Origin of the sequence: Nocardioides malaquae (assembly GCF_015070385.1) — a bacterium.
GTDB classification, from domain to species: Bacteria; Actinomycetota; Actinomycetes; order Propionibacteriales; family Nocardioidaceae; genus Nocardioides; species Nocardioides malaquae.
On sequence record NZ_JADCSA010000003.1, the window covers coordinates 53,798 to 274,763 of the forward strand.

Consider the following 220,966-nt stretch of genomic DNA (forward strand, 5'->3'; position numbering starts at 1 on the left):
GCTGGCCTGGACGTCGCCCTTGAGCTCCTTGAGGTGGGCGGCCTCCTCGGCCTTCTTCAGGGCGAGCAGCTTGGCCTTGAGCACGATCATCGCCGCGGCCTTGTTCTGCAGCTGCGACTTCTCGTTCTGGCAGCTGACCACGGTGCCGGTGGGGATGTGAGTCAGGCGCACCGCGGAGTCGGTGGTGTTGACCGACTGACCGCCGGGGCCCGAGGAGCGGTAGACGTCGACCTTGATGTCGTTCTCGTCGACGTCGACCTCGTCGGTCTGCTCCAGCACCGGCACGACCTCGACCGCGGCGAAGGAGGTCTGCCGGCGGCCCTGGTTGTCGAAGGGACTGATCCGCACGAGGCGGTGGGTGCCGGCCTCGACCGAGAGGGTGCCGTAGGCGTAGGGCGCCTTGACCGCGAAGGTGGTCGACTTGATGCCGGCCTCCTCCGCGTAGGAGGTCTCGTAGACCTCGACGGGGCAGTTGTGCTGCTCGGCCCAGCGCACGTACATGCGCTGCAGGCTCTCGGCGAAGTCGGCGGCGTCGACGCCTCCCGCGCCGGCGCGGATGGAGACCAGCGCCTCGCGGGAGTCGTACTCCCCGTTGAGCAGGGTGCGGATCTCGAGCGACTCGACCGACTTCTTGATGCGGTCGAGCTCGGTCTGGGCGTCGGCCATCGACTCGGCGTCGCCCTCGTCGGAGGCCAGCTCGACGAGGACCTCGAGGTCCTCGATCCGCGACTCGAGGCTGGTGAAGCGCTCCAGCTCGCCGTTGAGCTGCGAGAGGCGGCCGGTGATGCGCTGGGCGTTCTCCTGGTCGTCCCACAGGTCGGGCGAGCCGACCTGGTCCTCGAGCTCCGCGATCTCGAGACGCATCTGGTCGAGGTCGAGGACCTGACCGATGGTCTTCATGGTCGCGCTCAGCGCGCGGATCTCTGCGTCGAAGTCGGTTCCAGCCACGAGGGTGAGACTACGGCGCGGGCGGTCACGGTGTCGAAGCGACCACGGTGGGACGGAGCGGGACGTCGCCAGGCGCGGCCGGGGCCGGACGTGGGAGGGGCCGCAGGTCAGCGGCGCCCGAAGAGCTGGGCGGCATACCAGAGCCCGTCGTCACCCTTCGCGGCGGCGACGACGCCGAGGCGGTACTGCCGCCGCAGGATGTTGGCCCGGTGTCCCGGCGACTTCATCCAGCCCTTGCGCACGGCCGCGCGCCCGGTCGGATAGCCCATGGCGACGTTCTCGCCCACCATCGTCAGGTCGCAGGCCTCCAGGACGGCCTGCATGTCCTGGTGCCAGATCGAGCCCTGCCGCGCCATGGCCCGCGCGTGCCGGCGGGCGTGCTGGCGCAGGCACCGGTCGCCCGTGAGCCGGACCCGGTCTCGCTTCACCCGCACCGCGTTCGTCGCCTTCTGCGCCGAGCGGGAGTACTTCTGGGCCCCGGTGGCCGCCTCGGCGGGCGCGGTCGGCGCCACGACCAGCACCGTCATCGTCAAGGCGCAGACGGTCACGAGGGTGGCCAGTCGGGACGCCGACCGGGCGAGGAGCGAGTGGGGCATGTGGGTCACGACGACGTCTCCGAGAGTCGGCTGCACAGGTCGGGTCGAGCGTACGCACCCGGTGGGCGCGCGAGACGGGTCAGGAAGCGGCGACCAGCATGATCCCGTACCACAGGCCGTCGTCACCGCGCCTCGCCTCGACGGCACCCACCCGGTTCTTCCGGTGCATGACCGCGCGCCGGTGCGACCCGCCGACCGTCATCCAGGCGTCGACCATCTTCGCGCCGGTGGTGAACCCGATGCCGAGCGCCTCCCGCAGACCGGAGACCTCGCACCGCCGGGCGAGGGCCTTCAGGTCGTGGGGCACCATGCCCTGCGCGTCGGCGCTGCGCTCGGCGTAGGCCGCAGCGGCCTTGCGCAGGCACCGCTGGCCGGTGAACCGGACCTTCTTGAGGTCGGCCTCGGCGCGGTGGGCGTTCACCGCCCTCTGGGCCGAGGTGCGGTACTTCTTCTCCCCCTTGGGCGCCTGCTTCGCCGCCGCGGACGTGTCGGCCCCGGCCGCGGAGCCGTCGGGCGCACCGGCGCCCGATCCGTGGGCGGGCACGACGGCGAGCAGCAGCACCGTGCCCAGGGCGGCGACGGACGTGGCGAAGGACTTCATCGGACTCCTCATGACGGCGGGCTCCGCACGCTAGCGAGTCGGCGGCCTCGCGTCGAGGGATCGTCCGCAGCAGCCGGCCACCGGAGCCCGGGCTGCAGTCCGGCACCAGACCCCGGCACTAGAGTCCGGGCATGGACGTCGACCCCGCCGGTCCCGAGCCGCAGGAGCGGCCTCTCCCCCTCGACGGCATCCGGGTGCTGGAGCTGGGCAACTTCATCGCCGCCCCCACCGCGACCCGGATGCTCGCCGACTTCGGGGCCGAGGTCATCAAGGTCGAGCGGCCCGGCACCGGTGACGAGCTGCGCAACTGGCGCCTCTTCGCCGGCGAGACATCGATGCTCTTCCGCACCCTCAACCGCAACAAGCTGTCGGTGGAGCTGGACCTCCGCTCGGAGGCGGGGCTGCGGGCCGCCAAGGAGCTGATCGCGACCTGTGACGTGCTGGTGGAGAACTTCCGGCCCGGCACCCTGGACCGCTGGGGCCTCGACGCCGCCACCCTGACCGAGCTGAACCCCGAGCTGGTGGTGGCCCGGATCTCCGCCTTCGGCCAGACCGGTCCACTCGCCGCACGCCCGGGCTTCGCGGCCGTCGCGGAGGCGTACGGCGGGTTGCGCGAGCTGGTCGGTGAGGCCGACCGGCCGCCGTCACGGGTGGGCGTCTCCATCGGCGACTCGATCGCGGGGCTCCACGCCGCCTTCGGCGTGATGATGCAGCTGCACCAGCTCGAGCGGGCCCGCGCCGCCGGCGGGCGGGGGCCCTCCCCCACCGAGCAGCACGTCGACGTGGCGCTGCACGAGGCGGTCTTCTCGATGATGGAGTCGCTGGTGCCGGACGTCTCCGCCTACGGCGTCACGCGCGTACGCACCGGCGGACGCATGGAGGGCATCGCACCGTCGAACGCCTACCCCTGCTCCGACGGCGACGTGGTGATCTCCGGCAACGCCGACAACCTCTTCCCGAAGTTCATGCGGGCGATCGGCCGCGACGACCTGGCCGAGGATCCCGGGTTGGTGACCAACCAGGGGCGTTGGGAGCGGCGCGACGAGCTCGACGACGCGATCGGGGCGTGGACGTCGGCGCGGACCCGCGCCGAGGCGTTGGAGTTGCTGGACGCCGCCGGGGTGCCGGCCGGGCCGATCCTCACGGGCGCCGACATCGTCGACGACGAGCAGTTCCTGGCGCGCGACATGGTGCAGCGGCTGCCGGTGGCGGTGGAGTCGGTCGACGACGTGCGCGAGGTCGCCTTCCCCGGCGTGGTGCCGGTGCTCGGTGAGAAGTCGGTGCCGGTGCGTCACGTGGGCCCCGACCTGGGCGCCGACAACGACTACGTGCTCGGCGAGCTGCTGGGGTGGCCGCCCGAGGAGATCGCCGCCCTGCGCGCACCCTGATCCACCAGGACTCTGTGCGGCAGGTCAGTGTCACGTGGTGACACCTACCTGCCACACAAGCAGCGGATCGGCGCAGGACGTACTCATACTCAGCCGAGATCTGAGTATCTGCACTCTGCCCGCGCACCCGGGCCCGACGAGAGAGTCGGACCCGTGCGGAAAACAAACGGTTCGACAAGCGCCCTCGGTCAGGTACGACGCGTGGTCGCCGCAGGCGCGGTGGCCCTCAGCGTGGTCCTGATCGTCTCCGTGGGTGGCGAGTCCGAGTCCGTGAGCGACCTGCACGTCGCGGTGGTGACGGAGTAGTCCCCACCGAGCCGCGGCTGGTCTCGTGACTGTGCGGGGGCACCCACGAGACCGGCCCGCGGCCCGTCATCTCCACCTGGCCAGGCCCCGGCAATGCTGCGGTGGTGTCGTGTCGCCGCAGACGATCATGGTGCCGGGCACGTGCTCCCGGAAGCGCCGACCCGCCACGTCGTAGACCACGACGACCCCCGGCAGGGAAGCCCCATCGCGGTCGGTCGCCACCGACACCACGATCTCGACGTCATCCCACTCATCCCCCGGGTCGGGGGCACAGGGACGGTCGACGGAGTGCCCCGAGGGCTCCGTGAAGACACCGAAGTCGGCCGCGCCAGCGGCGTACTCCTCGTCGAACTTCGGCGGGGCCCCCAACACCGAGCCGAGGCGCGTCTTCCTCGCCTGCCCAGCGGGCACGGTGTGCACCCACGCGGTGAACGCATCGGCAGGGAAGCCACCCAGCGGCGCCACCTCGACGATCGTTGCCCGCCCGTTCTCGACACACAGGCTGAGTCCGCCGAACGTGCCCGACCACGACTGCATGTGTCCCTCCGGCGCCCAGAGGCTGATGCCCACGTGGGCCCCGCCCACCTGGAGGGGGCCGTCGGCTCGCCAGTCGCCCTGGTCTGCGGTCGAGACGAGGAGGAGGGCCGCCACCACGAACGACGTGGCCGGCTTCACCGTCTGCTGCCCGCCCTCCCTCAACGCAGCACCGTCACGGTCGCCCGGGCGGTCGCGGCGATCGTCGGGCTGGCCTCCACACCTGGCACGGTGAGGGGGAGGTCGAGCGGCGCCCGCAGGGTCACGGTCACCACCCGCGTGGTCGGGTCGACCCGGACCTCGTGCTCCAGGCCCGGGTAGGTCCGCACGGCTCCGACGGACCGCAGGTGGGCTGCCACGGCCTCGTGCACCTGGGGTCCGCTCTGCAGCAGACGCTCCTCCGGGATGCCCTCGGCGTAGACGCCCACCGAACCCAGGTCGGCGCCCTGGAGCGCGGCACCGTCAGCCAGCGTGGTGAGGCCCTGGCGCTGCAGGTAGGCGGCCGACGCGTTGACGACGACGGCCACCAGGACCAGCAGGATCGCGGCGAACCCGATGATCATCGGAGTGATGGACCCGCCTTCGTCGCGCTGCGGCCGACTCACGCGGCTCGCCCGGGTCACCCGCTCACCCCTTCCACGTACTGGCCGATGGGCACGCGGTGGACCGACTCGAGAGCGAAGTCGGTGCGGGCGTCACGGAAGACCTCGGGCATGGCAGGCAGCTCCACCCCCGACCGGATCGTCACCGTCACCACCGACGTACCGGCGAGGCACTGTCCACGTCCGAGGCTGCAGGTCACCTCGACCTCGAGGGGCATGTCGGGCGCCCCCTGGTCCTCCAACGTGCGACGCGCCGCCTCTGTGGCGCGCTGCCGGGCGGTCTGCTCGTCGGGCGCCAGGGCGTACGCCCGCCCCGCCGCCCGCGCGGCCGCACTGACCGCGAAGGCACCGCGTTGCACCTCGAAGACGGAGAGCACGATCCACACCAGCGGCACCAGCAGCAGGATCCCCAGCCACACGAACTCCACCACCGCGCTCCCGGACTCGTCCCGACGCCGGGTCGGGAGCCACAGCCGCCTCACGGCGCCGCCGCCGACGGGTCGGGCTCGATGACGGCGCTGCCCGACACCTCGAACCCCACGCCGGGTCCACCCAGCCCCAGGGCCGGCACGTCGACCTCCACCACGACCCGGTAGGCCGGAGCACCGGCGAACTCGACCGCCTCGATCCGACTGTCGGTCACGAACCGCGACGACACGGCACCGGTCCACTGCTGCCGGGTGCGCTCCAGCCCGTCCTGCGGGCTCGCGCCCCAGGCCGCTGCGTGGCGGGCCCCCTCCGAGGCAGCCAGGGCGACAGTGTTGCGCACGTAGAGCACCAGCGAGACCTGCATGATCGCGAGCACCAAGGGCACCAGGACCAGCATCACGAGCACGAAGTCGACGACCGCGGTGCCCTGCTCGTCCCGGCGGCGCGACGCCAGCACCTCAGTTGGCGACGCGACCGAGGGCCTGTCGCATCATCGACTCGAGCTCGGGGCCGACGAAGAGCTGCAACGCCACGACGATGCCGACCGTCATCACGGTGATCATCACCCAGCCGGGCACGTCGCCGCGCTCGGTGCGACGCTCACGGAAGGCGTCGCGGCTCAGGGCCGCCATCTGGACGAGAAGACGGATGCTGGTGCGGGACGTGGACTGCATGGTTCCTCCGAGGTGCGAGTGCGATGGATCGAGCTGGGTCTGGGTGAGAGGAGTCAGGGAGTCGTGAGGCTCAACCCGACGAAGCCGGGGAAGAGCGCGAAGAGGATCACGACGGGAAGCACGAGGAAGACGACCGGCACGAGCATGAAGACCTCGCGGCGCGCCGCCGACTCGATGAGAGCCCGGCGTCCGGCCTCACGGACGTCGCCGGCCTGGGCGTGCAGGACGTCGGCCAGGGGCGTGCCGCGCTCGATGGCGATGGCCACCCCTTGGGCGAACTGGGCGACGACGGGCACACCGGTGGTGCGGGAGAGCTGCTCGAAGGCGGAGGCGACCGGTTCACCGGTGCGGATGTCGGCCAGCACCCGCGTGAGGTCGCGCGACAGCTCCCCGCTGCTGCGGCCGACCACCCGGTCGAGGGCCGCGACCGGCCCCTCTCCCGAGGCCACCGCCAGGGCCAACAGCTCGGCGAGCACCGGGAACTCCGCCAGGATCGCGCGGTCCCGCTCGACGGCCTGGGTGCTGAGCCGCTGGTCGCGCGCGATCACCCCGCCGGCGAAGGCGCACAGGCAGAGCAGCAGCGAGAGGACGATCTGCCCCTGACCGCCGACGGCGGCGATGATCCGCCAGGCCGCGGCGACCGCGAAGGCGCTCAGGCCCCAGACCACCTGCTCCACCCGGAAGTCGTGCACCGAGATGTCGAGCCCGGCCCGCTCGAGCCGCCGCTCGACCGAGTGCGCGCCACCCAGCACCCGCTCCACCCCGTCGGCCGCACGCCGCAACGCGGGCCGGGCAATGCCCGACGCGGCGGCCCACGGGGAGTCGCTCGGGGGGCGTACGACCTGGCGGGACCGGACCTCGTCGCGTCGCGGCAGGTCGGTGATCCACGGCGTCACCCGCAGCTCCAACGGCGTGCGCCGGATGATGACCACCCGCCACGCCACCAGCAGCAGGCCGCTGCCACAGAGCGCTCCCAGGACGGCCCCGGCCAGGGAGGGGCTCACGCGAGGATCCGACGTTCGACCGGCAGGCGCCCGATCCGCACCATGGCGGCGTACGCACCCACGCAGGCCGCGGCGCCGACCGCCAGGACCAGCACCCCGGTGGGTGAGGAGTAGCGGATGATGACGTCGGACTGGAACGCCATGAGGAGGAGCACGACCCACGGCGCGGCCACGGCCAGACGCGCGCCGTTGACCGTCCACGCCTGCCGGGCCTGCAGCTCCGAGCGGGTGCGCGCCTCCTCGCGCAGATAGTGGGAGAGGTTGCGCAGCAGGCGGCCGAGGTCTCCTCCACCGACCTCGCGCGCCACGCGCAAGCCCTCCACCATCCGGTCGCCGACCGGGTCGGCGAGCCGGACCTTCAACCGGTCAAGCGCCTCGCCGAAGCCTCCGCTCACCTGGTAGTCGAGCGCGAACTGGGCGAAGGCGTCCCGCAGCGGCTCGGGGCCACTGGTCGCCAGACCGCTCAGGGCGTCCGGTAGCGAGAGGCCCGCACGCACCGCGGACGCCAGGTTGTCGACGGCCTCGGGCCACACCTGGGCGAACTCCTGCTGCCGCACCCGGGCCCGACGTTGCACGGCCACGTAGGGCGAGGCAGTGGCCATCAGCCCGAACACCAGGGAGACCGGGAGGGTCGCGGAGACGACCTGGACCACCACGAAGGCGACGAACCCCAGCCCCAGGGCCAACACAGTGACGCTGGACGCAGTGACGTGGCCCAGCCCCGCGCGCGCCAGGAGCTCGCCGAACGCTCCGGGCCCCGTTGCCTCCTCGCGGGTCGCCCGGGGCAGCGCGAACGCCGACCAGACGAGCAGCGCGCCCACGCCGAAGCCGAGCCCGACCAGGACGCCCATCAGCCGACCCCCGCCGGGGCGGGCACGACGGAGCGGCCACCCCGCAGGAGGGCGTGGACGTCGACGCCGATCCGTTCGAACCGGTCGAGCCGCGCCGGCACTCCGCCGACCCACCGCAGGTCGGTGCCGCGGCGCTCGAAGATCGGCTCGACCTCGATCACGTCGTCCTCCACCCGGCCCGGCACCGCCACGATCTCGCTCACCCGGCGGGTGCCGCCGGGGTCCAGCGCGAGGTGGACGACCAGGTCGACGGAGCTGGCGACGGTGGGCACGACGAACCGAGCGGAGATGTTCTCCCCGGCGAGCAGCGGGAGCGTGCACATCTTGGTCAGGGCCTCACGGGCGCTGTTGGCGTGCAGGGTGCACATGCCCGGGAGCCCCGAGTTGAGGGCCAGCAGCAGGTCGAGGCACTCCTCCGCCCGGACCTCCCCGACCAGCACCCGGGAGGGCCGCATGCGTAGCGACTCCTTGACGAGGTCGCGCAGCCGGATCTCACCGGTGCCCTCGAGGCCCGCCTGCCGGGTCTGCATGGGCACCCAGTCGGGGTGGGGAAACTTCAGCTCGAAGACCTCTTCGCAGCTGACCACCCGCTCACCACCGGGGATCGCGGCAGAGAGGCAGTTGAGGAGGGTGGTCTTGCCGGCCTGCGTGCCACCGGCCACCAGGATGTTGAGCCCTGCGCGCACCGACGCCGCCAGGAAGGCGGCCGCGCTCGCAGGCATGCTGCCGAGCTCGACCAGCTCGTCGAGCCGGGCCGCCTGGAGCCGGAACTTGCGGATGTTGACCGCGGTGAAGCCTCGACTGATGCCCTCGAGCACGACGTGGAGGCGGTGCCCTCCGGGTAGCAGGGCGTCGACGAAGGGCCGGCTGAGGTCGACACGACGTCCGCTCGACTTCAGCATGCGCTCCACGAGCTCGTCGACCTGCCCGCGGGCGAGCATGACGTCGGTCAGCTCGTGACGGCCGTGCCGGGCGACGAAGACCCGGGTCGGGTCGTTGATCCAGATCTCCTCCACGTCGGGGTCGTCGAGGAGGGCCTGGAGCGGCCCGAAGCCGGCGATCCGGGCGACGAGCTCCTCCACCACGGCGGCGGCGTCGGCCAGCGGCGTGGTGGCCCCCGTCAGGGAGCGCTCGTCGTGGTCACCCACGACCTTGCGGGCCAACCGCCGCACGACGTCGACCTCACGCTGCGGGTCGACCCCCTCGCGGCGTACGTCCTCCCGCAGCGCCGCGTCGAGCGCGTCGACGACGGCGCGCGGTGCTGCAGCGGTGGTGCCGGCCATGACTGAGTCCTTGGGGTCCCGAGAGGTCGTGAGTCGCTCGGGACGGTAGCGAGAACCGGCCCTGCCGCGCGTCGGCCGAACGGCGTATCTGTGGAGAACTCCTCTCGGCGGCCCGGAAATACCCAGCATTGGGGCTGCCCTCGGGCATGACTTGGCACCAAGTGGGTAGGCAGACAGGAGTCCGCCTCGTCACCGCGACCATCCGGGTCGCACGACGAACGACTCAGGAGACGCACATGCCGAAGAAGCTCGGATTCCTGCTCGGAGTGGGCACCGGATACGTCCTCGGCGCCCGGGCTGGTCGCCAGCGCTACGAGCAGATCATCACCAAGGTCCGCGGAGTCGCGAAGGACCCCCGCGTCCAGCAGGTGGCCTCGCAGGCCCAGCACCTCGCCCAGGAGAAGGCCGGCCAGGCCGGCCAGGTGGTCAAGGAGAAGGCCGGCGAGGCCGGCTCAGCGGTGACCGACAAGGTGAAGGAGAAGGTGCAGGAGCGCAAGAACTCCGACGACTCGACCTCGTCGTCGACCTCGACCTCCACCTCCAGCCCTGCCTCGTCGCCGAGCTCCCCGTCGAGCACGTCGTCGAACTCCGGGTCGGGCTCCGCTGACCCGACCGCCACCAGCCCGGTCTCGAGCCCTGCTGATGCCGGCGGCAACTCGACGCCCTCGTCCACCCCGACGCCGAAGGACATGCCGGAGACCGGTCCGCCGGCCGACAGCCCGTCGGCCAAGCTGCCGCCCCACCCGGTCGCCCAGCCCGGCGTGCCCGGCGGGTCGGTCTCGTGAGCGGTCCCGGCGTGCCCGGCGCCCCCACCCCTCCGCCGGACCCCTCGACCGGTCAGCTGGTCTCCCAGCTGTCGACCGAGATCTCCCGCCTGGTGCGTGACGAGCTGCAGCTCGCCCAGCTCGAGGTGACCGGCAAGGCCAAGAAAGCCGGCATCGGCGTCGGCATGTTCGGCGCCGCTGGGCTCGTCGCGCTCTACGGGCTCGGCGTCCTGCTCGCCGCGATCGTGCTGGCGCTGGCGCTGGTCGTCGACGCCTGGCTGGCGGCGCTGATCGTCGCGGTCGTGCTCTTCGCGATCGCGGGCGTCGCCGCCCTGCTGGGCAAGAAGCAGGTCAGCGAGGCCTCGCCCCCGGTGCCGCGTCAGGCCATGGCCAACGTCAAGGAAGACATCGACGCCGTGCGTAACCCCGCCCAGCACTCTGCAGCCCAGCACTCTGCCCAGGAGCACTGATGACTGACCCCACCTCCCCCACCGGGGGCACCCACCGCGCTGATGGCCCCGCCGAGAGCGACGACCCCCAGGTGGCCGCCCTGCAGGCCGACATCGAGCGGACCCGTGAGCAACTCGCCGACACCGTCGACCAACTGCAGGCCAAGCTGGACGTGAAGGGACGGGCGACCGCCAGCGTCCACGACCTGAGCGCCCGGGCCAAGGAGAAGGTCGTCGATCCCCAGGGGCACCCGCGTCCGGCCGCGCTCGGCGCGGGCGGCGCGGTGGTGGCGGGCATCGCCGCCGTCGTCCTGGTGGCTCTGTGGCGCCGTCGCCAGAAGCGTACGAGCTGGAAGCGGTGGTCGTGATGCTCGGTCTGTTCAAGAAGAAGACCGACGACGACACCGCCGGCGAGACTACGAGCGACACCGACGGCGGCCCCCGCGTGCCCGAGTCCCGCCCGTCCGCGACCGGGACCAGCCACGCAGACCTCGACCCGCACTCGGGTCCGGGCAGCGCCCACACGGCGCTCGCCCACTCGTCGGAGGAGGCGCACGAGGCCGCCGACAAGGCGGACTCCCCCACCGACCTCAAGAAGCCGTCGTGGTTCTACACCCTGCGCTCCACGGCGCGGGAGTTCGGTGAGGACCAGTGCACCGACCTGGCCGCGGGCCTGACCTACTACTCGGTGCTGGCCCTCTTCCCGGGAGCCATCGCCCTGCTGTCGCTGGTCGGCCTCGTCGGCCAGAGCGACGAGACCGTGGCCACCCTGATGTCGATGCTGCGTGACCTGGGCGGCGCGGGCGTCGCCGACACGCTCGAACCCGTGCTGGTCGAGCTCAGCGGCAGCACCGGCGCGGGCATCGGTCTGGCCGTCGGTCTCGCGGCGGCGCTGTGGTCGGCGTCGGGATACGTCAACGCGTTCAGCCGGGGCATGAACCGCATCTACGAGGTCGACGAAGGACGTCCGATCTGGAAGCTGCGTCCGATGATGCTGCTCATCACGGCCGTGACCATCACGCTGGCCGCGCTGGTCCTCGTGGGCCTCGTCGTCACCGGTCCTGCCGCCGAGGTCGTCGGTGAGGCGATCGGTCTCGGAGCGACCGCCGTCACCGTGTGGAACATCGCGAAGTGGCCGGTCATGCTCCTCGTGGTCGTCTTCATCGTCGCGTTGCTCTACCACGCCACGCCGAACATCAAGCAGCCCCGATTCCGCTGGCTCAGCATCGGCGCCTTCCTGGCGATCCTCGTCTGGGTCGCCGCCTCGGCCGCGTTCGGGTTCTACGTCGCCAACTTCTCCAACTACAACAAGACCTACGGCTCGCTGGCCGGTGTGGTCGTCTTCCTGCTGTGGCTGTGGATCACCAACCTCGCCCTGCTCTTCGGCGCCGAGCTCGACGCCGAGATGGAGCGCGCCCGCGAGCTGCAGGCAGGGCTCCCGGCCGAGGAGGTCATCCAGCTCCCGCCGCGTGACACCACCAAGAGCGAGAAGGCGGCGAAGAAGCGCACGAAGGACGTCGCCCGCGCACGGGCCCTGCGCTCCTCGCGCGGGGAGAGCCAGGACCCGGCCGACGCATCCCCTCACGCCCACTGACCAGGAGGAACCCATGAACGCACTCACCTCGGGCAAGCCCGAGAAGCAGACGAGCACGTCGGCCAAGATCCTCTACCGCCCGTGGGGGCTCGTCGCCTCCATGCTGGGCGGCATCATCGCCGGACAGATCTTCCAGAAGATCTGGGCCGCCGTCGACCCGGTCTCCGAGGACCCCCCGACCCCTTTGCAGTCGGAGCACCACCTGCCGAAGATCATCGCCGCGGCAGCGATCCAGGGCGCGATCTTCACGGTCGTCCGCGCGCTGATCAACCGTGGCGGGGCCCGAGCCTTCGAGCGTTGGACGGGCGAGTGGCCGGGCGACTGAGCGCCGATGCGGTCGTGGTCGGCGGCGGGCCCAACGGGCTCGTCGCCGCCATCGCGTTGGCCGACGCCGGGTGGGAGGTGCTGCTGCTAGAGGCCAACGACACCGTGGGTGGTGCCGTACGCACCGCGGAGGTGACCGCGCCCGGCTTCCGCACCGACCTCTTCAGCGCCTTCTACCCGCTCGCCGCGGCCTCCCCGGTGATCCGCGACCTGCACCTGGAGGCCCACGGCCTGCGCTGGGAGCACGCCCCGAGGGTCGTGACCCACGTCTTCCCCGACGGCAGCGCCACCACCATGGAGCGCGACGCCGAGGCCACCGCCGCCCACCTGGAGAGCCAGGCAGCAGGCGACGGCGAGGCATGGCTCGCCATGCTCGAGCAGTGGAGCCGCCTGCGCGACCCGCTGCTCGACGCCCTCTTCTCCCCCTTCCCGCCGGTGCGCGCCGGCCTCTCGCTGGGACGTCAGCTCGGCAGCCGCGGCCTGCTCGACTTCGCGCGCCTCGCGGTGCTGCCCGCGCGCCGCCTCGGCGAGGAACAGTTCGCCGGCCCCGGGCCCCGAGCCCTGATCACCGGCAACGCGATGCACTCCGACCTGCCCCCCGACGCAGCGGGCAGCGGCCTCTTCGGGTGGCTGCTCACCATGCTCGGCCAGGACGTCGGCTTCCCCGTGCCCTCCGGCGGCGCGCAGTCGTTGGCCGATGCCCTGCGGAGCCGTTTCGAGGCCGCCGGCGGCACCGTCCGCACCGGTGCGCGCGTGGCGTCGGTGGACGTACGCGGGGGCCGGGCGGTGGGCGTACGCCTCACCGACGGTGAGCGGGTGGCGGCCCGCCGCGCCGTGCTCGCCGACGTCGACGCGCCCAGCCTCTTCACCCAGCTGGTCGGCACCGAGCACCTGCCCGCCTCCTACGTCGACGCGCTCGCGCGCTTCCAGTGGGACCACCCCACCCTCAAGGTCAACTGGGCCGTCGACGGCCCGGTGCCGTGGCGCTCCCCGGAGGCCGTGGGCGCCGGCACGGTGCACCTGGGCGTCGACGACAACGGCTTCGTCGACCACTCCGCCGCGATGTCGACGGGACGGGTCTCCACCGCTCCCTTCGTGCTGCTGGGCCAGATGACGACCGCCGACCCTTCACGCTCGCCTGCCGGCACGGAGTCGGTGTGGGCCTACAGCCACCTCTCCCACAGCCTCGCCCACGACGACGAGGCTCTGGCCGCCAGCACCGAGGCGATGCGCCGCGTGATGGAGGAGGCCGCCCCGGGCGTCCGCGACATGGTCCTCGCCGAGCACGTGCAGCGCCCCGGCGACATCGAGGCCGCCAACTCCAACCTCGTCGGCGGCGCGATCAACTCCGGCACCGCCCACCTGCACCAGCAGCTGGTGTTCCGTCCTGCCACCGGCCTGGGTCGGCCTGAGACGCCGGTCGCCGGGCTCTTCCTGGCCAGCGCGTCGGCCCATCCCGGCGGCGGCGTGCACGGCGCCTGCGGCTGGAACGCCGCCCGCGCGGCCCTGGGCTCAGAGAAGGCCGTGCGGCGACGGCTCGCACGCACGGCCTGGTCCCGGCTGCTGGGCTGACCCGACCGGGTGGGCAGGGTCAGCGCCCCTCGGCGCGTCCCTCCACCAGCAGCGCCAGGCGCCGCATGGTCTCGCGGTTGCGGGGGCCGATCCCCATCTGGCGCGCCGGCTTGGGCACCAGGGAACCGGGGCCGTCGGTCGCGTCCTCGCGGATGCTGATGCGCGAGCGGTTGCCGCCGAGGTCCTCCACGTCGAGGATGACCTCGGCCGCTCCGGCGGGCCACCCGTGGGTCTTGAGGCGGAGCATGCGCGGTTCCTGCACCTCGAGCACCTCGGTCTTGTCGTCGAGCAGGAAGGGCCAGTTGCCCACGGAGTGGTGCAACCGGGTGCCGACGGCCGGCCAGCCGTGGTCGACGTTGCGCATCCGCGCCGCGCCCACCACCCACAGCGGGTAGAGCCAGCCGTCGGAGAGCACCTCCCAGACCACGTCGACCGGGGCGTCGACCTCTCGGCTGATCCGGACCGCGTGCTCAGCGCCCATCAGGACTCCTCGCCGGTGATGTCGGGGTTCGTGGTCAGGTGCAGCGTCTCGTCAGGCTTCTCGGTCATGGCGTGCTCCTCTCGTGTCGAGAAGGACGCCTACCCCTCGTCGACGCGGCTGAACCCGACCGCGTCAGACGCGGTCGAACTCCATCGCCTCCTGGTAGGCCGCCACGGCGGCGAGCTGCGACTTCACGTTGAGCTTCTGCCGGATCGCACGCACCTGGCTGCGCACCGTGCCCTCGCTCACGCCACCGGCCTGGGCAATCACGGTGATCGACTGGCCCTCGTTGAGCATGCCGAGCACCTGCCACTCGCGCGGCGACAGCGCGGCGATGCGCCGGAGCAGCTCGTGGCGCTGCGGACCGAGACGCTCCCACGCGGTGAGCACCTGGTCGCGCACCGCGGGGCTCATCCCCGGGCCGCCCTCGGCCACCGAACGGACGGCGTGCACCAGGGCATCAAGGCCGTCGGTCATCGGGACCACACCGGCACACCCGGCGGCGACCAACCCGCCCCACCGTGGCGCGTCGGTGGAGCCGGTCACCAGCAGCCACTGCAGCGGGATCGTCTCGACGACCGCCAGCACGTCACGCCACTGCGCGACGTCGTTGATCTCGGCGACGACGATGCCGATCTCGGCGCCGAACTCCGCGGCACGGCGCCGGGTCTCCAGCAGCTCGGGCCGCGAGCGCGGGTAGTCGTAGCTGCGCACCTCGAAGTCCTGGGCCTCCAGGGCCAGCGCCATCGTCTGCCCCACGACCAGCCCCGAGGCAACCACCACCACGCGAGGGATCTCAACCCCGCGGGGGCCCCCGTCCTGCACCATCTCGTCCAGCCCTTCTCCAGCCCCGTGCCTGTGTTCGGCCACCAGCGCGGGACCTGTCCCAGCGTGGCACTCCCTACGGCGGCCGCGCTCGGGTACCGGGCGATCTCCGGAGCCACACCGTGGCATTTACCCAATACTGGTGAGCGGGGGCCGAGATGCCGGCCATTCGCCGCTCACGGGAGCCTAGTCTTCGACCCGGCGGGGCCCCCAGCACGGGCCTCCCGACCGGCCTGACGGGTCGGCACGGACCGCCGGTGCACCCATTCCCCACCTTGGGGGATGCGCAGCACCTACGATGGTGAGCGCTGACGCACGTGCCACGCCGCTTGGACGTGGCAGATTCCGGGAGGGCCGGGAGCTGGAGGCGTCAGCAGATGCAGGAGGACATGGGGCATGAGGGGCGCTTCCCGCGTGTGCGTGATCGAGGATCACACACTCTTCGCGGAGTCACTTCAGATCGCACTCGAGCTGAAGGGACACGAGGTCCGGAGAGTTCCCCTCCCCGACGACCTGCACAGCGCCACCACGTTGCTGCCTGCGGTGATGAAGCACCAGCCCCACGTGCTCCTCCTCGACCTCGACCTCGGCAACGCCGACGGCAGCCGCCTGATCGAGCCCGTCGCCCGGGCCGGCACCGCCGTGGTCGTGCTGACCGGCTCGACCGACCGCGCCCGCTGGGGACAGTGCGTACGCCTCGGGGCCCGCAAGGTCATGGAGAAGACCGCGCCGCTCAACGAGATCCTGGCCACCATCCGCCTCATCGGTGAGGGCCGTCCGGTCATGACCGTGGAAGAGCGCGAGGACCTCGTGCGCCACTGGCAGGAGGAGCGCGCCCAGGTCGCCGAGCTGCTCGACCGCCTCAACCGCCTCACCGCCCGCGAGGCCGAGGTGCTGGGTCAGCTGATGAACGGCCGCCAGGTCCGCCAGATCGCCGAGGAGTCCGTGGTCTCCGAGGCCACCGTCCGCACCCAGGTGAAGTCGATCCTCGCCAAGCTCGAGGTCAGCTCGCAGATCGGCGCCGTCGGCCTGGCCCACAACGCCGGCTGGATGCCGCCGGCCGCACGCGCCTGACTCTCCGACCGGCCCTGAGGCTCAACGCACGCGCGGCGTGCGTGCCAGGCGCAGCAGGAAACGTACGTTGCCCACCAGGTAGCGGCGCCACATCCGGCCGGGCTCGAGGGCAAGGCGGTACACCCACTCCAGCCGCCACCGCTGCACCCGGGCGGGCGCCCGCTCCACCCGACCGCTGAGGAAGTCGAGCAGCGCTCCCACGCTGAGCAGCAGCGTCGCGCCCGTGGCCGCACCGTGCTCGGCGACGAAGAGCTCCTGGCGCGGGTTGCCCATGGCCACCAGCACGACCTCCGCACCACTGGCCGCCACCTCGGCGGCCACCGCCGCCGCCTCGTCGTCGGTGAAGTAGCCGTCACGCGTGCCCACCACCCGGTGCTGCGGCGCGCGCTGCGCGAGCACCTCGGCCGCCGCCTCGGCCACGCCGGGTCGTCCACCCAGCAGGAAGAGCCGCCGTGGCTCGACGAGCTCGGCGAGCAGGCGGGGCACGAAGTCGGTGCCGTTGAGGTTCTCGGGAAACGGCGAGCCGTGCAGGCGCCGCGACGCCAGGTCGACCCCCACCCCGTCGTTGAGCACCAGCGCCTCGTCGAGTGCCCGCGCGAACCGAGGCTGCGAGGCGGCCACGTTGGAGGCGTGGGCGTTGAGGAAGGCGACCGCAAGGCGGCGACCCTCGTCGAGGGCGCGGGCGAGGTGGGCGACCACGTCGGCGGCCGGGACCGCCACGACCTCGACGCCCATCACGTCGCGCACGGGCAGCGACGCACCCGCTCCTGTGGCCCCACCCGTCTGCTCCACGCTGACCCACCTCCGCGCGGAGCATAGCGCCGCGCCGACCGCCCGGAGTCTCAGCCGGTCTCGAGCAGGTCGCCCAGCTCCTCCACCCGGGCGAGCACGTCGGTGAACTCGAGCTGCTCCAGCGCCAAGGGGTCCTCGGCGCCGGCCTCCACCTCGGCCCAGGTGAGCGGTGTGGCCACCGTCGGACGCTCCCGGCCCCGCAGCGAGTAGGGCGACACGGTGGTCTTCGAGCCGGCGTTCTGCGACCAGTCGAGGAAGACCTTGCCGCCGCGCCGCGACTTGGTCATGGTGGCCGTGACGAGTCGGCCGTGGGCCTTCTGCAGCTCCTCGGCGACCTCCTTGGCGAGCGCGGTCGAGGCGTCGGAGTCGGGCACCTCGCCCTCGTCGAGGACGGTGAGGTCGGCATACAGGTGCAGGCCCTTGCTGCCGCTCGTCACCGGGCAGCAGGCCAGACCCCGCTCGGCGAGGGCGTCGCGCACCAGCAGCGCGACCTGGGCGCACTCGTGCAGTCCCGCCGGCTCGCCGGGGTCGAGGTCGATCACCAGCCGGTCGGGCGGGAGCAACGTGCCGTCGGCGTCGGCCCGCCACTGGTGCACGTGCAGCTCCAGGGCCGCCAGGTTGGCCAGCCAGGTCAGGGTCGCGAGGTCGTCGACGACCGGGAAGCGGATCACCCCCGCACCGTTGCCGCTGCGCGAGCCCGTGGTCGGCACCTCGACGGTGCGCACCCACGACGGGGTCCCGGAGGGCGCGTTCTTCTCGAAGAAGCTGGAGTCACCGACCCCGTGCGGCCACCGGATCCGGGTGACGCAACGGTCGGCCAGGTGCGGCAGCAGGACCGGCGCGATCGTGGCGTAGTAGTGCAGCACCTCGCCCTTCGTGGTGCCCGTGCGTGGGTAGAGCACCTTGTCGAGGTTGCTGATCGTCATCCGTCGACCGTCGACCTCCACGGGAACGTCAGTCATCGTGCACCTCCCGCCTGGTCCACGCCGAGCAGGTCGGCGGGCGTCAGGTCGCTGCGTACGCCCTGGAAGGACGGCTGTCGCAGTCGCCCGTTGGCCGCGAAGCCCAGCGACTCGACGTCGACGACGACCTCGGGGCGCACCCACGAGGTGCCCGTCGCGTCGAGTCGCGGCACCGCCTCGTCGAAGGGCGACTCGTCGGCGGCCAGGGGCTCCAGCCGGGCCTTCAGCTCGGCGGCGACCCGGCCGGTGAGGCCCGAGCCGACACGTCCGCGGAAGCGCAGGCCCGCCTCGGTGGGCTCCCCCAGCAGGACCGCGCCGAGACGGTGCGCCGACCCGGTCTCCGGGCGCCAACCGCCGACGACCCAGGACGTACGCGGTCGGTGCGCGAACTTGAGCCAGTGGGGGCTGCGGACCCCCGAGGCGTAGCGCGAGGAGAGTCGCTTCGACACGATGCCCTCCAACCCCTGCGCCTTGGTGGCCTCCAGCAGCATCGGACCGTCGTCGTAGACCGGCGGCACCTGGAGCAGGTCGTCCCCGAGCCCCAACCCTTCCAGCAGGGCGCGTCGGGTGGAGAGCGGCTCGGCAGTCAGGTCGCGGCCCTCGAGCACCAGCAGGTCGAAGACGAGCAGGGTCACCGGCACCGCCTCGGCGGCGATCCGCGCGCCCCGTCCGCTGCGCTGCAGCCGGGTGGCGAGGGCCCCGAAGCTCGGACGACCGTCGGCGAAGGCCACCGCCTCGGCGTCAAGCACCAGGTCGGGCACGTCGAGGTGGGCCAGCTCGGGGAAGGTGCGGGTGACGTCGTTGCCGTTGCGGCTCGTCAACCGGGCCCTGGTGCCGGTGACCTCGACGACGAGGCGCATGCCGTCCCACTTGACTTCGTGGGCCCACCCCGGACCGGTGGGCACGTGGTCCCCACGGGTGGCGAGCATCGGGCGCATGTCGCCCATCCTTCCCCACGCCGCGACTGGTGAATACTGACCCTCACGGCAGGGAAGGACTCCGGGGTCACCCGGCGGAAGCAGAGGAGAGGTCATGCGCGCGATCTGGAAGGGCTCGGTCTCGTTCGGCCTGGTCAACGTGCCCGTGAAGCTCTACTCGGCCACGGAGTCGCACGACGTCTCCTTCCGTCAGGTGCACCAGGAGGACGGCGGTCGCATCCGCTACCAGCGGGTCTGCTCGATCGACGGCGAGGAGGTGCCCTACTCCGAGATCGCCAAGGGCTACGAGACCGAGGACGGCGAGATGGTCGTGCTCACCGACGACGACTTCGCCGACCTCCCCCTGACGTCGTCGCGGGAGATCTCGGTGGAGAAGTTCGTGCCCTCCGACCAGATCGACCCGATGCTCTTCGAGAAGAGCTACTACCTCGAGCCCGATGCCGCGGGCGCGAAGGCGTACGCCCTGCTCCGCGAGGCGCTGGTGGAGTCCGACCGGATGGCCGTGGTCACTGTCGCGCTGCGGCAGCGTACGTCCGTGGCCGTGCTCCGCGTGCGCCCGGCGGCGTCCGGCGACGTGATCGTGCTGCAGACGATGATGTGGCCCGACGAGATCCGCACCCCCGACTTCTCCGTGGAGGTCGGCGACGTCAAGGACTCCGAGGTGAAGATGGCGCGGATGCTGGTCGAGACCCTGGCCGGTGACTTCGACCCCGACGAGTTCGAGGACGACTACGCCGAGGCCGTCGAGGCACTGGTCAAGGCGAAGATCGAGGGCGGCGAGGTCCGTCGCACCGAGACCAGCACGAAGAGCTCGGGCGAGGTCGTCGACCTGCTCGCCGCCCTGCAGAAGTCGGTCACCGCCGCGAAGCAGGCCCGTGGCGAGGCAGTGGAGGACGACGAGGACGACAAGGCCGGCCGGAGCACCACGAAGGCCACCAAGAAGACCACGCCGAAGAAGACGCCCACGAAGAGCGCGGCCAAGAAGGGCACGTCAGCGGCGTCGAAGAAGACCGCCGCCAAGAAGACGTCCGCACAGAAGTCCACCGCCAAGAAGACGACGGCCAAGAAGGCCGCCAGCAAGAAGACTGTGGCCCGCAAGGCCAGCTGACCTCAGCCCACCTCAGGCCCAGCCCACCTCAGGCGGGGGCCAGCAGCGACCTGACCACGCGGAGCCCGACCGACATGCGGGCAAGGTCGACGTCGTCGTCGGCCACGATCTCCTCGAGGGTGGTGACCGCCTCCTCGACGCGGCCGCCCCGGTCCTCCTTCCACCGGGCCACCTGCTCCTCGGCGGCCTGCTGGTCGAGCGGCTCGGTCGTGGCCTCCCCCGCCCGGGCCGCCCGCGCGAGCACCTCGGCGGTCAGCTGGCCGTGCACCGCGTAGAGGTCGTCACGCAGCGCGGCTCGCGCCATCGCCTGCCACCGGTCCTGCCGGGGCAGCTCCACCGCAGCCCGCGCCAGGGCGCTGAGCCCCAGCCGCTCCCCCAGCGCGAAGTGCACCCGGGCGACGGTCTCCTCCGCCACGTCGTCGCGCCCGGCGGTCTCGACGACTCCGAGCAACGCGTAGGCCGGCGGCAGCACCGCCACGCGTGTCGCGAGCTCGTCGGGCACGCCACGGCGCACCAGCTCGTCGCGACGCTGGGCGAAGGCGTCCGCCTCCCGGCCGGTGAGCATCGACGGCAGGTCGGCCATCAGCCGCTGCACCGGCACACTGAACCGGTCGACGACCGTCTCGCTGTCCAGCGGCGCCCGCGAGTGCTGCACCAGCCAGCGTGCCGCCCGCTCCACCAGCGTCCGCTTCTCCAACCGCATCGCGGTCTGCACCGACGCCGCCACCCGGTGGTCGAGCTCGTCGATGTCGGCCCTCAGCGCGGCCGCACCGAAGAGCTCGCGCGCCACGAAGTTGGCCCTCGTGAGCTCCGCGGCACCCCGGCCGGTCTCGGCGGCGAGCCGCATCCAGTAGGTCATGCCGGCCCCGTTGACCAAGGCGTTGACCACCTGGGTCGTGACGATCTCGCGCCGCAGCGGGTGCTCGGACATCTGCGCCCGGAAGTCCTGCCGCAACGCCGAGGGGAAGTAGGTGAAGAGGTCTCCGCGCAGGTAGGGGTCGTCGGGCAGGTCGCTGGCGAGCAGGTCGTCGGCCAGCACGATCTTGGTCCACGACAGCAGCACCGCCAGCTCGGGTCCGCTGAGCCCCTCGCCGGCCTCGATCCGTCGCCGCACCTCCTTCGACGACGGCAGCCCCTCGAGCTCGCGGTCGACGACGCCGCGACGCTCCAGGACCTTCATCCAGTCCTCGTGCACGTGCAGCATCTCCGGAGCGGTGGAGACCGCGTTGCTGAGGGCGATGTTCTGCTCGTAGTTGTCGTGCAGCACCAGCTGGCCGACCTCGTCGGTCATCCGGGCCAGCAGCTCGGGGCGCTCCTCCGCGGAGAGCTTGCCGGCGTCGGCGACCGCGCGCAGGAGGATCTTGATGTTGACCTCGCGGTCGGAGGTGTCGACGCCGGCGGAGTTGTCGATGAAGTCGGTGTTGATCGCTCCCTGCGCCTCCCGGGCGTACTCGATGCGACCGGCCTGGGTGAAACCGAGGTTGCCGCCCTCCCCCACGCACCGGGCCCGCAGCTCACGTCCGTCGACCCGCACCGCGTCGCCGGCCTTGTCACCCACGTCGGCGTGCGTCTCGGTCGAGGCCTTGACGTAGGTGCCGACGCCGCCGTTCCACAGCAGGTCGACGGGTGCACGCAGCACCGCACGGATCAGCTCGTTGGGCGGCAGGTGGGTCACGGAGTCGTCCAGCCCCAGCACCTCGCGCACCTGCGGCGTGATCGGCACCGACTTCGCCGACCGCGAGTGCACCCCTCCCCCCTCGGAGATGAGGGCGGCGTCGTAGTCCTGCCAGCTGGAGCGCGGCAGCTCGAAGAGGCGCCGACGCTCGGCGTACGACGTGGCGGGGTCGGGGTCGGGGTCCAGGAAGACGTCGCGGTGGTCGAAGGCGGCCACCAGCTTCATCGTCGGGGAGAGCAGCATGCCGTTGCCGAAGACGTCGCCCGACATGTCACCGATGCCGACACAGGTGAACTCCTCGCGCTGCACGTCGAGTCCGCGCTCGCGGAAGTGCCGCTGCACCGAGACCCACGCGCCGCGGGCCGTGATGCCCATGGCCTTGTGGTCGTAGCCCACCGAGCCACCCGAGGCGAACGCGTCGCCCAGCCAGAAGCCCCGCTCGACCGCCAGCTCGTTGGCGATGTCGGAGAAGGTCGCGGTGCCCTTGTCGGCAGCCACCACCAGGTAGTGGTCGTCGCCGTCGTGGCGCACCACGTCGTCGGGCGGCACGACGTGGCCGTCGACGAGGTTGTCGGTCACGTCGAGCAGGCCGGAGATGAAGGTGCGGTAGCAGGCGACGCCCTCGGCCAGCCACGCCTCCCGGTCCGACGGGTCGGGCAGCTGCTTGGCCACGAACCCACCCTTCGCCCCCACCGGGACGATCACGGTGTTCTTGACCATCTGCGCCTTGACCAGCCCCAGCACCTCGGTGCGGAAGTCGTCGGGCCGGTCCGACCAGCGCAGGCCACCGCGGGCCACCTGGCCGAAGCGGAGGTGCACGCCGTCGACGCGCGGCGAGTTGACGAAGATCTCGTAGGCCGGCCGCGGCTGCGGCAGCTCGGGCAGCTGCTCGGGGTCGAGCTTGAGGGCGAGCGCCGGACGACGGGCCCCGCTCTCGTCGGTGCGGAACGCGTTGGTGCGCAGGGTGGCCCGCAGGTGACGCAGGTAGGAGCGGAGCACGCGGTCGTGGTCGAGGCTGACCACCGCGTCCAGCGCCTCGGCGAGGCGAGCCTCCACCGCCTCCTGGGCGGCGGTCCGTTGCTCGACGTCGAGGTCGAGGGAGGGGTCGAAGCGGGTCTCGAAGAGCTCGACCAGCATCCGGGTGATCTCGACGTTGCCGCGCAACGCGCGCTCCACCGTGGTCCGCGAGAACGGTGCGTTGCCCTGCTTCATGTAGCCGGCGTACGCCCGGAGCCAGGAGACCTGGCGCCAGTGCAGGCCCGCGTCGAGCACCAGGCCGTTGAGGCCGTCGACCTCGCTGTGCCCCAGCCAGCTCGCGCGCAGGGCGGAGACGAAGAGCTCGGGGTCGGAGTAGGGCAGGGGGCCCGGGTGCCGCAGGCCGAACTCGTAGACGAACGCCGGCTGCTCCAACCCCTCCAGACGGTGCGGCACCTCGTCGACGACCTCGACACCGAGCGAGGCGATCAACGGCAGCACGTGGGAGAGGGAGAGCGGGTCGCCCACCCGGTAGACGGTGAGGGTGGCGCGTCGTTCGTCCACGCCCTCCTCGAGAGGCTCCTCCTCGAGGGCCAGGTCGACCCCCGCCGGGCCGGGGTCGGCGAGCAGCTTCTCGATGCGCACCATGTCGGCGGCGGCGGTCTCAGCCTCGTGCCGCTCCTTGTAGCCCTCGGGGAAGGCCTCCGCCCACACGCGCAGGCGACGGGGGTCCTGCCCGGCCGTCTCGGCCTGCGCGGCAGCCACGAAGTCGTCGGCCCACGAGCGGGAGGCCTCGGCGAGGAGCGACTCGACCCGATGGGCGTCGAAGTCGCCGATGGAGGCACCCTCCGGCGGATGCAGCACGAAGTGCACGCGGGCGGTCGGCGACTCGTCGACGCGGGCCGCGAACTCGACCTCCTCACCCCCCAGCTCCTCGCGCAGGATCGCGGAGAAGCGCTCGCGCACGGTCGTGTTGTAGCGGTCGCGCGGCAGGTGCACCAGGACCGAGACGAAACGGCCGAAGGGGTCCCGGCGACCGAAGGCCGCGAGGCGGCGCCGCTGGTCGGCGTACAGCAACGACCGGACCACGGGCACCAGCTCGTCGACCCCGGTGTGGAAGAGCTCATCGCGCGGATAGTTCTCCAGGATGTCGATGACCTGCTTGCCCGCGTGCGAGTGGGCGTCGAAGCCCACCTCGGCGAGCACCTCCTCCGCCCGCTCCCGCACGACCGGGATGCGCAGGATCGACTCCGTGTAGGCGCGCGAGGAGAGCAGACCCAGGAAGCGCTCCTCCCCCGCGACCGAGCCGTCGGAGTGGAAGAGACGCACGCCGACGTAGTCGAGGAACGACCGGCGGTGCACCGTCGCGCGCGAGTTGGCCTTGGTGACCACCAGCGGCGAACGTGAGTGCGCGGCCCGGCGGCCGGCCGGTCCGAGCGGCGGCGGGTCGGTGGTCAGGTCGGGGTCGTCACGCAGCACCCCGAGCCCGGTCCCCGGGACTCCCCGCAGGCGCAGCTCGTCGTGCTCGGAGTCGGCGCCCGGACGGCTCTCCAGCGCATACTCCCGGCACCCAAGGAAGGTGAAGTGGTCGTCGGCCAACCACTCCAGGAACTCCCGGGAGGCCGCGATCTCCTGACGCGGCACGTCGTCGGGACAGTCGTTGAGGCCGGCGGCGAGGTCGAGCATGCGGGTGCGCATGCGCGTCCAGTCCTCCACGGCCTCGCGCACGTCACGCAGCACGCGCTCGAGCCCGGCGACAAGGGCGTCGACCTCCTCCTCGTCGACGATCCGGTCGGTCTCCACCCGGATCCACGACTCCACGCTCCAGCCGCCGTCGTGCGGCGCCTCCTCGGGGTGGGCGTCGTCGATCGCACGGACGTCCTGCAGGTTGCCGACCGCGTCGCGACGCACCGACCAACGCGGGTGCACGACCAGGTGGACGGGCCGGTGCTGGCGCACCATCTCCATCGTGACGGAGTCGACGAGGAAGGGCATGTCGTCCGTGACGACCTCCACGACGGCGCGCTCACCGATCTCGGTGACCCGGACCAGTGCCCGCCCGGCCGGGCGTTCGGAGGCCAGGTCACGGTGCGACCGGACGACCGAGACGAGCTCGTCGGTGGTGCGCCCCGTGACGTCCTCGGGGGCGACGTGACGGAAGTACGCCTCCACCGTCCCACCCGGCACCGACGCCTGCTCGCTGGCTTCGTCAGCAGCCCGCGAGAGCGCTGCTGACTTGTCTTCCTCCGTGCTCGTCGTGGACACCCCCCGACCCTAGGACGGCACCTGGGACGCGGCAACACCCACCACGCCGGCACCCGTCATGATGGGGGTGTGACGAAGCGACTCCAGCACCAGTTGACCTACGACGCGCCGCTCGAGGCCGTGGCCGCCATGCTGCGCGACCCGGAGTTCCGGGAGCGGGTCTGCACCCGCCAGCGGGTGGTGAGCCACCAGGTCGAGATGTCCCAGGACGGGGACGCCGCCGACGTGCGCGTCGAGCGGGTGCAGGCCGTCACCCACATCCCGGCCTTCGCCGCGAAGATCGTGGGCGAGGAGATCACGATCATCCACCGCGAGGTCTGGCACGACCACCGCAACGGCGACTACACCGTCGGCATCCCCGACCGCCCCGGGCACATCAACGGCACCGTCTCCCTCCACGAGGAGGGCGGCCGGACCGTCGAGTCCGTCGACCTGGAGATCTCCGTCTCCGTCCCGCTCGTCGGCGGGAAGCTGGAGGGGGTCGTACGCGACCTGCTGGAGAAGGCGCTGCGCACCGAGCACGAGGTCGGGGTCGCCTACCTGGCGCAGTAGTCGCCCTACGTCCTACCGCTCCGTCGACGGGACTCTCGCGCTGCTGAGATCCGCGCTCACACCCTGAGCGCGGAGCCTTGTCCCTCCGGGGCAGGGCTCCTCAGGGGTTCGCGGCGCGCAGCAGGTCCGCGATCTCGGCAGCGCTGGCGACCTTCCCGCTGACGACCACCCGGTCGTCGATCACGAGACCGGGCGTCTTCATCACGCCGTAGCCGGCGATCGCGGCGTAGTCGGTGACCTTCTCGATCTCCGCCTCCTGCCCGACCTCGGCCAGCGCGGCCACGGCGTTCTTCTCCAGCTTCTGGCAGTTCTTGCAGCCGGGCCCGAGGACCTTGATCTTCATGGTGGGTTTCCCTTCGTGGGTCAGCCGAACAGGTTGAACAGGAAGCCGAGGGCCATGATGCCCACGGACACGGCGCCGAAGTACAGGGCGAGCAGCGGAGGCTTCAGGACCCGGCGCAGCATCACCGCCTGAGGGATCGACAGGGCGATCGAGCTCATCATGAACGCCATCACGGTGCCCAGGGACATGCCCTTGGCCCAGAGCGCCTCGCCGACGGGGACCACTCCCGCCCCGTTCACGTAGAGCGGTATCCCTGCGACGGTCGCCACCACCACGGCGAACGGATCGTCCGGGCCGGCGTACCGGGCGAAGAAGTCCTCCGGCACCCACCCGTGGATGACGGCGCCGAGTCCGACGCCCAGGAGCACCCACTTCCACACGTCGGAGAAGATGTCCTTGCTCTCGGCAAGGGCAGCGTCGACGCGGTCCGCCAGCGTGGGCTTCGTGTCGCCGTCACGCAGGGAGGCCACCCGGCCGGTCTTGACGAGGTCCTCGACCCACCGCTCCAGGTCGAACCGGGAGAACGCCCAGCCGATGAGGATCGAGATCGCGCTGCCGGCGGCGACGTACGCCACCGCGATGCCCCAGCCGAACTGGTCGCCGATCATGATCGCCGCGATCTCGCTCACGAGAGGAGAGGCGATCAGGAACGTCAGGGTCACCGACAGCGGGATGCCGGCAGCGACGAAACCGATGAAGAGGGGGATCGAGCTGCAGGAGCAGAACGGTGTCACTGCTCCCAGGAAGACGGCGAGGACCAGTCCTGCGGTCAGGCCCCTGCCTTCCAGGAAGCCGCGTGCCCGCTCCAGGTCCAGGGAGGCACGGAGCATCCCGACCGCGAACATCAGTCCGAGCAGCAGCAGGAAGATCTTGACGGTGTCGTAGAAGAAGAAGTGGACCGCACCCACCGGCCGGGACCCGAGATCGAGACCGAACCACTCGACCAACGCGTCCCAGACGCGCTCGTTGGCCCACCACGACAGGGCCCAACCAGCAGCAGCCGCGACGAGCATGAGCTTCACCCATGTGGCCCGGTCCTGCGCCACTCCGGACCTCGAGGAGCCGCTCACCTTCACAGTGTAAGACCGTGGGACCGAGGGGCGGGGGATCGACGAACAGGACTTCCCGGACGTGCTCCTCGACGTTCGCCCCTGGCGACGCCACACTGTCCCCGTGACGACCTTCTCCTTCGCTCGACTCCACCACGTCCAGCTCGCCATCCCTGCCGGAGGCGAGGCGGAGTGCCGCGCCTTCTGGGGCGGCGTCCTCGGGATGGAGGAGCTCGAGAAACCTCCGGTGCTGGCGGCGCGCGGGGGTTGTTGGTTCCGCGGCGGGGGCCTCGAGGTCCACCTCGGCGTGGAGTCCGAGTTCGCCCCGGCTCGCAAGGCCCACCCCGGAATTCTCGTCGACAACCTCACCGCACTCGCCGACTCACTGACCTCGGCCGGGGTCCGGGTGACCTGGGACGCCGAGTTCCCCGGGCACGAGCGTTTCTACGCCGCCGACCCGTTCGGCAACCGGTTGGAGTTCCTGGAGCCACGAAGCTGATCCGCGGCGAGGATCCCGCCCTCAGGCCAGGTGGCCGAGCTCCTCCGGGGCAAACCACGCGAGGTCGTCATCAGGGTCGGCGTCGACCGCCCGGTCCTCGGTGTCCAGGTGGACTGCCACCACGTCGCCCAGCACCACCGGCGACCCGGACCCGTCGACCTCGGCGACCACGACCACGCGCCGCAACCCCGGTTCCTCCGCTGCGACCACCAGGGCGGTGGAGGCGTCGGCGGCGGTCATCAGCGCGGCGTACTCCTCGTCCTCCGAGTCGCCCTCGGCGACGACCAGGTCACCTGAACGCTGCTGCACGCTCGCCCAGTCCTCCCCCGCGACCAGGGAGGCGAGACCGGCGCGCGTGGTCGGGAGGTAGACCCGCACGCTCACTCGCCATCCTTGGGCCGCGAGGCGGACGGCCGCTTCGGGGCGGTCGCCGACTTCGTGGTCCGCTTGGCCGCGCTCGACTTCTTGCGGCCGCGCGGCGCGCGGGGGCGTACGTCCGTGGCGGTGTCCTTCAACTCCTCCAACGCCTCGAGCAGGCACTGGCCGATCACGTCGGCGTCGGGCACGAGGTTGCGGTCAGCGGTGATGCCGTAGAAGACCCGGCCGTCGTAGGAGGTCACCCCGATCGAGAGGGCGTGGCCGGGGAGCAACGGGTGGATCGGGTAGCTCTCCGACATCAACGCCCCCGCGGCGTAGAGGGGGAACTGCGGTCCCGGCACGTTGGTGACCGAGACCTGGTAGCCGCGTCGCATCTCCCGCGCCGCCACGCGCGACCCGAGCGCGTGGAAGGTGGTCGGGGCGAAGCCGGCGATGCCCGTGAGCCGCTGCGCTCCGACGGCCCGACCGGTCTCCTTGTGGCCGTTGAAGCTGTAGCTGACCTGGAGCAGCCGCACCACCGGGCTGACCTCACCGACCGGCAGGTTGACCTCGTGGCCGATCACCTGGGTGCCGAGCTGGGTGGCCTCGAGCTCGTCGTCGATGACCGACATCGGCACCAGGGCCTTGAGCTTGCGGATGCCGTGCAGGGCCTCGTCGCGAGTCATCAGCCAGCCACGCAGTGCCCCGGTGACCGTGGCGAGGATGACGTCGTTGACCGTCGTCTGGTGCACCCGGCGGATGGTGCGGTAGTCAGCCAGGTCGGTGCAGACGGTCACGATCCGTCGCTGCTGGGAGAGCTCACCGAGCACCGGCGAGGTCGGGGTGGGACGACCGGAGGAGAAGACGTTGGCCAGCTGCCCGAGGCGTTCGGCCGTCGCGCTCGTCCGCCGCTGCACCGCGCCCGCCCCGCTGCGCGCGGTCTGGACCAGGGTGCGGGGGGACTCGAGGTTGTCGGCAACCGCACCGAGCAGCAGGGAGGCCGGCGAGGGCGTACGCCGCGGCTGCCAGTCGTCGTCGTGGCCCAACGGTCCCTGGTCGGGGTGGACGTCGAGGACGACCTGACCCAGGTCGACGGTCTCGACGCCGTCGACGAGGATCTGGTGCGACTTCGACAGCATGGCCACCCGACCGTGTTCCAGGCCCTCGATGACGTAGATCTCCCACAGCGGACGACTGCGGTCGAGGGGCCGGGAGACGATCCGGGCGGTGAGCTCGCGCAGCTGGTCCATCGTGCCCGGGCGCGGGAGCGCCGAGCGGCGCACGTGGAAGTTCAGGTCGAAGTCGGTGTCGTCGACCCAGACCGGGTTGGCGATCTGGCCGGGCACCTGCAGGAGGCGCTGGCGATAACGGGGCACGTAGGAGATCCGGTCGGCCACCAGAGCGAGGGCGCGGGCGTGGTCGAACCCCGTGCCACCCTCGAAGATCTCGAGGGTCGCGTTGTGCAGCGGGGTCGTTGCCGAATCCATGGCCAGGAAGGCCCGGTCCCGCGGCCGCAGCCGCTCATTCATGTGAACCCTTCCGTCAACGCCTTGTGTCGTCATGGGATTCTGACAGAAAGAACCCGACGCCGAGGAGTGCCGCCCAGATGTCTGCCCGCCTGTCCCCCTTCCGACGTCACGCGGTGCGAGGTGCGGCCCTGGCGATGGTCGCCTCGCTCGCCCTCGGCGCCTGCTCCGGCGAGGCCGAGGAGACGGCCGACGGCGACGACCCGCAGGTCATCCAGGTCAGCATCACCGACGACGAGGTCACCCCCATGGGTGAGCGGTTCGAGGTCGGGGCCGGAGAGCCCTTCACCGTGGAGATCACCTCCGACCGCGAGGGTGCGCTCCACGTGCACTCCACCCCCGAGCAGGAGTGGGAGTTCAGCGCCGACGAAACCACCGTGATCGACGCGACCATCGACCAGCCGGGCGTCGTCGAGGTCGAGATGCACGACCCCGACCTGGTCGTGCTCCAGCTCGAAGTGCGCTGACGTGTCTCCCGTGATCTCCGCCCACGGCCTGGGCGGGGCGAAGGACCTGCCCATCCCGGCGGAGTACGCCACCGCGGGCGCGGTGCTCGCGCTGGTGATCTCGTTCGTCGTGCTCGCGACCGCGTGGCGTCGTCCGCGCTTCGAGGGGGCCGTGCTCGGTCGCCCGGTGCCCGGCATCCAGCGTGTCGTCGACTCCACCGCCTTCCTGGTCGCCGTGCGGCTGCTGGGGCTGGCGGCCTTCGGCTACGTCGCCCTCACGCTCCTGGCCGGTGAGGACCGGCTGACCAACCCCGTCTTCGGCATCGTCTACGTGCTCCTGTGGGTCGGCATCGTCCCGCTCAGCCTGGCCCTCGGTCCGGTCTGGAAGGCGCTCAGCCCCTGGCGGAGCATCGCGTGGCTCCTGTCCAAGCTGCTGCGCACCGACCCCGAGGAGGGGGTCCTCCCGCTGCCGGAGAAGTGGGGCCTGTGGCCGGCGGCGATCGGGCTGTACGCCTTCGTGTGGCTGGAGCTCGTCTCCCCCAGCCAGACGATGCTCGGCACCCTGCGCCTGTGGCTGGTGGTCTACGGCGTGGCCATGGTGATGGGCGCCCTGGTCTGGGGCACCCGGTTCCTGGGCCGGGCCGACCCCTTCGAGGTCTACTCCTCCTTGCTCGCCAAGCTCTCGGTGTGGGGCCGCCGCGACGGGGAGCTGGTGCTGCTCTCCCCGTTGCGCAACCTGGCCACCACCACTCCGCTGCCCGGACTGGCCGCCGTCATGGCCGTCCTGCTCGGCAGCACGGCCTACGACTCCTTCCGCGAGTCGCCGCCCTTCGTGCAGTACGTGCAGGGCAGCGACGTCGACCAGACGCTGGTCACCAACCTCGCCCTGCTCGGCTTCGTGCTGCTCGCCGGGGCGATCCTCACGGTGGGCACGATGGCCACGGGCGTCGACCACACCACCCGCCGGCGCGACCTGCCCCGCCGCTTCGCGCACTCGATGATGCCGATCGTGGTGGGTTACATGGTGGCCCACTACTTCTCGTACTTCGTCTTCATGGGTCAGCAGACCCTGATCCAGATGAGCGACCCGCTCTCACGCGGCGACGACTGGTTCGGCACCGGCGACTGGGCGGTCAACAACTGGCTGATCTACCAGGCCACCGCCCTGGCCGTGCTCAAGGTCGTCGCCGTGGTCACCGGTCACGTCCTGGGGGCCGTCGCCTCCCACGACCGGGCGGTGCACCTGCTGCCCGAGCGTCACCACGTCACCGGCCAGCTCTCGCTGCTGGCAGCCATGGTCGCCTTCACCGCGGGTGGGCTGTACCTGCTCTTCGCAGGCTGAGGCGCCCACGTCGCCCCCGTGCGTCGGCCGGCACCGCGCCCGCGGTGTCGGGCCAGACGGCGTCGACCAGCTCGCGTACGCCCCCGGCCACCGCGCTGGCACGCTCCGCGGCAACGCTGCGACCCGCCACGAGGGCCCGGTCGACGGCGACCCGGTCGTCGGGCAGGAAGTGCAACGACCGCACCCGGGCCAGGCCGTCGACCATCCCCTGCACGTCGCTGCGCGACCACCCGAGGGAGGGACGCATCCGGTTGACGACCACGCGGACGGGGGTCTCACCCCACTCCTCGCGCAGCTCGACCAACCCGCGCGCGAGTCGGGCCAGCCCGACGGGGTCGGCCGCGCCCACCACGACGACCTCGTCGGCCGCCTCGAGCGCCTCCAGGGCCAGGCCGAGAGTGCCCTCACGCCACCCCTGTGCCGAGGTCAGCTCGGCCCCCGTGTCGACGACGACGTCACCCCGCTCACGCGCCACCTCCAGCACCTCGCCCAGCACTCCTTCGCGCACCTCGTGCTGGCGCTCGGGCCGCGGCAGCCCGGTCAGCACGGCGAGGTGGTCGTCGACCCGTCGAGCTGCCGACGGCAGTCGTTCACCCAGTGACGCCGAGCTGCCACGGGCCGCGACCAGCAGCCCGGAGACCTGGTCGAGCACTCCCAGGTGCTGGCCCACGCAGGCGTGCGGGTCGGCATCGACGAGCAGCGTCGGCCGGGCACGCGACGCCAGCTCGCCGGCCAGGGCCGTGGCCACGGTCGTACGCCCCGGGGCACCCGCGGGTCCCCAGACCACCACGACCCGGCCCGGTGCAGTGGGCGGCTCGGCTCCGGCCTCGGCGACGTCTTCGGGGGTCGGGGGTCCGGGCGCCCGCGGCTCCGGCACCCGCACGGCCTCGGGTCCCGACGTCTGGTCGCCGAGCGCGAGCAGGGTGCCGGGCAACGTGGAGAGCTCGGTTTGCACCACCGTCGCAGCCACACCGGCGTGCGCGAGCCGTGCGGCCTGGTCCTCGCGGGCCAGCTGCGGGGTGACCGCCACGACACCGACGCCGTGACGGGCCAGGGCACGGACCGCGGAGCCGTCCAGGCCCGGCGCCTCGGCGCACACGACGGCCAGGTCGGCCTGCTGGGTGGCCGCGGTGGCCATCAGGTCGTCGACGTCGACGCACCGCTTGAGCACGACCAGGCCGGAGGCCTCTCCCAGCACCTCGAGCGCCCCGGACTCCCACGCAGCTCCGGAGGCGAGCACGAGCACGCAGCGCACGTCAGCCCCGCCCCACGACCATGAGGCGGCCGCCGCCACTGGCGGTGAGGACCTCGGCGAGCGTGTCGCCACGGTCAGGCACCGCGAGCACGACCTGGCGCTCTCCCCCGGCCCCACTCAGCTCGACCGACGGGGGCGGCACCTCGAGCACGACCACGTCGCGGGCCGCCGGGCGGGCACGCCCCTCACCGGTGCCGGCCGGAGCCACCCACAGGTCGATCCGGCTGCCCGCGCCGAGACCGGGAGGCAGGTGCGCTGCGGGCACCGAGACCGAGACCCGCGCCGTGTCGGGGTCGGCGTCGCCGAGCCCGGCCCGGGGCAGCAGCTCGCCCGCGCCGACTGGACGGACGAGGTGCCGCGACGCGGGCAGGGTGTCGGCGGCCGTGAAGTACCTGGCCGCGTCGGCGGAGTCGTCGAAGTGGACCCGCGACGTGACGAGGTCGGCGGGCGTGATGACCTCGCCCGCCGCCTTGTCGGAGCGCAGCGCCCACATCGTCACGGTGTCGTCGGCCGACCCGACGACCTTCGCCCCGAGCACGACGGAACCGACCACGAGGACGATGCCGACCCAGAGGCGTGCATCACGCCACCCGGGGCGCGCACCGCGCTGGGCAGGAGGGATCTCGTTGGTTGTGGAAGCCAGTCTCACGGGTGACATCTTGGCGCCTCGACCGGTTTGCTGCCGTCGCTGTCCACAGCCTCCCGGTTTCCCCCTTGTGTATGGGCGTCGAAGTGGCACCATGGAGGGATGAGTGGGACCCCGCGCTTCCTCACGTTGGCCGACGTGGCCGAAGTGCTCAACACCTCCAGCGCCCAGGTGTACGCCCTCGTGCGCCGCGGTGAGCTCCCCGCCATCAAGATCGGCGGCCGCGGTCAGTGGCGCGTCGAGGCGAGCGTGCTGGAGTCGTTCATCGAGCAGATGTATGCCCAGACCAAGGCCTTCGTCGACGACCACCCCTTCGTCGAGGCAGACGCCGGGCGCGCCTCCCAGGAGTGAGAGGCCTCAGCCGACCTCTGACCCCAGGGTGATCGAGACCGTGCGCTCGTCGCCACCGCGCCGCACCGTGAACTCCACGGTGTCACCGGGCTGGAAGGTGCGGATCCGGACGATCAGGGCGATGCCGTCGGTCACCCGGGTGCCGTCGACAGCCACCACCAGGTCGTTGTCGCGCAGTCCCGAGCTCTGGGCGGGCGACCCGCTCATCACCTCGCTGATGACGGCCCCGGCCAGCTCGTTCTCGGAACGGGTGTCGACCCGGGCCCCGATCACCGGGTAGCGCGCCTCCCCGGTGCGCAGGATCTGGTCGGCGGTGACCTTGACCTGCTCGATCGGGATCGCGAACCCCACCCCGATGTTGCCGGACTCGGCGAGGAACCCGCCGGTCGTGGCGATGGCGGTGTTGACCCCCACCACGCGGCCCTGGATGTCGACGAGCGGGCCACCGGAGTTGCCGGGGTTGATGGCCGCGTCGGTCTGCACGGCGTTGATGAAGGAGTTGGCATCCGACTCCGACCCCGTCGTGACCGGCCGGTCCTTGGCGCTGACGATGCCCGAGGTGACCGTCTGGCTCAGACCGAGCGGGGCGCCGAAGGCGACGACGGGCTCACCGACGAGCAGGTCGACCGACGAGCCCAACGAGGCCGGCTCCATGCCCTCCACGCCGTCCGCCCTCAGGACCGCGAGGTCGTAGACCTGGCTGCGGCCCACGACCTCGGCCTCGTGCACGCGTCCCCGGTGGTCGACGACCTGCACCCGGCCGCCGTCGGCAGCGGCCGCCACCACGTGGTTGTTGGTGACCACGTGGCCGGAGGTGTCGAGCACGAACCCGGAGCCCGTGCCGGAGTTGTCGCCGCTCGAGGCCAGTACCTGCACCGTGCTGGGCAGCAGCTCACCCGCCACCGCGGCGACCGAGGAGTTGCCGGCCTCCAACGGCGGCGCGCTGCGGGTGCCGGTCGACCCCAGACCGAGCCCAGGTGCGTCGAGACGCTCCTGCAGCCCCGCTCCCAGGGCACCACCGACGAGACCCAGCACCAAGGAGAGCAGCGCGACCGCCGGCCAGATCCACCCCGGCACCCCGGGGCGCGTCGACTCACGCAGGTGCGAAGGGGCGTGGGGCGGGTGGGGCACCTGCCCGTACGCCGGAGGGAGCGCAGGGCCGTAGGGCACGGCGGGGCGGGCCTGCTCGAAGTCTCCGGACGGGGTCGGCTCCTGGATCACGGAGCGATTGTCTCGCGAACCACCCAATGACGCACGGAGGAGGTGGACGTCGGCGTGGGTGACGGCGAGGAGTGCGGCGGCACGACGCTGGTCACCGGTCCACGCCGGTCGAGGTGGGGAGCGTTGGCCGGCGCGGCACCCAGGGCCACCACGCCGAGGACCGCCATGCCCACGGCGCTGCCGCCAAGGGCGACGAGGTGGCGGTGCCGAGGTGCCGGGGAGGTGTCGGGCAACGTCTCCGGGTAGACCGGGCGCCGCCCGGGGTCGACGCTGAGCAGCGTCTCCCGCAGCGACGGCGACGACGGAGTGGGGCAGTGCCCGAGCGAGACGAGGCGCGTCTTGACCCATCCCTCGCGCTCCACCGCGTCCCGGCAGGGGTGGCACGCGTGCACGTGGTCCCAGGCGCGCTCCTCCTCGGCGGGGGTGAGACGTCCGTCCAGCAGGGCGGTGACCCGACTGCCCAGGTGGCCCATCACGGCTGGTGGCCCGTCGCCGAGACGCTCACGGGACCGGAGTAGCGCTCGCGGCCGTCGACCGGCGCGCGGTGGGCCAGGGCGCTGCGCAGCATGGCGCGCCCCCGGTGGATGCGTGAGCGCACCGTGCCGAGCTTGGCGTCCATGATCTCGGCGATCTCCTCGTAGGAGAGGCCCTCCACGTCACAGAGCACCACCGCAGCCCGGAAGTCGGGAGGCAGGGTGGCGAGCGCCCGCTCGACGTCGTCGTCGAAGGTCTGGTCGGTCATCGCGGCCTCGGGCGAGGGAGACGACGAGGTCAGGCGCGCGGCGCGCTCGTCGGAGAGCGCGTCGAAGCGGATGCGCTGGCGGCGGCGGGCCTGGTCGAGGAAGAGGTTGGTGGTGATGCGGTGCAACCACCCCTCGAAGGTGCCCGGCGAGTAGGTGTCGAGCTTGCGGAAGACCCGGACGAAGACCTCCTGGGTGAGGTCCTCGGCGTCGTGACGGTTGCCGGTGAGGCGGTAGGCCAGCCGGAAGACCCGGTCGGAGTGCAGGCTGACGACCTCGTCCCAGCTGGGCACGTCCTGCGCGCTCGACGAGGGGGGCGTGGGCTCCACGGTCTCCTCCTCCCGGCGCGGGCGGTGCGGTCGTCCGAACACCTGGTCCTCCTGTGCTCGTGGTTCGAGGCTAGATCGACGGGCTGAGAGGAACCTGTGAGCGGCACAAGAACTTCACCCGAGCAGTCCAACGTCCGAGGCATGCCGGAGGTTCCCGCCGCTGCTCGGCGATCGGGCCCCGGTTCGCGATAGAGTCCCTGACGTGCCGCCGCCCGCGGCGACGATGCGCGCCCCGGCCACCACCCTGGAGCCGGGTCCGACCGAGGAGGCCGTCATCACCGCTCCGCTCAAGCCCGCGAGCTGGAACCACTCCGAGCAGTTCATCACCGAGGACGAGGTCCTGCTGGCCGCCCGTGCGCGCGCCGAGGAGGTGGGAGTCTCCCCCGTCAGCAACGGCACCGGTGCCGCGCTGCGGTTCCTCACCGCCGTGCTCGACGCGCGGACGGTCGTCGAGATCGGCACGGGCACCGGCGTCTCCGGCCTGTGGATGCTGCGCGGCATGCGGCCCGACGGGGTCCTCACCACGGTGGACATCGAGGCCGAGCACCAGCGCCTCGCCAAGGCGACCTTCACCGAGGCCGGTGTGCCCCCGCAGCGCGCGCGGACGATCTCCGGCGCGGCGCTCGACGTGCTTCCCCGACTCACCGACGGTCACTACGACCTGGTCTTCTGCGACGGTGACAAGCGGGAGTACTCCGCCTACCTGGCCGAGGCGCTGCGCCTGCTGCGGCCCGGTGGCGTCGTCGCCTTCGACAACGCCCTGTGGCACGACCGGGTGGCCGACCCGGCGCAGCGCGACCCCGAGACCAACGCCATCCGTGAGCTCAGCCGCCTCATCTCGGAGAACGACGACCTCGTGCCTGTGCTGCTGCCCGTCGGCGACGGCCTGCTCGTGGCCAAGAAGGAGTGGGCGGGCGAGGCCTGAGGCCAGCGCCCGCGCGCCCCGGCTCGTTCAGCCGCGAGGGGAGGCGGCGAAGCCGTCCCAGCCCTCGGCGACCGCCACGACCTCCCACGGCTCGATGAGCACCGGGCCCGATCCGACCAGCTTCGACCCGGGCGCCTCGTCGGCCCCTGCGCGGAACTCCCGCTCGAAGTCGTCACGTGCCTGGTCGGAGGCGAAGACGTAGGTGCCCTCGAACCACTCCCCCTCGCGCATCCGCCACGTCTTGAAGCGCAGACCCGCCATGCCCGTGAACCGGGAGTGCGAGGTCTCCGCGACGTAGTCGCGCAGCGCCTGCGCGGCTCCTGCGGGAGCCTGCGTCAGCGACCACCGCACGGTGAGTCCCTTGAGGGTTGGTGTCGTCACGGGCGGCCTCCGATGCCGTCGAGGGGTTCTGGTGCGCGGAGCCACTCCAGCAGGAGACGGGCTCCGAACCCGGTCGGTCCGGGAGTCCACTCGTGGCGATCACCCGACGAGTCGCCGACCGAGGCGATGTCCAGGTGGGCCCACGGCACGTCGCCGGCGAAGTGACGCAGGAAGAGGGCGGCCGTGATCGCGCCGGCGCCACCGGCCGCGTTGTCGCCGTCGGCGACCTTCGACTCCAGCCGCTCCTCGTAGTCGTCGACCAGCGGCATCCGCCACAGCGGCTCACCGGCGTCCTCCGCGGCCCGCCGCAGACGCCCGGCGAGGCCGTCGTCGGTGGCGAAGAAGCCGCCGGTCTGCAGGCCCAGGGCCACCTTCATGGCGCCGGTCAGCGTCGCTACGTCGACCAGCACGTCAGGCGCGAGCTCCGCGACCGCGTACGCCATCGCATCGGCCAGCACCAGCCGGCCCTCGGCGTCGGTGTTGTTGACCTCGGAGGTGCGCCCTCCGTAGTGGGTGATGACGTCACCGGGCCGCATCGCGTCGCCGCCCACCGCGTTCTCGGCGAGGGCCAGCAGGCCGGTGACGCGCACCGGGCAGCGCAGGTCGGGAAGTGCTGCGAGGGTGGCCAGCACGACGCCGGCTCCGGTCATGTCCCGCTTCATCGTCGTCATGCCCTCGGCCGGCTTGATGCTCAGGCCGCCGGTGTCGAAGGTGATGCCCTTGCCCACCAGCACCACGTGCGGCAGGCCGTCGGTCGCGTCGCTGACCGGCGTGTAGTCGAGGCGCACCAGGCGCGGAGGGGTGGCCGAGGCGCGGCCCACCGCGAGGAGACCTCCGAACCCCTGCTCGGCGAGGGCACCCTCGTCGAGCACCGTCACCTCGAGGCCGGCTGCCCCGGCGATCTCGACGGCCTGCTCGGCCATCCAGACCGGGTTCTTCACGTTGGAGGGCACCGTCGCCAGCATCCGGGCCCGCCACCCAGCCCCGCCCACGGTGAGGGCCTGGGCCAGACGGTCGCCGAGGTCACCGTCGGCGCCCTCGGTCAGCGCGCAGAGGACCACCTTGGCGACCGGACGCTCACGCGGACCGGCCGAACGCCAGTGGAAGCCGAAGGAGCCGAGCATCAACCCGACGACGAAGGCCTCGAACTCCGGACCGGTGGCGCCGGAGGAGACACTGGTGGCGACGCTCTCGCGGTCCTTGACCGCGCGGGCCAGGGCGGCACCCGCACGACGCATGGCCGTGGCACTGCCGTCGCCCACGCCGACCAGCACGACCAGGCGCAGGTCGTCGACGAGCACCGGCACCTTGGTGACCTCGCCGGCGCGGCCCGTGGCCCCCGTGGCCTCGAGGACCGCGGGCAGGTCGATGCCGAGCGCCTCGGCGGCCTCGGACGTACCGACGCCGGGCAGGGCGCCCGGCGCGGCGTCGTCCTCGGACACGGGACTCAGGGGCAGCGCCAGGCACTCGACCCCACCGATGTCGTGGGGCAGCGCGGAGACGAGGGCGAACTCAGGAGGAGAGACCTGGGCGGGCAGGACGGGGGCCGAGGACGGGGCCACGATCAGCCGACGACGTCCTTGAGGGCGTCACCGAGGGCCGCAGCCTCCTCGGCGTTGAGCTCCACGACCAGCCGGCCGCCACCCTCGAGCGGAACCCGCATCACGATGCCGCGCCCCTCCTTGGTGACCTCCAACGGTCCGTCGCCAGTCCTCGGCTTCATGGCCGCCATGAGCGCACCTCTGCTTCCTGTGGTCTTGCGGCTCGAGCGCCGCAGGGATTGTGCGTGCGCCCATTATCCCCCATCGGTCGGGTGACCCGCACCACAGGCCCACCCTGCGCGACGGTCCTGGGCGACGGCGGGGGTCAGACCGTGCCCGTGGCGAACGCCCACGTGAAGACGAGCACGCCGAGCAGAAGACCGAGGTGGGCGAGCATCGACAACCCCGGACCCTCCGCCCAGTCGTCCTCGACGACGGCGCTGGTGTGCTTGCCGCGCGAGGGCAGCCAGCGCAGCAGGAGGCCGATGCCGGCGCCAGCGGTGACCCACCACAGCCCGAGGCCCAGCAGACCCACCAGGTCGCCGCCCAGCAGCGTCCGGGGAGCGAAGACGAGGAAGACCGCCCACACGACGACGGCAGCGGTGCCCACGGCGGTGTGCACGTTGAGGATGGCCCGGCTCACCGCGGTGGTGCCGTCGTCCTGCTCGCGCCCCAGTCGGACGCGGGTCAGCGCGACGACGACCGCAGCCAGCAGGCTGAGGACCCAGACGATGACAGAAGGTGACACAGGCCGCAGTCTGCCCCACCGCGGCCGCGACCCGCCACGTCTCGCCAGCCGGTCACCCCCGCCGGCGTCACGCCCCTACCGAAATGGTCAGGAATTCTCGACTTCACGACCATTTCGGTGGGGGCGTGAGTCCCACTCAGCGGCGACGCGGTCGAGGAGGGCGTCCACCTCGTCCATCCGGTAGCCGCGCAGGGCCAACGAGAAGCGGGTCGCACGCAGCGCCTCGGCGTCCAGGGGCACGTCACGGGCCGGCAGGGAGCTGGTCTCGGCGGGCGGCAGGTGACCCACCTTGCCCGCTGCGACGGTCGCGACGACCCCCAGGACCAGACCCACCAAGATCGCGAACACCCACATCATCCGACCTTCTCCTCCTGGGCTCGCACCCTCAGTCCCACTGTCCCCGACGCTCGGGAGGACGCATGGCGCGCTCCTCCCGGGCCCTCACCATCCGGTCGACGGCCTCGCCGACGTCGTCGGTGAGGACGACGAGGTCCAGGTCGTCGGGGCTGATCATGCCGTGCCCGAGCATCTTCTCGCGCGCCCAGTCCAGCAACCCGCTCCAGTAATCGACTCCCACCAGCACGATCGGGAACGAGGTCACCGTGCCGGTCTGCACCAGGGTGATGGCCTCGAAGAGCTCGTCGAGGGTGCCGACGCCGCCGGGCAGGACCACGAACCCCTGGGAGTACTTCACGAACATCGTCTTGCGGGCGAAGAAGTAACGGAAGTTGATGCCCTTGTCGACCCACGGGTTCAGCCCCGCCTCGAAGGGCAGCTCGATGCCCAGGCCGACGCTGACACCCCCGGCCTCGCTGGCGCCCTTGTTGGCCGCCTCCATGGCCCCGGGGCCACCGCCGGTGATGACGGCAAAGCCGGCGGCGACCAGCGACCGCCCCACCTCCTCACCCAGGGCGTACCACGGGTGGTCGGAGGGCGTGCGCGCCGAGCCGAAGACGGAGATCGCCGGGCCCAGGTCGGCCAACGAGCCGAAACCCTCGATGAACTCGGCCTGGATCCTCATCACGCGCCATGGGTCGGTGTGCACCCAGTCGGAGGGGCCACGCGAGTCGAGCAGCCGCTGGTCGTGGGTGGTGTGGTCGACCTGGCCCCGCCGCAGCCGCATCGGGCCGCGGTACTTGTCCATCACCATCAGGCGCCCCCTGCCTCGCCGGAGGTCAACCACGTCCGCAGCGTCTCCTCGCAGGAGACGATCTCCTCGACGCGCACGTGCTCGTCCTGCTTGTGCGCATACACCGGGTCGCCGGGCCCGTAGTTGACCGCCGGCACCCCGAGCACGGTGAAGCGAGCGACGTCGGTCCACCCGAACTTCGGGCCGACCTGGCCCCCAACCGCCTGCACGAAGGCCTGGGCAGCCGGACGTTCGAGGCCCGGCATGGCGCCCGGCGCGAGATCGACCACCTCCACCTCGAAGCCGTCGAAGAACTCCCGGAACCACTCCTCCGCCTCGCTCTCGCTGCGGTCGGGCGCGAACCGGAAGTTGACCGTGACCTCGCACAGGTCGGGGATGACGTTGCCGGCCACTCCGCCCGAGATCGCGACGGCGTTCAGGCCTTCGTGGTACTCCAACCCGTCGATCACGGGACGGCGGGCCTCGTAGCCGCGCAGCCGGTCGAGGACCGCCCCCGCGGCGTGGATCGCGTTGACCCCGCGCCAGCTGCGGGCCGGGTGGGCACGCTCTCCGTGCGTACGCACGACGGCGCGCAGGGTGCCCTGGCACCCAGCCTCGACGCCGGCGTTGGAGGGCTCCATCAGGATCGCGAAGTCGGCCGCGAGCAGCTCGGGCTCGTCGACGGAGAGCTTGCGCAGGCCGTTGTGGACGCTGGCGACCTCCTCGGCCTCGTAGAGCACGAAGGTGAGGTCACGGTCGGGCTCGACCAGCGTCGCGGCGAGCCGCAGGATGACCGCGACGCCACCCTTCATGTCGCAGGTGCCGAGGCCGTGGAGGACGCCGTCCTCCAGCCGGGCCGGCAGGTTGTCGTTGAGCGGCACGGTGTCGAGGTGGCCGGCGAGCACCACCCGCTCGGCGCGGCCCAGGTGGGTGCGGGCCACAATCGTGTGGCCACGGCGAGTGACCTCCAGGTGGCCGAGCTCGCGCAGGGCGGCCTCGACCGCGTCGGCGATCTCTGCCTCCTGGTGGCTCACGGAGAAGACGTTGACCAGCTGCTCGGTCAGCGTGACGACGTCGGTGGTCAGGTCGATGGAGGCCATGGGGCCATCCAATCAGGCCCGCCCCCGGAGTCAGGCCAGACGGGCCGCCAACCGGGTCGCGTTCATGTGCGCGACCCCTTGGGTGCCCCGTGCGACGACGACTCCGTGGCGCAGTCGTCCCCACGTCGACGGCTGAGGGGTCAGGTCAGGCCCCAGCGGTCGGCCTCGTCCTCGACGGCCGCCGCGTAGAGCAGGTCGGCGGGCTCGAAGCCGCCGACGAAGTGGCCGTTGAGCTCGAGCCCGACCAGGCCCTGCAGCCGGGCGAAGGCGTGCACCAGCGAGAGCAGGACGGCGGGCGTGGCGTCGACCTCGAGGCCCTCGGCCACCTGGTCGAGCTGGGTCCGCAGCTCGGCACCGGGTGCCGGCAGCCCCTCGGGGTTGCGACCACCGAGCGCGCGTACGACCGGGAGGGCCAGCGCCCGCAGCACCCGGACCGCCGGGGCGACGGTCGTCCCGGGGGCCTCGTAGCCCGGGATCGCCGAGCCGTAGACCAGCGCGTAGCGGTGCGGCTGCCGCCGGGCCCAGGCACGCAGCGCCTCGCACGCGGCGACCCACTCCCCCCGCCCGGGCCGGGCGGCGGCGACCGCCTGCTCCACGGCCGCCGCCAGGTCGGCGTACGCGTCGAGGACCAGGTCGGTCACGAGATCGTCGCGGCTCGGGTAGTAGCGGTAGATCGCGCTGGAGACCAGGTTCAGCTCGCGGGCGACCGCCCGCAGCGACAGACCGGCGGCCCCTTCGGCGGCGAGCTGCTCCAGGGCGAGCTCCTTGATCCGGGCGATGTTGGCCTCCCGGGCCAGCTGGCGCGGCGTGGGTCCCTTGGTCATGCGGGCCATCCTGCCACGTACTGCGAGCACCCGTCACATATGTGAGCAGTGCTCTTGCATTTCTGGTCGACGTGCCTCATGCTCGAAAAGAGAGCAGTGCTCACATTCCAACCTCCAGGAGACTCCCGTGCAGACCACCGACCCCGGCTCACCCGTCGACCCGAGCACCACCCCGCCGGCCCACGCCGCCGCCCTCCCCGCCGTCCCCAGCTCGGGTGCCACCGGCTCAGCCGGCCCCGCCACCCGCGTGGCCCTCACCATGGCCGCACTCAGCCTCGCCGCCTACCCGGTGCTGCGCCCGTACGGACCCGAGACCGGGCCCGAGGGCGCCGCCGACCTCGCCTCGCAGGCCTGGGTGGCCTCCCACCTGTTCGGGATGGTCGGGTTCGTCGCCCTGGCCGTGGCGCTGCGCACGGGCACCGGTCGCTCCCCGTTCTGGGTCGGTCCGTGGGCGGGCCAGCCCACCCGCAACGCAGCCTGGGCGCGCGCCACCGAGACGCGGGGGTGGCTGGCCGCCGTGCTGCTGCTGCCGTACTACGGGGCCGAGGCGTACGGCCTCCAGGCGGTGGCGCAGCACGCCGTCGGCACGGGGCGCTGGGACGTGCTGGAGGTGGCCGACTCGTTCCGCTACGCCCCGGTGCCGATCACCACGTTCACCCTCGGGCTGCTCGCGCTGGTGCTGGTCGGCGGGCGGCTGGTCCACGGCCTGTGGGCGGCCGGCACGACCGTACGCGCCGGTGCCGTCCTCGCCTGCGTCACGCTCGCGACCTACCTGCCGCAGTTCTTCCTGCCGCCGGCGGGACGGATCGCGCACGGCCTCGTGCTCGCCGCCGGCCTGCTGCTGGTCGCGTACGGCCCACGGCGCCGCTGAACCGCCGCTGAACCGCCGCTGCGCGGCAGGCCCGCAGGAACCGCGACGCCCCGCCACCCGTCGTCGGATGGCGGGGCGTCGTACGCAGCCCGGCGGGTGCCGGTCGGTCAGGCCTTGCTGACGGTGAAGCGCACCGCGTTGCCGTCGCCGACCACGACGTCGTCGCCCTCGACCGCACCCACGGTGAACGACGCGGCCTGGACCTCGTCGGCGATCAGCCGCTCGTGCGCGGTCACGGCCGCGCGTACGGTCTCGTCCCCGTCGACGACGAGGGCGATCCGGTCGGAGACCTCGAGACCGGCGTCCTTGCGGGCCTGCTGCACCGCACGCACGACGTCGCGGGCGACGCCCTCGGCGGCGAGCTCGGGGGTGACGACGGTGTCGAGCACGACGAAGCCACCACCGGGCAGCATCCCGGTCGCGGTGCCGCCGTCGCCCGCACCCGCGACGGTCTCGAGCGTGTACTCCCCCTCGACCAGCGCCAGGCCACCGGCGGTCACGGTGCCGTCGGCCGCCACGGACCAGTCGCCCGACTTGGAGCCCTTGATCGCCCGCTGCACGTCCTTGCCGAGGCGGGGACCCGCGGCGCGCGCGTTGACCGTCAGCTTCTGCTCGACGGCGTACGCCGCGGCCTCCGCCGACCCGGGCGCGACGACCCGGACCGACTTGAGGTTGAGCTCGTCGGCGACGAGCTCCTCGAACCCGGCCACCGAGTCGCCCTCGGCGACGACGGTGAGCGCGCTCAGCGGCAGACGGTTGCGCAGGTTGGCGCCCTTGCGCAGCGCCGAGCCGGCCGAGCAGACGTCGCGGACCAGGTCCATCTGGGCCACCAGCGCGTGGTCCTCGGGCAGCTCGTCGAGCGACGGCCAGTCGGTCAGGTGCACCGAGCGGCCACCGGTGAGGCCGCGCCAGATCTCCTCGGTCACCAGCGGCAGGAGCGGCGCGGCGACGCGCAGGGTGGTCTCCAGCACCGTGTAGAGGGTGTCGAAGGCGTCCGCGGTCTCGGCCGACACGTTGCCGTCCGTGACGCCCTGGGCCCAGAAGCGCTCGCGGGAGCGGCGGACGTACCAGTTGGTGAGGACGTCGAGGAAGGTGCGCGTCGACTCGCAGGCGCCGGCGATGTCGAAGGCGTCGTGCTGCGCGGTCGAGGTCTCGACGAACTCGCGGGTCTTGGCGAGCAGGTAGCGGTCCATCGGGTGCCTGGACTGCTCGGCGACGGTGCGCCGCCTCGCGGTGTAGCCGGCCGCGTTGGCGTACATCTGGAAGAAGTACCAGGTGTTCCACAGCGGGATGAGCACCTGACGCACCGAGTCGCGGATGCCCTGCTCGGTGACGACCAGGTTGCCGCCGCGCAGGATCGGGCTCGACATCAGGAACCAGCGCATCGCGTCGGCGCCGTCGCGGTCGAAGACCTCCGAGACGTCGGGGTAGTTGCGCAGCGACTTCGACATCTTCTGGCCGTCGGATCCGAGCACGATGCCGTGGCTGATGCAGTTCTTGAAGGCCGGCTTGCCGAAGATGCCGGTGGCCAGGATGTGCAGCGTGTAGAACCAGCCGCGGGTCTGGCCGATGTACTCGACGATGAAGTCGCCCGGGAAGTGGCCCTTCTTCTCCGCCGTGCCGTCGAACCAGTCGCGGTTCTCGAAGGGGTAGTGGTTCTGGGCGAACGACATCGACCCGGAGTCGAACCAGACGTCCAGCACGTCGGTGACGCGGCGCATCGTCGACTGACCGGTCGGGTCGTCCGGGTTGGGTCGGGTCAGGTCGTCGACCCACGGCCGGTGCAGGTCGGGCTCGCCGTCGGCATTGAGCGGCAGGCGGCCGAAGTCGCGCTCGATCTCCTCGAAAGAGCCGTAGACGTCGAGGCGCGGGTACTCCGGGTCGTCCGACTTCCACACCGGCACCGGGGAGCCCCAGAAGCGGTTGCGGGTGATCGACCAGTCGCGGGCGTTCTCCAGCCACTTGCCGAACTGGCCGTGCTTGATGTGGTCGGGCACCCAGTTGATCTGCTCGTTGTTGGCGAGCATCTGGTCCTTGAAGGCCGTCACCTCGACGAACCACGACGAGACGCCCTTGTAGATCAGGGGCTCGCGGCAGCGCCAGCAGTGCGGGTAGGAGTGGCCGTAGGACTCACGGCGCAGGAGCACGGTGCCGTCGGTGACCGAACCGCGCTCCCCCTCGCCCCGCGTCGCGGCCTTGAGGTGCTCCATGATCGGCGCGTTGGCGTCGAAGACGAGGGTGTCGGCGTACTCGACGACCGGGTGGGTGAAGCGGCCGTCCTTGCCGACCGGCATGACCGCCTCGATGCCCTCGCGGTCGGTGACCTCCTTGTCGACCTCACCGAAGGCACCGGCGGTGTGGACGACGCCGGTGCCGTCGGTGGTGGTCACGGCGTCGTCGGCCGCGACGACGCGGAACGCGTTCTCGTGGCCGGCGTAGTAGGAGAACGGCGGGGTGTACGTGCGTCCCACGAGTTCGGCGCCCTGGTGGGTCGCGAGCACGGTGAACTCGCCGTCGGCGTCGGCGAGCTCGCGGGCGTACTTGCCCAGCAGCGCCTCGGCGAGGACGTACCGCGCCTTCTTCTCGGTGCCGGGCACGGGTGCCTCGACGACGACGTAGTCGATCTCGGAGCCGACCATGACCGCGAGGTTGGAGGGCAGAGTCCACGGGGTGGTGGTCCAGACGAGGATCTTCGCGCCGTCGAGCGGGGTGCCCTCGCCACGGTCCTCCAGGGTGAAGCCGACGGTGACGGCCGGGTCCTGGCGAACCTTGTAGACGTCGTCGTCCATGCGCAGCTCGTGGTTGGAGAGCGGCGTCTCGTCCTTCCAGCAGTAGGGCAGCACGCGGAAGCCCTCGTAGATCCAGCCCTTCTCGTGCAGCTGCTTGAAGGCCCAGATGACCGACTCCATGAACTCCGGGTTCATGGTCTTGTAGTCGTTGTCGAAGTCGACCCAGCGGGCCTGGCGGGTGACGTACTCCTGCCACTCGCCGGCGTACTTCAGCACCGAGGCGCGGCAGGCGTCGTTGAACCTGTCGATGCCCATCTCGACGATTTCGTCGGTGGTCTTGATGTTGCCCTGACGCATCGCCTCGAGCTCCGCGGGCAGGCCGTGGGTGTCCCACCCGAAGCGGCGCTCGACCCTCTTGCCGCGCATCGTCTGGTAGCGCGGGACGATGTCCTTCACGTAGCCCGTGAGCAGGTGCCCGTAGTGCGGCAGGCCGTTGGCGAAGGGCGGTCCGTCGTAGAAGACGAACTCGTCCTCGCCGTTCTCGCCGCCGTCACGCTGGGCGACGGAGGCCTCGAAGGTGCCGTCGGCCTTCCAGTAGGCCAGCACCTGCTCCTCGATCGCGGGGAAGCGCGGGCTCGACGGGACGGTGCTCTCGCCGGTGTGGGAGACCAAGGGGTAGGCCATGGGTGGGGCTCCTGCGTCGTGACGTCTCGGACACTTCACGAGGACGACGGGAGCCGCGGTACCACCTCGATTGCCCTGCGCGAGGCCCAGGACCACTCGTTCGTCGGCTGTGTCGGGCCGGACCCGTCCGGTTCTACTGGGGCCCTCCCCGGCGTGGGAGACCTGTTCTTCCGGAGGCTCGCCGCTGATGACGGCTCGGACGCCTTCCGCGATCGTACGCAACGTCCGGGGGGCGCACCAATCCGTCCGTCCCCCACGACGCCGCGGCGGCTACTTCCCGACGCGACGGGCCTTGAACGACTCGGTGGCCGAGCAGCTCGAGCCGGGCACGCCGGGGGTGTAGAAGTGGTAGCCGAAGTGTCCCCGGGTGACCTTCTTGCCGACCGCGCGCATCTGGAGGCTGCTGGTCCACCGCGACCCGGAGGCGGAGCCCTTGCGGGAGGCGACCACGACGCCGTGGCGAGGCACCTTCACCCGAGGGAAGTTGTAGGTGCTCTGGGTGTCGTTGGAGGCCTCGCAACGCGTCGTGGTGGTGGCGGAGAAGCCGGTGACCCGTCCGTTCCTGATCCGGAACTTCACCCGGCCTCCGGCTCCGACGTAGCGTCCGTTCGCGGCCTTCTTCGGCGCCTTCGTCCGCACGACGCGGATAGTCCGTGTCGCCTTCACACCCAGGGGCGCACTCACGGCGAGTCGCACCGTGGCCTTCTTCTTCCTGCCTCCGTGACGCACCTGCAACGACAGGGTGGCCGTCTTGCCCGGCGCGACGGTGACGCTGCTGCTGGCCCGACGCACCTTCACCTTCTTGCCGGAGCCGGTGAGCGTCAGCCCGGTGACCGCGAGCGTCCCGGTGTTGCGGACCGTCACCGAGTAGGGCGTCCAGACCCCCTTGACCAGCCTGAGCTTCTTCTGGTTGGCCCCCAGGAGCGTCACCTTGCCGAACGCCAGTCGCGGGGCGGCGTAGGCGTCGGTCGGGGCGCCGATCAGGCCGTCGAGCTGGGCGGAGCTGTCGGCCGGTTCGACCCACGCGACACCGCAGGTGTAGGGCGTGTCGGGGCGAGACCCCATCCGGGCGTTGTAGTCGCTCTCCCCGAGGTAGTAGAGGTATTCCGAGGTGCGCTCCCCCACCGTGGTGCGGGTGGCGCGCTGCGCCTGGAGCTGACAGGTGTTGTCGACCCGGTGGCCCAGCCCGACGAAGACGTAGACCTGTTCGTCGGCACTGCGCGGAGCAGCCGCCAGCGTGGGCCTGACCGTCACCCAGTCGTGGTCGTCGTAGAGCTTGCGCTCGATGCTGATCGCTGCGAGCTGCTGGTGTGCCTTGTCGCTGGCAGGCATGCCCGGGAGCCGGTCGGCCGACCCCAGGGAGAGCGACTGGCTGCTGAGCACCGCCCCCGGCGTGCTGGGCCCGACCTCCGGGCGCTCGGCCGCGACCTGAGCAGTGGCGGGCACCTGGAGCAGCGACGCCCCCAACGCCAGGCCGGCGAGCACTGCGGACGTACGGAAGAGGGGACGACGACGCACGGGACCTCCAGGTGACTGTCACGGCACCCTACCCCCGAAGCAGGGCCCCGGCGGAACCCCCCGAAATCGGGCCGCGGGACGGGTCAGCGCACCGGCCGGGTCTCCGGCTCCACGTGCTTGAGCCAGGCCAGGCCGACGAAGGGCAGCACCAGCGGCACGAAGAAGTAGCCGGAGCCGAAGTGCGACCAGACCGTCGCGCGGGCGAAGAGCTCCGGGTCCAGCGTCGTCCACAGTCCCACGCCAATCACGCCGGCCATCTCGAAGAGGCAGGCGGCCAGGGCCACCCGGAACCACGTACGCCCCGGCTTGCGGAACGCGACCGTGGCGACGAGGTAGACGGCCGCGGCGACGCCGGAAAGGACGTACGCCACCGGCGCCACGTCGAACTGGGTGACGACCTGCGAGAAGGTCCTGGCCCCTGCCGAGACGGCGAAGACCGCGTAGGCGGCGATGAGCACCTGGCCCATCGCGCGGCGGCGGGCCGGCTGCGGCCGGGGCGTCGGGTCGGGGGCGCTCACAGCGTCTGCTGGAGGCGAACCACCAGGACGACCATCGCGACCGCGCAGATCGCCACCACCGCCAGGTGCGGAGGCGGCGTCATCACGGGCTCGCCCGCCTCGTCGCGCAGCGCGTTGCCCTCGTCGTCGAACTCGGGGCGCTGCTGGTTGAGCAGGATCACCGGCAGCCCGACGGCCGCGACCATGTAGCCGATGTGGGTCACCTGGTTGGCCACCTCGTGGCCCTGGAGCAGCTTGACCGCGTCGAGCGCCACGACCAGCGCGGTCGCACCGTGGCCGATCTTCATGGCCTGGCGGGCGACCGGGTCCAGGGAGGGCCGCCTCAGGCCGACGAGGGCGAGGACGGCGACGAGGGCCAGGTAGGCGGCGACGGCGTAGGTCAACGGCGGATACACGTCGGTGAGGATATCGGTGTCCCCCGTAGAGTGACCCGCGTGAGTCAGACTGCTGCCTGGGGCCACGCCCTCGTCACCCGTGATGCCAACGACGCCGTGCTCGACGCCTGGTTCCCGGCGCCCGCCCTGGGCACGCCGGACGGCTCCCCCGCCCCCGCAGAGCTGGCGGCGATGGCCGGGCGCGACGAGCTGCGCGGCGTGCGTACCGACGTCGAGCTGGTCGAGGTCGCCGACCTCGCTGCCGCGCCGGCCACGCCCCAGGACGCCTGGCTGCGCCTGCACCTGCTCTCCTCCCGCCTCGTCACGCCCCACGCGATCTCGATGGACGGCGTCTTCGGCCTGCTCACCAACGTCGTGTGGACCTCCGAGGGCCCCTGCGCGGTCGAGGGCTTCGAGCTCACCCGCGCCCGCCTGCGGGCCGCGGGCAAGAACGTGGCCGTGTACGGCGTCGACAAGTTCCCCCGCATGGTCGACTACGTCGTGCCGACCGGCGTCCGCATCGCCGACGCCGACCGCGTCCGCCTCGGTGCCCACCTCGCTGCCGGCACCACCGTGATGCACGAGGGCTTCGTCAACTTCAACGCCGGCACGCTCGGCGCCTCGATGGTGGAGGGCCGCATCTCGGCGGGCGTCGTCGTGGGCGACGGCTCCGACATCGGCGGCGGCGCCTCGATCATGGGCACCCTCTCGGGAGGCGGCAGGGAGGTCATCTCCATCGGGGAGCGCTGCCTGCTGGGCGCCAACGCCGGCATCGGCATCTCGCTCGGTGACGACTGCGTCGTCGAGGCCGGCTGCTATGTGACCGCCGGCACGAAGGTCAGCGTGATCGAGGAGGGCTCGACCCGCGTGGTCAAGGCCGCCGAGCTGTCGGGCGCCGACAACGTGCTCTTCCGTCGCAACTCGCAGACCGGTGCCGTGGAGGCCGTGGCCCGCTCGGGTCAGGGCATCGAGCTCAACGCCGCCCTGCACGCCAACTGAACGTGGCCCGACCTCGGCGCGCGCTGGGGGTCCTGGTGACCCTCGCACTCGTGGCCGGGGTCGTGGGCCTGGTCGCCCTCGCCGTCGACCGTGGGATCGGACCGCTGCTCGCCGCCGAGGAGTGCGTGGCCGCGGTCGACGGTCGCGAGGTGGTGCTGAGCCTCGAGCAGGCCGAGAACGCCGCCCTGATCTCCGCGGTCGCAGAGCGCCGCGGCCTGCCGGCGCGGGCCGTCACGATCGCCCTGGCGACGGCCTACCAGGAGTCGAAGATCGTCAACATCGACTACGGCGACCGCGACTCGCTCGGCCTGTTCCAGCAGCGCCCGTCCACGGGGTGGGGCACGCCGGAGCAGGTGATGGACCCCACCTACGCGACCAACGCGTTCTACGACGCCCTCGAGCAGGTCGACGGCTACCGCGACCTCGAGGTCACCGTCGCGGCGCAGCGCGTGCAGCGCTCCGCCTTCCCCGACGCGTACGCCGACCACGAGGAGGACGCCCGGGTGCTGGCCTCCGCGCTCCGAGGCCACTCGCGGGCGGCGTTCCACTGCACGACCTCGGGCGGGGTGGAGGCATCGTCGCCCGACCCCCTGCCCAACGGACTGACCGCCCGGGCCGACGAGGTGCGTCGTGACCTGGAGGAGGCCTTCGGCCAGCAGTCGCTGGGCGGCTTCGAGCCACGCGGCGTCTCCTCGGGCCACATGAGCGGCTCCACCCACTACTCCGGGCGCGCGGTCGACGTCTTCTTCCGCCCGGTCAACGACGAGAACAAGCGACGTGGCTGGGCGATGGCCCACTACCTGGTCGCCCAGGCCGACCGCCTGGACATCTCCACGGTGATCTTCGACGACCGGATCTGGCAGTCGGGCCGTCGCTCCGGTGAGGGCTGGCGTGACTACCGCGTGCCGCGGTCGTCGTCGGGCGACCGGGAGGTCCTCGAGCACCGCGACCACGTGCACGTCGACGTCCACGAATAGGGGGCGCCGGAAGTTCGCCCGAGGGAGGTGGTTAGGTTAGCCTTACCTGAACAACTCCCGGAAGGTGTTGCATCCGTGCGTACCCGCAAGCCCCTGGCCGCCGTGGCCGTCACGTCCGTCCTCGCCCTGACGCTCTCCGCCTGTGGCTCCGACGACGGCGCCGCCGCTGACCAGGGCGAGACGATCACCGTCACTGACTCCCGCGGCGAGGAGGAGGTGCCGCTCAACCCCGACAGCGTCGTGGTCTACGACATGGGCGTGCTCGACACCCTCGACACCCTGGGCGTCGACGCCGTCACCGGCGTCGCCAAGGGCGGGGCGACCCCGTCCTACCTGCAGAAGTACGCCGGCGATGACTACGTGGGCGTGGGCGACCTCTTCGAGCCCGACCTCGAGGCGATCCCGCAGACCGAGCCCGACCTGATCATCGTCGGCGGCCGCTCCTCGGCCATGCACGACACCCTCGAAGAGACCTTCGACGACGTGCCGGTGCTCGACATGTCGGTCGACGAGAGCGCCTACTTCGAGAGCTCGCGCGCCAACGCCCGCGAGCTGGCCAAGATCTTCGAGAAGACCGACGAGGTCGAGGAGCTGATCGCCGAGCAGGAGAAGGACGTCGAGGCCCTGCGCGGGCAGGCCGACGGCGCCGGCAAGGCCCTGGTCCTGCTGACCAGCGGCGGCGAGGTCACCGCCTACTCCGTCGGGTCGCGCTTCGGCTTCCTGCACACCGACTTCGGTGTCGAGCCCGCCACCGGCGAGCTGGGCGACGAGGAGTCCCGCCACGGCGAGGCCGTCTCCTTCGAGTTCGTGAAGAAGACCGACCCCGACCTGCTCTACGTCGTCGACCGCGACGCCGCCATCGGCGAGGAGGGCAAGTCGGCCGAGGAGATCCTCGACAACCCGCTGGTGCGTGGCACCAAGGCCTGGAAGCAGGAGAAGGTCACCTACGTCGACGCCGAGGCCTGGTACATCGTCGTCGGCGGCCTCACCTCCATGGGCACCCTCATCGACGAGGTCACCCAGAGCCTCTCCTGACCCATGACGACCACGCTCCCCGTCGCCCCGACCACCTCGCCGGCCACCCGCGCCGCCGGGGTGGTCGGCGGCGTCGTGGGGCTGGTGGTCCTGGCCGGGGTGAGCATGGCGATCGGCGTGGCCGACCTCAGCTGGGAGATCGTCTGGACCTCGCGCCTGCCGCGCACCCTCGCGCTCGTGCTCGCCGGCGCGGCTCTCGCGGTCTGCGGGCTCCTGCTCCAGCTGCTGGTGCGCAACCGCTTCGTCGAACCCTCCACGGTCGGCACCACCGAGGCGGCCGGCCTGGGCCTGGTCGTCGTCACCCTGCTCGCCCCCGGCGCCCCCCTGATGGCCAAGATGGGGGCGGCTTCGGTCTTCGCGCTCGCCGGCACCTGGCTCTTCCTGCGGGTGGTGCGGATGATGCCGGTGCAGGAGACCATCCTGGTGCCGCTCATCGGCCTGATGCTCGGTGGTGTGATCGCCGCCTTCACCACCTTCCTGGCCTTCCACAACGACCTGCTCCAGACCCTCAACAGCTGGATGACCGGCGACTTCTCCGGCATCCTGCGCGGGCGCTACGAGCTGCTCTGGATCGCCGCCGTCCTGGTCGCGATCGCCTTCTTCACCGCGGACCGCTTCACCGTGGCGGGCATGGGTGAGACGTTCTCGACGAACGTCGGCCTCGACCACCGCAAGGTGATGGGGCTCGGCCTGGGCATCCTCTCGGTGGTCAGCGCCGTCGTCGTGGTGACCGTGGGCATGATCCCCTTCCTGGGCCTGGTCGTGCCCAACGTGGTGAGTGCCATGGTCGGCGACAACGCCCGCAAGGGTCTGCCGTGGGTCGCGATCCTGGGCTCCGGGCTCGTGCTGGTCTGCGACATCGTCGGCCGCGTCATCCGCTACCCCTACGAGATCCCGGTCGGCACCGTCATGGGTGTCCTCGGCGCCGCCTTCTTCCTGTACCTGCTGCTGCGGAGGAACCGGCGCGATGCCTGACCAGCTCACCGCTCCCCCGCTGCCCGGCGCGCCGACCGCTGGCCCGCGCCACTGGCGTACGCCCTCTCCCCGCGTGCGGGTGGCCCTCGCCGCTGCGCTGGCGCTCGCGGTGGTGGCCGGCTTCCTGCTCTCCGACACCCACGGCTACGCCGAGTTCGTGGTGCCGTTGCGCATCCGGCGTCTCGCCGCCCTGGTGCTGGTCGGCTGGGCGATCGCCCTCTCGACGGTGCTCTTCCAGACCGTCACCGGCAACCGCATCCTCACGCCGGCGCTGATGGGCTTCGACGCGCTCTTCGTGCTGCTCCAGACCGTCGTGGTCTTCGCGTTCTCCGCGCAGCTGCTGCGCGACGTCGACCCGCGGCTGCAGTTCGCCGCCGAGACGTTGCTGATGCTGGTCTTCGCGCTCACGCTCTTCCGTTGGCTCTTCTCCTCGGGCCGCTACGAGCTGCACGTGCTGATCCTGGTCGGCATGGTCTTCGCCACCCTCTTCCGCAGCATCGCCGCCTTCCTGCAGCGACTCATCGACCCCAGCCAGTTCCAGACCCTGCAGAACCTGATGTTCGCCTCGTTCACCACCGTCGACGAGGACCTGGTCTGGATCGCCGCGGCCGTCGTCGCGGTCGCCACGGTGCTGGTGGTGCGCCGCCTGCGCGTCTACGACGTGCTCGCGCTCGGCGCGGAGACAGCCACGAACCTCGGCGTCGACCACCGGCGCGAGACCACGAAGGTCCTGGCCCTCGTCGCCGTGCTGGTCTCGGTCTCCACCGCGCTCGTCGGCCCGATCACCTTCTTCGGCCTGCTCGTCGCCCACCTCGCCTACCAGCTGGCCGGCACGCACCGCCACGCCGTCGTGCTGCCGATGGCGGGACTGGCCGCCGTCGTCTGCCTGGTCGGCGGGCAGTACGTCCTCGAGCGGCTGCTGGAGGTGACCACCACGCTGTCGGTGGTCATCGAGCTCGTCGGCGGCCTCACCTTCATCGCCCTGCTCATCCACCGAGCCCGGAGGAACCTCGCATGACGGAGACCGTCGCCCCACCCCTCGCCCCCTCGTCGACGCCAGGCGGCGGCGAGCCGGCCGTACGCGTCGAGTCCGTGAGCAAGCGCTACGGGCAGACCCTCGTGGTCGACGACGTCCACCTCGAGCTGCCGGTGGGCGGGGTGACCGCCCTGATCGGGCCCAACGGCGCCGGCAAGTCGACCCTGCTCTCGATCATGGGACGGCTGTTGAGTGCCGACGGCGGCCGCGTGAGCATCAGCGGACTCGACGTCGCCACGGCCCGGGGCGACGACCTGGCCCGCAAGCTGGCCGTGCTGCGACAGGAGAACCGGCTCGACATCCGCCTGACCGTGCGCGACCTGGTCACCTTCGGCCGCTACCCGCACTCTAAGGGGCGCCCGGGCCCCGACGACCTCCTCCACGTCGAGCGGGCGCTGGCCTACCTCGACCTCTCCGACCTCGCGGACCGCTTCCTCGACCAGCTCTCCGGCGGCCAGCGCCAGCGCGCCTTCGTGGCGATGGTGCTCTGCCAGGACACCGACGTGGTGCTGCTCGACGAGCCGCTCAACAACCTCGACCTGCGCCACGCCGTCGCCATGATGGGGCGCCTGCGCGACGCCGCCCGCGAGCTGGGTCGCACCATCGTCGTGGTCGTCCACGACCTCAACATCGCGTCCTGCTACGCCGACACCATCGTCGCGATGTCGCAGGGCCGGGTGGTGGCCCACGGGACGCCGACCGAGGTGATCGAGCCCGAGCTGCTCAGCGGCATCTACGGGCTGCCCGTGGCCGTCAACGAGATCGACGGCCAGCGGATCGCCACCTACTACTGCTGACGCGCCGAGCGCGCCGTACGTCAGTCCTGCAGGCGGGCGACGGCGGCGGCGATGCGCTCGTCGGTCGCGGTGAAGGCCACGCGGACGTGGCGACGTCCGGCGGCGCCGTAGAAGTCGCCCGGCGCCACGAGGATGCCACGCTCGGCGAACCAGGAGACCAGGTCCCAGCAGCTCGTGTCGTCACCCGCAGCGGTCGTCCACAGGTAGAGGCTCGCCTCGGAGTGCTCGACGGTGAATCCTGCTCGCTCGAGGGCCGCCTTGAGGTTGCGCCGACGGGCGGCGTAGCGGGCGTGCTGCTCGGCGACGTGGGCGTCGTCGGCCAGCACGGCCGCCATCACCTTCTGCTGCGGGTCGGGCATCTGCAGGCCGAGGTTCTTGCGGACGGCCAGCAGCTCGGCGACGACCTTCGGGTCACCGGCCACGAAGGCGGCGCGGTAGCCGGCCAGGTTGGAGCGCTTCGAGAGCGAGTGCACCGTGAGGATGCCCTCGTGGCTGTCGCCGCAGACGTCCGGGTGGAGCACCGACACCGGGAGGTTGTCCGGGTCCCAGGCGCACTCGAGGTAGCACTCGTCGGAGACGAGGAGCACGCCGCGCTCCCGGCACCAGTCGACGACCTTCTTCAGGTGGTCGACGCCGAGCACCCGGCCGGTCGGGTTCGAGGGGCTGTTGAGCCACAGCAGGGCCGGGGTGCGGGGACCGATGGCGGTGAGGCTGTCGGTCGCCATGATCTCGGCGCCCACCAGCGCGGCACCGACCTCGTAGGTCGGGTACGCGAGCTGGGGCTGCACGACCAGGTCGCCGGGGCCCAGGCCGAGGTGCATCGGGAGTGCGCCGATCAGCTCCTTGGAGCCGATGACCGGCAGCACCCCGTCGAGCCCGAGCCCGGTCACTCCGGCCGTCCGCTCCAACCAGTCGACGATGGCCTGTCGGGTCTCGGGTCGGCCGATGGTGACGGGGTAGCCGGGCGAGTCCGCGGCGTCGCACAGCGCCTGCTGCGCGACGGCAGGGGTCGGGTCCACGGGCGTACCCACCGAGAGGTCGACGATGCCGTCGGGGTGCGACCGAGCCCGTGCGGCGTGGTCGGTGAGCTTGTCCCAGGGGAAGTCCGGCAGCGTGGCCGAGACCACGCGACGAGCGTGGTTCGGCACGCTGCTCACTCCTGGTTCTGCGGGGGGAGGGCGGCGATCATCGGGTGGTCCTTGTCGATCTCACCCATCTTCGCGGCGCCACCTGGCGAGCCCAGGTCGTCGAAGAAGTTGACGTTGGCGTCGTAGTAGTCCTTCCACTCCTCCGGGGTGTCGTCCTCGTAGAAGATGGCCTCGACCGGGCAGACCGGCTCACACGCACCGCAGTCGACGCACTCGTCGGGGTGGATGTAGAGCATCCGCTTGCCCTCGTAGATGCAGTCGACCGGGCACTCGTCGACGCAGGCGCGGTCCTTGACGTCGACACACGGCTGGGCGATGACGTAGGTCACCGTTCCTCCTCGGGTTCGCTGAGCTCAGGCAGACGGGGGAAGCCTAGTATCCGGCACGTGACCGAAACCCCCGACACCCCCCAAGTCTCTCCCGGATCCGCGGGTGCCACGCACGAGGGACACACGTTGGGACCGCACGTGGTCGGCCAGCGGGTGGTCGTGCGCCGGGTGCTGCCCGGCGAGACCGGACCCACCGGTGGCCCGGCGATGACCGACACGCTGGGCGAGTGTCTCTCGTGGGGGCGTGGTCTGTGCGAGGTGCGCACCGCCGAGGGTGCGGTGGTCGCCATCCACCTGGCCGACATCGTCTCCGGCAAGCCCGTCCCACCGCGCCCGTCGGTCCGGCTGCGGGCCACGCCGCGCGAGGTGCACCTGCACGCCTCCGCCCTCTTCGACGACCTCGAGACCGCCGAGCTCGGCGAGTGGCTGGTGCGCACCGGCGGACTGGCCGCCGACGGACGAGCCACCAGGCGCGGCAACTCGGTCCTGGCCTGCGGCGACCCCGGCACCTCGCTCGACGAGGCTGCCCGACGGGTCCGCGACCACTACGCCGCCCACGACCTGCCTGCGCTCGCGCAGGTGGTGGTCGGCTCCGACGAGGAGGCGGCCCTGCAACGGCTCGGCTGGGTCGACGCCGGGGGCCACGCCGAGGTCATGGTGACCTCGGTGTCACGGCTGCTCCGGTCGCTGCCCGTCCGGCCTCCCGCCGGCACGGAGCCTGCTGAGCTCACCGAGCACGGGGACAGCGCGATCGCGACGATCGGTGACGTGGCCCGGGCCCGCGTGGGTGTCGACGCGGACTGGGTCTGCGTGGGAGACCTGTGGGTCGCCGAGCCCCGTCGACGCGCCGGCCTGGCAGTGGCCGTGCTGCGCGAGGCGCTCGACTGGGCGGCCTCCCGCGGCGCCACCACCGCGCACCTGGCTGTCGAGGTCGACAACCACGCCGCGCTGGAGCTCTACCGCTCCCTGGGCTTCGCCCACCACCACGCCTACCGGTTCCTGGCGCTGGATTGACTGGCGCTGGGTTGAGTGGCGGTGGGTTGACTGGTGCTGGGTTGACTCAGTCGCCGTTGCCGCCGGCCGGCTTGCAGACCACCGTGTCGGAGGGCGTGTAGGTGGTGTTGAACTCCTCCGTACGCTCCACCGCGCGCTGACCGGGCTTGCGGAAGACCCGCTTGACGGTGATGTCGAAGCCGGCGTAACCGGTGTTGGGCATGCAGTCGGGGCCGGAGAGCGTGCGGGTCTGGGGCGGGGTGAAGTTGCGCCGCTCCCCCGTCACGGCCTGGATGTCCCAGACCTTCGTCGACCACATGCGTACCCGCACGACGCCCTGGCTCGAGGGCGTGCTGGGGGTGACCTTGGCCTCGATCAGCACGCCGTGGGGGGTGTTGTTGCGGAACTTCAGGTCGATGGCGCCCCAGGCCACGGTCGCCTCGCGACCGACCGGGTAGCGGCTGATGTAGAAGGAGTGGGGCTTGTGCTCCACGTCCTCCAGGCCGGCGAAGAAGCTGCCGTTGAAGAGCGTGGTGGCCATCTGCGAGACGCCGCCACCCAGGTCTTCCTTGAACACCCCGTCGGCGATCATGATGCCGCTGGTGAAGCCGTTGGCCCGGGTGCGCTCTCCCACGGTCTCGTTCATCGAGAACGTCTCACCGGGCTTGAGCACGGTGCCGTTGACCAGCTCGGCGGCGCGGCCGATGTTGATGTTGCGGTACTCGGCGTGGGGGAACTCGGTGGTCACGTCGGCGACGACCTCGGTGATGTTGAGCGCCTCGGCGTCCTCGGTGCGGAAGTCGGAGCGGACCACCTCGGCCTTCACCTTCGCCGACCGGTCGCCCGACTCCGCGGCCACGAGGTCGAGGAAGAGGTCGTTGACCTCGCTGCGGTCGAAGGCGACGCCGGGCTTGTCGGGCACGACCACGGGCCGCCCGTTGCTGAGCGCCACGGTCGCCTCCACCGGGCCACCGTCGCCCGCGAGGGCCTCGTCGAGCACCTGCCGCAGCCGCTTCGGCTTGAGGGTGGGCTCGAGGGCGCCGTCGACGGGCTCCAGGGCCAGCGCCGGGGTGTACTGCTCGGGGGTGAGCCGCACCGCGGTCTCGTCGAAGACCAGCTCGACCGGGTCGGAGACCGCCGCGTTGGCGAACTGGTCGAGGGCGCGGGCCACGTCGGCCTCGTCGATCTCGGGCTCCTGCTCGCTCGTCTCGAGCACCACCGGCTCGGAGGGGCCAGGGAAGGCGGCAAGCAGCTGCTCGCGGGTGTCGTCGCGGTCCAGGGCGACGCCGGCCTCGGGGGCGGTGGTCTCGACGCTGCCGTCGACGAAGGTGACCGCGCCGTCGACCGGAGGACTGCCCACCTCCTCGTCGAGCTCGGAGACGAACGTGTCGAAGACGGCGTCGTCGAGCCTCACCACGGGTTCGACGTCGTCACCGGCGGTGAAGTAGGCCCACAGACGGTCGGGAGCCCACGAGGTGCCTGCACCGGCAGCCTCGACCGAGGCCTCGACGTCGACCGCCAGGCCCACGTCGTCGGGGGCCACGGCTCGCTCCTCGCCGTCGATGACCAGCTGCAGCGGCGCGTCGACCCGGTCGGCGAGGCCGTCGCGCAGCAGCTCCTCGGCCTGCTCGGCGGTCTTCCCGCCGACGGCGATGTCGGCGACGGTCGTGCCCTGCGGCACCTTGCCGCTGGTCAGCGCGGCGGCCGCCGCGTAGGCGCCACCGGCCAGCACGACGAGACCGAGCAGGAGCCAGAGGACCACGCGACCGCCGGCCTTCTCCTCGGGGTCGCCGGAGGACGCGCCGGGCGGGCGGGAGGCTGGCTTCGATGCGGACACGTCAGCGAGTGTAGGAGGACGCCCCCGCTGAAGGCACGTTCTGCTGCGGGCGTGGCCCGCTCCTTCCGGTGACGGCGACCAGCACGAGCAGCAGCCCCGAGCCCAAGTAGAGGTAGCCCTCGACGGTGTCGGCCACCAGGAAGTCGCCCTCCGGTCGGCCCGTCAGCACGACGTACGTCACCACGAGCCAGGCGCCCACGAAGAGCGGACGCCCCCACCACCGCGCCGGCAGCGCGCGCACGGCCAGCACGCCCGCGACCACACCCCAGGCCAGGCCCCACCAGTAGTGGTGCACCAGCGCGGTCGCCGCGGAGCTCAACGCCCCCGCCACCGCCGCCAGGAGGGCCACCGACGCAGCCGCGACGAGTGACCGTGGCCCCGTCACAGGCCCGCGAAGAGGTCGGTCTCCCACCCCTGCGGACCCAGCGGCCCCTGACGCCCCTTCGCCAACCGGTAGTGCTCGACCCCGAAGGCGGGGGCACCCACGTTGTTGGAGAGCGCGAAGAAGGGGCCGTCGGTGGTGATCTGGGTGGCGTGGGCCCGCAGCGCCGCCATCTTGGCCTCGAAGTGCTGCTGCTCGGCCTCCACGACGGCGGCGATGTCGGCGTCCGGGCGGGCGATCTGCGGCAGCGGGCCGTCGGGGTCCATGCCCTCGAAGGTCGTGGAGTCACCGGAGTCGCGCAGCGCCCGCAGACCGGCCCGCATCCACGACTCCGACATGGCGCTCCAGTAGATCTTGGCGATCTCGTGGGGCTCCCCCAGGTCGCGTCGGTGCGACGGCACCGCGGCGAGGGCGGCCGCATACGTCGCGACCCGGTGGGCCTGGATGTGGTCGGGGTGGCCGTAGCCGCCGAACTCGTCGTAGGTGACGAGCACCTGCGGGCGCACCTCGCGGATGACCGCGACCAGGTGGTCGGCGGCCTCGGTCAGGTCGGCGCGCCAGAAGGCGTTGTCGTGGATCTCGTCGGCGGGCACCGCGTGGCCGTCGGGGTGCCACTTCATGCCCGAGTCGCGGTAGGTGCCGAACCCGCCGAGGAACCGGTGGTCCGTCACGCCCAGCGCGGCCATCGCGGCGGCGAGCTCGTCGCGGCGTACGGGGCCCAGCGCGTCGTCGCGGTCGGCGGCGAGGTGCTCGAGCTCGGGCACCAGGATCTCGCCCTGCTCCCCCGCCGTGCAGGTCACCAGGGTGACGTGGCGGCCCTCGGCCACGTACTTCGCCATGGTGGCCCCGTTGCCGATGGACTCGTCGTCGGGGTGGGCGTGCACGAGCAGCAGGCGCTGCTCGGGGAGCTCGCGGTCGGCGGAGTCGGTCGCGGAGGGCATGCGTGGAGCCTAGTCAGTGCTCCCTCGGACACGCGTACGCCCGGGGCGCCCTCAGTCGGCCGTTGAGTCGGCGGAAGGCGGCAGCAGGTCCGGCCGCTTCACGCGGCGTGGCGCGCGCGGGAGGTCGAGCCCGGTCCCGGGGCCGGGCTTCGGGGCCGACTGAGGGACGGGTTCCATGTCGAGCCAGCCGTCCCGCTCGTCGACGAGCACCTCCAGCACCAGCTCGGGCGCGTCGCTGACCACCGCCCAGGGGTGGTCCTCGTCGTCGTCCTCACCGGCCAGGCGCTCCTGCTCCACCTCGGCGGTGAAGCCGTCGGCAACCAACCGCGCCGCGACCGACCGGGCGTCGTCCTCGTCGAAGAAGATGGCTCGCACCCGCCCATTCTCCCCCCTCTACGGTGGAGGCAGCACCGAGCACACCGGAGGAGAGCGTGGACCAGCCGTCAGCGGAACCCGGGCACGAGCCCGCGCCCCCAGCCACGGGCGTCCACCTCGAACGGGTGGAGGAGCACGGCGCGGCCGTCGACGCGCTCGCGGGCGCGCTGGGCGGTCGGGCCGACCTGACCGACCTGGTGGGCGACCTCAAGTTCACCGCCACCGAGTCGCGGTGGGGCCGGCTCGCCGGGCGTGCGGTGAGGCGCGCGATCGCCCTCGACCCGCACGACCAGCGCGACCGGGTCTGGTGGCCCCAGGGCGTCACGACCTCGGCCGACGCCGACCCCAGCGGCCGCGTCGCCGGGCGCCGACTCGTCGTGCTCACCTGGTACGCAAAGGCGGTCGACGGCGTGCGCCGAGGATCGCGACTGACCTTCTTCGACCTCGACACGCTGCGCTACCGCCACGTCCTGCTGGTCGAGCCGCGCCTCGACGACGAGGGGCGCCTCGGGCTGGAGAGCGTCCGGATCCACGCGGGCGGCATCGTCTGGGCCGGCGGATGGCTGCACGTCGCCGCGACCGCCCGAGGGTTCCTCTCCTTCCGCGTCGACGACCTCCTGCGGGTGCCCGACGACAACGCGCGGCCCGACGAGATCGGGGTGTCCGACCTCGACGGCGTCCCCCGGGTGGCCTCCTTCGGCCACCACTACGTCCTGCCGGTCCGCACGGTGCACCGCGCCCGCACCGACGAGGGGCACGAGCCCCTGCGCTACTCCTTCCTCTCGCTGGACCGCTCCACGTCACCGCCCTCCCTGCTCGCCGGGGAGTACGCCCGTGGTCGGCAGTCGGCGCGGCTCGCCCACTTCGACCTGGACCCCACCTCGTGGCTCCCGGTGACCGACGAGCGGTCCGTCGCCCGCCCGGTCGTCGAGGACGCGCGTACGCTCCAGATGCAGGGCGCCGTCGTCGCCCGCGGCCGCCACCACGTGACCACCTCACGAGGCCCCTGGCTCCCCGGATCGGTGCGGACCGGTCGCCCCGACCGGTTGCGGGCCCACCACTTCGCCGTGCCGATGGGCCCGGAGGACCTCACCTACGTGCCGCAGACCGATGCGTTGTGGACGGTCACGGAGCACCCCCGACGCCGCTGGCTCGTCGAGATGCGGCGCTCTTGGTTCGACTGACCCGGGCCTCAGGCGGTCTCGACGAGTCCGTGGGAGGCCAGGTCGGCCATCAGAGCCTCGAGCGCCTCACCCAGGGTGCCGACCTCGGGGGCACCGACGAGCTCCTCCACCTGCGGCGCGAGGTCGTCGAGGTCACGCCAGGAGTCGTCGAGCAGCCCGAGCACCAGGGTGGGCACCTCGGAGAGGGTGAGGGCACGGCCCTCGACCAGCACCGCGCTGCGCCCCTCTTCGACGTACTCGTCGATGACCGGGAGTCGACGCACCCGCGTGATCGGACCTGGCTGCGCGCTCATGCGGTCTCCCCGGTGGCCTCAGCGACCTCGGCGGTCTCGGTGGACCAGCTGTCGCCGGCCAGCAGTTCGGCGATCACCGGGGCCAGGTCGGCGGCCTCGGAGTAGACCAGCCGTCGCGCCCCGCCGCGCTCGTGGAGCATCCGGGCGACCGTGTGCAGTGGCCGGTCCAACAGGTGCAGCGACGAGGTCTGCTCCGCGAGCAGCGACAGCGCCTCGACGGTCGGCACCTGCTCGACGCGTACGCCCTCGGCCTCGGGGTCGCGCTGCAGCAGCGCGACCGCGGCGAGCCGCGCACCCTCCGGGGCGGGCAGCAGCCCCAGCTCGTCGGGCGAGACCTGGCGCTTGGGGCGCCTGCCGTCGACCAGCAGCGACAACGGCTTGGCGAACGGCTCGAGGTCTCCCTCGACCGAGATGACAGCCGTCTCGTCGGAGAGGTAGCCGAACTCCTTGCCCAACGTCAGGGCCGCGGTCGTCTTGCCGGTGCCGGAGGGGGCGACCAGGACGACCGTGGCCCCGGTGCTCGGGTCGGCGAGCGCGCAGGCGTGCAGCAGCCAATGGCTGCCGACCCTCTGCTCGAGGCACCGCTGGGTCACCCGGGTGCTCACCTCGTCCAGCACCGGCACCAGCTCGGTGGCGGCGACGGCACCGTCGGCCCGCGCCCGGCTCACCACGGCAGGGTCGTCGTCGAGCACGACGTGCAGCACCAGAGCCGGCTCGTCGTCCTGGCGGTGGGGCGCCGCGGCCGCCGACCAGGCACGTGCGAGCTCGGTCTGCAGCTCCGCGGCCCGGCCACCACCCGCGCGCAGGTGCACCAGGATCCCCATGGCGACCAGGACGACCGGAGCGCGGTCGGCCGCGACGGCGTGGGTCGGCTCAGGCATGCGTCGCAGTCTAGGCACGGAACGACGCCACGCCGCGGTCCCATCAAATCGTCCCGGCGTGTGGGCGGGGCCACACGCCCGTAGACTGCAGCGCGACCGACCTACAAGGGGGACATCCGTGGAGTTGAAGGACTACGTCCGGTTGCTGCGCAACCACTGGGCGGGAGTCATGGTCATCGTGGTCGCCTGCGTGCTGGTCGGTGCGGCGTGGACGGCCACCCGCTCCCCGGTCTACGCAGCCAACGCGAAGGGCTTCGTGACCACCGCCCAGGCCGACGACAACGCCTCGCTGGCCTCGGTCAACGACAGCCTGGCGAAGTCCAAGGCGACCTCCTTCCTCGAGATCGCGCGCAGCCGCGCGGTGGCGCAGCGCGTCATCGACGAGCTCGGCCTCAGCGCCTCCTCCAGCACCCTGGTGAACAACATCGAGGCCACGCAGCCGCCCGACACCGTGATCATCCAGATCACGGCCCGGGCCGGCACCGCGCGGTCGGCCCAGGAGCTGGCCGACGCGTGGGTCGCCGCCCTGTCGGCCACCGTCGAGGAGATCCAGAATCCCAACCGCCGCGGCACCGCGGCCCTGCGCATCATGCCGGTGGAGGAGGCCGCCCTCCCGGGCTCGCCCATCTCCCCCGACCCTGTGCGCAACATGGGCCTCGCGCTGCTGCTCGGCCTGCTGCTCGGCTTCGGCTACGCCGTGCTGCGGGGCGCCTTCGACCGCCGTCTGCGCAGCAAGCGCGAGATCGAGGAGCGCTTCAACATCAGCGTCGTGGGCCAGATCCCGAAGGTCGACCTGCTGGAGCGCGACAAGGGCGGCCGTCTCGCGCTCGCGGTCGACGCCGACGCCCGTGACAGCGGCCAAGCCCCCGCGTCGGAGGCCTTCCGCAAGCTGCGCACCAACCTGACCTACATGGACATCGACAACCCCCCGCGCATCATCGTCGTGACCAGCCCCCTGCCGGGCGACGGCAAGTCGACCGTCGCCGCCAACCTGGTCGCCGCCATCGAGCGATCCGGCGAGCCGGTGATCCTGGTCGACGGCGACCTGCGCCGCCCGATGGTGGCCTCCACCCTCGGCCTGGTCGACGGCGTCGGCATCACCGACGTCCTCACCGGCAAGATCGGTCTCGAGGAGGCCCTGCAGCGGGTGCCCGGCCACGACGGCCTGCGGGTGCTCGCGGCCGGCCCCATCCCGCCGAACCCCAGTGAGCTGCTCGGTTCGCAGGCGATGCGCAACCTGCTGGCCCGCCTGTCGCAGGGCGCCATCGTCGTCATCGACGCCCCACCCCTGCTGCCCGTCACCGACGGTGCGATCCTCTCCGCGCGCACCGACGGCGCGCTGGTCGTGATCTCGGCCGGCAAGACCCGCGACCACCACCTCGAGCAGGCCCTCGAGCACCTCGAGCGGGTCGACGCCAAGACGCTGGGCCTCATCGTCAACCGGGAGCCGACCCGCAAGGGCGTCTTCGGCTACGGGTACGGCTATGGCTACGGGTACGGCTACGGCTACGGCGCCCGCCCCCAGAAGGCGCCGAGGACCTCCGCCAAGGACGGAGCCCCCAAGCGTCGCCTGTCCCGCACCGGGAAGTGAGTGACGGACATGTCGTCGAGCTCCCTGCCATGGCGCCGTCGGGCGTCGGTGGTGAGCGTCGGTGACTCCGGGCGTACGGCGCTGATCGACCTCGACGACGCGGCCCACCCGCCGCGCATCCTCAACGGACCCGCCGCTGCGGTCTGGCAGGCCGTCGACGGTGAGCGTGACTTGACGGCCGTCTGCGAGCGGGTGGCCGACGAGTTCGGCATGACGGGCGACGAGGTGCGCAGCGACGTGGTCGCCTTCCTGGAGTCACTGGCCGCCCAGCGCCTGGTGGCGCAGGAGGAGCGATGAGCACCGCACCCGGGGAGCGTCTGACCGGCGCCGAGGCGATGGAGCTGCTGTACGTCCTCACCGCCGACGTCGCCCGGCGCGCCGGGGTGCGCTCGTTGGCGATCAAGGGCTCGGTCCTCGGTGACCAGGGTCTGCGGGCTCCGCGGGTCTCCGCCGACATCGACGTGCTGGTGCACCCCGACGACATGGAGGCCTTCGCCGCGGGCATGGCCGCCGCCGGGTGGCGGCGCAACCCCGAGACCCGGACCGCCAAGTTCCTCACCTACCACTCGGTGGACCTGCTGAACGACCACTGGCCCATGGGCATCGACGCGCACCGGTACTTCCCCGGCTTCCTCGCCCCGCCGGACGAGGTCTTCGAGGAGCTGTGGACACGGCGGTCGACACTGGCCTGCGCGGGTCACGAGGTGCCCTGCACCGGCGTGACGGGCAGTGTGGCGATCAGCGCGCTGCACTACCTGCGGGCGCCCGGGAAGCCCACGAACCGGGCCGCTCTGGACGAGCTGGTGGGACGCGCCGAGACGGTGCTCGACGACGCACTGCGGCTGGAGCTCGCCGACCTGGCCCGGCGCACCGGTGCCGTGCGTACGCTCGCGCCCTTCCTCGACGGGCTGGGGATCGAGACTCAGCCCACTCATCCGGCAGAGGAGACCGAGTACGACCGTTGGCACACCGCAACAACGACCCATGCCCACCTCGCATGGTGGGCAGAGTTGCGGCGCACCCCGCTGAGCAAGGCACCCAGCTTGATCTGGCACGCGCTGATGCTCACCCCCGAGGAGCTCCGGGCCTACCACGGTGACCGCACCGAGACGACCCCGATCTGGCGCCTGCGCGTGCAGCGGTGGCGCCGCGTCCTGCGTCGCCTCCCGGGCGTGCTGCGCGACGAGCTCGCCAAGCGCCGCGCCACGCGCTGACCGGGGCCGACTCCCCGCATCCGGGTTGATGCGGTCGCTCGGCGGGGAGCGCGCTAGACTTCTGGGCAGCACAGTCGTGGAGGGTGCCTGCAGCAGGCCACTCCCCCGCAGGTGGTCAGCGCCACCCAGGTCACCCGGCCGCCCGGCCGCGGTCTCGTCGGTCCAGCTGGCGCCTCGAGCGGTGACCGGCGTCCGCACCCGCGGGCCAGGTGCCCGCCTGTGCTCGACCAAGCCCATGGCCACGGTGTCCGCGCGATGCCGACCACGGCACTCTCCTGGAGGAAATGCTTGTCCGGCCAGACCAAGACGGCGTCCCGCGGCGGCAACCGCGGCAACCGCCGCGCCCGCAAGACGCGCCACCTCGACAACGAGGGCATCATCCCCGTGCTCGCCCGTGCGGTGCGCGAGATCGAGAGCGAGGCGCAGCGCGGCAAGGTCTCGGCCCACAACCGCACCCGTTTCCAGGTGGTGGCCCTGCTGGTGCGTGAGGAGCGGGCCCGCATCAAGGACGACAGCGAGGCCAACGAGGCGACGAAGGCCGAGCAGTTCAAGCGCCTGGACGGGGTCGCCACGATCCTGGCCAAGACGGCCGCGCGCGACACGACCCTTCTCATGCTGCTCGACGAGGGCGCGGAGGTCAGCGAGGCCGCCCGCTCGATGAAGCGCAAGATGGTGGAGGCCGCCGGCCTCGAGTTCGTGCCCGAGGAGGAGCCCGAGTCGGCTGCCGCCGACACCGCCGGCCACGAGCGCCGCGTGGTCCCGCAGTCCGTCATCTCCCGCCAGCTGGCCAACCCGTTCCAGCGTCCCGACTACGAGGCGGCCAGCAAGCGCATCGAGCCCAGGACCGACCGGTTGGTGACCTGGGAGCTCATCGGCCCGCTGCTGCGCTCCTTCGAGATCGCCAACGGCGCCCCGGCCGTGCTGGACATGCCGGAGCCCGCGAGCCTCACGACCCGCGACGGCCAGGAGATGATGCTCCACCAGGCACGCGTCGTCGCCTCGGTCCAGTCGGGCCACCGCACCTTCCTGCTCGCCGACGAGCCCGGACTCGGCAAGACCGCCCAGGCGCTGCTCGCCGCCGAGGCCGCCGAGGCCTACCCGCTGCTCTGCGTGGTGCCCAACGTCGTGAAGACCAACTGGGCCCGGGAGGCCCAGCGCTGGGTCCCGCGCCGCACCACCACCGTCATCCACGGCGACGGCCACGACATCGACGGCTTCGCCGACATCGTCGTCGTCAACTACGAGGTGCTCGACCGCCACGTCGGCTGGCTCGGCGACATCGGCTTCAAGGGCATGGTCGTCGACGAGGCCCACTTCATCAAGAACCGCAAGTCGCAGCGCTCGCAGCACGTGCTCGACATCGCCGAGCGGATCCGCCGGCGCACGGTGCGACCGCTGCTGATGGCGCTGACCGGCACCCCGCTGATCAACGACATCGAGGACTTCACCACCATCTGGCAGTTCCTCGGCTGGATCGACGAGAAGAAGCCGCTGCCCGAGCTGATGGCCCGCCTCGAGGAGACCGGCTTCACCCCCGAGGACAAGGCCTTCTACCCCGCCGCCCGCCGAGCCGTGATCGACATGGGCATCGTGCGTCGCCGCAAGGTCGACGTGGCCGCCGACATCCCTGCGCGCCGCATCGCCGACATCCCCGTCGAGCTCGACGACGAGGCCGGACGTTCGATCCGCGCCGCCGAGCGCGAGCTGGCCCGTCGCCTCGTGGAGCGCTACGACCGCGTCATGTCTGCCCGGGCCGAGGAGAACCGGTCGTCCGGCATCGACGAGGAGCTCGTGCGCCGCGTCGCCGAGTGGGAGCGCGACGAGGCGAGCGACGACAACTCCGGCGAGAACGTCTTCTCGATGATCCGCCGCATCGGCACGGCCAAGGCGCCGCTGGCCGCCGACTACGCCGCCCAGCTGGCGCGCAGCGTCGGCAAGGTGGTCGTCTTCGCCAAGCACGTCGACGTGATGGACGCCTGCGAGAAGCTCTTCGCCGACCGGGGCATCAAGTACGCCTCGATCCGGGGCAACCAGACCCCGTCGGTGCGCGAGAAGAACATCGAGGCCTTCGTCAACGACCCCGAGGTCGCGGTCGTGGTCTGCTCGTTGACCGCCGCCGGCGTGGGCCTCAACCTGCAGGTCGCCTCCAACGTGGTGCTGGCCGAGCTGTCGTGGACCGACGCCGAGCAGACCCAGGCGATCGACCGGGTGCACCGGATCGGTCAGGAGATGCCCGTCACCGCGTGGCGCATCATCGCCGCCCAGACCATCGACACCCGGATCGCGGAGCTGATCGACTCCAAGGCCGGGCTCGCCGCCCGCGCCCTCGACGGCTCCGAGGACGAGGTCGTCGCCTCGGCTGACATCCAGGTCGAGGCCATGGTGGCCCTGCTGACCGACGCCCTGAAGAACCGCGGTCTCTGACCCTCGACCTCCCCGTTTGCGCGGCCCGTTGGTGTCACCTGGTGACACCAACGGGCCGCATGAACGTCAGGGGGTGGTGGCGACGAAGTCGCGCAGGAGCTCGGCGAACCGATCGGGGTCGTCGAGGTGCGGGTAGTGGCCCGCCCCCTCGAAGAGCTCCACCCGGATGCCGGGCACCGACTCCCGGGCCTTCAGCGCGTGCCAGGCCGGGATGATCCGGTCCTTGGAGCCCCACACCACCAGGGTCGGGGGCGCCTCGACGTCCAGCAGCTTGTCGTGGGCGCTCACGGTCTGGCCCCCGACGTCGACGACCGAGCGGGTGGTGGCCAGGAACGCCCGGCGACTCTCCCGGTCGGCCAACGACGTGAAGCCTCGCCAGGTGGCGCCGACGTCAGCCCCGGGCTTCCAGCCGACCTTCCCGGCCTTCATGGCGAGCGCCTGCAACCGGCTGGTCATCCAGGTGGAGGCGACCAGGCTCAGCACCGTCTCGGCGCCGGGCAGCGTGGCGGCGCGCAGGAGTCCGCTGACCTCTCGGCCCAGGCCGCCGCTGGCGACCAGCACCAGACGGTCGACCCGCTCGGGGAAGAGGTAGTAGAACTGCATGGCGATGCCGCCGCCGAGCGAGTGACCCACGAGGGTGACCGTGGCGATCTCGAGGCGGTCGAGGAGGTCGCGCAGCGTGGCTGCGTGGGAGCTGAGGGAGTAGTCGCCCATCGGCTTCGACGACTCGCCGTGACCGAAGAGGTCGGGCACGATGACCCGCTGGCTGTCGTCCATCCGGTCGATCAGCTGCGACCAGTTGCGGCGTGAGCCGAGGATGCCGTGGATGAAGAGCACGACGTTGCCCTCCCCCGTGTCGAGGTAGGAGAGCTCATGGCCGTGCAACTGCATGACGTGCGGGGTGAGGTGTGCGTGGGACTCGGTCATGGTGATCCTTCGCGAGTGGGTGACCCTGCGAGGGGCTCCCTTCCAACGTAGCGACCCACGAAGCGCCGTGGGTCGCGACGTGACGCACGTCGCGCCGCGGCCGCCTCAGGCGTCGAGGGGGTCTCGCACGATCGGGCAGGTCATGCAGTGCCCTCCCCCACGTCCCCGCCCCAGCTCGGCGCCGACGATCTCGATGACCTCGATCCCGTTCTCCCGCAGCAGGGCGTTGGTGTGGGTGTTGCGGTCGTAGGCCATCACGACGCCGGGCTCCAGCGCGACGATGTTGGCGCCGGAGTCCCACTGGGTGCGCTCGCGGACGTACGCGTTGCCGCTGGTCTCCAGCACGCGCAGGCGCTGCAGCCCCAGGGCGTCGGCGACGACCTCGGTGAGGGGCTTGTCCTCGGCGCGCACGTCGAGCCCGCCGCGGCCGTCGGGGCGCAGCGAGAACGTGCGTACCTCGTTCATCGTGTCGGGGTGCACGAGCACGCAGTCGCGGTCGGCGAAGGTGAGCACCGTGTCGAGGTGCATGGTCGCCCGCATCCGCGGCAGCACCGCCACCACCACCCGGTCGACCGCGCCGCCGGCGAAGAGGGCCTTGGCCAGCGAGCTGATCCCCTGGCGCGAGGTCCGCTCCGACAGACCGACCAGCACCGTGCGGTTGCCGATCGGCATGACGTCGCCGCCCTCGACGGTGGCCAGGGCCCAGTCCTGGGTGGGGTCGCCCCACCACTCCCGCACCTGTCCGGCGAAGCGCGGGTGGTGGCGGTAGACCGCGGTGGTCAGCACCGTCTCTTCGGTCCTGGCCGCGAAGTAGAGCGGGTTGAGCGTGACCCCGCCGTAGACCCAACAGGTGGTGTCGCGGGTGTAGAGCATGTTGGGCAGCGGCGGAAGCAGGTATTCGGCGACACCGGTGGAGTCGCGGACGAAGCGCATCAGGTCGGCGCTGCCGGCGTCGGGCACCTCGCGCGTGCTGAGGCCTCCGACGAGGGTCTCGGCGAGCTCGCGCGCCTCGAGCCCTTCGAGGTGACCGCGCACCGCGTCGACCAGCTCGACGCCCACCCGGTGCGGGTGCACCTGCTGGTCGAGCACCCAGTCGCGCGCCTCGGGCACCGCGACGGTCTCGGCGAGCAGGTCGAGGAACTCCAGCACCTCGATGCCGCGGGCGGTCATGCTCGCCACGAAGTCGTCGTGGTCGGCGCGGGCCCGCTCCACCCACAGCACGTCGTCGAAGAGCAGGTCGTCGCAGTTGCTCGGCGTCAGCCGCGCGTGCGCCCGACCGGGCGCACAGACCATCACGGTGCGCAGCCGACCCACCTCCGAGTGGACCCCCCAGGGCGTCGCCGACCCGTCGCTCATGCGTTCCTCACCCTTGCGTCCCTCACTCACGTGGTCCTCCTCGTACGTCCGTGCTCGCGCATCCGGTGCACCGAACCGCCGACGACCCCCACGAGTGCACCGAGCCCGCCGACGACGGCGGTGGCCACGACCATCTGGGCCAGGGAGGCCGACAACGCCTCCCAGAGCAGGACCGCGGTGCCGCGTTGGCGACCGACCTCGGAGAGCAGACCGGTGCCCTCCCCACCCAGCCCGAGGACCAGCCACAGCAGGCCTGCGACGGCGGCGACGCCCAGGCCGGCCAGCGTCAGCGTACGGAACCGTCGACGCGCCAGCAGGACCGCGAGGACCAGGGCTGCAGCGCCGCCGACCAGCGCCCGGTCGCCCACCCGGTCGACGAACCTGGCGACCTCCACCGCGCGGGTCACCTGGGGCCCCTCGGCCAGCACGATGGTGCCCTCGCCCGCCCGGATCTGCTCGGCGAAGGGCACTCCCGCCTCGGCCAGCCTGGGCTTCAGGGCCTCGACGAGGGCGGTGCGGTCGAGCGCGACCCCGTCCTCGGCGAGGTTGAGGCCGGTGCCCTCGCCCCGCAGACCCTCGACCGCGTGCTCGTGGGAGATCCGGACCGTGGGCCGCCACACCCGGGCGAACCCGTCGGTGGCCACGACGTCCTGGGCCACCGCCAGCAGGAGCGACTCCGCGACGTCTCCGGCGTCGAGCTGCTCGACCAGCGGCGCCACGAGGCCGGCGGCCACGTCGCGCTGGACCTCGGGCTCATCGATCAGCGGGGCGACCGCCTGCGTCCAGCGGGCCGTGTCGAGGACGTGACGCTCGGTCCAGGCCATGGGCACGCCGGCCCCCACCAGCACGAGCCCCACCACGAGCAGCAGGGCCGAGGCCACGCCGCGCACCACGCGCCCCACTACCCGGCCAGGGCGTCGCCGAAGACCTGCCACGCGAGCAGGGACTGCGCTACGAGGCCCTGCCCGATGTCCCCGGCGTCACCCAGGAGGTGGTCAGCGCGACGACGAGCCTCGGGGAGGGCGACTGTGTCCTGGGTCATACGCCGACCTTAGCCCCGGTGTCCACGGAGGCGCTGCGCTCGCGGCAACCCGTTCGGGGTGCTGCGATCAGAGCATCCGCCGCATCACGAGGCGTGGCATCCGACTGGCCACCGCGCACGACGACGCAGATGATGCTCCAGACGTCCAGGTCGTCGACGGGCCGGATCAGCTTCGAGCGGCTCAGACGGGTGATGTGGGAGCGCGGACCGATGCTGCACCAGCCCACCGGCACACCGTCGCGGTAGGTGACCACGCCCTGCGGCTCGGTCCGGGTGAGGTTGCGCATGGCCTCCTCACGGCTCTCCCCCAGCTCCGCGATCTCGCCGGCGGTGCAGCGATGGGAGAGGCACCAGCAGTGGTTCTCCCGACGGTTCGGGTTGACCACGTCGGCGAAGTCGTCGAAGCGCTCGGGCGTGACCGGGTGGGTCTCCCACACGTGTCCGTCGTCGCCCATGGGGCCACCGTAGCCACCCGCCCGGCAGGCCTTGTGCGCCGCGCCCCTGTACGTGGGCGCCCGGCCCACCGATGATGGTCGTCACGACGACGAGAGGGGAATCGATGCGCCTGACGCTGTCCGCGGAGGACCGGGCCTTCCGCGAGGAGATGGCCGAGCTGTTCACCACGGTCGTGCCGCAGGAGATCCGCGACACCGTCCTGGAGGGCGGTGAGCTCACGGCCGACATGATCCGCACGAGCCAGCGGGCCCTCGCCGACGCCGGGATCGCCGTGCCGCACTGGCCCCGCGAGTGGGGAGGCCGCGACTGGAGCGAGCTGCAGCGCCACCTGTGGCACGAGGAGATGCAGCGCGCGGGCGTGCCGTCGCCGTTGCCCTTCAACACCAGCATGATCGGTCCGGTGCTGGCGCAGTTCGCCTCGCAGGAGATGAAGGAGCGCTTCCTGCCTCCGACCGCGAACCTCGACATCTGGTGGTCGCAGGGCTTCTCCGAGCCTGACGCGGGCTCCGACCTCGCGAGCCTGCGGACTACCGCGGTCCGCGACGGGGAGGACTGGGTGGTCAACGGCCAGAAGACGTGGACGACGCTCGGCCAGCACGGCGACTGGATCTTCACCCTCGTGCGCACCGACCCCGACGCGAAGAAGCAGCGCGGCATCTCGATGCTGCTCATCGACATGACCTCGCCCGGCCTGGAGGTGCGGCCGATCGAGCTGATCGACGGCGGCCACGAGGTCAACGAGGTCTGGTTCACCGACGTCCGGGTGCCGGGCGAGAACCTGGTCGGCGAGGTCAACCAGGGCTGGACGATGGCGAAGTTCCTGCTCGGCAACGAGCGGGTCGGGGTGGCGCCGGTCGCCTCGGTCAAGCGGATGGTGGCCCGGGCCAAGCAGCTCGCCGGGCCCCAGCTGCGGGACCCGCTGACCCGGGCCCGGATCGCGACCCTGGAGAACGACCTGCTCGCGCTCGAGCTGACCGCCCTGCGGGTGGTCGCGCACTCCGACGGCGGCGAGCCCCACCCGGCGAGCTCCGTGCTCAAGCTGCGCGGCACCGAGCTGCAGCAGGCCGCCACCGAGCTGCTGCTCGACCTCGCGGGTCCCGACTCGCTGGTGCCGCTCACGGCGGAGTCGAGCGACGCGGCGCCGTGGGCCCGACGGTCGGCACCGACCTACCTCAACTACCGCAAGGCGTCGATCTACGGCGGGTCCAACGAGATCCAGCGTCAGATCATCAGCCGCACCATCCTCGGACTCTAGAGACGACGCAGGAAGACGCAGAGGGAGCACTCATGGACTTCACGTACGACGACGAGCAGGTCGCGCTGCGCCAGGCGGTCGCCGGTCTCCTGCGCCGCCGCTACGGCGACTTCGAGGAGCGCCGCCGGGTGGTGGCCCAGGACCCCGGTCACGACCCGGCCATATGGCAGCAGCTCGCCGAGATGGGCGCGCTGGGCCTGCCCTTCGCCGAGGAGGACGGCGGCTTCGGCGCCGGCCCGGTCGAGGTCGGCATCGTCGCCGCCGAGATCGGGCGCGTGCTGGCCCCCGAGCCCTACCTGGCCAGCGTGGTGCTGGCCGGCGGCGTGGTGGCCGGGGTGGGCACGCCCGACCAGCGCGCCGAGCTGCTCGGCCCCCTCGCCGAGGGCAGCCGGCGGATCGCGCTGGCCCACGCCGAGCCCGGTCGCCGGTGGGCCGACGACGCGGCCGAGGTGAAGGCCAGCTTCGACGGGCAGACCTGGACGCTCAGCGGCACCAAGGAGCCCGTGCCGGCGGGAGACGCTGAGACGTTGCTGGTCACCGCCGCCCTGCCCGAGGGTGGCACAGGCGTCTTCATCGTCGACGGCGACGCGACGACGCGGAGCACGAGCCGGGCCTACGACGGCACCCGGGTGAGCCGCGTGGTCTGCGACGCCACCCCCGCCACGCCGCTGGGTGAGGCGGGTCGCGACGCGACCGCCGCACTCTCCCAGGCCGTGGACCTGGCCCGGATCGCCGCCTGCCACCAGGCACTCGGGGCGATGGAGGCCGCGCTGGAGGCGACCACGGGCTACCTGCGCAGCCGCAAGCAGTTCGGGGTCACGCTCAACCACTTCCAGGCGCTCAACTTCCGGGCCGCCGACATGTACGTCTCGCTGGAGCTCACGCGCAGCATCGTCGAGTGGGCGACCATGGTCGCCGCGACGGGCGACGCCGCGCGCACCCACGAGGCAGTGGCGCGAGCAGCGGTCCAGGTCAGCAGGGCGGGACGCCACATAGGCCAGGACGCGATCCAGCTGCATGGCGGCATCGCGATGACCGCCGAGTACCTGGTCGGCAACCTGACCGCTCACCTGACCGCCCTCGACCACCTCTTCGGCGACGGCCAGCACCACCTGACCGGCCTGATGGCGACCCTGCAGGACCACGAGGCCCTCGACCCGCTGGCGGCGGCACCGCAGGACGTGGCGTGAGCGAGCTGGATCCGCGCCTCGACCCCCACCTGGCCGGACTGCTCGGCCTCGTCTCCGGCGGGACCCCGATGCACACCACCTTGCCTGCCGAGGCGCGGCGGCTCTTCCGCACGCTCACCGTCGACCTGCGCGACCCGGCGGCCCTGCCCGAGGTCGCCTCCGTGGTGGAGACGACGGTGCCCGGCGGGGAGGGCGAGCGGGCGGCGCGCATCTACCGCCCACGGGAGGGCGACCTTCCCACCGTCGTCTTCCTCCACGGCGGGGGCTGGGTGGTCGGCGACCTCGACAGTCACGACCTGACCGCCCGCACGATCGCCACCCTGAGCGACGCCGTGGTGGTCTCGGTCGACTACCGGTTGGCGCCCGAGCACCCCTTCCCCGCGGGGTTGGAGGACGCCCTGGCTGCCACCCGGTGGGCGAGCGACCACCTCGCCGACCTGGGCGGTACGCCCGTGCTCGCGGTCGCCGGTGACAGCGCGGGCGGCAACCTGGCCGCCGTCGTCGCCCAGGAGCTGCGCGACGAGGGCCGTCAGCTCGCGGGGCAGCTGCTCGTCTATCCCGCCACCGACATGCTGGCCGACCTGCCGTCGCACACCGAGAACGGTGAAGGCTACTTCCTCGAACGGGACACCATGCACTGGTTCGCCGCCAACTACCTCGGCGACGTGACCGACCCGGGCGACCCGCGCCTCTCGCCGCTGCGCGGGAGGCTGGCAGGAGTCGCCCCTGCCGTGGTGGTCGTCGGACAGTTCGACCCGCTTCGCGACGAGGGCCTCGCCTACGCCGACGCGCTCTCCGAGGCCGGCGTGCCGGTCACGACCCGCCTCTTCGACGGACTGATCCACGGCTTCGTCGACATGGGCCGCCACTCCCCCGCGGCGCAGGCTGCCGTCGAGGAGACCTGCGCGCTCTTCGGCGACCTGCTGCGTCGCGCCTGAGCTCCTTCAGGAGCGTGCTTGCCCGGCCGCGCGAGCCGGCCCGACCCCGGGGTCACCCCCGGGGTCGGGCCATCAGCGCGAGACCGAGCAGCATCTTGTCGCGCGGGTCGGCCAGGGAGCGACCGGTCAGCTGCTCGACCTGCTTCATCCGGTAGATGACGGTGTTGCGGTGGCAGTAGAGCTCGGTCGCCGCGTGTGTCGGTGACCCGTCGTGACGCAGCAGGGCCTCCAGCGTGTCGAGCAGCACCTCCGCCTGCGCCTTCGGTTGGGCCATCACCGGCGCCAGCGTCTCGGCCAGCAGGCGGGGCGCGACCTGGGGGCTGCCGGCGAGCAGCACCTCCGGCAGCCGGTCGGAGAGAGCGACCACCTGGCGTACGCCCCGGGGCACGCTCTCCGCCGCCCGGCACGCCAGCTGGAAGGCCGCCGCGAAACCGGCCACCCCGTCGGTCGACATGGCCACGCCGGTGCGCCCCGGCACGTGGGAGGCGAAGAGCTCGACGAGACCGCCTTCGTCGGGCAGGTTGCCGGAGAGCAGCCCGTAGTGCACCCCGGAGCGCACGTGCCAGCGAGCCACGATCTCGAGGCGGTCGAGACGGTCCTCCGCCGGACCGAGCACGTCGGCGAGGTCGCCGCGCTCCTGGATCACCGCCACGCAGGCGACGGAGTCGTCGGCCCCGATCCCGAGGGTGGAGCGGGCCTCCTCGGCGTAGCCGGGGTCAGCCCCGCGGCCGTCGATGAGGTTGTCGAGCACGCCTTGCTCACGCTGGAGGTCCTGGCGCTGCATGCGCGAGCTCTCGCGGTTGTAGGCGTCGATGATCACCGTGTTCTGCACGTCGAGCGTGGTCCACACGCTGCGCCCCGCGAGGAGCAGCACCTGGTCGTCGACCCCGATGGAGGGGTCGCCGGAGACCCGCCCGACCAACGCCTCCCACAGGGTGCGGGCGCCGAGGTTGTAGGCGTTGAGGAGCAGCTCGAGGGGCACGCCCTGACGCGCGCGCCGCCTGCCGGTCTCGCGCCACAGCTCGACGGCGTTGGCCTCGGGCCCGCTCTCCTCCTCGGCCAGGCCGGAGAGGATCTGCAGGCCGCGGCGGATGTGCTGACGGGTGCTGCTGCGCACGTCGGCACGGAACTCCGGACCGATGCGCTCCCACAGCTCGTGGTCGCGCTCGAAGAGGGTCAGGGTGATCGTGTCGGCGATCTGGTCGGAACGGTCCAGCAGCAGGGCCCACGCTTCGCGCAGGGCTTCCTCGGCAGACGTCTCGGTGGTGGGCATGGGCCCACGTTCGCACTCGGAGCACAGTCCTGACCAGAGGCCCAGCGTGGGTCAGGTCGATGCAGCCAAGTAGTTCTGGGCGAAGCGCCCAATGACCGCGATGGGCGCCGGCACCAGAGTGGGACAGGTCACACCACACACACCGTCCGTCGGAGGGCCCATGAGCACCACCACCGCCGCCCCGGCAGCCGCCCTGGGCCTCAGCGGCATCAGCGTGCGCTTCGGCGGCCTGGTCGCCCTCGACGAGGTGTCGCTGACGGTGCGCCCGGCCACGGTCCACGGCGTCATCGGGCCCAACGGCGCCGGCAAGACGACGCTCTTCAACGTCGCCTGCGGGTTCGTGCGGCCCGAGACCGGCGAGATCATGCGAGGCGGACGACCGCTCCCCAAGCTGCAGCCCCACGACCTGCCGCGCCTTGGCATGGCCCGGACGCTGCAGGGGCTCGGGCTCTTCGACCGGATGACCGTGCTGGACAACGTCATGGTCGGCGCCGAGCGCCACGCACGCACCGGCTTCTGGGCCACCGCGTGGGGCTCGCCGCGGTCGTGGCGCGAGGAGCGGGCCCTGCGCGAGCGGGCCCTGGCGGCGCTGGACGCCCTCGGCATCGCCGACCTCGCCCCGCTGCTGCCGACGAGCCTGCCCTACCCGGTGCGCAAGCGGGTGGCACTGGCCCGCGCCCTGGTCGCCGAGCCCGAGCTGCTGTTGCTCGACGAACCGGCCGGCGGTCTCTCCGCCGCCGAGATCGACGAGCTGGGCGACCTCGTGCGCAGCCTGACCGACCGGATGGCCGTGCTCCTGGTCGAGCACCACATGGACCTGGTGATGCGCACCTGCGACGAGATCACGGTGCTCGACTTCGGCCGGGTGATCGCCCACGGCACGCCCGACGAGGTGCAGCAGGACCCCCGTGTGCTCGACGCCTACCTCGGGGAGGCCCGCTGATGCTCACCGTCGAGGGGCTCTGCGCCCGCCACGGCGCCGTCAACGCGTTGGCCGACGTCTCCTTCACCGCCGCGGCCGGGGCGGTGACCGCCGTGCTGGGCGCCAACGGCGCGGGCAAGACCACCTTGCTGCGCACCGTCTCCGGGCTGCACCCGGCCAGCGGCGGCGCAGTCCACTTCGACGGGCAGGCCCTCACCGGCCGGCCCGCCGAGGCGATGGCACCCCTGGGGCTGGCCCACGTGCCCGAGGGTCGCGGCGTCGTCACCGAGCTCACGGTGGAGGAGAACCTGCGCCTCGGTGGGTTGGTGCGTGGCCGGGTCACCCCCGGCGACCTCGACGTGGCGTACGACCTGTTCCCCGTCCTGGCGGACCGCCGCGCCCAGGTCGCGGGCACGCTGTCGGGCGGTGAGCGGCAGATGCTCGTGATCGGCCGAGCCCTCATGGCCCGCCCCCGGATGCTGCTGCTCGACGAGCCCTCCCTGGGGTTGGCACCCCGGGTGGTCTCCCAGATCTTCACGCTCCTGCGCCGCCTGGTCACCGAGCGCGACCTCTCGGTGCTCCTCGTCGAGCAGAACGCCGCCAGCGCCCTCGCCGTCGCCGACCACGGCGTGGTCCTCCACCTCGGCCGCGTCGTCGCCGACACCGAGGCCTCCCGGCTCGCCGACGACGACCAGCTCCGCCACGCCTATCTCGGTTTCTGACCGACGAGGAGTCACCGTGCAACAGTTCGTCAACACCACCCTGGGGGGTCTCACCCAGGGGTTGGTCTTCGCCGCCTTCGCGCTGGCGCTGGTGCTCATCTGGCGCTCGACCCGGGTGGTCAACTTCGCCCAGGCACCGATGGCGATGGTCACGACCTTCATCGCATGGTCGGTGATCGACTCCGGCCAGCCCTGGTGGGTCGGCTTCGCCGCCGCGCTGGCCTCCGGCCTCCTGCTGGGGGCGATCGTCGAACGCGGGCTGGTGCGCCACGTGCAGGGCAAGGGCGAGATCAACGCCGTCATCCTCACCCTGGGCATCTTCCTCGTGCTGCACGCCGCGGCCGCGGTCGTCTTCGGCAACGACTTCCGGTCCTTCACCGCCCCGTTCGGCGTGCGGGGCCTCGAGGTCGGCGGCCGCACCGTCGCCCTCACCGGCTTCGACCTCTTCACGATCGTGGCCGTGCTCGTCGTGCTCGTCGCCCTGGTGGCGCTCTTCCGCTTCACCGACCTGGGCCTGCGGATGCGAGCCGCGGCCTTCAATCCCGAGGTGGCCCGGCTGCTCGGCGTACGGGTGCCGCGCCTGATGACGTTGGGCTGGGCCCTCGCCGCGGTGGTCGGTTCGCTGGCCGGCCTGCTGGTCGCGGGCGGCAGCCTGATCCACCCCGGCTACATGGACCAGGTCGTCGTGCTCGGCTTCGTCGCCGCGGTGCTCGGCGGGCTCGACAGCCCGGTCGGGGCCGTGGTGGGCGGCCTGCTGCTGGGGGTGGCGCTGGGATTCGTCAGCGGCTACCTCGGCTCGCACCTGGTGACCACCGCCGCACTGATCGTCCTGATGGCGGTGCTGCTGGTGCGCCCGCAAGGCCTCTTCTCGTCGACGACCGCCCGGAGGGTCTGATGCCCACGCTGTCCCTGCCCCGACGGTTCCTGCCCCGCTCCCCCGCGGTGCGCCACCTGCTGGGCGCCGCACTGGCGATGGTGGTCGTCGTCGTGCTCCTCACCCTCGTCGACGACTTCCGCCGCTTCCAGCTGGCCGAGCTCGCCGCCCTCGGCATCGCCGCCGGAGGTCTCACGGTGCTGACCGGTCTCAACGGGCAGCTCTCGCTCGGCCACGGCGCGTTGATGGCGGTAGGTGCCTGGACCACGGCCTTGTTGCTGCCCGACCGTGAGGCCACCACCCCGGTCGCGCTCGTCATCCTCGCCTCGGTTGCGGTGACGGCACTGCTCGGCGCCGTCGTCGGGGTGGCAGCCGCCCGCCTGCACGGCCCCTACCTGGCCGGCGCGACGTTGGCGCTCGCGGTCGCGGTGCCGAGCCTGGCGCTCCACTTCAGGTCGACGCTGGGCGGCGAGCAGGGACTGCGCGTCGTGCTGCCCGAGGCTCCGTCGTGGGCAGTGGAGGCGACCTGGTTCCTCACGGCCACCGACCTGACCACCCGCGGCTGGGTCGCCTTCGTGGCGTGGACGACGCTGGTGCTCACCTACCTCGTGCTGGCCAATCTCGCCAGCGGGCGGGTCGGACGCCGCTGGCGTGCCGTGCGCGACGACGAGGTCGCCGCCCAGCTGGCCGGCATCTCCCCGGGCCGCGCCCGCGTCTCCGCCTTCACCGTGAGTGCGGCGGCGGCCGGCGCCGGCGGCGCGGTGCTGGCCCTGGTCGTACGCCTCGCAGCCCCCGGTTCGTTCACGATCGCACTGAGCCTGACCCTGCTGGCCGCGGTCGTGCTCGGCGGACTCGGGACGCTGACCGGAGCACTGCTGGGCGCAAGCGTGCTGGTGCTGCTGCCCCAGGTGGTCACGCAGCTCGGCCGCGCCGGCGGCCTCGACGACGTCCGCGCCGCGGAGCTGGCGCCGCTCGTCCACGGCCTGGTCCTGGTGGCCGTCGTGCTGTGGGCACCGGCCGGACTCACCGGGTCGGTGCGCGCTGCCGCCCACCGACGCCGGGCCCGACGTGCGCTGGCCGCACGCCCCGGCGGCGCACCCCCTCCGGAGGCCGCGACCGCAGCACCCGACCCGACCCCACAGACCCCAGCGCCCGCCCAGGGCGGCACCACCCCACCCGAGACCCCCCGCCCCGCCACCTCAACCCAGGGAGCACCCCGATGAAACGCAGCACCATCGCCCCGCACGCCACCGTCGCAGCCACGCTCGCCACCCTGCTGGTGCTGAGCGCCTGCGGCGCGGGCACCGACTCCGACGGCGCAGAGTCGTCCCCCGGCGACACGACCGGCGTCACCGACGACACCGTCACGATCGGCGCCCACTTCCCGCTCACCGGGGTCGCCGCCCCGGGCTACAAGGAGATTCCCACGGGCGCCCAGGCCTACTTCGACTTCGTCAACGCCAACGGCGGCGTCCACGGGCGACAGATCGAGTACGTCGTGCGCGACGACGGCTACAACCCCACGAACACCACGAAGGTCACCAACGAGCTGCTGCTCCAGGACGAGATCTTCGCGATGGTCGGCGGGCTGGGCACCCCCACGCACAGCGCCGTCGTCGACCAACTCAACGACGAGGGCGTGCCCGACCTCTTCGTCTCCTCGGGGTCGCTGATGTGGGGCGACGACCCGGACGCGCGCCCGATGACCTTCGGCTGGCAGCCCGACTACGAGAGCGAGGCGAAGATCATCGCCCAGTACGTCGCCGAGGAGATGCCGAACGCGAAGGTCGGCCTCTTCCTTCAGGACGACGACTTCGGCGAGGACGCCGAGAAGGGCGTGCGCCAGTACCTCGACGACCAGATCGTCGCGGTCGAGCGGTACGCCTCGGGCAACACCGACGTCGGCCCGCAGGTCGCGGCGCTGCAGGGCGCCAAGGCCGACCTCGTGCTCGCCTTCACCACGCCGGCCTACACGGCGCTTGCCAAGCTGGTCTCACTCTCGCTGGGCTACCAGCCGGACTGGTTCGTCTCCTCGGTGGGCTCTGACTCGCCGCTGGTCGGGTCGCTGCTCAAGGAGTTCTCCGAGGGCGCGGTCACGGCCGGCGCCGGTGCGCTGGACGGGGTGCTCACCACCGAGTACATCCCCACGGTCGACCAGGGCGACGACCCGTGGGTGCAGCTGTGGGAGCAGGTCTGGGAGGAGCACGGCAAGGGCGGCAAGCTCTCCAACTACCGCATCTACGGCATGTCCCACGCCTACGCCTTCGTCCAGGCCCTGCAGGGCATCGGTGAGGACCTGACCCGCGAGAAGCTGGTCGAGTTCATGAAGGAGGAGGGCGCCGACCTGGAGGGTCCGCAGCTCGCGCCCTTCCGCTTCGGTGACGACAGCCACCTGGGCATCTCCGGCATGCGCATCGTCGAGCTGGAGGGTGCCGGCTCGAAGCCCCTGACCCCGGTGCTCGTCACCGACATCGGCGACGCCGAGATCACCGAGGACACCTCCGGCCAGGCCGAGGACGCCCCGCCCTCCAGCGGCCTGCCGGAGTGACCCGGTAGCCACCAGCAGCGCACGCAGCACCGCGCCCCACGGCCTGAGCCGTGGGGCGCGGTGTCGTTCGTCAGCGGCGAGGCCGCCGGAGCTCACTCGTCGGAGAGCTCGGCCAGGAAGGCCCGACCCCGTTCGCTCGTGGGGTTGTCGAGCACCTGCTCGGGGGTGCCCTCCTCGGCGATCTGCTTGTCGGCCATCAGGACCACGCGGTCGGCTGCCCTGCGGGCGAAGCGCATCTCGTGAGTGACCACGACCATCGTCATGCCGTCGTCGACCGCGAGGGTCTTCATCACCTGGAGCACCTCGCCGACCAGCTCGGGGTCGAGCGCCGAGGTCGGCTCGTCGAAGAGCATCACCTCGGGGTCCATCGCCAACGCCCGCGCGATGGCGACGCGCTGCTGCTGACCGCCGGAGAGGTGGTCGGGGTAGGCCGTCGCCTTCTCGGCCAGGCCGACCCGTTCGAGCAGGTGCACCGCGCGCTCCTGCGACTCCTTCTTCCCACGACCGAGCACGTCGCGTTGGGCCATGACGATGTTCTCCATCACGGTCATGTGCGGGAAGAGGTTGAACGACTGGAAGACCATGCCGATGCGGGAGCGCACCCGGTTGAGGTGCTTCTCGGAGTAGGTCAGCTCCTCGCCGGCGACCGTGATGGTGCCGGACTGGATCTGCTCCAGGCCGTTGATGCAACGCAGCAGCGTGCTCTTGCCGGCGCCGGAGGGGCCGATGAGCACGACCACCTCGCCCTGGTGGACGTCGAGGTTGACGCCGTCCAGGACGGTGGTGTGGCCGTAGCGCTTCACGATGTCGCGCATCTGGACCAGGGGCTGACCGTTGCGGTCGACCTCTGCGGTCGGGGTGTCGTCGAGCGTCATGCTGCCGCCGGCCTCCTGTGCTTGTTGAGCCGTCGTTCGAGCCAGTTCACCAGGAAGGTAAGCGCCAGCACGATGACGAGGTAGTAGAGCGCGACGATCGTGTACATCGTCAACGGCTCGTAGGACGAGGCGGCCAGGTTCTTCGACGTCTGGAAGAGCTCGGTCATCCCGATGAAGGAGACGAGCGAGGAGTCCTTGACGGCGATGATGAACTGGCTGCCCAGCACCGGCAGGATGGCGCGGAGGGCCAGCGGCGCGCGGACCCGGCGCAGCGTCTGCATGCGCGACATGCCCAGCGAGCGCGACGCCTCGTTGAGGCCCTCAGGCACCGACTGGAAACCGGAGCGGATGATCTCGGCGATGTAGGCGGCGTTGTGCACCCCGAGGGCGATGGCCCCGGCCCAGAAGGCGTTCAGCTTCACGATCTCGGAGATGCCGAAGTAGAGCACGAAGATCTGGGTGATCAGCGGAGTGCCACGGATGATGCCGATGAAGGTCGTGGCCAGCCAGCGCAGGGGCGCGACCCGGCTCATCGACATGGCCGCGACGACCGCGCCCAGGAGCATCGCGAAGACGAGCGCCATCCCGGTGAGCCGCAGCGTCACCAGGGTCGCCTCCAGGAAGAGCGGCGCCTTGTCGACGACGTGTTCGAAGAAGTTCATGGCGTCAGGAGATGTCCTCGCCGAACCACTTCTCACTCACCTCGGCGTAGGTGCCGTTCTCCTTGATCTCGGCCAGCGCCTCGTTGAGGTCGTCCAGCAGCTCGGTGTTGCCCTCGGCCACGGCGAAGGCGGGCTCCTCGGTGTAGAGCGGGTCGCCGCACGGGCGCAGGTCACGGTCGGCCTGCTCGATCTGGTAGAGCCCGACGAGGCGGTCGGTCATGGCCCCGTCGAGGCGACCGGTGTCGACGTCCTCCAGGGCGGTGACGTCGGAGGAGAAGGTGCGGATCTCACCGGCCAGGCCCTCCTCCTCGAGGAAGGTCTGGTAGGTCGTGCCCGAGGCGACGCCGACCGTGGGGTCGTCCATCTGCGTCGGGTCCTGGCAGTCACTGTCGTTCTTCACGAACATCGTCGCGCCGGAGGAGTAGTAGGGGTCGGAGAAGTCGACCTGCTCGTCGCGTTCCTCGGTGGGCGTCATCGACGCGATGAGCACGTCGTAGCGCTCGCTCTTGATGCCCTGGATCAGGGTGTCGAAGGCACCGGTCTCCGTCTTCAGCTCGAGGTCGAGCTCCTCGGCGATGGCCGCGGCGATGTCGTGGTCGAAGCCGGTCAGGTCGTTTCCGTCGAAGTGGGAGAAGGGGCGGAACTCGCCGCTCATCGCGACCACGATCTCACCGTCGTTGAGCAGGGCGGAGTCGCCGCCGCCGGCGTCGTCGCCGCACGCCGCCAGGCCGAGCAGCGCGGTCGTGGTGAGGGCCGCCGTCAGCGCGGCACGGGGGCGACGGAGGGGGCGGGTGGAGAACTTCTTCATGTTTCCTGCCTTCGTTCGGGGACCCCGCGTGGGCTGCAGGGTCGGCGTTGGCTGCGGCGTAGGTGCCCAGCGGGCACCCCGGACAAACGTGACGGTCTCCACCGTCACCATTCCGTGACCGGCCTGTCGGCGCAACGTCGGCGCGGGAGGGACTCGTGCGCGCCGAGTGCGATGAAGCACGATGGGGTCTCTCCTGACGCTGCCGGAATTCGCCGGACGTCACTGCCGAGAAGGACACCCCGTGATCGAGATCCTGAGCCCCGCCCGCCTCGCCCTCGCCCGCGAGACCGGAGCGCTGGTCGCCGAGATCCTCCACACCATGAAGGAGCGCGCGACGGTCGGCACCAACCTGCTCGAGATCGACGCCTGGACGAAGCAGATGATCGGGGAGGCGGGGGCGACGTCGTGCTACGTCGACTACGCGCCGTCGTTCGGCCGCGGGCCGTTCGGTCACCACATCTGCACCGGCGTCAACGACGCGGTGCTCCACGGCCTGCCCCACGACCGGGAGCTCGCCGACGGCGACCTGCTCAGCCTCGACCTGGCCGTCTCCCTGGGCGGTGTCGCGGCCGACGCGGCCATCAGCTTCGTCGTGGGCGACACCCGGGACCCCGCCGACCTGGCCCTCATCGAGGCCACCGAGCGGGCGTTGGAGGCGGGCATCGCGGCGGCCGGTCCCGGGGCGAGGATCGGCGACCTCGCCCACGCGATCGGCACGGTTCTCACCCAGGCCGGCCACGAGGTCAACACCGACTTCGGCGGTCACGGCATCGGCTCGACGATGCACCAGGACCCGCACGTGCCCAACATCGGCCGGCCCGGCCGCGGCTTCGTGCTGCGCCCCGGCCTGATGCTGGCCCTGGAGCCGTGGGTGATGGCCGACACCGCCGAGCTCGTCACCGACGCCGACGGCTGGACCCTGCGCAGCGCGACCGGCTGCCGCACCGCCCACACCGAGCACACCGTCGCGATCACCCAGGACGGCGTCGAGGTGATGACGGCACGGAGGCCCTGAGGGCCGGTTCACGCCGCCGAGCACGGGGTATCGGAGGTCCGTGGACGACGCATTCGACACCCTGATGGCCTCCCTGGACCCGCCGATGGCCGTGGTCACGACCGTCGCGGAGGACGGCACCCGGGCCGGGAGCTTGGTCGGCTTCCACGCTCAGGCCAGCATCGAGGGGCAGCACTACGCGGTGTGGCTCTCGAAGGCCAACCACACCTACCTCACCAGCCTGCGCAGCGCACACCTGGCGCTGCACTTCCTCACCCGCGACGACCTCGCGATGGCCGAGCGGTTCGGCACCCGTTCAGGTGAGGACACCGACAAGTTCGCGGGCCTCGAGGTCGAGGCCGACGAGCACGGCGTGCCGTTGCTGACCGCCCTCCCCCACCGGCTGCTGCTCGATCGGGTCGCCACCCTCGACGACGGCGGCGACCACGTCTGCGTGACCACGCGCGTACGCTCCGCGGCGACGTCCGGACGCTTCTCGCCGTTGCGGCTCTCCGACGTCGACCACCTGGAGCCGGGTCACGCGGCGGAGGAGAGGGCGGTCCATCCGTGAGCGGGTCGACCTCCGGGGCGCCGCGGTGGCTTAGCGTGACGCCATGATCCGTCGCCTCGTCGCCCGCGCGCTCTGGTCCGTGAGTCCCTGGACGTTGGTCACCGAACCAGGCCCCACCCGTCCCACCGTGCTGATCGGTGCACCGCACACCTCCAACTGGGACTTCATCCTGATGCTCGGCATCGCCTGGGCGCTCGACATGGACATCCGCTGGATGGGCAAGGACAGCCTCTTCAAGGGCTGGAAGGGCTGGATCATGCGCGGGCTGGGAGGCATTCCGGTGGACCGGGCGAACCCGGTCGGCATCGTCGACGACGTCGTCGCGCGGGTGAAGGACGGGCAGGTGTTCGGGCTGGTCGTGACCCCCGACGGGACCCGCGGCGACCACACGCACTGGAAGTCGGGCTTCTACCGCATCGCTCGCGAGACGGGGATGCCCGTGACTCTGGGATACGTCGACCGCACCACGATGACCTCGGGCCTCGGGCCGACGATCGAGCTCACCGGCGACGTGGCCGCCGACATGGACCGGGTCCGCGCGTTCTACGCCGACAAGGCCGGCTACCACCCCCACAAGCGGGTCGAGCCGCGGCTGGCCGACGAGAGTCGCCGCGCCTGACCCCGCGAGTCAAGGGCCCGGGGTCAAGCGCCCCAGATCCAGTGGACGATGCCCTCGAGCGGCTCGGGCGCCGCCTCGAACGGGACCGCCTCGGCCATCACCGCGGCGTACTTGGCCTTGCGGGCGCCGTTGGCGCCGATGAAGCGCCGCATCTGCTCGAGCACCTCGGCGTCGCGGTACTTGGGCTGGTCCTGGAAGTTGCGGAAGGTCTTGAGGTCGCCGTGGGCCTCCAACAGTGCGGTCACCTCGACCACACCGAGCGCCCGGACCAGCTCCAGCTCCAGGTCGGGACGGCAGGCGAAGAACCCCTGCCGGGTGAGGTCCTCCCCCTCCTGGCGATTGAGGGCGCCGGCGACGAACCGTTCCTCCGCCTCGTCGTAGAGACCGCCGACGCGGTGGCCCTGCGCGGCGGCGTCGGCGATCGCCCCGCCGAAGTTGCCGGCGCCGCCGATGACGGTCACGGTGATCTCGTCGGCGACGAGGTCGACGCCGAGCCGGGGGGCGAGGGTCACGTGGGCGGCCCGGTCGGACTCGCCCTCGACGAGGAGGGTGATGGGTCGAGGCACCCGTCGATTCTCCCCGATGCCGCGCTGACCACGTCGAGCGGCCGTCGTCACCCGATCATGTAGGCGAAGCCCCGTCCTTCCCTGACCACCTGGTCGACGAAGGCGCGCGCCTTCCCGAGGAAGTGGAGGAGGTCGTCGGTGTCCGGGCCCATCGGTGGCCTCCGCCCTTGTCGCCGCAGGACGCGCTCGACGTCCTCGTCGCTGATCGACGCGAGGCCGTCCCTCACCCGTAGCGCCTCGTCCGGGGTGATCGTGCGTGACCAGGGGATCCATCCGCGGTCCGTCATGCTGACGTCGCCCACGAACATCCGGTAGGCGCCGTCGCCCTGCGTCTCGAGACTGGCCACCACCCACTGCAGCTGGCTCCATGCCTTGTCGAGGTAGAGCAGGTCACGCTCCGGCGCCGGCTCCCGTTCGCCGATCACCCCCACCGTGAAGCCCGGCTCCATGCCCCAGGCGTCGGCGAGCGGGTCGTCACTGATCACGCTCATCGGATCCTTGAGCGCCTCCTCGGTCCGGTCAGCGTCAAAGGCATATGCGTAGTACCTGATTCCCATGCCGACGATCCTCGAGGCACCGGCCTTACCCGGCCCGCGTCTCCAGAAAGACCTGTGGACGACCGAGACCCTGTGCGCTTCTGCTGGCGTACGACGGTCACTACGCTCACGACATGACGCCTGGGACCAGCCCCGCCCCGCCCGCCCCGCTGCGCGTCGGAGTCGTCGGCACCGCCCACTGGGCCCGCACGGTGCACGCCGCCGGAGCGGTGGCCGCCGAGCAGGCCGACCTCGTCGCCCTGTGGGGCCGGACGCCGGAGAAGGTGGCGCCGGTCGCCGAGCGGTACGGCGTGACCGCGGCCGACTCCTTCGACGCGCTGCTGGAGCAGGTCGACGTGGTGACCTTCGCGGTGCCGCCCCAGGTGCAGCCGGAGCTGGCGGCACGGGCAGCCAGGCCGGGAAGCACCTGCTGCTGGAGAAGCCCGTGGCCACGTCGGTCGAGGCGGCCGACGAGGTCGCGACGGCGCTCGCGGAGGGCGGCGGCCGGGCTGCAGTCTTCTTCACCCGCCGCTACGTGCCCGAGATCGAGCAGCGCCTGCACGAGGTCGCGCAGGAGTCCTGGAGCGCGGCCCGGGTGGTGTGGCACGCCCACTCCGCCGCCGAGGACTCCCCCTACCGCGACTCGGTGTGGCGCACCGAGCCGTTGGCGGCGCTGTGGGACCTCACGCCGCACGTGCTCGCCCACCTCGTCCCGGTCCTCGGCGCCGTCGAGGAGGTCACCGCGCGCCGGAGCACCCACGGCGTGGAGCTGCGTACGCAGCACGCGAGCGGCGCGCACGCCGACGTCTCCGTCTCGTTGCGCTGCCCCGACTACGTCGAGGACGTACGCCTGCTGCGCGCCGACGGCTCCGAGGTGTCGCTGACCGTGCCGCCGATCGACGCGGCGAAGCCCTTCGCCCGGGCCCTCGACCAGCTCATCGCCTGCACCCGCGGCGTCGACGAGGGTCCGGACACCTGGCCGTTGGCGCTCGAGGTCACCCGGGTCCTGGCCGAGGCCGAGGCCCAGCTCCTCTGACGAGTACGCAACCGGCGTCAGTCGGCGTCCGTCTCGCGGTGGTTGGTCTCCCAAGCCCGTTCGACCAGCTCGGACAACACGCCGAGGTCGATCGCGTCGAGACGCTTGACGTAGACACAGCCCTTGCCGGTCGTGGAGGGCAGGTGGCCGAACCCGATCATCGACGGTCCCCACATCACCGGTTCGGCGCCGGCGACCTGGCGCACCAAGCAAGGGGCGGGCGGTGCGTAGGTGGAGCGTTGTGGGCGCCATGTGCCCACAACGCTCCACCGAAGGGCGTCCGCGTCAGGAGACCGCGGCGCTGACGATCTCGCTGATCCGCTTCTCGGTCGCCTCGTCGAGGCTGTCGAAGTACCAGGCCGCGGGCATCAGCGTCCCGTCAGCACCACCCGGCGGCCGGAGGTCCACCTTCTCGGTGAGGGCGAGGTTGAGTCGTTCGTCGTTGCGCAGCGTCACCAGGGCCGGAGTGCTCGCCGACAGCGCGTAGGCGGGCATCCCGTACCAGATCCGCGGCTTCAGCTGAGGCGCCGCGGCCACGATGACCTCGTGCACGCGGCGCATCAGCGAGCGCTGTGGCTCGTCCATCGCTGCGATCTTGTCGAGCACCTGGGTCAGGTTCTTCTCGTCCTTGGACGACATGTCATGTCCTCTCGTCGGCCGACGAGGAGCATCGTCGGCATGAAAGACGGCGCACCGAGTAGCCGTGTGCGCCGCACCCCCACCGGACATGTCCCGACGTGATCGGGCCTCTCCGCGCAGATTCAGGCGATCGTCGCCTGGAAGTGCTGGTGGCGAACCACCGCACCCATCGTACCCACGCGGTCCGTGTCGACGGGCGACTCAGACGTTGAAGCGGAACGAAGACCGGGTGTTTCGACTACTTTCGATCATCGTTGAAAACAGCCGGAACAGGGCCTCTGAACTGGGCAAACGCGGTCCACGAGTCGTTGGCAGCCATTGGTCAGAACCGGCCTCCGCGTGACTTCTTGCGGACTATTTGCGGACCGCTGGACGGTCAAGGCTAGTCCGAGCTCCGACCTAGACCTTCGATCTTCGCGCATCTTGCGGACAAGTCGCGGATGCGCTGCCAGACAGCCGCTCGGGGCGCGTCGATCTTGAGTGCGCGGATGTATTCGTCGAGACGTTGTGGGCGATCTTGGAGGTAGGCGACTGCGTTGTTGAGGCTCTCGCCCACCGTCTTGCCGTAGGCATCGACTGCCTTGCGCGCGCCGGCCTTCAGTGCGTCGGTGTCGGGTTTCATCATGGCCAGGTCGATCAGATCGCGGCTGAACGTCGACGTGTCTGCCCAGCGGTCGTCGTTGGCGAGCAGCTTGGTTGCGACCTGGTCTGTTCGCGTCAGGATCCGTAACCCGCAGATCTCATCCTCCGAGGCGGGAGTGGCGAGGTCGATGCGGCCTTCATGGATGATCTCGAACTTGATCGCAATCCCCGCAACGAGCACCGAGCTCCTGATCCCGTAGCCGTCGACAGAGGGTGTTCGACCCAGGTCCAGTGCTCGGGTAGCCAGAGCGTCGAGCCCGTGGTCCCTGACCATCTGGCGCAGCGCGCGGTAGGACTGCGGGTCGGAGACCAGGAAGTCGATGTCGACCGATTCGCGGAACTCACCGTTGGCGAGGACGATCGCGGTGCCGCCGCCGAACCAGCAGTTGTGCTCGGCCAGGAGCGGTGCGTCGAGGCTCAACAGCACCTCAGCCACCTGTTGGTGGTGCAGCCGCCTATACAAGGAGCCTCCCGTTGCTGTAGGTGTCCGCGAGGTGCTGGATGAACGCCTTCTCGTGGTCGGTCAGCGTCTCCTGGTCGAGGTGTCGCCAACCGCGTTCGTAGAGGTTGAGTGCCTCCGTCTCGGTGATGGTGGTGCCGGCGTCGGTCTGCCAGGCCAGCGTGCGGAGGCCGGGGTAGTCGCCGACCGTGATCGTCGCCGGTCCTGCTGCTGGAGCGTCGAGGACCGGGACGACGAGGTGAAGTCCGAGTGCGGCGGCAACATTGACGTAGGCGCCGATCGTGACCGAGGGATTGCCGGCCTCGATCCGGTGCAGGGTGACACGCGAAACGCCAGCAGCTTCGGCACAGGCGACTACCGTGACACCGAGGGCCTTTCGGCGTTCGCGCAGTCGAGCGCCTAGGCGTTCGAGGTCCGCCTGTTGCTCGGGGCTCGTGTACGGGCTAGGGGCTGGCATGTTTCTCATTTTAGTCATTCAGTCGTTCCAGTCAATAATGAGAAACATTTGTATGCCTCTCGGTTCTGGCGAACAGCGGCAGTTGGTTCAGCCGCTCCTCGGCCTGGCGCAGGCACGAGGTCGCACGCGCGACGTCTGCGGGCACGACGTTGAGACGTCGCGCCTCGACCCAGCGCGAGGGCGGTCGCCTGCCTATTGGCCGGACGACTTCGTGTAGCGCAGGCGCGTGATCGGGAAGCGGGTGTGCTCGCCGACGCCGTCCCACGGTGGCCGGACCTCGACGATGTCGACGTGCCGGTCGGAGACGTCGGCCTCGACCTTCAGCTCGTCCCACAGGTGCTCGGGCACGCGCTCCTGCGCCCAGAGGCGGATGCGGTGCAGATCGGTCTCGGGAAGCGCCATCACACCAGCGTGCCACCGAGTGACGGATCGGCGCATGTCCAAAGAGCGGGTCTGGTCAAGGTCCCGATTCGCTCAAAGTATGGTGTGAAGACGGAGGAGATCACATGGCTTCAGGAATGCCGGAGAACCTCGAGATTGACCCTGCACTGTTCGGTCTGTACAAAGAGCTGCACGCGCATCCTGAGCTCGGCTTCCAGGAGCAGCGCACCGCGGCCCTGGTGGCGGAGCGGCTCACGGAGCTCGACTTCGACGTCACCACCGGGGTCGGCCGCACTGGCGTGGTCGGCGTCCTGAGCAACGGCCCCGGACCCACGGTCCTGCTGCGGGCCGACATGGATGGACTCCCGGTCCGGGAGGACACCGGCCTGGACTACGCGAGCACCGAGACGGCAACTGACGAGGAGGGACGCACGGTCCCGATCAGCCATGCCTGCGGTCACGACATGCACACCACCCGCTTGATCGGGGCCGCCGGCGTCCTGACACGGTCCCAGGACTCCTGGGCAGGAACCTTGGTGGTCGTCTTCCAGCCCGCTGAAGAGCTCGGCGCCGGGGCTCAGGCCATGGTGGACGACGGCCTCTTCGACCGGTTCCCCGTGCCGGACGTCGTGCTGGGGCAGCACGTGGCGCCCTTGCCCGCGGGCAAGATCGCAGGTCATGCGGGTCCGGCGTACGCCGCCTCCGACTCCCTGCGCGTACGTCTCGTCGGCCGGGGTGCGCACGGTTCCATGCCCCAGAACGCCATCGACCCGGTCGTCATGGCGGCCGACACCGTGATGCGTCTCCAGACCATCGTGTCGCGGGAGATCAGCGGCACCGATGTCGCCGTCCTCACCGTCGGCTCCCTCCACGCGGGCGACGCCGCCAACGTCATCCCGCGCGAGGCCGAGCTCCAGCTGAACCTGCGCACGTACGACCCCGCAGTCCGCGACCACATCCTGGGCAGCATCGAGCGGATCGTGCGAGGTGCCGCGACCACCGCCGGGGCGCCGGAGCCACCCTCCATCACGGAGATCGAGAGGTTCCCGGTCGTGGTGAACGACCCAGCGGCACTCGACAAGACGTTCGGGGCGTTCCGGGAATGGCTGGGCGACGACAACGTCTTCGACCCCGGCGCGGGAGCCGGCAGCGAGGACGTAGGGGTCCTCGCGACGAGCGCAGGCGCACCCCTGTCCTACTGGCTCCTCGGCTGCGCAAACCCCGCCCTGTTCACCACCGGAGACATGACCGACCCCGCCCTCCGATCAGTGCCGTCCAACCACTCCCCCCACTTCGCCCCCGACCTCGAGGCGACCTTGCCCGTGGGGGTGAGGGCACTGGCGGTCGCCGCCAGAACTTGGTTCGCTAGGGCGTAGAAGCTGGCTACATCACGGCTCGTGGGCGATCTCATCCCCACCAACCAGCTGCGCTGCCGTCCGCATTTCGCCCTCGTCCTTTCGCTCCTGCTCTCCCCTGCTGCCGGCCCCGATCTCTCCTTCTCATTGGCAGTCGTTGACTCTTGACGACCCTCAGAATCTGCTCCGCAGCATCGCCTCCAAGGCCCTTCCCCCCCGAGCGCCGCAGCGGAGTGCCGCGGCAAGTACGGGAACCGTTCAGTGTGCGCCAGATACACGGCGTCGCTGAACGTGGTCTTGCCGCCACCGTTCGCGCCCGCGATGACCGTGAACCGACCGGGCAGCGAGACCTCCAACGGGTAGTCGACCGAGCCCCGCAGGCCCCGCACCCGAACACGGCTTAAGTACACGGCGTCGTCCTTCCCCGCACGCGGCAACGGGGGCCGCACGACATCTACCGAACCCTACCGACGGGTCCACCGACATGTGCAGTCAAGCGCTGCCATGCAACGTCCCAGACGTGCGTGGTCACAACGGTTTGGTGCGGCGGCAAGAGCGCATCATTCCGCCGATAGGTCACCGCACGCGCGGGTCAACTGGCAGCACCGGGGTCCGGAGATAGGCCCTCCGAACGGCCAGATCGAGCCCCTCACGCTAAATTTCTTGCGGACTCTGTGCGGACTGAGAGGGGCTACACCCCCTCTGACCTGCGCAAACGCGTCGATTCAGACGTTGAAGCGGAACTCCACCACGTCACCGTCAGCCATGACGTAGTCCTTGCCCTCCATGCGGACCTTGCCGGCCTCCTTGGCCTTGGCCATCGTGCCGGCGGCGACGAGGTCGTCGAAGGAGACGATCTCGGCCTTGATGAAGCCCTTCTGGAAGTCCGTGTGAATCACGCCGGCGGCCTCGGGGGCGGTGGCGCCCTTCTTGATCGTCCAGGCGCGGGTCTCCTTCGGACCGGCGGTCAGGTAGGTCTGCAGGCCGAGGGTGTCGAAGCCGACGCGGGCGAGGACCTCGAGGCCGGGCTCGGTGACGCCGGCCTCGGCGAGGAACTCGGCGGCCTCCTCGTCGTCGAGCTCGATGAGCTCGGACTCGAACTTGGCGTCGAGGAAGATCGCCTCGGCCGGCGCGACGAGGTCGCGCATCTTCGCCTTGAGCTCCTCGTCCTGCAGCTCCTCGGCGTCGCAGTTGAAGACGTAGATGAAGGGCTTCGCGGTGAGCAGCGACAGCTCGCGCAGCAGGTCGCGGTCGATGTCGGTCGCCATCACGGGCGTGCCGGACTCCAGCGCCTCCTTGGCGGCCTTGGCGGCCTCGAGGTTGGCGACCAGGTCCTTGGACTTGCGCGCCTCCTTCTCCAGGCGCTGCACGGCCTTCTCCACCGTCTCGAGGTCCGCGAGGATCAGCTCGGTCTGGATGGTGGAGATGTCGTTGCCGGGGTTGACCTCACCGTCGACGTGGGTGACGTCCTCGTCGCGGAAGACGCGGGTCACCTGGCAGATCGCCGCCGACTCACGGATGTGGGAGAGGAACTTGTTGCCCAGGCCCTCACCTTGCGAGGCGCCGCGCACGATGCCGGCGATGTCGACGAACTCGACGGTCGCCGGGAGGATCTTCTCGCTGCCGAAGATCTCGGCGAGCTTCGGCAGGCGCTCGTCGGGCACACCCACCACGCCCACGTTCGGCTCGATCGTCGCGAACGGGTAGTTCGCCGCGAGCACGTCGTTCTTGGTCAGGGCGTTGAAGAGGGTCGACTTGCCAGCGTTGGGAAGTCCGACGATTCCGATGGTGAGAGCCACGGTCGCCGAGTCTAGGTCCGGCGACCGTGGCCCTCACAATCACTGCCCGCGACTACCACTGCCCGCGCGGGCGCGTACGCCTCAGCTGCCGTAGACCGCCTGCACCCCAGCGCGGTCGGCGCTGGAGAAGCTCAGGTTGCTCGACCCGCCGTTGCACTGCGGGTAGTGCATGATCGACACCGAGTCGTAGGCCGTGAGCGGACGCCAGCTGTTGTCCTCGAAGCAGGTGCCCGCTTCGGGCCGGGTGTGCTCGTGACGGAAGCCCAGCACGTGGCCGAGCTCGTGGGCCATGATGTTCGCCGGCGTCCAGGAGCCGGAGTTGACCAGTGAGCTGGCGTTGACCAGCACGTTGCGGCTCGACTTCGGGCTGCTCGGGAAGAACGCCCGCGCGATGTAGCTCGTCGACGACGTCGGCTCCACGGAGAAGACGACGTTGGTGTTGCGCGTGGTGCAGTTGGAGTTCTGCGACGAGGCATAGACGAAGTTGACGCCCGACGAGGCGTTCTCCCAGGTCGCGGCGCCGGCGGCCATCGCGTTGGCGACGGTCGCCTGCCTGCTGCCGAAGCGGGAGGAGACGCAGTAGGTCAGGTTGCGCGCCTGGCTGGCGCTCCAGACGTCGTCACGGCCGCTGACGGTGTTGACCACGAGGCCCTGGGCCGGGTCGAAGTCGTCGCCCTGGCCGTGGTCGTGGTCGTCCGCGGCGCCCGTCATGGCGTCGAAGTAGGCGCGGAGGTCCCGCGTGCTGGCAACCGGCACGTCGCCGTTGACGATGTACTGCCCGTCGGTGTCGCGGAGGGTGTCGGCGCGGAACTGACTGAAGGTCGGGGTGGTGTCCCCCTCGGCCGAGGTGGCGGGGCTCATGGTGAGAGCGGCGGCACCCGCGGCGGCGGTGGCCACGACGGCTGCGGTGATCCTGCGGAGCTGCATGGGTTCTTCCTTCGTGGAGCGACGGTGGGACTTCGAGTGAAACCGCGTCCGGAGGCCCGTGACCAGAGCTCCGGTGTTGCCAGAAGGTGCGTTGCACGGACTCGCAGACCTACCGCCCGCGACGCAGGGCGAGGCGCTGTCGTACGCCTGTGGCAGGCTCGTCCGCGTGACCCACGACGCGCTCCCCGAGACCTCGCACGACGTTCCCGCCGCCCCGCGCGACCCGAGCGACGCCCTGCGCGTGCCGGCGCACCGGGTCTCGCCGCGGGCCATCAACTACTGGCGCACGAAGGCGGCGATCGGCGCCGTGATCACCCTCGGAATCGCGCTGCCCATCTACTTCCTGGTGCCGAGTCGTCCCTGGTGGGCCACGGCGCTGCTGGCCCTCGTGATCCTCTTCGACGTGGTCGAGCTCTTCGTCGTGCCGAAGCTGCGCTTCAAGATCCACCGCTGGGAGGTCAACGACATCGCGATCCACACCCGCGTCGGGTGGTTGGGCCGGGAGTCCCGCATCGCGCCGCTGAGTCGCGTGCAGACCGTCGACTCCAACCAGGGCCCCCTGATGCGCCGCTTCCGGCTCGCCTCGGTCACCGTCACCACCGCGTCGGCCGCCGGGCCGATCACGATCACCGGGCTCGACGCCGACGACGCCCGCGAGCTGGTCGTGCAGCTGACCGAGATCACCGCCGCCACCGAGGGTGACGCCACGTGAGCCACGACCAGTCCTCCCTGCCGGACGCGGAGGTGGCCCCACCCGCGGGTGAGCCGGAGCCGCAGTGGCTGCGCCTCGACAAGCGCAAGCTGCTGCTCGACCCCGTCTCGGCGGTGAAGCAGAGCATCGTGCCGATCATCGCGGTGCTGGTCGGCGCCTCCAGCTCCGACAACCTGTGGTGGGCGATCGCGGCCCCGGTCCTGGCGGTGGCCGCCGCACTCTTCGGCCTGGTCCCGTGGTTCACGACCACCTACCGGATCACGCCGACGCAGTTCCAGCTGCGCAAGGGCGTCTTCAACAAGACCACCTCCACCGCGCCGCTCGACCGGGTCCGCAGCGTCGACCTCGAGGCCACGCTCCTGCACCGGATCCTGGGCATGCGGAAGGTGCAGATCGGCACCGGCGTCGACGACGAGCGCATCGAGCTCGACGCGGTCACGATCGCGCGCGCCGAGGAGCTGCGCGAGCTGCTGCTGCGGGCCCGCCGCGCCGCCGCCGTAGCCACCTCCCCCTCGCCGGTCGGGGCAGGGTCCGGGCTGCCGGCGGCGGGAGCGCCCTGGGGCGGGACGGACCAGCCTCCTGCGGCCGCCTGGCCCGGCGGTGTCACGCACCCCGTCGAGGAGGCCGCTCCGGAGCAGGTCCTCGCCGTCTTCACCTGGTCGTGGGTCCGCTTCGCGCCCTTCAACCTGGCCCGGCTCGCGGTCATCGCTGCGGCCGTCGGCGCGGTCAGCCAGCTCGTCGGCGAGGTCAGCATCGACGCGGCCCAGGTCGCCGAGTCCGCCGAGTCCGCGCTGCGCATCGGCGTCGTCGTCCTCAGCCTGCTCGTCTTCCTCGGCCTGGCCGTCACGTGGCTGGTGGTCTCCGTGGTCGGCTACGTGGTCCAGTGGTGGGGCCTGCGCCTCACCCGGGCCCACGGCTCCCTGCACCTGTCCTCCGGCCTGCTCACCACCCGCTCGATCACCGTCGAGGAGAAGCGGGTGCGTGGGGTCGAGCTCGTCGAGCCGCTCCTGATGCGGGTCGTCAACGGCGCGGCGCTCTCCACCCTGGCCACGGGCGTCGGCGAGGGCGGCACCACCTCGATCCTGCCCCACTGCCCCACCCCGGTGGCCGTCGACGTGGCCAGCGACGTGCTCGGCGACGACCGTCCGATGCGGATGCCGCTGGTGCCGCACGGCCCCGCCGCCCGGCGCCGCCAGCACGTCGCCCACCAGTGGACGACCCTTTTCTTCCTCGGGCTGGGACTCGTGGGGCACTACGTCGTGAGCCCGCTGGCCGAGGTGGCCACCCAGGCGCCGCTGTGGTGGTTCCTGGCCCCCGGCCTGGCGTGGATCCCGATCGGCGTCGTGCTCGCCGAGCTCTCCTACGCCCACCTGGGCCACGCCCTGACCGACGACCACCTCGTCGCCGGCCACGGGACGACGGCGCGGCGGCGTACGGTCCTCGAGGTCGACGGCATCATCGGCTGGGTCTTCGAGCAGAGCATCTTCCAGCGTCGACTCGGCCTAGTGACGCTCCAGGCCACCACCGCGGCCGGCGGCGAGAAGGTCACGCTGACCGACGTGCCCGAGCACCTCGCGGTGCGACTCGCGGCCCGGGCCACCCCGGAACCGTTGGAGCCCTACCTGGCCCGGTGAGTCAAGGCCCCTGGTGACGGGCTCAGCCTGCCCGGCGCCACAGCGCCAGACACCCCAGGGCAACCTCCACCACCGCGAGGCCGCCGACGATCACCCACATCAGGAGCAGCGGGGCGGCCACTGCCTCCGCGACAAGGGCCACCACCACCCACACCCCTGACCACGCCAGCACGGCGGGCAGGGCCGACCTCAAGCCCGCACCGGTCCCGCTCAGGATGGCGCACGGGGGCACGGTCCACACCAGCGACCCCACGACGAAGATGCCAGAGACGTACGCCCCGATCAGGTTCCAGTCCTGCTGCCACGTCAGCGCGTAGTGGACGAACCCGACCGCAGACGCACCTCCCACCGCCACCCCCAGGCCCGCCGCCGCCTGGGCGGTCCAGCGCAGCAACGTCCACTCGTCGACATCCAGCCCCGGTGCGCCGCGGCCCGGGCCCGGCGCCACCAGGCTCGCTCTCGGGTCGACGCGCGAGACAAGCGCTGCCTGCGCCACGGCCACCACACCGGCGAGGCCGAGGACCAGCCACGAGAAGCCCACCAGCATCCCCCAGCCCAGCCACGCCGTCACCGCAGCGACGACCCCGCACCAGGAAGCCGCCTGCAGGCTGCGCGGCCTCCGGTCCTCGATCCACCGGGCCAGGTGGCCCTGGGCCACGACCCCGAGCCCACCGGCCAGGGCCAGCACCGCACCGCCCAGCACCGTGTCGGTGGAGAGCCCGTGGAGCGACACCGCCAGGGCGAGGGAGAGCAGACCGACCAGCACCAGGGTCGCGCCGACTGCGGCCGCCCCGCGGGCCACCGCGAGCAGGGTGCGTGCCGGGCCGACGAGCGGGGCGTCGGCCGGGGACGTACGGACGAGGGCGTCGAGGAGCATGTGGCCCAGCGTGGCGGCGACCTGGCATGCGACGCATGGGTCGGCGTACTCACCTCCGGCCCCGGGGCGGGCCATCGGCCTCACCTAGACTCCCCCGGGTGCGCATCGCCACCTGGAACGTCAACTCCCTTCGTACCCGCATCGACCGGGTCGAGTCCTTCCTCGACCGTCACGACATCGACGTCCTGGCCGTCCAGGAGACGAAGGCGAAGGTCGAGCAGCTGCCCTTGATGGGACTGGAGTCGCGGGGCTACGAGGTGGCCGCCGCCGGCTTCAGCCAGTGGAACGGCGTCGCCCTCATCAGCCGCGTCGGGCTGGAGGACGTGCAGGTCGGCTTCGAGACGATGCCTGGCTACGGCGACCCGGCCGCGCAGGAGGCCCGCGCTATCGGTGCCGTCTGCGGGGGCCTGCGGGTCTGGTCGCTCTACGTGCCCAACGGCCGCAAGCCCGACGACCCGCACTACGTCTACAAGCTCGACTGGCTCTCCCGGCTCCGCGAACAGGCGCAGCCGTGGCTGGACGAGGACACCGTGCTCGTGGGCGACTGGAACGTCTGCCCCACCGACGACGACGTCTTCGACCCGAAGCAGTTCCGCAACTCCACCCACGTCACGCCCGCGGAGCGGGCCGCCTTCCAGGCCTTCCTCGACGACGGCTACGTCGACGTGGTGCGTCCGCACGCCCCGGGACCGGACGTCTACACCTACTGGGACTACTACCGGCAGCGCTTCGAGCGCAACCGCGGCCTGCGGATCGACTTCATCCTCGGCTCTCCCTCAGTCGCGGAGAAGGTGACGCACGCCTTCATCGACGTCGACGAGCGCAACCCCGCGATCGGCGAGGGCACGCCGAGCGACCACGCTCCGGTGATCGCCGACATCGACCTCTGAGGACTCGGCCTGCGAGATCGAACCAACTCACGTCGGAGCCAGACTCCACTGAGGTACGTTGCCGGGCACCTGCTCCGGAAGGACACTGATGATGCGACGCGTGCGCGAGTCCGAAGCCATTCTCAACGAAGTAGCTGCGCGCACGGGGGCGCCACGAGCGCAGGTTGACCGGGTGATCGAAGCCTTGCGTGATGCCATCGACGGTCTGTTCCTCGATGGTTACTCGATTCTCGCCCCTCCGTTCTCGCTGACCTACCGAACTGATCCTGTGGCTCCCGTCTTCATGGATCGCCTGGAATCCGCGTCGGACGAACAACTCCAGAGCTGGTGGGTCGGAGACTTCGAGGCGGTAGCGGCCTGGCTCGCGATACCGGTCGATGACTACCTGCGGCATCCGGTGGCCAGCGAGATGTTGGTGTTCCTCGAGCTTCTGAACAACTTGGGCATCCAGGACGCAGATGGGCGGGACGGCCAACAAGCGGTCGCAATCGCCCGCGCTTGGTTGGACACCTTCGACGTGGAGCGCCCTTACCGGCTGGGGCACGTAGGGCTCGAGCGCGATCTCGAGGTCTGGCTGGTGCACAACATCGAGGCACTCGAGCAGGTCGGCTACCACGTTTACCTGCGCCACCAGCAGTACGTGCTTCCTGACCGTAGGCGCCCTGACCTGGTGCTCGACCGGGTCGAGGCGGACGGGAGCACCTCCACGCTTGTGGTCGAACTGAAAGCCACTCAGGGGTACATCGGAGCCGTGGATCAACTGACGGGTTACGTGGAAGCCTTCCGGGCCGGCGGATTCGCTCCAGGGCCCGTTCACGGACTGCTGATCGCTGACGGGTTCTCACCCGAAGTCCTGGCCTACGCGCGTGCGCAGGGCATAGACACCCTGACGCTCCAGGCGCTCGGGTATCGCCGTGCCTTGGCGTACGCGCCCACGACTGCCAAGCCAAATAGGTCTGCGCGTGAGGGCTCAGAGGGAAACATGAAGAGATACGTCCTCTACTCCCAGCCGCTGCAGGTCGACGAAGCCACCCCCATGCTGTGGGTCGTCGCGGAGGATCTCCACAGTCTCCCGGTCGACATCCGCCCGTTCGATCCGTCCGACGAGAAGCAGGCGTGGCTCGCACAGGATCTCAGCGCCCGGCTGGACGCGTCGGACGCGCTTCTACACATGACGGTGGCGAAGCTGGCGGTGTCCTTTGGGGGCATCACCCACGCGGACGGTTCGCCAGTCGAGCAGCTTGACTCGACCCCGGGCGTCGTCATCAGCAGCGGCCGTGAGGGCTACCTCGGTGTACGCGCGATGCAGGCTGGGACGGACTTCGTCCAGGCGATCTGGCGCCTCCGGAAGGACATCACGGCCGCGCCGCCACGGATGGTTGCGGACTGGCTGCGCCGGGCCCCAGAGGTGTTGCAGGGTGACGACGGACTTCCGGAGCACATCGAGGTGGCTGCCGACGCTCTGGAGGGTCTTCCGGTCGCCATCCTCGAACTTCGGGCCCCGGGCCACTACGACGGCACGTACGACGCTTTTCTCACCGATGCCGTCAGAGTCTTCGAGAGCGTCGCGAGGCGCCTGGAGCAACTCACCATTCCCATGGAGACATAGCCGCAACGCCTGAGCAGGCGCCGTGCCGTTGCGAAGTTGTCGGTGGCGGCGTCCATGATCGATCCATGGACATCTCGACGCTGCTGACCCTGCTGGTCGGACTCCTCGTGGGGCTCGCCCTCGGCGGGCTGATCGGGTGGCTCTGGGCCCGCGCCCACTCCCCCGTCGCCGACGCCGAGCGGGACGCCCTGCGCGCGGAGCTGAAGGCGCAGTCTGACGCCGTGCTGGAGGCGCGGGCGGGCGACCAGGCCGTCGTCAAGGACGGCCTCGAACGGCTCGCCGACCAGCTGCGCCTGCTCGAGCACGACCGCGCCACCTGGCAGGGCGAGTTCAACGCCCAGGTCCAGTCGATGCGCACCACCACCGAGTCGCTGCGCCGCGAGACCGCCTCGCTCGCCACCGCCCTGCGCAAGCCGCAGGTGCGCGGGCAGTGGGGCGAGATGCAGCTGCGCCGCGCGGTCGAGCTGGCCGGCATGGTCGACCACTGCGACTTCACCGAGCAGGTACGCCTCGACGACGGCTCCCAGCGTCCCGACCTCGTCGTGCACCTCGCCGGCGGCCGTCAGGTCGTCGTCGACGCCAAGGTGCCGCTCGCGGCCTTCCTCGACGCCGCCGGTGCGGACGACGAGACGGAGCGCACCGCACACCTCACCCGCCACGCCAGGCAGGTGCGTACGCACGTCGACCAGCTGGGCGCGAAGGCCTACCAGCGCGCGTTGGCCGAGACACCTGAGTTCGTGGTGCTGTTCGTGCCCGCGGAGGCCTTCCTCTCCGTCGCCCTCGACACCCAGCGCGACCTGCTGGAGTATGCGGCTGCCCGCAACGTGGTCATCGCCACCCCGACCACCCTCATCGCCCTGCTCCGCACCGTCGCCCACGGGTGGCGCCACGAGACCGTGGCCGCCCAGGTCGCCGAGGTGCAGCGGCTCGGGCAGGAGCTGCACGAACGGCTCGCGACGCTCGGCGTGCACGTCGGCAAGGTCGGGCGCAGCCTGGCCGGAGCGGTCCAGGCCTACAACCAAGCGGTCGGCTCACTGGAGTCGCGGGTGCTGGTGAGCGCGCGGAAGTTCGCCGACCTCGGCGTCGTCGAGACCGAGATCCCCGAGGTGGCACAGGTCGAGCGGACCCCGCGCATCCTCACCGCGCCGGAGTTCGCCGCGCTCGACGCTGGTTCCTCCCCCGACGAGGTCCTGGCCGACGACCTCGAGCGCGTCGCGGGACGCTCCGGCGAGACCGCACACGACCAGATGACGGCGCGGCGGGCCGCCGGGGCGTGACAGTGGCCTATTTTGGCTCCGTGACCTCTGCTCAGCCCTCGTGGCTGCACGGAACCGAACCCGGACGCCAGGTCGTGGCCCTCGGGTTCGCGCTGGTGCTCAGCGCGGTCGCGGTCGACTACCTGCTGGGCGGCGAGCTCAGCCTCTTCTTCGACCTCTGCTTCGTCACGCTCTGCCTCTACCTGGCGGTCCGGGTGGAGCTTCCCTCCCTGCACCTGGCCGCGATCCTGCCGCCGGTGCTCATGCTGACAGTGCTGGTCATGCTCGGCGTCGTCGCTCCGCAGGCCGTGGCCCGCCCCGAGGACGGTGTCGTCCAGACCGTCGTCACCGGTCTGACCCACCACAGCGTGGCCCTGGTGGCCGGCTGGGCCCTGGCCCTCATCGCCTTCGAAGGGCGACGGCGCGGAGCGTTCAGTGACTGGGGGCGCGAAGAGGGCTGATGCTCACTCGAAGCGCGACGGATCTCCGGCGCCGACCCGCAGCACCTCCGGGTAGCCCTTTGACCAGTCCACGACGGTCGTCGGCTGGGCAGTCGTCTCGCCCGCCTCGATGACGATGTCGACGGAGTGGTCGAGCTCCTCCTTGATGTCCCACCCCATGGTCCGCGCCTCGGTCTCGCCCGGCAGGATCAGCGTGCTCGTGAGCATCGGCTCACCCAGCTCCGCCAGCAGCGTCTGCACCAGGACGTGATCGGGGATGCGGACACCCACCGTCTTCTTCTTGGGGTGCATGAGGCGCTTGGGCACCTCGCCGGTCGCCGGCAGGATGAACGTGTACGCCCCCGGCGTCGCCGCCTTGATCGCGCGGAACGCCGAGTTGTCGAGGTGCACGAACTGCCCCAGCTGGGCGAAGCTCGAACACATCAGGGTGAAGTGGTGGCGGTCGTCGAGGTCACGGATCTTGAGGATCCGGTCGCGGCCCTCCCGGTTGCCGAGCTGGCAGCCCAAGGCATAGCCCGAGTCGGTCGGGTAGGCGATCAGGGCATCGTCACGCAGCGCCTCGACGACCTGCCCGATGGTGCGGGCCTGCGGGTTGTCGGGGTGGACGTCGAGGTAGCGCGCCATCAGCCCTGGCCCTCCGGTGCACCCTGACCGGGCTGCGCAGCCTGGGCGGCCTGCTGCGCCTTGCGGATGTCACGTCGCAGCTCGGGCGGCAGCGCGAAGATCAACGACTCCTCGGCGGAGTGCACCGCACGGGCGTCGGGGAACCCGCGCTCGGCGAGGAAGGAGAGCACGCCCTGCACCAGCTCCTCGGGCACGGAGGCGCCGGAGGTGACGGAGACCGTCTTCACGCCCTCGAGCCATGCCTCGTCGATCTCGTGGGCGTAGTCGACCAGGTAGGACGCCTTGGCGCCGGCCTCGAGGGCCACCTCGACCAGTCGGACCGAGTTGGAGGAGTTGCGCGAGCCGACCACGATCACCAGGTCGGCGTCGAGGGCGATCTCCTTCACCGCCAGCTGACGGTTCTGGGTGGCGTAGCAGATGTCGTCGCTCGGGGGGTCGAGCAGCAGCGGGAACCGCTCACGAATCGCGGCGACGGTCGCCATCGTCTCGTCGACCGACAGGGTGGTCTGCGACAACCAGGCCACCTTGGCGGGGTCACGCACGACGATGTTCGGTACATCGGCGGGCGACTCGACGAGCTGGATGTGGTCGGGCGCCTCGCCGGCGGTGCCCTCGACCTCCTCGTGGCCCGCGTGGCCGATCAGCAGGATGTCGTAGTCGTCGGCGGCGAACCGCTTGGCCTCGTGGTGCACCTTCGTGACCAGCGGGCAGGTGGCGTCGATCGTCTTGAGCGAACGCTCGGCGGCCTCGGCGTGCACGGCCGGCGAGACGCCGTGGGCGGAGAAGACCACGGTGGCGCCCGGCGGCACCTCGTCGAGCTCCTCGACGAAGATCGCCCCGCGCTCCTGCAGCGTGGAGACGACGTGCTTGTTGTGCACGATCTCCTTGCGCACGTAGACGGGAGCGCCGTAGAGGTCGAGCGCCTTCTCCACGGTGATCACGGCCCGGTCGACGCCCGCGCAGTAGCCGCGTGGGGCGGCGAGCAGGACAGCCTTGTCAGCCTCCTCGGGCGAGAGGACGGACGGAGTGCCCAGATCGATGCTCATGGCGGCGAGTCTACGGGGCGCGGGTCGCTCGGCCCATCCGCAGCGAAACAGTCGGACCGCACCACTAGGCTCGCGGCCGTGGCCCTCGAGACCTCCCCCGAGCAACCGGCACCCGTCCGGTCGATCGCCAACGCCATCGCGGGCTGGATCGACCGGTTGGGCCTGGTGTGGGTCGAGGGCCAGGTCGCCCAGGTCTCGCGGCGCCCCGGGCTCAACACGGTCTTCATGACGCTGCGCGACTCCCACGCCGACATCTCCGTGCCGGTGACCTGTCCGCGCACCCTCTTCGACAGCCTCAACCCGCCGCTCGTCGAGGGCGCCAGCGTGGTGATGCACGCCAAGCCCGACTACTACGCCAACCGCGGCACCCTCTCGCTCAAGGCCCGCGACATCCGCATGGTCGGCCTCGGCGAGCTGCTCGCCCGCATCGAGCGCCGCCGCCAGATCCTCGCCGCCGAGGGCCTCTTCGCGCCCGAGCTCAAACGTTCGCTGCCCTTCCTGCCCCAGCGCGTCGGCCTGGTCACCGCACCCAACTCCGCGGCCGAGCGCGACGTGCTCGACAACGCCCGCCGCCGCTGGCCCGCCGTCCGGTTCGAGGTCGTGCACGCCACCATGCAGGGCACCACCTCGGCGGCCACGGTGATGGCCGCCCTGCAGAAGCTCGACGCGCACCCGGAGGTCGACGTCGTGGTGGTGGCCCGCGGCGGTGGCTCGGTGGAGGACCTGCTGCCCTTCAGCGACGAGGGCCTGCTGCGCACCGTGCACGCGATGCGCACCCCGGTCGTCTCCGCGATCGGTCACGAGCCCGACCAGCCCCTGCTCGACCTGGTCGCCGACGTGCGCGCCTCCACCCCGACCGACGCGGCCAAGCTGGTCGTGCCCGACATGGCCGAGGAGCTCCACGGCGTGCGGTGGGCCCACGAGCGGATCCGCAGCCTGCTCGGCCACCGCATCGAGCGGGAGGAGCACACGCTCGCCCAGCTGCGCTCACGCCCGGCCCTCGCCGACCCGCGCTCGCTGCTCGAGGCGCGCTCTGAGGACGTACGCGCGCTGCGGGACCGCACCCGGCGCTCGCTCTCGCACCGCCTCGACCGCGCCGCCGACGACGTCGACCACCACCGCGCCCGCGCCCGGGCGCTCTCGCCGCTCGCCACGCTGCAGCGCGGCTACGCCGTGGTCCAGGACGCCGACGGTCACGTCGTCACGTCGATCGGCGCGCTCGCGGCGGGCAGCACCCTGGACGTACGCCTCGCCGACGGTCGCGTGCACGCGACCAGCACCGGCACCACCCCCGACCCAGCAACCCCCGCGGCCGACCCGCACCCAGGAGACGACGATGAGTGACGCGCGCCCCGACCCCCAGGACCTCTCCTACGAGGACGCCCGCGAAGAGCTGGTCGAGGTGGTCCGCACCCTGGAGCAGGGCGGCACCACCCTCGAGGAGTCCCTGGCGCTCTGGGAGCGCGGGGAGGCCCTCGCCCAGGCGTGCGAGGCATGGCTCAACGGTGCCCGCAAGCGGCTCGACGCCGTGATCGAGGGCTCGCAGGAGCCCACCGACTGACGGACCCCTCTGGCCGGCGACCCGACCGGTCGCCGGAGTCGGTCAGCCCTGGGACCGGGCCGTGCGCAGGGACGACGCGAACGCCACCAGGTCCTCGACGGGGGCGGAGCCGTAGACCAGCAGCACGTCGTCGTCGCGCTGGAGCAGGAGCGCGGTGTCGCCGCCCTCGTCGCTCCAGGTCTGCCACTCCCCCGAGAACTCGCCCTCGACCTCGATCGGGTCGCCCTCGACGGCGTCCTCGTCGACGTAGGTCTCGAGCAGGTCGTCGCGGCGCTCGTCCTCCTGGCGCAGGCCGACGTACTTGCGGTCGTCGGTGAGCACCCCGAGGCCGAAGGTCGGCGGGTCGGTCGGCTGGAAGGAGATGCTGGTGGCGATCCACTCCGACGGGAGCTCGCTCGGCGCGACCACCGGGTGGCCCGCGTCGGCCGCGGCGGAGACCGCGATCTCCCAGTCGACCGGCTCGGGCTGGACCTCCGGTACCTCGCGGTTGACCTCGCGGAAGGCCACGAACGCCAAGATGCACCCGACGAGGACGATCATCGCGCCGACCATGCCGGCCATGGAGGTCTGGTAGCGACCGGGACTCTGGCTCACCCGCCCATCCTCTCAGGCGGCGCACCGAGCGCCCCACTGCCCCTCAGCCGCCGCTGTTCACCGTCCGCGACCGGCACCGAGGCGACGCGCGGCGACCGATACGATGCGCCCCATGACGCCCGTGGACCTCAACGTCTCGCCCTCGAACCCCGACCGCAACCTCGCCATGGAGCTCGTCCGAGTCACCGAGGCCGCCGCGCTCGCCGCCGGCCGCTGGGTCGGCCGCGGCGACAAGAACGGCGCCGACGGCGTCGCGGTCAACGCGATGCGGGTGATGATCTCCTCGGTCGCCATGAACGGCACCGTCGTGATCGGCGAGGGTGAGAAGGACGAGGCGCCCATGCTCTTCAACGGCGAGCAGGTCGGCGACGGCACCGGACCGGAGGTCGACGTCGCCGTCGACCCGATCGACGGCACCACGCTCACCGCCAAGGGCATGAACAACGCGGTCGCGGTGATGGCCGTCGCCCCCCGCGGCGCGATGTACGACCCCTCGGCGGTCTTCTACATGGAGAAGCTGGTCACCGGGCGCGAGGCCGCCGACGTGGTGGACATCCGCCTCCCCGTGGCCGACAACATCCAGGCGGTGGCCAAGGCCAAGGGCAAGCAGCCCGAGGACGTCACCGTCGTCATCCTCGAGCGTCCGCGACACGAGCAGATGATCGAGGAGATCCGGGCCACCGGCGCCCGCATCAAGCTCATCACCGACGGCGACGTGGCCGGAGCGATCATGGCCGCACGACCGGGCACCGGCATCGACCTGATGCTCGGCATCGGTGGCACCCCGGAGGGCATCATCGCGGCCTGCGCGATGAAGGCACTGGGCGGCACCATCCAGGGACGCCTGTGGCCCACCGACGACGAGGAGCGCCAGCGCGCCCTCGACGCCGGCCACAACCTCGACCCCGACTTCGTCCTGCACACCGACGACCTGGTGACCGGCGACGACTGCTTCTTCGTCGCCACCGGCATCAGCGACGGCGAGCTGATGCAGGGCGTGCGTTACCTGCCCAACGGCGCCGCGACGACCCACTCCCTGGTGATGCGCTCGCGCTCCGGCACGATCCGCCAGGTGATCTCGGAGCACCAGCTCGGCAAGATGAAGCGGTTCTCCGAGATCGCGTTCTCGAGCTGACCTTCTCCTCCGTGACCCTTTCGTGACGTTTGACGTCAGCGCCCAGGGGTCACACACCTCAGGACCCCCGCGTTCGCGGGGGTCCTGGCTCATTTGGTGCCGAAGACGCCTGACCCGTAGGGGTTGCGTCTGATGACCCAGTCGGGCTAGATGTGAGGTAGCGCACATCGAGGAGGGTCATGCGAGCCCAACGACACAGAGGTTCTGCTTCCGGACGCCGGCGTCTGGGGTTGGCGGCCGCCGCGATGGTCGTCGGCTCGGCGACACTCACCGCCTGCGGCTCCGACGACGACGGCCGGGCCGTCCTGAACTGGTACATCAACCCCGACGCCCAGGAGACGGTGCAGCAGATCGCCGAGGACTGCTCGACCGACGACTACTCGATCGAGGTCCAGCTGCTGCCCAACAACGCCACCGAGCAGCGCACCCAGCTGGCCCGACGCCTCGCGGCGAAGGACTCCTCCACCGACCTGATGAACCTGGACCCGATCTTCGTGCCCGAGTTCGCCAGCGCCGGATGGCTGGAGCCGTTCACCGGCGAGATGGCCGACCAGGTGCTCGACGACGACGTGCTCGAGGGGGCCGCGCTCACCGCGACCTGGGAGGACGAGGTCGTCGTGGCGCCCCAGTGGGCCAACACCCAGGTCCTGTGGTTCCGCAAGTCGCTGGCCGAGAAGGCCGGGCTCGACATGTCGAAGCCGGTGACGTGGTCGCAGATCATCGAGGCCGCCAGCGACAACGGCGCGACCGTGGGGGTCCAGGCCAACAAGTACGAGGGCTACACGGTGTGGCTCAACGCCCTGGTGATGGGCGCGGGCGGCGAGCTGGTCAGCAACACCGAGGCCGGCAAGGACGCCAAGATCGAGATCGACTCCGAGGCCGGCAGGGCCGCGGCCGAGGTCATCCAGCAGCTCGTCGACTCCGACGCCGCGATGGGTGACCTCTCGGTCTCCAACGAGGGCACGGTGCTCGGCCCCATGTTCGCCGAGGACAGCCCCGGCACCTTCATGGTCAACTGGACGTTCGCCTACAAGAACTACGAGGACACCGCCGGCGACCAGCTCGACGACCTCGGCTGGGCCCGCTACCCCGCCACCGTCGAGGGCGAGGAGTCGCGTCCGCCGATCGGCGGCATCCAGGTCGGCGTGGGCGCCTACAGCGAGAACAAGGAGCACGCCCAGGAGGCGGCGCTCTGCGTCACCAGCCCCGAGGCCCAGGAAGCACTCGCCGTCAACAACGGCCTCTTCCCCTCGCGCGGCTCGGTCTACGAGGCCCAAGGTCTCGTCGAGGCCTACCCCGAGGAGCTCCTGGCCCTCTTCCGCGAGTCGATCGACGGCGCCGGACCTCGACCGCAGAGCGCGTTCTACAGCCAGATCTCCAGCGCGATCCAGTCGACCTGGCACGCCCCCTCCTCGGTCGACCCCGAGAGCACCCCGCAGGAGTCGGCGGAGTTCCTCTCCGACGTCCTCGGCGGAAGGAGACTGCTGTGAGCAGCACCGTCGCTCCCCGGCCCGAGCTCAGCGACCGGTCGGTCGCGGAGAACAAGCTCGGACGTACGCTCGTCCTGCCGGCCATCGTGCTGATGCTGCTGGTCACCGCGTTCCCGATGCTGCGGGCGATCTGGCTCAGCGTGTACGACTACACGCTGACCGCGCCCGACGACCGGACGTTCGTGGGCTTCCGCAACTACGCGACCGCGCTGACCGACCCGCTCTTCTGGTCGACGACGGCCAACACCGTCTTCATCATGGTGGTCACAGTCGCGGTCGAGCTCGTCATCGGCTTCATCTTCGCCATGGTGATGCACCGGGTGATCTTCGCCCGCGGGGTGATCCGCACCTCGATCCTCATCCCCTACGGCATCATCACCGTCGTGTCGGGCTTCGCCTGGCAGTTCGCCTTCTCCAACACCAACGGCTTCGTCAACGGGTGGCTGCCCTTCATCGAGGACAACTTCAACTGGTTCGGTGACTACTGGTCGGCGATGATCGCGATCATGGTCTCCGAGATCTGGAAGACCACGCCCTTCATGTCGCTGCTCCTGCTGGCCGGTCTGGCCCAGGTCTCCGAGGACATGATCGAGGCGGCCAAGGTCGACGGGGCCACGTGGTGGCAGCGCCTGTGGAAGGTGATCCTGCCCAACATGCGCTCGGCGATCATGGTGGCGGTCCTCTTCCGCGCCCTCGACGCCTACCGCATCTTCGACAACATCTTCGTGATGACCGCCGGCGCCCAGGGCACCGAGTCGGTCTCGTTCCTGACCTACCGCCAGGTCATCGAGCAGTTCCAGCTCGGGCTCGGCTCCGCGCTCTCGGTGCTGCTCTTCCTCTCGGTGCTGGTCGTGGCGTTCGTGATCGTGAAGGTCTTCCGCGTCGACCTCGCCGCGGCCCGGCAGGAAGGATGACATGAAACCCATGCAGAAGGTCGGCGTCGTGCTCGGCGCCCTGCTGATCCTCACCTGGTGCCTGCTGCCGGTGGTCTGGATCATCGCGCTCAGCTTCAAGTCCCAGGGGGCCATCACCGTCGGCAGCCCCGGCTTCCTCCCGGGCGACGGCGACGCCTTCGCCGGCTGGGACAACTACCGCGCGGTGATCGAGAACGACCAGTTCCGCCGCGCGATCCTCAACTCCATCGGCATCTCGCTGATCGCCACGCTGCTGTCGGTGATCATTGCGACGCTGGCGGCCTACGCGATCGCGCGCCTGGAGTTCAAGGGCAAGAAGTTCGTGCTCACCACCGCCCTGGTGATCGCGATGTTCCCGGTGGTCTCCCTGGTCGGCCCGCTCTTCGACATGTGGCGCGCGATCGGCCTCTACGACACGTGGCCCGGTCTGATCATCCCCTACATGTCCTTCACGTTGCCGCTGGCGATCTGGACCCTGTCGGCCTTCTTCCGCGAGATCCCGTGGGAGATGGAGCAGGCCGCCCAGGTCGACGGCGCCACCTCGTGGCAGGCCTTCCGCAAGGTGATCGTGCCGCTGGCCGCCCCCGGTGTCTTCACCGCGGCGATCCTGACGTTCTTCTTCGCCTGGAACGACTTCGTCTTCGGCATCTCGCTGACCTCGACGGAGAACGCCCGCCCGATCCCCGCCGCCCTGTCGTTCTTCGTGGGCGCCGACCCGTTCAACCGACCCGCCTCGTTGCTCGCAGCCGGCGCCGTCGTCTCGACGATCCCGATCGTCATCATCGTCCTGCTGTTCCAGCGCAAGATCGTCGCCGGACTGACCTCCGGCGCAGTGAAGGGTTGATCCGATGGCTGCCATCACCATGAAGAACATCGTCAAGAAGTACGGCGACGGTTTCCCCGCGGTCAACGACGTCAGCATCGACGTCGCCGACGGCGAGTTCATGATCCTGGTCGGCCCCTCGGGCTGCGGCAAGTCGACGCTGCTGCGCATGGTCGTCGGCCTGGAGGACATCACCTCGGGCGACATGATGATCGGCGACAAGCGGGTCAACGACCTCGCTCCGCGCGACCGCAACCTCGCGATGGTGTTCCAGAACTACGCGCTCTACCCCCACCTGACGGTCTACGAGAACATCGCCTTCCCGCTGCGCCTGGCCGGCGCCAAGGACGACGAGATCGACCAGAAGGTGCGCGAGGCCTCCAAGACCCTCGAGCTCGACGAGCACCTCGAGCGCAAGCCCGGCAACCTCTCCGGCGGTCAGCGTCAGCGGGTCGCCATGGGCCGCGCCATCGTGCGCGACGCCGACGCCTTCCTCTTCGACGAGCCGCTCTCCAACCTCGACGCCAAGCTGCGTGGCCAGATGCGCACCGAGATCGCTCGCCTCCAGAAGCGTCTGGGCATCACGACCATCTACGTGACCCACGACCAGACCGAGGCCATGACGCTGGGCGACCGGGTCGCCGTGCTCAAGCGCGGAGTCCTGCAGCAGCTCGCCTCCCCCCGCGAGCTCTACGAGAACCCCGGCAACCTCTTCGTCGCCGGCTTCATCGGCTCCCCGCCGATGAACTTCCTGCCTGCTGAGGTCAACGGCACCACCGTCTCGCTGCCCTTCGGTGACGTGCAGATCCCGCAGGACAAGGCCGACCGCGTCCAGGGCAAGGGACTCCTCATCGCCGGCATCCGGCCCGAGCACTTCGAGGACGCCAGCGTGGTGGGCGACAAGGCGTCGGAGGGATCGACGTTCGGCGCCACGATCGACGTGGTCGAGTGGCTGGGCAACCAGGCCTACGCCTACGTGCCCTTCGAGGCGCCGCCCGAGGTGCACCAGCAGCTCGAGCAGCTCGAGAAGGACCTCGACGGCGAGTCGCTGCGCACCCAGATGGTCGTCTCCCTCGACGGGTCGAGCCGGATCGCCGACGGCGACGAGGCGCAGATCTGGGTCGACTCCTCGAAGATGCACCTCTTCGACCCCCAGACCGGAGAGAACCTGACGGTCGACCTCGAGCGCGCCGGACGGATCCCCGAGCGGGACAACCCGAAGGAGCAGGCCCAGGCCGAGCGGATGGCCGACGAGGCCGACGAGATGCACCCGCCGGCACAGTCCTGAGTCCCAGGGGTCAGTCCTGGAGGAACTTCCTGATCCCGCGTCCGCGTGGCTCCCCCGGCATCCGCTTGCGGGTGACGGTCACCGCGCCCATCAGCGCCACTCCCCTGACCCGCACGATCGGGGCGCCGGCATCCTGGGCCGGCAGCACCCGGTCGCGGCCCTGCTCGAAGGTGCCCAGGATCCCGGAGCCCTCGACGATCACGTGGGTGCCGGCGTTGACGAAAACGTCGACCGACCCCATGACCGCGTTCGCGGTGATGACGACCTCGCGGGAGGTGAAGACGGCCTCGCGCAGGTCGAGGGTCACCTCCCCCATCACGGCGACCGCGGCGTGGCGCTCGGGCAGCCGCCACATGCCCTTGCGGCCGACACTCGACAGCACCGCCGTCGACGTGGCGTACGAGGCGACCGGCGGGCCGCCGGGTCCCACCGGCTGCGGCAGCACCTGCTCGTGCTCGGCGGGCAGGTGGGGCCCGGGCAGGTCCACCGTCAGCGGCACGAGGTCCGCGTACACCTTCGCGCCGTAGGCCGTCTCCAGCCGTTCGTCGAGCTCCTCCAGGTCGATGCGGCCCTGGGCAGCGGCCTCACGCAGCACCTCGGCCACGCGGTGTCGGTCGTCGTCTGAGACGCGCATCTGCGAGGGGTCGAACTGCTCCATGGCACGACCCTACTCATCCGACGCCCCGGGCGGTCGGTGCGAAGGACCCCAGACCCGGGTCACCGGGTCCGCGGCGCGGACCCCCGACCCGCGTCGGAGGTCGTGCCGACCGGGTCGGGGGCCCTGGGAGCCCCGACCGCCACGGCCGCAGCGACGGCGCCCAGCCACCCCAGCGTCAGGTCACCGAGGGTGTCGGCGTAGGCAGTCGCACTCTCGGCGCCCTTGGCGACGAACGCCGTGAACTCCCACAGTTCCCACACCAGCGACAGCGTCGTGCCGACCGCGATCGCCACCGCCAACCGCCAACGCAGTCGTGCGCCGGCCAACCCGACGAGCAGCAGCACCGCGGCCGCCAGGAACCCGGTGTTGACCAAGTGCACCGCGTCGTCGAACCAGGACACCCGGTCGTAGAGGTCCCACCGGTTGCCGAGCAGGTCGGAGAAGCCGGGCAGGGTGACGAGCAGGTCGGCCCCCCACGCGTAACGTCGGTCAGGTCGGAACCTCCCGCGCAGCAGGTGCCACAGCGGCACCACCACCGCCAGCAACGGATAGGTGATGGCCCGCGCTGTGGGCGCCTTGCCCTCGAGGTTGCCCCACCCGGGGTCGAGGGCCACCTGCACCACCACCAGGAGGAGCGCCGCCTTGGCCGCGACGGTCGCGACGACGAGCCACGCCGGAGGGCGCTGCTCGTCGACTGGCCGCTCCTGACCTGAACTCACGCGTCACCCCCGCGGCGTCACGGCGACGAGGTCGCCCGTAGGTGCGTCGATCCTCGCGGACCGGCCGGGTCTCCACAAGGGGACTCGCCCGGGCCCACCGAGGACGCCCGCACGGTGGGGCCGAGGGTCACCAGCTCGGGCTCGCAGGGCCGGACCGACGCACCTTCGGGGGCAGCGAAGCGCTCACGCACGTCCTGGCTGAGGCGCATGGAGCAGAACTTCGGCCCGCACATCGAGCAGAAGTGCGCCGTCTTTGCTCCCTCCGCCGGCAGGGTCTCGTCGTGGAAGGCCTGCGCCGTGGGCGGGTCGAGCGAGAGCGCGAACTGGTCGTGCCAGCGGAATTCGAACCGCGCCCTCGACAGGGCGTCGTCCCACTCCCGGGCGCCTGGATGCCCCTTGGCCACGTCGGCCGCGTGCGCGGCCAGCTTGTAGGTGATCACCCCGGTCTTCACGTCGTCACGGTCGGGCAGGCCCAGGTGCTCCTTGGGGGTGACGTAGCAGAGCATCGCGGTGCCGTGCATCGCGATCGTCGCGGCCCCGATCGCCGAGGTGATGTGGTCGTAGCCAGGGGCGACGTCGGTCGCGAGCGGGCCGAGCGTGTAGAAGGGCGCACCGTGGCACCACTCCTGCTGCAGCACGACGTTCTCCTCCACCAGGTCGAGCGGCACGTGGCCGGGTCCCTCGACCATCACCTGCACGTCGTGGCGCCAGGCCCGTGCGGTCAGCTCCGCCAGCGTGCGCAGCTCGGCGAGCTGGGCCGCGTCGTTGGCGTCGGCGACCGAGCCGGGGCGCAGTCCGTCACCGAGCGAGATCGACACGTCGTAGCGGGCCAGCAGCGCGCAGAGCTCGTCGAAGTGGGTGTGCAGGAAGTTCTCCTCGCGGTGGGCCAGGCACCAGCCCGCCATGATCGCGCCTCCCCGCGACACGATGCCGGTGACCCGTCGGGCCGTGAGCGGCACGTGGTCCAGCAGCACCCCGGCGTGGATCGTCATGTAGTCGACCCCCTGCTCGCACTGCTCCACCACGGTGTCGCGGAAGACCTCCCAGGTCAGGCGCTCGGCGACGCCGTCGACCTTCTCGAGCGCCTGGTAGATCGGCACCGTGCCGATCGGCACGGGTGAGTTGCGCAGGATCCACTCGCGGGTGGTGTGGATGTCGTCGCCGGTGGAGAGGTCCATCACCGTGTCGGCGCCCCAGGTGACGGCCCAGGTGAGCTTCTCGACCTCTTCGGCGATCGAGCTCGTGACGGCGGAATTGCCGATGTTGGCGTTGACCTTCACCAGGAACCGTCGCCCGATCACCATCGGCTCGCACTCGGGGTGGTTGACGTTGAGCGGAATGATCGCGCGTCCCGCCGCCACCTCGCTGCGCACCAGCTCGACGTCGCAGCCCTCGCGCGCGGCCGCGTACTCCATCTCGGGCGTCACCCTGCCCCGGCGGGCGTGGTGCATCTGGGTGACCGGCCCCGACCCCCGGCGCGGTGGACGTCGCTCTCCGCGCCACTCCCCCTGCGCGGTCCCGCGGCGCAGGGCGCCGCGACCGTTGTCGAGCAGCTGCGTGGGTCGCCCCTCGTAGGGCGTGGTGTCGCCGCGCTCCTCGATCCACTCCGCACGCAGCGGCGGCAGGCCGACCCGGGGGTCGGAGCCCGGCCCTGAGGTGCAGTAGCGGTCGAACGTCTCGCCGTTGGTCAGGCTGACCCGGGTCACGGGCACCTGCCACGGACCCTCGGTGACGCGGGTGTGGGCGGGGTGGACGGTCATGCGTGGACTCCTCGGTCGATGGATGCGTGCGGCGTGCGAGTGACGGCTTGTGGGGCGGACTGGGTGTGGGTGGGCAGCGTGTGGCCGGGCAACGTGTGGGCGACCGGACCGCGGCCGCGACCCAGGCGCCACCGGTTGCTGGTGGCGAGCTGGCCGGCGACGTACGCCGCGGCGAGGGCCGCCGCCTCGCCGAGCGGACGGCCGTGGGCGAGGTGCGTGGCCAGGGCGCTGCTGTGGGTGCACCCGGTGCCGTGGTCGTGCCGCGTCGCCACGCTGGGGTGCCGCAGCGCGAGGGGCTCCGCCCCCGGGAGGGCGAGCCAGTCCGTGCCCGACTCCCCGCCGGTCACGAGCACCCGCACTCCGCGGGCCGACAGCTGCCGGGCCAGCTGTCGGGCCAGCTCCGGGGCGTCGTGCGCGCCCGTTCCGTCACGCTCACCACGGCTCCGGGTCTGGCTCTGGCCCTGGTCGTCGCTCGACAGCAGGGCCCTGGCCTCGTCGGTGTTGGGCGTGGCCACGGTGGCGACCGGCAGCAGGTGCTCCCGGTAGGCCCGCACCACCTCGGCGCCGCCGAGCACGGCCCCGCTGGTGGCCACCAGCACGGGGTCCACGACCAGCGGCACGCCGGTCGCGGCGACCCGCCGGGCGACGAGCGCGACGACCTCGGGTGAGCCGAGCATCCCGGTCTTGACAGCTGCGACCGGCAGGTCGTCGAAGACCGCGTCGAGCTGGGCCTCCACCACCTCGACAGGCACCGGGTGCACGGCGCGCACGCCCAGGGTGTCCTGCGCGGTCACCGCCGTGACGACACAGGCCCCGTGCGCCCCCAGGTGGGAGATCGTGGCGAGATCGGCGGCCGTGCCCGCGGCACCGCCGGAGTCGGTGCCGGCGACGGTCAGCACCACGGGTGGGGTGGGGTCGCTCATCGGCTCCGCTCCTCGACCGACTCCGCCCGCGGAGCACCGGGTTGCGGCGGGACCGGGGCCGACCCGGTGGTGCCCACGGCCTCGATCAGGGCTGTGACCACCTCCCCCGGCTCAGGCGCCTGCATCACCGCGCCCATCACGGCCACGCCGTGCGCCCCCAGGGCCCGTGCCCGGGCCGCGTTGTCGGGCGTGATCCCGCCGAGGGCCAGCACGGGCAGCGGATGGCCGCGCCACACACTCGAGGGCAGCGGCGGCAGGTGTCCGGGCTTGCTCGTGGAGACCCCGAAGGGCGAGAGCGTCACCCACGAGGCTCCCTCGCGTGCGGCCACGGCAACCTCGGCGGGGTCGTGGCAGGAGCGGCCCCACGGGCGTACGGCACCGGTCAGTCCGGGAGCGGCCTGGTGGGCTGCCAGGTGGAGTCCGTGGGCGGAGGTGTCGGCGAGGCGGGAGGAGACCACCCGCAACCCGGGCAGCCGTGCCAGCTCGGCGAGCAACCGGTGCCGTACCCGGGGGTCGAGGTCGTGCTCGCGCACCACGACGGCCTCCAACCCCGCCCGGTGGCACTCGATCAGCGCCTCGACCAGCCCCCTGCCGGCCGGCAGCTGGGTGCGGTCGGTCAGCACGACGACCCGGGGCACCCGGGGGCCACCCGGGCGGCGGGGCGTCAGGCCCCAGGCGCTCATCCGACCCTCCCCACCATCGGGCTGGAGGCCCGGGCCACCGCGCGGCGCGGGATGCGCCCCGCACCAGCCGCGGCGTGCCCGGCCTCCACGGCCAGGCGCAGCGCGCCGGCCATGGCGACCGGGTCGGCCGCGCGCGTCACCGCCGAGGCCGCGAGCACGGCGTCGCACCCCAGCTCCATCGCCAGGGCGGCGTCGGAGGCGGTGCCGATGCCGGCGTCGAGCACCACCGGCACCTCGACGGCCGCCACGACCGCCTCGATCGACCACGGGTCGAGCACGCCCTGCCCGGAGCCGATCGGCGAGCCCAGCGGCATCACCGCGGCGCAGCCCACGTCGGCCAGCCGCCGCGCGAGCACGGGGTCGGGCGGGGCGTAGGGCAGCACCGTGAAGCCGCGCGCCACGAGCGACTCGGCGGCGTCGAGCAGCTCGACGGCGTCCGGCAGCAACGACTCCTCGTCGCCGACCACCTCCAGCTTGACCCAGTCGGTCTCCAGGGCCTCTCGGGCCAGCTCGGCGCTCAGCACGGCCTCGCGGGCGCTGAGGCAGCCGGCCGTGTTGGGCAGCACCCTCGCCCCGTGGGACCGCAGGGTGGCGAGCAGGCCGCCGGGCTCGCGCCCGGACGTACGGCGCACACTCACCGTCACCAGTGCCGGTCGCGCGGCGCGCAGCACCGGCTCCAGCAACGACAACCGGGGCAGCCCCCCGGTGCCGAGGAAGATGCGTGAGTCGAGGCGCTCACCGGCGACGAGCAGCTCTTCCCCGTGGGCGGAGGGGAGGGTCGCGGGCTGGGTCTCGACGCTCATCCGCCCGCCACCGCGCTCACGACGTCGACGACGTCACCGGGGTGCAGCGGCGTACGCGGGTGCGCGGCGCGCGGCACCACCTCGCCGTTGACGGCGACCGCAACTCCCCGGGTGCCGTCGGGCGCAGGCAGCATCCCGGCCAGCAGGTCGGCGACGTGGCCGGGGGCGACCTCGGCGGGGTGGCCGTTGAGGGTGATCAGCATGGTGTCCTTCCGGTGGTGAAGCGTTGGGGGTGCCAGGCGTCGATGAGGTCGCCACCCGCGAGGTGGTCGGCGACGAGGTGGGCGGTCAGGGGCGCGAGCAGCACGCCGTGGCGGTGGTGGCCGGCGGCCAGCACGACGCCGGGCAGGTGGGTCGGCCCGACCAGCGGCCGGTTGTCCGGCGTGCCCGGCCGGTCGCGGGCGAGGGCCTCGACGAAGGTGGCGCGGTCGAGGGCGGGCCACAGCTGTCGCGCCGCGTGGAGGAGCCGCAAGACCCCACCAGCCGTCACCTGGGCCGGGGCGTCGTGCTCCTCGCTGGTCGCACCGACGACGACCTGTCCGTCGGCGCGCGGCACGAGGTAGACGCTGTGGCCGCGCACCACCGCCCGCACCACGTGGGTGGGCGGGTCGTCGGAGCGCACCCGCACCACCTCACCGCGCACCCGGCGTACGAGGTGGGTGAAGGGCGCCGGGAGTCGGGCACCGGTGGCGACGACGACGGCGTCGGCCCCGCGGGTGGTGCGCGGGGTGAGGTCGCCGGGGGTGGGCTCGATGGCGTCGGAGAGCCGGCCGCGCAGCGCGTCGACCGCCTCGCGGGGGTCGACGGCGAGGTCGTCGCGCAGCAGGTGGCCGCCCGCGACCCGGGCCAGGCCGGGCTCGAGCTCCCCCACCGATCGCCGGTCGAGCGCGCGGGGCGCGGACCCCAGCCCGGCCAGCAGGTCGGCCTGGCGCGTCACCTCCTGCAGGTCGGCGGCGTCGTGCCCCACCAGCAGGGTGCCGCGGGTGTGCAGCGTGAGGCCGAGCCGCTCGGCCCAGGTGTGCCACAGGCGCGCCGACGCGCGGCCGTGGGCGTGCAGGTCGGGCTCGCCGTGCCAGACCTCGGCGTCGGGTGCCAGCATGCCGGCCGCTGCGTGGGTCGCGCCGGAGCACGGTGCCGGGTCGAGCACGCGCACCCGGTGGCCGCGGCGGCGCAGCTCGTCGGCGCAGGCCAACCCGATGATGCCGGCACCCAGCACCGTCACCCGCAGCCCCGACCTCTGGCCGGTCGTGGTCACCGCGTCAGCCCAGCGTCGCCACGAGCTCTCCGGCAGCGGCGAGTGGATCTCGGGTGTTCCACAGACCTCCGATCACCGCGACCCCGTGGGCACCGGCAGCGCGGGCCTGGGCCGCGCGCTCGGGTGTCACACCCCCGATCGCCACCAGGGGCAGCAGCCCGGCCGCCTCGGTGAGAGCAGCCGGCCCGAGAGGCGCGGGCAGACCCGCCTTGCTCGTGGTCGCCCAGACCGGACCGAGGCCGGCGTAGCTCGCCCCGGCGAGCGCGGCCCGCTCCACGTCGGCGCGGCTGCGGCAGGTGGCCCCCACGAGCAGCTCGGCAGCGAGGCGTCGAGCCGCGGCCACCGGCAGGTCGTCTGCGCCGAGGTGCACCCCGTCGGCGCCGGCGGCAAGCGCCACGTCGACGCGGTCGTTGACCACGACGCAGGCGCCGTGAGGGCGTACGGCACCGATCACCAGCTCGGTGAGGGCGAGCACCTCACGGTCGGTGCCCTCCTTGGCGCGCACCTGGAAGCCGTCGACGCCGGCGCGGGCCAGGTCGGGCAGCAGGGAGAGGTCGTCCCTGGTGGAGACAAGGCAGAAGACACGTGGCAGCACTGGAATCACTTCCTTCGCCGGCATGACCCGGATCAGGTACGACGGTCGGAGCGGTTTCAGCTCCCTCTCAGCCCGCTACCGCGGACTCCCGTGTGGACGCCACCGACCGTAGCAGCGTCGCCAGCTCACGTCACGCAGGGACCACCAGCACGGCCGAGGTCTCCAGCTCGAGCGCCACGTCGTCGCCCGGCCGCAGTCCGAGCACGCTGCTGCTGGCCACCTGGCAGACCACGTCGGTGCCGTCGGCGAGGGCGCAGTGCACCCGGGAGAAGGGCCCCAGGAATGCCACGGAGACGACCCGGGCGGTGCCCGAGGACGTACGCTCCCCCACCGGCCTCGGCGTCAGGGCCTCGGGCCGCACCAACGCCAGCCCGGCGCCCTCGACCGACCCGGGCAGGGCCTCGAGGTCGTGGCCCAGCACCTGCACGCGACCCGCGCGCACGGTCGCCGGCAACGGCGTCGAGAGACCGACGAACTCCCCGACGAACGGCGTGGCCGGCTGGGTGTAGAGCTCGGCCGGCGGCGCGAGCTGCTCCAGGCGACCGGCGTTCATCACGCCCACCCGGTCGGCGACCGCCAGCGCCTCCTCCTGGTCGTGGGTCACGAAGACGGCCGTGGTGCCCACCTCCAGCTGGATGCGCCGGATCTCGTCACGCAGCTGCACGCGCACCTTCGCGTCGAGCGCCGAGAGGGGCTCGTCGAGCAGCAGCACCGCCGGCTCCACGGCCAGGGCCCGGGCCAGCGCCACCCGCTGCTGCTGCCCACCGGAGAGCTGGTGGGCGTAGCGATCGGCGTGCTCCGAGAGCCCGACGAGCTCGAGCTTCTCGCCCGCCCGGCGACGACGCTCGGCCTTCGACACGTTGCGCAGGCGCAGCCCGAACGCGACGTTGTCGAGCACGCTCAAGTGCGGGAAGAGGCTGTAGGCCTGGAACACCATCCCCATGTCGCGCTTGTTGGCCGGCACCCGGTCCAGGTCGCGCCCACCCACCCGGACGGTGCCCGAGGTCTGCCGGTCGAGGCCGGCGAGGATCCGCAGTGCGGTGGTCTTGCCACAGCCCGACGGGCCGAGCAGCGCGATCATCTCTCCCGGCTCGGCGTGCAGCGTGAAGCCGTCCAGGGCCCGCACGTCGCCGTAGACCCGGGTCAGGTCGGTGAGCTCGACGGCAAGCCCGTTGCGGGTGGCGGCCAGGGTCTGTTCAGTCACGAGGTCTGTCCTTTCCTGCGGTCCCGGCCCACGAACGAGAGGGCGAGCAGGGCCAGCGAAATGACGACGATGGAGGCGAACGAGCCCGCCACCGACGTGGCGGCGTCGTACTTGTAGATCTGGGCCAGGGCCACCGGCATCGTCACGAAGTTGAGCAGCGAGGCGAAGACGAACTCACCGAGCACGAGCGCGATGGAGATGAACGCCGCACCCATCACACCCGGGACGATGTTGGGCAGCACCACCCGCACGATCACGGTGAACCAGGTGCCACCCAGCGAGCGCGTGGCCTCCGAAAGGGTGACCAGGTCGATGGCACCGAGCGAGGCGTCGAGCGAGCGGTAGGCGTACGGCAGCACCAGCACGACGTAGGCGAAGGTAAGCGTCAGCGGTGAGTCGCCGAAGAGGTAGGTCACCCACGAGTAGACGTTGGCGATGCCGACGACGATCACCAGTGCCGGGATCGCCAACGGCAGCAAACACAGGAACTCGACCAGGCGGTTGAGGTGCGGCAACCGCAGTCGCACCCAGATCATCGTGGGCACCAGGAGGACGACCATCCCGGCGACGGTGAGCAGGGCCAGGAGCACCGAGGCGATGATCGACTCACGCAGCATGTCGTCGGCCACCAGGTTGGTCCACGCGTCCCACGTCCGGCCCTCGGCATCACCGCGGGCGCGGGTGGAGAAGTCGAGCATCGCGAGCAGCGGCAACGCGAAGTAGGTGGCGAAGGCCAGCAGCAGGACGGCGCGGACGACCGTGAACGTACGGCTCGTCACGTCATCCACCTCGCAGCCCGGCGCAGCAGCAACGCGTAGCCCGCCATCACGACCGACACCACCACGATCATCTGCAGGGCGAGCGCGAACCCGAGGTTCGCCTGCCCCAGCAGCACCTCGCTGGTCAGGGCCGAGCGGATGAAGAGCGGCGTGATCGGGTTGCCCTGGCTCACCAGGACGGCGGCCGTGGCATAGGCAGCGAAGGCGTTGGCGAAGAGCAGCAGCGCGCCGCCCAGGAAGGGCGGCGTGAGCAGCGGGAAACCGACGTGGCGCCAGAACTGCCACGTGGTGGCGCCCAGGTTCGTCGCGGCCTCGCGCCACTGTGGACGCAGACCCGCGAGCGCGGGGGTGAAGACGATGACCATGAGCGGGATCTGGAAGTAGACGTAGACGACGATCAGCCCGCGCAGGCCGTAGAGCCAGCCACTGCCGAAGATGTCGATGCCTGCCGAGGTGCGCAGGATCTCGGTCAGCACCCCGGCCCCGCCGATCAGGGCGATGAACGCGAAGGCCAGGGTGACGCCGCCGAACTGGGCGAGCACGCCACAGACCGAGAGCGTGGTGCGCCGCAGCAGGCTCTCCTCGCCCAGACTCACGACGAGGTAGGCCAGTAACCCTCCCAGGACGGCGCCGATGGCGGCGGTGCTGCCAGCGAGGACGAGGCTGTTGCCCAGGGCGGAGGTGGCGCCCTCCGAGGTGAGCGCCTCCACGTTGCCCCAGGTGAACCCACCGTCACCGTCGAGGAAGGCCCCGACGACGACCGTGATCGTCGGCACCAGCAGGAAGACGGTGAGGAAACCGAAGAACGGCACGACAGCCGCGTACCGGCCGAGGGTGGCCCCCCGCCCGGCACGCGGCTTGGCCGTGACAGTGCTCAGCTGATGACCTTCGACCAGTTGTCGGCCAGGTAGGCACCGGCTTCCTCGGTCTGCTCGTTGGTCGGGTAGACCGGGTCACCCTCGACGGGCGGCAGCTTGTCGTAGGCCTCCTGGTCGACGGTGCCAGCCTCGGCCATCGCGTCGGCGCGCACCGGACGGGCACCGCTGGCGAGGTAGAGGTTCTGGCCCTCGTCACTGTAGAGGAACTCCTGCCACAGGCGCGCGGCGGCCGGGTGCGGGGCGTCGGCGTTGATCGCCTGGAAGTAGTAGCCGCCCACGACCGCCTCGGCCGGGACGACGGTCTTCCACGTTGAGACGTTCTTCGCAGCAGCGGCACCCAGGTAGTCCCAGTCGATGACGACGGGGGTCTCGCCGTTCTCGATCGTGGCCGAGTCCGGGTCGACGGGCAGGAAGTTGCCGGCCTTCTTGAGGTCGGCGAAGAAGTCGACGCCCGGGGCGATGTCGTCGGCCGACCCGCCGTTGCCGATCGCGGCCATCATCACGCCGCTGAACGCGGCGCCGGCCTGGGTCGGGTCACCGTTGAGCGCGACCTTGCCCTTGTAGGCCGGCTTGAGCAGGTCCTTGAGGCTGGTCACGTCCGGCACCTTGGACGAGTCGTAGCCGATCGCCATGTAGCCGCCGTAGTCGTTGACCCAGAGGCCGTCGGGGTCCTTGAGGTCATCGGGGATGGAGTCCCAGGTCTCGACCTTGTACTCGGCGAACATGTCGGTGTTGGCCAGGGCCACGCTCTGGCCCAGGTCGAAGACGTCGGGGGCACGGTCGGTGCCCTTGAGCTGCTCGGCGGCGTTGATCTCCTCCTGGCTCGACGCCGTCGGCTGCGCGGAGTTGACCTCGATGTCGTACTTCTCCTCGAAGGTGGAGATCAGCTCGCCGTAGTTGGCCCAGTCCGGGGGCAGGGCGATGACGTTGAGCTCGCCCTCCTCCTGGGCAGCCTCGACGAGGCCCTCCATGCCGCCGAAGTCCTCGGCGGAGGTGGCCGCGGCGGAGCTGTTGTCACCTGAGTCGTTGTCGTCGTCCGGGGCTGCGCACGCTCCCGCGGCGGCCAGGGTCGCCAGGGCGGCGATCGAGACGAGTGAGCGACGAATCTTCACTGAACCCTCCAAGTTGCTGACGTGTGTCAGGCGGAGCATGCGGGCGGCACGTGGCCGTCCGGGTCTGCTCACCTGTCGGGCGGGTGTCCGGCGCGTGAACACTGGGACACCCGTCCTGAAGCGTGTGTTCGCCGTCTCACCGTACCCCCCGGGGGTAGTGAGCGACCCCTGCGCGCTCCGCGGAGCTGGACAGTGGCACCGACCAGCCGTCCGGGATGCGCGCGAAGCGGCGTATCCTGACCACTCGTGAGCGCTCCTGCATCCGGCCCTGAGTTCCGCTACTCCGACCTGCTGCCGACCCACGGGTCGAACGGCGAGGAGCAGACCCCCTACCGCCTGGTGACCACCGAGGGTGTCAGCACCTTCGAGGTCGACGGCCGCACCTTCCTCAAGGTCGAGCCCGAGGCCATCGAGCGGCTCACCACCGAGGCGATGCACGACATCTCCCACTACCTGCGCCCCGGCCACCTGCGCCAGCTCCGCAAGATCATCGACGACCCCGAGTCGTCGGGCAACGACCGCTTCGTCGCGCTCGACCTGCTCAAGAACGTCAACATCTCCGCCGGCGGCGTGCTGCCGATGTGCCAGGACACCGGCACCGCGATCGTGATGGGCAAGAAGTCCGAGGGCGTGCTCACCGGCGCCGACGACGCGGAGGCAATCAGCCGGGGTGTCTTCGACGCCTACACCAAGCTCAACCTGCGCTACTCCCAGCTCGCGCCGCTCACGACGTACGAGGAGAAGAACACCGGCACCAACCTGCCGGCGCAGATCGAGATCTACTCGACGCCACAGGACTCCGGGAAGCCGGAGTACAAGTTCCTCTTCATGGCCAAGGGTGGCGGCTCGGCCAACAAGTCCTTCCTCTTCCAGGAGACGAAGGCAATCCTCAACCCGGACTCGATGCTGAAGTTCCTGGACGAGAAGATCCGTTCCCTCGGCACCGCCGCCTGCCCGCCCTACCACCTCGCCGTGGTCATCGGCGGCACGTCGGCGGAGTACGCCCTCAAGACCGCGAAGTACGCCTCGGCGCACTACCTCGACGACCTCCCGACCGAGGGCTCGATGGGGGCGCACGCCTTCCGCGACACCGAGCTGGAGCAGCAGGTCTTCGAGCTGACCCAGTCGTTCGGCATCGGCGCCCAGTTCGGCGGCAAGTACTTCTGCCACGACGTGCGCGTCGTCCGCCTGCCGCGCCACGGCGCCTCCTGCCCGGTCGCCATCGCGGTCTCCTGCTCCGCCGACCGCCAGGCACTCGGCAAGATCACGCCGCAGGGCGTCTTCCTCGAGCAGCTCGAGACCGACCCGGCGCAGTACATGCCCGACGCCGGTATCGCCGAGGACATCGCCGGCGGCGAGGTCGTCAAGGTCGACCTCAACCAGCCGATGAGCGAGATCCTCGCCCAGCTCTCGCAGTATCCCGTCAAGACCCGTCTGTCGCTGACCGGCCCGCTGGTCGTGGCCCGCGACATCGCGCACGCCAAGATCAAGGAGCGCCTCGACGCCGGCGAGCCGATGCCCGACTACATGAAGAACCACCCGGTCTACTACGCCGGCCCCGCCAAGACGCCCGAAGGCATGGCGTCGGGCTCCTTCGGCCCGACCACCGCCGGGCGCATGGACTCCTACGTCGAGCAGTTCCAGGCTGCCGGCGGTTCGATGGTGATGCTGGCCAAGGGCAACCGCTCGAAGGTCGTCACCGAGGCCTGCGGCTCCCACGGCGGCTTCTACCTCGGCTCGATCGGCGGCCCCGCCGCGCGTCTGGCCCAGGACTGCATCAAGAGCCAGGAGGTCATCGAGTACCCCGAGCTCGGCATGGAAGCCGTCTGGAAGATCGAGGTCGAGGACTTCCCCGCCTTCATCGTGGTCGACGACAAGGGCAACGACTTCTTCACCGACCCCTCCGGCGCCGTCACGGTCCCGATCACGGGGATCCGGGTCCGCTCGAAGGAGCGCTGAGCTCTCTCCTCTGACGCTCCTCCGCACAACGTGTGACGATCCGGCTGTCAGGGCAACCGGATCGTCACACGTTGTGGGGCAGAGGACAGCCCCGCGTCACCAGCGCCTCACGGATCTGGGCAAAGAAGTCGTCGGGCGCCACCCGCAGGCCCAACAGCGGAAGCCGCAGAACGAGGTGGGAGTCCAAGGTGAGGGCGTTCTGACGCAGAGCGTCCCCCACCACCACCGAGGCCCAGGTGTGGTGGATCCCGTCAACCTCGACGACAACGTCCCACGGCTCCCAGCAGACGTCGAGGTACCAGCGGCCGCGGGGACCTCGGCGTACGACCTGACGGCTGGGCTCAGGCAGACCTCGCCGCCGGCACTCGCGGGCGAGTTCCCCCTCTCCCAGGGACCGGACGCCGTGCAGCAGGTCCAGCACGCAGTCGTGCAGGAGGGCGCGCCGCCGGTCACGGCGCACTCCCAGCAGGGCGACGCCGACGCGTTCAGCCGTCGTGAGGCCTTGTTGCACCGCCATGGTCGGCAACAGCACCGCCTGACGGTCGCTGACCGCCCAGAGCGCGGCGCGCACCGCGGCGACCTCGGGGCGCGTACGCGGCACTCCCCGTCCGACAACTACGTCTGGGGACCACAGCCGGGTGCGCCGGATGTCGACGCCCGCGGCGCGGCGCGACCGGGAGTCGGGCGGCACGGAGACGCGTACAACCTCGGTCGAGAAGCCCGTGAGTCCACCGGCGAGCAGGGCGGAGGCGCCGTCGAGGTGGGCACGCGGACCACCCTCGAGGACGGCCGCCCACCAAGTGCCCTCGCGGGAGAGGAGACCGGTCGTCAACTGGATCACCTGCGAGTGGACCCGCTGCCAGCGGCGGGCCTCCACCTGCGCACGGAGGTGACCGCGAGTGACGCCGAGGCGACGGAGTTGGGTGAGGGAGACGACCCCACCCTGCTCGGCGGCCTGGGAGTCGAGGGCGGTGGGCACGGCCCTCAGCGTGCCAACTCCGAGCCGACGTCGCTGGCGCCCTGTGGACAACGAACAACGTGTGACGATCTGGCCGTCGGAGCCACCGAATCGTCACACGTTATCAGAGGAGACGGCTCAGCCGCCGAGGGCGGAGAGCAGCGCCCGGTTGAAGGCGGGGATGTCGTCGGGGTTGCGACTGGAGATGAGGTTGCCGTCGACGACGACCTCCTCGTCGACCCACTCGCCACCCGCGTTGCGGATGTCGGTCTGCAGGCTCGGCCAGGAGGCGACGCGCTTGCCGCGCACCTGGTCGGCCTCGACCAGGGTCCAGGCGGCGTGGCAGATCGCGGCGACGGGCTTGCCGCTGGCGGCGAAGTCGCGGACGAAGGCGACGGCGTCGGAGTCCATCCGGAGCGCGTCGGGGTTGGCGACCCCGCCGGGCAGCACGAGCGCGTCGTAGTCGTCGACCGAGGCGTCCGCGACCTTGCCGTCGGCCGACTTGTCCTCGGCGGCGTCGAGGTGGTTGAAGAGCTTGACCGTGCCGCCGTCGGGCGAGAGCAGCTCGGCGGTGTGACCGGCACCCTCGACCGCAGCCCACGGCTCGGTGAGCTCGACCCGCTCCACCCCCTCGGAGGCGGTCAGGAATGCGACCTTGCGTGCGTCAGCCATGAGTTTCTCCTTCTCGTCGGAACACTCCTTGCCGCCTACCCGACTGGCTCAGTGGCAAACGCCGCGACAAGCCCCCAAGGCTGGGACCTCACCTCTCTTTCGGTCTGCGATGCGGACGACCGCGTCGTGGACGACGCCGACCTCACTAAGGTCTCGACCATCTCGGGAGATGCTTGACCGGACCACTGGCGTGGTCGGTCAGGTCGGCGCATTCCCCATCCCTCAACAGATCGGAGAATGCCGACCATGGCTGCCATGCGTGTCCAGACGCCCGGCCTCTTGTGCCTGCTCGTCCTCGCGCTCGGCGCTCCCTCGGACGTGGCCGAGGGAGGCTTCCAGTCCCACATGTCCGGCATGGATGCCAAGAAGGTCCGGGTCTGGTATTGAAGACCCCAAGGCTTCGGCATGAGCATCTACTACGACGCCGTCACGTTCACCCACCGTCGGCGCCGGACCCCTGCGGTCCGTGACGTCACGTGGTCCCCCGGAAGCGCCCGCACCGCGTTGCTGGGGCCCAACGGGGCCGGCAAGAGCACCCTGATGCGGTTGGGCGCCGGCCTCCTGCGACCCGAGTCCGGCACCGTGCGGAGTTCGCACGGACGACCGGTGCAGGACGAGGTGGGGTGGATGCCTCAGGACGTCCTGCCCGTGCCTGGTCTGAAGGCGTGGGAGCAGGTCGCGTACGCCGGTTGGCTGCGCGGTCTCTCCCGGGCGGCTGCTGCCCGAGCAGCCGATCAGGCGCTCGACCAAGTGGGGCTGACCGACCAGCGTGAGCTGCGCACCAGCACGCTCTCCGGGGGCCAACGACGGCGTGTAGGGCTCGCCCAGGCGCTCGTGTCGGAGCCGTCAATCCTGTTGCTCGACGAACCCACGGCGGGTCTCGACCCGGCACAACGCCGCAGGTTTCGCGAGGTGCTGGCGGGCATCCCTGCTTCGACAGGAATCGTGGTCTCCACCCACCAGGTGGAGGACCTCGTGGAACTCTTCGACCTGGTGGTGGTGCTCGACGGCGGTCGCCTGACCTGGCAGGGCACGATGGAGGAGTTCCTGACTCACGGCAACGACCCGAGTCGGCGCGCCGAGTCGGCCTACGAGGACCTCCTCGGCGGCGACCTGTGACGATCTCCTCCCCACTCACCCGATCGTGGATGGCTGGTCGGATCCGCACCAGCTTGGCCTACTGGCTCTCACCGCTCTTCCTGGCGATCCCCTTCCTGGGCCTCCAGGGTCCCCCGTACACCTCGGATCCGTATGCCTCGCCCTCACCGCAAGCGCCACCGTCCCGGTGATCGTGCTGGCGCCCCTGGCCGCGATGTGCGCAGCCTGGGAGGGTGATCGTCTGCGTCGCGCACGGTGGCTGGACCAACCCCGGCGGCGGGGCCTGCCGCGGGTGGCCCTCGCCGCGGCGGCACCCACGGTGGCCGTCGCCACGACTGCGCTGTTCATCGGCGTCATGGCACTCACGGCGCCGCTGTTGCCCACGCCGCGTGTGGTCGCGCAGACGGTGCTGGTTCTGTGGGCTTGGATTCTCCTCGGCTTCGGCGTCGGTCTCCATGTGCGCGCCGTCATTGTCATGCCCGCGTTGCTGCTGGGAGGCTACGTCTGGTTCACCCTGCCGATCGCCCTCGAGCCCCTGTGGATGCGTCACCTGGGTGGGGCCCTCTTCTCCTGCTGCCATGTCGACCGGGAGCTCGACCCCCGTGCCACCGCCGCCGTGCTCGTGGTGGCTGCCGGGGTGGCGGTCGTGGGTGCCGTGGCGGTGGCGCTGGCCGATCGTGCTGCTCCGACGCACCATCTGCTGGTCGGAGTCCCCGTCCTGGCGGCGTCACTCGTCGTCGGGTCCCTTCTGGTCGACCACCTCGGGGCCGACCCGGACCGGCCCCGCCCCGTCGCCGACGACTGCACCGAGTCGCGACCCGCCTTCTGCCTCTATCCCGAGCATGCCGACCTGCGGGAGGACCTGGTGGCCCTCGCCCCGCGGGTGGCCACGTGGCAGGACCTGGGCATCGAGGTGCCGCCCACGTACGAGGAGGGCGGTGGCCCCACCCCGGGTCACCTGTTCGTCCACTCGAGCTTCACACCGGGCGACACCGCCGTCGCGGTCGCCGACGCCACGTTTGCCACCGTCGGCCCGGTCACCAGCACCTGCACCCAGGGCGTACGCCCCGCCGCACGACGCGCACGACAGGAACTGCTCGCGTGGGGGGCTCTCGACCTCGGGACCACAGCGACTCACCTGCGTGATGTGCTGTCGAGACCCGCGGTCGCCGAGGCAGACAAGGCGCCCTCCGCACCGACGGCGCTCGCCTCCTGGGTGGGGGACCGTCTGGAGCTCCTGGACGTCTGTCCCCCGCGGAGTGCGCCATGATCTGGTGGTTGCGCACCCGCAACGCCGCCGCCATCCTGGCCGCCGTCGTCGGTGTCCCGCTCATGTCGGCCCTCGTCGGCGGTCAGGTCGTCCCCACAGTCGACGCGCTGCGTGCCCTGCCGATGCCGTTGGCCATCCTGGTCCCGTTCGTGGCCACGGTGACGGTCACTTCCGGTCTGCAGCGCGCTGTGGAGGACGTCGAGGGCATGGCCACCCGACGCGTTCACCTGTGGGACGTCGGTCTGATCGCCGTGGCCCTCGGAATCGGCCTGACGCTCTGCCTGGCGCTGGCGTGGTGGACGTCGTCGTCCCTGCTGGTCACGACGGGCCGCAACATGGTCGCACTGACCGCGCTGGCACTTCTTCTTGCTCGTCGGGTGGGCCACACCCCAGCCACGACGACGGTCGCGGCCTACGTGATCATCTGCACCCTCTTCGGGCGACAGCTCGACGGATCGATCGCGCTGTGGGCCTGGCCCATGCGCACCGACCTCGCTCCCCTCCTGACCATCTCACTGCTGACCGTGTCGGCACTCGCCCTGGCCCCGTGGCGGGGTTGGTCCCGGGTGGCTACGGTCGAACCATGAGGTCCTCCGGTGAGCAGAACCAGCGTTTCCGTACCGAGCACGACTCCATGGGCGAGGTGCAGGTGCCGGCCGACGCCCTGTGGCGAGCCCAGACCCAGCGTGCGATCGAGAACTTCCCGATCTCAGGCACCACCCTGGAGCCCCGCCACGTCCGCGCCCTGGGCCTGGTCAAGCGGGCCGCCGCCCGCGCCAACGGCGAGCTCGGGGTGCTCGACGAGGCCCGCGCCGCCGCGATCGAGTCCGCCGCGGCCACGGTCGCCGCGGGCGAGCACCTCGACCACTTCCCGCTCGACGTCTTCCAGACCGGGTCGGGCACCAGCTCCAACATGAACACCAACGAGGTGCTGGCCTCACTCGCCTCGACCGACGAGCTCACGGTCCACCCCAACGACCACGTCAACGCCTCACAGTCGTCCAATGACACCTTCCCCACCTCCATCCACGTCGCCGCGACGCTGGCCGTGGTGGAGGACCTGCTGCCCTCGCTGGACGTGCTCGCCTCCTCGCTGGAGCGCAAGGCCGAGGAGTTCGCAGGCGTAGTGAAGTCGGGGCGTACGCACCTGATGGACGCCACGCCGGTGATGCTCGGGCAGGAGTTCGGGGGGTACGCCGCCACGGTGCGGCTCGCGGTCGAGCGGCTGGAGTCCGTGCTGCCCCGCGTGCGGGAGCTGCCGCTGGGCGGCACCGCCGTCGGCACCGGCATCAACACCCCGCCCGGCTTCGCCGTCCGCGTGATCGAGGTGCTGGCCGAGCTGACCGGCCAGCCGTTCACCGAGACCCGCAACCACTTCGAGGCCCAGGGCACCCGCGACTCGCTCGTCGAGCTCTCCGGCGTGCTGCGGACGTACGCCGTCGGGCTGACGAAGATCTGCAACGACCTGCGCTGGATGTCGTCGGGCCCCACGACCGGGCTCGCGGAGATCCACCTGCCCGACCTGCAGCCCGGGTCGAGCATCATGCCGGGCAAGGTCAACCCGGTGCTGCCGGAGGCGACGCTGATGGTCTGCGCCCAGGTCGTCGGCAACGACGCCGCGGTGGCCTGGGGCGGCGCGGCCGGCAACTTCGAGCTCAACGTGATGATGCCGGTGATGGCCCGCAACGTGCTCGAGTCGATCCAGGTCCTCGCAAACTCCTCTCGCCTGCTCGCCGAGCGCTGCGTCGACGGCATCACCGCCGACGCCGAGCGGATGCGCCGCTACGCGGAGTCGTCGCCGTCGGTGGTCACGCCCCTCAACAAGTACATCGGCTACGAGGCGGCCGCCAAGGTCGCCAAGCAGGCGCTCGCCGAGGGCGCGACGATCCGCGAGACCGTGGTCGCGATGGGCTTCGTCGAGCGCGGCGAGGTCACCGAGGAACAGCTCGACGCCGCTCTCGACGTGGAGTCGATGACCCACCCCTGACGTGCCTCACGCGGCCGCGACGGACCTATCCTGACGGGCATGCTGACCGGTCTCCTCGCCGCCGACCCCACCCGTTTCGTCGAGGTCGCAGGACGCCGCCTGAGCCACCCCGACCTGCTGGCCGCAGCGACCGCGGTGGCTGACGACCTGGTCGACCACTCCCGGGTGGCGCTGCTCGCCACCCCCACGCTCGAGACCGTCGTGGCGGTGACCGGTGCCTTGCTCGCGGGTGTGGAGGTCGTGCCGGTGCCGCCGGACTCCGGCGCCGCCGAGCTGCGTCACATGCTGGCCGACAGCGCACCCGAGGCCTGGCTGGGCGAGTCGCCCCACGAGACGGGCGACGAGCAGAGCCTGCCCCGGGTGCGGGTCGACGTGGCCGCCCGCGCCGACGTGCAGCTCGACCCGGTGGACGACGAGGCGACCGCCTTCGTCATGTACACCTCCGGCACGACCGGTCTGCCCAAGGGCGTGCTGCAGTCGCGGCGCGCGGTGATGGCCGGCCTGGACGCCCTCGTCGACGCCTGGGCGTGGACCGCCGACGACGTGCTGGCCCACGGCCTGCCGCTCTTCCACGTGCACGGCCTGATCCTCGGCACCCTCGGCCCGCTGCGGGTCGGCGGCAGCCTCGTCCACACCGGTCGCGGCACCCCCGAGGCGTACGCTGCCGCGGCCCGCGCCGGCGCCACCCTCTTCTTCGCGGTGCCGACGATCTGGTCGCGCGTCGCCGACTCCCCCGACGACGCGAAGGCCCTGCGCGACGCGCGGCTGCTGGTGTCCGGCAGCGCCGCCCTGCCGGTGCCGGTCTTCGACCGCCTCGCCGAGCTGACCGGCCACGAGGTCGCCGAGCGCTACGGCATGAGCGAGTCGCTGATCACCGTGGCCACCCGCGCCGACGGCGTACGCCAGGCCGGCTGGGTCGGTGTGCCGGTGGCCGGCGTCGAGGTGCGGCTGCGGGACGACTCCGGCGCCGAGGTGCCGCGTGACGGCGAGAGCGTCGGGCGCCTCGAGGTGCGCGGCGCCACGCTCTTCTCCGGCTACCTCAACCGGCCCGACGCCACCGCGGAGACGTGGACCGACGACGGCTGGTTCGTCACCGGCGACGTGGCGGTCATGGCTCCCGACGGCCGCATCCGGATCGTCGGCCGCGAATCGGTCGACCTCATCAAGTCGGCCGGCTACCGCATCGGCGCCGCCGAGATCGAGTCGACGTTGCTGGGTCATCCGGCGGTCGCGGAGGTGGCCGTGGTCGGCGCGCCCGACGCCGACCTGGGGCAGCGCGTGGTGGCGTACGTCGTGGCGGGGGGCTCCGCGACCCCGGACGAGGCGCTGGCCCGCGAGCTGGTCGACCACGTCGGCGCGGAACTGTCGCTGCACAAGCGGCCGCGGGAGGTCCGGTTCGTCGACGACCTGCCCCGCAACGAGATGGGCAAGGTGCAGAAGCAGCGGCTGCTCGACGACTGACCGGTCAGAACCGTCGGGCTCAGCGGGCGGTGAGCAGCTGGCGTACGAGGCTGTCGAGCTCGTCGTGGGTGGTGGGTCGCCGCACGATGGTGCGCACCACCACCAGGCCCAGCAGCACGTCGGTGGCCAGGACCGTGTCGACGCCCTCGTCGAGCTCACCCCGCTCGCATGCCACCGTCAGGCGGTGGGTGACGCCCCCCTCGTGGGCACCGCGCAGCAGCTCGTCGAGGTGCTGGGCCAGCGGCTCGTCGCTGGCGGCCGCCCCCAGCAGTGACCGCAGGACGTCGCGGCCTCCCGGACGGTCCAGGTCGAGCATGTGGGCGATCCACGTCGTCACGTCGTGCACCACGTCACCGGTGTCGACGACGGCCAGCTCAGTGTCCCAGAGCAGGCCCTCGACCAGGCAGTCGGCCACCAGCTCGGCCTTGCCACCCCACCACCGGTAGATCGTCTGCTTGCCGACGTGGGCCGCGGCGGCGACCCCCTGGATGGTGAGTCCTTCATAGCCCTTGGCCAGGAATTCGCCGGCCACGGCCTCGAGGATGGCCCGACGGGCGTCGTCACTGCGCACCGGTCCGCTACGGTGCGCGTGTGCCTCGGGGTTGGCCATGGGCGGATACTACTCGTTGACGAGACGAGACGTTGCGTACCATCTTCCCGGGCTGACGTCCCGACCTGCCTTGCTCTCCACCGAGAAAGTGCCCCTGATGGCCGAATTCCTCTACCGGCTCGGACGAGCCTCCTCCCGACGCGCCTGGCTCGTGCTCACGACCTGGCTCACCATCCTCGGGCTCGCGGTGGGCGCGTTCGCGACCTTCGGCGGAACGCTGACCTCGTCGGTCACGATCCCCGACACCGAGACCACCCGGGTCGCCGACACCCTGGCCAAGGAGTTCCCAGCGGCCAGTGGCGGCACCGCCCAGGTCGTCTTCACCACCACCGACGGCGAGGCCCTCACCGAGGAGCAGGGCCGGGCGATCTCCGACGTCCTGGCCCAGGCCGCGGACATGCCCGGCGTGCGCACGGTCATCGACCCCTACGCGGTGGAGGAGCAGCTGGCCGACGGGCGTGCGCGGCTGGAGAAGGGCCGCAGCCAGTTCGAGCGCGGCGAGCGCCAGCTCGAGCAGGGCGAGGAGCAGGTCGCCGAGGCCCGCGCCCAGCTGCGGCGCGCCCAGCGCCAGCTCGACGCCGCCCGCGCCCGCCTCGACGCCACCGGGGCGCCGGCCGCGGCGTACGCCGAGGTCGACGCGCAGCAGGAACAGCTCGACGCCCAGCGTGAGCAGCTCGAGCAGGGTGCCGTGGGCGTGGAGCAGGGACGCGCGCAGCTGGAGGAGCAGCGCACCGTCCTGGAGGACTCCACCACCGTCACCGAGCTCGCCGCCGGCGCCAGCCAGATCTCCGAGGACGGAAGCACCGCGCTCGGCGCCGTGATCTTCACCGACGAGATCGTCGAGGTCGACGTCGACCAGAAGGCCGACGTCGCCGAGGTCTTCGACGAGGCCGAGATCGAGGGCGTCGAGGTGCACGGCTCCGCCGAGCTCCTCCAGGTGATCCCCCAGGTCTTCGGTGTGGGCGAGGCGGTCGGCCTGGCCGTCGCCGCCGTCACCCTCTTCGTCATGCTCGGCACCCTCGTCGGCGCCGGGTTGCCGCTCGTCAACGCGCTGGTCGGCGTCGGCGTGGGCGTCGCGGGCGCGATGGCCTTCAGCGGCACCGTCGACATGATGTCGGTGACGCCCGTGCTCGGCCTGATGCTCGGTCTCGCGGTCGGCATCGACTACTCCCTCTTCATCATCAACCGCCACAAGACGCAGATGCGTGCCGGCATGGACCTCGAGGAGTCCATCGGCCTGGCCAACGGGACCTCCGGCAACGCGGTCGTCTTCGCCGGCGCCACCGTCGTCACCGCGCTGGCCGCCCTCAACATCACCGGCATCAGCTTCCTCGGCCTGATGGGCACCGTCGGCGCGGCCTGCGTCGTGATCGCGGTGCTCGTCGCGGTGACGCTGACCCCGGCGTTGCTGCGCCTCGTGGGCCACCGGATCGTGCCGAAGAAGCAGCGCGGCAAGGTCGTGCACCTGACCCACAGCACCACCGGCACGAAGCCGCTGGGCACCGGCCGCGCCGTGCTCCAGGTGTTGCTGGGCGTCGCCGCACTCGTCGTGCTGGCGCTCCCCGCCCTCGACATGCGCCTCGGCCTGCCCGACGGCTCCCAGGAGCCCGAGGACTCCGCGCCCTACGCGGCGTACACCACCGTCGAGCGCGAGTTCGGCCCCGGCTTCAACGGGCCCCTGGTGCTCGTCGCGGAGTACCCGACGGTGCTCGACGACGAGGCCGGCATCGCCGCGCAGGCCAAGATCGGACGCCTGCTCACCGACACCGAGGGTGTCGAGGCCGTCGCCCCGATCGGTGTCTCGAAGTCGGCCTGGCTGGTCGCCTTCCAGGTCTTCCCCACCGAGGGCCCCAACGGCGTCGTCACCGAGGAGCTGGTGCGCGAGCTGCGTGAACTCGGCCCCGAGGTGGGTCCGGGCGTGGAGGTCGGGGTCGCCGGCAACGCCAGCGGCGCGATCGACGTCTCCGAGGTGCTCTCCGACGCCCTGCCCGGCTACCTGACCCTGGTCGTGGGCCTGTCACTGGTCATCATGGTGCTGGCCTTCCGCTCGATCCTGGTGCCGCTGACCGCAGCTCTCGGCTTCGTGCTGTCGCTCTTCGCGACCTTCGGCGCACTGACCGCGATCTTCCAGTGGGGCTGGCTCTCCGACCTCTTCGGGATCCACTCCCCCGGCCCGATCCTGAGCTTCCTGCCGGTGATCGTGATCGGCATCCTCTTCGGCCTGGCGATGGACTACCAGCTCTTCCTGGTCTCCGGCATGCGCGAGGCCTTCGTGCACGGGGCACCCGCGCGGGTGGCGGTGCGCCACGGCTTCAACGCCGGTCGGGTCGTGGTCACCGCCGCGGCGATCATCATGATCTCGGTCTTCGCGGGCTTCATCTTCAGCCACACTGCGATGATCCGCTCGATGGGCTTCGCCCTGGCCTTCGGCGTGCTCGTGGACGCCTTCGTGGTGCGGATGCTGGTGATCCCCGGTCTCATGCACCTGCTCGGCGACGCCGCCTGGTGGATGCCGAAGTGGCTCGACCGGCTCGTGCCGAACGTGGACGTCGAGGGCGCTGCGCTGGAGCGCAACCACCCCAGCGAGGCCATCGAGCACGACGAGGGCGACCCCACCTACGCCTGACCCACTCACGCCCCAACAGAAATGGTCGTCGACCCGCTCATCCATCGACCATTTCTGTTGGGGCGTGAGGAGACGGAGGAGGGTCAGTACCAGCCGACGCGCTCGGAGTGGGCCCAGGCCGAGCACGGGGTGCCGTAGCGGCCGGCGATGTAGCCCAGGCCCCAACGGATCTGCGTCTCGGGGTTCGTCTCCCAGTCGGCACCAGCGGTGGCCATCTTGGAGCCCGGCAGGGCCTGCGGGATGCCGTAGGCCGAGGAGGTCGGGTTGTCGGCGTCCCAGCGCCAGTTCGACTCCCTGGTCCAGAGGTAGTCCAGGCAGCCGAACTGCGAGTCGGCGAAGCCGAACTCGGGGAAGAGGGCCCGGGCGATGCCCTTCGGGTCCTCGAAGGAGAGCTGGCGCGAGTGGCTGGTGACCACACCGGCGTCCGCCGAGAGGGCGACGACCTTGGCCTGGTCGGTCTCCCCGCGGCGGTCCGAGCGGCTCACTGAGGAGTCGTCGCGCGAGGCCAGCCGGTCGGCCACGGCATTCGGGTCGGCGGCGGCAGTGAGGTCGGCCTGGGCCGGCGCCTCGTCGGCGGTGGCCAGCCCGGCACCGACGACGCCCACGGTGGCGACGGCAGCGACACCGGTGAGCACACCGGTGGAGCGCAGGGTCTTCCAGGGGTCGCGCTTGGCCTTGTGCTTGCCGGGGGCACGGTGCTTCGGGACGTACTTCTCGGGTTTCGACACAGCTCTCACGGGGGTTGGGGGCTGACGAGGCCGTCTCCGTGGGCGCCCGGGGGCGGCCGGCACGGTTCAGGACCTCGGCAACCATGCCTGCGGCCAGGGGGTCCATGCAAACGGAACCGCAGAATCTGGGACGGCCGTCACACACCTTGTGACACCCCAGTCCCAACCGTCACAGAGACCACATCAGGCCCAGCCCTCGGGCGCCCACGGTCGCCTCAGAGCGTCGCGCCCTCCAGCATCTCGGTGACGAGCGCGGCGATCGGCGAGCGCTCCGACCGGGTCAGCGTCACGTGGGCGAAGAGCGGGTGGCCCTTGAGCTTCTCCACCACCGCCACCACGCCGTCGTGCCGGCCCACCCGGAGGTTGTCGCGTTGGGCGACGTCGTGGGTGAGGACCACCTTCGAGTTGGCCCCGATGCGCGAGAGCACCGTCAGCAGCACGTTGCGCTCCAGCGACTGCGCCTCGTCGACGATCACGAAGGCGTCGTGCAGCGAGCGGCCGCGGATGTGGGTCAGCGGCAGCACCTCGAGCATCCCGCGGTGCACCACCTCGTCGACCACGTGCGGCGAGACCAGGGCACCGAGGGTGTCGAAGACGGCCTGGCCCCAGGGCGCCATCTTCTCGTTCTCGGAGCCGGGCAGGTAGCCGAGCTCCTGGCCACCGACGGCGAAGAGCGGCCGGAAGACGACCACCTTCTTGTGCTGACGCCGCTCCATCACGGCCTCGAGGCCCGCACAGAGCGCCATCGCCGACTTGCCGGTGCCGGCGCGACCACCCAGGGAGACGATCCCGACCTCCGGGTCGAGCAGCAGCTCGAGGGCGATCCGCTGCTCCGCGGACCGTCCGTGCACCCCGAAGGCGTCGGCGTCGCCGCGCACCAAGTGCACCTGCTTGTCCGGCCCGACCCGACCCAGCGCCGTGCCGCGGTCGGAGAGGAGCACCAGCCCGGTGTGGCAGGGCAGGTCGCGTGCGGTGTCGTTGGCCAGCAGGCCGTCCTCGTAGAGCTCGTCCAGCTCCGCGGCGCTGACCGTCAGCTCCTCCATGCCCGTCCAGCCGGTGCTGGAGGCGCTGACCGCCTCGGCGCGGTACTCCTCGGCGTCCAGCCCGACGGCCGAGGCCTTGATCCGTAGGGGCAGGTCCTTGGAGACGAGGGTGACGTCGTGGCCCTCGTCGGCGAGGTTGCGCGCGACGGCGAGGATCCGGGTGTCGTTGTCGCCCAGCCGGAAGCCCGACGGCAGCGCGGCCGGGTCGGTGTGGTTGAGCTCGACGCGCAGCGTGCCGCCCTCGTCGGTGACCGGGATGGGTTCGTCGAGACGGCCGTGGGAGACGCGGAGCTCGTCGAGCGTACGCAGCGCGCTGCGGGCGAAGTAGCCGAGCTCGGGGTGGTTGCGCTTGCCCTCGAGCTCGGTGATCACCACCACGGGGAGCACGACCTCGTGCTCGGCGAAGCGGCGGAGCGCCCCCGGGTCGGCCAGCAGGACGCTGGTGTCGAGCACGTACGTACGACGCTGGTCAGAAGTAGTCGCGGCCACTGGATCCACCTCACAGGGACGCGCGCGCACTCTCGCCCGGCCCTAGTTCACGTCGGGCCAGGAGAGGACCCTGGGGCCGGAGTGCCGACCCCTCCCGGACATCGGGCAGGGGCAGCGGCGCGCACCGTCTCCCCTGACGTGTCCTGCGAAGTCGTGAGTGCTCACGAGCGGGCCTCCTGGCGTCGGCCGGCTTCCCCACCTGCCGATGCTCGTGACGCTACGACTCGCGGGGGCCCTGTCACGGGACCCCGGGTCGGGCGTGTCGGTGAACTCTGGGTGACCAGCTCCGGGTGAAGCCCCGTCGCACCGTGTGGGAAGTGCCTCGGGTTCGTCTCCGGACATTGGTGCTTCCGCGTGCCACTTCCTCTCCTTCCCAGTAGTGATGCGCATGGTGTCTTGTGCGGACTCGGCAGAATGCCGGTCATGGCTCTGAGGGACTGGACGAGAACCATCGCGGGCGGGAAGCTCGCGAGTGGGATGGCGCGGTTGAACGCTCGCCACCCGTGGAGCCACAACGACCACTTCCACAGCTGGATCCTGGCGAACCTCCCGCACCAGCGTCGCTCGGCGCTTGATGTCGGCTGCGGTCGTGGCGAGCTCGTGGCGGCCCTGTCCCCGTACTTCACGACGGTCTACGGGAACGACGTCGACGAGACGATGCGGCAGCAGGCCACCAGCCGTTGCTCGGGGCTGTCCAACGTGACAATCCATGACGGCAGTTGGACGGATGTGCCGGGTCCGTTCGACCTGGTGACCATGATCGCCGTCCTGCATCACCTCGACGTGGCCGTCGCCCTGCAGGAGGCTCGGCGGCTGCTCGCGCCGGGCGGGCGTTTCCTGGCGGTCGGCCTCGCCCCTCCCAGCGGTCTTGAAGACATCGCCTGGGACCTCGCGTCGATAGTGACAAACCCCGTGATCGGTTACGTCAAGCATCCATGGCCAAACACGAACGGGGTGCAGCCACCGCCAATCCCGACTCAGGACCCGACGATGCCGTTCGCGCAGCTGCAGCAGGTGGTGGCGCAGGTCATGCCGGGAGCATCGATGCGACACCAACTCGGCTTCCGCCACACCATCGCTTGGACCAAGCCCACTTAGCAGACCGATGGTGGGCTCGCGGTCGTCCGCTCCCTGGGCTCGCCACGCAGGCTGGTCTCGGCAGCCGAGTTCGACGACTTCGAACAGGAGTTGATCGACCAGTGGTCACTGGCGCTGGCGACGACCGGGGCGGTCGACTCCACGGTGCTGCGGGAGCGCGGCGCGGTAGTCGAGTTCGCCCGATTCCTGGGGCGTCATCTGTGGACCGCTGGCCCCCACGACGCCGACCGGTGGCTCCGCTACCTGCGCGTTCAGCGGCGTCAGGCGGTCAGCCCTTCGAGGGACGTACGCTCCCGCTCGCCGCGCCCGTCCGCGATCGACTCGCCGCCTGGCTGGACTACCGCGCCCAGCGATGGCCGGAGACCACCAACGACTACCTGTTCGTCAACAAACGCAGCGTCTACCGTGGCTGCCCGGTGGGCACCCGATGGTTCCGACTCGCCATCGGCTCCGGCCTCACCCCGCGCCAGTTGCGGGAGGACCGGATCCTGTCCGAGGCCCACGCCAACGGCGGCGACGTCCGCGCCATCTCCGACCTCTTCGGCCTCAGCATCAGCGCCTCCAGCCGCTACACCTACATCAGGTGCCGAAGCGGCGCTCGCGCTCCGCGTACGCCCGGATCGCGCGCAGGAAGTCGACGCGCCGGAAGTCGGGCCACAGCGCCTCGCAGAAGTAGAACTCGCTGTGGGCGCTCTGCCAGAGCAGGAAGCCCCCCAGGCGCTGCTCCCCGGAGGTGCGGATGACCAGGTCGGGGTCGGGCTGGCCCTTGGTGTAGAGGTGCTCGGCGATGTGCTCTGCGTCGATCGTCTCGGCGAGTTGCTCCAGGGTCGCGCCCCGCGCGTGCTCCGACTGCAGCAACGACCGGACGGCGTCGGCGATCTCGCGGCGCCCTCCGTAGCCGACGGCGACGTTGACCAGCAGCCCCTCGACGTCGCGGGTCGCCTCGTCGGCCACCTTCAGCTTGGCCGCCGTGGGCGCGGGCAGCAGGTCGAGGGCTCCCACCGGGTGCACGCGCCAGCGACCGGTGGCCGCCAGGGACTCGACGGCTCCCTCGATGACGGTCAGCAGGCCCGCGAGCTCGTCGGCCGGACGGTTGAGGTTGTCGGTCGAGAGCAGCCACAGTGTGACGACCTTGACCCCGACCTCCTCGCACCACCCGAGGAACGGCTGGATGTTGTCGGCGCCGGCCCGGTAGCCGCTCGCGGTGTCGGCGCCGACCGCGCGGGCCCAGCGACGGTTGCCGTCGAGCATGACGCCGACGTGCTGCGGGATCCGGTCGGGGGACAGCCCCTTGACGACGCGTGCCTCGTAGGCCGGGTAGAGCAACCGACGCACGGAGGCAGGCAGGAGGGGCATGGAGGGATGCTACCGACCGTTCGGCCGTCCGTCCGGTCACGTCCCCGTCGTGGGGGATGACCTTTCACCTACCTACCCGTAACTTGGAGGGCATGACTGAGTCACTGCGTAGGCGCATGGACCACCTCAGTGACCGCGTCGAGGAGACGCTCTCGGAGGTGAAGCCCCACCTGCGCGGTTGGTTGCACGCCGCCACCGCGCCACTGGCCCTCGCGGCCGGGGTCGTCCTCGTGCTCCTCTCCCCCTCCGGCCCGATCCGCATCGCCTCCACGGTCTTCGCGGTCACGGCGCTGCTGGTCTTCACCGTCTCGGCCGTCTACCACCGCGGCAACTGGTCGCCGACCGTGCGGGCGCGCCTGCAACGGTTCGACCACTCCAACATCTTCCTGCTCATCGCCGGCACGTGCACCCCCTTCGCGATGCTGCTGCTCGAGGGCACCCAGCGGTGGAGCATGCTCGCCATCGTCTGGGGCGGTGCGGTCGCCGGCGTGATCATGAAGGTCTGGTGGACCTCGCACCCCCGATGGCTCTCCGCGCCGATCTACATGGCCCTGGGGTGGGCCCCGGTCTTCTTCTTCCCCGGCTTCCTCGACGGAGCCATGGAGTACGGCCGCGGCATCGGCCTGGCGGTCATCACGCTGGTCGTCGTGGGCGGGGCGCTCTACACGATCGGGGGCGTGGTCTACGGGACCAAGCGACCCAACCCCTCGCCGCGCTGGTTCGGCTTCCACGAGGTGTTCCACTCGTTCACGATCCTGGCCTTCGCCGCCCACTACGTGGGTGTCTCGCTGGCGACCTACTCGCTGCGCTGAGCCGCCCGGGTCGCCCTTGTCGCGTGGGGACCGGCCGCGCGACCGGGGGCTGGGTCCGACCCCTCGGGCCTCACGCTGGCCCGGACATGCAGAAGGGGCGCAACCGGCGCATGGGGGGGACCGCCGGCTGCGCCCCGGTCTCTGGGGCTGGGAGTCACGGAGGGCGACTCACCTTCAGGATTCAACGAACAAAAGTATGACACGCGGGTGGGAGGACCCCACCTCACGACGTCCGTGGAGCGGGTGAAATGCGTCACCGCACTCCAGCCCTCGCGACGTCAGTGCTTCTTGGAGGTGAGCGCCTCGGCCACGCCGACCAGCAGCACGGCGGAAATGATGGCCACTGTGGCGCCCAAGAAGTTGAGCTCCCAGATGTCACCCTTCCCCAGAGCGGAAGCCACCATGCCACCGATGATGGAGCCCACGACACCCAAAGCCAGGGTGGCGAGCAGGCTGAGGTTCTGCTTGCCCGGCTTGATGAGGCGCGCGACGGCGCCGACGAAGAGACCGAAGACGAGGAATCCGATGATGTTCATGGACCCCGTGTTCCCCGGCCTCACAGCACTCACACCTCGTCGGTGGATCCGTTTTCGTCGAGGCGGCCCTGACGGCCCCGCGGCGCCGCGGGGTCGTCGTACACCCCCGCCTCACGGGCGGCGTTGACCTTGCGGAACTGGCGCACGAGGCTCCAGCCCAGCAGCGCGACCGCCACCGCCATGCCGAGCCACAGGAAGAGGGCGATGTAGCCGGCCTTCACCTCGCTGTCCTCGGGCACGGGACGCGGGGCGTCCTCGATCGCCACGAGGAGCGAGGAGAGGACATCGGGGGTGAGGAGCTCGAGCATGGCACCCATGGTGTCAGACCTCCGGCTCGAGGCCGGCGAAGAGGTCGTCCTCCGGTAGCTCGGTCGGCACGTGGCTCACCACGAGCTCGAAGTCCTCGGTGGGCCACACGTCTTCCTGGATCTCCCGGGGGATGGCGAACCAGAAGCCGTCGGGGTCGATCTGGGTGGCGTGGGCGAGCAGGGCCTGGTCGCGCACACCGAACCAGTCCGAGCACGGCACCTTCGTGGTGACCCGGGCGTCCCACTCGGGGTCCCGCTTCCAGGCGTCGAGGCGCTCGGCATAGGGCGACTCGAGACCGTGCTCCTCCATCGCCTCGTGCAGCGCCTTGATCTTGTGCCAGTTGAAGGCGTGGTGGTAGTAGAGCTTGGCGGCCTGCCAGGGCTCCCCCGCCTCCGGGTACTGCTCGGGGTCGGCAGCCGCGTGGAAGGCGTGGACCGCGACCTTGTGGCACATGATGTGGTCGGGGTGCGGGTAGCCGCCGTTCTCGTCGTAGGTCGTGACGACGTGCGGACGGAACGACCGGATCAACGCCACGAGCGGCTTCGCCGCCTCGGCGACGTCCATCAACCCGAAGCACCCGTCGGGCAGCGGCGGCTTGGGGTCGCCCTCCGGCCAGCCGGAGTCGACGAAGCCGAGCCAGTCCTGGCGCACGCCGAGGATGTCGCGGGCGCGCTCCATCTCCTGACGGCGGATCTCGGTGATGTTCTCCCAGATCTCGGGGCGGTCCATCTTGGCGTTGAGCACCGATCCGCGCTCGCCACCGGTGCAGGTCACGACGTGCACGTCGACTCCCTGGGCGACGTACATCGCCGTGGAGGCCGCACCCTTGCTCGACTCGTCGTCGGGGTGGGCGTGCACGTGCATCAGGCGGAAGCCGGAGAGAGGTCCTTCAGGCATGCGGCGAGTCTAGGGCCGGGGGCCGACGACGCGGTGCCTGCCGCCGTGTGAGGTTGGCCCGGATGGCAGTCTTGGGCCCGTGACCACGAAGGACGAGCTCGCGCAGCGCTACGGCGCACCCTCCTCCCGGCGCCGTGTGGTGGCGTACGCCGTGAGCGCGCTGCTCGCCGTCGTCTTCCTGGGGTGGCTGGGCTGGGCCGCCTTCTTCCACAGCACGCCCACCGCCGAGAGCCGGGTGGTCGGCTTCGACTCCGACCCCGAGCCGCACAGCATCGAGGCGACGGTCCACGTGGAGCTCGACGGGGTCGACGAGGCCGAGTGCCTGGTGCGCGCCCTCTCCGTCGACAAGGCCGTGGTCGGCGAGCTGTCCTTCACCGGGCGGCAGGGCCAGCAGGTGGTGACCGTGCGCACCGAGCGCAGCGCCACCAGCGTCGACATGGTCGGCTGCCGGGCCGAGGGTCAGCAGCGCTGGCGCTGAGGCTCCCTGCCGGCCGTCCCGGGGCGGGGTGCGCGTCGATGTGCGTCTCGCCACGGTGTTGCTACAGTGGTCGGAACATCTGACACCCGCAGGGCTCTCAGGGAACACGGTCGTGACGATCACGACGAGGCCCCGCGGGTTTTGCTTTTGTCCAACAGGAGTGAATCCATGACCCAGCAGAGCGCAGGCACCATCTGGCTGACCCAGGAGGCCTACGACAAGCTCCAGGCTGAGCTCGACGACCTCAAGGGCCCCAAGCGCCAGGAGATCATCGACCGCATCTCGGCCGCTCGCGACGAGGGCGACCTCAAGGAGAACAGCGGCTACCACGCGGCGCGTGACGAGCAGGGCAAGCAGGAGGCCCGCATCCGTCAGCTCGAGGACATGCTGCGTCGCGCCGAGGTGGGCGAGACCCCGCCCGACGACGGTGTCGTCGAGCCCGGCATGAAGGTGACCGTCAAGTTCGTCGACTTCGGCGACGAGGAGACCTTCCTCCTGGGCGCCCGCGAGATCGAGGAGGAGGGCCTCACGGTCTACTCCCCCCAGTCCGCGATGGGCGAGGCCATCTCCGGCCACAAGGTCGGCGAGAAGGTCTCCTACACCGCCCCCAACGGCAAGGAGATCTCCATCGAGATCCTCGAGGCGAAGCCCTTCACCGGCTGACACACGTACGTCTCTGCGAGCGGCGCCCGGGTCTCCCGGGCGCCGTTCTGCGTCCTGCGTCCCCTCCCCCGCAACTGGCGGATTGATGACGCGACACGCCGGGGCCGGCGTCATCATCTCGCCAGTTGCGGGGCCGGGCGGGACGGTCAGTGCTTGATCCGGTAGCCCCGCTCCTCCAGCCGCTGACGCACCAGCGCGGCGTCCTGGGCGCTGCGCGTCTCCAGCTGCAGCCCCACCTCCACCTCGTCGATGGCGAGGCTGGGAGAGGTGCGCTCGTGGGCGACCTCCAGCACGTTGGCGTCCATCTCGCTCACCTCGGCCAGCAGCGCAGCCAGCCCGCCGGGGCGGTCGGGGATGCAGACCCGGAGGTAGAGGTAGCGCCCCGCCGCGGCGAGTCCGTGACGGATCACCCTGCCGAGCAGCAACGGGTCGATGTTGCCCCCTGAGAGCACGGCGACGGCCGGCGTCTCGCAGCGCCCCGGGTCGTCGAGCAGGGCAGCCACCGCAGCGGCGCCCGCCGGCTCGACCACCATCTTGGCGCGCTCCACCAGCGACAGCAGCGCCCGCGAGAGCGACTCCTCCCCCACGGTCCAGATGTCGTCGACGAGGTCACGCACCATCGCGAAGGTGACGTCTCCGGGCAGTCCCACCGCGATGCCGTCGGCCATGGTGGCCATCCGCTCCAGGCCGATCGGACGCCCCTGCGCCAAGGAGTCGGGGAAGGCCGCAGCGCCGGCCGCCTGCACACCCACGACGCGGACGTCGGGGCGTACGGACTTCACGGCCAGCGCGATGCCCGCGAGCAGTCCGCCACCGCCGGTGGGCACGATCACCGTGCGCACGTCGGGGTCCTGCTCGAGGATCTCCAGCCCGCAGGTGGCCTGCCCGGCGACGACGTCGGCGTGGTCGAAGGGGTGGATCAGCACCGCCCCGGTCTCGTCGGCGTACGCCTGCGCCTGCGCGAGCGCGTCCTCGAGGACGTGGCCGTGGAAGACGACCTCGGCGCCGTAGCCCCGGGTGGCCGCCTCCTTCGGCAGGGGCGCCCCCTCGGGCATGTAGACGCGCGCCCGGATGTCGAGCAGCTGCGCGGCGAGCGCCACACCCTGGGCGTGGTTGCCGGCGGAGGCCGCCACCACCCCGCGCGCCCGCTCCTCGTCGCTGAGGCGGGCCATCCGCACGTAGGCGCCCCGCGCCTTGAACGACCCCGTGCGTTGGAGGTTCTCGCACTTCAACCGCACCGGACCACCCACCGCCCCCGAGAGCCACCGCGACTCCTCCATGGGCGTACGCACCGCGACGCCGCGCAGCATCTCGGCGGCGGCGCGCACGTCGTCGAGGTGGGGCAGGGCGGCGGTCATCGGGCCTCCTCGTCGGTCTCCGGCGTGGTCGTCGGATCGGTGCGTTCCTGCGGTTCGTCGGGCTCCATCAGGTCCTCCTCCGCATCAGTCAGGGCGATCTCCTCCGGATCCGATCGGTCCGTGAGGTGGAGGACGACGGCGTTGACGGCCGCCACCAGTGGCACCGCGATCAGCGCACCCCCGACGCCCGCCACCAGCAACCCGCAGGCGATCGCGACGATCACGCCGAGGGGGTGCACCGCCACGAAGCGCCCCATGAGGAAGGGCTGCAGCAGGTTGCCCTCGATCTGCTGCACCACAATCACGCCGAGCAGCATGAAGAGCGCGGTCAACGGCCCCTGGTCGACCAGCGCCACCAGCACGGCGACACCGCCGGCCACCGTGGCGCCGACCATCGGCACGAAGGCGCCGAGGAAGACGAGGACGCCGATCGCGAGCACGAAGGGCACGTCCAGCCACCACGCCACGAGCATGATGCCCAGGGCGTCGACGGCGGCGACCACCACCGTGGCCCGCACGAACTGGGTCAGGGAGACCCACGCCACGCGGCCCGAGGAGTCGACGTGCCGGCGGGCCGCCCGGGGGGTCAGTCGCACCGTCCACGACCAGATCCGCTCCCCGTCGGCGAGGAAGAAGTACATCGCGAAGAGCACGATGAAGAAGCCGGCCGTGATGTGCCCGATCGCGGAGCCGATGCCCGCCGCCTGGTCGACCGCACCGTTCCTCGACCACTCGGTGATGGCGTCCTGCACCTGCTCGATGTAGTCATTGATCTGGCTCTCGCTGGCGTTGAGCGGTCCGTCGCGCAACCAGACCCGGATCTTCCCCAGCCCCTTCACCACCTGGTCGGCGAGGTCGGTGGCACCGTTGGCCACCTGCTGGCCGGCGAAGGTCAGCAGGGCCGCCACGGCCGAGACGGTCGCGGTCACCGTGAGTACGGCCGCCAGGCTGCGCGGCACGCCCACCCGCCGGGCGGCCCGCACGGCCGGCGAGAGCAGCGCCGCGAGCAGCAGGGCGATGGCGAGCGGGAAGGCGACCACGGCGAACTTCCCGAGCAGCCACAGCACCACGTAGCCGGCGGCCGCGATCACCAGGAAGCGCCACGACCACGCGGCAGCCAGGTCGAGGCCCCACGGCACCTGCGCGCGGGAGAAGTTGGAGGTGCCCGAGGTGACCGGTGGCACCGGGGTCTCCGCACGACGCTCGGCCCGGCGCTCGGCCCGCAGCAGCGCCCACTGCTGGGCGAACTGCTGGGTCAGCCGGTCGGCAAGTCGGTCGCCGGCCCGGTCCTCCGCCGACGACGGTGTGGTCTGCTCGCCCGTCGCGCGGCGCCCCTGGTCCCTGCTCACCCGGTCAGGCTACCCACCGGCAGCCCTCGGGAAGCACCGCTGAGCGGGCGCGTCAGCCGAGCGCGCGCCCCAGGTCGGCGAGGAGGTCCTCGACGGTCTCGATGCCGACACTGAGACGGATCAGGTCGGCGGGCACCTCGAGCTCGGTGCCGGCGACGCTGGCGTGCGTCATCCGGCCCGGGTGCTCGATGAGCGACTCGACGCCACCGAGCGACTCGCCCAGCGTCCACACCTCGGTGGCGGCGCAGACGTCGAGCGCGGCCTGCTCACCGGCGGCGACCCGGAAGGAGATGATCCCGCCGAAGCGCTTCATCTGACGCTTCGCGACCTCGTGGCCGGGGTGCGACTCCAGGCCCGGGTAGATGACCTCCGCGACGGCCGGGTGCCCCGAGAGGAACTCCACGATCTTCTCGGCGTTGTCGCAGTGGCGCTCCATGCGCACGGCGAGGGTCTTGAGCCCGCGGTGGGTGAGGAACGAGTCGAAGGGACCGGCGACGGCACCCATCGAGTTCTGGTGGAAGGCGATCTTCTCGGCGAGCGCCTCGTCCTTGACGACGACCGCGCCGCCGACGACGTCGGAGTGGCCACCGACGTACTTGGTGGTCGAGTGCACGACGACGTCGGCGCCCAGCGCCAGCGGCTGCTGCAGGTAGGGCGAGGCGAAGGTGTTGTCGACGACGAGCAGCGCGCCGGCCTCGTGGGCGATGGCGGCCAGCGCCTCGATGTCGGCGATGTTGAGCAGCGGGTTGGTGGGCGTCTCCACCCACACCAGCTTGGTGCGGCCCGGCTCGATGGCCGCACGGACCGCCTCGGGGTCGGAGAGCACGGCCGGCGTGTGGTCCAGGCCCCAGACCTTCTCGACCTTGTCGAAGAGGCGGTAGGTGCCGCCGTAGGCGTCGTTGGGCACGACGGCGTGGTCACCGGGGCGGCAGAGCGCGCGCACGATGGTGTCCTCGGCGGCGAGGCCGGAGGCGAACGCGAAGCCGTGCGTACCCCCCTCGATCGCGGCGAGCGCACCCTCGAGCGCCGTACGCGTGGGGTTGGCGGAGCGGCTGTACTCGTAGCCGCCGCGCATCCCGCCGACGCCGTCCTGCTTGTAGGTGCTGGTGGCGTAGATCGGCGGGATCACCGCCCCGGTCATCTCGTCCGGCTCGTAGCCGGCGTGGATGGCCCTGGTCTCGAATCCGGCGTGGTCCCACTGCTGCTCAGTCACACGGGCGAGCCTACGCGGGAAGTCCGACGACCATCAAAGCGTTACGTTGGGCAGACAGGTCCACCGTCCCCCACCCCGTGGAGTCCCCGTGCTGTTCGGCCGCCTCAAGACCTCCCTGCCCGCACCGGAGCAGACCCTGCCGGGTCGCCCCTCGCGCCCGTGGACGCTGGGCCGCCACCACGTGCTCGACGCGCCCGTCGTGACCGACGAGGTGCCCGACGGCCTGGAGGTCGCGATCTTCGGCCTCGGCTGCTTCTGGGGTGCCGAGGAGTTCTACTGGCAGGTGCCCGGCGTCTGGTCGACCTCGGTGGGCTACGCCGGCGGCACCACGCCGCACCCGACCTACGAGGAGGTCTGCTCGGGCCTGACCGGCCACACCGAGGCGGTGCGAGTGGTCTTCGACCCCACGCAGGTCACCTACGCCGAGCTGGTGAAGCGGTTCTTCGAGATCCACGACCCGACGCAGGGCATGCGCCAGGGCAACGACGTCGGCACGCAGTACCGCTCGGCGCTCTACACCACCACGCCGGAGCAAGCCGAGGTCGCCCGCGAGCTGACCCGCGTCTACGGCGAGGAGCTCACCCGACGCGGCTTCGACGAGATCACCACCGAGATCGCACCGGCCGCTGAGTACTACTACGCCGAGGACCCGCACCAGCAGTACCTCGCGAAGAACCCGAACGGCTACCGCTGCCACGCGAAGACGGGCGTCGACTTCCCCGCCTGACCCCGCTGGGGATCATGTGACGGGTTGCGGTGGGTCCGCGTCACCAGGTGACCCACATCCACCGCAACCTCCGTCATCCACAGGGGTCGAGCGGGAGACCCCACCTTCCCGCCACGATCGGGCCATGGCCCACCCCGCCCTCGTGCCGCTCCTGTCCCTGCAGTCAGGCGTCGTCAGCCGTCGCCAGGCGATGCAGGTGGGCCTGATGCCTCATGACCTGCGCCGGCTGGAGCGACGGCGCGAGCTCGCCCGGGTCCACCCCGGTGTCTACGTCGACCACACCGGGCCCCTCACGTGGGAGCAACGTGCCTGGGCCGGTGTCCTGCACGCGGCCCCGGCCGCGCTCTGCGACGTCTCCGCCCTTCGCGTGGGCGGCGGTCCGTTCCGGCCGGGCGACGACACCCTCATCCACGTGGCAGTGGACCGGCACCGGCGGATCGCCACGCCACCCGGTGTCCGGATCCACCGCGTCGCGCACCTCGAGGCGATCACGTCGTGGCACCGGTCGCCGCCGCGACTGCGCCTGGAGCACGCGGTGCTGGAGGTGGCTGCGCGATGCAGCAGCGACCACGACCTGGTCGCGACCCTGGCCGACGCGGTCCAGTCGCGGCGTACGACGGCCGCGCGGTTGAGCGCGACCCTCGACGGGCTCCCGGCCCTCCCCCGCCGCCGGTTCATCCGGGCCGTTCTGGGCGACGTCGCGGCTGGTGCGTGCTCGACGCTGGAGCGCGGCTACCTCACCCGGGTCGAGCGCGCCCACGGGCTCCCGCAAGCGGGACGACAGGTGCGCGCCTCCGCCCGGGGGCCGATCTACCGAGACGTCCTGTACGCCCACCAGGCGCTGGTCGTCGAACTCGACGGTCGCCTCTTCCACGACACGGCCCTAGCCCGGCACCACGACCTCGAACGTGACCTGGACGCGCGGGTGGCGGGGCTGACGACCGTCCGACTGGGCTGGGGCCAGGTATTCGGTACGCCCTGTCGCACGGCCGCCCGGATCGCCATGCTGCTGCGGGCCGGCGGCTGGGACGGCACCGCCGTCTGCCCCGACTGTCGGTGAACACAGCGTCGGGTTGCGGTGGACCCGCGCCACCAGGTGACTCGCACACACCGCAACCCAGATGGGCTACTTGACGGGCAGGACGGCCTCCACGCCGGTGCGGTCGGCATCGAGCCCGACCTCGACAGTCACCAGGTCCGCCTGCTCGGTCACGCCGGGGTGGAGGTAGCTCATGAAGGCGCCGGCCCGCGTGACGCCGTAGTCGATGCGCACCGCGCCGGGGCCGACGCCGGTCACGGTCCACCGGCCGTCACGGTCTGTCCGCGTCGAGTGGGCGCAGGAATCCCCCGGCGCCAGGGCGGAGACCTGCACCCGGGCGTACGGCCGTCCGTCGGGGCGGGTGACCCGGCCGGAGACCGAGCCCACCGCGTCGGTGGTGAAGTCGCGCACCCGTGCCTGACCTGCCGCGGCCCGCACGCGCAGGTGGGGCCGCACCCCGATCCCGCAGCTCTCCAGGTCGATCGCCCACACCGCTGTCGGGAGGGCGATCCGGTAGCCGCCGGAGTTGTCGGTCGTGACGGTCTCGGTGACCGTGGGCACGGCCGGGAAGCGCGGGTCAGCCACCGTCCAGCCCGTCATCAGCCGGAATTCGTGACCAGCGACGGCGGTGCCCGCGGACGTCGTGACCCGCCCGGTCAGCACGAAGGGCATCGGCACGTCGACGTCCACGTCCGTCACGGACTCGCCGGCCTCGAGACGCACCACTCGCGCGTCACGGGGAGCCGTCGCGGCGGGGGCGAGCACCCGGCCGCTGCCGGACGCGGCGACGGAGACGCGGTAGTCCCCGGCGGGCAGGCCGGCGAACTCATAGTCACGCCGCTGCCCCCGGGCACGCACCTGCACCCACCCGGAGAGCCGCTCCGGCGTGCGGGCGACCCGCTGCTCCAGCTGCACGTCGTACGTCTGCCCCTCCGGCACGCGTACGGTGCCGGCGACGCTCGCCGGGGCGGCACGCTCGAGGTCCAGTCGCGTCGTCGCCTTCTCCTTCACCACCACGTCCTCACCGGCCAGGACGTGGGCTCCGGACGGGTACCACACCACGGTGGCACCGCCGCCCGTGCCTACCCGGTAGGTGCCCACGGGAAGTTCGTCGAAGCGGTAGCGGCCCTCGGCGTCGGTGTTCACGGTGTGCACCTGCCCCGCGGGGGCGTAGCCGTGTCGCATCTCGACCGGCACGAACGGCGCGCTGGCGGCCGAGACCCGGACACCCGCGACCGGACGACCCGACTCGTCGCTCACCTGGCCCTGCAGCACCCCGACGGGCTCCTCCACGACCTCAGGCTCCGGGGTCAGGGTCACCGTCGAAGGATCGGGTGCGACGTGGTCGGACGACGACCGCGGTTCCCGATCGCCCGGCCCGGCCAGCACGAACCCGAGGACCAGCAGGCCGACGAGGCCCAGACCCACGAGGAGCTGGGCGTACTCCCGCAGCACCTTGGTCAGCATGACGTCTCCTCGCTGGCGGTGGCCCGATCTGCGGTCAGTGTGACGCACCGCACGGGTGCCTCGCCTCCCTTTCCGGATGATGGGTGGGCGCCGGGCGCACCTGCACAGGACCTTCACCAGACCGCGCCAGCTCCTCCACCCGTTCGCGGCGCCGCCGCTGAAGACTGATCGCATGACGGAGCCCATGCCGCGCTACCCCATCACCGAGGACACCTCAGGACTGCAGAGACCCGGGTCGTCCCTGCGCTCCGGCACCGAGGTCTCCACCCTCGCCGTCCTGCTCGTCCTGGTCAGCTGGCTCGCGGTCCTCGGCACGTGGAACTTCGGACCCGTCAACCAGCTCCCACCCGAGCAGGACATCGAGCCGGGAGAGGCGTTCGGTCTGGGGTTCTTCCTCCTGCTGCCCTTCTACGCGGCGAGCCTCGTGGCGCTGCCCGCCCTCCTCGTCGCCCTGGTCGGGTGGCTCCCTCGGCTGATCACCGGTGGCGTCTCCCCGGTCCTGGTCCTCTTCGGGCTCTGGATCAACAGCGAGGAGAACGCCTCCCTCCATCGTGTCTTCCCGACGCTGGAGACCGTCGCCGCCCTGGCTGTCTGGGCCGGCGGCATCGCGCTGGTGCTCGTCGTCGTGGAGGCGATCCACCTCGCGACGCCCGCCGGTCGGAGGAGCTGGGATGCCGCAGGACGCGCACCGCGGCCGAGGCTCTGACCTGCGCGGTCAACCCACCCAGTCGCCGCGGCCGCCCCACCCACCGAAGTCGCCGTGGCGACCGCCCTGCCGGCCGGTGGAGCGGGAGCCGAGGTAGGAGCCGACCACGGCGGCACCGAGGTCGTCGAGCTCCGGGGAGACCATCCGGCCGTCGACCCGTCGCGCCATCGACTCGATGAACCGCGCCAGGCCCGGGTCCTCCCCGAGCCGGAAGAAGGTCGTACGCGCGCCGAGACGCCGTACGTTGTCGAGCTCGCGGACCGTCTTGGCGAGCGTCACCGGGTGGGGCGGGTAGGAGAACCAGACCTGGCCGTCGGGTTCGAGGTGGGCGGTCGGCTCGCCGTCGGTGACCACCAGCAGCACAGGCTGGGCGCCGGGGTGCCGTCGGAAGTGACGCAGCGCGAGCAGCAGGCCGTGGTGCAGGTTCGTGCCCTTGTCCCACTTGGCGTCGAGCGCGGTCAGCTCCTCGATCTCCATGGTGCGGGCCTGCCGCCCGAAGCCGACGAGCTGCAGGTGGTCGTTGCGGAAGCGCGTCCGGATCAGCTGGTGCAGCGCCAGCGCCGTGCGCTTCATCGGCACCCACCGGCCGTCCATCGCCATCGAGAAGCTCGTGTCCACCAGCAGCGCCACAGCCGCCTGGGTGCGCGCCTCGGTCTCGGCGATCTCGATGTCGTCGACGCCGATCCGCACCCCGCCGGCGGGCGACCCACCCTCGGCCACCGTGCGGCGGATCGCGTTGGTCAACGTGCGGTTCACGTCCCACGGCTCGGTGTCGCCGAACTCCCAGGCCCGGGACGCGCCGGTGAGGTCGCCCGCGGCGCCGCTGCGGCGTACGTCGCGCTGCCCCTGACGACCCGAGAGCTGGGTGGCCACGTCACGCAGCAGCGAACGGCCCAGCTCGCGCATCGCCCGGGGAGTGAGGCGCAGGTCTCCGGTGGAGCCGCGCTCGAGGTAGCCGGAGTCGCGCAACGCCTTCTCCAGGTCAGAGAGCGCCTTCGCGTCGACCGCCGCCTCCGGACCGAGCTGGCGGGCCAGGGCGTCGAGGTCGACGTCGTCGAGCCGGGCGCCCGCGTAGGACTGCGCCAGCTGCTCGGCCAGCTCGTCGAGGTCGGCGAGGTCCTGGAGCGCACCCGTGCCGTCGCCGAGGCCCAGCCCCTCCTCGCCGGTGAAGCGATGCGACCCGTGCCAGTCCTCCCCGGGACGCAGCGCCTGCAGCTGGGCGTCCATCCGGGCCAGCTGCTCGGCCAGCTCGGGTGAGCCGAAGGCCTGCGCCGAGAGCTGCATCAGCTCCTCGCGCTGCTCGGGCGACATCGAGTTGAGCATGCGCTGCGCCGCCGCGCTCCGGGCGGCCAACGCGTCGAGCAGCTCGTCGACGTCGCGGGGCTGCTCGGGGAAGAAGTCACCGTGACGCGCCATGAAGTCGGCGAACTGCTCGCCGGTGTCCTCGCCGCGACCGTGAGCCTCGAGCAGGTCGTTGAGGTCGCTGAGCATCTCGTTGACCCGGGCGCGGTCCTCGTCGGTCGCCCCCTCCAGCGCCTGCTTCATGCCCGCGAGCCGCTGGTCGAGCACCTCCCGGCCGAGCAAATCCTTGATCTGCTCATAGCTGGCGCGCGCCTGGTCGCTCGCCCACTCGTACGCCGCCAGCTCGCTGACCGCGGCCGCCGGCGAGGCCGGCAGGGCGTCGAGGCGCAGCTCACGGAAGGCGCGGTCGGTGTCGTCCATCTCCACGTCGCGGGCCAGCTGCTGGCGCTCGGCCAGCACCGCCTCGTCGAGCAGCCGTCGGACCTCCTCCAACGTGCCGTCGAGGCGGTGGCGCTGCACCAGTTCTCGCCTCCTGCGGGCCACCGCCGCAGCCAGGTCGTCGAGACCGCGCTGCCCGTCGGGGCCCCGACGCAGGTAGTCGCTCATGGCGCGTTCGGGAGACCAGCCGGCCATCACGTCCTCGCCGATCGCGGCCAGCGCCTCACCCAGGTCGACGGGGGGCGCGAGCGGATCGCCCCCGGTGTAGCGCTGGTACCTGCTCATCGGTCGAGGCGCGTCCACACGGCGGGCGGGAACGGCGGGTCGTCGACCACCTCGGCCACGACGAAGCCGTGGCGCTCGCAGAAGGCGGCCGCGTTGTCGTCGCCCTCCGGGTAGCGCGTCCACAGCGGCTTGTCGAGCAGGTCCACCACCTCGGTCAGCAGGCGGCTGCCGAGCCGCTGGCCCTGGAAGTCGGGGTGCACGTGGAGCGTGGTCATCACGAAGCGGTCGCGGTCGTCGATGGAGACCGAGACCATGCCGATGATGCGCTGGTTGACCTCGGCCACGACGTAGAAGCCCTGCTCGACCGCCTCGGGGATGTCCTCGACCTCCCAGCGGGTCAGCTCGCGGGCGGCGTAGTCGGGGTGGATGCGGTCGTAGGTGCTGGGCAGCACGACCTCGACCAGCGCCCGGATCGCCTTGGCGTCCTCAGGGACTGCCTCACGCAGCTCGACGTGCATCGGTCTTCCTCCCGTGTGTCGGTGCCGGTGGCTGCGCGAGCGTGCGCATCCGCCGGTCCTCAGCCGTACACCGTCTCATCGCCCGCCACCTCCTTGCCGATCCGACGCGCCAGGAAGAGCCCCTCCAGGGCGAGCTCGACGGCCCCGGCGACCTCGCCGGGCGACCTGGCTCCCACCCGGGCCGCGATGTCGTCGTAGACCTCCGACTCCCCCAGCACGGGGAGGCCCTCGAGGAACTCGCGGGCCGGCACCTGGCCTCCGGTGGCGACGGTCGCGCCGTCCTCGATCGCCTCCACGAGCAGCCCGAGGTCGACGCCGGCGAGGTGGTGGCGCACGGTCGCGGCCACCGCGGTGCGCAGCAGGTGGGTGAGCACCTCGGTCTCGCGACCCTCCTCACCGGTCTCGAACTCGACCTTGCCGCGCAGCACGCCGACGGCCGCCTCGAGGTCGACCAGGCGGGCGACGGCCTCGTCCTCACCCTGACGGGTGGCGCGGTGCAGCGCCGCCGCAGCGACGGTCTCGGCGCCCGCGATCGTGAACCGGGCGCTCACCCCCGAGCGTTGGTCGACGGCCGTGGACTCGCGCAGGGCACGCGTGAAGCGCGCCAGCACCTCCAGCAGCACCTCGGGCACCTCGGCCACCAGGTGGGCCTCCTGGCGGATCACGGCGAGCTCGTCGACGAGCGAGGTCGGGTAGTGGGTGCGGATCTCGGCCCCGAAGCGGTCCTTCAACGGGCTGATGATGCGGCCACGGTTGGTGTAGTCCTCCGGGTTGGCGCTGGCGACCACGAGCACGTCCAGCGGGAGGCGCAGCAGGTAGCCACGGATCTGGACGTCGCGCTCCTCCATGACGTTGAGCATCGCGACCTGGATCCGCTCGGCCAGGTCGGGCAGCTCGTTGATGGCCACGATCCCCCGGTGGCTGCGGGGCACGAGGCCGAAGGCGATGGTCTCCGGGTCGCCCAGGTGGCGCCCCTCGGCGACCTTCATCGGGTCGACGTCACCGATGAGGTCGGCGACCGACGTGTCGGGGGTGGCGAGCTTCTCCGCGTAGCGCTCGCTGCGGTGCACCCAGGCGACGGGCAGGTCGTCGCCCAGCTCCTCGGCGGCGGCGATCCACCGCGGCGTGATCGGGTCGAAGGGGTGCTCGCCCAGCTCGGAGCCGGCGATCACCGGGCTCCACTCGTCGAGCAGGTCGACCAGGCTGCGCAGCAGGCGCGTCTTGCCCTGGCCGCGCTCGCCGAGCAGCACGATGTCGTGGCCCGCGAGGACGGCGCGCTCGACCTGCGGGATGACCGTGTCGGCGAAGCCGTGGAGCCCGGGCCAGGGGTCGACCCCGTCACGCAGCTTGGCCAGCAGGTTGGCCCGCAGCTCCTCGCGCAGGGTGGTGTGCCGGTGTCCGGAGGCACGCAGCTCGCCGACGGTGGAGAAGGTCGGGGCGTTGGTGGAAATGCTCGTCACAGGGCCAACCTAGCCCGGCGCACCCACGGCGGTCAGGGGCCGACCCTGGGGCGCGGACGCGTAGGGTCACCGGTGTGCTGCAACGTGACTGTCCCTGCGGCGGGTCACCGGACCGCCCTGCGTACGACACCTGCTGCGGTCGCTTCCACCGCGGCGCCGAGCGTCCGGCCACGGCCGTGGAGCTGATGCGGTCGCGCTACTCGGCCTTCGCCGTGGGCGACGGCGACTGGCTCTTCACGACCTGGCACCCGCGCACCCGGCCCGACGAGGTGCGCCCCGACCCTGCGACGTCGTGGACGGGGCTGGAGATCCTCGGCCTCGACGACGGTGGCGTCGACGACGAGACGGGCGAGGTCGAGTTCGTCGCCCTTTGGCGCGACCCGGACGGCCAGGAGGGACGACTCCACGAACGGAGCCGCTTCGCCCGTCGGGCGGGGCGGTGGTTCTACGTCGACGGCGACGTCGACTGACCACCGCCCGCCACCACTACGGCAGGTGCGGCATCGCCGCGATGAGCAGTCCCTTGTCGGGTCCGTGGCGCCCGAGCACGTCCTGGTCGATGCCGATCGCCCACGTCTCGGTCTTCTGCGCGCCCGTCTCCTCGTCGACGAAGGTGATGCGCATCCGACCCTTGCTGAGGATCTTGTAGGTGCCGACCTTGTCGGGACCCGAGACCGACACGAAGGTCTGGTTGGGCGGCATCCCGGAGGAATGGATCGCCTCGTAGGTCCAGGTGAAGGAGCCGTCCTTCTTCAGGGTGAGGTGGCGCCACCACGTCGAGCACTGGAAGCTCCCCTCGCAGCCCGAGTAGTCGTAGTAGGAGAGGTGGACGCCCGCACGCAGGTTGGCCTTCGGCTTCACCAGAGGCGTGTGCAGCACCTTCTCCTTGCCCAAGGTGCGGAGACCTTCGGAGTCGACCTTCGCGCGCACCTTGCCGATCCGGACGAGCTTCTTCTTCGGCTTGTAGGTGTAGCGGCGACACTCCTTGACCTTTGCGGAGCACTTCGTGGGGTAGCCGTTCTTCGTCACCCCGACGTGCACCCACTTCTTGTTCACGAAGGTGTACTGCTGGATGTTCCACCCCGTCAGCGGTTCCTTCGGGCTGGCCCAGAACGACCGCCCGACGAGGGACTTCAGCCGGGTCGGGAGCGGTCGGAAGCCCACCTTCGTGCGGCTCGTCGCCGACCACCCGCCCGACGCCTTCGCGGTGAGGTTGAGGGTGCGAATCTTTCTGCCCTTGAGCTTGACCTTGAGGTTGATCGAACGGGACTTGCCGGGGGCGATGGAGCCGAGCGACACCGTCTTGCGTCGCAGCTTGATCTTCGCCCCCTTCGCAGAGAGCGTGACCCGGGAAGCGGTCGCGTCCCCCTCGTTGCGCACGCTGACGTAGACCGGGTTCCACTTGCCGGGGTAGGCGGCGTTGAGGTCTCCGGCGTAGAAGTCGAAGACCGGCGCCTCCTCGTAGGTCGGCTCGAACTCCTCGGCGTACCCCCGCTCGATCTCCGCGCCGAGGCCGGCACCGTCGACGAGGAAGGAGCTGGCGTAGACGCACGAGAAGTCCTTCTCACCGGCACGCCCACCACTCCACGTGACGGTCATCGTGTCGCCGGCGAGGCCACGCGTCGCCGTGCCGGCGCTGCTCTCGTCCATCGACACGGCCGCCGCGTCGGCGCTGCTCGTGGAGCCAGCGACCGCCGCGAGCTGCACCGAGGCGACGCAGTTCTCCTCCTCGTCCCAGGAGCCGAACCAGAGGAAGAGCGCGGAGTTCGCCGCCGCGGAGGGAGCGTCGTAGTAGCGGGCGGTCACCGTCACCTTCTGCGCGGGCACGTCCTGGACCACCTCCAGGTCGGCGACCTCCTGCGCGTCGCTCGGCGGTCCGTCGTTCCAGCCACTCATCCACAGCGTGGCCTCGCGCCGCAGCAGGGCGGGCTCCCGCGACGCGGGTCGCGCGCCGGTGGCCAGAGCCGTGGACGAGGAGGGAAGACGACCGACCTCGGCGCCGGTCAGGAGACCCGGGCCGACCTCCCCTGCGCGGGCGGAGGACGGCGGGCGGACCGCGACGGCGGACGGAGCCGTGAGGCGTGTGCCGACGTCGTCGAGGGTCGGCCCGGAGCCCCGGGCCGCACCTGCGCTGGTGACCGAGACCGCACTGACCAGCCCCGCCGTGAGGGTGAGGGCCGCCGCGACGGCCCCGATCCTGCGGCGCGCCCCGTCGCGCGTGTGACCTGCCCGAGACGTCTTCATGATTCCCCCGTTCGTCGACGACCCACAGGGCACGTGACCTTAGTACGCTGCACGACGACACGCCAGACCCTCTACCCTCGCTGCATGGCCAAGGAGTCGACCCGCGCGGACAGTCGCCGCAACCGCAGTCTGATCCTCAAGGCGGCGGCCGCGGTGCTCCGAGAAAACCCCCAGGCGAGCATCGCCGACGTCGCGGAGAAGGCCGGCGTCACCCGCGCCACCGTCTACCGCCACTACGCCGATCGCGACGCCCTGCTGCGTGAGATGACTCGCGACGCCGCCATGCACCTGGTGCCCGCCATGCTGGACGAGATGCGCCCGATGCCGTGGGCGGCCGCCATGCGCCACCTCGCCACCTCGTCGTTGCACCTGGGCCGTACCTACCGGCCGGTGATCATGAGCGTCGCCCCCCACCTGGAGGAGGCGGCCCGGCTCGCGGTGGAGAACGAGCCGATCCAGGCCGAGATCGCCGCGCGCCGGGCGGCCGGCGAAATCGACCCTGCGGTGCCCGACGACTGGTTGGCGCTCTGCGTGCGCTCACTCTGCCTGGCCGCGATCGGCCGACTCGCCGACCCGACCGTCGACCACGACGCGGTCGTCGACCAGCTCGCGACGACCCTGGCCGGACTGGTCACCCCGCGCGCGGGGGATTGACCGGCCCCGCTCCGGGCAATGCTCCCGGGGACCTGACGTCCCCTGATCGAGGAGCCTCGATGGCACACGCACGCCCCTCCATGCCCCTGCGAGCGAAGGGTGTCGCCCTGGCCGCCGTCGCTGCGCTGGCGCTGGCCGGCTGCGGCGACGACGCTGCTGACGACCTGCCCAACCCGGCCTCCCCCGGGGAGAGCGCCCCGTCCTCCGTCGACGCGGAGACCGCCGCCGAGCTGGCTGAGGCCCTGGTCGCCGCGGGCCGGACGGCCGAGGCCGAGGTGGACGGCAGCCGGGTTGTCGGCCTCGAGGCCGACACCGGCGAGTGGGAGGCAACAGTCGTCGACAACGACGGCGTGGAGCACGAGATGCGGATCTCCGCCGACGGCTCGGAGGTGACCCGCGAGCCCCAGGAGGACGACACCGACAAGGACGACCGCGAGGCCAACCTGGCCGAGCTCGGGGCCGCCCAGCTCGACGTCGAACAGGCCGTCGACGCGTTGGCGGTGCAGGCCGGCGACCAGCGCATCGTCGACCTCCAGCTCGACGACGACGGCGGCACGGTCGTGTGGGAGGCAGAGCTGGAGGACGGCAGCGAGGTGCGCATCGACGCCGGCACGGCCGACGTCGTCAACTGACAACACCCGGGGCAGCGCTGGCGGCGTGCGCTCAGGGGCGTACGTCCACCCAGCGCGCCCCCGACCTGCTCCAGGTCACCTCGTCCGGCCGTCACCTCGGCGACCGTGACCGCGAGCGCGTCGCCGTCCTCGACGCCGAGCACGAGGCGTACGCGGCTGGACCACTCGGTGTGCAGCACCTGCACCCCACGCGTACGCAGGTCGCCCTCGACGCGGCCGGCCTGCGCCGGGTCGAGCTCCAGGCTCCACTCCTGCAGCAGCCGGCGCTCGAGCGTGCCCACCTCGGCGAGCGCCGTCTGGACGGCCTCGGAGTAGGCCCGCACCAGACCGCCCGCGCCCAGCAGGACCCCGCCGAACCAGCGGGTGACCACGGCGACGACGTCGCTGACCTGCGCACCGCGCAGCACCTCCAGCATCGGGGCGCCGGCGGTGCCGGCGGGCTCCCCGTCGTCGGAGGACCGCTGCGTCATCGCGTCGGCACCGAGCACGAACGCCGAGCAGTGGTGGCGGGCATCCCAGTGCAGTCGACGCAACTCCTCCACCACCGCGCGAGCAGCGGCCTCGTCCTCGACACGTCGCACGGTGCAGAGGAAGCGCGACCGCTTCACCTCGATGCTCGCCTCGCCGTCGTGCGCCGGCACCAGGTAGGAGGTCATCTCGGCCATCAGCCCCACCAGCCGAGCAGGCCGCCGCCGATCCGCACCACGAAGCCGCCCACGACCACGACGAAGAAGCCGCGCACGAAGCCGGCTCCCAGGTGGATCGCCATCCGCGACCCCAGGTAGCCGCCGACCATGTTGGTGACGCCCATCGCGAGACCGACCCCCCACAGCACGGCACCCCCGGCGGCGAAGACGATCAGTGCGGCGAGGTTGGTCGCCCAGTTGGCGAGCCGTGCCTTGGCGGAGGCCTCGAGGAAGTTGTAGCCGAGCAGCCCGACGAGGGCGAAGACGAAGAACGATCCCGTGCCGGGCCCCATGGCGCCGTCGTAGAAGCCGACCGTCAGGCCGGTCACGAGCGCGGCGCTGGTGTGGTGGCGCCCCGCGAACCGCAGCTCGGTGACCGCGCCGATCGACGGCTTCAGCACCACGTAGGCCCCGACGAGCACGAGCACGACCAGCACGATCGGGTCGAACGCCGACTTGGGGATCAGCCAGGCCAGCCCGGCGCCACCCGCCGAGCCCAGGAACGCCGCCGCCATGAGCGGCAGGAACGTACGCGGGTCAGGCCGCACCCGACGGGCGTACGTCACCGCCGCCACGGAGGTGCCGCAGAAGGACGCCAGCTTGTTGGTCGCCAGGATCTGCACGGGCGTCGCACCGGGCATGCCCAGCAGCAGCGCAGGCAGCTGGATCAGGCCTCCCCCACCGACGACCGCGTCGACGAAGCCGGCGGCCAGGGCAGCGAGCAGCAGCCACGCGAGGACCTCGAAGGAGAGCTCCACCCGCGGTCGGCTGCCTCAGCCCTTCGCCAGGCTGGCCAGCAGGTCGTGACGGGTGACGACGCCGACGGGGGCGCCGTCCTCGTGCACCAGCACGGCGTCCGCGCCCTCGAGGAGGCGGACCGCGTCCTGCACCGACTCCGTCGAGCCGATGGTCGGCAGGGAGGCGGACATGTGCTGCTCGACGGCGTCGGTCAGCTTGGCCTTGCCGGTGAAGAGGGCGTCGAGCAGGTCGCGCTCGGAGACCGAGCCCGCGACCTCGGCCGCCACCACCGGCGGCTCGGCACGCACGACGGGCATCTGGGAGACGCCGTACTCCTGGAGGATGTGGATCGCCTCGGCGATGGTCTCCCCCGGGTGGGTGTGCACCAGGTCGGGCAGCCCGTCGGTCTTGCCGCGCAGCACGTCACCCACCGTGGTCTCGGCGTCGGCGTTGGACTCGGTGGCGAAGCCGTACTGCCCCAGCCAGGAGTCGCTGAAGACCTTGGTCAGGTAGCCGCGACCGGAGTCGGGCAGCAGCACCACGATGACGGCGTCGTCGCGGCCCTCCTCGGCCAGCTCGATCGCTAGCTTCTTCGCGGCGAAGGCCGCCATGCCGGCGGAGCCACCGACCAGCAGGGCCTCCTCGCGGGCGAGCCGCCGGGTGAAGGCGAAGGAGTCGGCGTCGGAGACCTCGATGATGCGGTCGGCGACGGACTTGTCGTAGGTGTCGGGCCAGAAGTCCTCGCCCACGCCCTCGACCAGGTAGGGACGGCCGTCGCCACCGGAGTAGACCGAACCGGCCGGGTCGGCACCGATCACCTGGATGTCAGGGTTCTGCTCCTTGAGGTAGCGCCCGATGCCCGAGATCGTGCCGCCGGTGCCCACGCCCGCGACGAAGTGGGTGATCTTCCCCTCCGTCTGCGCCCAGATCTCCGGACCGGTGGTCTCGTAGTGGGAGCGCGGGTTGTGCGGGTTGGCGTACTGGTTCGGCTTCCAGGCGCCCGGCTGGGAGGCGAGGCGGTCGGAGACGTTGTAGTAGGAGTCGGGGTGCTCCGGCGGGACGGCGGTCGGGCAGACCACGACCTCGGCGCCGTACGCCTTGAGCACGTTGCGCTTGTCCTCGCTGACCTTGTCGGGGCAGACGAAGATGCACTTGTAGCCCTTCTCCTGCGCGACCATCGCCAGGCCGACGCCGGTGTTGCCGGAGGTCGGCTCGACGATCGTGCCGCCGGGCTGGAGCTCGCCGGAGGCCTCCGCGGCCTCGATCATGCGGGTGGCGATGCGGTCCTTCACCGACCCGCCGGGGTTGAGGTACTCGACCTTCGCCAGCAGCAGCGGCCCCTTCGGCTCGCCGTACTTCTCGACCTGGAGCTCGGGCCCCAGGGAGGTCGACAACTTCAGGAGGGGCGTGTTGCCGATGAGGTCCAGGAGCGAGTTCACGTACTGCATGCGGCCAATCTAGCCGGGGAGTGGTCCGGAGGGTGAACTCACTAGACTCCCCTGCGTGAGCAAGGCGTCCGCAGCACGACGACTGGCCTCTGCCGCCGCGTACGGGGGCCGAGGCCTCTCCGTGCTGGGCGCGGCCCTCTACGGCGTGCTGGTGGCCGAGGCCCTCGCCGCGCGCAAGATGATCGGGCGTGCCACGAGGCCCTCCTTCGACGCCACCGGTTACTACGGCCGGGGGCGACCGGGGCCGCCGCTGCAGATCGCGCTGCTGGGCGACTCCTCCGCGCTGGGCTACGGCGTCGACCAGGTGGAGCACACCCCGGGCGCCTACTGGGCCTCGGGCATGGCGACCGCCGCGGACCGTCGGGTGCACCTGCGCTCCTTCCCGGTCATCGGGGCACAGTCCTCCGACCTGCACTCCCAGGTCGACCGAGTCCTCGAGGCACCCTGCGACCTGGCCCTGATCCTGGTGGGACCCAACGACGTCACCCACATGGTGCGCCCCGCCGCGTCGGTGCGCCACCTGGGCGAGGCGGTCCGCCGCCTCCGCTCGGCGGGGGTCGAGGTCGTCGTCGGCACCTGCCCCGACCTGGGCACCATCCGTCCGATCCTCCCCCCGCTGCGCCAGATCGCCCGGCACTGGTCGCGTCGCCTGGCCGCCGCCCAGGCCATCGTCGTCCTCGACGAGGGAGGACGTACGGTCTCGCTCGGCGACATCCTCGGCCCTGAGTTCGACGCGGCCCCGGCCGAGCTCTTCGGCCCCGACAAGTTCCACCCGTCCCCCGAGGGCTACCACGCGTGCGCCGACGTGCTCCTGCCGGCGACGCTCGCCGCGCTCGGCCTCGGCGCACCCGACGAGCTGCTGCCCGCCGCGCAGCGCGGGGAGGGCGTACGTCCGACCGCCGCCGCCGCGGTGGAGGCAGCCGAGCAGGCCGGTACCGAGCTCGACCCGGTCGAGCTCACCGGCAGCCGTCGCGCGATCCGCGGACGCTGGGTGGAGCTGCGCCACCGGCGCATGGCCCACACCCCCGAGGCGGAGACCCCCTCGCCCGTCGACGTGCCCTGAACCCGGACGCCGCAGGGCGCCGGACGGGGAACGACGGAGCCCCGCCGCCGACCGAGGTCGGGGCGGGGCTCCGGAGGCACTGCGGGAGTGGTCTCCTGCGGGTCAGTCCTGCTGGAAGAAGGCCAGGATGCGTAGGAGGTTGGTGTAGATCCAGACCAGCGAGACCAGCATCGCGAAGGCCGCGGTCCAGGAGTAGCGCTCCTCGAGGCCGGCGGCGATGCCCTGCTCGACGAAGTCGAAGTCCATCATCAGCATGAAGACACCGAGCGCCAGACCGACGATCGAGAAGATCAGGCCGAAGCCCGAGTCGAAGCTGAGGAAATTGGCGCCGAAGAAGCTCAGCACCAGGGCGACCAGGCTCAGGGCCACCATGCCGAACATGGCGGCGGTGACGCCGCGCTTGAACTTGTCGCTCAGCTTGATGTCGAAGAACTTGTAGGCAGCCAGGACACCGGCGAAGGCAGCCATGGTGCCGAGCACCGCACCGCTGACGACGCCGGGGAACATCGCGTCGAAGTACTTGCTGATCGCGCCGAGGGCGACACCCTCGGCCGCGGCGAAGGCCATCACCAGCGGCGGGCTGACGACCCGCTTGAAGGAGTTGACCATGGAGAGCAGGAAGGCGAGACCACCGGCGCCCATGGCCACCAGCGTCACGTTGTTGGCCTGGGCCACGGTCCAGGACGCGGGGTCGCCGGCCCAGATCCAGGTGGCGATCGCGAGGAGGATCGTGATGCCGAGCGTGATGCCCGTCTTCTGCACCACCGAGTCGATGGTCATGCGGTCGGTGGGGGTCTGCGGCACGGAGGTGCCCGTCGCCCAGCCGGCGGGGTCACCGTACTGGCCGTAGGGATCCGCCTGGCCGTACGGCGACTGGGCGTGGCCCGTCTGGCCGCTGAAGGCTTCGGACCGGTTGAACACCGGGTTGTTGCTGCGCATGTGTGGTCTCTCCTTGGAGGCCTCGGACGTGGTCTGGCTGACCGCGTTCGTCTTCGTCAACTCTACGGGTCTTGCAGAACACAACGCCGTAGGTGCCCCAGTAGTTCCCGACGAGTTCAGCGTTCCCGCCGGGACCGACGAGTTCAGCGCAGGCGAACTCGGAAGACGACGCGCGCCCGGGTCGTCGACGCGGTCGATGCCTGGCGCACGACGACAGCGACCCTGCCGCGGGCCCGCAGGCGAGGCGTACGCACGATCAACCGGCGGCCGTCGCGGCGCACGGTGGCGCGCACCCACCGCTGGCCCACCCTCACCCGTACCCGGCCGCGCGCCGGCAGTCCGTTGGCCCGCACCAGGGCCACCAGACGGGCCCTGGACCCGCGCTGCACCGTGACGCGCTTGGTGCGCGGCACCAGTCGCGTCCGCGCCTTCACCACCCGCATCGAGGCGGCAGCCTCTGCGGCGGTCGTGCGCGAGTCGCCCCCGTAGGCCACCGCCACCGCGCGGCGCCCCGTCCGGCGCATCCGGGGCACGCGCACCCGGGCGCTGCCCTCGGCGAGGGTGCCCCGCAGCGTACGCCCGCCCACGACCACCTCGACGCGGCCGGACGGCACGTGGCCCGGGGCGCTGACCTGCACCCGGACCGTGGCGGCACGTCCGGCCTGGACCCGCGGTGCGGAGACGGTGAGCGACGGCACCACACCCGGCTCGGACGGGGTGGTGGGCGCGGGTGAGGTCGTGGGCTCGGCCGTCACCGTCGGCCGGGGACCCGTCGTCGGGGTGGCGGTCGCCGTCGGGACCGCCGTCGGGGTGGGGGTCGGGGCGGGAACGGGCGTCGTGGTGGGCGTGGGCGACGGCGTGAGCGTTGGCGCGGGACTGGTGGGCGCGGGACTGGTGGGCACGGGACTGGGCGTGGGTGACGGGGTCGCCGTGGGGGCCGCGGTCGACGTCGGGGCCGGGGAAGGAGCGGGCGTCGCCGGGCACGGCAGGGTCCCCTCGATGAGCGCGTGCCCACCGTTGTTGGCGTCGTTGGCCCAGAAGACCGGTCGCCACCCGTCGGCGCACCGACTGCCGGGCGCCACGGTGAAGCCCTCGTGGTTGTGGTTGTCCAACCCGGTCGGGCGCGCGTGCACGGCCGTGACCACGAAACGGCCGTCGCGGATCTCGGCTGCCGCGTACTGCCCACCGCAGTCGTCGTCGCAGGCCAGCCACAGCGTCTCGGCGTGGGCGTCGAAGTCGAGGGCCATCACCAACCGCATCGGGTTGGTGATCGTCGCGACCCGGACGGCGGTCCCGTCGCTCCTGAGCACGTAGCCGCGCACCTGGCCGTTCAGCGAGGCCGCCTCGGCTGCCACGAAGAAGACGCCACCACCCACCGCGGTCGGATAGGCCGCGGGGTCGTAGGCACGGCCCCGCGACGCGTCATGGAATCCATGAGCAACCAGGAAGGAGTTGGGCACGAAGTCGAGGGCCTCCAGCCCGACGTTCGACCCGATGTCGGGGAACTCCGACCTCAGCGACCACTCCTTCACCTGGTCCAGGGTCGAGGAGGTGCCCGCCAACCCGATGCGCAGGATGCTCGGGCGCGTGGCACCGTCGAAGACGCGCTCGGTGGAGACCCAGGCATTGCCGCCCGTGACGACCAGTCCCTCCGCGTCGGGCCGCTTGCCGTCGGGAAACCTGAAGGTCTTGCCGCCTGCCCACCCGTTGGCGCGCTCGGGGCGCCAGGCGCCGTCGCGCCGCACGAGTCGGTGGAGCAGACCCTCCCGGTCGTCCACTGCCCAGATGACGTCGCCCGAGGCCGAGCTGCCGGCCCGGTAGGAGATGCCACCGACGTCGGTGCCGAGCTCGGCCTGGACGTCGGCGGGCCTCGTGGCCTGCTGCCCCGGCCACGGCTGCACGACGACGTCGGCGGCCACCGCGTCCGGCCCCGTCGGCACCGTCACGCCCACGCTGGCCAGCACCACGGCCACGAACGCCACCAGGGCGACCCCGGCGGTCTCTCGCTGACGCTGCATGTGGAAGTTCCCCCGATCGGCCCGGCTCAGGCTAGCGACGCACCCCTCGAGTGGTCACCCCGGAAATTGGGTGTCCTGCGCCACTGATTCCGACGGCGCAGACGCTCCGGATTGTGCGCTCCGCACCATGCGCGTTGGCAACCACCGGTGTGGTGGGATCGGGGAGGCGGCACTGACACCGCACACCCGTTGTTGCACACCACCCGGAAGGCCTCACATGCGCGCACTCGTCCACTCCACCTTCGGCGACCCCGGGAAGGTCCTCGCCGTCGAAGAGGTCCCGCTTCCCGAACCGAAGGCGGGTCACGTGCGCATCCGGACGCTGCTGGCGGCGATCCACAACCACGACCTGATGACCGTCGCCGGCCTCTACGGCTACAAGCCCGAGCTCCCGGCCCGCGCGGGCACCGAGGCGGTCGGTGTGGTGGACGCCCTCGGTGAGGGCGTGACCCACCTCGAGGTCGGGCAGCGGGTCGCGACCGGCGCCGCCTTCGGGACCTGGGCGGAGTACTTCACCGCGAGCGCGGCCGGAGTCGTGCCCGTGCCCGACGAGATGCCCGACGAGGTCGCGGCCCAGATCTACTCGATGCCCTTCAGCGCCCTCACCCTGCTCGACTCCCTCGGACTCGGGGAGGGCGACTGGATGGTGCAGAACACCGCCAACGGTGCCGTCGGGCGCTACGTCGCCCAGCTCGCCGCCGCGCGCGGGATCAACGTGGTCGGCCTGGTGCGCCGTGCGGAGGCCGTCGAGGAGCTGGCCGGGCAGGGCATCGGCAACGTGGTCTCCACCGACTCCGACGACTGGCGCAAGCAGGTCAAGTCCGTCACCGGGGGCGCCCCGATCAAGGCAGGTGTCGACTCCATCGGTGGCGCGGCCGCCGGCCAGGTGCTGTCGTTGGTCGCGGAGGACGGACTGCTCGTGGTCTTCGGGGCGATGGCCTCGAACACCCTGGAGCTCAACGTCGGCGACGTGCTCTTCAAGCAGGTCACCGTCAAGGGCTTCTGGGGCAGCAAGGTGAAGCTCACCGGCGACGAGCGCCGGGCGGCCTTCGAGGAGCTGATGACGCGCATCGCGGACGGCACGCTGAAGCTCACCGTCGACTCGGTGCACCCGCTCGAGGAGATGGCGGCCGCCGCCGAGGCCAGCGCCCGGCCGGGCCGTCTGGGCAAGGTGCTGCTCAAGCCCTGAACCTCGACCCCGGTCCGCCCTCGCGCCGACAGCGGCGCGCGGGCGGACGTACGGGTGCCCCCGGTGGGACTCGAACCCACACTGAACCGTTTTTAAGACGGCTTCCTCTGCCGATTGGGACACGGGGGCTGCTGGCGTCAGACCATCACAGGTAGGTCTGGCGCTGGTAGATCGCGTGGGCACCCGCCACCCGGTCGAGGAACAAGTACCCGTTGCAATGGTCCATCTCGTGCTGCAGGCACCGGGCCTCGAAGGCGTCGGTGCGGATCTCGACCCACTCCCCCGACCCCGGAAGCTGACCACGCACCAGGATCCGGCTGGCCCGCTTCACGTCGCCGGTGAGGTCCGGCACGCTCATGCAGCCCTCGCGGGCCTTCTCGTTGCGGCTCGACTCGACGACCTCGGCGTTGCAGAGCACGTACGTCCCGTGGTGCGTACGCGTCTTGGGGTGCTGCGACACGTCGACGCAGAACACCTTGGCGCCGACGCCCACCTGCGGGGCGGCCAACCCGACGCACCCCGGGGAGACGCGCATGGTGGCGACCAGGTCGGCTGCCAGCTGGACGACCTCGGGATCAGTTGGGTCGACGCCTGCGCCGTCGCTCGACAGCACGGTGGCCGGGGCGGTCACCACCTCCAGGACACGGCCGGTCACCCCGAGCTCGTCCGGTGTCCAGGCAGCGACGCGCTCGTTGAACCCTTCGGGGGTGCTCACAGCTCGTCGGCCTCCACGGCGCGCAGCGTCGCGCCCACGCCGAGGTCGGTGGCGACGGACTTGATGGCGGCCTCCAGCGCCTCGGTGTCGACACCGGGCGGCAGCGAGACCTCGGCGACCAGCAGGTAGAGCTCGCCCGCGAGACGGGTGGTCAGGTCGGTGATGTTGCCCTCGACACGGGCCACCTCGGCGACGACGGAGGAGACGATGCCGGCGCGGTCGCCACCGTGGACGGTCAGCAACCACTGGCTGTCGGCGGGAGCGTGCGGCCCCTCGTGGGGCACCTCGCGCACCGTGACCGTCAGCGAGCCGTCCTCGGCGAGCGGGGCCAGGGCGGCGGCGATCTCGTCGTCCGTCGCGGCACCGGCGCAGACCAGCGTCATCGCGAAGTGGCCGCGCAGCAAGGTCATCGAGGTGTCCTCGATGTTGAGGCCGAGCGAGGCCAGGCGGTCGGTGGTCCAGGCGATGATGCCGGGCCGGTCGTGGCCCAGCACGGTGATGGCGTGGAGGGTGCCTGCGTCAGTCATGCGGGCCATTGTCCCTCCCTCCCCGCCGGGCGGTCACAGCGGCACGCGGACGTCATCGTCGCCGCTGCCGGCAACCACCCCTCACGAGGACGTGCCGAGGTCGGCCAGGGCACGCGCCCGGAGGAAGACCTCGTCGGTCATCTCCGCGGTCAGGCGCCGCGTGTAGGTGTTGTGCGGCGACGGGTGGAAGCAGCCGACCAACGTCACCGGCCCCGCCGGACCGGACATCTCCACCTCGACGCCGTGCCCGAACTTCGGCCCCGGGTGGGGCACCGCCACGCCGGCGCCGTCCAACGCCTCCAACGCGCCGCCCCAGCCGAAGGCACCCAGCGCCACCACCACACGTACGGTCGGCAGCAGCAGCGCGACCTCGCGCTGGATCCATGGCGCGCAGGCGTCGCGCTCGGCGGGAGTCGGCTTGTTCTCCGGCGGGGCGCAGCGCACCCGCGCCACCATCCGGGTCCCGACGAGCCGCTGCCCGTCACCTGCGTGGCGCGACGTCTCCTGGATCGCCAGGCCGACGCGGTGGAGGCTTGCGAAGAGCCAGTCGCCGCTCGGGTCGCCGGTGAAGACCCGACCGGTCCGGTTGCCGCCGTGGGCCGCGGGCGCGAGCCCGACCACCAGGATCTGCGGCTCGGGGTCGCCCCAACCGGGGATCGGACGCCCCCAGTAGGGCTGGTCGGCGAAGGAGGCCCGCTTCTCGCGCGCCGCGTCCTCGCGCCACCTCACCAACCTCGGGCACGCCGCGCAGACGCTGACCCGCGCCTCCACCTCGCCGAGGTCCGCGGTCGCAGCCAGACGTCGTACGCCCGCAGCCGAGCGAGCGACCCGGGTGCCGGCGGGTGCGGGGTCCTCGGGCCATCCCGTGCCGGCAGGCACCGGCGAGGGGAAGAGCTCACCGGTGAGCGGGTGCGGCAGCGGCACGGGCGACGGGGTGGGCACGGGGCCACCATTCCCCATTCCCCCGGCCCCACTCCCCTCTGGCTCCACGGCGTCATACGGACGGAGCGCTGGGACGCACCCTCCGTATGACGTCCGCGGGGTGGCGGGGGCGGGCAGGCGGGCGGGTGGGGAGGGCGGAGCGACTCAGCTGAACCGTCGGTGGACCGACTCAGCTGAACCGTCGGTGGACCGACCAGGCGATCCCTTCGAGGATGTCCGCCTCGGAGACCCGCCACGACTCCACCCCGACCCGGGCCAGGATCCGCTCCATCACCAGGGCACCGGCGTCGATGACGTCCGCTCGACCGGGATGCATGTAGCCGAGCGCGCGCCGCTCGTCGGCCGTCATCGCCACGAGCTCCCCGCAGAGTTGGCGGGCGGCGCCCACGTCGAGCACCGCTCCGTCGACCACCTCCGGGTCGTAGGCCGCCAGCCCGAGGACACCCGCCGCGATCGTGGTGCAGGTGCCGGCGATGCCCACCACCGTGGCGGCCGAGGCGATGTCGACGCCGCGCTCGACCGCCTCGTCGAGGGCGCGCTCCACGTCGGCGACGCAGGCCGCCACCTCGTCGGACGCGGACGGGTCGGAGTGCAGGTGCCGTTCGCTGAGGCGTACGGACCCGATGTCGGCGGAGTGCGCGGCGACGGGCCCGTCAGGGCCGCCCAGCACGAGCTCGGTCGACCCCCCACCGATGTCGATGACCAGCACGGGGTGCACCACGTCGTCGGCCAGCCCGCGGATCGCCCCTGAGTAGGCCAGCTCGGCCTCCTCTGCGCCGGGGATCACCTCCGGGCGCACCCCGAGCCGCTGCTCCACGCCGGCGGCGAAGACCGCCGCGTTGGAGGCGTCGCGGGTGGCGGAGGTGGCACAGAACCGGATCCGCTCCGGTGGCACGTCGTGGGCACGCAGCAGCAGCGCGTAGTCGTCGAGGGCCGCGAACGCCCGCTCAAGCGCGTCGGGGTGCAGCTCACCGGTGGCGTCGACGCCTTGGCCCAGGCGCACCATCCGGGTCTCGCGCACCCACACCTCCGGCAGGTCGCCGATCAGCAGCTTGATGGTGTTGGTGCCGCAGTCGATCGCCGCGATCGGCGCCCCCACCGGGTCATTCCCCCGCGACGTCGGCGTCGGCAACGACGTCGGAGTCGGCCGCGGCCCCGGGCGCGCAGGGCTCCACGCAGGCGCCGTCGGCCCACCACTCACCGAGCCGGTCGAGCACCTCGTCGCCGAACGGGTTGACGCCGCGACCCTGGGCCAGCGACTGACCGGCCAGCACGTGGAGGCACTTGACGCGGTCGGGCATGCCCCCGGCGGAAATGCCCTCGATCTCGGGCACGTCGAGCCCGGCGGCAGCCCCGATCTCGGCGCGCGCGGCCAGGTAGCGCTCGTGGGCCGCGCGGTAGGCGGCGGCCAGCTCGGGGTCGGTGCCGAGCCGCTCCTGCATCTCCTTCATCAGGCCGCTGCCCTCGAGCGTGCCGATGCGTGAGGCGGCCTTGGGGCAGGTCAGGTAGTAGGTCGTGGGAAACGGCGTGCCGTTGGGCAGGCGCGGCTCGGTGGTCACCACGTCGGGGTTGCCGCACGGGCACCGGTGGCCGACCTCCGCGATGCCGCGGGGCGTACGCCCGAGCTGCCGCTCGATCGCGTCGACGTCGGCTGGTTCGATCACTGCTTGCCCTGCTCGATCACTGCTTCTCCTGCTCGCTCTGCTTCACGCCGTCGATCACCCTCGGAGCGTCCGGGCGCTCGGGCGGCGGGTTGCCCGCCAGCTCCACCGAGCTCCACACATCCTCCCACCACGCGGTCGGCTGCTCCTTGATCACCTCGTCGGGGTCGGCGAGGTCGGCCACGGGAGCGAGCGGCTCGCCGTTCTCGTCGAGCACCTGGTAGCCGGTCTCCCCCGGCATCAGGTAGCCCAGGTGCTGCCTGGCCTGCGCCTTCACGAACGCGTCGTCCTGCCAGCGCCGCTTCTCGCGCTCGAGCTCGGCGATGGCGCGCTCCGAGGCGGCGATCTCGGCCTTGGTCGCCTCGATGGTGGCGCGCTGGTCGAGGTAGGCCTGCAGCGAGGACGCGTAGGAGACACCCAGCACCAGGAGCACGATCAGCAGGATCGCGGCCCGGCCGGTGGGTCGGGCACGGGGCCCGGCGGGAGGCCTGCTCGCGACCGTGCGCCCCGGTCCCGTACGCCCGTGGCCTGTACGCCCGTGGCCTGTACGCCCCGGGCCGGGGACCGCACGGGTGCTCCCGATGGTCTCGGCCGCGGACGCCGCAGCGACCCGGACCCGCGAGGCTGCGCCTCGCCGGCCGGGTCGCCGGGTGCCCCCGGGTGTGGGGGCGGAACGTCGTGGGGTCATCAGGAGACGATTGTCTCCCGGTCAGCCCTTGAAACGCGGGAACGCGGCCGCGCCGGCGTAGCGCGCGGCGTCGCCCAGGTGGTCCTCGATGCGCAGGAGCTGGTTGTACTTCGCCACGCGCTCGGACCGGGCCGGGGCACCGGTCTTGATCTGGCCACAGTTGGTCGCGACGGCGAGGTCGGCGATCGTGGTGTCCTCGGTCTCGCCGGAGCGGTGGCTCATCATGTTGCGGTAGCCGGCGCGGTGCGCGAGGTCGACGGCGTCGAGGGTCTCGGTCAGCGAGCCGATCTGGTTGACCTTCACCAGCATGGCGTTGGCCTGGCCGCCGGCGATGCCGCGCTGGAGGCGCTCGACGTTGGTGACGAAGAGGTCGTCGCCCACGAGCTGGGTGAGGGCACCGATCTGGTCGGTCAGCGTCTTCCAGCCCTCCCAGTCCTCCTCGTCGAGGGGGTCCTCGATGGAGACGATCGGGTAGGAGCTGACCAGCTCGGCGTAGTAGGCGCTCATCTCGGCGGCCGACTTCTGCTGACCCTCGAAGGTGTAGGAGCCGTTCTCGCAGAACTCGGTGGCGGCGACGTCGAGCGCCAGGGCGATGTCGGAGCCGACCTTGAGGCCGGTGGACTCGATGGCCTGGGAGATCAGGTCGAGCGCGGCACGGTTGGAGGGCAGGTCGGGGGCGAAGCCACCCTCGTCGCCGACCGCGGTGGCCAGGCCCTGCTTCTTCAGCACCGACTTGAGGGCGTGGTAGACCTCCGTGCCCTGCTGCAGCGCCTCACCGAAGGTCGCGGCACCGATGGGCGCGATCATGAACTCCTGGATGTCGACGTTGGTGTCCGCGTGGGCACCACCGTTGAGGATGTTCATCATCGGCACGGGCAGCAGGTGGGCGTTGGGGCCGCCGACGTAGCGGAAGAGCGGCAGGTTGGCCGACTCAGCCGCGGCGTGGGCCACGGCCAGGGAGACACCGAGGATGGCGTTGGCGCCCAGCTTGGACTTGTTGGGGGTGCCGTCGAGCTGGAGCATCGTCTCGTCGACCAGGCGCTGGTCGTCGGCGTCGAGGCCCTCGATGGCCGGACCGATCTCGCTGATGACGCCCTCGACGGCCTTGGCGACGCCCTTGCCGAGGTAGCGGTCGGTGCCGTCGCGCAGCTCGACCGCCTCGAAGGCGCCGGTGGAGGCACCGGACGGGACGGCGGCACGGCCGAAGGAGCCATCCTCCAGCAGGACCTCGACCTCGACCGTGGGGTTGCCGCGTGAGTCGAGGATCTCGCGTGCGCCGACTGCTTCGATGGCTGCCATCGTGACTGCTCCTACAGGGTTCGTGGGCTGGGCGGGGTCAGCCTATCCGCCGTCGCGGGCGGAGCCCGTGAGGCCGTCGACCCATGGTCACGGGTGCCTCGGCGTCGCAGCGTCACCGGTCGTAGAGCCGCAGGCGTACGACCAGGGGTCGGTGGTCGGAGTGGAACCCCTCGAGCACCCGGTGGTCGACGAGCTGGGCGGCGCCGGCCGAGCCTTCACGCAGGCTGCGGTCGGCCACGAAGACGTAGTCGATCCAGCGCGAGGTGTGGGTGGGCAGCACGTGCTCGTGGCCCAGCGCGGCGAAGGACGAGGTGGCCAGGCCGTCGAACCGGTCACTGATGCCACCGGCGGGCCGGGCCCGGGAGTCGTCGCGGTGGTCGAAGTTGTAGTCGCCCGTGCTGAGCAGGACGTCGCCGGGCGTCGAGCGCCACAGCCGGGCCAGGATCCGCAGGTGCTTCCTGGCGCTGCGGGCGTTGGGGCCGGGCCGCCAGCCCTCCCCCTGCTCGATCGCATGGGCGAGGTGGGTGTTGAGCAGGGTGAACGTCTGTCCGCTCGCCCGGTGGCGCAACCGGGCGCGAACCACCCAGCGGGGCGGATGGGGCTCGGCGAGGCCCCGCCGCGCCCCGTCGACGTGGACCCAGTCGACGTCGAGGAGCTCGAAGGTCCTGGTGCGCCACGAGAGGGCGAGCGCGGCCGGCCCCTCCTCGCGCGGCCCCTCCCAGCGCCAGGTCTCCCAGCCGCGCGCCCGGTAGCGCGCGTCGAGCTCACGGAACTGCGACGAGTTGGTCTCCTGCCAGCCGATGAGGTCGAGACCCCGACGTGCGGTGAGCCGGTCCCGGTCGGCGCGCAGCCGCGCCCGGGGCGTACGCCACTGGACGTTGTAGGAGGCCACGCCCACCGTGTCGACCACGCGGCCGGGCAACGCCGGCACAGGTCCCGGTGTGACCACGGCGGCGGGGTCGCCGTCGGGGCCGGCCGGGGTGCGTTGCGCGCTCACGCCCAGCACGACCGACACCACCAGCACGGCCGTCGCGGCGGACCACCACACACCCCGCAGCCTCTGGGGCCTTCGGGTCACCGCACCCGCCACAGGGCCACCCCTCACCGGGCGTCGAGACGGTCGCGCACGGCTCGACGCAGGGCGCGTTCGGGGTCGATGCCGGCGGCTCGGGCCTCGAGCACCAGGTCGAGCAGGCGTTGCCCCACCGACGCGTCGGTCGCCGGGCGCGCGTCGAGAGGACGCTGCGTGCGCGCGGCCCGGTCGGCGACCTTGCGCGCCCACAGCAATGCGGGCAGGCCGGGAGGAAGACCCGCCGTCGGGTCGTCGCCCTCGGACCCGGCACCGTCCCCGCCGACCTTCTCGGCAGCCTTCTCGGCCGCCTTGGCCTGCTGCCAGAGCTCGTCGACCTGGGCCGGGGTCAGGTCCTGCCCTGCCTGCGGCCCGAAGACGTGCGGGTTGCGGCGCACCATCTTGGCGTGGATGCCGGCCGCCACCTCGTCGAGGGTGAACGCGCCGCGCTCCTCGGCCACGACGGCGTGGAAGTAGACCTGCAGCAGCACGTCGCCGAGCTCGTCGCGCAACGAGGACCAGTCACCGGTCTGCACCCCGACCTCGATCGCCTCGAGCGCCTCGTGGGTCTCCTCCACCAGGTGGCGGGCCAGGCTCTCGTGGGTCTGCTCGGCCTTCCACACGCAGGCCGTGCGGAGGTGACGCATCAGGTCGGCGAACTCCAGGAGTGGAGAGCGTTCCTCGGGGCCGGTCACGAGCTCACCCGCCTCGTGGACCAGAGGTCAGCCGCAGCGCTGCGACTCGGGCAGCGAGGAGGCGTAGTCAGGGTCGGCGTTCTGGGGGTCGCTGAGGCTGGTCCACGCCTTCTCCGCCTGCTCGCTCACGGGGAAGGAGGTGCCGCCGCGATTCGGGACCAGCTGTCCCTCCTCGACGTCGACGCCGTAGCGCGGGTCGAAGGAGACGTCTGCCTCGGTGGCCCACTGGCCGAAGAGCTCCGAGCCCCGCTGCATGGCGGCGTCCTGGCCGGGGCGACGCACGCCCTCGGACCGCAGCGAGGCCTCGCCGACACGACGCAGCACGGAGGTGACGTAGACCTCGGTGTTCATCGCGGTCACGAACTCGTCGGTCAGCTCCTCGGGCACCTCGTCGGCTCCCTGACGTCGCTGGTTGAGGTCCTGGGTCACCTCGGGGCCGGGGTCCACGTCGTAGGCCTCGGCCACCTGCTCGGCCTGGGCGCGGGCAGTGAGCAGGCTGAGGGCGTACTGGCGGATCTGCAGCATCTCCACGGGGGCCGCGGCCTCGATGAACTGGGGCTCCAGGTCGGCGCAGATCGCCTCGGCGGTGCGGTCGACGGTGGCGCGGGAGAGCTCCACGTCACCGATGCGGGCGGCCGTGCCCGGCGAGGTCGCGGCGTCGGTCACGCCTCCGCCACACCCGGCGAGCGCGAGCAGCGCACTCACGGCGAGCGCAGGAACCAGGGAACGACGGACGCGGGCACGAGGCACGGGTGACTCCTAGCTGGACGGCGTCTGGGACGGCGGCGGCGTGGCGGGCGGGTCGACGATGTGATCGATCACACCACGGGCCCATTCAAGCAGCACGACCCCGGAGCCCTTCGCCGACCCGAGCGGACGCGGCACCATGAGTGCGTCGTTCTGGCTGTGCAGGCGCGACTTGGGATACATCCGGTTGAGCCGCACGACCCGCGAGTCGGGCAGCTCCCTGACCGGGTAGAACCGGATGTTCTTGCCCATCACCACGATGTCGGTCAGACCCGCCGCGCGGGCGCGGGCCCGCAGGCGGGCGACCACCAGCAGCGACTCGACCACGTCGGGCGGGGTGCCGTAGCGGTCGACCAGCTCGGCGCGGATCTCGTCGACGTCGGTGTCGTTGCGCACCTCCGAGAGCCGCTTGTACATCTCCAGACGCAGGCGCTCGGTCGAGACGTAGTCGTGCGGCAGGTGGGCGTCGACGGGCAGGTCGATGCGCACCTCGTCGAGCTCGTCGGTCTCCTCGCCGCGGTAGTCGGCGACGGCCTCACCGACGAGGCGGACGTACAGGTCGAAGCCCACGTCGGCGATGTGGCCCGACTGCTGCCCGCCGAGCAGGTTGCCCGCGCCACGGATCTCGAGGTCCTTCATCGCGATCGCCATGCCGCCACCCAGGTCGGAGTGCTGCGCCAGGGTCGCGAGCCGCTCGTGGGCGGTCTCGGTCAGCGGCTTCTCGCTCGGGTAGAGGAAGTAGGCGTACGCCCGCTCCCGCGACCGACCGACGCGGCCGCGCAGCTGGTGGAGCTGGCTCAGGCCGAGGGTGTCGGCGCGCTCGATGATCATCGTGTTGGCGTTGGAGACGTCGAGGCCGGACTCGACGAGCGTCGTGCAGACCAGCACGTCGAACTTCTTCTCCCAGAAGTCGAGCATCACCTGCTCGAGCTGCTTCTCGTTCATCTGGCCGTGGGCGACGGCGACGCGCGCCTCGGGCACCAGTTCGCGCAGCTTGCCGGCGGCCTTCTCGATCGACTGCACGCGGTTGTGGATGTAGAAGACCTGGCCGTCGCGCAACAGCTCGCGGCGCACCGCGGCGATCACCTGGCGGTCCTCGTAGCCCCCGACGTAGGTGAGCACCGGGTGGCGCTCCTCGGGCGGGGTGGTGATCGTCGACATCTCCCGGATGCCGGTGATCGCCATCTCGAGCGTGCGCGGGATCGGCGTGGCCGACATGGAGAGCACGTCGACGCTGGTGCGCAGCCGCTTCATCGCCTCCTTGTGCTCGACGCCGAAGCGCTGCTCCTCGTCGACGATGATCAGTCCGAGGTCCTTGAAGCGGACGTCGGGGTTGAGCAGACGGTGGGTGCCGACCACGATGTCGACGGTGCCGTCGGCCATCGCCGCCATGACCTCCTTGGCCTCCTTGTCGCTTTGGAAACGACTCAGCGCCTTGAGCACGACCGGGAAGCCGCTCATCCGCTCGGTGAAGGTCGACAGGTGCTGGGTGACCAGCAGGGTGGTGGGCACGAGCACCGCGACCTGCTTGCCCTCCTGGACGGCCTTGAAGGCAGCGCGCACGGCGATCTCGGTCTTGCCGTAGCCGACGTCGCCGCAGATCAGCCGGTCCATCGGGACGGTCTGGCGCATGTCGGCCTTGACCTCCTCGACCGTGCTGAGCTGGTCGGGAGTCTCGGTGAAGGGGAAGGCGTCCTCCAGTTCGCGCTGCCACGGGGTGTCGGGGCCGTACGCGTAGCCCTTGGTCGCCTGGCGCGCGGCGTACAGCTTGATCAGCTCGGCGGCGATCTCCTTGACCGCCCTGCGCGCGCGGTTCTTGCGGGCGGTCCAGTCGGCCCCGCCGAGGCGGTCGAGGCTGGGCTGCTCGCCGCCGACGTAGCGGGTCACCTGGTCGAGGGTGTCGGCCGGCACGTAGAGCCGGTCCGGCGGCGCACCGCGCTTGGAGGAGCCGTACTCGAGCACGAGGTACTCCCGCGTCGCCCCCTGGACGACGCGCTGCTTCATCTCGATGAACTTGCCGACGCCGTGCTTCTCGTGCACGACGAAGTCGCCGGCCTTGAGCTCGAGCGGGTCGATCTGCTTCTTGCGCCGCGTCGGCATCTTGCGCATGTCGCGCGTCGAGGACTTCTGCCCGGTCAGATCGTCGCCGGTCACCAGGACGCTGCGGGTGGTCGGGTCGACGAGGCCGTGGGCGACGCTGCCACAGGTGACCGTGACGACGCCGGGGCCGGCGGGCTCACCGTCCTCGACCAGCGCGGCGGGCACGTCGTGCTCGGCGAGCAGCTCCATCATCCGCTGCGCGGTGCCGTGGCCGGCGTGCACGGTGGTGACGGCGTACGACTGGTCGAGCCAGCCCCGGAGGTCACGCACGGCCCGCTCGAAGTCGCCGCGGTACTCCTCCGCGGGTGCCATGCCCAGCGCGCGGGACTCCACGGCGCCGGCGAGGGCGTCGACGTCGGTGACCTGTCCCTCGTCGTCGATGCCGAACGGGCTGACGGACCACCAGCCCAGTCCGCGGCCCAGGGCGTGCTCGCGCACCTCCCCCATCTCGCGGTAGGAGGCGGCCCCGAGGTCGATCGGCGCAGTGCCACCGCTGGCGGCAGCCGCCCAGGAGGCGCCGAGGAACTCCTCGCTGGTCGCCACGAGGTCGTGGGCGCGGGTGCGGGCCCGCTCGGGGTCGAAGACGACGACGGTCGTGCCGGTGGGCAGCAGGTCGACGAGCAGCTCCATCTCGTCGACGAGCACCGGCGCCAACGACTCCATGCCCTCGGTGGCGATGCCCTGCGCGATGCGGTCGGTGATCTCCAGCAGCTGCGGATGGGAGCGGCCCAAGGCCGCGGCCCGCTCACGCACCTCGTCGGTCAGCAGGAGCTCGCGGCAGGGAGGGGCCCACAGCCGGTCGACCTTCTCCAGCGTGCGCTGGTCGGCGACCGAGAAGGTCCGGATCTCGTCGACCTCGTCGCCGAAGAACTCCACGCGCAGCGGGTGCTCCTCGGTGGGCGGGAAGACGTCGACCAGCCCGCCGCGCACGGCGAACTCGCCGCGCTTCTCCACCATGTCGACGCGGGTGTAGGCCGCGCCCGCCAACCCCGCGACCACCTCGTCGAGCGCATGGCTCTCGCCGGCGGTCAGCTCGACCGGGGCGATGTCGGCCAGCCCCTTGACCTGGGGCTGCAGCACGGCGCGGATCGGCGCGACCACGACCCGCAGCGGCCCGTTGGCCGCCCCCCGGCCGGGATGGACGAGACGCCGCAGCACGGCCAGACGGCGGCCGACCGTGTCGCTGCGGGGACTGAGGCGCTCGTGCGGCAGCGTCTCCCAGCTCGGGTAGAGGGCCACCTCGTCGGGGTCGACGAGGCATCCCAGCTCGGCGACCAGGTCCTCGGCCTCCCGCTCCGTGGAGGTCACCGCCAGCACCGTGCGGCCGGCCAACGCCAACCCGTGGACCACGAACGGACGCACCGTCGAAGGTCCGGTGAGGTCCAGGGTGCGAGACGTCGCGGACTCCGTGACCGCACGCCCGAGCACGGAGTCCTCCAGGAGGCGCTCCGAGAAACGGACCAAAGGGCTGGGCAGGTCGGCGACGGGCCGGATGGGGGTGGTCACGCTGTCCTCTCGGCGCACGAACGGGCCCCGACCGAGGAGCGGACGGGCCCGTCGATTCTACGGGTCGGACCCTCGGGCCACACTTCCCACATGCTGGCGGACATTGGTCTAAACCACCATCACGTTGCATGGTTGAACGGAAGGTTCCCGGGTAGGAGGCGTCAGGCCGACTCTCGGCCGTCCCCGTAAGAAAGGCTTTCCATGCGTATCCAACGCCTCATCGCCGGAGTCGTCTCCGGCGCGCTGCTGGGCCTGGTGCCCGTCGCCCTCGCGGCCGCCCCGGCCCACGCGGCCGACGTCACCACGGTGACCACCATCGACGCGTCGTCAAAGAAGATCGTGTTCAAGAGCGGCTCCAAGCCCTACATCGTGGCCTCGGTGAAGACCTCGGCCGGCACCAGCGTCTACGACGGCGACGTGGCTCTGCAGGCCAAGACCGCGGGCAGCAGCTGGAAGACGATCCGCACGGCGGACGCCAGCAGCTACGTCAGCTTCTCCGACGTGGTGCCCAAGAAGAACACCGACTACCGCGCCGTCTACCAGGGTGGTAGCGACTCCTACAGCGGTGACACCTACGTGGCCAGCCAGTCGGGCTCGATGAAGATCAAGGTACAGCGCAAGTTCACCTTCTCCGGCAACGACCGCACCTTCAAGGTCAAGGGTCGGGTGACCCCGAAGTACGGCAAGAAGAAGATCGTCATCAAGGTCTCGAAGCGCCAGAAAAGGGGCTTCAAGAAGTTCCGCACGATCAAGACGAACAAGAAGGGCAAGTACGCCACCAAGCTGCCCAAGCGCAAGGGCGTGTGGTACTACCGCTTCATCGTCAAGGGTGACAAGAACTACGCGGGCCTGAAATACACGGTCACCGCCCGGGTCTACTGACCCCCTCGCGGCTGAAACGACGAGACGCCCCGCCGGTCACGGCGGGGCGTCTCGTGCGTCCGGGGGTCGGCCCGCCTCAGCCCACCCCGTGACGCTTGACGAAGTCGATGATCTCCTCGGCGAGCTCCGGGCGGCAGACGATCAGGTCGGGCAGCTGCACGTCGTCCTTGTTGTAGACGAGGTCAGCGCCGTCGACGCGCGAGCAGAAGAGCCCGGCCGCACGGGCCACGGCCACAGGTGCCGCGTTGTCCCACTCGTACTGTCCACCAGCGTGCACGTAGGCGTCGGCCACGTCGCGCACGACGCTCATCACCTTCACCCCGGCGCTGCCCATCGGCACGAGCTCGGCGTCGAGCTCGGCGGCCAACGCCTCCACGAAGGCCGGCGGCCGCGACCGCGACACGGCGATGCGCGGACGCTCGGAGGTGCGCGGCGGCACGACCGACGGCAGTGCGGTGCTGAAGGTCTCACCCAGCGCCGGCTGGGCCACCGCGCCGGCAGCCAGGTCGCCGTCGACCCAGAGGGCCACGTGCACCGCCCAGTCGTCGCGCGGCGGCTCGGAGAACTCACGGGTGCCGTCGAGCGGGTCGATGATCCACACACGCCGGGCGTCGAGGCGCGACTTGTCGTCCATCGCCTCCTCCGAGAGCACCTTGTCCTCGGGACGGTGCTCGGCCAGCAACGCGGCGAGGAGCTCCTGGGCCGCGGCATCGCCGGCGTCCTTGAGCGCCTTGCCCTCCAGGCCCTCCTCACGCACCTGGAGGAGTCGGGCACCGGCCTGCTCCGCAGCCCAGACCGCGAAGGCGTGGTCGTCGGTGCGGGCGGCGGCGGGGATCTGGGTCTGTGTGCTCACGCGTCGCAGCCTACCCAGCCGTTGCTCCCGTCACAGGAGGCCGACTGACCAGCAAGCCGGGTATAGCCCGATCGGGTCATGCCGGATCGGATGACAGGGCCGTTCTCCGCCGATCTCCTCCGAACGGGACCCACCCCAGTGTGGAATACCTCTCATTAGGTACGCGGATGTGACACAGGGGGGCTGGCTCATCTACATTATTAGGTATAAGCCGCTTGGTACCGCGGCACCATCGAGAGTCACTGACTCCACGGCCGCCGGACAGAGGCTTCCTCTTCTCCTGCCGAGTCCACCGGCCTCCCGCCGAGCGACCTGGTCCACCGACCGCGTCCTCGCCCCCGTGCAGGGGCCCCACTCCCCTGCCCGCACAGGCCACACCTCGCCCTGTGCGTCGCCGGTGACCGTGCGCCCTGACGCGACGGAGCACCAGTACACAGAAAGGGATGTGCTGTGCTGAAGAGCGCTGCAATCCGCGGTCTCGGGCTCACTGTCGTAGCTGGATCCGCCCTCACGATGGGCCTCACCGCCCCCACCACCGCGCTGGCCCCCGCCACCGCCACCACCTCCACCGTCGTCGAGCACCGGGTCGAGCGGACCCTCACCGACGCCCGGGTCACCGAGTCGAGCGGGCTCGCGCGCAGCACCTTCGCCCGCGACATGCTCTTCACCCACAACGACAGCGGTGACTCCAACCGCGTCTTCGCGGTGAACAACGCCGGCCGCACCCGCGCCGTGCTCCGACTCCAGGGCGCGAGCCACAACGACTGGGAAGACATCACCACGGGCCCCGACCGCACGCTGTGGGTCGGTGACATCGGCGACAACCCCCGCAAGCGCTCCCAGGTCGTGGTCTACCGGTTCAACGAGCCGCAGTACGTGCCCGAGGACGGGCGCACCGTGGACGTGTCGACCACGAAGTTCACCTTCACCTACCCCGACCGCGCTCGTGACGCCGAGGCCCTCCTGGTCCACCCGACCTCCGGTCGCCTCTACATCGTCTCGAAGTCCGACACCGGGGCCGGCGTCTACGAGGCCCCGGCCACCCTCTCGACCTCGTCGGCCAACAGGCTCCGCCGGATCGCCGACGCCCCGTCGAAGATCACCGCCGGCAGCTTCGCCCCCGACGGCCGCACGATCGTGCTGAGCAGCTACACCCACGCCTACACCTACCGGTCGTTCGGCGAGCAGCCCGCCGTCGTCACGCTCCCGTCGCGCCGCCAGGGTGAGTCGCTCGAGGTCAACCGCTACGGCACCAAGATCCTGCTCGGCACCGAGGGTGCCCAGAGCCCGGTCCTCGAGATCGCCATGACCCGCCCCGGCGTGGCCACCGCCCCGGCTCCGACCCCCACGCCGACCCCCACGCCGACGCCCACCACGGCGCCCGCGCCGACCCCCACGCCGACGCCCACCACGGCACCCGCGCCCACCACCGCGCCGGCGCCGACCGTGGCGCCCACCACGGCGCCCGCGCCGACGACGGCCCCGACCACGGCCCCCACGGCCAGCCCGACGACGGCCCCCACCAGCGCGCCGACGACCGCCCCGACCACGGCACCCACCACGGCACCGACGACGGCCCCGACCACGGCGCCCACCACCGCTCCGACGACGGCCCCGACCGCCGCGCCCACGGCCGCTCCGGCCCCGACGTGCCAGAAGGCGCCGGACTACGTCAGCGACAAGACCCTCTTCGGCAGCAGCCTCTCCAGCGCCGACGGCTCGGCCGCCGAGGCACTCGCCAAGAACGACGGACTCTTCGGCAAGATGCCGGTCGTGCGCCAGTTCGACCCCACGGTCCCCCCGGCCGGCGCCTGGTCACGACGCACCTTCCTCAACGACCGCACGGTGGTCCACTCCTTCCGTGAGCACCCCCGCGAGGTCGTGACCGGTCGCTACGACGCGGCGATCCTCGACTTCTACCGCAACGCCCCGACCAACAAGCCGATCTTCTGGAGCTACTTCCACGAGCCCGAGCCGCACATCGTCAACGGCAGCTTCACGTTCGCCGAGTACCGCGCGGCCTGGCGCCACGTCGTCGACCTGGTCGGGTCGCTGTGCAAGGACAACCTCTACCCGACGATGATCCTCACCGGCTGGACGGCTGACCCCGCCTCCAAGCGCGACTGGCGCAACTACTACGCCGGTGACGACTACATCTCCGTCGTGGCGTGGGACCCTTACAACTTCGCCACCTCGATCCCGACCCACTACAAGGACCCCGCCACCCTGTACGCCCCCGTGCTGCGGGCCTCACAGGAGTCGGGCAAGCCCTGGGGCATCGCCGAGACCGGCAGCGCCCTGGTGCCCGGTGACACCGGCACCGAGCGGGCCAAGTGGCTCGACAAGGTCGGCGCCTACTTCCACGCCAAGGGCGCCGCCTGGGTGACCTACTTCCAGTCCAACCGCGACAACGAGTTCCGTCTCTTCGACGAGCCGTCGCGCACCACCTGGAAGAAGTGGGTGCAGTCCTCGAGCTGACCGGCGACCACTCGCTGGAACTTCCCCCCCTCGGCCGGCCGCGGCGACTAGCCTCTGCCCCCGAGGGGGGAAGTCGTTCGTGAACCGTTTGCGTCTGGCCGCACTGGCCGTCACCACCACCGTGCTCCTGGGCAGCCTCGCCGCGTGCAGCGGCGACGAGGGTGAGCGCCCGAGGGCCGACCCCGAGGCGTCGTCGAGCCCGGAACCGTCACGCAAGACCCGACCGAAGCCACCGGCCCCGACGAGGAAGCCGACCACTCCGGCCGCCTCCCCGTCGCGGACGCGGACACCCGCACCCTCCGCCGACCCCACCGAACGGTGCCCGATGGCCCCCGCGTTGCCGGAGCCGGACCGCACGCTCTTCGGCGCCAGCATCTCGACGAGCACCAAGCTGCTGCCCCAGTCGCTGGCCGACGAGGAGGCGCGCTTCGGTCGCATGGCGGTGATCCGCACGTTCGACCCCGAGATGCCCCCCGCCGGCGCCTGGTCACGTCGTCAGGCCGCGATCGGCGACCGGATGCTCGTCACGTCGTTCCGGATGCCCCCTGGCGACGTGCTCGCGGGGCGCTACGACGCGCAACTGCGTGACTACTTCCGCACCGCTCCGACCCGCCCGCAGATCCTGTGGAGCTACATCCACGAGCCCGAGCCGCTCATCATGGAGGGCCAGTTCACCGCGGCGCAGTATCGCGAGGCCTTCCGGCACGTCGTGCGTCTGGCGCAGGAGCAGTGCCGCGACAACCTGTTCCCCACGATGATCCTCACCGGATGGACCTCGAAGGAGGCCTCCGAGCGCGACTGGCGCGACTACTACGCCGGTGACGACTACGTCTCGGTGGTCGCCTGGGACCCCTACAACGGCGCCACCGTGCAGCCGACGAGCTACGAGTCCCCCGAGGCGCTCTTCGCCTCCGTCGTCGAGGCGTCCGAGGAGTCGGGCAAGCCCTGGGGCATCGCGGAGACCGGGACGATGCGCACCCCCCAGGACCCGAGCGGCGAGGAGCGCGCCGAGTGGCTCGACGCCACCGCGCAGTGGTTCGCCGACCGGGGCGCGGCGTTCGTGACCTACTACCAGTCCACGCGCAACGGCGAGTTCATCCTCCTCGACCGGCCCTCGGTGCAGGTCTGGAAGAAGTGGGTGCGCTGGAGCCGCGACTGAGGGCGTCCGACCGCCGCGTCAGCGGCGCACCAGGTCGAGCTGGGCCCCGAAGGTGACGTCGGGGGTGTTGCGGTAGTTGACGTGGGTCTCGACGGCGATCACGTTCGTGCCCTCGACCAGAAGTGCAGCCGGCACGTCCACGACGAGGGGGTTCGCGGCGGCGACGGCGTGGCGGCGCGCCGTGGGGGCGTACGTCGTGTGGGTCACCGCGCCGTCGCGCATGTTCTGGCGCCCCACCTCGACGCCGTTGACGTGCACCACGGCCCCGTCGTTGGCGATCGCCGTCAGCCGCAGGCCGACCACCGACGCGAGGTCGGTCACCGTCACCGCGCGCCGGTAGTAGGAGGTCACGGGTCGCTCGGCGGCCGTGGCGAACGGGTTGACGTCGGTCACCACCTCGGGCGCACCCCAGCCCAGCAGGGCGCCGCCGGTGGCCCAGGCGGAGTCGTCGAAGCCTCGCGCGGCCCACCCCGCTCCGGGTGCCCGGAGCTGGTGGTACCACTTCCAGCTCGCCCCGAGGCCCACCAGCGTGGTGGTGACGGTCTCGGCGACGTCGACCTGCAGCGTGGTGGTGCCCACGGCGCCGGCAGCGTCACGCACCCGCAGGGTGACCGGGTAGGAGCCGCCGGCCGCGTAGGTGTGCGTGACCAACCCACCGGTGGCGGTGGCACCGTCACCCAGCTCCCACTCGTAGCCGGTGATGCCGGCGTCGTCGCTGGACGCGGTGGCGTCGAGGGTGACCGTACGCCCGTCGACCTGCGCCGTGGCCCGCGCCACGGGCGCCTGGTTCACCGGGGCGGCGAGGGGCACCGTGCCCAGCAACGCCGCCGCGAAGCTCAGGTCGGAGGAGCTGGAGGAGTCCTGGTGCACCTCCACCGCGAGGGTGTTGGTGCCCGTACGCACCGCCTTGGCCGGCACGGTGAAGTTGCGGGCGACGTTCTCCGCGGCTCCGGAGCGGTTCGACGCTGCCCGCGTCGACGCCGACACCGGGCCGGGAGGCATGTTGTCGCGCACCACCTCGACGCCGTTGAGGTGCACCACCGCGCCGTCGTCGGCCACCAGCTCGAGGGTCAGGTCCTCCGTCGGGGTCTGCGCCACCTCGAAGGTGGTGCGGAAGTAGGAGGTGATGGAGCGGGTGCCGCCGGCGGACGAGCGCAGCACGACCGTCTCGTCGCCGTCGCCGTAGCCGAAGTGGCCGGCGCCGGTGACCCAGGCCGAGTCGTCGTGGGCGGGCTGCTGCCAGCCGTTGGCGAGACCGGGCCCGTCCCAGTAGCGCCACGGTGTCTCCGCGGTCACGAAGGCGGTCAGCGACGTGGTGGGCGGCGGGGGCGGCGTGGTCACGCCGGTCGCCATGAAGCGTGCCCACCCCTGGGCGGGCACGCCCGAGACGGCGGTGAACTCCCCGCCCACCACGACGCCCGCGTCGCTGGCCGCGATCGCGAAGACCCCCCAGAAGGCGTTGAACCGCGGCCGGAACGCCGGGTCGAGCACGCCGGTGGCCTCGTCGGCCGCGAGCACCTTGATGGTCGTGTCGTCGTCGTAGCCGTCGTGGAAGCCGAAGTAGACCTGACCGCGGTGGTGCGTGACGCCCTGCACGTCGCCCATGACCACGTGTCGCCAGACCCTCGCCCCCGTGGTCGTGCTCCAGGCGGCCATGGTGTTGGCGCCCGATCCGCCGGCACCGAAGAGCCTCGTGCCGGCGTCGTTGATGTCCAGGCCGAGCGTCGGGCGCGACGACGAGGTGAAGACGGTGGGCCGCACCGCGCCGGTGGTGCCGTTGAGGGCGGCGACCCCCGCCCGGGCGACGCCTCCGGCGAGCCCGAAGTTGCCGGAGACGTAGACGGTGTCGGAAGTGGGGTTCTTGACGATGCCCCAGACGTCGTTGTTGACGGTCGGCCGGAAGGTCGGGTCCAGCGCCGCGGTGGTGGCGTCGACCTTGGCGATCCGCTCCCGGGGCTCGCCGTTGACGGTCGTGAAGGCCCCGCCGACCCACACCACCCCGTCGCGCACGTCGAGGGCTCGCACCGGCCGGTCGGTCTGCACCCCAAAACCGGGGTCCACCTGCGCGTCGGAGATCCGTACGCGACCCACGGTGCCGGTGAGCGCACCGCCGATCCGGGCGAAGGCACCGCCGACGTAGAGCCACGTGCCGTCGTGGTCGATGGCGCGGACCGTGCTGCCGGCGTCGGCACGCCAGGAGCGCACCAACTCACCGGTGTCGAGCCGGAACGCTGCCAGGTTCCTGCGCGCGACGGACTCGCCCGTGGGGCTGGTGGCGGTCGTGAAGGATCCCCCCACGACCACCGTGTTGCCGATGACCTGGGTGGCGTACACCCGTCCGTCCACCCGCCAGGACACCGCCGGCGTGCTGCCCACCACCGGAGCGGCCTCCGCCGCGGGCGCCGCGACCACCAGGCCGGTGAGCATCGAGGCCACCAGCGCCAGCAGGGCGGGGACCACGGCAAGGCCCGGGGCGGGGCGAGGGCTCGTGCGGCGCGGCATCTCCATGACGGTCCCTCCAGGGGGCGCTAGTCGCTGACCAGCAGGGCGCTGAGGTCGAAGGTGAGGTCGGGGGTGCGCCGGTAGTTGACGTGGGTGTCGACCGAGACCACGTTGGCTCCCTCGACCAGCAGGGAGACGGGCACGTCGACGACCAACGGGGCGGCGCTGGCCACGGCGTGACGTCGGGCCGTGGGGGCGTACGTCGTGTGGGTCACGGCGCCGTCGCGCATGTTCTGCCGTCCGACCTCGACGCCGTTGACGTGGACCACCGCACCGTCGTTGGCCACCGCCTGGATGCGCAGGCTGCGCACCCCGTCGAGGTTGCCGAGGTGGAAGGTCCGACGGAAGTACGCCGTGACCGGTCGGGTGGTCGGGTCCTCGTAGAGGTCCAGGGAGGTCACGACCTCCGGCGCACCCCAGCCGAGGTGGCCGGCGCCGCTCTCCCAGCCGGAGTCGTCGAAGGTGGTGGCCGTCCACTGCGCGGGCGGGGCGGCGGGGCGGTAGTACCACTTCCACGTCGAGCCGGCAGGGATCACCTGCGGGTCCTGGGTCGTCTCGGTGCGCAGGGTGCGCGTCGTGGTCGAGGTCAGCCCGGCGGCGTCGGTCACGGTGAGCGTGACCTCGTACGCCCCGTGCTGGGCGTAGGTGTGGGTCACCGAGGCACCGGTGCGGGTGGTGCCGTCACCGAGGTCCCACGACCAGCTCGTGATGCCCCGGTCGTCGCTGGAGCCGGTGCCGTCGAGCGTGACCGTGCGGTCGGCGACCGTGGCCGAGAAGGCGGCGACCGGCGGCTGGTTGACCGGCGGACCACCGATGGTGAGCACCGGGGTGCTGGGCCCGACGTTGCCGCGGTTGTCGGTGGCCCGCACGAAGTAACGCTCACCGTCGACGCGTGGCACCGTCACCGTGGTGGTGCCACCGGGCAGGGTGGCGACCGGTCGGTCGTCGCGCAGCAGCTGGTAGGTGACACCGCTGGGGTCCGGGGTCGGCTGCCAGCGCAGGGTCACCGTCGAGGCGGTCTCCTGGTCGACCCGGAAGTTGCCCGGCGCGCCCGGGGCGGTGGAGTCGGTGCGCTGGAATCGGGCGAAGCCGCCGGCGAAGACCTGGCCCTTGCCGGTGCGGGCGGTCAGGATGTCGCCGCCCGCCCAGAGCGTGCCCGTGCTGTCGACCTCGAGGGCCCACGGGCCGGACCCCAGCCGCATCGACAGGTTGGGCACGAACTCGGGCAGGTACTCGCCGGTCGCCGGGTCCCACACGCCGAGCCACTTGATGGTGTCGGCCTGGTGCCAGCCGGAGTTGAGGGTCTCCCACGTGGTGGCACCGGAGTAGGTCCACTGGGCGCAGTGGCAGGAGGCGTAGAGCAGGTCACCGTCGGTCACGGCGGCCTGGACGTCGCCGCCCTTCTTCATGATGTTGCTGCTGATCCGCGAGAAGCTGCCGGTGTCGAACCCGAAGAGGGAGTGCTGGGCACCGCCGGCGAAGACCCGGTTGCCGACCTGCTGCACCGCCTGCTGGTAGTTGTCGTCCCGGTTGCTCCAGGTCGGACGCCAGGCGGGGCCGTCCAGGCCTGCGCCCGGAGCGGTGGTCACCGAGGCGACGCGTGGGGCGGTGACACCCTTCGACGTGCTGAAGTAGCCCGCGGCGTAGACCCGCGCGCCGTCGTCGGAGCCGTCGAGGTCGATCACGCTGCCGTTGAAGTCGGGGTTCCAGTTGCGGTCCGGGGTGCCGGTCGCGAGGTCGACCCGGGCCGCGCCGCGGGAGTAGGTCACCGTGGAGGGGGCTGTGCCTCCGGCCAGGTGCGTGAAGGCGCCACCCAGGTAGAGGTGGTTGCCCGCGACGTCGAGGGTGCGGATGTTGAGCACCCCGCCGGAGGCCCGGTTCTCGACGGTGAGGCTCCACGAGGAGCGGGTCGCCCCCGTGGCCGGGTCGAGCGCCACGACGGCCGTGGCCGGCTGACCGTTGGCGCGGCTGAAGGCACCGGCAGCCACGACGCTGCCGTCGGGCAGGGTGGCCAGGGCCCGCACCTGCTCGTTGAGCACCGGCCGGAAGGACGGGTCCCACTCGCCGGTCGCGATGTCGAAGGCCGCCAGGAAGGGCTGCTCCACGCGGCCGGTGCCTGTGGCGTCGCGCTGGACGTAGCGGAAGTTGCCGCCGACGTACATGCGACCGTTCGACTCGGTGAACGCCTGCACCTCGACGTTGCCCTCGGTGGTCGTGCTGCCCTGGAGCCCGCTCACACCCCACGGGTTGGCCAGGGCGTTGGAGTTGAGACCCGGACGGTTGGGGCGGGCCGGGGCGCCGTTGTCACCGATGCGCTGGAAGTCGGGGTCGGTCGAGGTGATGCGAGGGCGCAGGTAGACCTGCGCGTAGGGCAGGGCAGGGCCGGTGCGGGTCGCTGACCACATGTAGCTCGAGGCGGAGGTGCTGCCTCGCACCCAGGAGCCGTAGCCGAAGCCGACGCGGTACTTCTTGTCGGAATCGGTGGTGTTGACCATGCGGCTGTAGGACTGGCCGGTGCCGAACGACTCACTCGTGCCACCCCACCCCGGTAGGGTGTCGAACTTCCAGGTCGCGATCCGGTGCTCGGCGCCGAAGGTCCAGCTCCACCGCGACTTGTCGGCGAACGTGAACCGCGCCTCCTGCCACTGCGTGCCCCCGGTGTTGCGGGCGCGGCGGACCCGCACCCCCTCGCTGAGGGCGTCGGGCCGACCGCCGTCGAGCAGCTGGTCGACCGTGGTGGAGGGCAGCTGGTGGGTGACCGACGACATCGGCACCGTGTCGGGGCTCTGCAACGCAGCGGCGTTGCCCTTGCCCGCGTACTCGGTGGTCCAGCCGTCGCGTCCCTTGCCGATCAGCACCCAACCGCCACCGTCGGTGGTCTGGTCGCAGTAGAACTGGGCGGGAGCGGGCATGGAGGGGGTCAGCAGCCAGTAGGAGCCGTTGCGCGCCGAGGAGCGAGCCTGCTTGATCTCCCAGCAGGACCCGGCGGCCGTCTCCGGGCTCGTGCCGAGCACCGCCGCGTCGATGGCCTGGACCGCTGCCCGGCCGGCGGGTTCCGCCGTCAGGGAGGCGGACGCCACAGGCGTCACCACCCCCGGCACGAGCAGAGCAACGCCGAGTGCAACGGCGCGCTTGAACGACGACATCAAGACCCCCAGTGATTCGTGACGTGGCGCCGCTGACTGCGCCACGGCCCGTCCAGGACGGGCACATCGCTGATGCTAGGTCCGTCACACCGCGACGCAGCCCGGGCGACCTCCATTTGCCGGATATGCGGTATGCCACGGCCGTCCCGTGGGGCAGGTGGGACGGAAGGCGGCTCGCCGCCCTCCGCACCTCGCTACTGTGACCGCGTGAACGCGCTTGAGCTCCTCGTCGAACAGCTGTGGGCCCCCGGGGCGACCGACGGGGTCCGCGTGACCGTTGACCCCGGGCCGGACCAGCCCGGACCCGACTGGATCGAGGCCGAGCGCTACTGGGTGCTGCCCGACCCGGGCCGGGCCCGCCTCCTGCTGCCGGTCGCGCCCTCCCCCGTGCTGCGGGCTGCCACCGGCGACCACCGCGGGCTGCGCCGTCCCGCCGCCCACCTGGGTCGGCGGGCGCTCGGGCTCGCAGCGACGGTGGGCCTTCCGCTCTCGCGCCACCAGGTCGTGGTGCGCGCCCGCACCGCGGCCGACGCCCGGGGGCTGCCACTGGCGTGCCTGGCCCGCGAGCTGGGCCACCACCACCTGTGGGCCACCTTCGGCGTCCGCACAGGCGCCAACCGCAAGGCGACCCTGCAGCTGGTCGACGACGCCGGCAGCGCGGTGGGCTTCGCGAAGCTCGGGTGGAACACCACCGCCGACGCCTACGTCTCGACCGAGGTCCGCGCCCTGCGTGAGGTCGGCGGAGTCACCGCCGCGATGCGGGCGCCCCGGCTGCTCGCCTCCTTCACCCAGGGCGGCCGGCCCGTGGTCGTCGTCGAGCCCCTGCCCAGCGACGTGCGGGGACTGCGGGGCGCCCAGCAGGCCCCGACGTCGGCAGAGCTGTACGCCCTGTGCCCCCTCGAGCGCCACGCCCGCCCCGGCGCCACCGCCCACCTGCGTGCCGTCGGACGCCGGCTCGCCACCGCCGCTGCAGGGTCGGGCGACGCCGCCGCCCGCGAGGTGCTGGCGTCCGCGATCGACCTGCTCGCCCGGCTCGACGCGGACCGGCGCACGGTGCCGGTGCAGGCCCGCTGGCACGGTGACCTCACGCCGTGGAACTGCGCCCGGGACTCCTCGGGCCAGCTGTGGGCGTGGGACTGGGAGTCCTGCGAGGTGGACGCGGTCGCCGGCCTGGACGCCCTGCACTGGGAGTTCAGCGTGCTGCGCGAGAGCGGCCCCGTCGACGCGATCTCGCTGGCCACCTGCCTGGAGCGCGCCCGGCACCACCTCACGGCGGCCGGCCACGGACGTACGACGCACGGGGTGGTCGCAGCCGTGCACGCGCTGACCATGGTGGAGCGCGCCGCAGCGCTCGCGGCACGCGAGGGCAGCTGGCAGCGGGTCTGGGTCACCCCGGCCCAGCTGGGACGGTTCCTGGCCGAGGCGCGCACCCTGCTGGGCTGACTGGTGGGGCTGACGGGGTGGGGTGGCCGGACCCGTCAGGTCCAGTCGAGGTCGCGGCCCAGGAAGTCGGCCAGGGCGGCGTTGTGCGGCGCGAAGAAACGCGCCAGCTCGCTGCGCTGCGGCTCGGGCACGCTCGACTTGCGGTGCGAGGCGTTGAAGGTGCGGGTGGTGGGCAGCGTGTGCGAGCCCAGGCCGAGGAAGTCGCAGACCGCGTCGAACCCGGCCTGGACGTCGGTGTAGAGGTCCTCGCTGCGCAGGACCAGCAGCTGCTTGCGGTCGAAGTGCTGCAGCCAGTTCTGGATCTGCGGAAGGTAGACCCCGCGCGAGCGGTAGGAGTACCAGTCGTGCGCGGTGCTGTGGTAGCCCGGGTCGGCGGCCATCCGCTCGAGCTCACCCTCGAGCCGCTGGTCCTCGGCGGCGAGCGCGGCGGCGAAGTCCAGCGGCTCGACACCGTTCTGGGTGCGCTCCTGGTAGTGCGACCAGGCGCGCTCGACCGGGTCGCGCACCAGCATCACGGCCTTGACGCTGGGCGCCACCGCCGCGACCTTGGCGGCGATGCGCGGGTCCCACACGTAGTAGGGCGATGCCTCACCACCCATGACCGGGTGGCCGACCCGGGCCGCCACCCGCTCGCGGTGTGCCTCGGTGTGGAAGTGCGAGCGGTACCACGACTCACTGTGCGTGGAGTCGGCGAAGAACCAGTCGGTGCTCTTCTTGCCCCGGCTCTGTGGGAAGAGCCCCAGCACCCCGGGATGCATCAGCAGGTAGTTGTGCAGCGAGGTCGTGCCTCCGCGCTTCGTGCCGATCACCAGGAAGTCGGGCGCCGGACGCTGCGACGCGGTGGCCAGGGCGGCGGCACGCGTGGCGACGTTGGCGGCGTCCTTGACCCAGCGGGGCGAGCGGTCCTTGAGCTGCGCGAACGAAACCATGGGGGAACCCTAGGGTGTCGTGGAGGGCGCCCCGGCTCAGCGACGCACCATCTGGACCAACTCGGTCAGGTGGAGGGTGCGCCGGTCCCACGCCACGTAGCCCGCCAGCAGGGTCGCGCCGAGGCCGATGCTGACCAGCAGGGGCGCCGTGCCCTGCCCCCACGACGCGGTCACGGCCCACGCCGGCAGGGCGACGCAGGCCGTCACCGCGAGGCCGACGCGGAGCACCGACGTCCACGAGAGGGCGATGCCGGTCGCCCGGCGCACCTGCACCGAGGCCAGCACTGTGTCGAGCAGCATCGACAGCGCCCACACCGCTGCGGCGGCCTCGATGCCGCCGCTCGGCACCCACAGCACCATCCCGACGACGTTGACGGCCAGGACGACTGCCTTGTTGAGCGCACCCCACCCGCTGCGACCGCTCATCAGGAGCAGGGCCTGCACGTTGCCGGCAGCCAGCACCACGACCGAGCCGGCGCACAGGATCGTCATGGCGCGCGCCCCCGAGCCGAACCCCTCCCCCAGCCAGGCCAGGACGGTGGGGGCGAAGAACGCGAGCGTGAGGTAGACCGGGGCACCGAACAGCAGGATCCAGCGGGCGGTGACGACGTAGAGCTCGCCGACCTCAGACGTACGCCCCTGGCCGAGCAGGGCGCTGAAGCGCGGCGCCACGACGATGCGCAGGGCAGTGGCCACCACGACGCCGGCGGCGACGAACCGGGCGGCCGATCCGTAGACGCCGGCCGCGGCGTCGTCGAGCAGCATCCCCACGAGCAGCACGCCGATCCAGACGATCGACTGCTCCATGGCCGCCGCGAACGTGCGGGGCACGGCGTACGCAGCGACCGTGCGCCGCATCTGTCGGTCGGGCCAGCGCGGGACCTCTCGCCCACCGGTGCTGGCGCTGGGGCTGGCGTTGGCGGGCAGGCTCCGCCGCAGGCGCCGGAGGTGGCGGTGCAGCACGACGCCGATGGCTCCGGCCCCCAGCACGACCGGCAGGGCCCAGCCCAGGGCGGCACCCAGCGCCGCCGCACCCAGCAGGTGGGCGACCACGAGGGCGAGCGGACGCACCGCGGGCACGAGCACGTTGTCGACGAGGTTGAAGGCCACGATGCCGCCGAACGCCCTGGTGCAGGCCAGGGCGACCGCCAACCCGGAGGCGACCGGGAGGAGCCAGGCGATGGCGTCGACGACCTCGCGCACCGGGTCGTCGGAGGGCCGCACCGCGCCGACGACGTACCAGACCAGGGCCAGCACCGCGCCGGCCGACGCGGTGGCGGTGAGCAGCAGGGTGATCGCGGCGGGCACCAGGTGGGGGCTCTGCGTGCGGAGGCGGGGCAGCAGCCAGACAGCCGTCGTGTCGGTGCCGAGTCGGGCCACGCTGACCGCGATCGTGAAGAGGGCCACGGACTGGAGCACCACACCGGCGTCGGTGGGGCCGAAGAGGCGGGCGAGCAGCAGGCTGAAGGTGAAGCCCAGCGCTGCGCTCGAGGCGGCGCCGACGAAGGTGATCGCTCCGCCGCGCGCGGCACGCCCCAGCTCGCTGCGGGCGGGGGGCGGCGGGGAGTCCTGTGGCGTCCGGCTGCTCACGTGTCGTCCCTGCCTCTACGATGCTGACCACCGGGCGCACGCCGAGCGGCGCCGCGATTCTAGGCAACCGGGGGGTTCGCGTGTCAGCGATGACCATCTTTGTGGGGGGCCGCCGTGCGCTGGCCCTCACCTGCGTCGTGGCGCTGGCCGCCTCGGGCTGCTCCCGCGACGCCGAGCGCGGTTCCGACGCCGACCCCGACGGTGCGTCGACCGGCGCCACCTCGTCGGTCTCGCCCACCCCCACTCCCGGCGCGACGGCCCCCCGCACGCCGGGCGGCTCCTCCCCCACCGAACGCAACCGGGGCCCGGGCATCCCGGGGACTGTGCCGCCGGAGGTCGTCACCGAGGCCGAGGAGGGGGTGGACGAGTACGTCTCCCAGGTCGGCGACGCGCTCGGGTCGCCCTCCACGGAGGAGGAGCTGACCCTGGCGGCCGTCACCGGCGCGGCGCTCGAGGAGCTGCGCAACCGGGTCGCCGAGTACGAGGCGTCGGGATGGCGCGTCGTGGGCGAGCCGCGGGTGGTGCGCCACCGGGTCGTGCGCTACCGCAAGGGTCCCGAGTCGGTCGTGGTGCGCGCGTGCATCGACAACTCCGACGTCCGGGTCGTCGACTCCGAGGGTCAGACGGTGCCGGGCAGCCTGCCCGCGAAGCCACGCACGCTCAACGTCCTGACCCTGGTGCGCGCGGGCGAAGGCTGGGCCGTGAGCGAGCAGCGGTTGGCGCCCCAGCCCGACTGCTGAGTGCCGTCGGTCCAGGCCGCTGGGCGTCTCAGCGGTTGAAGGCCCAGCTGTTCTCGTTGGCCACCACGGGCACGTCGATCGGCGTCTCCACGTCGACCACGTCGAAGGGGAAGCGACGGGCCACGGTGCTCTGCCCGTTCTGCGCCGCGGGCTCCCGGGTCTCGGGCTCAGCGGTCTCGGGCTCGGGGGTCTCGGGCTCAGCGGTCTCGGCTTCGACGGGGCCGGCCTCATCGGCCACCGGCTCCTCGACAGGCTCGGGCTCGTCCGTCACGGTCTCCTCAGCGACCGGCTCCTCGACAGGCTCGGCCTCCTCAGCCACCGCCTCGTCAACGGCCTCGGGCTCGTCCGCCACGGTCGCCTCGACGACGGGCTCCTCCTCGACCGGCTGCTCGACAGGCTCGGCCTCCTCGGCCACGGGCACGTCCTCGTCGGTCACCGACTCCTCGACAGGCTCGGGCTCCTCAGCCACGGGCTCGTCCTCGTCGGTCACCGGCTCCTCGACGGGCTCGGCCTCCTCAGCCACCGCCTCATCAACGGGCTCGGGCTCCTCGACGACGGGTTCCTCGACGAACTCGGGCTCCTCGGCGACCGACTCCTCGACGGGATCATCGACGTCGGCGGCCACCGCAGCGGCACCGTCGGCCGCACCGAGCTCGTCCGCCTCCAGGTCGTCCACCTCGAGGCCCATCTCGGGGGCCGCGGCGGGTGCGTCATCGATGACACGCTCCAACGACTGACGCAGGTGCGGCCACCCGGAGGCATCGCCCGGGGTGCGCTGCGGCAGCGTCCCGGAGCCGGGCACCTCCACGCCCTCGGGCATCTCGTCGGGGTCGAGGGCGTGGCCGACCGGAGCGTCGAGCAGCGCGGCCGTGTCGCTGACGGGGCGCGCCGGGACGCTCGGAGCGCGCGGGGCGGCGCGGGCGAGGGTCGCGGGAGCCGAGGGCGCGGCGGGGTCGAAGTGACGTCCGCGCGGCACCAGGACCGTGCCGTGGATGGTGGCCTGCACGGCGACCAGGTCGGTGGCCACCTGGGCCAGGTCGTCAATCCTCGTCGTCATCTCCTCGACCACCAGGAGCACCTGGTGGGAGGCCCGGCCGGCCGAGAGCCGCACTGCCGGCCCGGCGGTCTGGGCCACGCCGACCACCGTGGCCTCGGCGTCGCGGACGGCATCGGCCAGCAGGTCGCTGACGATGTCGGCGGTGGAGAGTCGCTGGTGTCCCTGCTCGGGCACCAGCACGGTCAACGCCGATCCGGCGCCGCTGCGGAAGCGCCGCGCGGCGCCGACCCCGTCGACCTCCACGGCCTGAAGGCTGGTGAGGATCTCCTGCAGCACCTGGTTGGGGTGGCCGGCGAGCACGAGGTCGGTGCTCATGCCCGAGTCAGCGAGGGCGACGGCCAGGTTCGCGGCCACGTCTGAGGGCATGCCGCCGGCCTCGCCCACGTCGATGACGCTGATGACCGGGCGGTGCGACGGCACCGCCGACAGGAGTCGCTCCCGGACGGCCCGCAGCGACTCGGCGTCCTCGCCCTCAGCGGGCAGACGCGGTGAGGGCTCGCCGAGACGGGCCACCGAGATGCCACCGCCGGCTCCGTACACGTCGTAGGAGTCGCGGACCCTGCGATCGAGCACGTTGGCGACGAAGGCCAGGACGAGCCCCAGCAGTGCGCCTCCGAAGAGGCCGCTGCCCAGGATCAACGGTCGGTTGGGGCTGACCTGCACCTGCTTGGCGTCGGCCTCGGTGAAGATCGTGCCGCCGCTCGTGTCGACGGCCCGTATCTCGTTGAGCTGGGTGGTCACGGCGCTCAGCTCGTCGGCGATGCCCTGGCGAGCCATCTCCTCCGAGATCCGCTCCGCCCCCTGGGGAGCCTGCGACACCCGGGCGTTGGCCCGCGCCAGCTGTCGGTTGAGGGCGTTGCGACGTTCGACGAGTCGCTGCGCGGCGACGTCGACCCGGTCCTGGGCCAGCTCCGAGCGGTAGGCGAGGTACTCCTCGGCGACCAGGGTCGACCCCAGCGCGGCGTCGGAGGCCTGCGGGGCGGTGAACTCGATGCGGAGCACGGTGCCGTCGGGCAGCAGGGTCGCGGAGGTCGCCGCGCGGACGCTGGCATCGGTCCAGCCGCTGCCCAGCCCCTCGGCCACCGCCGACATCACGGAGGTGGAGCGAGCCGCGGCCTGCTCGGTCTGCATGTCGATGAGGTCGGAGGCGGGTCGCTGGCTGTTGAAGGCGTTGGAGGAGATCAGGTTGACGTTGACCAGCGTCGCCGCCGTGGCGGTGGCGGGCAGGAAGAGCACCAGGGAGGCGGCGACGACGATCCCGGCCGCGACCCCGGCAGCGACATAGCGCCAACGGCGTCGCACCACGGTCACGTAGTGCGACAACTCCACTGATGACGCATCGGAGCCCTGCTTCGCCACTGATGTCCCCCTTCCCCGTCCGGGCACGAACAGCTCCACCGAGTCCGGTGTGTCCGCCACCCAAGAGTCCTAGGATAGCCAGCCAGACCCCTTCCCCCGCCCGACGGAGAAAAATTCGTGACCACGCAGGTGCCAGCGCCCCTCCGGGGTCGTCTCGGACCCGGCGGTCACAAGGTCGCGGCCAGCGAGCTGCCCGCCTGGCCGCTGGTCACGATGTTCAGCCTCTTCCCGGTGTGGTGGCTGGTCGGCCTGGCCGACCTCATCTGGATCGCGATGGCAGCCCCCATGGGCCTGCTGCTGCTGCGTGCCCGGGCCGTCGAGGTGCCGCGCGGCTTCGGTGTCTACCTGCTCTTCCTCGCCTGGGTGGCCTTCTCGGCCATCCAGCTGGAGCGGGCCGGCCAGGCCATCGGGTTCACCTACCGGTTCACGCTCTACGCCGCCGCGGCCGTGCTCTTCGTCTACGCCTACAACGCCCGGCACCGCCTCACCGCGCGGGTCGTCTGCGGCGCCCTGACCGGCTACTGGGGGGCCACCGTCGCCGGCGGCTACCTGGCGCTGGCGTTCCCCGGCGCCGTGCTGCGTACGCCGCTCAGCTACGTGCTGCCCTCGGCACTGCTCGACAACGAGCTGGTCAACCACATGGTGATCCGGCGGATGACGCAGTGGAACCCCGATGCCTGGGTGCAGCTGGACCCCCGGCCCAGCGCACCGTTCCTCTACACGAACAACTGGGGCAACGTGTACTCGCTGCTCCTGCCCTTCGTCGTGGCCTACCTCTTCCACGTGCGCGGCACCAGGCGCTTCTGGGCGGTGCTCGCGCTGGTGCCGATCTCGTTCGTGCCGGCCTTCCTCACCCTCAACCGCGGCATGTTCCTGGGCCTGGGCGTCGCGATCGCGTACGCCTCCTTCCGCCTGCTGCTCATGGGCAACGTCAAGGCCGTGGCCTCGGTCGCGGTGGCGGCCCTCGTCGGCACCGGGGCCTTCTTCCTGCTGCCCGCCCAGGACCGGCTGGAGCACCGGGTCGAGGAGTCCAGCAGCACCGAGGACCGGGCGTCGCTCTACGCGCAGGCCTTGGACACCATCCCGGAGTCACCGGTGCTCGGTCACGCGGTGCCCCAGCAACCGGCGAACCCGAACCTGGATCCGGTCGGGACGCAGGGACAGTTCTGGATGATCCTGGTCTCCCACGGCGTGGGCGCCCTGGCCTGCTTCGTGGGCTGGTTCCTGATCGCCTTCGTGCGGTCACGACGACGCCGTGACCTCACCGGCCTGGTGGCGCACACCGTGCTGCTGGTGGCGACCATGGAACTGCTCTACTACGGGTCGTTGCCCTACGGGTTGCCGATCATGATGACGGCGGCCGCCCTGGCCCTGCGACCGCCGGACGAGGGCGCGGCACCGCTAGGCTGAACGCTCTGCGGAGGCGACGGAGGGGGCACGGTGCAGGTCAACGGCGCGGACGGGCAGCGGGAGCCCTCGGGGACCACCCCGACGGTGCTCTACATCGGCGGGTGGGGTCGCAGCGGGTCGACGCTGCTGGAGTGCCTGCTCGCGGAGGCCGAGCAGACCGTCGCGCTCGGTGAGGTCGTCTGGCTCTGGGACCGCGGGCTGGTGCGCAACGAGCTCTGCGCCTGCAGCCAACCCTTCCACGACTGCCCCTTCTGGACCGAGGTCGGGCGCACGGCCTTCGGTGGCTGGGACCGCGTCGACGCCGACCGGATGGCCTCGCTCAAGGACGCCGTCGACCGGCAGCGCCGCATGGTCCACTCGGCGCGACGCGCCCCGGGGGCGGCGTTCCGCGCCCAGGTCGAGGAGTACGCCGGCCACTTCCGCGCCGTCTACCGCGCCGCCGCCGCGGTGAGCGGCGCCGGGGTCGTCATCGACTCGAGCAAGGAGATTCCGACCGCCCTGGCGTTGAGCCACCTCGACGACCTCGACCTGCGGGTCCTGCACATCGTGCGCGACAGCCGTGGGGTGGCCCACTCCTGGTCCAAGGTCGTGGAGCGCCCCGAGGCGGGCGGCGAGCCAATGCCGCAGTTCTCCCCCACCCGGTCGACCGTGCAGTGGCTCGCGGGCAACCTGGCGGTGGCCGGCCTGACGCACCGGGGTGTGCCGCTCACCCGCCTGCGCTACGAGGACCTGGTGGCAGATCCCACTGGATCGATCGAGCAGGCCTGGCTCGCGCTCGACCTCCCGGGTCGGGCCGACGTGCCGATGCTGGACGCCACCACCGTCGAGCTGCACCCCACGCACTCGGTGGCCGGCAACCCGATGCGCTTCCGCACCGGCCCCACCCAGCTGCGGCGCGACGACGCCTGGCGCACGGAGATGTCGGACGCGGACCGTCGGCTCGTGACCGCGCTCTCCTACCCCGTCCTGAAGTCCTTCGGCTACCTGGAGCAGGATCGATGAGCGACGCCCCCCCGGTGCCCGACCTGGTCTCCGTGGTGATCCCCACCCGGGACCGCCCCGAGCTGGTGCGGCGCGCCATCGAGTCGGTTTTCGCGCAGGACCACGCCGGCGACGTCGAGGTCGTCGTCGTCTTCGACCAGAGCCCCCCGGACGGGTCGCTCGTGCGCGAGGCCCCCGGCCGCACCGTGCGGATCGTGGGCAACACGCGTACGCCCGGGCTCGCCGGCGCCCGCAACTCCGGCATCCTCGCCTCGCACGGCAGCCTCGTCGCCTTCTGCGACGACGACGACTGGTGGAAGCCCTCGAAGCTGCGGCGCCAGGTGGAGGCGCTGGAGGCCGAGCGCGCGCGGACCGGCCGGACCCCGCACCTGGTGACGACCGCCATGGAGGTCGACTACGACGGCGAGCGCACGCCCCGCCTCGCCGGCACCGACCGGGTGACGCTGGCCCACCTGACGAGGTCACGGATGGCGATGCTGCACTCCTCCTCGCTGCTCTTCGACCGCCGGTCGCTCCTGGGACCGTTGGGACTCATCGACGAGGAGGTGCCCGGCAGCCAGAACGAGGACTGGGACATCCTGCTGCGCGCCGCCAAGCTCGGTGACATCGTGCACGTCGACGAGCCACTCGTGGTCGTGATGTGGGGCGCTGCCTCCTTCTTCACCCGCACGTGGGACACCAAGATCTCCTCGCTGCACTGGATGCTCGACCGGCACCCGGAGATCGAGCAGGACCGCAAGGGCGTGGGCCGCGTCTACGGGCAGATCGCCTTCGGCGAGGCCGGCCGCCCCGACCGCCGCGCGGCCGTGCAGTGGGCCCGACGCGCGTTGGGGCGCGACCCGCTGCAGTGGCGGGCCTACGTGGCGCTCGTGGTGGCCTCCGGCCTCGTCACGCCGGCACGCGTCCTCGACACCCTGCACAAGTTCGGCCGCGGGGTCTGAGGCACCTGACGGGGGTCCGGACAGCCGAACGGCCGGCGTCCCGCTTCGGGCGGGGCGCCGGCCGTTCGCACGGATCTGGGCCGGACCAAGGAGCCAGATCGAACCGGGGAGGGCCTCTCAGTAGGCCCCGCGGGAGCCGAGGACGGCGTGCACCGTGCGGGCGAGGATGCCCACGTCGTCAGCAAGACGCCAGTTCTCGGTGTAGTGGTTGTCGAGGGCGATCGCCTTCTCCCAGCTGAGGTCGGAACGGCCCGAGACCTGCCAGAGCCCGGTGAGGCCCGGCTTCGCGGCCAGGCGTCGCCGTTCGAGGGAGGTGTACTGGGCGACCTCCTCCGGCAGCGCCGGGCGTGGACCGACCAGCGACATCTCGCCCTTCACGACGTTGAGCAGCTGGGGCAGCTCGTCGAGGGAGAACTTGCGCAGGATGCGACCCAGAGGGGTGATGCGCGGGTCGGCAGTCATCTTGAAGAGCACACCGCTGGCTTCGTTGGCGTCCAGCAACGAGGCCTTCTCTGCCTCCGCGGTGGTCACCATCGTGCGCAGCTTGTACATCGTGAACAGCGAGCCGTCCTGCCCGACCCGGACCTGGCGGAACATGCCCGGGCCCGAGGAGGTCGCACGGATGGCGAGCACGAGGACGCCGAGCAGCGGAGCGGAGAGCACGAGGAGCAGCGTGCCGACGACACGGTCCATGGTGGCCTTGACCAGCCTCGGCAACCTGGCGGGGCGGCTGGAGGCCACGTGCACCAGGGTCGCTCCGCCGTAGGTCGCGTGCTCGAGCCGGTGGGTCGCGATGCCGTCCAGGTCGGACTGCACGGCCAGAGCCGTACGACTGCCCTCGAGCGCCCAACCCAGCCGACGGATGCACTCCGCGTCGACGCCCGGACCGGGCACGACCAGCACCAGGTCGGGGTCGGCGGCCGTGAGCTCCTCGGCGTGGATCTCCTGCGTCAGGTCGAGGAAGGTCTCGCTCAGACCGGTGCGCTGCTGCGGCACCTGCGGGGGCTCGCCGACGACCACTCCCCCGACGATGGTCATCTCCGGGCTGGCGGACCAGCGGGCGGCTGCCTCGGCCACGCTGACAGCGGACCCGACGACCACGACGCGTTGCGGGGTGGGGAAGTGACGGCGCGCCAACGCTCCGGCGAGGGCCACGGCCGCGCCCGCGAGGGTGATGGCGCTGGCGGCCACCAGGTCTGCGCGCCCCCAGACGCCGACGGCGACGCCCACCGCCACCACGCAGAACGGGGTCACGGTGTGGCGCACCACCTGCTCGAGGCGCGGCAGGCCGGGGCGGATCGAGGCGGAGCCGGCCCAGTAACGCTCGGCCAGCGACACGCCCACCACGACCAGGGCGACGGCCAGGCCGGCACCCACGAGGTGGGTCACCACTGCCATGGCGACGACAGCGACCACGATCTCGGTCCAGATGTGGTGGCAACGTGAGGCCCCAGCGGTGCGCGGGGCACCTGCCGAGCGGCCGACGACCTGGAGGTCCGCAGCGGGTGCTGCCACCTCCTGCGGGGCGGTCGCCTCACGCATCGTCACAACAAGTTCCCCCATGAGTCGTTGCATCCACGCGGGCTTGAGATCCGGCGTGGTAATTCCTGCCGAGATGACCCTAGGAGAGGCCCACTTCGCACTCATGCCCGATATTGGGTGACTCATTTCCAGGGTGTCACCGATATCGGGTAACCCTCACGAGTTGAACTGCTGCTGGGCCTTTTCCAGCCCCTCCAGCACCAACATCTCGACGGCGTCGGCGGCCTCGACGAGCTGGATCGGAAGCTCCTTGCGCTCGACCCCGGAGTAGTTGGAGAGCACGAAGTCAGCGACGTCCTGACGGCCCGGCGGACGCCCGATGCCCACACGTACGCGGTGGAAGTCGCCGGTGCCCAGTGAGGCCCGCATGGAGCGCAACCCGTTGTGACCGTTGTCGCCGCCACCCTTCTTCAGGCGCAGGGTGCCGAAGGGGATGTCGAGCTCGTCGTGGATCGCGACGACGTGCTCCGGCGCGACCCCGTAGAACTTCGCCACAGCGCTCACCGGACCACCGGAGGTGTTCATGTAGGTGCGGGGGCGCACCAGCACCACCCGCGGCCCCGGGGCGCCGGGCGATCCCAGGCGACCCTCGACCACGTCGGCCTGCCCGGTCTTGTGGCGACGGAACGCACTGCCGAGTCGTTCGGCAAGCACGTCGTTGACCATGTGGCCGACGTTGTGGCGGTGACCCGCGTAGTCGGCTCCGGGGTTGCCCAGGCCGACGACCAGCCACACAGGAGAAGTCATGCGCCCAGTATCGACCACGGGGTCCGCGATCCGGCCCGGCGGGCGGGGCCGGACACGGCAACGGCGCCACAGGAAGGCTCTCCTGCGGCGCCGTGGCGGGTGGCGCGACCTGGACGGTCACGCCGGTGGATCACTCGTCGGCGTCGGTGGACTCCGCAGCAGCCTCGGCCTCGGCCGCGCCGGCCGGCGAGTCGGCCAGGTCGGCCTCCAGCGCAGCGGCGGTCACCTGGGCGACGACGTTGACGACCAGGGCGTCGGCGTCACCGGTGAGCGAGACGCCCTCCGGCAGCGTGAGGTCGGAGGCCAGGAACTGGGTGCCGGCGGCGGCGGCGGTGACGTCGACCTCGATGGCCTCAGGCACGTGGGTCGCCTCGGCCTCGAGGGCGATGGTCGGGTGCTCGGTCACGACGAGGGTGTCGGGGCCCGCCTGACCGACGACCTGGACCGGGACCTCGACCAGGACCTTCTCGCCGCGCTTGACGGCAAAGAGGTCGACGTGCTGGATCACCCGACGGATGGGGTCGACCTGGACCTCCTTGGCCAGCGCCAGCTGGACGTCACCGTCGATGTCGAGCTCGAGGAGCGCGTTGGCGCCACCGTGACGCAGCGCCATCATGGTGGCGTGGCCCGGAAGGGTGAGGTGGGTCGGCTCGTTGCCGTGCTCGTAGATGACGGCGGGGATCTTGTTGGCGGCACGGATGCGACGGGCCGCACCCTTGCCGAACTCGGTGCGCTTCTCGGCGGTCAGCTTCTCGGCGGACATGGTGTCTCCTGTGTGTCGCAGTACGTGTGGCAGCAGAGGCCGCGCACGTGAGCGGCCCGACGGACGCACCGGCAGAGACGAAGAACGCCGCGCAGACATGGTCAGGCGCGGCGAACGAACCTGCCACGTCGATCACGGAGTCACAGCTCCCTCGCCGGGGCAACTCAGGCAGTCTAGGGCGATCGTGACCGCGAGGGAAATCGGGCGCCTCGGCGCCGCCACCCCACCCCTGCGGACCACGGCGCGCGAGGACCAGCACCGAGCGGGCGCGTACCGAATTCCGGGTCATTTGTCCCACAGGTCTTGCGCCAGATGTGACGCACACCTCAGGGTGGAGTCCTCTTCGCCGAACCCGGGAGCCCCCATGACCCACACCCGCCCAGGACCCGCCCGCCGGGTCCGGACGTACGCCACCCTCGTCGCTGCCGCGACCGCCCTCGCGACCGTGGGCACCGGGGCCTCCCTCGCCCAGGCCTCCGGGACCACCACGACCGCCGCCACGAGCGCCGCGTCAGACGGCAACGAGCCCTACCTGGTGGGCCGGGGCATCGCCGACGTCACCGGCGAGCCGGCCGAGGTCGGGATGATGGGATACGCCGACCTGGGACAGACCGGCGCCGGTCTGCACATGCGGCAGCGGGCCCGCGCCTTCGTCATCGCCGACCGGGCGAGCGGCGAGCGGGTGCTGCACGTCAACGCGGACATCGGCATGGTGTTCCAGAGCGTGCGCGACGCCGTGCTGGCCCGTCTGGCCGAGCGGTTCGGGGAGACCTACGGCGAGTCCAACGTGATGCTCACCGCCACCCACACCCACGCGGCTCCCGGTGGTTTCAGCCACCACAACCTGTACAACCTCACGACGCTGGGCTACCACGGCAAGACGTTCGATGCGATCGTCGACGGCATCGTCGAGGCTGCGATCCGGGCCGAGCGCGACCTCGCGCCCGCCCAGCTCCAGGTCGCGACGACCCAGCTCACCGACGCCAGCGCCAACCGTTCGCGGCTCGCCTTCAACCGCAACCCCGCCGCCGACCGGGCCCACTTCCCCACCGGCACCGACACCGCCTCCACCACCCTCCAGGTGCGTCGCGGCGGCGAGGTCGACGGCGTCATCAACTGGTTCGCGGTGCACGCGACCTCGATGAGCACCGACAACACGCTGGTGAGCCCCGACAACAAGGGCTACGCCGGTTGGCACTGGGAGCACGACCAGGAGGGCGTCGACCACCTGACCGAGAGCGACGACCCCGACTTCGTCGCCTCCTTCGCCCAGACCAACGCCGGGGACATGTCCCCCAACCTCGACCTGCAGCCCGGCACCGGCCCGACCGACGACCAGTTCGAGAACACCCGCATCATCGGCACCCGGATGTTCGACGCCGCGCGCGCCGGCGTCTCCGGACGCCGCACCACCCTGCGTGGCGGAGTCGACTCCTCCCTCGTCTACGTCAACCTCGCCGACACCCTCGTCGACGGGCAGTTCACCCCCGACGGCAAGCCCCAACGCACCTGCTCGGCCGCCTTCGGAGCCGCGTTCGCCGCCGGCAGCACCGAGGACGGTGGCGGTGGCCTGCCGATCTTCAAGGAGGGCAAGGACGGCGGCAACCCCGTGGTCAAGGTCGTGGCGGACGCCCTCTACACCGCCTCCCCCGCGCTCAAGGCCTGCCAGGCACCCAAGGAGGTCCTCCTCCCCGTCGGTGCGCTCGACCTGGTCCAGCAGAAGCTGCCGGTGCAGCTCGTGCGCATCGGCGACCTCTACGTCGTCGGCATGCCGGCCGAGGTCACCATCGTCTCCGGCCTGCGTCTGCGGCGCGCGGTGGCCGACGTGGTCGGGGTGCCGCTGGAGAACGTCCTGGTGCAGGGCTACACGAACGCCTACGCCCACTACGTGACCACGCCGGAGGAGTACGACGCCGGTGAGTACGAGGGCGCCAGCACGCTCTTCGGCCGCTACGAGCTGCCCGCCTTCGTGCAGACCGTCCACGGCCTGGCTGCCCACATGAAGGCAGGCACCACCCCGCCCCTGGGCGCCAAGGAGCGTGACCGTTCGTCGGGCCAGCTGCACTCGCTGCAGGGCCGGGTCGTGCTCGACACCCCGCCGGCGTTCCGGTCGTTCGGCGACGTGCTGACTGCGCCGCGCGCCGCGTACGCCCGTGGCGAGCAGGTCGAGGTCGCCTTCGCCGGCGCCCACCTCAACAACCGGCTGCGGCACGGTGGCACCTACCTCAGCGTGGAGCGACGCGTCGGCAGCGGCTGGGAGCGGGTCGCCGACGACGGCGACTGGTCGACCAAGCTGCACTGGAAGCGCACCGGCATCAGCGCCTCCCGCGTGACCGTCACGTGGGACGTGCCGCAGGACGCGGCGCCGGGGCAGTACCGCATCCGCTACTTCGGCGACGCCAGGTCGCTTCTCGGGACGGTGCGCGCCATCAGCGGGACCTCCCCGCTCTTCGATGTACGGTGACCGCGTGTCTCGGATGTCAGTGGAAGATCGTCGTGCCCAGCTCGTGGAGGCCGCCATCACGGTCATGACCCGCGAGGGGGTGCGCAAGGCGACGACGCGAGCGATCGTGGGCGAGGCCGGGGCTTCCCTGAGCGTCTTCCACTACTGCTTCGACTCCAAGGCGGCCCTCTTCGAGGAGGTCGTGCGCACCATCGTGGGTCGCAGCGCAGGACTGGCCAAGGAGGCGCTCACCGGCGTGGCCACCGACGACGACGCGTTGATGGCCGGCCTCCTGGCCTACTGGGAGCACGTGGTGGCGAACCCCGAGCAGCACCTGCTCACCTACGAGGTCACCCAGCACTGCCTGCGCATCCCCGAGCTGCACGACGTGGCGCGCAGCCAGTATGACCTCTACGCCAACGTGATCGCGATCCACCTGCGCGGAAGCCTGGAGGGCGAGCCCGACGACGCGACGGTGGCGTGCGTGGCCCGCTACCTCGCGGTCATCATCGACGGGGTCACCCTCAACTGGCTCGCGCGTCGCGACGACGACGAGGCGCTCGCCGTGCTGAGGTCGAGCGTGCCGCACGTCAAGGCGATGTGGGCCGCCGGCCTCTCCTGACCGGGGTCAGGCGCAACGCCTCAGGCGTGGCCGTCGAACATCGAGGTGACCGACCCGTCCTCGAAGACCTCGCGGATCGCCCGCGAGATCAGCGGGGCGATCGACAGGGTCGTCAGCGTGTCGAACTGCTTGTCGTCGTCGATCGGCAGCGTGTTGGTCACGATGACCTCGACCGCCGGGGAGTTCTTGAGCCGGTCGACGGCCGGGTCGGAGAGGATCGCGTGGGTGGCGGCGATGACGACGCCCGCGGCGCCGGCGTCCATGCAGGCCTCGGCGGCCTTCACGATCGTGCCGCCGGTGTCGATCATGTCGTCGGTGAGCACGCAGATGCGCCCCTCGACGTCACCCACGACCCGGTTGGCGGCGACCTCGTTGGGGCGGTCCGTGCGCCGCGTCTTGTGGATGAAGGCCAGCGGGACGCCGCCGAGACGGGCCGACCAGCGCTCGGCGACCTTGATCCGACCCGCGTCCGGCGAGACGACGGCGAGCTGCTTCGCGCCGTACTTCTCCTTGACGTAGTCCGCCAGGATCGGCAACGCCATCAGGTGGTCGACCGGACCGTCGAAGAAGCCCTGGATCTGGTCGGCGTGCAGGTCGACCGTGATGAGGCGGTCGGCGCCGGCGGTCTTGAAGAGGTCGGCAACCAGGCGCGCGGAGATCGGCTCGCGGCCGCGGTGCTTCTTGTCCTGGCGGCCGTAGCCGTAGAACGGCATGACGACCGTGATCCGCTTGGCCGATGCGCGCTTGAGGGCGTCGACCATGATCAGGTGCTCCATCAACCACTCGTTGATGGGCGCGGTGTGCGACTGGATGACGAACGCGTCGCAGCCGCGCACCGACTCCTCGAAGCGCACGTAGAGCTCACCGTTGGCGAAGGCGTACGCCGACTGGGGCACGAGCCCGCTGCCGAGCATGTCGCCGATCTCGGTGGCCAGGTCCGGGTGGGCCCGGCCGCTGAAGACCATGAGGTTCTTCTCGGGGGTCCGCTTCATTCCGCTCACGGGGGAGGCTCCTCGGCTGGGGACGCAGGTCGGGGCCGCAGGCGACCCGCTGGACGATTGTGAACCACCCTCACCCCAGGGCCCAAGCCGGGCACCACGGTGTGGACGGGACTGTCGCGAAGACCACACGCGCGCGGCGCGCACGGCCCGTGCGGCAGGTCACTGCTGCGGGTCGACGCTCTCGCCGTGGGCGCCCGTCGCCCCCTCCGCGGCCTCGGCCTGCTTGGTGCCGGGGCGTCGTCTCAGGACCCAGTTCTCGATCACGCGTTGGGTCGCACCCGGCACGACGAGGGCGCCGGGCGGCACGTCCTGACGCACGACCGCACCGCCACCGGTGGCCGCGCCGTCGCCGATCGTCACCGGCGCCACGAACGTGTTGTTGGAGCCCGTGCGGGCATGCGCGCCGACCACCGTCCGGTGCTTGGAGACGCCGTCGTAGTTGGCGAAGATCGTGCCGGCCCCGATGTTGGTGGCCTCGCCGATGGTGGCGTCGCCGACGTAGGACAGGTGCGGCACCTTCGCGCCCTCACCGAGCACCGCGTTCTTCGTCTCGACAAAGGCGCCGACCTTGCTGGTCGCGCCGAGCTGGGTGCCCGGACGCAGGTAGGAGAAGGGACCCACGGTCGCCCCGTCGCCGACGACGGCGAGCTCGCCGTGCGTACGCACCACGCGAGCGCCGGCGCCGACCTCACAGTCCTTGAGCGTGGTGTCGGGCCCGACCACGGCGTCCTCGCGCACGACGGTGGCGCCCAGCAGCTGGGTGTTCGGCAGAATCGTGACGTCACGCTCGAGCACCACGTCGTCCTCGATCCACGTGGTGGCGGGGTCCATGACCGTCACGCCCTCCTTCATCCACGCCTTCACGATGCGGGCGTTGAGCTGCCGCCCGAGCTCGGCGAGCTGTGCCCGGTCGTTGGCCCCCTCGGTCTCGGAGACGTCGTCGATGAGGTGGGCGCCGACCGTCAGGCCGTCGGCGCGGGCGATCGAGACGGTGTCGGTGAGGTAGTACTCGCCGTTGGCGTTGGCGTTGCTGAGCCGCGGCAACGCCCGGGCCAGGAACGCCGCGTCGAAGGCGAGGATGCCGGAGTTGATCTCGTCGATGGCGCGCTGCGCCTCGGTGGCGTCCTTCTCCTCGACGATGGCCACCACCGAGCCGTCGGCGCCCCGGACGATGCGCCCGTAGCCCGTCGGGTCGGCGACCCGGCCGGTGAGGATGGAGACCGCCCGACCGGAGTCGGTGTGCTCGCGGGCGAAGGCGCGCAGGCTCTCGCCGCGCAGCATCGGGGTGTCACCCGCCGAGACGATGACGGTTCCGGTGACCTCGCCGCGCGTCGCGGCGGCCTCCATGGCGATGCGCACCGCGTGCCCGGTGCCGTCCTGGGTCTCCTGCACCGCCAGCACCGCGTCGGGCACCAGCGAGGTGATGTGCGGCCCGACCTGGTCGCGCTGGTGGCCGACGACCGCGACGATGCGCTCGGGCTCGACCGCCTGCACGGCGCGCAGGACGTGGGCGATCATGCTGCGACCGGCGACGGGGTGGAGCACCTTCATGGTCTTCGACTTCATGCGGGTGCCGCCCCCGGCGGCGAGGACGATGACGGTGAGGTTGTCCATGCTTCTCAGGGTAAGGGCGGCCTTGCCCGGGAGCAGCACGGCGTCGCGACGTGGACCCCGAGCCCCTCCCCCGGCGAGGACGTGACCCGTAGTCTCGCTGCATGGAAGCCACTCGCACTGTCCTGGTCACCGGCGCCACCGGCTTCATCGGCCGCCGACTCGTGCCGGTGCTCGTCGACGAGGGCCACCGGGTGCTCGCCATGACGCGGCGCCCCGACGACTACGACGGCCCCGGCGAGGCAGTCGGCGCCGACGTCTCCGACGAGGAGTCCCTCGACCGCGCGCTCGAGGGGGTCGACGTCGCCGTCTACCTGGTGCACTCGCTCGACCAGGAGGACTTCGAGCGCATCGACGCCCAGGCCGCCCGCCGGTTCGGACGCGCCGCGGGGCGCGCGGGCGTACGCCAGATCGTCTACCTCGGCGGGCTCGGCGCCGAGGGCGACAAGCTGTCGCCGCACCTGCGCTCGCGCCGCGAGGTGGAGGGGCTGCTCGGCGACGGCGGCGTGCCGGTGACGGTGCTGCGGGCCGGGATCGTCGTGGGCCACGGCGGGATCTCGTGGGAGATCACCCGCCAGCTGGTGAAGAACCTGCCGGCGATGGTCGTGCCGAAGTGGGCCTCCACCCGCACCCAGCCCGTCGCCGTCGACGACGTGATCCGCTACCTGGCCGGGGTGGTCGACAACGAGCAGGCCATCGGCGAGATCTTCGAGATCGGCGGGCCGGACGTGCTCAGCTATCGCGGCATGCTGGACGTGGCGGCCGAGCTCGCCGCCGGGCGCCCCGTCCCGACGGTGCCGGTGCCGATGCTGACGCCGAAGCTGTCCTCCTACTGGCTCTCGCTGGTGACCGACGTCGACACCACCACGGGCCGCAACCTGATCGACTCGATGAGCACCGAGGTGGTGGTGCGCGACGAGCGGATCAAGGAGGTCGTGCCCGGCGACCCGCTGACCTACCGCGAGGCGGTCAAGCGGGCCCTGGCCGAGCGCGACGCCGAGCGTCGGAGCTGACGCACCGCAGGGGTCACGCGAAGAGCGGCGGCAGCGCCAGGAGCATCGTCAGCGACCACGTGCAGTGAGTCAGCACCGGGGCCAGGATGCCTCCCGAGGCCCGCCGCTGCAGGCCGACGACGACGCCGAGCAGGATGGCGGCGAAGGCCAGCATCACGTTGCCCGTGGCGAGGGTGGCGACGACGTAGGCCAGGGTCGTCCACACGACCGGGCGCCGGGGCACGGCCGCGTACGCCGCCCCGCGGAAGAAGAGCTCCTCGGCGACACCGTTGACGGCGGTCACCGCGACCAGCAGCGGCAGCGAGCCCTCGTCGGCGAAGTCCATCACCGAGCTGACCTGGTCGGCCAGCCAGTCGACCTCGCGCACCACCAACGCTCCGGCCACGAAGACCCCCGCGAGGCCCAGGCCCAGCAGGATCGGCGCCAGCACCGGGCGCTTCAACCGGTCGTGGTCGCGCCAGTCACTGATGCGGCCCAGGTGCAGGGGGCCGGAGGCGAAGGCGCCGACGGTCCAGACGCCGGCGAGCGCGAAGGTCGCCGGGTAGAACCACACGCTGCCCGGCTCGATGCGCAGCGAGAGACCGAGGGTCACCGCCCCCAGGAGCACGAAGATCACGGTGACGACCTGGCGACGGCGCAGTCCGGCCGCGGTGTCACGTTGGTCGCGCGGGACGACGTCCCACAGGGACCGGCGGATCCATCGCTGCACGCCCTCAACGTACGTGAGCCGCCCTGAGGGCCGCCCGCCCCCGCCGCTCAGGCGCTGTCGCGGCGCACCAGGGTGGGGGTGACGATCAGCCGCATCGGGGTCGCGGGCCCTCCGTCACGCAGGGCGTCGAGCAGCCGCCGGGTGGCCCTGGTCGCCAGCTCCCCGATCGGGTTGGAGACCGTCGTCAGCGCCGGGCTCCGGGTCGCGACGTGCACCCAGGTTGCCGGGGCAGGTGGCGGTCTTCACCACCGCGAGCGGGGAACGTTGAGCGTCTGACGCCGCTCGCGCTCGACGCGCAACTGTGCGCGGGATGCGGTTACGGGGCCTGGAAGCCGCATCCAGCGCACACTTTCGAGCCCGCGGTTGCGAGACTTTCCGGACGTGGAGGCACGGCACCCTGGGACCGGCGCGCACCTCGTCGCGGAGCTGAAGGGTCACACCACCGCCCCGGTCTCGATGTGGACACAGGGTTCGGGCAACTGCTCCGCCGCATGGGTGATGACAACGCGTCGACCGGCTACGCGATCGTGGTGCCGGAGTCGCTGCAGGCCAAGGTAGAGCGCGATCGGCTCCCCGGGTAGGAGTCGAACCTACGTCGCTAGTCCTGATTCAAAGTCAGGCGGGCCCTACCGACAGACCAACCGGGGAACGGCGGGCATCCCGCCGACCCGCACTCTAGTGGAGGTCCCTGCCGCTCGACCCGGCCACTGGCTAGGGTCGTGACGTGGACCTCCCCGTGATGCCCCCGCTGGCCCCGATGCTCGCCCGCTCGGCCGCGAAGGTGCCGCGCGACGAGGGGTGGTCGTTCGAGCCGAAGTGGGACGGGTTCCGCTGCCTGGTCTTCCGCGACGGCGACGACGTCGAGCTGACCAGCCGCAACACCAAGCCGCTGACCCGCTACTTCCCCGAGGTCGTCGAGGCGGTCAAGCGCGACCTGCCCGAGCAGGTCGTGATCGACGGTGAGCTCTTCGTGGCGCTGACCTCCGACGACGGCACTCAGCGGCTCGACTTCGATGCGCTCTCCGAACGGATCCACCCCGCCGACTCGCGGGTGCGGATGCTGGCCGAGTCGACCCCGGCCGGCTTCGTCGCCTTCGACCTGCTCGCCCTGGGCGAGGAGTCGTACCTCGAGCGACCGTTCGCGGAGCGGCGGGAAGCCCTGGAGCAGGCGCTGGGCCACCTCGACTCCCCCGTGAGCAACCCAGCCGACCCCGGTTCCCTGGGCGGGCGTTGCCACCTGACCCGCACCACCACCGACCCCGACGAGGCGACGGAGTGGTTCACGACCTTCGAGGGCGCAGGGCTCGACGGCGTCGTCGCCAAGCCGCTCGCCGCGGCGTACGCCCCCAACCAGCGCACGATGGTGAAGGTCAAGCACACCCGCACCGCCGACGTGGTGCTGGCCGGCTACCGCGAGCACAAGACCTCCACGCCGGAGAACCCGCTGCTCGGCAGCCTGCTTCTGGGGCTCTACGACGAGACGGACGGCGAGCCTCGTCTGCAGCACGTCGGGGTGGCAGCCAGCTTCACCGCCAAACGGCGCGCCGAGCTCGTCGCCGAGCTGGCCGACCTGGTCTGCGCCCCCGAGGACCACCCGTGGGGTGCCTGGAGCGTCGCCAACCCCGACCGGATCCCCGGCGCGCAGAGCCGCTGGAGCGCTGGCAAGGACCTCAGCTTCGTGCCGCTGCGACCCGAGCGGGTGCTCGAGGTGAAGTACGACCACATGGAGGGGCGGCGCTTCCGGCACACCGCCCACTTCGTGCGGTGGCGCCCCGACCGCGAGCCGCTGTCGTGCGGCTACGGCCAGTTGGAGGAACCGGTGCGCTACGACCTCGCTAGGATCCTCGGCACCGACCAACGAGGAGCGAGGCCGTGAGCGAGCAGAGCATCAACGACCCCATCGACGACGGGATCGGCACCTACGACGTGGTGATCCTCGCCGAGCACGAGGTGAGTCCCGCCGACGCCACCCAGATCTTCGGGCTGCACGACCAGATCGCCGACGAGGTCGTCTACCACGTGCTCATCCCGCTGGAGGACGCCTCCGCGCGCATCGAGGCCGCCCTCGGCTCCCTCGGCGCCGGTGAGATGCTGGCCGCCCCGGCGGTCGTCAACGACATCGACCTCGAGCAGCTGCGCGCCGAGAGCGAGGAGCTCGCCGAGGGTGAGCTCTCCCGCAGCCTCGACGCCCTGCGTTCGGCGGGCGCCAGCGCCACCGGCATCGTCTTCGACACCGACCCGGTGGAGATGCTCGACAAGAAGACGACCTCGGTCAACGCCCGCGAGGCGATCGTGCTGACCAGCCCCCACCTGGTGAGCGAGTTCTTCCACGTCGACTGGACGTCGCGGGCCCGCCGCCGCCTCGACGTGCCGGTGCTCCACCTGGTCGAGCACGAGGTCCACGACGGCGGCCTCGTGTGAGCGCATGACCTCACTCACCGGCCGGTTGCGGGAGGCCGCCGGGGCCCTGCGACCGGGCGAGGGTCGCCGTGCGCGGCTGCGCATCGCCTTCGTGCTGCACACCCTCGACGGGGCTGCCGGCACCGAACGCTCCGTCGTCACCCAGGCCAACGCGCTCGCGGCGCTGCCCGAGGGCCACCAGGTGCACCTGGTCTCGGTCGAGCAGACCGCCGACCGGCCGCACTTCGCGGTCGACCCCCGCGTCCGGGTCACCCACCTCGTCGACGCCCGCGACCCCTCCGCCCCGCGGGCGCTGCGCCGTGGCGTCGCCACCGACGAGCAGGCGCGTACGCTCGCCGAGCGCGAGGCGACGATCGTGCCCCGTCGCTGGGACGCCACCTTCAACGCTCTGACCGACGTCGCGATGCAGGAGTTCCTGCCAACCCTCGAGGCCGACGTCGTGGTCACCACGATCCCCGAGCTGCTGGCCGCCGTCGTGCAGCTGGTGCCCTCGAGGACCGCCGTCGTGCACCAGGAGCACCGCGCCTCCTCGACCCGGGTGCACGACCTCGACGCGCTGCTGACCTTCGCGCCGCGCGCCGACGTGGTCGCCTCGCTGACCGGGTCGATGAACGACTGGCTCGCCGCGCAGCTGCGCGGCGCCGCGCCCGACATGGTGGTGGTGCCCAACCCGTTGCCGGTCGACGGCGCGACCCGGTCTGCGCTCGACCAGCGCCTGGTGGTCGCCGCCGGACGCCTCACCGCTGAGAAGCGGTGGGAGCAGGTCGTCGACGCCTTCGCGGCGGTGGCCGACGAGCTGCCGGGGTGGCGGCTGCAGATCTGGGGCGACGGCCCTCGGCGTGACTCCCTCGAGGCGGCGGTGCGTCGCCGCGACCTCGTCGGCCGCGTCGACCTGCCCGGCACCACCGACGACATGGCTGCCGTCTGGGGCAGCGCCAGTGTCGCCGTGCTGGCCTCGAAGGCCGAGGGGTTCCCCCTGGTGCTGCAGGAGGCGATGGCCGCCGGGGTGCCGGTGGTCAGCTATGACGTGCCTGCCGGGCCGCGCGAGATCGTGACCGACGGGGTCGACGGCTTCCTGGTGCCGCCGGAGTCGCGGGTGGGCCTGGCCGACGCACTGCGCCGCCTCGGCGTCGACGACGACCTCCGGGCCCGCATGGGGGCCGCGGCGCGGCTCTCCGCCCAGCGCTGGTCACCGGACGAGCTGGCACTCCAGTGGGTCGAGATCTTCCACCGCGCCCTCGCCCGTCGCGGCGACCTGCTGGCGCCCCGCAAGGTCCTGCACGGGCGTACGCCCGGGGTGCTGGGATCGCCGGCCGCCGGCAACAGCGCCGTCGGCCTGACCCCTGACGACGCCCGGCGCGGCGCCCTGCAGGCCGCCGCCCACGCCGCGGGGCGCGCGGCCGGCGAGCAGTGGTGGGTCATCCCGCCGCACGGACGCGACGAGACCGCCGTGGTCGTGGTGCCCGGCGACCGGCGCGACGCCTTCCTCGACGCCTTGGTCGACGGCACCACCCCGCCGTGGCTCTGCCTGCGCGAACCGGCCGAGCACGACTGGCCCGAGCGGCGCGGCACCGTGCAGGCGATGCGCGAGGAGATGCGTCGGGCCCGAGGTGGGGCGCTGCACCTGGAGCCGTGGCCGGGCCGCGGCGGCCACCACGGCCTGCTCACCGGCCAGGGCGTACGCATCGAGTTCTGGCAGCCTGCGCCCGACGGCGCGCTCGTCGCCCCGGGGCCGTCGCGCTACGGCCCGCTCGTGCCGGCGGGCACCGAGCTGGTCGACGCCGAGGTCTGGGGCGTCGGGGTGCGGGCGGTGCCGGCGATGCTGGCCCCCACCGTGCACGACGTGCGCTTCGACGTCGACGTGGTGCTCACCTGGGTCGACGGTGACGACCCGCAGTGGCAGGCGCAGCGTGCCGAACGGCTCAGCGGTCGCAGCGGCACCGCAGCGACGGCCTCCTCGAGCGGCGCTTCGCGCTACCGCAGTCGCGACGAGCTGCGGTGGGCGATGCGCAGCCTCCACCTCTTCGCCCCGTGGGTGCGTCGCATCCACCTGGTGACGGCCGGGCAGGTGCCCGAGTGGTTGGCGCCCGAGGGCACGAAGGTCACCGTCGTCGACCACCGCGACATCTTCCCCGCCGAAGCGCTGCCCACCTTCAACTCCCACGCGATCGAGTCACGGCTGCACCACGTGTCGGACCTCGCCGAGCACTTCCTCTACGTCAACGACGACTTCGTGCTGGGCCGCCCGGTGCGCAAGGAGCAGTTCTTCCTGCCCTCGGGCAGCTGCGGGGTCTTCGAAGCGCTGCGTCCCGTCGGCCTGCCGGGCTCGAGCGACCTCGCCTACCTCGAGGCGGCGTGGAACAACCAGCGGCTGCTCGCCGAGACGTTCGGGGTGCAGCTGACCCACACGTTGGTGCACGGCCCCTACGCGCTGCGGCGGTCGCTGCTCGCGGAGATCGAGGAGCGCTTCCCCGACGAGGTGCGCGCGACGACCCACTCCCCGTTCCGCTCCGAGACCGACCTCGCGCTGGTGTCGTCGTTCGCGCAGCACTACGGGTTGGTGACCGGTGCCGCCCACCCGGCGAGCGCGGAGCACGCCTACGTCGACCTCGGGCACCCGCACGTCGCGGCACAGCTGCGCGCGTTGCGGCGCCGCGACCTCGACTTCTTCTGCCTCGCCGACAACCACGAGTCGGCCTTCGACCACGACGAGGTGACCGCGTTGCTCACCGAGGAGATGCAGCGTCACCTGCCGGTGCGCGCGCCCTGGGAGAGGGACTGACGCGAGCCCGGTGGCGCTCCGGTCAGCCGGCCAGCGCCTTCTCGTCGGCGACGACGTCCTCCCACATCAGGGCGCCGTTGGAGCCGTAGAGGCGCACCGGTGTCGAGGCGTCGACCTCGAGGTTGTCCACGACCGTCCAGGCGAGCTGCTGGCGCTGCTGCTCCAGCTTGGCGCCGTTGCGCTTGCACATCACGCCCGCCGCGCCGCGTACGCGCATGGTGACGACACCGCGCTCAGCGGTGAGCTCGTCGATCTTCGCGCCGACAGCGCACCGGCCACCCCAGTGGCTGATGAGGTCGTCGTCCTTCTCGGGCGTGGTGTGGATCAGCTTCTCGAGGGCCGCCATCGCCCGGCCCTGCGGTCGCATCCGGTCAGCACCCGCCACGTCGACCTCCACGGGCTCCAGCTTGCCGTCGGCGTTGACCCAGTGCACGGTGACGGTCGCGGCGTTCTCCTCGGGTGCTGCGGTCTCCTCGGTCTCGCTGCCGCAGGCCTGGAGGGTGAGCGCGGCCACGAGCGTCGTCACCAGGAGTCCCGCGCGGAGCGGGGTGGCGCGACGGTGCCCGACCGGGGTCTGGTGGGGGTCCATGCGTCCTCCGTTCGTCCCGAGAAGAATGTGATGTGGACAACGTCACCGTACGTGGAACGGCTCTCCCTGAGGCGGAAATGGTCCAGATCGTGGCGGCCCGGGCGGTCGCGAGGGGCTGACCCGCGTCAACGGTCGGCCGGGACGCTCTCGCCGTCGGCCACGATCGCGCGCAGGGCGGCGACGTGGGAACGGTAGGCCCTCGAACCCTCGGTGGTGAGCGTGAGCCAGACCCGCCGGCCGTCGTCGCGGGGTCGCCCCTGGCGTACGTAGCCCGCCTCGACGAGGGCAGCCACCTGCTTGCTGAGCGCCGAGGGACTGAGGTCGAGGCGCTCCTTGACCACCGAGAGCTCGAGGGTGCCGCCGGCGGCGAGCATCGCGCAGATGCGCAGCCGGTGGGTCGGGTGGATGACGGGGTCGAGCTGCGGCGTGCTCATGCCGCGCCACCACGGGTGCTGCGGTGGTGCACCACGCAGGCGACCGCGTAGACGAGGCCCGCTGCCACGGAGCAGGCCACGTTGCCGACCGGGTTGTCGAGGTCGTGGGCGGCCATCATCGCGGCGACCAGGAGGAGGGCGCTCAGGGCCACCAGGCCCAGGAAGACCCGGCTCGTCGGCAGGGCGAACGGAGCCCCGTTGGCGCGACCGGCGAGGAGGTTCGCGGCGATCACGCTGCCGGCGACGACCAGGGTGACCGGCATGCCTGCCGGCTCCGGCACCAGGAACGAGAGGCCGAGGGCGACGAGCAGCACCACGTTGACGGGATAGAGCCAGATCGGCCACGGGGTGTCGCGCACAGCCCGCTGGTCGCGGTCGATGTCGGCCAGCGCGGCGGCGGCCTCGGACGGGTCGTAGGCGGGTCGCTTGTTTTCCATGATGGAAACCTTACCAATGCTTTCCGCCTTGGCAACTGTTTCCGGTGGAGAAAATTCTTCGGCTGCTGGCCCCGATGCTCCCCGCGCCGGCGCACGTCACGTGACCGGGCGCGCCTACTCGATGCGGTTGCCCTCGGCGTCCCAGTGCTCGGCCACCTTCTTGCTGGGCTGCACCCGCGGCGGCTCGCCGGGCATCTTGGGATGGTCGGGCGGGTAGTTCAGCTCGACCGGGTAGGCCTCCCACCGCTCCAGCAACGGCTCCAACGAGTGGGCGGTGTCGTCGATCGTCGCCCAGGCGTCGCCCTCGGCGAGTCGGTCGGGCGCGGTGAAGAGCGTCCAGGCGCGCGGCGAGTCGAGGTCAGCCAGCTCCTCCCAGGTCAGCGGCATGGAGACGGGGGCGCCGGGCAGCGGGCGCAGCGACCAGGCCGAGGCCATCGTGCGGTCGCGGGTGTTCTGGTTGAAGTCGACGAAGATCCGCTCGCCACGCTCCTCCTTCCACCACGCCGTGGTCACCCGGTCGTCACGCTCCTCCAGCGCGCGGCCGAAGGCGATGGCGGCGTGGCGGACGTCGACGAACTCCCACCGCGGCTCGATGCGGACGAAGACGTGGACGCCTCGGTTGCCGCTGGTCTTGGCGTACGCCGTCATGCCGAGGTCGGCGAAGAGGTCGCGGGCCACGAGGGCGACCTCGGCGGCGTCACGGAAGTCGGTGCCCGGTTGCGGGTCGAGGTCGATGCGCAGCTCGTCGGGCCGGTCGACATCGGTGCGGCGCACCGGCCACGGGTGGAAGGTCAGCGTGCCCATGTGGGCGGCCCAGACCGGGACCGCGATCTCGGTGGGGCACATCTCCTCGGCGGTGCGGCCCGACGGGAAGGTGATCCGGACCGTCTCGAGGTAGTCGGGGGCACCGCGCGGCACCCGCTTCTGGTAGAAGCCGTCGGCGTCCTTGTCCTGCGGACCGGTGGCCAGCTTCATGCCCTCCCTCCAACCCGACGGCCAGCGCTCCATCGCGGTGGGCCGGTCGCGCAGGGCGCGCATCAGGCCCTCCTCCACGTCGGCGAAGTACTGCGACACCATCAGCTTGGTGACCTCCGGCGTCGTGTCGGTCGCCTCGTAGATGACGCGCTCGGGCGAGGAGACGCGTACCTCCCGGTCACCAGCCTGCACGTACGCCTCGGTCGTCTTTGCCATGGAGCCACCGTAGGTCCCGTGGTGTGATGCCTCCATGACCAGAGGCGACGAGCTGCCGCGGCACCTCGGCGACCACCCGCACGGGGCCTACTGGTCAGCCGACGCACCGCCCGGCGACCACGACGTCAAGGACGTGCCGCACGTCCCGGAGGGACCGATCCGGTTCATGTGGGACTACGGCGTTCGGGTGCCGCTCTGGGACGACAGCGGCCTGCTGCCCGAGGACCCCGCGTGGCTACGGGACGCCCTCGGGCTCGACGACGCGCTCATCCTCGACCTCGCCCGATGGGGCCACGACATGGACGAGCTCGACCAGGCGGCACCAGAGCACCGGACCGACGCGGCGTACGCAGCCCTCGACACCCGCGCCCGGGCGCTGATGGCGCGGTTGGAGCGAATGCTGGACGGTCGGTTCGTGGTCACCTACCAGCCCTGGACCTGACGCCCACGACGAACCGCTTCAGGGGTCGCGCAGCGCGACGGTCCTGCCGGAACTGACGAGGAAGCTCTCGCCGTGGGGACCGATCCAGAGGTGTTCGGGTGGCCGGGTGGGTCTCGGGTTCGCCGGATCCCCCACTGGGTCGCCGAACAGATCGGGTAGTGCTTCGTAGCGCCAGCTTCCGTGGGTCTTGACCCGGTGGTGTCGCCGGCAGAGCGGGGCGAGGTTGTCCGGGCGGGTGCCCGAGGTCTCGTGGGGATCGTCTGGGTCGCCGGGACGGTCGGGCTCCCAGGGGTCGACGTGGTCAAGGTCGCCCGACCTCGCGTCGCGGCCGCAGTAGGGGAACACACAGTCCCGGTGCCGCAGCACCACCTGGTCGCGCATCCGCGGCGGCGGGTCGTGCCTCGGGGACCACGTCGCGTCGGCCAGGTCGAGGACCGGAGTCACGCTCACTCGGGTCCGATCCAGCCAGGACTTCAACAGCTCCGAGGTGATCGCCCCGAGGCGCTCGACCTCCGCCACCGTCACCTCACCAGTCCCCGCGGCGAGCGTGACCAGGTCGGCGAGCGAGGTGTGGACGTACAACTTGAGCGCCAGGCCTGGTGGCCGGGCCACACCTCCGGCCGGGCCCCCACCGGCCGCGCCCCCACCGGTCTTCGCCGTCGCTGCGTCCTCGGCGGCGAACCCGAACGCCAGCTGGCCTGCACCCTCGCGCGCCAGCGACACGAGTGCCTTCACCCGGCGCGCACCGACCGGGTCCTCATCACCCGCACCCGCGAGGGC

222 protein-coding genes, 2 tRNA genes, 3 pseudogenes and 1 riboswitch (1 of these 228 only partly in view) are annotated in these 220,966 nt (G+C 71.7%); of the genes and pseudogenes, 91 read left to right on the forward strand and 136 right to left on the reverse strand.

What is annotated here, in order from left to right:
- The 3 genes from prfB to IEQ44_RS03875 form a co-directional block, all read right to left on the reverse strand.
- Positions 1-948: the 5' portion of a peptide chain release factor 2 gene (prfB, locus tag IEQ44_RS03865; RefSeq protein ID WP_193637124.1), read on the reverse strand. It extends 171 nt beyond the left edge of the window; only the first 948 of its 1,119 coding nucleotides appear in the window; the start codon lies at positions 946-948; its stop codon lies beyond the left edge, outside the window.
- A 107-nt stretch (positions 949-1,055) separates the two neighbouring features.
- Positions 1,056-1,580: a CAP domain-containing protein gene (locus IEQ44_RS03870; RefSeq protein ID WP_193637125.1), complete on the reverse strand. Its 525-nt coding sequence runs from the start codon at positions 1,578-1,580 to the stop codon at positions 1,056-1,058.
- A 43-nt stretch (positions 1,581-1,623) separates the two neighbouring features.
- Entirely contained in the window at positions 1,624-2,145 is a 522-nt protein-coding gene (locus tag IEQ44_RS03875; protein ID WP_193637126.1) for a hypothetical protein, read from the reverse strand.
- 131 nt (positions 2,146-2,276) lie between these two features.
- On the opposite strand from IEQ44_RS03875, the gene IEQ44_RS03880 reads away from it, so the two are divergent.
- The gene (locus IEQ44_RS03880; RefSeq protein WP_193637127.1) at positions 2,277-3,533 is read left to right on the forward strand and encodes a CaiB/BaiF CoA transferase family protein; all 1,257 of its coding nucleotides are present in this window, start codon (positions 2,277-2,279) and stop codon (positions 3,531-3,533) included.
- Positions 3,534-3,905: 372 nt separating this feature from the next.
- On the opposite strand, the gene IEQ44_RS03885 is transcribed toward IEQ44_RS03880, so the two are convergent.
- The 8 genes from IEQ44_RS03885 to IEQ44_RS03920 are packed head-to-tail and all read right to left on the reverse strand — an operon-like array spanning position 3,906 to position 9,216.
- The gene (locus IEQ44_RS03885; protein WP_193637128.1) at positions 3,906-4,514 is read right to left on the reverse strand and encodes a hypothetical protein; all 609 of its coding nucleotides are present in this window, start codon (positions 4,512-4,514) and stop codon (positions 3,906-3,908) included.
- 20 nt (positions 4,515-4,534) lie between these two features.
- Complete coding sequence (locus IEQ44_RS03890; protein ID WP_319804474.1) at positions 4,535-4,996, reverse strand: pilus assembly protein TadG-related protein; 462 nt, start codon at positions 4,994-4,996, stop codon at positions 4,535-4,537.
- Positions 4,993-5,457, reverse strand: a complete 465-nt coding sequence (locus IEQ44_RS03895; RefSeq protein WP_319804475.1) for a TadE/TadG family type IV pilus assembly protein — start codon at positions 5,455-5,457, stop codon at positions 4,993-4,995. Before IEQ44_RS03895 ends, IEQ44_RS03890 begins: the two co-directional genes overlap by 4 nt.
- A complete protein-coding gene (locus tag IEQ44_RS03900; RefSeq protein WP_319804476.1) occupies positions 5,454-5,861 on the reverse strand; it encodes a TadE/TadG family type IV pilus assembly protein in 408 nt (135 codons plus the stop codon). Before IEQ44_RS03900 ends, IEQ44_RS03895 begins: the two co-directional genes overlap by 4 nt.
- Position 5,862: 1 nt before the next feature.
- Positions 5,863-6,078, reverse strand: coding sequence for a hypothetical protein (locus IEQ44_RS03905; RefSeq protein WP_193637347.1), 216 nt, complete (start codon positions 6,076-6,078; stop codon positions 5,863-5,865).
- A 53-nt stretch (positions 6,079-6,131) separates the two neighbouring features.
- Positions 6,132-7,082, reverse strand: a complete 951-nt coding sequence (locus tag IEQ44_RS03910) for a type II secretion system F family protein (RefSeq protein ID WP_193637129.1) — start codon at positions 7,080-7,082, stop codon at positions 6,132-6,134.
- Positions 7,079-7,933 (reverse strand): type II secretion system F family protein, encoded by an 855-nt coding sequence (locus tag IEQ44_RS03915; RefSeq protein ID WP_193637130.1) that lies wholly within the window; start codon positions 7,931-7,933, stop codon positions 7,079-7,081. Before IEQ44_RS03915 ends, IEQ44_RS03910 begins: the two co-directional genes overlap by 4 nt.
- Complete coding sequence (locus IEQ44_RS03920) at positions 7,933-9,216, reverse strand: TadA family conjugal transfer-associated ATPase (protein ID WP_193637131.1); 1,284 nt, start codon at positions 9,214-9,216, stop codon at positions 7,933-7,935. The genes IEQ44_RS03915 and IEQ44_RS03920 overlap by 1 nt, the downstream gene beginning before the upstream one ends.
- A 236-nt stretch (positions 9,217-9,452) precedes the next feature.
- Here IEQ44_RS03920 and IEQ44_RS03925 point away from each other — a divergent pair, with 236 nt between their 5' ends.
- From IEQ44_RS03925 to IEQ44_RS03950, 6 genes are read left to right on the forward strand one after another with little or no spacing between them, the layout of a single operon-like run.
- Entirely contained in the window at positions 9,453-10,001 is a 549-nt protein-coding gene (locus IEQ44_RS03925) for a hypothetical protein (RefSeq protein WP_193637132.1), read from the forward strand.
- A complete protein-coding gene (locus IEQ44_RS03930; protein ID WP_319804477.1) occupies positions 9,998-10,450 on the forward strand; it encodes a phage holin family protein in 453 nt (150 codons plus the stop codon). Before IEQ44_RS03925 ends, IEQ44_RS03930 begins: the two co-directional genes overlap by 4 nt.
- Entirely contained in the window at positions 10,450-10,797 is a 348-nt protein-coding gene (locus IEQ44_RS03935) for a DUF3618 domain-containing protein (protein WP_193637133.1), read from the forward strand. The genes IEQ44_RS03930 and IEQ44_RS03935 overlap by 1 nt, the downstream gene beginning before the upstream one ends.
- On the forward strand, positions 10,752-12,023 hold the full coding sequence (locus IEQ44_RS03940; protein WP_319804478.1) for a YihY/virulence factor BrkB family protein: 1,272 nt from the start codon (positions 10,752-10,754) through the stop codon (positions 12,021-12,023). Before IEQ44_RS03935 ends, IEQ44_RS03940 begins: the two co-directional genes overlap by 46 nt.
- A gap of 13 nt (positions 12,024-12,036) precedes the next feature.
- Positions 12,037-12,348 carry a DUF4235 domain-containing protein gene (locus IEQ44_RS03945; RefSeq protein ID WP_193637134.1) on the forward strand — a complete coding sequence of 104 codons (312 nt, stop codon included), beginning with the start codon at positions 12,037-12,039 and terminating at the stop codon, positions 12,346-12,348.
- A complete protein-coding gene (locus IEQ44_RS03950) occupies positions 12,321-13,919 on the forward strand; it encodes a phytoene desaturase family protein (RefSeq protein ID WP_227486883.1) in 1,599 nt (532 codons plus the stop codon). The genes IEQ44_RS03945 and IEQ44_RS03950 overlap by 28 nt, the downstream gene beginning before the upstream one ends.
- Before the next feature lie 19 nt (positions 13,920-13,938).
- Here the strand turns inward: IEQ44_RS03950 and IEQ44_RS03955 are convergent, their stop codons facing one another.
- Both IEQ44_RS03955 and IEQ44_RS17830 read right to left on the reverse strand, forming a co-directional pair.
- A complete protein-coding gene (locus tag IEQ44_RS03955) occupies positions 13,939-14,400 on the reverse strand; it encodes an SRPBCC family protein (RefSeq protein WP_193637135.1) in 462 nt (153 codons plus the stop codon).
- A 132-nt stretch (positions 14,401-14,532) separates the two neighbouring features.
- Positions 14,533-15,270 (reverse strand): helix-turn-helix transcriptional regulator, encoded by a 738-nt coding sequence (locus IEQ44_RS17830; RefSeq protein ID WP_193637136.1) that lies wholly within the window; start codon positions 15,268-15,270, stop codon positions 14,533-14,535.
- A 351-nt stretch (positions 15,271-15,621) separates the two neighbouring features.
- On the opposite strand from IEQ44_RS17830, the gene IEQ44_RS03965 reads away from it, so the two are divergent.
- Complete coding sequence (locus IEQ44_RS03965; protein WP_193637137.1) at positions 15,622-16,299, forward strand: response regulator; 678 nt, start codon at positions 15,622-15,624, stop codon at positions 16,297-16,299.
- Positions 16,300-16,320: 21 nt separating this feature from the next.
- On the opposite strand, the gene IEQ44_RS03970 is transcribed toward IEQ44_RS03965, so the two are convergent.
- The 3 genes from IEQ44_RS03970 to ligD (IEQ44_RS03980) are packed head-to-tail and all read right to left on the reverse strand — an operon-like array spanning position 16,321 to position 18,991.
- A complete protein-coding gene (locus tag IEQ44_RS03970) occupies positions 16,321-17,091 on the reverse strand; it encodes a WecB/TagA/CpsF family glycosyltransferase (protein WP_319804479.1) in 771 nt (256 codons plus the stop codon).
- Positions 17,092-17,141: 50 nt separating this feature from the next.
- A complete protein-coding gene (ligD, locus tag IEQ44_RS03975; protein ID WP_193637138.1) occupies positions 17,142-18,053 on the reverse strand; it encodes a non-homologous end-joining DNA ligase in 912 nt (303 codons plus the stop codon).
- Complete coding sequence (gene ligD / locus IEQ44_RS03980) at positions 18,050-18,991, reverse strand: non-homologous end-joining DNA ligase (protein ID WP_193637139.1); 942 nt, start codon at positions 18,989-18,991, stop codon at positions 18,050-18,052. Before ligD (IEQ44_RS03980) ends, ligD (IEQ44_RS03975) begins: the two co-directional genes overlap by 4 nt.
- A 94-nt stretch (positions 18,992-19,085) precedes the next feature.
- Here ligD (IEQ44_RS03980) and ku point away from each other — a divergent pair, with 94 nt between their 5' ends.
- Entirely contained in the window at positions 19,086-20,099 is a 1,014-nt protein-coding gene (ku, locus tag IEQ44_RS03985; protein ID WP_193637140.1) for a non-homologous end joining protein Ku, read from the forward strand.
- A gap of 28 nt (positions 20,100-20,127) precedes the next feature.
- Here the strand turns inward: ku and IEQ44_RS03990 are convergent, their stop codons facing one another.
- Positions 20,128-25,014, reverse strand: coding sequence for an NAD-glutamate dehydrogenase (locus IEQ44_RS03990; protein WP_193637141.1), 4,887 nt, complete (start codon positions 25,012-25,014; stop codon positions 20,128-20,130).
- A gap of 69 nt (positions 25,015-25,083) precedes the next feature.
- Between IEQ44_RS03990 and IEQ44_RS03995 the strand changes: the two genes are divergently transcribed.
- Entirely contained in the window at positions 25,084-25,566 is a 483-nt protein-coding gene (locus IEQ44_RS03995; protein ID WP_193637142.1) for a DUF2505 domain-containing protein, read from the forward strand.
- 100 nt (positions 25,567-25,666) lie between these two features.
- Here IEQ44_RS03995 and IEQ44_RS04000 read toward each other — a convergent pair whose 3' ends face one another.
- Together IEQ44_RS04000 and IEQ44_RS04005 are read right to left on the reverse strand one after the other, a co-directional pair.
- Positions 25,667-25,909 (reverse strand): thioredoxin family protein, encoded by a 243-nt coding sequence (locus tag IEQ44_RS04000; protein ID WP_193637143.1) that lies wholly within the window; start codon positions 25,907-25,909, stop codon positions 25,667-25,669.
- Between the two features lie 20 nt (positions 25,910-25,929).
- Positions 25,930-26,979, reverse strand: coding sequence for a permease (locus IEQ44_RS04005; RefSeq protein WP_319804480.1), 1,050 nt, complete (start codon positions 26,977-26,979; stop codon positions 25,930-25,932).
- Between the two features lie 103 nt (positions 26,980-27,082).
- Here IEQ44_RS04005 and IEQ44_RS04010 point away from each other — a divergent pair, with 103 nt between their 5' ends.
- A complete protein-coding gene (locus IEQ44_RS04010) occupies positions 27,083-27,457 on the forward strand; it encodes a VOC family protein (protein ID WP_193637144.1) in 375 nt (124 codons plus the stop codon).
- Between the two features lie 21 nt (positions 27,458-27,478).
- On the opposite strand, the gene IEQ44_RS04015 is transcribed toward IEQ44_RS04010, so the two are convergent.
- Together IEQ44_RS04015 and IEQ44_RS04020 are read right to left on the reverse strand one after the other, a co-directional pair.
- On the reverse strand, positions 27,479-27,841 hold the full coding sequence (locus tag IEQ44_RS04015; RefSeq protein WP_193637145.1) for a DUF6912 family protein: 363 nt from the start codon (positions 27,839-27,841) through the stop codon (positions 27,479-27,481).
- Positions 27,838-29,343: a WS/DGAT/MGAT family O-acyltransferase gene (locus tag IEQ44_RS04020; protein ID WP_193637146.1), complete on the reverse strand. Its 1,506-nt coding sequence runs from the start codon at positions 29,341-29,343 to the stop codon at positions 27,838-27,840. Before IEQ44_RS04020 ends, IEQ44_RS04015 begins: the two co-directional genes overlap by 4 nt.
- A gap of 77 nt (positions 29,344-29,420) precedes the next feature.
- Between IEQ44_RS04020 and IEQ44_RS04025 the strand changes: the two genes are divergently transcribed.
- Positions 29,421-29,807, forward strand: coding sequence for a cupredoxin domain-containing protein (locus IEQ44_RS04025; RefSeq protein ID WP_193637147.1), 387 nt, complete (start codon positions 29,421-29,423; stop codon positions 29,805-29,807).
- Position 29,808: 1 nt separating this feature from the next.
- Positions 29,809-31,128 carry a hypothetical protein gene (locus IEQ44_RS04030; protein ID WP_193637148.1) on the forward strand — a complete coding sequence of 440 codons (1,320 nt, stop codon included), beginning with the start codon at positions 29,809-29,811 and terminating at the stop codon, positions 31,126-31,128.
- Here IEQ44_RS04030 and IEQ44_RS04035 read toward each other — a convergent pair.
- Together IEQ44_RS04035 and IEQ44_RS04040 are read right to left on the reverse strand one after the other, a co-directional pair.
- Positions 31,091-32,455 carry a CpaE/TadZ family protein gene (locus IEQ44_RS04035; RefSeq protein ID WP_193637149.1) on the reverse strand — a complete coding sequence of 455 codons (1,365 nt, stop codon included), beginning with the start codon at positions 32,453-32,455 and terminating at the stop codon, positions 31,091-31,093. The genes IEQ44_RS04030 and IEQ44_RS04035 overlap by 38 nt on opposite strands.
- Positions 32,385-33,041: a GreA/GreB family elongation factor gene (locus tag IEQ44_RS04040; RefSeq protein ID WP_193637150.1), complete on the reverse strand. Its 657-nt coding sequence runs from the start codon at positions 33,039-33,041 to the stop codon at positions 32,385-32,387. Before IEQ44_RS04040 ends, IEQ44_RS04035 begins: the two co-directional genes overlap by 71 nt.
- Positions 33,042-33,131: 90 nt before the next feature.
- On the opposite strand from IEQ44_RS04040, the gene IEQ44_RS04045 reads away from it, so the two are divergent.
- The gene (locus tag IEQ44_RS04045; protein WP_193637151.1) at positions 33,132-33,380 is read left to right on the forward strand and encodes a helix-turn-helix domain-containing protein; all 249 of its coding nucleotides are present in this window, start codon (positions 33,132-33,134) and stop codon (positions 33,378-33,380) included.
- Positions 33,381-33,386: 6 nt separating this feature from the next.
- On the opposite strand, the gene IEQ44_RS04050 is transcribed toward IEQ44_RS04045, so the two are convergent.
- From IEQ44_RS04050 to sigE, 3 genes are read right to left on the reverse strand one after another with little or no spacing between them, the layout of a single operon-like run.
- Positions 33,387-34,601: a S1C family serine protease gene (locus tag IEQ44_RS04050; RefSeq protein ID WP_193637152.1), complete on the reverse strand. Its 1,215-nt coding sequence runs from the start codon at positions 34,599-34,601 to the stop codon at positions 33,387-33,389.
- On the reverse strand, positions 34,598-35,074 hold the full coding sequence (locus IEQ44_RS04055) for a hypothetical protein (protein ID WP_227486885.1): 477 nt from the start codon (positions 35,072-35,074) through the stop codon (positions 34,598-34,600). Before IEQ44_RS04055 ends, IEQ44_RS04050 begins: the two co-directional genes overlap by 4 nt.
- Entirely contained in the window at positions 35,074-35,712 is a 639-nt protein-coding gene (gene sigE, locus IEQ44_RS04060; RefSeq protein WP_193637154.1) for an RNA polymerase sigma factor SigE, read from the reverse strand. The genes IEQ44_RS04055 and sigE overlap by 1 nt, the downstream gene beginning before the upstream one ends.
- Before the next feature lie 160 nt (positions 35,713-35,872).
- Between sigE and IEQ44_RS04065 the strand changes: the two genes are divergently transcribed.
- Complete coding sequence (locus IEQ44_RS04065; RefSeq protein ID WP_319804481.1) at positions 35,873-36,595, forward strand: O-methyltransferase; 723 nt, start codon at positions 35,873-35,875, stop codon at positions 36,593-36,595.
- A gap of 27 nt (positions 36,596-36,622) precedes the next feature.
- Here IEQ44_RS04065 and IEQ44_RS04070 read toward each other — a convergent pair whose 3' ends face one another.
- The 7 genes from IEQ44_RS04070 to dapE form a co-directional block, all read right to left on the reverse strand.
- Entirely contained in the window at positions 36,623-36,976 is a 354-nt protein-coding gene (locus tag IEQ44_RS04070) for a hypothetical protein (protein ID WP_193637155.1), read from the reverse strand.
- Positions 36,973-38,538 carry a leucyl aminopeptidase gene (locus IEQ44_RS04075; protein ID WP_319804482.1) on the reverse strand — a complete coding sequence of 522 codons (1,566 nt, stop codon included), beginning with the start codon at positions 38,536-38,538 and terminating at the stop codon, positions 36,973-36,975. The genes IEQ44_RS04070 and IEQ44_RS04075 overlap by 4 nt, the downstream gene beginning before the upstream one ends.
- A 2-nt stretch (positions 38,539-38,540) precedes the next feature.
- Positions 38,541-38,708 (reverse strand): DUF3117 domain-containing protein, encoded by a 168-nt coding sequence (locus IEQ44_RS04080; RefSeq protein WP_121138412.1) that lies wholly within the window; start codon positions 38,706-38,708, stop codon positions 38,541-38,543.
- 134 nt (positions 38,709-38,842) lie between these two features.
- Positions 38,843-39,265, reverse strand: a complete 423-nt coding sequence (locus tag IEQ44_RS04085; protein ID WP_193637156.1) for a hypothetical protein — start codon at positions 39,263-39,265, stop codon at positions 38,843-38,845.
- Between the two features lie 87 nt (positions 39,266-39,352).
- Positions 39,353-39,622, reverse strand: a complete 270-nt coding sequence (locus IEQ44_RS04090) for a DivIVA domain-containing protein (RefSeq protein WP_193637157.1) — start codon at positions 39,620-39,622, stop codon at positions 39,353-39,355.
- Positions 39,623-39,650: 28 nt separating this feature from the next.
- A complete protein-coding gene (locus IEQ44_RS04095; RefSeq protein WP_193637319.1) occupies positions 39,651-40,415 on the reverse strand; it encodes an LOG family protein in 765 nt (254 codons plus the stop codon).
- A complete protein-coding gene (gene dapE / locus IEQ44_RS04100; RefSeq protein ID WP_193637158.1) occupies positions 40,415-41,494 on the reverse strand; it encodes a succinyl-diaminopimelate desuccinylase in 1,080 nt (359 codons plus the stop codon). Before dapE ends, IEQ44_RS04095 begins: the two co-directional genes overlap by 1 nt.
- On the opposite strand from dapE, the gene IEQ44_RS04105 reads away from it, so the two are divergent.
- Positions 41,493-41,630, forward strand: coding sequence for a hypothetical protein (locus tag IEQ44_RS04105; protein WP_193637159.1), 138 nt, complete (start codon positions 41,493-41,495; stop codon positions 41,628-41,630). The genes dapE and IEQ44_RS04105 overlap by 2 nt on opposite strands.
- Before the next feature lie 4 nt (positions 41,631-41,634).
- Here IEQ44_RS04105 and IEQ44_RS04110 read toward each other — a convergent pair whose 3' ends face one another.
- Entirely contained in the window at positions 41,635-42,318 is a 684-nt protein-coding gene (locus tag IEQ44_RS04110; RefSeq protein WP_193637160.1) for a TetR/AcrR family transcriptional regulator, read from the reverse strand.
- Between the two features lie 127 nt (positions 42,319-42,445).
- On the opposite strand from IEQ44_RS04110, the gene IEQ44_RS04115 reads away from it, so the two are divergent.
- A complete protein-coding gene (locus IEQ44_RS04115) occupies positions 42,446-43,189 on the forward strand; it encodes a hypothetical protein (protein WP_193637161.1) in 744 nt (247 codons plus the stop codon).
- Positions 43,190-43,296: 107 nt separating this feature from the next.
- Here IEQ44_RS04115 and ileS read toward each other — a convergent pair whose 3' ends face one another.
- From ileS to IEQ44_RS04135, 4 genes are all read right to left on the reverse strand, one after another.
- Positions 43,297-46,824 carry an isoleucine--tRNA ligase gene (ileS, locus tag IEQ44_RS04120; RefSeq protein ID WP_438861836.1) on the reverse strand — a complete coding sequence of 1,176 codons (3,528 nt, stop codon included), beginning with the start codon at positions 46,822-46,824 and terminating at the stop codon, positions 43,297-43,299.
- Positions 46,825-46,872: 48 nt separating this feature from the next.
- Positions 46,873-48,120: a hypothetical protein gene (locus IEQ44_RS04125; RefSeq protein WP_193637162.1), complete on the reverse strand. Its 1,248-nt coding sequence runs from the start codon at positions 48,118-48,120 to the stop codon at positions 46,873-46,875.
- Between the two features lie 83 nt (positions 48,121-48,203).
- Positions 48,204-48,638, reverse strand: coding sequence for a hypothetical protein (locus IEQ44_RS04130; RefSeq protein WP_319804483.1), 435 nt, complete (start codon positions 48,636-48,638; stop codon positions 48,204-48,206).
- A complete protein-coding gene (locus tag IEQ44_RS04135) occupies positions 48,635-49,033 on the reverse strand; it encodes a hypothetical protein (protein WP_193637163.1) in 399 nt (132 codons plus the stop codon). The genes IEQ44_RS04130 and IEQ44_RS04135 overlap by 4 nt, the downstream gene beginning before the upstream one ends.
- Before the next feature lie 39 nt (positions 49,034-49,072).
- Between IEQ44_RS04135 and dapD the strand changes: the two genes are divergently transcribed.
- From dapD to IEQ44_RS04165, 6 genes are all read left to right on the forward strand, one after another.
- Complete coding sequence (gene dapD / locus IEQ44_RS04140; protein ID WP_193637164.1) at positions 49,073-50,011, forward strand: 2,3,4,5-tetrahydropyridine-2,6-dicarboxylate N-succinyltransferase; 939 nt, start codon at positions 49,073-49,075, stop codon at positions 50,009-50,011.
- 35 nt (positions 50,012-50,046) lie between these two features.
- A complete protein-coding gene (locus IEQ44_RS04145) occupies positions 50,047-50,988 on the forward strand; it encodes a VldE C-terminal domain-containing protein (protein WP_319804484.1) in 942 nt (313 codons plus the stop codon).
- A 75-nt stretch (positions 50,989-51,063) separates the two neighbouring features.
- A complete protein-coding gene (locus IEQ44_RS04150; RefSeq protein WP_193637165.1) occupies positions 51,064-52,023 on the forward strand; it encodes a siderophore ABC transporter substrate-binding protein in 960 nt (319 codons plus the stop codon).
- Between the two features lie 3 nt (positions 52,024-52,026).
- Entirely contained in the window at positions 52,027-52,998 is a 972-nt protein-coding gene (locus IEQ44_RS04155; protein ID WP_193637166.1) for an ABC transporter permease, read from the forward strand.
- On the forward strand, positions 52,991-54,016 hold the full coding sequence (locus tag IEQ44_RS04160; RefSeq protein ID WP_193637167.1) for an iron chelate uptake ABC transporter family permease subunit: 1,026 nt from the start codon (positions 52,991-52,993) through the stop codon (positions 54,014-54,016). Before IEQ44_RS04155 ends, IEQ44_RS04160 begins: the two co-directional genes overlap by 8 nt.
- Entirely contained in the window at positions 54,013-54,831 is an 819-nt protein-coding gene (locus IEQ44_RS04165) for an iron ABC transporter ATP-binding protein (RefSeq protein ID WP_193637168.1), read from the forward strand. Before IEQ44_RS04160 ends, IEQ44_RS04165 begins: the two co-directional genes overlap by 4 nt.
- Positions 54,832-54,851: 20 nt before the next feature.
- Here IEQ44_RS04165 and dapC read toward each other — a convergent pair whose 3' ends face one another.
- Positions 54,852-55,979 carry a succinyldiaminopimelate transaminase gene (dapC, locus tag IEQ44_RS04170; RefSeq protein WP_319804485.1) on the reverse strand — a complete coding sequence of 376 codons (1,128 nt, stop codon included), beginning with the start codon at positions 55,977-55,979 and terminating at the stop codon, positions 54,852-54,854.
- Positions 55,980-55,984: 5 nt separating this feature from the next.
- Positions 55,985-56,308 carry a ferredoxin gene (gene fdxA, locus IEQ44_RS04175; RefSeq protein WP_135831712.1) on the reverse strand — a complete coding sequence of 108 codons (324 nt, stop codon included), beginning with the start codon at positions 56,306-56,308 and terminating at the stop codon, positions 55,985-55,987.
- A gap of 57 nt (positions 56,309-56,365) precedes the next feature.
- On the opposite strand from fdxA, the gene IEQ44_RS17835 reads away from it, so the two are divergent.
- The gene (locus tag IEQ44_RS17835; protein WP_193637169.1) at positions 56,366-57,322 is read left to right on the forward strand and encodes a GNAT family N-acetyltransferase; all 957 of its coding nucleotides are present in this window, start codon (positions 56,366-56,368) and stop codon (positions 57,320-57,322) included.
- A gap of 46 nt (positions 57,323-57,368) precedes the next feature.
- Here the strand turns inward: IEQ44_RS17835 and IEQ44_RS04185 are convergent, their stop codons facing one another.
- The 4 genes from IEQ44_RS04185 to IEQ44_RS04200 are packed head-to-tail and all read right to left on the reverse strand — an operon-like array spanning position 57,369 to position 60,836.
- On the reverse strand, positions 57,369-59,138 hold the full coding sequence (locus IEQ44_RS04185) for a VanW family protein (RefSeq protein WP_193637170.1): 1,770 nt from the start codon (positions 59,136-59,138) through the stop codon (positions 57,369-57,371).
- A gap of 1 nt (position 59,139) precedes the next feature.
- The gene (locus IEQ44_RS04190; protein ID WP_227486886.1) at positions 59,140-59,523 is read right to left on the reverse strand and encodes a hypothetical protein; all 384 of its coding nucleotides are present in this window, start codon (positions 59,521-59,523) and stop codon (positions 59,140-59,142) included.
- Complete coding sequence (mshB, locus tag IEQ44_RS04195) at positions 59,520-60,461, reverse strand: N-acetyl-1-D-myo-inositol-2-amino-2-deoxy-alpha-D-glucopyranoside deacetylase (protein WP_193637172.1); 942 nt, start codon at positions 60,459-60,461, stop codon at positions 59,520-59,522. The genes IEQ44_RS04190 and mshB overlap by 4 nt, the downstream gene beginning before the upstream one ends.
- Positions 60,462-60,512: 51 nt before the next feature.
- Positions 60,513-60,836, reverse strand: a complete 324-nt coding sequence (locus IEQ44_RS04200; RefSeq protein ID WP_193637173.1) for a hypothetical protein — start codon at positions 60,834-60,836, stop codon at positions 60,513-60,515.
- Between the two features lie 56 nt (positions 60,837-60,892).
- Between IEQ44_RS04200 and IEQ44_RS04205 the strand changes: the two genes are divergently transcribed.
- Complete coding sequence (locus IEQ44_RS04205; protein WP_193637174.1) at positions 60,893-62,020, forward strand: hypothetical protein; 1,128 nt, start codon at positions 60,893-60,895, stop codon at positions 62,018-62,020.
- Positions 62,021-62,028: 8 nt separating this feature from the next.
- On the opposite strand, the gene IEQ44_RS04210 is transcribed toward IEQ44_RS04205, so the two are convergent.
- Entirely contained in the window at positions 62,029-62,313 is a 285-nt protein-coding gene (locus IEQ44_RS04210) for a hypothetical protein (protein WP_193637175.1), read from the reverse strand.
- Entirely contained in the window at positions 62,310-63,194 is an 885-nt protein-coding gene (locus IEQ44_RS04215) for an ATP-binding protein (RefSeq protein ID WP_193637176.1), read from the reverse strand. Before IEQ44_RS04215 ends, IEQ44_RS04210 begins: the two co-directional genes overlap by 4 nt.
- 118 nt (positions 63,195-63,312) lie before the next feature.
- Here IEQ44_RS04215 and IEQ44_RS04220 point away from each other — a divergent pair, with 118 nt between their 5' ends.
- The 4 genes from IEQ44_RS04220 (at position 63,313) to IEQ44_RS04235 (ending at position 68,423) form a co-directional block, all read left to right on the forward strand.
- Positions 63,313-64,785, forward strand: a complete 1,473-nt coding sequence (locus tag IEQ44_RS04220; protein WP_193637177.1) for a tyrosine-protein kinase domain-containing protein — start codon at positions 63,313-63,315, stop codon at positions 64,783-64,785.
- Positions 64,786-64,794: 9 nt separating this feature from the next.
- Positions 64,795-65,082 (forward strand): PqqD family protein, encoded by a 288-nt coding sequence (locus tag IEQ44_RS04225; RefSeq protein ID WP_193637178.1) that lies wholly within the window; start codon positions 64,795-64,797, stop codon positions 65,080-65,082.
- Entirely contained in the window at positions 65,079-65,999 is a 921-nt protein-coding gene (locus IEQ44_RS04230) for a nucleotidyltransferase family protein (protein ID WP_193637179.1), read from the forward strand. The genes IEQ44_RS04225 and IEQ44_RS04230 overlap by 4 nt, the downstream gene beginning before the upstream one ends.
- 111 nt (positions 66,000-66,110) lie before the next feature.
- On the forward strand, positions 66,111-68,423 hold the full coding sequence (locus tag IEQ44_RS04235) for a DEAD/DEAH box helicase (RefSeq protein ID WP_319804486.1): 2,313 nt from the start codon (positions 66,111-66,113) through the stop codon (positions 68,421-68,423).
- A gap of 66 nt (positions 68,424-68,489) precedes the next feature.
- Here the strand turns inward: IEQ44_RS04235 and IEQ44_RS04240 are convergent, their stop codons facing one another.
- The 5 genes from IEQ44_RS04240 to IEQ44_RS04260 form a co-directional block, all read right to left on the reverse strand.
- A complete protein-coding gene (locus IEQ44_RS04240) occupies positions 68,490-69,350 on the reverse strand; it encodes an alpha/beta fold hydrolase (protein WP_227486887.1) in 861 nt (286 codons plus the stop codon).
- A gap of 105 nt (positions 69,351-69,455) precedes the next feature.
- Positions 69,456-70,706: an arginine deiminase gene (locus IEQ44_RS04245; RefSeq protein WP_193637326.1), complete on the reverse strand. Its 1,251-nt coding sequence runs from the start codon at positions 70,704-70,706 to the stop codon at positions 69,456-69,458.
- Positions 70,707-70,732: 26 nt separating this feature from the next.
- Complete coding sequence (locus tag IEQ44_RS04250) at positions 70,733-71,596, reverse strand: hypothetical protein (RefSeq protein ID WP_193637180.1); 864 nt, start codon at positions 71,594-71,596, stop codon at positions 70,733-70,735.
- An 11-nt stretch (positions 71,597-71,607) separates the two neighbouring features.
- Positions 71,608-71,748, reverse strand: coding sequence for a hypothetical protein (locus IEQ44_RS04255; RefSeq protein ID WP_193637181.1), 141 nt, complete (start codon positions 71,746-71,748; stop codon positions 71,608-71,610).
- On the reverse strand, positions 71,745-72,203 hold the full coding sequence (locus IEQ44_RS04260) for a hypothetical protein (RefSeq protein WP_227486888.1): 459 nt from the start codon (positions 72,201-72,203) through the stop codon (positions 71,745-71,747). Before IEQ44_RS04260 ends, IEQ44_RS04255 begins: the two co-directional genes overlap by 4 nt.
- Positions 72,204-72,307: 104 nt before the next feature.
- Here IEQ44_RS04260 and IEQ44_RS04265 point away from each other — a divergent pair, with 104 nt between their 5' ends.
- The 3 genes from IEQ44_RS04265 to IEQ44_RS04275 all read left to right on the forward strand — a co-directional run bounded on the left by IEQ44_RS04265 (position 72,308) and on the right by IEQ44_RS04275 (position 75,587).
- The gene (locus IEQ44_RS04265) at positions 72,308-73,459 is read left to right on the forward strand and encodes an acyl-CoA dehydrogenase family protein (RefSeq protein ID WP_193637182.1); all 1,152 of its coding nucleotides are present in this window, start codon (positions 72,308-72,310) and stop codon (positions 73,457-73,459) included.
- A 32-nt stretch (positions 73,460-73,491) separates the two neighbouring features.
- A complete protein-coding gene (locus IEQ44_RS04270; RefSeq protein WP_193637183.1) occupies positions 73,492-74,649 on the forward strand; it encodes an acyl-CoA dehydrogenase family protein in 1,158 nt (385 codons plus the stop codon).
- Positions 74,650-74,717: 68 nt separating this feature from the next.
- Entirely contained in the window at positions 74,718-75,587 is an 870-nt protein-coding gene (locus IEQ44_RS04275; protein ID WP_193637327.1) for an alpha/beta hydrolase, read from the forward strand.
- Positions 75,588-75,639: 52 nt separating this feature from the next.
- On the opposite strand, the gene IEQ44_RS04280 is transcribed toward IEQ44_RS04275, so the two are convergent.
- Positions 75,640-76,860 carry a PucR family transcriptional regulator gene (locus tag IEQ44_RS04280; protein ID WP_193637184.1) on the reverse strand — a complete coding sequence of 407 codons (1,221 nt, stop codon included), beginning with the start codon at positions 76,858-76,860 and terminating at the stop codon, positions 75,640-75,642.
- A 160-nt stretch (positions 76,861-77,020) separates the two neighbouring features.
- On the opposite strand from IEQ44_RS04280, the gene IEQ44_RS04285 reads away from it, so the two are divergent.
- The 5 genes from IEQ44_RS04285 to IEQ44_RS04305 are packed head-to-tail and all read left to right on the forward strand — an operon-like array spanning position 77,021 to position 81,926.
- A complete protein-coding gene (locus IEQ44_RS04285) occupies positions 77,021-77,803 on the forward strand; it encodes an ABC transporter ATP-binding protein (RefSeq protein ID WP_193637185.1) in 783 nt (260 codons plus the stop codon).
- Positions 77,803-78,504: an ABC transporter ATP-binding protein gene (locus IEQ44_RS04290; protein WP_193637186.1), complete on the forward strand. Its 702-nt coding sequence runs from the start codon at positions 77,803-77,805 to the stop codon at positions 78,502-78,504. The genes IEQ44_RS04285 and IEQ44_RS04290 overlap by 1 nt, the downstream gene beginning before the upstream one ends.
- A gap of 16 nt (positions 78,505-78,520) precedes the next feature.
- A complete protein-coding gene (locus IEQ44_RS04295; protein WP_193637187.1) occupies positions 78,521-79,399 on the forward strand; it encodes a branched-chain amino acid ABC transporter permease in 879 nt (292 codons plus the stop codon).
- A complete protein-coding gene (locus IEQ44_RS04300) occupies positions 79,399-80,601 on the forward strand; it encodes a branched-chain amino acid ABC transporter permease (RefSeq protein WP_193637188.1) in 1,203 nt (400 codons plus the stop codon). Before IEQ44_RS04295 ends, IEQ44_RS04300 begins: the two co-directional genes overlap by 1 nt.
- The gene (locus IEQ44_RS04305) at positions 80,598-81,926 is read left to right on the forward strand and encodes an ABC transporter substrate-binding protein (protein WP_193637189.1); all 1,329 of its coding nucleotides are present in this window, start codon (positions 80,598-80,600) and stop codon (positions 81,924-81,926) included. Before IEQ44_RS04300 ends, IEQ44_RS04305 begins: the two co-directional genes overlap by 4 nt.
- A 92-nt stretch (positions 81,927-82,018) precedes the next feature.
- Here IEQ44_RS04305 and IEQ44_RS04310 read toward each other — a convergent pair whose 3' ends face one another.
- From IEQ44_RS04310 to IEQ44_RS04320, 3 genes are read right to left on the reverse strand one after another with little or no spacing between them, the layout of a single operon-like run.
- Positions 82,019-82,801: an amino acid ABC transporter ATP-binding protein gene (locus IEQ44_RS04310; protein WP_319804488.1), complete on the reverse strand. Its 783-nt coding sequence runs from the start codon at positions 82,799-82,801 to the stop codon at positions 82,019-82,021.
- A complete protein-coding gene (locus IEQ44_RS04315) occupies positions 82,798-83,463 on the reverse strand; it encodes an amino acid ABC transporter permease (protein WP_193637190.1) in 666 nt (221 codons plus the stop codon). The genes IEQ44_RS04310 and IEQ44_RS04315 overlap by 4 nt, the downstream gene beginning before the upstream one ends.
- Positions 83,464-83,467: 4 nt before the next feature.
- Positions 83,468-84,271, reverse strand: a complete 804-nt coding sequence (locus IEQ44_RS04320; RefSeq protein WP_193637191.1) for a transporter substrate-binding domain-containing protein — start codon at positions 84,269-84,271, stop codon at positions 83,468-83,470.
- Positions 84,272-84,512: 241 nt separating this feature from the next.
- Between IEQ44_RS04320 and map the strand changes: the two genes are divergently transcribed.
- The 3 genes from map to IEQ44_RS04335 are packed head-to-tail and all read left to right on the forward strand — an operon-like array spanning position 84,513 to position 86,455.
- On the forward strand, positions 84,513-85,286 hold the full coding sequence (gene map / locus IEQ44_RS04325) for a type I methionyl aminopeptidase (protein ID WP_193637192.1): 774 nt from the start codon (positions 84,513-84,515) through the stop codon (positions 85,284-85,286).
- Between the two features lie 40 nt (positions 85,287-85,326).
- Positions 85,327-85,836, forward strand: coding sequence for a flavin reductase family protein (locus IEQ44_RS04330; RefSeq protein ID WP_319804489.1), 510 nt, complete (start codon positions 85,327-85,329; stop codon positions 85,834-85,836).
- Positions 85,837-85,879: 43 nt separating this feature from the next.
- A complete protein-coding gene (locus tag IEQ44_RS04335; protein WP_193637193.1) occupies positions 85,880-86,455 on the forward strand; it encodes a 1-acyl-sn-glycerol-3-phosphate acyltransferase in 576 nt (191 codons plus the stop codon).
- Between the two features lie 23 nt (positions 86,456-86,478).
- Here IEQ44_RS04335 and IEQ44_RS04340 read toward each other — a convergent pair whose 3' ends face one another.
- A complete protein-coding gene (locus IEQ44_RS04340) occupies positions 86,479-87,021 on the reverse strand; it encodes a hypothetical protein (protein WP_193637194.1) in 543 nt (180 codons plus the stop codon).
- 47 nt (positions 87,022-87,068) lie between these two features.
- Positions 87,069-87,578: a DUF1877 domain-containing protein gene (locus IEQ44_RS04345; protein ID WP_193637195.1), complete on the reverse strand. Its 510-nt coding sequence runs from the start codon at positions 87,576-87,578 to the stop codon at positions 87,069-87,071.
- 113 nt (positions 87,579-87,691) lie between these two features.
- Here IEQ44_RS04345 and IEQ44_RS04350 point away from each other — a divergent pair.
- Positions 87,692-88,593 (forward strand): annotated as a pseudogene (locus IEQ44_RS04350) (Gfo/Idh/MocA family protein).
- 17 nt (positions 88,594-88,610) lie between these two features.
- Here the strand turns inward: IEQ44_RS04350 and IEQ44_RS04355 are convergent.
- The 5 genes from IEQ44_RS04355 to IEQ44_RS04375 form a co-directional block, all read right to left on the reverse strand.
- Positions 88,611-88,799, reverse strand: a complete 189-nt coding sequence (locus IEQ44_RS04355; protein WP_193637196.1) for a hypothetical protein — start codon at positions 88,797-88,799, stop codon at positions 88,611-88,613.
- Between the two features lie 79 nt (positions 88,800-88,878).
- Positions 88,879-89,232, reverse strand: coding sequence for a DUF1801 domain-containing protein (locus IEQ44_RS04360; RefSeq protein WP_193637197.1), 354 nt, complete (start codon positions 89,230-89,232; stop codon positions 88,879-88,881).
- 382 nt (positions 89,233-89,614) lie between these two features.
- Positions 89,615-90,310 (reverse strand): nucleotidyl transferase AbiEii/AbiGii toxin family protein, encoded by a 696-nt coding sequence (locus IEQ44_RS04365; RefSeq protein ID WP_319804490.1) that lies wholly within the window; start codon positions 90,308-90,310, stop codon positions 89,615-89,617.
- Between the two features lie 19 nt (positions 90,311-90,329).
- Positions 90,330-90,791: a helix-turn-helix domain-containing protein gene (locus tag IEQ44_RS04370; protein ID WP_193637199.1), complete on the reverse strand. Its 462-nt coding sequence runs from the start codon at positions 90,789-90,791 to the stop codon at positions 90,330-90,332.
- Between the two features lie 192 nt (positions 90,792-90,983).
- Entirely contained in the window at positions 90,984-91,193 is a 210-nt protein-coding gene (locus IEQ44_RS04375) for a DUF3024 domain-containing protein (protein WP_193637200.1), read from the reverse strand.
- Positions 91,194-91,297: 104 nt separating this feature from the next.
- Between IEQ44_RS04375 and IEQ44_RS04380 the strand changes: the two genes are divergently transcribed.
- A complete protein-coding gene (locus IEQ44_RS04380; protein ID WP_193637201.1) occupies positions 91,298-92,548 on the forward strand; it encodes an amidohydrolase in 1,251 nt (416 codons plus the stop codon).
- 704 nt (positions 92,549-93,252) lie between these two features.
- Here the strand turns inward: IEQ44_RS04380 and ychF are convergent.
- The gene (gene ychF / locus IEQ44_RS04385; RefSeq protein ID WP_193637202.1) at positions 93,253-94,326 is read right to left on the reverse strand and encodes a redox-regulated ATPase YchF; all 1,074 of its coding nucleotides are present in this window, start codon (positions 94,324-94,326) and stop codon (positions 93,253-93,255) included.
- A gap of 81 nt (positions 94,327-94,407) precedes the next feature.
- Positions 94,408-95,253, reverse strand: a complete 846-nt coding sequence (locus tag IEQ44_RS04390) for a M57 family metalloprotease (RefSeq protein WP_193637203.1) — start codon at positions 95,251-95,253, stop codon at positions 94,408-94,410.
- Positions 95,254-95,344: 91 nt separating this feature from the next.
- Between IEQ44_RS04390 and IEQ44_RS04395 the strand changes: the two genes are divergently transcribed.
- The gene (locus IEQ44_RS04395) at positions 95,345-95,965 is read left to right on the forward strand and encodes a PH domain-containing protein (protein WP_227486889.1); all 621 of its coding nucleotides are present in this window, start codon (positions 95,345-95,347) and stop codon (positions 95,963-95,965) included.
- A complete protein-coding gene (locus tag IEQ44_RS04400; protein ID WP_193637204.1) occupies positions 95,962-97,599 on the forward strand; it encodes a PH domain-containing protein in 1,638 nt (545 codons plus the stop codon). Before IEQ44_RS04395 ends, IEQ44_RS04400 begins: the two co-directional genes overlap by 4 nt.
- A gap of 22 nt (positions 97,600-97,621) precedes the next feature.
- Here the strand turns inward: IEQ44_RS04400 and IEQ44_RS04405 are convergent, their stop codons facing one another.
- Positions 97,622-98,551, reverse strand: a complete 930-nt coding sequence (locus IEQ44_RS04405) for a hypothetical protein (RefSeq protein WP_193637205.1) — start codon at positions 98,549-98,551, stop codon at positions 97,622-97,624.
- A 23-nt stretch (positions 98,552-98,574) separates the two neighbouring features.
- Between IEQ44_RS04405 and IEQ44_RS04410 the strand changes: the two genes are divergently transcribed.
- The 4 genes from IEQ44_RS04410 (at position 98,575) to IEQ44_RS04425 (ending at position 102,692) form a co-directional block, all read left to right on the forward strand.
- Positions 98,575-99,366, forward strand: coding sequence for an exodeoxyribonuclease III (locus IEQ44_RS04410; protein ID WP_193637206.1), 792 nt, complete (start codon positions 98,575-98,577; stop codon positions 99,364-99,366).
- A 172-nt stretch (positions 99,367-99,538) separates the two neighbouring features.
- Positions 99,539-100,975 carry an endonuclease NucS domain-containing protein gene (locus IEQ44_RS04415; protein ID WP_193637207.1) on the forward strand — a complete coding sequence of 479 codons (1,437 nt, stop codon included), beginning with the start codon at positions 99,539-99,541 and terminating at the stop codon, positions 100,973-100,975.
- Positions 100,976-101,040: 65 nt separating this feature from the next.
- Entirely contained in the window at positions 101,041-102,252 is a 1,212-nt protein-coding gene (locus tag IEQ44_RS04420; protein WP_193637208.1) for a DNA recombination protein RmuC, read from the forward strand.
- Between the two features lie 20 nt (positions 102,253-102,272).
- Positions 102,273-102,692 carry a DUF6542 domain-containing protein gene (locus IEQ44_RS04425; RefSeq protein ID WP_193637209.1) on the forward strand — a complete coding sequence of 140 codons (420 nt, stop codon included), beginning with the start codon at positions 102,273-102,275 and terminating at the stop codon, positions 102,690-102,692.
- A gap of 3 nt (positions 102,693-102,695) precedes the next feature.
- Here IEQ44_RS04425 and IEQ44_RS04430 read toward each other — a convergent pair whose 3' ends face one another.
- Both IEQ44_RS04430 and IEQ44_RS04435 read right to left on the reverse strand, forming a co-directional pair.
- Positions 102,696-103,316: an L-threonylcarbamoyladenylate synthase gene (locus tag IEQ44_RS04430; RefSeq protein WP_193637210.1), complete on the reverse strand. Its 621-nt coding sequence runs from the start codon at positions 103,314-103,316 to the stop codon at positions 102,696-102,698.
- The gene (locus IEQ44_RS04435; protein ID WP_193637211.1) at positions 103,316-104,362 is read right to left on the reverse strand and encodes a 4-hydroxy-3-methylbut-2-enyl diphosphate reductase; all 1,047 of its coding nucleotides are present in this window, start codon (positions 104,360-104,362) and stop codon (positions 103,316-103,318) included. Before IEQ44_RS04435 ends, IEQ44_RS04430 begins: the two co-directional genes overlap by 1 nt.
- A 78-nt stretch (positions 104,363-104,440) precedes the next feature.
- On the opposite strand from IEQ44_RS04435, the gene xseA reads away from it, so the two are divergent.
- Both xseA and IEQ44_RS04445 read left to right on the forward strand, forming a co-directional pair.
- Positions 104,441-105,706 carry an exodeoxyribonuclease VII large subunit gene (xseA, locus tag IEQ44_RS04440; RefSeq protein ID WP_193637212.1) on the forward strand — a complete coding sequence of 422 codons (1,266 nt, stop codon included), beginning with the start codon at positions 104,441-104,443 and terminating at the stop codon, positions 105,704-105,706.
- Positions 105,699-105,923 (forward strand): exodeoxyribonuclease VII small subunit, encoded by a 225-nt coding sequence (locus IEQ44_RS04445; protein WP_193637213.1) that lies wholly within the window; start codon positions 105,699-105,701, stop codon positions 105,921-105,923. Before xseA ends, IEQ44_RS04445 begins: the two co-directional genes overlap by 8 nt.
- Positions 105,924-105,965: 42 nt before the next feature.
- On the opposite strand, the gene IEQ44_RS04450 is transcribed toward IEQ44_RS04445, so the two are convergent.
- Positions 105,966-106,517, reverse strand: coding sequence for a DUF4245 domain-containing protein (locus IEQ44_RS04450; protein ID WP_193637214.1), 552 nt, complete (start codon positions 106,515-106,517; stop codon positions 105,966-105,968).
- A 112-nt stretch (positions 106,518-106,629) separates the two neighbouring features.
- On the opposite strand from IEQ44_RS04450, the gene glpX reads away from it, so the two are divergent.
- From glpX to IEQ44_RS04475, 5 genes are all read left to right on the forward strand, one after another.
- Positions 106,630-107,652 carry a class II fructose-bisphosphatase gene (glpX, locus tag IEQ44_RS04455; RefSeq protein ID WP_227486891.1) on the forward strand — a complete coding sequence of 341 codons (1,023 nt, stop codon included), beginning with the start codon at positions 106,630-106,632 and terminating at the stop codon, positions 107,650-107,652.
- Positions 107,653-107,831: 179 nt separating this feature from the next.
- Positions 107,832-109,142, forward strand: coding sequence for an extracellular solute-binding protein (locus IEQ44_RS04460; protein ID WP_193637216.1), 1,311 nt, complete (start codon positions 107,832-107,834; stop codon positions 109,140-109,142).
- Positions 109,139-110,056, forward strand: a complete 918-nt coding sequence (locus IEQ44_RS04465) for a carbohydrate ABC transporter permease (RefSeq protein WP_319804491.1) — start codon at positions 109,139-109,141, stop codon at positions 110,054-110,056. The genes IEQ44_RS04460 and IEQ44_RS04465 overlap by 4 nt, the downstream gene beginning before the upstream one ends.
- 1 nt (position 110,057) lies before the next feature.
- Entirely contained in the window at positions 110,058-110,900 is an 843-nt protein-coding gene (locus IEQ44_RS04470) for a carbohydrate ABC transporter permease (RefSeq protein ID WP_193637217.1), read from the forward strand.
- 4 nt (positions 110,901-110,904) lie between these two features.
- Positions 110,905-112,167: an ABC transporter ATP-binding protein gene (locus IEQ44_RS04475; RefSeq protein WP_193637218.1), complete on the forward strand. Its 1,263-nt coding sequence runs from the start codon at positions 110,905-110,907 to the stop codon at positions 112,165-112,167.
- 10 nt (positions 112,168-112,177) lie between these two features.
- On the opposite strand, the gene IEQ44_RS04480 is transcribed toward IEQ44_RS04475, so the two are convergent.
- The 13 genes and pseudogenes from IEQ44_RS04480 to IEQ44_RS04540 all read right to left on the reverse strand — a co-directional run bounded on the left by IEQ44_RS04480 (position 112,178) and on the right by IEQ44_RS04540 (position 123,536).
- Positions 112,178-112,825 carry a DUF1707 SHOCT-like domain-containing protein gene (locus tag IEQ44_RS04480; RefSeq protein WP_193637219.1) on the reverse strand — a complete coding sequence of 216 codons (648 nt, stop codon included), beginning with the start codon at positions 112,823-112,825 and terminating at the stop codon, positions 112,178-112,180.
- Positions 112,826-112,884: 59 nt separating this feature from the next.
- Complete coding sequence (locus IEQ44_RS04485) at positions 112,885-113,544, reverse strand: DUF2238 domain-containing protein (protein WP_193637220.1); 660 nt, start codon at positions 113,542-113,544, stop codon at positions 112,885-112,887.
- 17 nt (positions 113,545-113,561) lie between these two features.
- Entirely contained in the window at positions 113,562-115,304 is a 1,743-nt protein-coding gene (thiC, locus tag IEQ44_RS04490) for a phosphomethylpyrimidine synthase ThiC (RefSeq protein WP_193637221.1), read from the reverse strand.
- Positions 115,301-116,227, reverse strand: coding sequence for a bifunctional hydroxymethylpyrimidine kinase/phosphomethylpyrimidine kinase (thiD, locus tag IEQ44_RS04495; RefSeq protein WP_193637222.1), 927 nt, complete (start codon positions 116,225-116,227; stop codon positions 115,301-115,303). The genes thiC and thiD overlap by 4 nt, the downstream gene beginning before the upstream one ends.
- On the reverse strand, positions 116,224-116,910 hold the full coding sequence (locus IEQ44_RS04500) for a thiamine phosphate synthase (protein ID WP_193637223.1): 687 nt from the start codon (positions 116,908-116,910) through the stop codon (positions 116,224-116,226). The genes thiD and IEQ44_RS04500 overlap by 4 nt, the downstream gene beginning before the upstream one ends.
- Entirely contained in the window at positions 116,907-117,713 is an 807-nt protein-coding gene (locus tag IEQ44_RS04505) for a thiazole synthase (protein WP_193637224.1), read from the reverse strand. The genes IEQ44_RS04500 and IEQ44_RS04505 overlap by 4 nt, the downstream gene beginning before the upstream one ends.
- The gene (thiS, locus tag IEQ44_RS04510; RefSeq protein WP_193637225.1) at positions 117,710-117,916 is read right to left on the reverse strand and encodes a sulfur carrier protein ThiS; all 207 of its coding nucleotides are present in this window, start codon (positions 117,914-117,916) and stop codon (positions 117,710-117,712) included. The genes IEQ44_RS04505 and thiS overlap by 4 nt, the downstream gene beginning before the upstream one ends.
- Before the next feature lie 113 nt (positions 117,917-118,029).
- A pseudogene (locus IEQ44_RS04515) lies at positions 118,030-118,968 on the reverse strand (FAD-dependent oxidoreductase); the annotation flags it as partial.
- Between the two features lie 4 nt (positions 118,969-118,972).
- On the reverse strand, positions 118,973-119,563 hold the full coding sequence (gene thiE / locus IEQ44_RS04520; RefSeq protein WP_319804492.1) for a thiamine phosphate synthase: 591 nt from the start codon (positions 119,561-119,563) through the stop codon (positions 118,973-118,975).
- Positions 119,556-119,665, reverse strand: a riboswitch (TPP riboswitch). It overlaps the preceding gene by 8 nt.
- 28 nt (positions 119,666-119,693) lie before the next feature.
- On the reverse strand, positions 119,694-120,767 hold the full coding sequence (locus IEQ44_RS04525; protein ID WP_319804493.1) for an ABC transporter ATP-binding protein: 1,074 nt from the start codon (positions 120,765-120,767) through the stop codon (positions 119,694-119,696).
- On the reverse strand, positions 120,764-121,546 hold the full coding sequence (locus IEQ44_RS04530) for an ABC transporter permease (RefSeq protein ID WP_319804494.1): 783 nt from the start codon (positions 121,544-121,546) through the stop codon (positions 120,764-120,766). Before IEQ44_RS04530 ends, IEQ44_RS04525 begins: the two co-directional genes overlap by 4 nt.
- Positions 121,543-122,358 carry an ABC transporter permease gene (locus IEQ44_RS17840; RefSeq protein WP_319804495.1) on the reverse strand — a complete coding sequence of 272 codons (816 nt, stop codon included), beginning with the start codon at positions 122,356-122,358 and terminating at the stop codon, positions 121,543-121,545. The genes IEQ44_RS04530 and IEQ44_RS17840 overlap by 4 nt, the downstream gene beginning before the upstream one ends.
- 62 nt (positions 122,359-122,420) lie before the next feature.
- Complete coding sequence (locus tag IEQ44_RS04540; protein ID WP_319804496.1) at positions 122,421-123,536, reverse strand: ABC transporter substrate-binding protein; 1,116 nt, start codon at positions 123,534-123,536, stop codon at positions 122,421-122,423.
- A gap of 246 nt (positions 123,537-123,782) precedes the next feature.
- Here IEQ44_RS04540 and IEQ44_RS04545 point away from each other — a divergent pair, with 246 nt between their 5' ends.
- Positions 123,783-125,495, forward strand: a complete 1,713-nt coding sequence (locus IEQ44_RS04545; RefSeq protein WP_193637228.1) for a fumarate hydratase — start codon at positions 123,783-123,785, stop codon at positions 125,493-125,495.
- Between the two features lie 64 nt (positions 125,496-125,559).
- On the opposite strand, the gene IEQ44_RS04550 is transcribed toward IEQ44_RS04545, so the two are convergent.
- Together IEQ44_RS04550 and IEQ44_RS04555 are read right to left on the reverse strand one after the other, a co-directional pair.
- On the reverse strand, positions 125,560-126,474 hold the full coding sequence (locus tag IEQ44_RS04550) for a putative endonuclease domain-containing protein (RefSeq protein WP_193637229.1): 915 nt from the start codon (positions 126,472-126,474) through the stop codon (positions 125,560-125,562).
- Between the two features lie 117 nt (positions 126,475-126,591).
- Positions 126,592-127,125, reverse strand: coding sequence for a type 1 glutamine amidotransferase domain-containing protein (locus IEQ44_RS04555; protein WP_193637230.1), 534 nt, complete (start codon positions 127,123-127,125; stop codon positions 126,592-126,594).
- Between the two features lie 246 nt (positions 127,126-127,371).
- Here IEQ44_RS04555 and IEQ44_RS04560 point away from each other — a divergent pair, with 246 nt between their 5' ends.
- From IEQ44_RS04560 to IEQ44_RS04590, 7 genes are read left to right on the forward strand one after another with little or no spacing between them, the layout of a single operon-like run.
- Positions 127,372-127,512, forward strand: a complete 141-nt coding sequence (locus tag IEQ44_RS04560) for a hypothetical protein (protein WP_193637231.1) — start codon at positions 127,372-127,374, stop codon at positions 127,510-127,512.
- Positions 127,513-127,536: 24 nt separating this feature from the next.
- Complete coding sequence (locus IEQ44_RS04565) at positions 127,537-128,244, forward strand: ATP-binding cassette domain-containing protein (protein WP_438861838.1); 708 nt, start codon at positions 127,537-127,539, stop codon at positions 128,242-128,244.
- A 29-nt stretch (positions 128,245-128,273) separates the two neighbouring features.
- Positions 128,274-128,414 (forward strand): hypothetical protein, encoded by a 141-nt coding sequence (locus tag IEQ44_RS04570; RefSeq protein WP_193637233.1) that lies wholly within the window; start codon positions 128,274-128,276, stop codon positions 128,412-128,414.
- Entirely contained in the window at positions 128,411-129,493 is a 1,083-nt protein-coding gene (locus IEQ44_RS04575) for a DUF7224 domain-containing protein (RefSeq protein WP_193637234.1), read from the forward strand. The genes IEQ44_RS04570 and IEQ44_RS04575 overlap by 4 nt, the downstream gene beginning before the upstream one ends.
- A complete protein-coding gene (locus IEQ44_RS04580) occupies positions 129,490-130,080 on the forward strand; it encodes a hypothetical protein (protein WP_193637235.1) in 591 nt (196 codons plus the stop codon). The genes IEQ44_RS04575 and IEQ44_RS04580 overlap by 4 nt, the downstream gene beginning before the upstream one ends.
- On the forward strand, positions 130,077-131,480 hold the full coding sequence (locus IEQ44_RS04585; protein WP_193637236.1) for a class II fumarate hydratase: 1,404 nt from the start codon (positions 130,077-130,079) through the stop codon (positions 131,478-131,480). Before IEQ44_RS04580 ends, IEQ44_RS04585 begins: the two co-directional genes overlap by 4 nt.
- A 39-nt stretch (positions 131,481-131,519) precedes the next feature.
- A complete protein-coding gene (locus IEQ44_RS04590) occupies positions 131,520-132,941 on the forward strand; it encodes an acyl-CoA synthetase (protein WP_193637237.1) in 1,422 nt (473 codons plus the stop codon).
- A gap of 19 nt (positions 132,942-132,960) precedes the next feature.
- On the opposite strand, the gene IEQ44_RS04595 is transcribed toward IEQ44_RS04590, so the two are convergent.
- Positions 132,961-133,551 carry a TetR/AcrR family transcriptional regulator gene (locus IEQ44_RS04595; protein WP_193637238.1) on the reverse strand — a complete coding sequence of 197 codons (591 nt, stop codon included), beginning with the start codon at positions 133,549-133,551 and terminating at the stop codon, positions 132,961-132,963.
- Between the two features lie 97 nt (positions 133,552-133,648).
- On the opposite strand from IEQ44_RS04595, the gene IEQ44_RS04600 reads away from it, so the two are divergent.
- Positions 133,649-136,177 carry an MMPL family transporter gene (locus IEQ44_RS04600; RefSeq protein ID WP_193637239.1) on the forward strand — a complete coding sequence of 843 codons (2,529 nt, stop codon included), beginning with the start codon at positions 133,649-133,651 and terminating at the stop codon, positions 136,175-136,177.
- Positions 136,178-136,260: 83 nt separating this feature from the next.
- On the opposite strand, the gene IEQ44_RS16775 is transcribed toward IEQ44_RS04600, so the two are convergent.
- Positions 136,261-136,905, reverse strand: coding sequence for an aggregation-promoting factor C-terminal-like domain-containing protein (locus IEQ44_RS16775; RefSeq protein WP_227486892.1), 645 nt, complete (start codon positions 136,903-136,905; stop codon positions 136,261-136,263).
- Between the two features lie 215 nt (positions 136,906-137,120).
- Positions 137,121-138,437 (reverse strand): RNA 5'-3' helicase PhoH2, encoded by a 1,317-nt coding sequence (gene phoH2, locus IEQ44_RS04610; protein ID WP_319804497.1) that lies wholly within the window; start codon positions 138,435-138,437, stop codon positions 137,121-137,123.
- A 423-nt stretch (positions 138,438-138,860) separates the two neighbouring features.
- On the opposite strand from phoH2, the gene IEQ44_RS04615 reads away from it, so the two are divergent.
- Entirely contained in the window at positions 138,861-139,535 is a 675-nt protein-coding gene (locus IEQ44_RS04615) for a class I SAM-dependent methyltransferase (protein ID WP_227486893.1), read from the forward strand.
- Here the strand turns inward: IEQ44_RS04615 and IEQ44_RS16780 are convergent.
- The 3 genes from IEQ44_RS16780 to IEQ44_RS04625 all read right to left on the reverse strand — a co-directional run bounded on the left by IEQ44_RS16780 (position 139,532) and on the right by IEQ44_RS04625 (position 140,891).
- On the reverse strand, positions 139,532-139,678 hold the full coding sequence (locus tag IEQ44_RS16780) for a hypothetical protein (protein ID WP_227486894.1): 147 nt from the start codon (positions 139,676-139,678) through the stop codon (positions 139,532-139,534). The genes IEQ44_RS04615 and IEQ44_RS16780 overlap by 4 nt on opposite strands.
- Before the next feature lie 257 nt (positions 139,679-139,935).
- Entirely contained in the window at positions 139,936-140,088 is a 153-nt protein-coding gene (locus tag IEQ44_RS04620) for a hypothetical protein (protein WP_193637241.1), read from the reverse strand.
- Positions 140,089-140,114: 26 nt separating this feature from the next.
- Complete coding sequence (locus IEQ44_RS04625; protein WP_193637242.1) at positions 140,115-140,891, reverse strand: isoprenyl transferase; 777 nt, start codon at positions 140,889-140,891, stop codon at positions 140,115-140,117.
- Between the two features lie 92 nt (positions 140,892-140,983).
- Here IEQ44_RS04625 and trhA point away from each other — a divergent pair, with 92 nt between their 5' ends.
- Entirely contained in the window at positions 140,984-141,703 is a 720-nt protein-coding gene (gene trhA / locus IEQ44_RS04630; protein WP_193637243.1) for a PAQR family membrane homeostasis protein TrhA, read from the forward strand.
- A gap of 278 nt (positions 141,704-141,981) precedes the next feature.
- Here the strand turns inward: trhA and IEQ44_RS04635 are convergent, their stop codons facing one another.
- The 3 genes from IEQ44_RS04635 to mca are packed head-to-tail and all read right to left on the reverse strand — an operon-like array spanning position 141,982 to position 143,445.
- A complete protein-coding gene (locus IEQ44_RS04635; RefSeq protein WP_227486895.1) occupies positions 141,982-142,239 on the reverse strand; it encodes a GlsB/YeaQ/YmgE family stress response membrane protein in 258 nt (85 codons plus the stop codon).
- A gap of 29 nt (positions 142,240-142,268) precedes the next feature.
- Positions 142,269-142,547 (reverse strand): hypothetical protein, encoded by a 279-nt coding sequence (locus tag IEQ44_RS04640; RefSeq protein WP_227486896.1) that lies wholly within the window; start codon positions 142,545-142,547, stop codon positions 142,269-142,271.
- 13 nt (positions 142,548-142,560) lie between these two features.
- Positions 142,561-143,445 (reverse strand): mycothiol conjugate amidase Mca, encoded by an 885-nt coding sequence (gene mca / locus IEQ44_RS04645; RefSeq protein WP_193637245.1) that lies wholly within the window; start codon positions 143,443-143,445, stop codon positions 142,561-142,563.
- A 79-nt stretch (positions 143,446-143,524) separates the two neighbouring features.
- Here mca and IEQ44_RS04650 point away from each other — a divergent pair, with 79 nt between their 5' ends.
- Together IEQ44_RS04650 and greA are read left to right on the forward strand one after the other, a co-directional pair.
- A complete protein-coding gene (locus IEQ44_RS04650) occupies positions 143,525-143,923 on the forward strand; it encodes a DUF4307 domain-containing protein (protein ID WP_193637246.1) in 399 nt (132 codons plus the stop codon).
- Positions 143,924-144,091: 168 nt separating this feature from the next.
- Positions 144,092-144,586 (forward strand): transcription elongation factor GreA, encoded by a 495-nt coding sequence (gene greA, locus IEQ44_RS04655; protein WP_193637247.1) that lies wholly within the window; start codon positions 144,092-144,094, stop codon positions 144,584-144,586.
- Between the two features lie 146 nt (positions 144,587-144,732).
- Here greA and ilvA read toward each other — a convergent pair whose 3' ends face one another.
- The 3 genes from ilvA to IEQ44_RS04670 are packed head-to-tail and all read right to left on the reverse strand — an operon-like array spanning position 144,733 to position 148,506.
- Positions 144,733-145,944 carry a threonine ammonia-lyase gene (ilvA, locus tag IEQ44_RS04660; RefSeq protein ID WP_193637248.1) on the reverse strand — a complete coding sequence of 404 codons (1,212 nt, stop codon included), beginning with the start codon at positions 145,942-145,944 and terminating at the stop codon, positions 144,733-144,735.
- Positions 145,941-147,293 carry an AI-2E family transporter gene (locus IEQ44_RS04665; protein ID WP_193637249.1) on the reverse strand — a complete coding sequence of 451 codons (1,353 nt, stop codon included), beginning with the start codon at positions 147,291-147,293 and terminating at the stop codon, positions 145,941-145,943. Before IEQ44_RS04665 ends, ilvA begins: the two co-directional genes overlap by 4 nt.
- Positions 147,294-147,345: 52 nt before the next feature.
- The gene (locus tag IEQ44_RS04670) at positions 147,346-148,506 is read right to left on the reverse strand and encodes a cystathionine gamma-synthase (protein WP_193637250.1); all 1,161 of its coding nucleotides are present in this window, start codon (positions 148,504-148,506) and stop codon (positions 147,346-147,348) included.
- 88 nt (positions 148,507-148,594) lie between these two features.
- Here IEQ44_RS04670 and msrA point away from each other — a divergent pair, with 88 nt between their 5' ends.
- Together msrA and IEQ44_RS04680 are read left to right on the forward strand one after the other, a co-directional pair.
- Positions 148,595-149,233 (forward strand): peptide-methionine (S)-S-oxide reductase MsrA, encoded by a 639-nt coding sequence (gene msrA, locus IEQ44_RS04675; RefSeq protein ID WP_319804498.1) that lies wholly within the window; start codon positions 148,595-148,597, stop codon positions 149,231-149,233.
- A gap of 124 nt (positions 149,234-149,357) precedes the next feature.
- Positions 149,358-150,293: a type IV toxin-antitoxin system AbiEi family antitoxin domain-containing protein gene (locus IEQ44_RS04680; protein WP_193637252.1), complete on the forward strand. Its 936-nt coding sequence runs from the start codon at positions 149,358-149,360 to the stop codon at positions 150,291-150,293.
- Positions 150,294-150,359: 66 nt separating this feature from the next.
- Here the strand turns inward: IEQ44_RS04680 and IEQ44_RS04685 are convergent, their stop codons facing one another.
- Positions 150,360-151,739: a carboxypeptidase-like regulatory domain-containing protein gene (locus tag IEQ44_RS04685; protein WP_193637253.1), complete on the reverse strand. Its 1,380-nt coding sequence runs from the start codon at positions 151,737-151,739 to the stop codon at positions 150,360-150,362.
- Between the two features lie 55 nt (positions 151,740-151,794).
- Between IEQ44_RS04685 and IEQ44_RS04690 the strand changes: the two genes are divergently transcribed.
- Complete coding sequence (locus IEQ44_RS04690; protein ID WP_193637254.1) at positions 151,795-152,445, forward strand: hypothetical protein; 651 nt, start codon at positions 151,795-151,797, stop codon at positions 152,443-152,445.
- A 9-nt stretch (positions 152,446-152,454) separates the two neighbouring features.
- Here IEQ44_RS04690 and IEQ44_RS04695 read toward each other — a convergent pair whose 3' ends face one another.
- The 3 genes from IEQ44_RS04695 to IEQ44_RS04705 are packed head-to-tail and all read right to left on the reverse strand — an operon-like array spanning position 152,455 to position 156,388.
- On the reverse strand, positions 152,455-154,470 hold the full coding sequence (locus IEQ44_RS04695) for a vWA domain-containing protein (protein ID WP_193637255.1): 2,016 nt from the start codon (positions 154,468-154,470) through the stop codon (positions 152,455-152,457).
- Complete coding sequence (locus IEQ44_RS04700) at positions 154,467-154,928, reverse strand: GNAT family N-acetyltransferase (protein ID WP_193637256.1); 462 nt, start codon at positions 154,926-154,928, stop codon at positions 154,467-154,469. The genes IEQ44_RS04695 and IEQ44_RS04700 overlap by 4 nt, the downstream gene beginning before the upstream one ends.
- Before the next feature lie 59 nt (positions 154,929-154,987).
- Complete coding sequence (locus IEQ44_RS04705) at positions 154,988-156,388, reverse strand: MoxR family ATPase (protein ID WP_319804499.1); 1,401 nt, start codon at positions 156,386-156,388, stop codon at positions 154,988-154,990.
- Between the two features lie 74 nt (positions 156,389-156,462).
- Between IEQ44_RS04705 and IEQ44_RS04710 the strand changes: the two genes are divergently transcribed.
- Positions 156,463-156,858 (forward strand): YchJ family protein, encoded by a 396-nt coding sequence (locus IEQ44_RS04710; RefSeq protein WP_319804500.1) that lies wholly within the window; start codon positions 156,463-156,465, stop codon positions 156,856-156,858.
- Between the two features lie 16 nt (positions 156,859-156,874).
- On the opposite strand, the gene IEQ44_RS04715 is transcribed toward IEQ44_RS04710, so the two are convergent.
- Complete coding sequence (locus tag IEQ44_RS04715) at positions 156,875-158,632, reverse strand: hypothetical protein (RefSeq protein WP_193637257.1); 1,758 nt, start codon at positions 158,630-158,632, stop codon at positions 156,875-156,877.
- Between the two features lie 84 nt (positions 158,633-158,716).
- Here IEQ44_RS04715 and IEQ44_RS04720 point away from each other — a divergent pair, with 84 nt between their 5' ends.
- On the forward strand, positions 158,717-159,286 hold the full coding sequence (locus tag IEQ44_RS04720; protein ID WP_193637258.1) for a TetR/AcrR family transcriptional regulator: 570 nt from the start codon (positions 158,717-158,719) through the stop codon (positions 159,284-159,286).
- A gap of 59 nt (positions 159,287-159,345) precedes the next feature.
- The gene (locus IEQ44_RS16785; RefSeq protein ID WP_227486972.1) at positions 159,346-159,918 is read left to right on the forward strand and encodes a PepSY domain-containing protein; all 573 of its coding nucleotides are present in this window, start codon (positions 159,346-159,348) and stop codon (positions 159,916-159,918) included.
- Between the two features lie 140 nt (positions 159,919-160,058).
- Here the strand turns inward: IEQ44_RS16785 and IEQ44_RS16790 are convergent.
- The 3 genes and pseudogenes from IEQ44_RS16790 to IEQ44_RS04735 all read right to left on the reverse strand — a co-directional run.
- Positions 160,059-160,583: pseudogene (locus IEQ44_RS16790) on the reverse strand (YigZ family protein); the annotation flags it as partial.
- Positions 160,583-161,362 (reverse strand): TSUP family transporter, encoded by a 780-nt coding sequence (locus IEQ44_RS04730; RefSeq protein ID WP_193637259.1) that lies wholly within the window; start codon positions 161,360-161,362, stop codon positions 160,583-160,585. The gene IEQ44_RS04730 and the pseudogene IEQ44_RS16790, both read right to left, overlap by 1 nt.
- Positions 161,363-161,377: 15 nt before the next feature.
- Positions 161,378-162,790 carry a cystathionine beta-synthase gene (locus IEQ44_RS04735; RefSeq protein ID WP_193637260.1) on the reverse strand — a complete coding sequence of 471 codons (1,413 nt, stop codon included), beginning with the start codon at positions 162,788-162,790 and terminating at the stop codon, positions 161,378-161,380.
- A 55-nt stretch (positions 162,791-162,845) separates the two neighbouring features.
- Here IEQ44_RS04735 and IEQ44_RS04740 point away from each other — a divergent pair, with 55 nt between their 5' ends.
- Positions 162,846-163,853, forward strand: a complete 1,008-nt coding sequence (locus IEQ44_RS04740) for an SGNH/GDSL hydrolase family protein (protein WP_193637261.1) — start codon at positions 162,846-162,848, stop codon at positions 163,851-163,853.
- 102 nt (positions 163,854-163,955) lie between these two features.
- Here IEQ44_RS04740 and IEQ44_RS04745 read toward each other — a convergent pair whose 3' ends face one another.
- Both IEQ44_RS04745 and IEQ44_RS04750 read right to left on the reverse strand, forming a co-directional pair.
- The gene (locus IEQ44_RS04745; RefSeq protein ID WP_227486897.1) at positions 163,956-164,852 is read right to left on the reverse strand and encodes a Bax inhibitor-1/YccA family protein; all 897 of its coding nucleotides are present in this window, start codon (positions 164,850-164,852) and stop codon (positions 163,956-163,958) included.
- Positions 164,853-164,935: 83 nt separating this feature from the next.
- Positions 164,936-166,810, reverse strand: a complete 1,875-nt coding sequence (locus tag IEQ44_RS04750; RefSeq protein ID WP_193637262.1) for a hypothetical protein — start codon at positions 166,808-166,810, stop codon at positions 164,936-164,938.
- 217 nt (positions 166,811-167,027) lie between these two features.
- Here IEQ44_RS04750 and IEQ44_RS04755 point away from each other — a divergent pair, with 217 nt between their 5' ends.
- On the forward strand, positions 167,028-167,999 hold the full coding sequence (locus IEQ44_RS04755) for a zinc-binding dehydrogenase (protein WP_193637263.1): 972 nt from the start codon (positions 167,028-167,030) through the stop codon (positions 167,997-167,999).
- A 55-nt stretch (positions 168,000-168,054) separates the two neighbouring features.
- Here IEQ44_RS04755 and IEQ44_RS04760 read toward each other — a convergent pair.
- From IEQ44_RS04760 to mfd, 12 genes are all read right to left on the reverse strand, one after another.
- Positions 168,055-168,128 (reverse strand) — tRNA-Leu (locus tag IEQ44_RS04760).
- A gap of 16 nt (positions 168,129-168,144) precedes the next feature.
- On the reverse strand, positions 168,145-168,714 hold the full coding sequence (gene def / locus IEQ44_RS04765) for a peptide deformylase (protein ID WP_193637264.1): 570 nt from the start codon (positions 168,712-168,714) through the stop codon (positions 168,145-168,147).
- On the reverse strand, positions 168,711-169,241 hold the full coding sequence (locus IEQ44_RS04770) for a glycine cleavage system transcriptional repressor (protein ID WP_193637265.1): 531 nt from the start codon (positions 169,239-169,241) through the stop codon (positions 168,711-168,713). The genes def and IEQ44_RS04770 overlap by 4 nt, the downstream gene beginning before the upstream one ends.
- Before the next feature lie 81 nt (positions 169,242-169,322).
- Complete coding sequence (locus IEQ44_RS04775; protein ID WP_319804501.1) at positions 169,323-170,183, reverse strand: uracil-DNA glycosylase; 861 nt, start codon at positions 170,181-170,183, stop codon at positions 169,323-169,325.
- A 169-nt stretch (positions 170,184-170,352) separates the two neighbouring features.
- The gene (locus IEQ44_RS04780) at positions 170,353-171,282 is read right to left on the reverse strand and encodes a Ppx/GppA phosphatase family protein (RefSeq protein ID WP_319804502.1); all 930 of its coding nucleotides are present in this window, start codon (positions 171,280-171,282) and stop codon (positions 170,353-170,355) included.
- A gap of 4 nt (positions 171,283-171,286) precedes the next feature.
- Positions 171,287-171,847, reverse strand: a complete 561-nt coding sequence (locus IEQ44_RS04785; protein ID WP_193637267.1) for a DUF501 domain-containing protein — start codon at positions 171,845-171,847, stop codon at positions 171,287-171,289.
- A 16-nt stretch (positions 171,848-171,863) separates the two neighbouring features.
- Positions 171,864-172,532, reverse strand: a complete 669-nt coding sequence (locus IEQ44_RS04790; protein ID WP_193637268.1) for an FtsB family cell division protein — start codon at positions 172,530-172,532, stop codon at positions 171,864-171,866.
- Positions 172,533-172,553: 21 nt separating this feature from the next.
- A complete protein-coding gene (eno, locus tag IEQ44_RS04795; RefSeq protein WP_193637269.1) occupies positions 172,554-173,831 on the reverse strand; it encodes a phosphopyruvate hydratase in 1,278 nt (425 codons plus the stop codon).
- A 112-nt stretch (positions 173,832-173,943) separates the two neighbouring features.
- Positions 173,944-174,909 carry an exonuclease/endonuclease/phosphatase family protein gene (locus IEQ44_RS04800; protein ID WP_193637270.1) on the reverse strand — a complete coding sequence of 322 codons (966 nt, stop codon included), beginning with the start codon at positions 174,907-174,909 and terminating at the stop codon, positions 173,944-173,946.
- Positions 174,910-174,932: 23 nt separating this feature from the next.
- Positions 174,933-175,595 carry a MazG nucleotide pyrophosphohydrolase domain-containing protein gene (locus IEQ44_RS04805; protein WP_193637271.1) on the reverse strand — a complete coding sequence of 221 codons (663 nt, stop codon included), beginning with the start codon at positions 175,593-175,595 and terminating at the stop codon, positions 174,933-174,935.
- Positions 175,596-175,622: 27 nt separating this feature from the next.
- Positions 175,623-176,345, reverse strand: coding sequence for a hypothetical protein (locus tag IEQ44_RS04810; protein ID WP_193637272.1), 723 nt, complete (start codon positions 176,343-176,345; stop codon positions 175,623-175,625).
- 9 nt (positions 176,346-176,354) lie between these two features.
- Positions 176,355-179,936, reverse strand: a complete 3,582-nt coding sequence (gene mfd / locus IEQ44_RS04815) for a transcription-repair coupling factor (protein WP_438861839.1) — start codon at positions 179,934-179,936, stop codon at positions 176,355-176,357.
- A 213-nt stretch (positions 179,937-180,149) separates the two neighbouring features.
- On the opposite strand from mfd, the gene IEQ44_RS04820 reads away from it, so the two are divergent.
- Complete coding sequence (locus IEQ44_RS04820; protein WP_193637273.1) at positions 180,150-180,830, forward strand: hypothetical protein; 681 nt, start codon at positions 180,150-180,152, stop codon at positions 180,828-180,830.
- A 76-nt stretch (positions 180,831-180,906) separates the two neighbouring features.
- Here IEQ44_RS04820 and IEQ44_RS04825 read toward each other — a convergent pair whose 3' ends face one another.
- Complete coding sequence (locus IEQ44_RS04825) at positions 180,907-181,683, reverse strand: 3'(2'),5'-bisphosphate nucleotidase CysQ (protein WP_319804503.1); 777 nt, start codon at positions 181,681-181,683, stop codon at positions 180,907-180,909.
- 450 nt (positions 181,684-182,133) lie between these two features.
- On the opposite strand from IEQ44_RS04825, the gene IEQ44_RS04830 reads away from it, so the two are divergent.
- Positions 182,134-184,161, forward strand: a complete 2,028-nt coding sequence (locus IEQ44_RS04830) for a glycoside hydrolase family 26 protein (RefSeq protein ID WP_193637274.1) — start codon at positions 182,134-182,136, stop codon at positions 184,159-184,161.
- Between the two features lie 79 nt (positions 184,162-184,240).
- A complete protein-coding gene (locus IEQ44_RS04835) occupies positions 184,241-185,320 on the forward strand; it encodes a glycoside hydrolase family 26 protein (RefSeq protein ID WP_193637275.1) in 1,080 nt (359 codons plus the stop codon).
- An 18-nt stretch (positions 185,321-185,338) separates the two neighbouring features.
- On the opposite strand, the gene IEQ44_RS04840 is transcribed toward IEQ44_RS04835, so the two are convergent.
- Together IEQ44_RS04840 and IEQ44_RS04845 are read right to left on the reverse strand one after the other, a co-directional pair.
- The gene (locus tag IEQ44_RS04840) at positions 185,339-187,828 is read right to left on the reverse strand and encodes a PKD domain-containing protein (RefSeq protein WP_193637276.1); all 2,490 of its coding nucleotides are present in this window, start codon (positions 187,826-187,828) and stop codon (positions 185,339-185,341) included.
- Positions 187,829-187,848: 20 nt separating this feature from the next.
- Positions 187,849-190,968, reverse strand: a complete 3,120-nt coding sequence (locus tag IEQ44_RS04845) for a PKD domain-containing protein (RefSeq protein ID WP_193637277.1) — start codon at positions 190,966-190,968, stop codon at positions 187,849-187,851.
- A gap of 207 nt (positions 190,969-191,175) precedes the next feature.
- Between IEQ44_RS04845 and IEQ44_RS04850 the strand changes: the two genes are divergently transcribed.
- Positions 191,176-192,411, forward strand: a complete 1,236-nt coding sequence (locus tag IEQ44_RS04850; RefSeq protein WP_193637278.1) for a hypothetical protein — start codon at positions 191,176-191,178, stop codon at positions 192,409-192,411.
- Positions 192,412-192,446: 35 nt separating this feature from the next.
- On the opposite strand, the gene IEQ44_RS04855 is transcribed toward IEQ44_RS04850, so the two are convergent.
- Both IEQ44_RS04855 and IEQ44_RS04860 read right to left on the reverse strand, forming a co-directional pair.
- Entirely contained in the window at positions 192,447-193,340 is an 894-nt protein-coding gene (locus IEQ44_RS04855; protein ID WP_193637279.1) for a sulfotransferase domain-containing protein, read from the reverse strand.
- A 36-nt stretch (positions 193,341-193,376) separates the two neighbouring features.
- On the reverse strand, positions 193,377-194,930 hold the full coding sequence (locus IEQ44_RS04860; RefSeq protein WP_193637280.1) for an MATE family efflux transporter: 1,554 nt from the start codon (positions 194,928-194,930) through the stop codon (positions 193,377-193,379).
- Between the two features lie 89 nt (positions 194,931-195,019).
- Between IEQ44_RS04860 and IEQ44_RS04865 the strand changes: the two genes are divergently transcribed.
- Positions 195,020-195,670, forward strand: coding sequence for a hypothetical protein (locus IEQ44_RS04865; protein WP_193637281.1), 651 nt, complete (start codon positions 195,020-195,022; stop codon positions 195,668-195,670).
- 28 nt (positions 195,671-195,698) lie between these two features.
- Here the strand turns inward: IEQ44_RS04865 and IEQ44_RS04870 are convergent, their stop codons facing one another.
- The gene (locus IEQ44_RS04870; protein ID WP_227486898.1) at positions 195,699-198,086 is read right to left on the reverse strand and encodes a GumC domain-containing protein; all 2,388 of its coding nucleotides are present in this window, start codon (positions 198,084-198,086) and stop codon (positions 195,699-195,701) included.
- A gap of 117 nt (positions 198,087-198,203) precedes the next feature.
- Between IEQ44_RS04870 and IEQ44_RS04875 the strand changes: the two genes are divergently transcribed.
- Genes IEQ44_RS04875 through IEQ44_RS04885 form a run of 3 tightly spaced genes read left to right on the forward strand, consistent with a single transcriptional unit; the run spans position 198,204 to position 201,439 of the window.
- Positions 198,204-199,496: an O-antigen ligase family protein gene (locus IEQ44_RS04875; protein ID WP_193637283.1), complete on the forward strand. Its 1,293-nt coding sequence runs from the start codon at positions 198,204-198,206 to the stop codon at positions 199,494-199,496.
- 30 nt (positions 199,497-199,526) lie between these two features.
- Positions 199,527-200,498, forward strand: a complete 972-nt coding sequence (locus IEQ44_RS04880; RefSeq protein ID WP_193637284.1) for a sulfotransferase — start codon at positions 199,527-199,529, stop codon at positions 200,496-200,498.
- Positions 200,495-201,439 (forward strand): glycosyltransferase family 2 protein, encoded by a 945-nt coding sequence (locus tag IEQ44_RS04885; protein ID WP_193637285.1) that lies wholly within the window; start codon positions 200,495-200,497, stop codon positions 201,437-201,439. Before IEQ44_RS04880 ends, IEQ44_RS04885 begins: the two co-directional genes overlap by 4 nt.
- 117 nt (positions 201,440-201,556) lie before the next feature.
- Here the strand turns inward: IEQ44_RS04885 and IEQ44_RS04890 are convergent, their stop codons facing one another.
- The 3 genes from IEQ44_RS04890 to IEQ44_RS04900 form a co-directional block, all read right to left on the reverse strand.
- Positions 201,557-202,981 carry an exopolysaccharide biosynthesis polyprenyl glycosylphosphotransferase gene (locus IEQ44_RS04890; RefSeq protein WP_227486967.1) on the reverse strand — a complete coding sequence of 475 codons (1,425 nt, stop codon included), beginning with the start codon at positions 202,979-202,981 and terminating at the stop codon, positions 201,557-201,559.
- A gap of 156 nt (positions 202,982-203,137) precedes the next feature.
- Positions 203,138-203,728, reverse strand: a complete 591-nt coding sequence (pth, locus tag IEQ44_RS04895) for an aminoacyl-tRNA hydrolase (protein WP_193637287.1) — start codon at positions 203,726-203,728, stop codon at positions 203,138-203,140.
- A gap of 130 nt (positions 203,729-203,858) precedes the next feature.
- Positions 203,859-204,491 carry a 50S ribosomal protein L25/general stress protein Ctc gene (locus IEQ44_RS04900; RefSeq protein WP_193637288.1) on the reverse strand — a complete coding sequence of 211 codons (633 nt, stop codon included), beginning with the start codon at positions 204,489-204,491 and terminating at the stop codon, positions 203,859-203,861.
- A gap of 364 nt (positions 204,492-204,855) precedes the next feature.
- On the opposite strand from IEQ44_RS04900, the gene IEQ44_RS04905 reads away from it, so the two are divergent.
- Positions 204,856-206,955: a neutral/alkaline ceramidase gene (locus tag IEQ44_RS04905; protein ID WP_193637289.1), complete on the forward strand. Its 2,100-nt coding sequence runs from the start codon at positions 204,856-204,858 to the stop codon at positions 206,953-206,955.
- A gap of 13 nt (positions 206,956-206,968) precedes the next feature.
- Entirely contained in the window at positions 206,969-207,556 is a 588-nt protein-coding gene (locus tag IEQ44_RS04910; protein ID WP_227486968.1) for a TetR/AcrR family transcriptional regulator, read from the forward strand.
- Positions 207,557-207,576: 20 nt separating this feature from the next.
- Here the strand turns inward: IEQ44_RS04910 and IEQ44_RS04915 are convergent, their stop codons facing one another.
- Both IEQ44_RS04915 and glmU read right to left on the reverse strand, forming a co-directional pair.
- Positions 207,577-208,557: a ribose-phosphate diphosphokinase gene (locus IEQ44_RS04915; protein WP_438861837.1), complete on the reverse strand. Its 981-nt coding sequence runs from the start codon at positions 208,555-208,557 to the stop codon at positions 207,577-207,579.
- A gap of 159 nt (positions 208,558-208,716) precedes the next feature.
- Entirely contained in the window at positions 208,717-210,171 is a 1,455-nt protein-coding gene (glmU, locus tag IEQ44_RS04920; RefSeq protein WP_193637291.1) for a bifunctional UDP-N-acetylglucosamine diphosphorylase/glucosamine-1-phosphate N-acetyltransferase GlmU, read from the reverse strand.
- A 101-nt stretch (positions 210,172-210,272) separates the two neighbouring features.
- Here glmU and IEQ44_RS04925 point away from each other — a divergent pair, with 101 nt between their 5' ends.
- A complete protein-coding gene (locus tag IEQ44_RS04925) occupies positions 210,273-211,181 on the forward strand; it encodes an NAD(P)H-binding protein (RefSeq protein WP_193637292.1) in 909 nt (302 codons plus the stop codon).
- A gap of 13 nt (positions 211,182-211,194) precedes the next feature.
- Here IEQ44_RS04925 and IEQ44_RS04930 read toward each other — a convergent pair whose 3' ends face one another.
- The 3 genes from IEQ44_RS04930 to IEQ44_RS04940 all read right to left on the reverse strand — a co-directional run bounded on the left by IEQ44_RS04930 (position 211,195) and on the right by IEQ44_RS04940 (position 212,538).
- Positions 211,195-211,890, reverse strand: a complete 696-nt coding sequence (locus IEQ44_RS04930; protein WP_193637293.1) for a CPBP family intramembrane glutamic endopeptidase — start codon at positions 211,888-211,890, stop codon at positions 211,195-211,197.
- A gap of 47 nt (positions 211,891-211,937) precedes the next feature.
- Positions 211,938-212,105 (reverse strand): substrate-binding domain-containing protein, encoded by a 168-nt coding sequence (locus IEQ44_RS04935; protein WP_193637294.1) that lies wholly within the window; start codon positions 212,103-212,105, stop codon positions 211,938-211,940.
- A 354-nt stretch (positions 212,106-212,459) separates the two neighbouring features.
- Positions 212,460-212,538, reverse strand: a tRNA-Gln gene (locus IEQ44_RS04940).
- Positions 212,539-212,614: 76 nt separating this feature from the next.
- On the opposite strand from IEQ44_RS04940, the gene IEQ44_RS04945 reads away from it, so the two are divergent.
- Genes IEQ44_RS04945 through IEQ44_RS04955 form a run of 3 tightly spaced genes read left to right on the forward strand, consistent with a single transcriptional unit; the run spans position 212,615 to position 217,093 of the window.
- Entirely contained in the window at positions 212,615-213,766 is a 1,152-nt protein-coding gene (locus tag IEQ44_RS04945; protein ID WP_193637295.1) for an ATP-dependent DNA ligase, read from the forward strand.
- Positions 213,763-214,311 carry a hypothetical protein gene (locus IEQ44_RS04950; RefSeq protein ID WP_193637296.1) on the forward strand — a complete coding sequence of 183 codons (549 nt, stop codon included), beginning with the start codon at positions 213,763-213,765 and terminating at the stop codon, positions 214,309-214,311. Before IEQ44_RS04945 ends, IEQ44_RS04950 begins: the two co-directional genes overlap by 4 nt.
- Before the next feature lie 4 nt (positions 214,312-214,315).
- Positions 214,316-217,093: a stealth family protein gene (locus tag IEQ44_RS04955; RefSeq protein WP_193637297.1), complete on the forward strand. Its 2,778-nt coding sequence runs from the start codon at positions 214,316-214,318 to the stop codon at positions 217,091-217,093.
- Between the two features lie 22 nt (positions 217,094-217,115).
- On the opposite strand, the gene IEQ44_RS04960 is transcribed toward IEQ44_RS04955, so the two are convergent.
- The 4 genes from IEQ44_RS04960 to IEQ44_RS04975 all read right to left on the reverse strand — a co-directional run bounded on the left by IEQ44_RS04960 (position 217,116) and on the right by IEQ44_RS04975 (position 219,744).
- Positions 217,116-217,682 (reverse strand): hypothetical protein, encoded by a 567-nt coding sequence (locus tag IEQ44_RS04960; protein ID WP_193637298.1) that lies wholly within the window; start codon positions 217,680-217,682, stop codon positions 217,116-217,118.
- Between the two features lie 125 nt (positions 217,683-217,807).
- Positions 217,808-218,116, reverse strand: a complete 309-nt coding sequence (locus IEQ44_RS04965) for a MarR family winged helix-turn-helix transcriptional regulator (RefSeq protein WP_193637299.1) — start codon at positions 218,114-218,116, stop codon at positions 217,808-217,810.
- A complete protein-coding gene (locus tag IEQ44_RS04970) occupies positions 218,113-218,553 on the reverse strand; it encodes a hypothetical protein (protein WP_193637300.1) in 441 nt (146 codons plus the stop codon). Before IEQ44_RS04970 ends, IEQ44_RS04965 begins: the two co-directional genes overlap by 4 nt.
- A gap of 114 nt (positions 218,554-218,667) precedes the next feature.
- The gene (locus tag IEQ44_RS04975; RefSeq protein ID WP_193637301.1) at positions 218,668-219,744 is read right to left on the reverse strand and encodes a DNA polymerase domain-containing protein; all 1,077 of its coding nucleotides are present in this window, start codon (positions 219,742-219,744) and stop codon (positions 218,668-218,670) included.
- Between the two features lie 34 nt (positions 219,745-219,778).
- Between IEQ44_RS04975 and IEQ44_RS04980 the strand changes: the two genes are divergently transcribed.
- The gene (locus IEQ44_RS04980) at positions 219,779-220,186 is read left to right on the forward strand and encodes a hypothetical protein (protein ID WP_193637302.1); all 408 of its coding nucleotides are present in this window, start codon (positions 219,779-219,781) and stop codon (positions 220,184-220,186) included.
- Between the two features lie 18 nt (positions 220,187-220,204).
- Here the strand turns inward: IEQ44_RS04980 and IEQ44_RS04985 are convergent.
- Positions 220,205-220,966, reverse strand: a 762-nt coding sequence (locus tag IEQ44_RS04985) for an HNH endonuclease signature motif containing protein (protein ID WP_193637303.1), incomplete at its 5' end; no start/stop codon positions are given.

Excerpts from the sequence above, each read along its gene's own strand:
- IEQ44_RS03875 (WP_193637126.1), bottom strand. The coding sequence starts at position 2,145 with ATGAAGTCCTTCGCCACGTCCGTCGCCGCCCTGGGCACGGTGCTGCTG.
- IEQ44_RS03880 (WP_193637127.1), top strand. The coding sequence starts at position 2,277 with ATGGACGTCGACCCCGCCGGTCCCGAGCCGCAGGAGCGGCCTCTCCCC.
- IEQ44_RS03905 (WP_193637347.1), bottom strand. The coding sequence starts at position 6,078 with ATGCAGTCCACGTCCCGCACCAGCATCCGTCTTCTCGTCCAGATGGCG.
- IEQ44_RS03915 (WP_193637130.1), bottom strand. The coding sequence starts at position 7,933 with ATGGGCGTCCTGGTCGGGCTCGGCTTCGGCGTGGGCGCGCTGCTCGTC.
- IEQ44_RS03920 (WP_193637131.1), bottom strand. The coding sequence starts at position 9,216 with ATGGCCGGCACCACCGCTGCAGCACCGCGCGCCGTCGTCGACGCGCTC.
- IEQ44_RS03925 (WP_193637132.1), top strand. The coding sequence starts at position 9,453 with ATGCCGAAGAAGCTCGGATTCCTGCTCGGAGTGGGCACCGGATACGTC.
- IEQ44_RS03935 (WP_193637133.1), top strand. The coding sequence starts at position 10,450 with ATGACTGACCCCACCTCCCCCACCGGGGGCACCCACCGCGCTGATGGC.
- IEQ44_RS03945 (WP_193637134.1), top strand. The coding sequence starts at position 12,037 with ATGAACGCACTCACCTCGGGCAAGCCCGAGAAGCAGACGAGCACGTCG.
- IEQ44_RS03955 (WP_193637135.1), bottom strand. The coding sequence starts at position 14,400 with ATGGGCGCTGAGCACGCGGTCCGGATCAGCCGAGAGGTCGACGCCCCG.
- IEQ44_RS03965 (WP_193637137.1), top strand. The coding sequence starts at position 15,622 with ATGAGGGGCGCTTCCCGCGTGTGCGTGATCGAGGATCACACACTCTTC.
- ligD (WP_193637138.1), bottom strand. The coding sequence starts at position 18,053 with ATGACTGACGTTCCCGTGGAGGTCGACGGTCGACGGATGACGATCAGC.
- ligD (WP_193637139.1), bottom strand. The coding sequence starts at position 18,991 with ATGCGCCCGATGCTCGCCACCCGTGGGGACCACGTGCCCACCGGTCCG.
- ku (WP_193637140.1), top strand. The coding sequence starts at position 19,086 with ATGCGCGCGATCTGGAAGGGCTCGGTCTCGTTCGGCCTGGTCAACGTG.
- IEQ44_RS04000 (WP_193637143.1), bottom strand. The coding sequence starts at position 25,909 with ATGAAGATCAAGGTCCTCGGGCCCGGCTGCAAGAACTGCCAGAAGCTG.
- IEQ44_RS04020 (WP_193637146.1), bottom strand. The coding sequence starts at position 29,343 with ATGAATGAGCGGCTGCGGCCGCGGGACCGGGCCTTCCTGGCCATGGAT.
- IEQ44_RS04025 (WP_193637147.1), top strand. The coding sequence starts at position 29,421 with ATGTCTGCCCGCCTGTCCCCCTTCCGACGTCACGCGGTGCGAGGTGCG.
- IEQ44_RS04040 (WP_193637150.1), bottom strand. The coding sequence starts at position 33,041 with ATGTCACCCGTGAGACTGGCTTCCACAACCAACGAGATCCCTCCTGCC.
- IEQ44_RS04045 (WP_193637151.1), top strand. The coding sequence starts at position 33,132 with ATGAGTGGGACCCCGCGCTTCCTCACGTTGGCCGACGTGGCCGAAGTG.
- IEQ44_RS04055 (WP_227486885.1), bottom strand. The coding sequence starts at position 35,074 with ATGGGCCACCTGGGCAGTCGGGTCACCGCCCTGCTGGACGGACGTCTC.
- IEQ44_RS04080 (WP_121138412.1), bottom strand. The coding sequence starts at position 38,708 with ATGGCGGCCATGAAGCCGAGGACTGGCGACGGACCGTTGGAGGTCACC.
- IEQ44_RS04090 (WP_193637157.1), bottom strand. The coding sequence starts at position 39,622 with ATGATGTGGGTGTTCGCGATCTTGGTGGGTCTGGTCCTGGGGGTCGTC.
- IEQ44_RS04095 (WP_193637319.1), bottom strand. The coding sequence starts at position 40,415 with ATGGTGATGGACAAGTACCGCGGCCCGATGCGGCTGCGGCGGGGCCAG.
- IEQ44_RS04105 (WP_193637159.1), top strand. The coding sequence starts at position 41,493 with ATGGGGCCATCCAATCAGGCCCGCCCCCGGAGTCAGGCCAGACGGGCC.
- dapE (WP_193637158.1), bottom strand. The coding sequence starts at position 41,494 with ATGGCCTCCATCGACCTGACCACCGACGTCGTCACGCTGACCGAGCAG.
- IEQ44_RS04110 (WP_193637160.1), bottom strand. The coding sequence starts at position 42,318 with ATGACCAAGGGACCCACGCCGCGCCAGCTGGCCCGGGAGGCCAACATC.
- IEQ44_RS04155 (WP_193637166.1), top strand. The coding sequence starts at position 52,027 with ATGACGACCACGCTCCCCGTCGCCCCGACCACCTCGCCGGCCACCCGC.
- IEQ44_RS04160 (WP_193637167.1), top strand. The coding sequence starts at position 52,991 with ATGCCTGACCAGCTCACCGCTCCCCCGCTGCCCGGCGCGCCGACCGCT.
- IEQ44_RS04165 (WP_193637168.1), top strand. The coding sequence starts at position 54,013 with ATGACGGAGACCGTCGCCCCACCCCTCGCCCCCTCGTCGACGCCAGGC.
- mshB (WP_193637172.1), bottom strand. The coding sequence starts at position 60,461 with ATGCCCTCCGCGACCGACTCCGCCGACCGCGAGCTCCCCGAGCAGCGC.
- IEQ44_RS04210 (WP_193637175.1), bottom strand. The coding sequence starts at position 62,313 with ATGAGCGCGCAGCCAGGTCCGATCACGCGGGTGCGTCGACTCCCGGTC.
- IEQ44_RS04215 (WP_193637176.1), bottom strand. The coding sequence starts at position 63,194 with ATGCCTGAGCCGACCCACGCCGTCGCGGCCGACCGCGCTCCGGTCGTC.
- IEQ44_RS04225 (WP_193637178.1), top strand. The coding sequence starts at position 64,795 with ATGTCGTCGAGCTCCCTGCCATGGCGCCGTCGGGCGTCGGTGGTGAGC.
- IEQ44_RS04230 (WP_193637179.1), top strand. The coding sequence starts at position 65,079 with ATGAGCACCGCACCCGGGGAGCGTCTGACCGGCGCCGAGGCGATGGAG.
- IEQ44_RS04240 (WP_227486887.1), bottom strand. The coding sequence starts at position 69,350 with ATGACCGAGTCCCACGCACACCTCACCCCGCACGTCATGCAGTTGCAC.
- IEQ44_RS04245 (WP_193637326.1), bottom strand. The coding sequence starts at position 70,706 with ATGAGCGACGGGTCGGCGACGCCCTGGGGGGTCCACTCGGAGGTGGGT.
- IEQ44_RS04255 (WP_193637181.1), bottom strand. The coding sequence starts at position 71,748 with ATGACCCAGGACACAGTCGCCCTCCCCGAGGCTCGTCGTCGCGCTGAC.
- IEQ44_RS04260 (WP_227486888.1), bottom strand. The coding sequence starts at position 72,203 with ATGGGCGACGACGGACACGTGTGGGAGACCCACCCGGTCACGCCCGAG.
- IEQ44_RS04265 (WP_193637182.1), top strand. The coding sequence starts at position 72,308 with ATGCGCCTGACGCTGTCCGCGGAGGACCGGGCCTTCCGCGAGGAGATG.
- IEQ44_RS04270 (WP_193637183.1), top strand. The coding sequence starts at position 73,492 with ATGGACTTCACGTACGACGACGAGCAGGTCGCGCTGCGCCAGGCGGTC.
- IEQ44_RS04275 (WP_193637327.1), top strand. The coding sequence starts at position 74,718 with ATGCACACCACCTTGCCTGCCGAGGCGCGGCGGCTCTTCCGCACGCTC.
- IEQ44_RS04280 (WP_193637184.1), bottom strand. The coding sequence starts at position 76,860 with ATGCCCACCACCGAGACGTCTGCCGAGGAAGCCCTGCGCGAAGCGTGG.
- IEQ44_RS04285 (WP_193637185.1), top strand. The coding sequence starts at position 77,021 with ATGAGCACCACCACCGCCGCCCCGGCAGCCGCCCTGGGCCTCAGCGGC.
- IEQ44_RS04290 (WP_193637186.1), top strand. The coding sequence starts at position 77,803 with ATGCTCACCGTCGAGGGGCTCTGCGCCCGCCACGGCGCCGTCAACGCG.
- IEQ44_RS04300 (WP_193637188.1), top strand. The coding sequence starts at position 79,399 with ATGCCCACGCTGTCCCTGCCCCGACGGTTCCTGCCCCGCTCCCCCGCG.
- IEQ44_RS04305 (WP_193637189.1), top strand. The coding sequence starts at position 80,598 with ATGAAACGCAGCACCATCGCCCCGCACGCCACCGTCGCAGCCACGCTC.
- IEQ44_RS04310 (WP_319804488.1), bottom strand. The coding sequence starts at position 82,801 with ATGACGCTCGACGACACCCCGACCGCAGAGGTCGACCGCAACGGTCAG.
- IEQ44_RS04315 (WP_193637190.1), bottom strand. The coding sequence starts at position 83,463 with ATGAACTTCTTCGAACACGTCGTCGACAAGGCGCCGCTCTTCCTGGAG.
- IEQ44_RS04320 (WP_193637191.1), bottom strand. The coding sequence starts at position 84,271 with ATGAAGAAGTTCTCCACCCGCCCCCTCCGTCGCCCCCGTGCCGCGCTG.
- IEQ44_RS04335 (WP_193637193.1), top strand. The coding sequence starts at position 85,880 with ATGATCCGTCGCCTCGTCGCCCGCGCGCTCTGGTCCGTGAGTCCCTGG.
- IEQ44_RS04345 (WP_193637195.1), bottom strand. The coding sequence starts at position 87,578 with ATGGGAATCAGGTACTACGCATATGCCTTTGACGCTGACCGGACCGAG.
- IEQ44_RS04360 (WP_193637197.1), bottom strand. The coding sequence starts at position 89,232 with ATGTCGTCCAAGGACGAGAAGAACCTGACCCAGGTGCTCGACAAGATC.
- IEQ44_RS04370 (WP_193637199.1), bottom strand. The coding sequence starts at position 90,791 with ATGCCAGCCCCTAGCCCGTACACGAGCCCCGAGCAACAGGCGGACCTC.
- IEQ44_RS04375 (WP_193637200.1), bottom strand. The coding sequence starts at position 91,193 with ATGGCGCTTCCCGAGACCGATCTGCACCGCATCCGCCTCTGGGCGCAG.
- IEQ44_RS04380 (WP_193637201.1), top strand. The coding sequence starts at position 91,298 with ATGGCTTCAGGAATGCCGGAGAACCTCGAGATTGACCCTGCACTGTTC.
- IEQ44_RS04390 (WP_193637203.1), bottom strand. The coding sequence starts at position 95,253 with ATGCAGCTCCGCAGGATCACCGCAGCCGTCGTGGCCACCGCCGCCGCG.
- IEQ44_RS04405 (WP_193637205.1), bottom strand. The coding sequence starts at position 98,551 with ATGGCCCGCCCCGGGGCCGGAGGTGAGTACGCCGACCCATGCGTCGCA.
- IEQ44_RS04420 (WP_193637208.1), top strand. The coding sequence starts at position 101,041 with ATGGACATCTCGACGCTGCTGACCCTGCTGGTCGGACTCCTCGTGGGG.
- IEQ44_RS04430 (WP_193637210.1), bottom strand. The coding sequence starts at position 103,316 with ATGGCGCGCTACCTCGACGTCCACCCCGACAACCCGCAGGCCCGCACC.
- IEQ44_RS04435 (WP_193637211.1), bottom strand. The coding sequence starts at position 104,362 with ATGAGCATCGATCTGGGCACTCCGTCCGTCCTCTCGCCCGAGGAGGCT.
- IEQ44_RS04445 (WP_193637213.1), top strand. The coding sequence starts at position 105,699 with ATGAGTGACGCGCGCCCCGACCCCCAGGACCTCTCCTACGAGGACGCC.
- glpX (WP_227486891.1), top strand. The coding sequence starts at position 106,630 with ATGACGCCCGTGGACCTCAACGTCTCGCCCTCGAACCCCGACCGCAAC.
- IEQ44_RS04460 (WP_193637216.1), top strand. The coding sequence starts at position 107,832 with ATGCGAGCCCAACGACACAGAGGTTCTGCTTCCGGACGCCGGCGTCTG.
- IEQ44_RS04470 (WP_193637217.1), top strand. The coding sequence starts at position 110,058 with ATGAAACCCATGCAGAAGGTCGGCGTCGTGCTCGGCGCCCTGCTGATC.
- IEQ44_RS04475 (WP_193637218.1), top strand. The coding sequence starts at position 110,905 with ATGGCTGCCATCACCATGAAGAACATCGTCAAGAAGTACGGCGACGGT.
- IEQ44_RS04480 (WP_193637219.1), bottom strand. The coding sequence starts at position 112,825 with ATGGAGCAGTTCGACCCCTCGCAGATGCGCGTCTCAGACGACGACCGA.
- thiC (WP_193637221.1), bottom strand. The coding sequence starts at position 115,304 with ATGACCGTCCACCCCGCCCACACCCGCGTCACCGAGGGTCCGTGGCAG.
- thiD (WP_193637222.1), bottom strand. The coding sequence starts at position 116,227 with ATGAGCGACCCCACCCCACCCGTGGTGCTGACCGTCGCCGGCACCGAC.
- IEQ44_RS04500 (WP_193637223.1), bottom strand. The coding sequence starts at position 116,910 with ATGAGCGCCTGGGGCCTGACGCCCCGCCGCCCGGGTGGCCCCCGGGTG.
- IEQ44_RS04505 (WP_193637224.1), bottom strand. The coding sequence starts at position 117,713 with ATGAGCGTCGAGACCCAGCCCGCGACCCTCCCCTCCGCCCACGGGGAA.
- thiS (WP_193637225.1), bottom strand. The coding sequence starts at position 117,916 with ATGCTGATCACCCTCAACGGCCACCCCGCCGAGGTCGCCCCCGGCCAC.
- IEQ44_RS04555 (WP_193637230.1), bottom strand. The coding sequence starts at position 127,125 with ATGGCTGACGCACGCAAGGTCGCATTCCTGACCGCCTCCGAGGGGGTG.
- IEQ44_RS04560 (WP_193637231.1), top strand. The coding sequence starts at position 127,372 with ATGGCTGCCATGCGTGTCCAGACGCCCGGCCTCTTGTGCCTGCTCGTC.
- IEQ44_RS04570 (WP_193637233.1), top strand. The coding sequence starts at position 128,274 with ATGGCTGGTCGGATCCGCACCAGCTTGGCCTACTGGCTCTCACCGCTC.
- IEQ44_RS04580 (WP_193637235.1), top strand. The coding sequence starts at position 129,490 with ATGATCTGGTGGTTGCGCACCCGCAACGCCGCCGCCATCCTGGCCGCC.
- IEQ44_RS04585 (WP_193637236.1), top strand. The coding sequence starts at position 130,077 with ATGAGGTCCTCCGGTGAGCAGAACCAGCGTTTCCGTACCGAGCACGAC.
- IEQ44_RS04590 (WP_193637237.1), top strand. The coding sequence starts at position 131,520 with ATGCTGACCGGTCTCCTCGCCGCCGACCCCACCCGTTTCGTCGAGGTC.
- IEQ44_RS04595 (WP_193637238.1), bottom strand. The coding sequence starts at position 133,551 with ATGGCCAACCCCGAGGCACACGCGCACCGTAGCGGACCGGTGCGCAGT.
- IEQ44_RS04600 (WP_193637239.1), top strand. The coding sequence starts at position 133,649 with ATGGCCGAATTCCTCTACCGGCTCGGACGAGCCTCCTCCCGACGCGCC.
- IEQ44_RS04615 (WP_227486893.1), top strand. The coding sequence starts at position 138,861 with ATGGCTCTGAGGGACTGGACGAGAACCATCGCGGGCGGGAAGCTCGCG.
- IEQ44_RS04620 (WP_193637241.1), bottom strand. The coding sequence starts at position 140,088 with ATGCTGAGGCCGAAGAGGTCGGAGATGGCGCGGACGTCGCCGCCGTTG.
- IEQ44_RS04625 (WP_193637242.1), bottom strand. The coding sequence starts at position 140,891 with ATGCCCCTCCTGCCTGCCTCCGTGCGTCGGTTGCTCTACCCGGCCTAC.
- trhA (WP_193637243.1), top strand. The coding sequence starts at position 140,984 with ATGACTGAGTCACTGCGTAGGCGCATGGACCACCTCAGTGACCGCGTC.
- IEQ44_RS04635 (WP_227486895.1), bottom strand. The coding sequence starts at position 142,239 with ATGAACATCATCGGATTCCTCGTCTTCGGTCTCTTCGTCGGCGCCGTC.
- IEQ44_RS04640 (WP_227486896.1), bottom strand. The coding sequence starts at position 142,547 with ATGCTCGAGCTCCTCACCCCCGATGTCCTCTCCTCGCTCCTCGTGGCG.
- mca (WP_193637245.1), bottom strand. The coding sequence starts at position 143,445 with ATGCCTGAAGGACCTCTCTCCGGCTTCCGCCTGATGCACGTGCACGCC.
- greA (WP_193637247.1), top strand. The coding sequence starts at position 144,092 with ATGACCCAGCAGAGCGCAGGCACCATCTGGCTGACCCAGGAGGCCTAC.
- ilvA (WP_193637248.1), bottom strand. The coding sequence starts at position 145,944 with ATGACCGCCGCCCTGCCCCACCTCGACGACGTGCGCGCCGCCGCCGAG.
- IEQ44_RS04680 (WP_193637252.1), top strand. The coding sequence starts at position 149,358 with ATGGCCCACCCCGCCCTCGTGCCGCTCCTGTCCCTGCAGTCAGGCGTC.
- IEQ44_RS04685 (WP_193637253.1), bottom strand. The coding sequence starts at position 151,739 with ATGCTGACCAAGGTGCTGCGGGAGTACGCCCAGCTCCTCGTGGGTCTG.
- IEQ44_RS04695 (WP_193637255.1), bottom strand. The coding sequence starts at position 154,470 with ATGAGCAGGTACCAGCGCTACACCGGGGGCGATCCGCTCGCGCCCCCC.
- IEQ44_RS04700 (WP_193637256.1), bottom strand. The coding sequence starts at position 154,928 with ATGCACGTCGAGCTGCGTGAGGCAGTCCCTGAGGACGCCAAGGCGATC.
- IEQ44_RS04715 (WP_193637257.1), bottom strand. The coding sequence starts at position 158,632 with ATGAAGACGTCTCGGGCAGGTCACACGCGCGACGGGGCGCGCCGCAGG.
- IEQ44_RS04720 (WP_193637258.1), top strand. The coding sequence starts at position 158,717 with ATGGCCAAGGAGTCGACCCGCGCGGACAGTCGCCGCAACCGCAGTCTG.
- IEQ44_RS16785 (WP_227486972.1), top strand. The coding sequence starts at position 159,346 with ATGGCACACGCACGCCCCTCCATGCCCCTGCGAGCGAAGGGTGTCGCC.
- IEQ44_RS04735 (WP_193637260.1), bottom strand. The coding sequence starts at position 162,790 with ATGCAGTACGTGAACTCGCTCCTGGACCTCATCGGCAACACGCCCCTC.
- IEQ44_RS04750 (WP_193637262.1), bottom strand. The coding sequence starts at position 166,810 with ATGCAGCGTCAGCGAGAGACCGCCGGGGTCGCCCTGGTGGCGTTCGTG.
- IEQ44_RS04755 (WP_193637263.1), top strand. The coding sequence starts at position 167,028 with ATGCGCGCACTCGTCCACTCCACCTTCGGCGACCCCGGGAAGGTCCTC.
- IEQ44_RS04770 (WP_193637265.1), bottom strand. The coding sequence starts at position 169,241 with ATGACTGACGCAGGCACCCTCCACGCCATCACCGTGCTGGGCCACGAC.
- IEQ44_RS04790 (WP_193637268.1), bottom strand. The coding sequence starts at position 172,532 with ATGACCCCACGACGTTCCGCCCCCACACCCGGGGGCACCCGGCGACCC.
- eno (WP_193637269.1), bottom strand. The coding sequence starts at position 173,831 with ATGGCAGCCATCGAAGCAGTCGGCGCACGCGAGATCCTCGACTCACGC.
- IEQ44_RS04820 (WP_193637273.1), top strand. The coding sequence starts at position 180,150 with ATGCGTATCCAACGCCTCATCGCCGGAGTCGTCTCCGGCGCGCTGCTG.
- IEQ44_RS04840 (WP_193637276.1), bottom strand. The coding sequence starts at position 187,828 with ATGGAGATGCCGCGCCGCACGAGCCCTCGCCCCGCCCCGGGCCTTGCC.
- IEQ44_RS04845 (WP_193637277.1), bottom strand. The coding sequence starts at position 190,968 with ATGTCGTCGTTCAAGCGCGCCGTTGCACTCGGCGTTGCTCTGCTCGTG.
- IEQ44_RS04855 (WP_193637279.1), bottom strand. The coding sequence starts at position 193,340 with ATGGTTTCGTTCGCGCAGCTCAAGGACCGCTCGCCCCGCTGGGTCAAG.
- IEQ44_RS04865 (WP_193637281.1), top strand. The coding sequence starts at position 195,020 with ATGACCATCTTTGTGGGGGGCCGCCGTGCGCTGGCCCTCACCTGCGTC.
- IEQ44_RS04885 (WP_193637285.1), top strand. The coding sequence starts at position 200,495 with ATGAGCGACGCCCCCCCGGTGCCCGACCTGGTCTCCGTGGTGATCCCC.
- IEQ44_RS04890 (WP_227486967.1), bottom strand. The coding sequence starts at position 202,981 with ATGCGTGAGGCGACCGCCCCGCAGGAGGTGGCAGCACCCGCTGCGGAC.
- pth (WP_193637287.1), bottom strand. The coding sequence starts at position 203,728 with ATGACTTCTCCTGTGTGGCTGGTCGTCGGCCTGGGCAACCCCGGAGCC.
- IEQ44_RS04900 (WP_193637288.1), bottom strand. The coding sequence starts at position 204,491 with ATGTCCGCCGAGAAGCTGACCGCCGAGAAGCGCACCGAGTTCGGCAAG.
- IEQ44_RS04905 (WP_193637289.1), top strand. The coding sequence starts at position 204,856 with ATGACCCACACCCGCCCAGGACCCGCCCGCCGGGTCCGGACGTACGCC.
- IEQ44_RS04910 (WP_227486968.1), top strand. The coding sequence starts at position 206,969 with ATGTCAGTGGAAGATCGTCGTGCCCAGCTCGTGGAGGCCGCCATCACG.
- glmU (WP_193637291.1), bottom strand. The coding sequence starts at position 210,171 with ATGGACAACCTCACCGTCATCGTCCTCGCCGCCGGGGGCGGCACCCGC.
- IEQ44_RS04925 (WP_193637292.1), top strand. The coding sequence starts at position 210,273 with ATGGAAGCCACTCGCACTGTCCTGGTCACCGGCGCCACCGGCTTCATC.
- IEQ44_RS04955 (WP_193637297.1), top strand. The coding sequence starts at position 214,316 with ATGACCTCACTCACCGGCCGGTTGCGGGAGGCCGCCGGGGCCCTGCGA.
- IEQ44_RS04960 (WP_193637298.1), bottom strand. The coding sequence starts at position 217,682 with ATGGACCCCCACCAGACCCCGGTCGGGCACCGTCGCGCCACCCCGCTC.
- IEQ44_RS04965 (WP_193637299.1), bottom strand. The coding sequence starts at position 218,116 with ATGAGCACGCCGCAGCTCGACCCCGTCATCCACCCGACCCACCGGCTG.
- IEQ44_RS04970 (WP_193637300.1), bottom strand. The coding sequence starts at position 218,553 with ATGGAAAACAAGCGACCCGCCTACGACCCGTCCGAGGCCGCCGCCGCG.
- IEQ44_RS04975 (WP_193637301.1), bottom strand. The coding sequence starts at position 219,744 with ATGGCAAAGACGACCGAGGCGTACGTGCAGGCTGGTGACCGGGAGGTA.
- IEQ44_RS04980 (WP_193637302.1), top strand. The coding sequence starts at position 219,779 with ATGACCAGAGGCGACGAGCTGCCGCGGCACCTCGGCGACCACCCGCAC.